The sequence below is a fragment of the Weissella confusa genome (assembly GCA_041871065.1).
GTDB lineage: Bacteria > Bacillota > Bacilli > Lactobacillales > Lactobacillaceae > Weissella > Weissella confusa_A.
Genome location: CP168942.1, coordinates 430,001 through 620,000, shown reverse-complemented (window position 1 = coordinate 620,000; position 190,000 = coordinate 430,001). Strand labels below are relative to the sequence as shown.

Annotated in this window: 172 protein-coding genes, 5 tRNA genes, 2 rRNA genes, 1 other RNA gene, 2 pseudogenes and 1 riboswitch (2 of these 183 cut by a window edge); of the genes and pseudogenes, 15 read left to right on the top strand and 167 right to left on the bottom strand. The window is 44.5% G+C overall.

The window, feature by feature from the left end; translation table 11 throughout:
• The 29 genes from ACAW68_02700 to ACAW68_02560 form a co-directional block, all read right to left on the bottom strand.
• Positions 1-1,057 (bottom strand): 23S ribosomal RNA (locus tag ACAW68_02700) (it extends 1,858 nt beyond the left edge of the window).
• A 201-nt stretch (positions 1,058-1,258) separates the two neighbouring features.
• Positions 1,259-1,331, bottom strand: a tRNA-Ala gene (locus ACAW68_02695).
• Between the two features lie 79 nt (positions 1,332-1,410).
• Positions 1,411-2,987 (bottom strand): 16S ribosomal RNA (locus tag ACAW68_02690).
• The 16S and 23S rRNA genes sit together here with 1 tRNA gene alongside, the layout of an rRNA operon.
• 485 nt (positions 2,988-3,472) lie before the next feature.
• On the bottom strand, positions 3,473-5,638 hold the full coding sequence (locus tag ACAW68_02685) for an LTA synthase family protein (GenBank protein XGA16493.1): 2,166 nt from the start codon (positions 5,636-5,638) through the stop codon (positions 3,473-3,475).
• Between the two features lie 122 nt (positions 5,639-5,760).
• Positions 5,761-6,015, bottom strand: coding sequence for a DUF1797 family protein (locus ACAW68_02680; protein ID XGA16492.1), 255 nt, complete (start codon positions 6,013-6,015; stop codon positions 5,761-5,763).
• Positions 6,016-6,017: 2 nt separating this feature from the next.
• Positions 6,018-7,028, bottom strand: a complete 1,011-nt coding sequence (locus ACAW68_02675) for a YbhN family protein (GenBank protein XGA16491.1) — start codon at positions 7,026-7,028, stop codon at positions 6,018-6,020.
• A 4-nt stretch (positions 7,029-7,032) separates the two neighbouring features.
• Positions 7,033-8,064 carry a glycosyltransferase family 4 protein gene (locus ACAW68_02670; protein XGA16490.1) on the bottom strand — a complete coding sequence of 344 codons (1,032 nt, stop codon included), beginning with the start codon at positions 8,062-8,064 and terminating at the stop codon, positions 7,033-7,035.
• Entirely contained in the window at positions 8,064-9,308 is a 1,245-nt protein-coding gene (locus ACAW68_02665) for a glycosyltransferase family 4 protein (GenBank protein ID XGA16489.1), read from the bottom strand. The genes ACAW68_02670 and ACAW68_02665 overlap by 1 nt, the downstream gene beginning before the upstream one ends.
• A gap of 790 nt (positions 9,309-10,098) precedes the next feature.
• Positions 10,099-10,740 (bottom strand): orotate phosphoribosyltransferase, encoded by a 642-nt coding sequence (pyrE, locus tag ACAW68_02660; protein XGA16488.1) that lies wholly within the window; start codon positions 10,738-10,740, stop codon positions 10,099-10,101.
• Positions 10,741-10,754: 14 nt separating this feature from the next.
• Positions 10,755-11,468 (bottom strand): orotidine-5'-phosphate decarboxylase, encoded by a 714-nt coding sequence (pyrF, locus tag ACAW68_02655; protein ID XGA16487.1) that lies wholly within the window; start codon positions 11,466-11,468, stop codon positions 10,755-10,757.
• A 3-nt stretch (positions 11,469-11,471) separates the two neighbouring features.
• Positions 11,472-12,443: a dihydroorotate dehydrogenase gene (locus tag ACAW68_02650; protein ID XGA16486.1), complete on the bottom strand. Its 972-nt coding sequence runs from the start codon at positions 12,441-12,443 to the stop codon at positions 11,472-11,474.
• A gap of 57 nt (positions 12,444-12,500) precedes the next feature.
• Positions 12,501-15,680, bottom strand: coding sequence for a carbamoyl-phosphate synthase large subunit (gene carB / locus ACAW68_02645; protein ID XGA16485.1), 3,180 nt, complete (start codon positions 15,678-15,680; stop codon positions 12,501-12,503).
• Positions 15,673-16,755: a carbamoyl phosphate synthase small subunit gene (locus ACAW68_02640; protein ID XGA16484.1), complete on the bottom strand. Its 1,083-nt coding sequence runs from the start codon at positions 16,753-16,755 to the stop codon at positions 15,673-15,675. Before ACAW68_02640 ends, carB begins: the two co-directional genes overlap by 8 nt.
• Before the next feature lie 10 nt (positions 16,756-16,765).
• Positions 16,766-18,043, bottom strand: a complete 1,278-nt coding sequence (locus ACAW68_02635; GenBank protein XGA16483.1) for a dihydroorotase — start codon at positions 18,041-18,043, stop codon at positions 16,766-16,768.
• A 1-nt stretch (position 18,044) separates the two neighbouring features.
• Positions 18,045-18,947, bottom strand: coding sequence for an aspartate carbamoyltransferase catalytic subunit (locus ACAW68_02630; GenBank protein ID XGA16482.1), 903 nt, complete (start codon positions 18,945-18,947; stop codon positions 18,045-18,047).
• Between the two features lie 932 nt (positions 18,948-19,879).
• Positions 19,880-20,182, bottom strand: a complete 303-nt coding sequence (locus ACAW68_02625; protein XGA16481.1) for a hypothetical protein — start codon at positions 20,180-20,182, stop codon at positions 19,880-19,882.
• A gap of 126 nt (positions 20,183-20,308) precedes the next feature.
• Positions 20,309-22,171: a helix-turn-helix domain-containing protein gene (locus ACAW68_02620; GenBank protein XGA16480.1), complete on the bottom strand. Its 1,863-nt coding sequence runs from the start codon at positions 22,169-22,171 to the stop codon at positions 20,309-20,311.
• Between the two features lie 290 nt (positions 22,172-22,461).
• Positions 22,462-24,285 carry a hypothetical protein gene (locus ACAW68_02615; protein ID XGA16479.1) on the bottom strand — a complete coding sequence of 608 codons (1,824 nt, stop codon included), beginning with the start codon at positions 24,283-24,285 and terminating at the stop codon, positions 22,462-22,464.
• Positions 24,286-24,374: 89 nt separating this feature from the next.
• Positions 24,375-24,689 carry a hypothetical protein gene (locus ACAW68_02610; protein XGA16478.1) on the bottom strand — a complete coding sequence of 105 codons (315 nt, stop codon included), beginning with the start codon at positions 24,687-24,689 and terminating at the stop codon, positions 24,375-24,377.
• A 2-nt stretch (positions 24,690-24,691) separates the two neighbouring features.
• The gene (glmM, locus tag ACAW68_02605) at positions 24,692-26,050 is read right to left on the bottom strand and encodes a phosphoglucosamine mutase (GenBank protein XGA16477.1); all 1,359 of its coding nucleotides are present in this window, start codon (positions 26,048-26,050) and stop codon (positions 24,692-24,694) included.
• Positions 26,051-26,053: 3 nt separating this feature from the next.
• Positions 26,054-27,034, bottom strand: coding sequence for a YbbR-like domain-containing protein (locus ACAW68_02600; protein ID XGA16476.1), 981 nt, complete (start codon positions 27,032-27,034; stop codon positions 26,054-26,056).
• Position 27,035: 1 nt separating this feature from the next.
• On the bottom strand, positions 27,036-27,869 hold the full coding sequence (gene cdaA, locus ACAW68_02595) for a diadenylate cyclase CdaA (GenBank protein ID XGA16475.1): 834 nt from the start codon (positions 27,867-27,869) through the stop codon (positions 27,036-27,038).
• A 9-nt stretch (positions 27,870-27,878) separates the two neighbouring features.
• Positions 27,879-29,936, bottom strand: coding sequence for a Na+/H+ antiporter (locus ACAW68_02590; GenBank protein XGA16474.1), 2,058 nt, complete (start codon positions 29,934-29,936; stop codon positions 27,879-27,881).
• A gap of 26 nt (positions 29,937-29,962) precedes the next feature.
• Positions 29,963-30,856: a UDP-N-acetylmuramate dehydrogenase gene (murB, locus tag ACAW68_02585; GenBank protein XGA16473.1), complete on the bottom strand. Its 894-nt coding sequence runs from the start codon at positions 30,854-30,856 to the stop codon at positions 29,963-29,965.
• A 13-nt stretch (positions 30,857-30,869) separates the two neighbouring features.
• Complete coding sequence (locus ACAW68_02580; GenBank protein ID XGA16472.1) at positions 30,870-31,403, bottom strand: 3'-5' exonuclease; 534 nt, start codon at positions 31,401-31,403, stop codon at positions 30,870-30,872.
• A 19-nt stretch (positions 31,404-31,422) separates the two neighbouring features.
• On the bottom strand, positions 31,423-31,935 hold the full coding sequence (locus ACAW68_02575; protein ID XGA16471.1) for a GNAT family N-acetyltransferase: 513 nt from the start codon (positions 31,933-31,935) through the stop codon (positions 31,423-31,425).
• On the bottom strand, positions 31,935-32,408 hold the full coding sequence (tsaE, locus tag ACAW68_02570) for a tRNA (adenosine(37)-N6)-threonylcarbamoyltransferase complex ATPase subunit type 1 TsaE (protein ID XGA16470.1): 474 nt from the start codon (positions 32,406-32,408) through the stop codon (positions 31,935-31,937). The genes ACAW68_02575 and tsaE overlap by 1 nt, the downstream gene beginning before the upstream one ends.
• Positions 32,409-32,563: 155 nt before the next feature.
• Positions 32,564-33,541 carry a phosphate acetyltransferase gene (pta, locus tag ACAW68_02565; protein XGA16469.1) on the bottom strand — a complete coding sequence of 326 codons (978 nt, stop codon included), beginning with the start codon at positions 33,539-33,541 and terminating at the stop codon, positions 32,564-32,566.
• A gap of 110 nt (positions 33,542-33,651) precedes the next feature.
• On the bottom strand, positions 33,652-34,317 hold the full coding sequence (locus tag ACAW68_02560) for a uracil-DNA glycosylase (GenBank protein ID XGA16468.1): 666 nt from the start codon (positions 34,315-34,317) through the stop codon (positions 33,652-33,654).
• A 58-nt stretch (positions 34,318-34,375) separates the two neighbouring features.
• Between ACAW68_02560 and ACAW68_02555 the strand changes: the two genes are divergently transcribed.
• The 3 genes from ACAW68_02555 to ACAW68_02545 all read left to right on the top strand — a co-directional run bounded on the left by ACAW68_02555 (position 34,376) and on the right by ACAW68_02545 (position 35,763).
• A complete protein-coding gene (locus ACAW68_02555) occupies positions 34,376-34,966 on the top strand; it encodes a hypothetical protein (GenBank protein ID XGA16467.1) in 591 nt (196 codons plus the stop codon).
• A riboswitch (guanidine-I (ykkC/yxkD leader) is annotated at positions 34,964-35,055 on the top strand. It overlaps the preceding gene by 3 nt.
• 61 nt (positions 35,056-35,116) lie before the next feature.
• Entirely contained in the window at positions 35,117-35,440 is a 324-nt protein-coding gene (locus ACAW68_02550; protein XGA16466.1) for a multidrug efflux SMR transporter, read from the top strand.
• Between the two features lie 74 nt (positions 35,441-35,514).
• On the top strand, positions 35,515-35,763 hold the full coding sequence (locus ACAW68_02545; protein ID XGA16465.1) for a multidrug efflux SMR transporter: 249 nt from the start codon (positions 35,515-35,517) through the stop codon (positions 35,761-35,763).
• A gap of 63 nt (positions 35,764-35,826) precedes the next feature.
• Here ACAW68_02545 and ACAW68_02540 read toward each other — a convergent pair whose 3' ends face one another.
• From ACAW68_02540 to ACAW68_02435, 22 genes are all read right to left on the bottom strand, one after another.
• The gene (locus ACAW68_02540; protein XGA16464.1) at positions 35,827-36,564 is read right to left on the bottom strand and encodes an amino acid ABC transporter ATP-binding protein; all 738 of its coding nucleotides are present in this window, start codon (positions 36,562-36,564) and stop codon (positions 35,827-35,829) included.
• Positions 36,564-38,009, bottom strand: coding sequence for an ABC transporter substrate-binding protein/permease (locus ACAW68_02535; protein ID XGA16463.1), 1,446 nt, complete (start codon positions 38,007-38,009; stop codon positions 36,564-36,566). Before ACAW68_02535 ends, ACAW68_02540 begins: the two co-directional genes overlap by 1 nt.
• 90 nt (positions 38,010-38,099) lie before the next feature.
• Positions 38,100-39,515: an MFS transporter gene (locus tag ACAW68_02530; GenBank protein XGA16462.1), complete on the bottom strand. Its 1,416-nt coding sequence runs from the start codon at positions 39,513-39,515 to the stop codon at positions 38,100-38,102.
• 2 nt (positions 39,516-39,517) lie between these two features.
• Positions 39,518-40,309 carry an alpha/beta hydrolase gene (locus ACAW68_02525; GenBank protein XGA16461.1) on the bottom strand — a complete coding sequence of 264 codons (792 nt, stop codon included), beginning with the start codon at positions 40,307-40,309 and terminating at the stop codon, positions 39,518-39,520.
• A gap of 94 nt (positions 40,310-40,403) precedes the next feature.
• Positions 40,404-40,871 (bottom strand): SsrA-binding protein SmpB, encoded by a 468-nt coding sequence (gene smpB / locus ACAW68_02520; GenBank protein XGA16460.1) that lies wholly within the window; start codon positions 40,869-40,871, stop codon positions 40,404-40,406.
• Positions 40,872-40,971: 100 nt separating this feature from the next.
• Positions 40,972-43,329, bottom strand: coding sequence for a ribonuclease R (gene rnr, locus ACAW68_02515; GenBank protein XGA16459.1), 2,358 nt, complete (start codon positions 43,327-43,329; stop codon positions 40,972-40,974).
• Positions 43,330-43,402: 73 nt separating this feature from the next.
• Positions 43,403-43,639, bottom strand: coding sequence for a preprotein translocase subunit SecG (gene secG, locus ACAW68_02510; protein ID XGA16458.1), 237 nt, complete (start codon positions 43,637-43,639; stop codon positions 43,403-43,405).
• A gap of 144 nt (positions 43,640-43,783) precedes the next feature.
• A complete protein-coding gene (locus tag ACAW68_02505) occupies positions 43,784-45,205 on the bottom strand; it encodes an MFS transporter (protein XGA16457.1) in 1,422 nt (473 codons plus the stop codon).
• A 155-nt stretch (positions 45,206-45,360) separates the two neighbouring features.
• Complete coding sequence (gene eno / locus ACAW68_02500; protein ID XGA16456.1) at positions 45,361-46,716, bottom strand: phosphopyruvate hydratase; 1,356 nt, start codon at positions 46,714-46,716, stop codon at positions 45,361-45,363.
• A 187-nt stretch (positions 46,717-46,903) separates the two neighbouring features.
• The gene (locus tag ACAW68_02495; GenBank protein XGA16455.1) at positions 46,904-47,101 is read right to left on the bottom strand and encodes a hypothetical protein; all 198 of its coding nucleotides are present in this window, start codon (positions 47,099-47,101) and stop codon (positions 46,904-46,906) included.
• An 84-nt stretch (positions 47,102-47,185) separates the two neighbouring features.
• On the bottom strand, positions 47,186-47,974 hold the full coding sequence (tpiA, locus tag ACAW68_02490; GenBank protein XGA16454.1) for a triose-phosphate isomerase: 789 nt from the start codon (positions 47,972-47,974) through the stop codon (positions 47,186-47,188).
• A gap of 67 nt (positions 47,975-48,041) precedes the next feature.
• Complete coding sequence (gene ptsP, locus ACAW68_02485) at positions 48,042-49,769, bottom strand: phosphoenolpyruvate--protein phosphotransferase (GenBank protein XGA16453.1); 1,728 nt, start codon at positions 49,767-49,769, stop codon at positions 48,042-48,044.
• Positions 49,770-49,821: 52 nt separating this feature from the next.
• Positions 49,822-50,088 (bottom strand): phosphocarrier protein HPr, encoded by a 267-nt coding sequence (locus ACAW68_02480; GenBank protein ID XGA16452.1) that lies wholly within the window; start codon positions 50,086-50,088, stop codon positions 49,822-49,824.
• A gap of 193 nt (positions 50,089-50,281) precedes the next feature.
• Positions 50,282-50,464, bottom strand: coding sequence for a hypothetical protein (locus ACAW68_02475; GenBank protein ID XGA16451.1), 183 nt, complete (start codon positions 50,462-50,464; stop codon positions 50,282-50,284).
• Between the two features lie 132 nt (positions 50,465-50,596).
• Positions 50,597-51,574 (bottom strand): beta-ketoacyl-ACP synthase III, encoded by a 978-nt coding sequence (locus tag ACAW68_02470; GenBank protein XGA16450.1) that lies wholly within the window; start codon positions 51,572-51,574, stop codon positions 50,597-50,599.
• Between the two features lie 136 nt (positions 51,575-51,710).
• Entirely contained in the window at positions 51,711-52,661 is a 951-nt protein-coding gene (gene trxB, locus ACAW68_02465; protein ID XGA16449.1) for a thioredoxin-disulfide reductase, read from the bottom strand.
• 131 nt (positions 52,662-52,792) lie between these two features.
• A complete protein-coding gene (locus tag ACAW68_02460) occupies positions 52,793-57,046 on the bottom strand; it encodes a hypothetical protein (protein ID XGA16448.1) in 4,254 nt (1,417 codons plus the stop codon).
• A gap of 466 nt (positions 57,047-57,512) precedes the next feature.
• Positions 57,513-58,388, bottom strand: coding sequence for a UTP--glucose-1-phosphate uridylyltransferase GalU (gene galU, locus ACAW68_02455; GenBank protein ID XGA16447.1), 876 nt, complete (start codon positions 58,386-58,388; stop codon positions 57,513-57,515).
• Positions 58,389-58,394: 6 nt separating this feature from the next.
• Positions 58,395-59,414 carry an NAD(P)H-dependent glycerol-3-phosphate dehydrogenase gene (locus tag ACAW68_02450; GenBank protein XGA16446.1) on the bottom strand — a complete coding sequence of 340 codons (1,020 nt, stop codon included), beginning with the start codon at positions 59,412-59,414 and terminating at the stop codon, positions 58,395-58,397.
• A 131-nt stretch (positions 59,415-59,545) separates the two neighbouring features.
• Positions 59,546-60,478, bottom strand: a complete 933-nt coding sequence (gene hprK / locus ACAW68_02445) for an HPr(Ser) kinase/phosphatase (GenBank protein XGA16445.1) — start codon at positions 60,476-60,478, stop codon at positions 59,546-59,548.
• A gap of 4 nt (positions 60,479-60,482) precedes the next feature.
• Positions 60,483-60,878, bottom strand: coding sequence for a phage holin family protein (locus ACAW68_02440; GenBank protein ID XGA16444.1), 396 nt, complete (start codon positions 60,876-60,878; stop codon positions 60,483-60,485).
• Positions 60,879-60,983: 105 nt separating this feature from the next.
• Positions 60,984-61,151: a type II toxin-antitoxin system RelB/DinJ family antitoxin gene (locus tag ACAW68_02435; protein XGA16443.1), complete on the bottom strand. Its 168-nt coding sequence runs from the start codon at positions 61,149-61,151 to the stop codon at positions 60,984-60,986.
• 563 nt (positions 61,152-61,714) lie between these two features.
• On the opposite strand from ACAW68_02435, the gene ACAW68_02430 reads away from it, so the two are divergent.
• Positions 61,715-62,164: a universal stress protein gene (locus tag ACAW68_02430; GenBank protein XGA16442.1), complete on the top strand. Its 450-nt coding sequence runs from the start codon at positions 61,715-61,717 to the stop codon at positions 62,162-62,164.
• Positions 62,165-62,347: 183 nt separating this feature from the next.
• Positions 62,348-62,713, top strand: coding sequence for a hypothetical protein (locus ACAW68_02425; protein ID XGA16441.1), 366 nt, complete (start codon positions 62,348-62,350; stop codon positions 62,711-62,713).
• A gap of 44 nt (positions 62,714-62,757) precedes the next feature.
• On the opposite strand, the gene ACAW68_02420 is transcribed toward ACAW68_02425, so the two are convergent.
• From ACAW68_02420 to rpsL, 9 genes are all read right to left on the bottom strand, one after another.
• Entirely contained in the window at positions 62,758-63,543 is a 786-nt protein-coding gene (locus tag ACAW68_02420; GenBank protein XGA16440.1) for a peptidylprolyl isomerase, read from the bottom strand.
• Positions 63,544-63,675: 132 nt separating this feature from the next.
• A complete protein-coding gene (locus ACAW68_02415) occupies positions 63,676-64,761 on the bottom strand; it encodes an ABC transporter substrate-binding protein (GenBank protein XGA16439.1) in 1,086 nt (361 codons plus the stop codon).
• Positions 64,761-65,534, bottom strand: a complete 774-nt coding sequence (locus ACAW68_02410; GenBank protein XGA16990.1) for an ABC transporter permease — start codon at positions 65,532-65,534, stop codon at positions 64,761-64,763. Before ACAW68_02410 ends, ACAW68_02415 begins: the two co-directional genes overlap by 1 nt.
• 49 nt (positions 65,535-65,583) lie before the next feature.
• Complete coding sequence (locus ACAW68_02405) at positions 65,584-66,399, bottom strand: ABC transporter permease (protein XGA16438.1); 816 nt, start codon at positions 66,397-66,399, stop codon at positions 65,584-65,586.
• On the bottom strand, positions 66,389-67,507 hold the full coding sequence (locus ACAW68_02400) for an ABC transporter ATP-binding protein (protein XGA16437.1): 1,119 nt from the start codon (positions 67,505-67,507) through the stop codon (positions 66,389-66,391). The genes ACAW68_02405 and ACAW68_02400 overlap by 11 nt, the downstream gene beginning before the upstream one ends.
• A 138-nt stretch (positions 67,508-67,645) precedes the next feature.
• Positions 67,646-68,530 carry a hypothetical protein gene (locus tag ACAW68_02395; GenBank protein ID XGA16436.1) on the bottom strand — a complete coding sequence of 295 codons (885 nt, stop codon included), beginning with the start codon at positions 68,528-68,530 and terminating at the stop codon, positions 67,646-67,648.
• A gap of 134 nt (positions 68,531-68,664) precedes the next feature.
• Positions 68,665-70,788 carry an elongation factor G gene (fusA, locus tag ACAW68_02390; GenBank protein ID XGA16435.1) on the bottom strand — a complete coding sequence of 708 codons (2,124 nt, stop codon included), beginning with the start codon at positions 70,786-70,788 and terminating at the stop codon, positions 68,665-68,667.
• Between the two features lie 119 nt (positions 70,789-70,907).
• The gene (gene rpsG, locus ACAW68_02385; GenBank protein XGA16434.1) at positions 70,908-71,378 is read right to left on the bottom strand and encodes a 30S ribosomal protein S7; all 471 of its coding nucleotides are present in this window, start codon (positions 71,376-71,378) and stop codon (positions 70,908-70,910) included.
• Between the two features lie 19 nt (positions 71,379-71,397).
• On the bottom strand, positions 71,398-71,814 hold the full coding sequence (gene rpsL / locus ACAW68_02380) for a 30S ribosomal protein S12 (GenBank protein ID XGA16433.1): 417 nt from the start codon (positions 71,812-71,814) through the stop codon (positions 71,398-71,400).
• 318 nt (positions 71,815-72,132) lie between these two features.
• On the opposite strand from rpsL, the gene ACAW68_02375 reads away from it, so the two are divergent.
• A complete protein-coding gene (locus ACAW68_02375; protein XGA16432.1) occupies positions 72,133-72,537 on the top strand; it encodes a prepilin peptidase in 405 nt (134 codons plus the stop codon).
• Here ACAW68_02375 and eis read toward each other — a convergent pair.
• The 23 genes and pseudogenes from eis to ACAW68_02260 all read right to left on the bottom strand — a co-directional run bounded on the left by eis (position 72,499) and on the right by ACAW68_02260 (position 96,146).
• Positions 72,499-73,671 (bottom strand): enhanced intracellular survival protein Eis, encoded by a 1,173-nt coding sequence (gene eis, locus ACAW68_02370; GenBank protein XGA16431.1) that lies wholly within the window; start codon positions 73,669-73,671, stop codon positions 72,499-72,501. The genes ACAW68_02375 and eis overlap by 39 nt on opposite strands.
• Positions 73,672-73,797: 126 nt before the next feature.
• A complete protein-coding gene (locus ACAW68_02365) occupies positions 73,798-73,875 on the bottom strand; it encodes a HeH/LEM domain-containing protein (protein XGA16989.1) in 78 nt (25 codons plus the stop codon).
• 72 nt (positions 73,876-73,947) lie between these two features.
• Positions 73,948-74,361: pseudogene (gene rplT / locus ACAW68_02360) on the bottom strand (50S ribosomal protein L20).
• 73 nt (positions 74,362-74,434) lie between these two features.
• Entirely contained in the window at positions 74,435-74,629 is a 195-nt protein-coding gene (rpmI, locus tag ACAW68_02355) for a 50S ribosomal protein L35 (protein XGA16430.1), read from the bottom strand.
• 26 nt (positions 74,630-74,655) lie between these two features.
• A complete protein-coding gene (gene infC, locus ACAW68_02350) occupies positions 74,656-75,189 on the bottom strand; it encodes a translation initiation factor IF-3 (GenBank protein ID XGA16988.1) in 534 nt (177 codons plus the stop codon).
• Between the two features lie 173 nt (positions 75,190-75,362).
• Complete coding sequence (gene nusB, locus ACAW68_02345) at positions 75,363-75,785, bottom strand: transcription antitermination factor NusB (protein ID XGA16429.1); 423 nt, start codon at positions 75,783-75,785, stop codon at positions 75,363-75,365.
• Positions 75,785-76,222 carry an Asp23/Gls24 family envelope stress response protein gene (locus ACAW68_02340; GenBank protein XGA16428.1) on the bottom strand — a complete coding sequence of 146 codons (438 nt, stop codon included), beginning with the start codon at positions 76,220-76,222 and terminating at the stop codon, positions 75,785-75,787. Before ACAW68_02340 ends, nusB begins: the two co-directional genes overlap by 1 nt.
• A gap of 92 nt (positions 76,223-76,314) precedes the next feature.
• Entirely contained in the window at positions 76,315-76,881 is a 567-nt protein-coding gene (efp, locus tag ACAW68_02335; GenBank protein XGA16427.1) for an elongation factor P, read from the bottom strand.
• 171 nt (positions 76,882-77,052) lie between these two features.
• Positions 77,053-78,396: a glucose-6-phosphate isomerase gene (locus tag ACAW68_02330; protein ID XGA16426.1), complete on the bottom strand. Its 1,344-nt coding sequence runs from the start codon at positions 78,394-78,396 to the stop codon at positions 77,053-77,055.
• A 177-nt stretch (positions 78,397-78,573) separates the two neighbouring features.
• Positions 78,574-79,602, bottom strand: a complete 1,029-nt coding sequence (locus ACAW68_02325) for an aldose epimerase family protein (GenBank protein ID XGA16425.1) — start codon at positions 79,600-79,602, stop codon at positions 78,574-78,576.
• A 122-nt stretch (positions 79,603-79,724) separates the two neighbouring features.
• The gene (locus ACAW68_02320) at positions 79,725-80,630 is read right to left on the bottom strand and encodes an ROK family protein (GenBank protein XGA16424.1); all 906 of its coding nucleotides are present in this window, start codon (positions 80,628-80,630) and stop codon (positions 79,725-79,727) included.
• Between the two features lie 128 nt (positions 80,631-80,758).
• Positions 80,759-81,712, bottom strand: coding sequence for a GRP family sugar transporter (locus tag ACAW68_02315; protein ID XGA16423.1), 954 nt, complete (start codon positions 81,710-81,712; stop codon positions 80,759-80,761).
• A 276-nt stretch (positions 81,713-81,988) separates the two neighbouring features.
• Positions 81,989-83,437, bottom strand: coding sequence for an ATP-binding protein (locus ACAW68_02310; protein ID XGA16422.1), 1,449 nt, complete (start codon positions 83,435-83,437; stop codon positions 81,989-81,991).
• A 77-nt stretch (positions 83,438-83,514) separates the two neighbouring features.
• The gene (locus tag ACAW68_02305) at positions 83,515-84,267 is read right to left on the bottom strand and encodes a response regulator transcription factor (GenBank protein ID XGA16421.1); all 753 of its coding nucleotides are present in this window, start codon (positions 84,265-84,267) and stop codon (positions 83,515-83,517) included.
• A gap of 366 nt (positions 84,268-84,633) precedes the next feature.
• Positions 84,634-86,352 (bottom strand): ATP-dependent RecD-like DNA helicase, encoded by a 1,719-nt coding sequence (locus ACAW68_02300; GenBank protein ID XGA16420.1) that lies wholly within the window; start codon positions 86,350-86,352, stop codon positions 84,634-84,636.
• An 86-nt stretch (positions 86,353-86,438) separates the two neighbouring features.
• The gene (gene codA, locus ACAW68_02295; GenBank protein XGA16419.1) at positions 86,439-87,680 is read right to left on the bottom strand and encodes a cytosine deaminase; all 1,242 of its coding nucleotides are present in this window, start codon (positions 87,678-87,680) and stop codon (positions 86,439-86,441) included.
• A 55-nt stretch (positions 87,681-87,735) separates the two neighbouring features.
• The gene (locus tag ACAW68_02290; protein ID XGA16418.1) at positions 87,736-89,814 is read right to left on the bottom strand and encodes a DNA topoisomerase; all 2,079 of its coding nucleotides are present in this window, start codon (positions 89,812-89,814) and stop codon (positions 87,736-87,738) included.
• A 140-nt stretch (positions 89,815-89,954) separates the two neighbouring features.
• Positions 89,955-91,304 (bottom strand): cytosine permease, encoded by a 1,350-nt coding sequence (locus tag ACAW68_02285; protein ID XGA16417.1) that lies wholly within the window; start codon positions 91,302-91,304, stop codon positions 89,955-89,957.
• A 210-nt stretch (positions 91,305-91,514) separates the two neighbouring features.
• Positions 91,515-92,849: an NAD(P)/FAD-dependent oxidoreductase gene (locus ACAW68_02280; GenBank protein ID XGA16416.1), complete on the bottom strand. Its 1,335-nt coding sequence runs from the start codon at positions 92,847-92,849 to the stop codon at positions 91,515-91,517.
• A gap of 121 nt (positions 92,850-92,970) precedes the next feature.
• Entirely contained in the window at positions 92,971-93,579 is a 609-nt protein-coding gene (locus ACAW68_02275; protein ID XGA16415.1) for a hypothetical protein, read from the bottom strand.
• Positions 93,580-93,693: 114 nt separating this feature from the next.
• Positions 93,694-93,993, bottom strand: a complete 300-nt coding sequence (locus tag ACAW68_02270) for a hypothetical protein (GenBank protein ID XGA16414.1) — start codon at positions 93,991-93,993, stop codon at positions 93,694-93,696.
• A gap of 20 nt (positions 93,994-94,013) precedes the next feature.
• The gene (locus ACAW68_02265) at positions 94,014-95,066 is read right to left on the bottom strand and encodes a mechanosensitive ion channel family protein (protein ID XGA16413.1); all 1,053 of its coding nucleotides are present in this window, start codon (positions 95,064-95,066) and stop codon (positions 94,014-94,016) included.
• 93 nt (positions 95,067-95,159) lie between these two features.
• Positions 95,160-96,146 carry a GMP reductase gene (locus ACAW68_02260; protein XGA16412.1) on the bottom strand — a complete coding sequence of 329 codons (987 nt, stop codon included), beginning with the start codon at positions 96,144-96,146 and terminating at the stop codon, positions 95,160-95,162.
• 211 nt (positions 96,147-96,357) lie between these two features.
• Here ACAW68_02260 and ssrA point away from each other — a divergent pair.
• Positions 96,358-96,725, top strand: a transfer-messenger RNA (tmRNA) gene (gene ssrA / locus ACAW68_02255).
• Positions 96,726-97,736: 1,011 nt separating this feature from the next.
• On the opposite strand, the gene ACAW68_02250 is transcribed toward ssrA, so the two are convergent.
• Both ACAW68_02250 and ACAW68_02245 read right to left on the bottom strand, forming a co-directional pair.
• Complete coding sequence (locus ACAW68_02250) at positions 97,737-100,358, bottom strand: DEAD/DEAH box helicase family protein (protein ID XGA16411.1); 2,622 nt, start codon at positions 100,356-100,358, stop codon at positions 97,737-97,739.
• On the bottom strand, positions 100,358-102,259 hold the full coding sequence (locus ACAW68_02245) for a DNA methyltransferase (protein ID XGA16410.1): 1,902 nt from the start codon (positions 102,257-102,259) through the stop codon (positions 100,358-100,360). Before ACAW68_02245 ends, ACAW68_02250 begins: the two co-directional genes overlap by 1 nt.
• A 438-nt stretch (positions 102,260-102,697) precedes the next feature.
• Between ACAW68_02245 and ACAW68_02240 the strand changes: the two genes are divergently transcribed.
• A complete protein-coding gene (locus ACAW68_02240; protein XGA16409.1) occupies positions 102,698-104,032 on the top strand; it encodes an ISL3 family transposase in 1,335 nt (444 codons plus the stop codon).
• Positions 104,033-104,173: 141 nt separating this feature from the next.
• Here ACAW68_02240 and ACAW68_02235 read toward each other — a convergent pair whose 3' ends face one another.
• From ACAW68_02235 to ACAW68_02140, 20 genes are all read right to left on the bottom strand, one after another.
• Positions 104,174-104,332, bottom strand: coding sequence for a hypothetical protein (locus ACAW68_02235; GenBank protein ID XGA16408.1), 159 nt, complete (start codon positions 104,330-104,332; stop codon positions 104,174-104,176).
• Positions 104,333-104,377: 45 nt separating this feature from the next.
• Entirely contained in the window at positions 104,378-106,462 is a 2,085-nt protein-coding gene (locus tag ACAW68_02230; GenBank protein XGA16407.1) for a hypothetical protein, read from the bottom strand.
• 196 nt (positions 106,463-106,658) lie between these two features.
• On the bottom strand, positions 106,659-107,756 hold the full coding sequence (locus ACAW68_02225) for a WxL protein peptidoglycan domain-containing protein (protein ID XGA16406.1): 1,098 nt from the start codon (positions 107,754-107,756) through the stop codon (positions 106,659-106,661).
• 76 nt (positions 107,757-107,832) lie between these two features.
• Complete coding sequence (locus ACAW68_02220) at positions 107,833-108,474, bottom strand: hypothetical protein (protein XGA16405.1); 642 nt, start codon at positions 108,472-108,474, stop codon at positions 107,833-107,835.
• 117 nt (positions 108,475-108,591) lie between these two features.
• Positions 108,592-110,856 carry a hypothetical protein gene (locus ACAW68_02215; GenBank protein XGA16404.1) on the bottom strand — a complete coding sequence of 755 codons (2,265 nt, stop codon included), beginning with the start codon at positions 110,854-110,856 and terminating at the stop codon, positions 108,592-108,594.
• 377 nt (positions 110,857-111,233) lie between these two features.
• Positions 111,234-111,482, bottom strand: coding sequence for an integrase core domain-containing protein (locus ACAW68_02210; GenBank protein ID XGA16403.1), 249 nt, complete (start codon positions 111,480-111,482; stop codon positions 111,234-111,236).
• 796 nt (positions 111,483-112,278) lie between these two features.
• Positions 112,279-112,689, bottom strand: coding sequence for an ArpU family phage packaging/lysis transcriptional regulator (locus ACAW68_02205; protein XGA16402.1), 411 nt, complete (start codon positions 112,687-112,689; stop codon positions 112,279-112,281).
• 258 nt (positions 112,690-112,947) lie between these two features.
• Positions 112,948-113,103 (bottom strand): hypothetical protein, encoded by a 156-nt coding sequence (locus tag ACAW68_02200; protein XGA16401.1) that lies wholly within the window; start codon positions 113,101-113,103, stop codon positions 112,948-112,950.
• Between the two features lie 19 nt (positions 113,104-113,122).
• The gene (locus tag ACAW68_02195) at positions 113,123-113,434 is read right to left on the bottom strand and encodes a hypothetical protein (protein XGA16400.1); all 312 of its coding nucleotides are present in this window, start codon (positions 113,432-113,434) and stop codon (positions 113,123-113,125) included.
• A gap of 243 nt (positions 113,435-113,677) precedes the next feature.
• Entirely contained in the window at positions 113,678-114,940 is a 1,263-nt protein-coding gene (locus tag ACAW68_02190; GenBank protein XGA16399.1) for a hypothetical protein, read from the bottom strand.
• A complete protein-coding gene (locus ACAW68_02185) occupies positions 114,940-115,845 on the bottom strand; it encodes a hypothetical protein (protein ID XGA16398.1) in 906 nt (301 codons plus the stop codon). Before ACAW68_02185 ends, ACAW68_02190 begins: the two co-directional genes overlap by 1 nt.
• 10 nt (positions 115,846-115,855) lie before the next feature.
• The gene (locus tag ACAW68_02180) at positions 115,856-116,131 is read right to left on the bottom strand and encodes a hypothetical protein (protein XGA16397.1); all 276 of its coding nucleotides are present in this window, start codon (positions 116,129-116,131) and stop codon (positions 115,856-115,858) included.
• A gap of 82 nt (positions 116,132-116,213) precedes the next feature.
• Complete coding sequence (locus tag ACAW68_02175; GenBank protein XGA16396.1) at positions 116,214-116,585, bottom strand: HTH domain-containing protein; 372 nt, start codon at positions 116,583-116,585, stop codon at positions 116,214-116,216.
• Positions 116,578-116,946, bottom strand: coding sequence for a hypothetical protein (locus tag ACAW68_02170; GenBank protein XGA16395.1), 369 nt, complete (start codon positions 116,944-116,946; stop codon positions 116,578-116,580). Before ACAW68_02170 ends, ACAW68_02175 begins: the two co-directional genes overlap by 8 nt.
• A gap of 12 nt (positions 116,947-116,958) precedes the next feature.
• Positions 116,959-117,213 carry a helix-turn-helix domain-containing protein gene (locus ACAW68_02165; GenBank protein ID XGA16394.1) on the bottom strand — a complete coding sequence of 85 codons (255 nt, stop codon included), beginning with the start codon at positions 117,211-117,213 and terminating at the stop codon, positions 116,959-116,961.
• A 291-nt stretch (positions 117,214-117,504) separates the two neighbouring features.
• Positions 117,505-118,098 (bottom strand): hypothetical protein, encoded by a 594-nt coding sequence (locus tag ACAW68_02160; protein XGA16393.1) that lies wholly within the window; start codon positions 118,096-118,098, stop codon positions 117,505-117,507.
• A gap of 90 nt (positions 118,099-118,188) precedes the next feature.
• Complete coding sequence (locus ACAW68_02155; protein ID XGA16392.1) at positions 118,189-118,320, bottom strand: hypothetical protein; 132 nt, start codon at positions 118,318-118,320, stop codon at positions 118,189-118,191.
• A complete protein-coding gene (locus tag ACAW68_02150) occupies positions 118,317-118,922 on the bottom strand; it encodes a Rha family transcriptional regulator (protein ID XGA16391.1) in 606 nt (201 codons plus the stop codon). The genes ACAW68_02155 and ACAW68_02150 overlap by 4 nt, the downstream gene beginning before the upstream one ends.
• A gap of 74 nt (positions 118,923-118,996) precedes the next feature.
• Complete coding sequence (locus ACAW68_02145; GenBank protein ID XGA16390.1) at positions 118,997-119,257, bottom strand: hypothetical protein; 261 nt, start codon at positions 119,255-119,257, stop codon at positions 118,997-118,999.
• A 132-nt stretch (positions 119,258-119,389) separates the two neighbouring features.
• On the bottom strand, positions 119,390-119,590 hold the full coding sequence (locus tag ACAW68_02140; protein ID XGA16389.1) for a helix-turn-helix domain-containing protein: 201 nt from the start codon (positions 119,588-119,590) through the stop codon (positions 119,390-119,392).
• A 273-nt stretch (positions 119,591-119,863) separates the two neighbouring features.
• Here ACAW68_02140 and ACAW68_02135 point away from each other — a divergent pair, with 273 nt between their 5' ends.
• The 4 genes from ACAW68_02135 (at position 119,864) to ACAW68_02120 (ending at position 122,181) form a co-directional block, all read left to right on the top strand.
• Positions 119,864-120,211, top strand: a complete 348-nt coding sequence (locus ACAW68_02135) for a helix-turn-helix domain-containing protein (protein XGA16388.1) — start codon at positions 119,864-119,866, stop codon at positions 120,209-120,211.
• Positions 120,212-120,622 carry an ImmA/IrrE family metallo-endopeptidase gene (locus tag ACAW68_02130; protein ID XGA16387.1) on the top strand — a complete coding sequence of 137 codons (411 nt, stop codon included), beginning with the start codon at positions 120,212-120,214 and terminating at the stop codon, positions 120,620-120,622. It begins immediately after the preceding gene.
• Between the two features lie 70 nt (positions 120,623-120,692).
• Positions 120,693-120,923 (top strand): heavy metal-binding domain-containing protein, encoded by a 231-nt coding sequence (locus tag ACAW68_02125; protein ID XGA16386.1) that lies wholly within the window; start codon positions 120,693-120,695, stop codon positions 120,921-120,923.
• Positions 120,924-121,029: 106 nt separating this feature from the next.
• A complete protein-coding gene (locus ACAW68_02120; GenBank protein ID XGA16385.1) occupies positions 121,030-122,181 on the top strand; it encodes a tyrosine-type recombinase/integrase in 1,152 nt (383 codons plus the stop codon).
• A gap of 164 nt (positions 122,182-122,345) precedes the next feature.
• Here ACAW68_02120 and ACAW68_02115 read toward each other — a convergent pair whose 3' ends face one another.
• The 31 genes and pseudogenes from ACAW68_02115 to ACAW68_01965 form a co-directional block, all read right to left on the bottom strand.
• Entirely contained in the window at positions 122,346-122,642 is a 297-nt protein-coding gene (locus ACAW68_02115; protein XGA16384.1) for a hypothetical protein, read from the bottom strand.
• Positions 122,643-122,858: 216 nt separating this feature from the next.
• Positions 122,859-123,431: a hypothetical protein gene (locus tag ACAW68_02110; GenBank protein XGA16383.1), complete on the bottom strand. Its 573-nt coding sequence runs from the start codon at positions 123,429-123,431 to the stop codon at positions 122,859-122,861.
• A 269-nt stretch (positions 123,432-123,700) separates the two neighbouring features.
• On the bottom strand, positions 123,701-124,474 hold the full coding sequence (locus ACAW68_02105) for a (S)-acetoin forming diacetyl reductase (GenBank protein ID XGA16382.1): 774 nt from the start codon (positions 124,472-124,474) through the stop codon (positions 123,701-123,703).
• A gap of 170 nt (positions 124,475-124,644) precedes the next feature.
• Entirely contained in the window at positions 124,645-125,409 is a 765-nt protein-coding gene (locus ACAW68_02100; GenBank protein XGA16381.1) for a glucose 1-dehydrogenase, read from the bottom strand.
• A gap of 132 nt (positions 125,410-125,541) precedes the next feature.
• Complete coding sequence (locus tag ACAW68_02095; GenBank protein XGA16380.1) at positions 125,542-125,856, bottom strand: hypothetical protein; 315 nt, start codon at positions 125,854-125,856, stop codon at positions 125,542-125,544.
• A gap of 108 nt (positions 125,857-125,964) precedes the next feature.
• A complete protein-coding gene (locus ACAW68_02090) occupies positions 125,965-127,404 on the bottom strand; it encodes an SseB family protein (protein ID XGA16379.1) in 1,440 nt (479 codons plus the stop codon).
• A 126-nt stretch (positions 127,405-127,530) separates the two neighbouring features.
• Positions 127,531-129,198: an aryl-sulfate sulfotransferase gene (locus tag ACAW68_02085; protein ID XGA16378.1), complete on the bottom strand. Its 1,668-nt coding sequence runs from the start codon at positions 129,196-129,198 to the stop codon at positions 127,531-127,533.
• 109 nt (positions 129,199-129,307) lie between these two features.
• Positions 129,308-130,641 (bottom strand): annotated as a pseudogene (locus ACAW68_02080) (C1 family peptidase).
• Positions 130,642-130,814: 173 nt separating this feature from the next.
• Positions 130,815-132,881 (bottom strand): hypothetical protein, encoded by a 2,067-nt coding sequence (locus tag ACAW68_02075; protein ID XGA16377.1) that lies wholly within the window; start codon positions 132,879-132,881, stop codon positions 130,815-130,817.
• A gap of 63 nt (positions 132,882-132,944) precedes the next feature.
• Positions 132,945-133,832 carry a WxL domain-containing protein gene (locus ACAW68_02070; protein ID XGA16376.1) on the bottom strand — a complete coding sequence of 296 codons (888 nt, stop codon included), beginning with the start codon at positions 133,830-133,832 and terminating at the stop codon, positions 132,945-132,947.
• 66 nt (positions 133,833-133,898) lie between these two features.
• On the bottom strand, positions 133,899-134,924 hold the full coding sequence (locus ACAW68_02065) for a WxL protein host-binding domain-containing protein (GenBank protein XGA16375.1): 1,026 nt from the start codon (positions 134,922-134,924) through the stop codon (positions 133,899-133,901).
• Between the two features lie 166 nt (positions 134,925-135,090).
• Positions 135,091-135,291 (bottom strand): hypothetical protein, encoded by a 201-nt coding sequence (locus ACAW68_02060; protein XGA16374.1) that lies wholly within the window; start codon positions 135,289-135,291, stop codon positions 135,091-135,093.
• Positions 135,292-135,365: 74 nt separating this feature from the next.
• The gene (locus ACAW68_02055; protein XGA16373.1) at positions 135,366-136,319 is read right to left on the bottom strand and encodes a nucleoside hydrolase; all 954 of its coding nucleotides are present in this window, start codon (positions 136,317-136,319) and stop codon (positions 135,366-135,368) included.
• Positions 136,320-136,456: 137 nt separating this feature from the next.
• Positions 136,457-137,461, bottom strand: coding sequence for an NAD(P)-dependent oxidoreductase (locus tag ACAW68_02050; protein XGA16372.1), 1,005 nt, complete (start codon positions 137,459-137,461; stop codon positions 136,457-136,459).
• A gap of 72 nt (positions 137,462-137,533) precedes the next feature.
• Positions 137,534-138,592 carry an AEC family transporter gene (locus tag ACAW68_02045; GenBank protein XGA16371.1) on the bottom strand — a complete coding sequence of 353 codons (1,059 nt, stop codon included), beginning with the start codon at positions 138,590-138,592 and terminating at the stop codon, positions 137,534-137,536.
• A 506-nt stretch (positions 138,593-139,098) separates the two neighbouring features.
• Positions 139,099-139,281: a DUF3427 domain-containing protein gene (locus ACAW68_02040; protein XGA16370.1), complete on the bottom strand. Its 183-nt coding sequence runs from the start codon at positions 139,279-139,281 to the stop codon at positions 139,099-139,101.
• 4 nt (positions 139,282-139,285) lie between these two features.
• Positions 139,286-142,009, bottom strand: a complete 2,724-nt coding sequence (locus ACAW68_02035) for a DUF3427 domain-containing protein (GenBank protein ID XGA16369.1) — start codon at positions 142,007-142,009, stop codon at positions 139,286-139,288.
• The gene (locus ACAW68_02030) at positions 141,999-142,409 is read right to left on the bottom strand and encodes a (deoxy)nucleoside triphosphate pyrophosphohydrolase (protein ID XGA16368.1); all 411 of its coding nucleotides are present in this window, start codon (positions 142,407-142,409) and stop codon (positions 141,999-142,001) included. Before ACAW68_02030 ends, ACAW68_02035 begins: the two co-directional genes overlap by 11 nt.
• Positions 142,410-142,535: 126 nt before the next feature.
• Positions 142,536-143,303: a DUF6339 family protein gene (locus ACAW68_02025; protein XGA16367.1), complete on the bottom strand. Its 768-nt coding sequence runs from the start codon at positions 143,301-143,303 to the stop codon at positions 142,536-142,538.
• Positions 143,303-144,172, bottom strand: a complete 870-nt coding sequence (locus ACAW68_02020) for a hypothetical protein (GenBank protein XGA16366.1) — start codon at positions 144,170-144,172, stop codon at positions 143,303-143,305. The genes ACAW68_02025 and ACAW68_02020 overlap by 1 nt, the downstream gene beginning before the upstream one ends.
• Complete coding sequence (locus ACAW68_02015) at positions 144,156-146,129, bottom strand: hypothetical protein (protein ID XGA16365.1); 1,974 nt, start codon at positions 146,127-146,129, stop codon at positions 144,156-144,158. Before ACAW68_02015 ends, ACAW68_02020 begins: the two co-directional genes overlap by 17 nt.
• Before the next feature lie 312 nt (positions 146,130-146,441).
• Positions 146,442-148,181 (bottom strand): DUF262 domain-containing protein, encoded by a 1,740-nt coding sequence (locus ACAW68_02010; GenBank protein ID XGA16364.1) that lies wholly within the window; start codon positions 148,179-148,181, stop codon positions 146,442-146,444.
• Between the two features lie 175 nt (positions 148,182-148,356).
• Complete coding sequence (locus ACAW68_02005) at positions 148,357-148,584, bottom strand: hypothetical protein (GenBank protein ID XGA16363.1); 228 nt, start codon at positions 148,582-148,584, stop codon at positions 148,357-148,359.
• Between the two features lie 319 nt (positions 148,585-148,903).
• Positions 148,904-149,074, bottom strand: coding sequence for a hypothetical protein (locus ACAW68_02000; protein ID XGA16362.1), 171 nt, complete (start codon positions 149,072-149,074; stop codon positions 148,904-148,906).
• A 115-nt stretch (positions 149,075-149,189) separates the two neighbouring features.
• Positions 149,190-150,356, bottom strand: a complete 1,167-nt coding sequence (locus ACAW68_01995) for an amidohydrolase family protein (GenBank protein XGA16361.1) — start codon at positions 150,354-150,356, stop codon at positions 149,190-149,192.
• 17 nt (positions 150,357-150,373) lie between these two features.
• Positions 150,374-151,993, bottom strand: a complete 1,620-nt coding sequence (locus ACAW68_01990) for a peptide ABC transporter substrate-binding protein (protein XGA16360.1) — start codon at positions 151,991-151,993, stop codon at positions 150,374-150,376.
• A gap of 1,121 nt (positions 151,994-153,114) precedes the next feature.
• Positions 153,115-153,363: a hypothetical protein gene (locus ACAW68_01985; protein ID XGA16359.1), complete on the bottom strand. Its 249-nt coding sequence runs from the start codon at positions 153,361-153,363 to the stop codon at positions 153,115-153,117.
• A gap of 123 nt (positions 153,364-153,486) precedes the next feature.
• Positions 153,487-153,717, bottom strand: coding sequence for a DUF2922 family protein (locus ACAW68_01980; GenBank protein ID XGA16358.1), 231 nt, complete (start codon positions 153,715-153,717; stop codon positions 153,487-153,489).
• 15 nt (positions 153,718-153,732) lie between these two features.
• Positions 153,733-153,939, bottom strand: a complete 207-nt coding sequence (locus tag ACAW68_01975) for a hypothetical protein (protein ID XGA16357.1) — start codon at positions 153,937-153,939, stop codon at positions 153,733-153,735.
• Between the two features lie 123 nt (positions 153,940-154,062).
• Positions 154,063-154,875 (bottom strand): HAD-IIB family hydrolase, encoded by an 813-nt coding sequence (locus ACAW68_01970; GenBank protein XGA16356.1) that lies wholly within the window; start codon positions 154,873-154,875, stop codon positions 154,063-154,065.
• Between the two features lie 114 nt (positions 154,876-154,989).
• Positions 154,990-155,556: a hypothetical protein gene (locus ACAW68_01965; protein XGA16355.1), complete on the bottom strand. Its 567-nt coding sequence runs from the start codon at positions 155,554-155,556 to the stop codon at positions 154,990-154,992.
• A 98-nt stretch (positions 155,557-155,654) separates the two neighbouring features.
• On the opposite strand from ACAW68_01965, the gene ACAW68_01960 reads away from it, so the two are divergent.
• Together ACAW68_01960 and ACAW68_01955 are read left to right on the top strand one after the other, a co-directional pair.
• Positions 155,655-155,963 (top strand): hypothetical protein, encoded by a 309-nt coding sequence (locus tag ACAW68_01960; GenBank protein ID XGA16354.1) that lies wholly within the window; start codon positions 155,655-155,657, stop codon positions 155,961-155,963.
• 75 nt (positions 155,964-156,038) lie between these two features.
• Positions 156,039-156,266: a hypothetical protein gene (locus tag ACAW68_01955; GenBank protein XGA16353.1), complete on the top strand. Its 228-nt coding sequence runs from the start codon at positions 156,039-156,041 to the stop codon at positions 156,264-156,266.
• Positions 156,267-156,300: 34 nt separating this feature from the next.
• On the opposite strand, the gene ACAW68_01950 is transcribed toward ACAW68_01955, so the two are convergent.
• From ACAW68_01950 to ACAW68_01940, 3 genes are all read right to left on the bottom strand, one after another.
• Positions 156,301-156,645, bottom strand: coding sequence for a hypothetical protein (locus tag ACAW68_01950; protein XGA16352.1), 345 nt, complete (start codon positions 156,643-156,645; stop codon positions 156,301-156,303).
• Positions 156,646-156,771: 126 nt separating this feature from the next.
• Positions 156,772-157,176, bottom strand: a complete 405-nt coding sequence (locus tag ACAW68_01945; GenBank protein XGA16351.1) for a type II toxin-antitoxin system HicB family antitoxin — start codon at positions 157,174-157,176, stop codon at positions 156,772-156,774.
• A 13-nt stretch (positions 157,177-157,189) separates the two neighbouring features.
• Entirely contained in the window at positions 157,190-157,384 is a 195-nt protein-coding gene (locus ACAW68_01940) for a type II toxin-antitoxin system HicA family toxin (protein XGA16350.1), read from the bottom strand.
• 228 nt (positions 157,385-157,612) lie between these two features.
• Between ACAW68_01940 and ACAW68_01935 the strand changes: the two genes are divergently transcribed.
• Positions 157,613-158,161, top strand: coding sequence for a nucleoside 2-deoxyribosyltransferase (locus ACAW68_01935; protein ID XGA16349.1), 549 nt, complete (start codon positions 157,613-157,615; stop codon positions 158,159-158,161).
• Positions 158,162-158,200: 39 nt separating this feature from the next.
• Here the strand turns inward: ACAW68_01935 and ACAW68_01930 are convergent, their stop codons facing one another.
• The 28 genes from ACAW68_01930 to ACAW68_01795 all read right to left on the bottom strand — a co-directional run.
• On the bottom strand, positions 158,201-158,938 hold the full coding sequence (locus ACAW68_01930; protein ID XGA16348.1) for an HIRAN domain-containing protein: 738 nt from the start codon (positions 158,936-158,938) through the stop codon (positions 158,201-158,203).
• A 228-nt stretch (positions 158,939-159,166) separates the two neighbouring features.
• On the bottom strand, positions 159,167-160,954 hold the full coding sequence (locus tag ACAW68_01925) for an FtsX-like permease family protein (GenBank protein ID XGA16347.1): 1,788 nt from the start codon (positions 160,952-160,954) through the stop codon (positions 159,167-159,169).
• 14 nt (positions 160,955-160,968) lie between these two features.
• Complete coding sequence (locus ACAW68_01920; protein ID XGA16346.1) at positions 160,969-161,721, bottom strand: ABC transporter ATP-binding protein; 753 nt, start codon at positions 161,719-161,721, stop codon at positions 160,969-160,971.
• 142 nt (positions 161,722-161,863) lie between these two features.
• The gene (locus ACAW68_01915; GenBank protein XGA16345.1) at positions 161,864-162,895 is read right to left on the bottom strand and encodes a PTS sugar transporter subunit IIC; all 1,032 of its coding nucleotides are present in this window, start codon (positions 162,893-162,895) and stop codon (positions 161,864-161,866) included.
• Positions 162,896-162,909: 14 nt separating this feature from the next.
• Positions 162,910-164,112, bottom strand: a complete 1,203-nt coding sequence (locus tag ACAW68_01910) for an aminotransferase class I/II-fold pyridoxal phosphate-dependent enzyme (protein XGA16344.1) — start codon at positions 164,110-164,112, stop codon at positions 162,910-162,912.
• 531 nt (positions 164,113-164,643) lie between these two features.
• Complete coding sequence (locus ACAW68_01905; GenBank protein ID XGA16343.1) at positions 164,644-165,006, bottom strand: DUF1304 domain-containing protein; 363 nt, start codon at positions 165,004-165,006, stop codon at positions 164,644-164,646.
• 121 nt (positions 165,007-165,127) lie between these two features.
• Complete coding sequence (gene ascB / locus ACAW68_01900) at positions 165,128-166,558, bottom strand: 6-phospho-beta-glucosidase (protein XGA16342.1); 1,431 nt, start codon at positions 166,556-166,558, stop codon at positions 165,128-165,130.
• A gap of 35 nt (positions 166,559-166,593) precedes the next feature.
• The gene (gene ascF / locus ACAW68_01895) at positions 166,594-168,522 is read right to left on the bottom strand and encodes a PTS cellobiose/arbutin/salicin transporter subunit IIBC (GenBank protein ID XGA16341.1); all 1,929 of its coding nucleotides are present in this window, start codon (positions 168,520-168,522) and stop codon (positions 166,594-166,596) included.
• 1,214 nt (positions 168,523-169,736) lie between these two features.
• On the bottom strand, positions 169,737-171,299 hold the full coding sequence (rny, locus tag ACAW68_01890; GenBank protein XGA16340.1) for a ribonuclease Y: 1,563 nt from the start codon (positions 171,297-171,299) through the stop codon (positions 169,737-169,739).
• Positions 171,300-171,497: 198 nt separating this feature from the next.
• Positions 171,498-173,078, bottom strand: a complete 1,581-nt coding sequence (locus tag ACAW68_01885; protein ID XGA16339.1) for an ATPase P — start codon at positions 173,076-173,078, stop codon at positions 171,498-171,500.
• Between the two features lie 66 nt (positions 173,079-173,144).
• Positions 173,145-173,234, bottom strand: a tRNA-Ser gene (locus ACAW68_01880).
• A 5-nt stretch (positions 173,235-173,239) separates the two neighbouring features.
• Positions 173,240-173,313: transfer RNA gene (locus tag ACAW68_01875), tRNA-Met, on the bottom strand.
• A gap of 35 nt (positions 173,314-173,348) precedes the next feature.
• Positions 173,349-173,438 (bottom strand) — tRNA-Ser (locus ACAW68_01870).
• An 89-nt stretch (positions 173,439-173,527) separates the two neighbouring features.
• On the bottom strand, positions 173,528-174,985 hold the full coding sequence (locus tag ACAW68_01865; GenBank protein ID XGA16338.1) for an MDR family MFS transporter: 1,458 nt from the start codon (positions 174,983-174,985) through the stop codon (positions 173,528-173,530).
• Between the two features lie 549 nt (positions 174,986-175,534).
• A complete protein-coding gene (locus ACAW68_01860) occupies positions 175,535-177,664 on the bottom strand; it encodes a copper-translocating P-type ATPase (GenBank protein XGA16337.1) in 2,130 nt (709 codons plus the stop codon).
• Positions 177,665-177,773: 109 nt separating this feature from the next.
• Positions 177,774-178,295, bottom strand: a complete 522-nt coding sequence (locus ACAW68_01855; GenBank protein ID XGA16336.1) for a hypothetical protein — start codon at positions 178,293-178,295, stop codon at positions 177,774-177,776.
• 133 nt (positions 178,296-178,428) lie between these two features.
• Positions 178,429-178,977 carry an NADPH-dependent FMN reductase gene (locus ACAW68_01850; GenBank protein XGA16335.1) on the bottom strand — a complete coding sequence of 183 codons (549 nt, stop codon included), beginning with the start codon at positions 178,975-178,977 and terminating at the stop codon, positions 178,429-178,431.
• A 300-nt stretch (positions 178,978-179,277) separates the two neighbouring features.
• Positions 179,278-179,361: transfer RNA gene (locus tag ACAW68_01845), tRNA-Leu, on the bottom strand.
• A gap of 64 nt (positions 179,362-179,425) precedes the next feature.
• Positions 179,426-179,773: a hypothetical protein gene (locus ACAW68_01840; protein ID XGA16334.1), complete on the bottom strand. Its 348-nt coding sequence runs from the start codon at positions 179,771-179,773 to the stop codon at positions 179,426-179,428.
• 72 nt (positions 179,774-179,845) lie between these two features.
• The gene (locus ACAW68_01835; GenBank protein ID XGA16333.1) at positions 179,846-182,029 is read right to left on the bottom strand and encodes a Tex family protein; all 2,184 of its coding nucleotides are present in this window, start codon (positions 182,027-182,029) and stop codon (positions 179,846-179,848) included.
• Entirely contained in the window at positions 182,029-182,472 is a 444-nt protein-coding gene (locus ACAW68_01830) for a hypothetical protein (GenBank protein ID XGA16332.1), read from the bottom strand. The genes ACAW68_01835 and ACAW68_01830 overlap by 1 nt, the downstream gene beginning before the upstream one ends.
• Positions 182,473-182,551: 79 nt before the next feature.
• A complete protein-coding gene (locus tag ACAW68_01825; GenBank protein XGA16331.1) occupies positions 182,552-183,844 on the bottom strand; it encodes an O-acetylhomoserine aminocarboxypropyltransferase/cysteine synthase family protein in 1,293 nt (430 codons plus the stop codon).
• Between the two features lie 474 nt (positions 183,845-184,318).
• Positions 184,319-184,885 (bottom strand): ribosome hibernation-promoting factor, HPF/YfiA family, encoded by a 567-nt coding sequence (gene hpf / locus ACAW68_01820; protein XGA16330.1) that lies wholly within the window; start codon positions 184,883-184,885, stop codon positions 184,319-184,321.
• Positions 184,886-185,043: 158 nt separating this feature from the next.
• Positions 185,044-185,469: a ComF family protein gene (locus tag ACAW68_01815; GenBank protein XGA16987.1), complete on the bottom strand. Its 426-nt coding sequence runs from the start codon at positions 185,467-185,469 to the stop codon at positions 185,044-185,046.
• A gap of 31 nt (positions 185,470-185,500) precedes the next feature.
• Positions 185,501-185,719, bottom strand: coding sequence for a double zinc ribbon domain-containing protein (locus ACAW68_01810; protein ID XGA16329.1), 219 nt, complete (start codon positions 185,717-185,719; stop codon positions 185,501-185,503).
• The gene (locus ACAW68_01805) at positions 185,709-186,998 is read right to left on the bottom strand and encodes a DEAD/DEAH box helicase (GenBank protein ID XGA16328.1); all 1,290 of its coding nucleotides are present in this window, start codon (positions 186,996-186,998) and stop codon (positions 185,709-185,711) included. Before ACAW68_01805 ends, ACAW68_01810 begins: the two co-directional genes overlap by 11 nt.
• 91 nt (positions 186,999-187,089) lie before the next feature.
• Positions 187,090-187,965, bottom strand: coding sequence for a phosphate ABC transporter substrate-binding protein (locus ACAW68_01800; GenBank protein XGA16327.1), 876 nt, complete (start codon positions 187,963-187,965; stop codon positions 187,090-187,092).
• A 227-nt stretch (positions 187,966-188,192) separates the two neighbouring features.
• Positions 188,193-190,000, bottom strand: partial view of a C39 family peptidase gene (locus ACAW68_01795; GenBank protein ID XGA16326.1) — the 3' portion only. The gene runs 64 nt beyond the window's last position; 1,808 of the gene's 1,872 nt are visible here — the last part of the coding sequence; its start codon lies beyond the right edge, outside the window — the gene reads right to left on this strand; it ends in the stop codon at positions 188,193-188,195.

Genomic DNA, 190,000 nt, shown 5'->3' with positions numbered 1-190,000 from the left:
CACTTAGGGACCTTAACTGACGATCTGGGCTGTTCCCCTTTCGACAATGGATCTTATCACTCACTGTCTGACTCCCGGACATACGTGATTGGCATTCGGAGTTTATCTTAATTTGGTAACCCGAGATGGGCCCCGCACCAAAACAGTGCTCTACCTCCAACACGCTACATTCCGAGGCTAGCCCTAAAGCTATTTCGGAGAGAACCAGCTATCTCCAAGTTCGATTGGAATTTCACCGCTACCCACACCTCATCCCAGCATTTTTCAACATGCACGGGTTCGGGCCTCCAGTGCGTTTTACCGCACCTTCACCCTGGACATGGGTAGGTCACCTGGTTTCGGGTCTACAACAACATACTAATTCGCCCATTTCAGACTCGCTTTCGCTACGGCTCCGGTCTTTCCACCTTAACCTTGCATGGTATCGTAACTCGCCGGTTCATTCTACAAAAGGCACGCTATCACCCATTAACGGGCTCTAACTTCTTGTAGGCACATGGTTTCAGGAACTTTTTCACTCCCCTTCCGGGGTGCTTTTCACCTTTCCCTCACGGTACTGGTTCACTATCGGTCACTAGGGAGTATTTAGCCTTGCGAGATGGTCCTCGCGGATTCCGACCGGATTTCACGTGTCCGGCCGTACTCAGGATCCTGACGGGAGGTCAACACTTTTCGCATACGGGGCTATCACCCTGTCTCGCTCAGCTTCCCAGCTGATTCTGCTAAATGTTAACTTTGTAACTCCACAATGTCAGTCCTACAACCCCAAAGTGCAAGCACTTTGGTTTGGGCTCTACCGATTTCGCTCGCCGCTACTGACGGTATCGATTTTTCTTTCTATTCCTGTTGCTAATGAGATGTTTCAGTTCACAACGTCTACCTTCAACCTAACTATATATTCATTAGGTGATAACTTGCATAACAAGTTGGGTTCCCCCATTCGGAAATCTCCGGATCAAAGCTTACTTACAGCTCCCCGAAGCATATCGGTGTTAGTCCCGTCCTTCATCGGCTCCTAGTGCCAAGGCATCCACCATGCGCCCTTAATAACTTAACCTATCAACTGACGTTGATGATATAAGTTTGAGTATGTGGCTCAAGGCCACAAGCGATTTTAAACTAATTTAAAAAACTCAAAAAATTACGCGGTGTATTTTTTCGGCTCAATTTATATTGATTAACAATATTAAATGAATTTAAAAATTTACAATTATGATTCAGTTTTCAAAGAACTAATGTTGCAACCCGAAGGTTGCAATGGAGAATATCGGGATCGAACCGATGACCCCCTGCTTGCAAAGCAGGTGCTCTCCCAGCTGAGCTAATTCCCCATGATGTATTTAATTGAGTGTAAGTCACTCAAAACTGAATATCGTTTCAATGAATGTGTAGGTTTCCGATTTTCCTTAGAAAGGAGGTGATCCAGCCGCAGGTTCTCCTACGGCTACCTTGTTACGACTTCACCCTAATCATCTGTCCCACCTTAGACGGCTGGCTCCCGAAGGTTACCCCACCGGCTTTGGGTGTTACAAACTCTCATGGTGTGACGGGCGGTGTGTACAAGACCCGGGAACGTATTCACCGCGGCGTGCTGATCCGCGATTACTAGCGATTCCGACTTCATGTAGGCGAGTTGCAGCCTACAATCCGAACTGAGACGTACTTTAAGAGATTAGCTCACCCTCGCGGGTTGGCAACTCGTTGTATACGCCATTGTAGCACGTGTGTAGCCCAGGTCATAAGGGGCATGATGATTTGACGTCATCCCCACCTTCCTCCGGTTTGTCACCGGCAGTCTCACTAGAGTGCCCAACTGAATGCTGGCAACTAGTAATAAGGGTTGCGCTCGTTGCGGGACTTAACCCAACATCTCACGACACGAGCTGACGACAACCATGCACCACCTGTCACCTTGTCCCCGAAGGGAACGCTCCATCTCTGGAGTTGTCAAGGGATGTCAAGACCTGGTAAGGTTCTTCGCGTTGCTTCGAATTAAACCACATGCTCCACCGCTTGTGCGGGTCCCCGTCAATTCCTTTGAGTTTCAACCTTGCGGTCGTACTCCCCAGGCGGAGTGCTTAATGCGTTAGCTGCGGCACTTAAGGGCGGAAACCCTCAAACACCTAGCACTCATCGTTTACGGTGTGGACTACCAGGGTATCTAATCCTGTTTGCTACCCACACTTTCGAGCCTCAACGTCAGTTACAGTCCAGAAAGCCGCCTTCGCCACTGGTGTTCTTCCATATATCTACGCATTTCACCGCTACACATGGAGTTCCACTTTCCTCTACTGCACTCAAGTCATCCAGTTTCCAAAGCAATTCCTCAGTTGAGCTGAGGGCTTTCACTTCAGACTTAAATAACCGTCTGCGCTCGCTTTACGCCCAATAAATCCGGATAACGCTTGGAACATACGTATTACCGCGGCTGCTGGCACGTATTTAGCCGTTCCTTTCTGGTAAGATACCGTCACACATTGAACAGTTACTCTCAATGTCATTCTTCTCTTACAACAGTGTTTTACGAGCCGAAACCCTTCATCACACACGCGGCGTTGCTCCATCAGGCTTTCGCCCATTGTGGAAGATTCCCTACTGCTGCCTCCCGTAGGAGTATGGGCCGTGTCTCAGTCCCATTGTGGCCGATCAGTCTCTCAACTCGGCTATGCATCATCGCCTTGGTAAGCCATTACCTTACCAACTAGCTAATGCACCGCGGGACCATCTCTTAGTGATAGCAGAACCATCTTTTAAATAACAACCATGCGGTTGTCATTGTTATACGGTATTAGCATCTGTTTCCAAATGTTATCCCCTGCTAAGAGGTAGGTTTCCCACGTGTTACTCACCCGTTCGCCACTCTTTGCAATGTCCATCGTCATATCTGAGCAAGCTCTTCAAATCAGTTGAACCACAAAGCGTTCGACTTGCATGTATTAGGCACGCCGCCAGCGTTCATCCTGAGCCAGGATCAAACTCTCAATTTGAAGTTTGAGTATAACTCAATTTTTGTTGTTTAATAGAAGTTAAACAAATTTACTAGCGAATTGACTTCGCAAATGTTTTTGCATCAAGCTTAGCTTGATGACCCTACACATTTGTTTCATCGAAACGATATTCAGTTTTCAATGACCTACGTCGTCACCTTGACGACTTAATACATATTACAGAAGAAAGAATGAAATGTCAACAACTAATTTCAATCAATTTTCATATGTCGTTCATAAGTATCAAATACCCCGAAGCGACTTAATATATATTACAGAAGACTTAACCGATTGTCAACAACCAATTTCAACTTCTTTTTATGAATCACAACCCATTGATCGAATACATTTTGTACCGCTCATTTGAGTGCTTAAATAATATACCCCATCCACGAACGTTCGTCAACTACTTTGTTATATCGAATTTTTCCGAACAATCCAGAGATGCAAAAAAGCACCTCAGCAAGTGCTGAAGTGCTTTCGTACTATTGTTGTGCTGTGTCGTCGGTTGGTGTTTCTTCACTTGAAGATCCACTACTTGAAACAGCTTGTTGAATTGTTTGTGGTTGTCCACCTAATTCAGGCGCATCCGTCACATAGTCACTCATTGTAGACGTGTGGTTGTGCTGATCAATCAAAGTCGTATCGCTTTGCTTATCCATCTTCTTCAAGAGAGCAAGTCCATCGGTCTTCTTATATGAGTAGTCCTTCTTATTGACCTTCTTGAATCCCTCTGGTGTATAGAAGCGTAGCAAGTCACCTGTTTGCACATCATCTGAGTACGTTAGCATCTTATCTACGTATGCTTGCGTCTCATCGATAATTTGCTTAGCACGTGGATCTTCCTTTGGCTTAATCTTTGTACCAGTCGTTGTAACGTAGTAGTTACCACCATACTTCATGTATTCAGCGGATACCCAGTCACCGTTACGGAATGGCACAACTTGCTTGCGGTTAGGTGCTAACAAATCTTGACCAAATTGCACATTATCTGACGTTGAAACACCAAGCAAGTGCAAAATTGTTGGCATCACATCGATTTCACCACCATACGTGTGGTTAATACCGCCTTGCAAGCCTGGCGCGTGCACAATGAATGGTACCTTTTGCCAGTTTGCCAAGTCATATGAGTTAACAGAACTCTTCCCCATCAACTTTGCAATCGCTGCTGGGTGATTCTCTGAAATACCGTAGTGGTCACCGTACAAAACAATCATTGAGTTATCGTACAAACCTGACTTCTTCATCCAGGCTAAGAATTCACCGAATGCTTGATCAAGATAACGTGCCGTTTGCACATAACCATCGACAGTCTTGTCGCCGGTCGTCGTCTTCTCAATTGAAATGTTTTGCTTATCCAAGTCATATGGATAGTGGTTCGTCACTGTAATAATCTTTGAATAGAATGGTTGTGGCAGTTGCTCAAGATACTTAGCAGAATCCTGCAAGAAAATCTTATCCTTCATACCATAACCAATGTTGTAGTTCGCGTTATCCGCATCCTTGAAGTATGGCTTACTAAAGAAGTAATCATATCCCCAAGACTTATACGTGTTATCACGGTTCCAGAATGAGGCAACGTCACCGTGGAAGGCGGCCGTCGTGTAACCCTTCTGGTCCAAAATAGCTGGCACGGCTTGGTACGTATTAGATGTACCGTAGTTAACCATTGCTGAACCAGACGCGGTACCAAACAATCCCGTCTCCAACATTGTTTCGGCATCGGCCGTCTTACCTTGACCAACTTCGTTATAGAAGTTATCAAAGGCCAATGTATTTTGATCGTGATAGAACGCATTCAAGTTTGGCGTTACTTCAACGTCATTTACTTTGTAATCAATCAAGAATTGTTGGAATGACTCCAAGTGGAACATGATGACGTTCTTACCCTTCTCCTTACCGAAGTAAACAGAGTTTTCCAACGTCTTGTTACCATCAACAAACTTCTTAATCTTATCTAGGTCTGATGCCTTAGCTTCTTTCTTAACATCCGCAGTCTGCTTCGTCTTGAAAATGTTATATGCTGCATACTCATTCAAACCAAGATACTTAACGATGTAGTTGTTATCAAACGTACGCGTCAAAAGCCCTGAACGGTCCTTAGAAGCAATACCATAACCAACAAACATCAACAAAACACCGAATACAGTCACCAAAGCAGCAAAGCGCTTTTGGACCGCCGTCTTATCGACCTTAATAACCTTCGTTAGCAAAAGGACGATCAAGACAATAATATCAACAAAGACCAGGAAGTCAGATACGTGAATAATTCCCGCAATTGACTTACCCAAGTTATTTTCAACTGACCCACCAGACCCCATGATGTTCAATGACAAGAAATCAGAGAACTCACGGTAGTACAACATATTGGCGAATAGCCAAATTGATTGCACAAGGTTAATTAGCAACATCAACCAGTAAGCGATACGTCCACGGAAGTACAACGCAATTCCGAGCAAAATAATTGCCGTTGGAATTGGGTTCAAGAACAACAAGAACTCTTGTAACGTTCCTTGTACACCCAGTGAAAAGTTAGTCTTATATGCCCAATACGTCTTCAACCATACCAAGAAGACCGATAGCATAAAGAAGCCTACAGTTGAGTTGAAGTCTGGCCACCATTTCTTGATGACTGAAACTACTCGTTGCATTTTATTACGCTCCATTTTCTCTCTAGGTCCATTTGACCTTAAAAATTACAATATTCAGTATACCGCTCTTCCATTAAAGAAACATAAAATCGTCTTAAATAATCGCGCATGTGGTCAACTATTTAAAAGGTTTCCTTAAAGTCTTGTAGCGCCTCATAAATATCAATCGCGACTAAATCGGCATCGTCAAATGCAAAGCGCCGATTATTATCACGTAGACCTTCAACCGCAAAGACCTTTGACGGACGGTCGTAGACTACTGTCACCACCGTCACCCCAAACGCGTCAAAATGGCGGGTTTGGATTTCTTCACGATCGTCAATCATCATGGCACGAATGCGTTGTGCAATCTGTACCAAATCACTTTCTCGACTCATGTTTATTTCCTTCTCTTCGCTGCATTCAGATTAAAGGCAACGATACCTGCAAACATCCCCAGGTAGTAGGTAATCAAACGCCAAATCATCATGGCGAATAGCAATACAGATGCAGATGGCAAGAACTGTGAGAACAAGACTGCAAAGCCCGCTTCCGCTCCACCAGTCCCACCCGGGATTGGGAACAACGAAATTACCATCACAATTAGCACGTGTAATGCCGTCACCAAAACAACATTAATTGGCGATACCCCTAATCCCAACAAAATGAAGTACGGGATTAAGTAGTAAAACGCCATCTGGAAGAACGTGACCACAATCGCTTTGACCAGTGCTGGCCAATCATGACTCATGCGGACACTTTCACGATGAAAATTATCAATCTTCTCGTCAACAACGCCCTTCCACTTTTCAACTAACGCTGGTCGGAACCAGCTGATTGGTTTAAACACTAGCAAAACCATCGTGCGCGTCAATGTCGGCCAGTACATCACCAACAAAAGTCCCACAATCACTGCTAAATGAATCACAAAACCAATTAAAACCAAGATTGCCCACGCGTGTAGTTTGTCGGCAATGTAGTGGTAACCAATTGTTAAGGCCATCAAAAAATTAACGACAATCATGCCTTGATAAACCACAAACTTCATTAACAAAATCGAACCCGCACGCCCAGGATCAATGCCCGCTTGTGCAAGGGTAATCATTTGCATAGGTTGCCCACCAGTAGCGAACGGTGTAATACCATTCCCTAATTGTTCAACCAAGGGTACTCGAATAGCATCACGCCAACTCAGCTTTTCATGAGCATCGTCAACAAATATTTTAACCACAACCGCTTCTAACAACAGATAGACGACCATCGCGCCAACCGCAACAATCAGCCACCACCAATTCGCGTTTTTAACTTCCGATGCAAATTGCGTCCAACTAATCTTACGGAAAGACCAGTAAAAAATCCCCAAACCAATTAGCATCATAATGGTAAAAACAATGCCATTCCGTCTCGTCATTGACTTACCCCTTGTTTTTCAAGCCCGCTTGCTCGGTATAGAATTGCTCCCAAATACCTGCTACATAATCAGCAGAGTAACGCTCAGACGCAGCCAACGCTTGCTTTGACAGTTGTTCACGTAGTTCAGGTTGGTCATGCAACGCTGTTAATTGCGATTGCATTGCTTCACGGTCTGAACCCGCGAGGTAGTAGCCATCGATAATAGCGCGGTACAAGTCCAAATCACGCAAGACCGTTGGCGTTCCCGTGCTAAATGCCTCTAAAGCAGACATCGGGAACAACTCCGTATAACTTGGCAATAGGAAAACATCTGACGCATTGTAATAACCGTTGATAACTGCACGATCAACAATTCCTGGGAATTTTAGGTTAGCTGGTGGATTTGCCAAAACCTTTTTCAGTTCGTCGTAACCAGCAGTGATTGACCCAAATGAGAACCCGCCAACCCAAACAAACGTCCAGTCGGGATTATCTTTTGCCATGGCAATGAAATCCCAGATACCTTTACGCTCTTGAATTTGACCAACGCCCAAGACAACAAACGCATCTTGGTCAATCCCAAATTGCTTTCGTAGTGCCACCTTTTGATCATCTGGTAGCGGATGGAATTGCGTCTTCGTGACAAAGTTCGGAATGTACGTGACTTTTTCACGCTTAACCCCTAAGGCCACCAGTTTATCGATGAACGTTGGGTTAACGACAACAATGTGATCCATGCGCTTATAAAACGCCATCACGTACCAATAAAAAATATTCTTAACCGGCCAGTGAAGGTTAATCGACCCCTCTAGCGTCTCGGGTAGAAAGTGAACATATCCAATGCGACGGCCACGGCCAGGCAAGAACGTGTTCAAATAGAACCAAAAATCAATGGTGTGGTAGTGACTGATATCAGCCGGCGCCAAACTATTGATGCGGACCTGAAACTTATCTTTAAACCGCGCCGTCAACAAATTTATCAACTCACGATAGGCTGATCCAACACCTTGACCAGGCACCGTTTCAGCTGAAGAAAACATCGTAATTCTAATCATTAATCATCTCGTCGGAATGGATTCCGAAGCAGGAATGTCTTTGAGTACTCCACATCGTTTGCTTCGGCAGCTTCCGTATCCTCCTCTTCGTGATAAACAGCCAACGCTTCTGCATAGAAATCAATGACATGTTTACCAAATGTTCGTTCGTCAATCTCATGCAACACAGCTGCCCGTGTCTCAGGATTGCCAATCGTCTCACCCGTCGCCTTAGCCTTAAGATACATGACCATCGGCTCAAGTAGTCCAAAACTATCATCAACCAACGTTCCAATGTTTTCATCAGTCACGATGGTATCAAGATATGGACTGTGAATAGCAACAACTGGTGTATCAGCGGTCATTGCTTCGATGAAGGTTAGACCTTGCGTTTCAGAAACTGAGGCTGAAACAAAGACATCTCCCATCTTATAGTAACCGTAGACATCGTTGTGATTGACCTCTCCAGTAAAAATAACATGATCGTCAATCTCTAATGCTGAAACGTGCTCTTGCAAAGCTGACATTGCTGGGCCACCCCCAACGATGACAAACATCGCATCCGGCACCTCTTCCAAAGCTTCAGCAAATACTGATATCGCATCATCAAGGTTCTTTTCAAAAGCAACGCGTCCCAATGATAATACCACTGGTGTCTCTGGCTTAAGACCTAATTTTTCACGTAGGGCAACACTCGTGTCTTCTGCCGGTGAGTGAAGCACATTAACACCGGTTGGAATAATCTCAATCGGCGCCTTCACCTTATACTTCATCAACGTATCGTATGTCTGACGTGATGGCGAAATAATACCGGTCATACCTGCCATAAAGTTGCGGGCAATCACAGCCACACTACCTGGGCGAATAATCTTACCGTTAGCAATGTAGTGCAAGTAGTCTTCATAATTCGTGTGGAACGTATGTACAACTGGAATCTTCAATTGACGTGCAACAAACTTCCCCATTACGCCGAGCGAAAACTCAGTTTGCGTGTGTACGATATCAAGTTGTAGTTTTTTAGCTAATTGTACGGCCTGAATCGCACCACGATATGTAATGCGTCGATCCTTAAATCCAACGAATGGCAAACTTGCAAAACGATAGATGTTCGGCTCAAGCGTCCCCTTTTTTACCTTCGGATCGGTAGACGTAAAAATATAAACCTTATGTCCGTTAGCTTCCAATTGACGTCGCAACGTTTGAATCGATGTTGCGACCCCGGAAACCTGCGGGAAATAGGTATCCGTGAATAGTCCGATATTCATGATTTGTCACCTTTCACAATTTGTCTCATCTTACATTCTACCAACAATCATCCGGTTTTGGGATAGGTAGTCGTGATGGCTTTGTGAATTTTTATCACAGCAGCTGTTGGTCTACCTCCTGACTTTAGTCAGGAGGTAGACCAAAGACGTACCTGATAAGGGCGACTTGGTCACGTCGGAGGTCTAAACCTCCGACATTCCTAGTCTACTTTATCTTCTGAAATTTTCGCGCAAAAAAACCGCCGGCACGTTGGCCCGCGGTAACTTCAGCTATGATTTGCGACACATAGCTAGGGAAGCGCTACTCCGCCACCCTGTATTCAATTGTAAAGGGACCACCTTAGACTAATCTGCAGCTTTAGTCGTCTGTCGCTAAGGTATGGTCACAACCAAATCTATAGTCTCATCTCTACCGCAACCAAGCTATTTGAACTATTTCATCAAACCGTGTCGGGAGCGGCCTCCGATCTCTGAACAAGCTTACATCCATCACTGGATTATCGTCCGTCGTCGAAGTAACCGATGCTAATGATCGCAAGAGATGTCAAATCATGACTAATGTGTTTATCTCTTAAAAATGATACGTGTTGTTATCTTGCGTCATTACTGTGACACGCCCGCATGGATTGCGGTAGATGATGGCACTACTGTGGTTGAAATAATTGTTTCTTCCAAAGTTATCATCTACCTTTCTTCCTTTGGTACACGTTTATAATAACGCACCTTGTAAGCGGTTACAAATATAAACACTTGAAAATATAAAAAGTTTTTTCGAGTGTTTATCTATCCGTTATCCGCGCGCTTCACCCCATGCCTTTGGGCCTTGGCGCCAGGCTTGTAGGGTCTCCAAATCAGCATCATCTACTTGACCTGACGCAATCGCGGCATCAATCAAAGCTGAGTAGGTCGTCAATGAAGCAAATGGTGTCTCAGCTGCTGCGAAGTTTTCATCAGCCGCTGGTAGTTCGTATGAGAAGATTGAGACAACGCCCAATACATCCCCACTTTCACGACGGGTTGCTTCAACGGCACCCAAAACTGATCCACCCGTTGAAATCAAATCATCGATAAGCACAACCTTTTGGCCAGCCGTTAGCTCACCTTCGATTTGCTTACCAGCACCGTGGTCCTTTGGCTTTGAACGGACATAAATCATTGGCAATTCTAGTTCGGCTGCCACCCAAGCTGCGTGCGGAATGCCGGCTGTGGCCACGCCACCGATAACTTCGACTTCTGGATACTCATGCTTAATCAAATTAGCCAATCCCTTCGCAATCAACTTGCGAACCTTTGGGAAAGCGATTGTCTTACGGTTATCCGTATAAATTGGGCTCTTCAAACCTGATGCCCACGTGAAAGGATCATTTGGTTGTAGCTTAATGGCCTCAATATCCAACAAGGCTTGGGCAACTGCTGCTTTGTAATCTGTCATAAGTTTTCTCCGTCTTAAGCGTTAAATTCTGTTTCAATAAGTTGATATGCAGCAACTGGATCAGTTGCCTGCGTAATTGAACGGCCAACCACAATACCATCGGCGCCCATTTCGGCGGCCCGTGCTGGTGTGACAACACGGCTTTGATCACCAACCGCATCCCCAGCAAGTCTGATACCCGGCGTAATTGATAAGAAGCCAGCTGGCGTGTTCGCGTGAATATCTGTTGATTCGAACGCCGATGAAATCGTTCCTGCGACACCAGCTTCGGCCGCTAGTTGGGCCAAGTGGATAACTGATTCACGCATTGAAACCGTCACAAGCTGGGTTGTCTGCATTTCTTCCTCCGAAAATGAGGTCAGTTGGGTGATGGCCAACAACTTGGGCGCCATCACACCAGCCGCGTCGGCCCCTTCTTGCGCACCGTTCTTAGCCGCTTGTAGCATACGCACACCACCAGCTGCGTGAACCGTCAAATAATCCACCCCCAGGCGAGCAACATTTTTCGCCGCCTGTTGCACTGTGTTCGGAATGTCGTAGAGCTTCAAATCAAGAAAGACGGTGAAGCCTTGTTCCTTCAAAGCGGTAACCAAGGCTGGTCCTTCACGGTAGAATAACTCCATCCCCACTTTAACCGCTGGACGGATATCCGCTGGGAATCGATCCAAGAACGTCCACATTGTTTGGGCGTCTGGGAAATCTAAGGCAATAAATACTGGCTTTGTCATCGGTTAATTGTCTCCTGGGTGATTAGCTTCCCACGCTGTTAAAGGTGCTGGGAACTTTTGTAGCGCCGTCGGAATCTCCCGAACTGACGCAAAGTTATATTTGTCTAAGGCTGCTGGCAGTTCATCAACAAGCTTACTGATGAAGAGTGGGTCCTCGGCATTCATTGCCCCAACTTGCACGGCAGATGCACCAGCTAACATCAACTCTAGCGCATCGTCCATTGAACGAATACCACCAACGCCAATGATTGGAATATCAACAACTGATGCTGCTTCCCACACCATGCGGACGGCAATTGGGTGAACTGATGCGCCTGAGATGCCACCCGTACCACGGTAAAGACGGACTTGGCGTGATGCAATGTCCAAACTCATTCCCACCACTGTGTTAATCAGCACTAGTCCATCAGCACCCGCGGTTTCGACAACTTTTGCAATTGGCTTAATGTCGGTAACATTTGGTGATAGCTTGGCGTAAAGTGGCTTATCCGTCACTTCACGAACCGCAGCAACAACCTCAGCCGCGCTATCTGGATCAACTCCGAATTCCATGCCACCCTTATCAACGTTTGGGCATGACAAGTTAAGCTCCAATGCCTTAATGTAATCGAACTTATCAAAGACCTTTGCCAAGGTACGATATTCAGCCACTGACTCACCAGCGATTGAAATCATCACTGGCAAGTCTGGCAATTGTGTTTCCAACTCAGGCAGAATTTCAGTTGCTACCTTATCCATCCCTGGATTAGCCAACCCAACTGAATTCATGATGCCGGCTTGTGTATTGATAATCCAAGGTTGCGGGTTACCACGACGTTCATCAACCGTTGTTGTCTTCAAAACCAACGCACCCATCTTGTTCAAATCAAAATCCTTCATGTGGTCAAGTCCGTAATAAAAGGAACCTGATGACGGCATGAATGGGTTCTTCAAATCCAAACCTGGTAGTTGTACTGCAAATCGATCTTCAGTCATGATAAATTCTCCCTCTTTCTATATGTATCCCAGCCGCAGCCGGGTATTTTTTATCTCCTAGTCCATTGGCGTAACAGCGAATGATTGTGATTCCAAAACGCTCAACAAGGCCGCCACCGTATCGAATGCCGTGAACAATGGCACCGCATTTTCAATGGCTGCGTTACGAATCAAACGACCATCTGACATCGTCGTTCCGTCTTGACGCGTGGTGTTCACAACGATTTGTAGCTTACCTTCACGCATTGCCGTCACAGCATTGTTATCAGTTTCGCTAATCTTATCCAACACCTCAACACGCAAACCGTTCTGCGCGAAGAATGCGCCCGTTCCAGCCGTAGCAACCAGTTGGAAACCAAGGTCATCGAAGCGACGTGCCAAGGCCAGCGCTTCTGCCTTGTCTTCGTCAGCAACTGTGAACAGTACGTTACCAAATGTTGGCACCTTAACATTTGATGCCACGAATGCCTTATACAAAGCCTTTTCGAACGTTGAATCTGATCCCATCACTTCACCAGTTGACTTCATTTCTGGTCCAAGCAATGAGTCAACATCTGGCAACTTCGTGAATGAGAAGATTGGTGCCTTCACGTGAACTGTCTTTGGCTCAGGAATGACACCCGTTTCAAAGCCCATGTCAGCCAATCGCTCTCCTAGCATGACGCGCGTTGCCAATTGTGCCAACCTCAAGTGCGTCACCTTTGAAATGAATGGCACTGTACGTGAGGCACGTGGATTAACTTCGATCACGTATGCCGTATCCTCATGAATAACGAATTGGACGTTCATCAAGCCGACCGTGTTCATTGCCTTTGCCAAGTCGATTGACGCAGCCACCATCTCATCCTTCACCTTTTGTGAAAGCGTTTGAGCTGGATAAACTGACATTGAGTCACCTGAGTGCACACCAGCACGCTCAATGTGTTCCATGACACCAGGAATAATCACCGTTTCACCGTCTGACAAAACATCGACTTCCGCTTCTGAACCCATCAAATACGAGTCAATCAAAACCGGGTGATCATTTGAGACTTGCACGGCACGTCCCATGTAATCCGTCAATTCGTCTGGATTCGTCACAATTTCCATGGCGCGGCCACCCAAAACGTATGATGGACGTACTAGGACTGGATAACCAACTTCATCCGCTGCAGCCAATGCGCCAGCCACAGTTGTTGCCGTCTTACCAACTGGTTGTGGCAAACCAAGTTGCTTAATCACTTGGTCAAACTCTTCACGATCTTCGGCACGGTCTAAGTCCGCAACCGTCGTTCCCAAAATTTGCACACCATGTTCAGCAAGTGGTGCGGCCAGGTTAATCGCCGTTTGACCACCGAATTGCACGACAACACCCTTTGGTTGCTCTAGCTCGATAACGTTCATCACATCTTCCAACGTCAACGGTTCGAAGTACAACTTGTCTGAAACTGAGAAATCCGTTGATACCGTTTCAGGATTTGAATTCATGATAATGGCTTCGTAACCCGCAGCTTGGATTGCCTTCACCGCATGTACCGTCGCATAATCGAATTCAACACCTTGTCCGATACGGATTGGTCCAGACCCCAATACAAGGACGCTTTCCTTATCCGTCACAACTGACTCATTTTGCTGTTCATAAGTTGAGTAGTAGTACGGCGTTTGTGATTCAAACTCAGCCGCTACCGTATCAACCATCTTGTAGACTGGTTGGAGTCCCATCGCTTGGCGCATTGCGCGCACTTCAGCGACTGTCTTGCCCCAGAAGCCAGCAATCGTCTTATCTGCAAACCCGTTACGCTTGGCCAATTCAAGTGTGTCAGCATCCCCAACGTTTTGCTTCAACGCTTGTTCTAGCTCGACCAAGTGCAATACCTTATCCAAGAAGAAATAATCAATCTTCGTGCGGTTGTGGACATCATCAATTGACACACCGCGGCGGAACAAATCTGCAATCATGAACAAACGATCATCACGTGCTGGCATCAACGCATCTAGCAAATCCGCATCCGTCGTGTTATCAAACGTAATGTCGTTCAAGCCCGTCGCACCAATTTCTAATGAACGAACGGCCTTGTTCATGGCTTCCTCGATGTTACGACCGATGGCCATCACCTCACCAGTTGCCTTCATTTGCGTTCCCAAACGACGGTCAGCTGTCGCAAACTTGTCGAATGGCCAGCGTGGAATCTTAACGATAACGTAGTCCAAAGCTGGCTCGAACTCAGCCATCGTCGTCCCCGTTACTGGGTTAATGATTTCGTCCAACGTCAAGCCCACCGCAATCTTGGCTGCCATCTTGGCAATTGGATAACCCGTCGCCTTTGATGCCAAAGCAGATGAACGAGATACACGTGGGTTAACTTCGATAATGTAGTACTTAAACGACTCAGGATCCAAGGCCATTTGGATGTTAACCCCACCCTCAATCTTCAAGGCGCGGATAATCTTCAAGGCCGCATCACGCATCATTTGTAACTCGCGGTCAGCCAACGTTTGTACCGGCGCAACCACGATTGAATCACCTGTGTGAATCCCAACTGGATCAAAGTTTTCCATCGAAGCCACAATCAAGGCGTTGTCAGCGGCATCACGCATCACTTCGAATTCAATTTCCTTGAAACCGGCGATTGAACGCTCAATCAACACTTGCGTAACCGGTGACAATTCCAATCCATTCGCTGAAATCTCAACCAATTGTGCGTGGTCGTTGGCGATACCACCACCAGTTCCACCTAGCGTGTAGGCTGGACGCACAATCACTGGGTAACCGTGCTCGTCGGCAAACGCCACCGCTTCTTCAACTGTCGTCGCAATCGTTGATTCGGGCACCGGCTCATTCAAGCGATCCATCAAGTCCTTAAACTCTTCGCGATCTTCAGCCTCTTGAATGGCTGATAGCTTCGTTCCCAAAAGTTCGATGTTCAACTCGTCCAAGATGCCCGCTTCAGATAAATCCTTGGCCATATTCAAACCGGTTTGACCACCCAGCGTTGGCACGATGGCGTCAGGACGTTCCTTGCGCAAAATGCGTTCCAAGAATTCCAATGACAACGGCTCGATGTAAACCTTATCTGCCATCTCAGTGTCAGTCATGATTGTAGCTGGGTTTGAGTTAACCAAAACTACTTCATAACCTTCTTCTTTCAATGACATCGCCGCTTGCGTACCTGAGTAATCAAATTCAGCCGCTTGTCCAATGACAATTGGTCCTGAACCGATAACCAAAACCTTCTTAATGTCCTCGCGCTTAGGCATGTGCCGCCCCCTTCTTCTCTTCAGCAATCATATCCAAAAATTGGTCAAACAAGTATTCAGCATCGTGTGGACCAGGCGCAGCATCTGGGTGGAATTGCACTGAGAATGCTGGGCGGTTCTTCAAACGAACGCCTTCAACGGTGTGGTCGTTAATTTCTTCGTGTGTGATTTCAAGGTTCGTTCCAACAATTGATTCAGCTGAAACGGCGTATCCGTGGTTTTGTGACGTGAAGTCAACGCGACCATTCGTAAAGTTGCGCACCGCGTGGTTAAAGCCACGGTGACCAAACTTCAACTTGTACGTTTCTGCCCCGTTAGCGAGTGAGAATAGTTGGTGACCCAAGCAAATTCCCATCAATGGCAAGCGGTCTTGCAACGTACGAATGACATCTAAGACACCTTCAACTGACTCAGGATCACCAGGTCCGTTTGAAAGCAACACGCCATCCGGATTCATATCCAAGATTGTCTTCGCATCAACGTTAGCCGGGAATACCATGACATTCACACCGCGCTTAGACAACGCACGTAGAATTGAATTCTTCAAGCCAAAATCAATCATCGCAATTGAGACACCTTCTGTTGGATTCACATAAGTTGTCTTCGTCGTTACTTCTGCAACTTGTTGGTTTGAAAGTTGCGTTGCTTGCAAGTCAGCAACCGTTGTCTCCGTTACTTCGTCAACAATGGTCGCCTTCATAACACCGTAATCACGGAGTTCCTTCGTCAACGCACGTGTATCAATGCCCGTCAAACCTGGCAAATCCATCGCTTCAGCCCATTCCGCGATTGACATTTGTGAACGCCAGTTCGATGGGCGTCGCGCAATTTCGTGCGTGACAATCGCCGATGCAGCAGGCTTCAATGATTCAAAATCATCACGGTTAATCCCGTAGTTACCAATCAATGGGTACGTAAACGTCAAAATTTGACCGTGATAAGACAAGTCAGTAATTGATTCTTGGTAGCCTGACATGCCTGTGTTAAAAACCAATTCTCCAATAACCGGCTTCAATGATCCGAACCCCTCGCCGGCATACACTGAACCATTTTCCAAAACCAGATAGCGCTTCATGTTCTTCCCCTTATGCTTCATAGACAACGTCGCCGGCGACTACCGTCAACACTGTTTGTCCGTAAATTGTTTCCCCGATAAATGGTGTATTCACACCCTTTGATACAAATTCATCTGCCGTAATTGTGTGGGCCGTCTCTAAATCGAACAGCGCCAAGTCTGCAATTTCGCCGACAGCTAGTGTCGTTGGCGCTGACAAGTTGAACGCCTTGGCCGGTTGCGACACCATCCAGTTTAGTAGCTGTTCCAAGCTCGCAATTCCTGGCTTAACCAAGTGCGTGTATAGCAATTGGAAACTCGTTTCAATGCCAGTAATACCAAACGCAGCCCCAACAAATGAACGTTCCTTTTCTTCGACGCTGTGTGGCGCATGGTCAGTCGCAACCATATCAATCGTGCCGTCTAGCAATCCCGCGATTACAGCAGCGCGATCTTCTGGCGCACGTAGCGGTGGGTTCATCTTAAACAAGGCGTTGTCACCATCAATATCGTTTTCATCCAACAACAAGTGGTGTGGTGAAACTTCTGCTGTCACCTTCACGCCCATTTGCTTACCCATACGTACCAAGGCAACTGATTCCTTCGTTGACAAGTGAGCGACGTGGTAATGCACCCCAGCAGCCTTGGCTAATACCAAGTCACGCGCCAGTTGTGATGATTCAGCCAATGGGTCAATCCCGGGTAGCCCAAGTTCTTCAGAACGCTTGCCAAGGTTCATCACCCCACCGTTCATCAAAGATTCATCTTCCAAGTGTGCCACCAATGGACGGTCAACAGATGCAGCCGCCTTCATTGCCGTTAGCATTGTGGCTGCGGTTTGAACGCCCTTACCATCATTCGTGAAGGCAACCGCACCGGCATCGGCCAACGCTTGAATGTCGCTCACATCATCTGACGTCAAGCCTTCCGAAATCGCAGCATACTGTTCAATGTGCACAACACCATCACTCGCATTCTTAGCTTGGACTTGTTGGAACGCCGAAACCGTTGCTGGTACTGGATTCAAGTTTGGCATCGCTGCTACTGTCGTAAATCCGCCACGCGCTGAGGCCTTTGACCCAGTTGCAATGGTTTCCTTATATTCAAACCCAGGCTCTCGGAAGTGCACGTGAATGTCAACCAAACCTGGCGTTAGCAAAGCACCCTTTGCATCAATCACGCGGTCAGCTTGTGCATCCAAAACCACATCAATCGCTGCAATCTTGCCATCCACAACCAATACGTCTTGGTTAATCAATTCATCATCATGTGACACAACTTGTGCATTCTTAATTAGCAAACTTGCCATGTTAGTTCTCCTCAGTTAAAGCGTTCAAAATCGCCATGCGGGCATAGACACCGTTTGTCATTTGTTGGAAGATACGTGACTTACTTGCCTCAACCAATTGATCCGCAATTTCTACCCCGCGGTTAACTGGTGCTGGGTGCATCACGATTGCCGAATCCTTCAAGGTGTTATAGCGTTCTTCTGTCAAACCGTATTCAAAGTGGTACGTAATTGGTGAAAAGTCTGCATTTTCAACGGTTGCAATGCGTTCGTGTTGCACACGTAGCAACATCACGACATCTAAGTCGGCCAAATCATCATCAAACGTCGTATACGTGCCGAACTGGTCAAAATCTGCTGGGTACCAGTCTTCCGGACCAGCAAATGAAACCGTTGCGCCTAGTCGTTGCAAAATTTCAGCATTCGAACGAGCCACGCGTGAGTGTGATAAGTCACCAACAATGCGGACCTTCAATCCTTCGAACTTACCAAACTCTTCATAGATAGTGACCAAATCCAACAGGCTTTGTGATGGGTGTTGGCCGTTACCGTCACCAGCATTAACAAGCTGTGGCATGTAAGGCGTTGCTTCCTTAATCAATGGCGCATACCAGTCATTGATCTTGTGGCGCAGCACCACAACGCTTACCCCGATGGCTCCCAGCGTCTTAAGCGTATCGCTCAAGCTCTCACCTTTTTGAGTTGAGCTGGTTTGTGGGTCAATCATGACCTGGTGCCAACCTAGGTTCGTTTCGGCAACCTGGAAGCTCGAATGTGTGCGTGTTGAATTTTCAAAAAATAGATTGGCGACCAATCGATTTGACTGTTCAACACCCTTTGATCCGTTCTTATAAGCCAACGCATCTGCAATCAAAGTCATAATCGTCTCGGTTGGTAAATCGTTCAAGTTAACAAAATGCCGCATGTGCCACTCCTTTTCTGCAATAAAAAAGCCTCGTGAATCCAGTGATTCACGAGGCTGTGCTTCTGATTAGTCTGGTGGTAGTCCTTCCCCATGCGAGTGTTGAATTTCCCCTGTACCCCTAATCAACGCAACCCTTTGTAGCCTCACGGGACTAAAAATTTAAAAGGTTATTTGTTGTTGAAAATACTATAGCACGGGCATTTCATGACGTAAATATGACTTTTTACCAATCAAAATTTCATAAAACGTTTAACGTGCTGCTATGATAGCATTCTTGTTTTTATTACAGTTTAATTACATTTTACTAATTGGGTTAAATGCTTCTTTTTGTTTAGTATATGGGGTTAGTGGTGTGTGTCCGTCCTGTCGGCCGGAGTGGCTGGGGGCTTCTTTGGGCCCGCTAAACGAGGAGTGTCAAAATAGTGGCGGGCGGAGTCCACGGCTTTGCCGCGTACACCTTTACCCCTTGTAGCACTAAGCGGTAAAACCGTTAAGCGCTACTGCCACATATTTAGCCACTCCTCGTTCTATACGCGGGGCGCCCGCCCCCAGCCACAGCAGCCAATATATGCTAGTCTGTTGTAGATTGTCATCCACCGGAAAACAAATGGTGAACAGTTCCCCTTTTCAGTCTTGTGGTGGATGACAATCAAACAAACATAGTATTGCCCGGCTGCTGTGACCTGCCCCGCCGAGCGTATAGACCCAAGTGGACCTTGACCCGTGGGTGTGGGTTCTTAGCGGTTTTACCGCTTAGAGCCACGAGGAGGTAAAGGTGTACGCGCCATCGGCGTGGACTCCGCTCCCCACAGGTTATGGTCCACTTGGGTTAGCGAGCCTAAAGAAGGGGCAGGTCACTCCGGCCGTTAGGACGGACACAAACCACCCACTAACGAAAAAGCACTACAACCCGAAGATTGCAGTGCTTGCGATTAGCTAATTTGTGCTTCTTGTTCACGGGCCATAAAGACGTCGTCGTTGACGCGGATCATGTGTCCACGCAATTGGAACTCTTCAACACCCTTTGAGATAAACTTGGTCAATTGCATCTTACCAACGTGGAGGTACGCAGCTAGCTCAGCTTGCGTGCGGAAACGGTGTTCACCGTCGACTTCATAACGCCACTCGTTGGCTGCTTTTTGCCATTGTTCATGTGCCCATGCCACTACTTCAGGGTGATCCAAATCACCACCGTACTTGGCCGCGCGCTTCATCATCTCAGGAATCCAATTCATGTCTCCACCTCTCACTTTCTATCTCTTCTTTTTTTCATTTGCCCCTTGGCTATGAACTAAGATTAAGACATAAGTGCGGGTATCTACCTAAAAGTGCCAGAATTGACACAAATATCGCAACTTTTTTTATTCGTCAAGCGAATCGTTTTGCATTTGTTCAATTCCGTTAATCAAATTGAAGTGATGACGAAGCGTATCGGCAATGAAATTCCGTTCGTTTTTAAATAGTTGATTCCCCGTTAGGTGCTGATAGTCACAGACGAAATCCTCGAAAGCAGCCAAACCGACTTCGGGATAGTCGAAGAACATTTGATAAACCCGGTAAACATCTAGGCGCCAGCGCCAGGTTGCAAACGTGAAAATACGTGGGTCACGTTGGACCTCGCCTTCCGCGATTTTTAGAATGCGGTCAAAGGCTTCGCGATTGTCTTCAAGCAAATACTTCAACAATACAAACTCAGCGTTGTTTAAAATCGAACTAATTGGTGCACGGAATACCTGGCGATTATGCATATACTCATCCGCAATCCCGAGTCGTTTGATGATGAGGTCGATATCATCCAAATCAACAAACGAATACGTCACCAGGCGATGTTCTGCTTCATGCCATTCGTCCAAATGTAGTAAGTAATCCGTAATTGTTTTGGCCAAGTCAATTTGGATAATGCTCGTTGGATCAAAATCGGACAGTTGCTGATTCACATAGACCTGGAACTCCAACGCTGTTTCATAATCGGCATGATTACCCGTGCGACCATACTCAGCGAGTGCCTGTTCAGCCACGGTTTGATAGTCGTACGGATTAACATCAAAGGCTGCAAAACGATTTTTAGCCTTGGAGTTTGGATTCACCTGGAAAAACACTGTTAAATCCGCTGGCAACAATCTCAAGTACTTCATCATATCGAACAAGTCTTCCAAACGAATCGCCACTTCTTGGTGAATAATCCGGTACAACTTGGAACGTGTGACCCCATACTGCGTTAATTCACTACTATTGATATGTTTGCCCTTAATCAAATAACGCAGGGCGACCCCAAAACTATCTGGCATTTCCGCCTTGGGTAAGTCATCATACGTCGTTGAAAACATACTTGGTGCGTCGTGTTTCATGTGGTGTCGCTTCATCGTGAGCGCTTGCCAGAGTCCAGGAAATGACATCGTGTCGTATGTCATTCGTACCTCCTGACTACCTCGCTTAACAGCCACTGCAATCCATTCCGCGAATTGGCGCTCAGCTGCCGGACTGCTTTCAATGTAATACGACTTCAGCATCTTGGCGAATTGACGGAGCATAAACAACTCAACGTTGGATGGTCGCGCTGGCTGGTTAATAATGGCATCCAACACAAACAGCATCGTCGGTAACGATTTCAGCGTTGGGCGCATCAAGTGTACGAGCGCATAATAATGAATACGCAAAATCGTTAAGTAGATTGGCATTGGCATGTAGCCTGCGAATATCCCGATACTCTTAGTGAAGATTTCATACATTCGATAGAAACGCTTTGGGGTCAACTTATCCGCGATAATTGAAAACAGTTGAATTTCGAAGAACGTAAACAACTGATAATCTTTCAGTTCTTCATAGATAGCTGTCACAAACGGTTTGCAGTCTACGCCCTGCTTATGCGCAATCAGATATTGAAACGCCAGATTATATTGGAAATAAGCCACCAATTGCGTACGCTGGTATTTTTCCCACAAGGCTTTTTGGTAAACCTCTAATTCAGTTAACGTCAAATCACGGGCGCGGAGTAAATTCAATGTAAACGGGGCTTGCACGACATCAGTATCCACAACTAATTCGGCAAATGAAATCGTCAGCACATCCATTAAAATCTGCAGATCACTGATTGCCAAATCACGTTCGCCGCGAACAAAAGCAAAATATTTACTTTTCGAAATCCCGTTATCCACAATTGTTTGGACAGAAACGTTCTTGTTTTTACGAATTTCATTAATCCGTTCGGCAATCATCTGCGTCATGGTGGCTTCTCCTTTCATCATTTCTTTCATGATACCCACAAACTATGAAAAAAGCGGGCGATTTTGTCTCATTTTTGATACTTTCCGTTAAATGGGACTTACAGCTAGCTATACTAATAACATCAAGAGAAAAGAGATGAGGATTTTCATGAAGAATTTGATGCCAAACTGGATGTTGACACAAATGCCCGCCACTACGCGCGCAACATACGAAGCACACGTTGAGACGACTAAGAAAGCCTTGAAGAAGTAGCAAAAACGACCCGCACAATTTTGTGCGGGTCGTTTTTTTAGGCTAGACCATATATGTCATTGATGTCGTTAAGCAACACTTGGTATCGTGATGTGATGAATGCCTTGCCTGTTAACATCTGGTAATCCGTAAAGAAACGTTCTAGTTGACGCATTGCCTCAACCGGATCATCGAAAAATGTCGCGTACAAATTATTCACTGCCATTCGTGTGCGCCAATTTGCCCACTGCATAATTTTACTGTCGCCAGCAGCGGCCCGGTTCATAACGGTCAAAATCTTCTCAAAACGTGTTTGACCTCGCTTGAGTAGCGCCTGAATCAAGACCGGCTCCAAGTCGTGGAGCACCACATTAAGTGGCGTCCGGAAGATGTCGCGATTTTCCACGTGACGACTTAAAAATAGTGCCCGGTAAATAACATCTTCAGTATCCTCGCAATCCAGCATTGCCCAACGCGCAACACGGTGATCGGCTTCCTGCCAAACTTGTAGACTATCCAGATAGCCTTGTACGTCGCGCGCCAACTGGGCAGCATTATCGGATAGTAACCATTTATCCACTAGATGTTGCCCTGCTAGGCCACGATAGGTAAAACTATTCAACAAGTGACGCGGATTTTCAGTACGTTCATACGCATCTTCTTCCGTTTGAATCATCGTTTTAAAATCATCGGCCGTGCAAGCGGCGAACGAGTCATTCCAGTCCACGCCAGGTGTCCGAACGGTTAGCTTGGCATATACCGTGATATCAGTCGGCTCAACTCGTAGAATATGCATCATCTTAAGCATTTCCGTCAACGTCATTAATTTCGGTTGGTCAACAATCGTATCCAATCGTTGCTTGGAAATACCGAAACTCAGCAATTCATCTTTAGAAATGCCCTTCACCTTGCAAATATCCGCCACACTATCACGAATATTTTCATTCAACGAGACAAACGTTTGATCTTCATACGGCTTGGTAAACAAACTCTTGCCATCATTTTTCAAGTGACGACGCTTAGACGTGACCACTTGCCAAATGCCAGCTAAATCAAATGTCATTTCACCAAATGACATTAACGCAACTTGTCGGCGTTGTGCCGCTTCAATGAATATCCGGAACTCATTTTCCGCATGAACCGGATTGCCAAAGAAATATTCTTCTAAGAGTTCAGCATAATGAGCCAGCATGCGTAATTCCAAGTTACCCGCGTTATTCGGTTGCTTGGAAATGGCATGCAAAACAAAACGCATTGTTTCAACCGAATTCACTGAGTCATGAATCAACAACACCAAGGCACGATAATGAACGCGCAGCACAAGCTCACCGACCCGTTGTGGAATGTAACTCGTGAATTCTGGAACGCTACGGATAAAAATTTCATACAGCGGGTAGAATTCAGAAGCCCGCAACACTGGTGCGAGTTGTGAGAATACCTGCATTTCAAAATGAGTAAACATCTGATAGCGCGACAGCTCAGCCAAAATAGCATCTAGTGGCTCACGATATGATTCCTGCACACGTCGCTTATACAAAATATCGAACGTCAAAGCAATCAAATGAAAGCCCTTATAACCAGTATTACGATACTCTTGTTCTGTCTTATCACGCTTTTGTGACAGTTTTTCAGCCGACATCGTTTGCGCGCCATCTAGCTGTACACCATGGGTGTCATCCCATTCATCCGTATCCATCCACAGCTCGGCAAATGACATCGTCAACAAATCAAGCATCGTTGTGATTTCCCCAAGCGTAATGTTGTCATTACTATGCACAAACTGGCGATAGCGATCAGCCGAAATACCATTTAGGGCAACAGTTTCAAGCGAAACGTGCTTGGCATTTCGAACCGTATTTAATTTTTCAACAATTGTAGCCAAGTTACACCCCTCCCCAATGTTTAAGTTCTTTAAGGATATGGTAACTATACAAAAAAAGCAACAATCGCACTGGATTGTTGCTTAGATGGTTAACTAACCTGATTTTCAGTGAGGATTTTCTGAATGACCTCATCCATTTCTGGTGTTTTCGTCCATTCAGTGTATTCCTTGATGGCTACCATCTCTGGAATTTCAAAATTCTCATTTACATACTTTTCATACTTTTCAACGTTTCCTGAGTGCGGAATATTAATCTTAAGAATGCGGACACTCTTAATCATCCCCTGCTCAGCCGCGTACTCAGCTTGACCATTATGCAATAGATTTCCAATTTCTTTGTAGGTCGAGCCATCATTACGCGTAATTTCTTCAATGATATCAAGCGTTTGATACTCTGCAGCCATTATTAGTCTACCCCAACTTCTTTACGTACAACCGCAACGATACGGTCAACGTACTCACCAACAAGTTCTTCAGTTTGTGCTTCGGCCATGACACGCAACAAGTCTTGCGTACCTGAAGGACGAACTAGAACACGACCATTGTCGCCCATCTCAGCTTCGACTTCAGCAATCACTTGCTTGATAGCTTCGTTTGCCAACGCAGCCTTCTTGTCTTGTACCTTCACGTTAACCAACTTTTGTGGGAATACCGTCATCTCAGCCGCAAGCTCTGACAACTTCTTACCCGTTGACTTCATGACGTGCAACAATTGCAACGCCGTCAACATACCGTCTCCAGTCGTTGACCAGTCCAAGAAGACCACGTGACCAGATTGCTCACCACCAAGGTTGTAACCTGACTTCAACATCTCTTCAACAACGTAACGATCACCAACCGCCGTCTTAACAGATGAAATGTTGTGCTCAGCCATCGCCTTGTACATCCCAATGTTTGACATAACGGTCGTCACAATTGTGTCTTGCTTCAAACGACCGTGCTCTGACAAGTACTTACCCGTGATAAACATCACCTTGTCACCGTCAACGATGTCACCGTTTTCGTCAACGGCAATCAAACGGTCACCGTCACCGTCAAAGGCCAACCCAACTTGGGCACCATTTTCAACCGTGAACTTAGCAATTGCTTCTGGGTGTGTTGAACCAACGCCCTTGTTGATGTTCAACCCATCTGGTGATGTTGCCATCGTAACGAAATCGGCACCCATATCAGCAAACAAGTTTGCGACAAGACCTGATGTTGCACCATTGGCAGCATCAATGGCAATATTCATGCCATCCAAGTTATCAGGAATCGTTGTTTGCAAGTACTCAAGGTACTTGGCAGCGCCTTCTGGGAAGTCTGAAACAGTTCCCAAACCTTCAGCAGCTGGACGAGGCAACGTATCCTCTGGTGCATCCAACAACGCTTCAATTTCAGCTTCCAATTCGTCTGACAACTTGAAACCATCAGCACCAAAGAACTTGATACCGTTATCTTCAGCAGGGTTGTGTGACGCTGTGATTTGTGCACCAGCATCAGCCTTTTGTGCACGAACCAAGTAAGCAACACCTGGCGTTGAAATAACGTTCAAACGCAAGATTTCAATTCCAACAGAAAGCAAACCAGCAATCAATGCATGTTCAAGCATTTGACCAGACATACGTGTATCACGTCCTACCAACACACGTGGGCGACGTCCTTCAGCGTGACGCGTCAATACCGCACCACCCATTCGTCCTAGTCGAAAAGCCAACTCAGGCGTTAGCTCCTTGTTCGCGATACCGCGAACCCCATCTGTTCCAAAGTAATGTAATTCAACCATGTCTTAATTTTGCTCCTTCGGCGTAATTGTAATCGTTACTGTCGTTGGATCAACGCTGTCTGTACCTTCTGGCGTGTTAACAGTAATCATCTGTGATGACGCACTTGCAACGCCAGACAAATCAACAGTAACTGGAATTTCCTTTAATTTGTTTAATACATCAATCTTACCACGAACCGTGATTTCATTCACAGAGCCTGTAAGATCGAAATTATCGGCATTGCCGTTCTTTGTTTTAATTGCAATCGGCACTTGCTTCGTGCCTGTTCCAGCAGAAACTGGAATCTTCACCGTCGTCACTTGTGGTGAAATCGCCACGTCAACCACGTGACCATTCACATCAAGCGCTTGCAGATTAACTTCCTGTGAAACAGATTTCTTCGTATCACGTTGCAAATTAACCGCAGCGACAACGCTTGCAACTGAATCAATTGCACTTTGACGTCCCATCAATTGCACGTTATTCACTGAAGATGTCACCGTACCAACTGTGTAACCATCAGCAATCGCATCCTTATTGTAGTCCGTGTGGACCGTGTAATAAGCAGACGTACGCTTGTATATAGTAATCGTTAGTTTCTGCTTCGCTAGCTTATAAGTCAAATCGCGATTCAACCCTGAAACTTTCAAAGCAACTGTGTGCTCACCATCAGTCAACTTCTTCAAATCAGCATAGACTTGGAAGTTCTTAGTGTTCTTAGCGGCCGTTACTAACGCTGATGAACCGGTTAGCGTCACATCAACCGTATCCGGCACCCCGTTAATGTAATAGTCATCTGTATCAATCCCCGTCAATTGCACAGGTACTGCGACAGTTTCCGTTTTAGAGGATACCGTCCCTTTGAGCAACCCCGTGGTAGACTCGCTCGTCGCAGTCTTCGTACGCGTTGTCCCATTAGATTGGCCGTCCGCGTAGGCTGACATTAAGATGGCAACAAGCAAAGTCGCAACAACATAGACAATTTTGTCATATCCTTTTTTCATGTTACTTCTCACCTCGCTTACCAAATGGCATCACGCGTGACCACCATGTCTGCTTGACATCCCCATCAGCTGGCACCAACTGACGTGTTAAGTACTTGCGATAGTCTTCGCGAGACAGTGATTGCATCAATTCCGCATTACGCGTGATTGAGACATCCCCTGTTTCTTCCGACACAACAATCGTTAGGGCATCCGTTACTTCCGAAATACCCACTGACGCACGGTGACGAGTTCCCAATTCCTTGGGAATCGTTGGATTATCAGACAAAGGCAAGTAAGCCGCAGCTGCTGCCAATCGTGCGTCCTTAATGATAACCGCGCCATCGTGCAACGGCGTATTCGGGATAAACGTATTAATCAATAATTGACTTGAAACTTCAGCATCAATTTTAATACCCGTTTCAATGTATTCTTCCAAACCGGTTTCCATTTCAATTGAAATCAAGGCCCCGATATGACGCTTTGACATATATTGAATGGCATCATCCAGTTCATTAATCAAACGCGTTTCTTGTTGGTAAGCTTGCTTTTGCTTGAACAAAGCTGAGCGTCCCAAGTGTTCCAAACCACGACGAATTTCTGGCTGGAACACAACCACCAATGCAATAACTCCCCAATTAATGATTTGATCAGTCAACCAGGAAATGGTCGTCAAACCAACATACCAACTGATTAGCTTAACCGCGATAACGATACCAACACCACGTAGCAACGTGACGGCTTTCGTTCCGCGAATCAACATCATTAAGCGGTACAACAGCCACCAAACGATGACAATATCGATAATACGGACGACGCTAATAGTTTTTATGAGTGATTCAAAATCAATGTTCATAACGTCCCCCTATTCTTCTTCATCAGTCAACATACCAGCTTCAGCAAAATTAATCATCTGACGAATATTCAACCCCGTCTCCGCTGAGATAAAGTGCGCGTCGTACAAATGTTGCGTCGCTTCACGTTGGGCATTCAAACCGGCAACTTCTAGGTCCATGCGAACCAAGGCTTCTTGTTGCGGACCACCATGGTCATGCTTGTCGTGCTCAAGGCGTGAACGGTACGTAATAATCAAATTGTAAGCTGCCGTTTGATCAGTCTTTGAAGCTTGACCAGCTTCACTCTCAAGATAATCCGAAATCGCAGCAATCGCTTCCTTAGCCGCCTCATGACGAGCGACCTTGTACTCAGCAATCAAGCGATCAGATGAATCATCACTCAACCAAACACGAATTGAACGTCGTGTCATGATAACAAACCGCTTCAACTGACGCCACGTGCGCTTGCGCTTATCGTGCGTCACCAAGTCGTCCAAGTCAGCTTCCATACGATCAATGCGACGGTTTTCACTCGCAAAGACCAGTGGTGTAATGCGCTCTTCAACTAATAGCTTTCGTAGCGCACTACGCTCAGCATCCAACGCAATTTCACGTAGGTTGATTTCAGCCTTCAAAATTGGGCTCAACTTATCCGCCTTCATAAAGCGCATCTGCAACTGACGAATTTGCATTTGGTAACGCAAAATAATTTCGTAGGCAATCGCTTGATTTGATTCACGACGACGTGTCTCAATTTCACGAACCGCTGACTGCAACACATAAACACGCGCACGTGCTTCAGACATGTGTTGGGCAACGACCGGATGCGCTTCTGTGTCACCAGGTGGCACCTGTGTCTTGGGCTTTTCAGCCAACAGTGGCAAAAAGATAACCGCAGCCAACAACGAAATGATAATCGCAATCGCTGCAATAAATAGCATCAGTGAACGTTGTGGGAATGGTAACCCTGAGTCTGTCATCAATGGCACAGACAACACACCGGCCATTGTCACGGCACCACGGACACCTGATAATCCTGACAACAACGCCACACGCCAAGAAGCGGTTTCGTTCTTGTGGTTCTTCAAGCGAACCCATTGGTTAATGTATGTCCAAATCACACGCATACCGAAGATGACCAGCCACGTAATGACAGCATATAGCAACGCCATTGGTAGTGAAACTGAATTTCCGAGGTTCGTCGCCAATGGCAATTCAATTCCCAAGATAACGAAAATATAGCCATTCAAAAGATAACCAAACACGTTCCAGGTATTGATACCAACCACGTGCAACTCACCAGAATAATCTGCGTCATTCTGCGTGTGCAAATTCTGGACAATAGCAGCCACCACGACTGCGATAACACCAGATGTGTGTAATTCTTCCGCCAAAAGGTAAACCAAGAATGGTGTGAACAGTTGTAACACCACGCGGAAGACAACATCAGTATTACCGTGAGCTGATAACCAGTCGCCCAAGGTGTTCAATGCAAATCCCAATACTAATCCAACAACCGTTCCCATCAAAGAGATGTATAGGAAGTTAGATGTTGCGGCAAATAGTGAGAACGTTCCCGCTGAGGCAGCTGCGACAGCAAACTTGAATCCCACCAAACCACTGGCATCGTTAATCAAACTTTCACCAGCAACCAAGTGCATGATTGATGGTGGTAATTTAGCCTGCTTGGCAATCGCTGCCACGGCCACCGGATCAGTCGGTGACAAGATAGCCGCGATGGCCAAAGCGACCGGTAATGGTAACTCCGGTACCAAAGCATAAATAATAAATCCGCCTAAGATTGTCGTAATAAATACCAATAAAATGGCATTCCCGAAAATGGCTCCGCGAAGCTCCCAAAGTTCTTTCTTTGGAAAGCGCCAAGCATCGGAATACAAAAGCGGTGCAATAAACAGCAACAAGAACCATTCTGTCTCTAACTCAACGTGTAGATTAAAAAACAAAGCGGCCAGCAGACCCAAAGCGATTTGGATCAAGCTGACCGGCACACGTTTGAGGAAGTGAGACAAAATATTACTAATGACCACCAATGACGTTAACGCCACTATGGTTTGTAATAACTCCATAAATCCTCCCCTAATTCAATTACAAATTACAATCCCAAAATACGCACTTCAGTTTCTAAATCAACGCCAAACTTTTCCTTGACGACTGATTGCACGTGCTTAATCACGTTGATGTAATCTGAACCGGTTGCATTCCCACGATTTACGATGAAGCCTGCGTGCTTTGTTGACACTTGTGCGCCCCCAATTTGGAAGCCTTGCAAGCCAGCATCCATAATCAATTTGCCAGCAAAGTAACCTTCTGGACGCTTGAACACAGAACCGCAAGATGGGAACTCCAAAGGTTGCTTACTTGCACGCTTTTGGTTGAAATCTTCCATCTTGGCTTCAATTTCAGCACTATCTCCTGGTTCCAACTTAAATGTTGCGGCCAAGATGACATCGCCGGTTTCTTGTACCAAACTGTGGCGGTAGGCAAATGCCAATTCTTCGTTTGTGTACGTCTTAATTTCACCAGTTGGCGTCATAACGTCAGCTGATTCAAGCCATTCATCAACCTGACCACCGTAAGCGCCTGCGTTCATGTAAACGGCACCACCAACGGAACCGGGGATACCTGCAGCCCACTCGATACCTGACAAATCATGTTCACGAGCTACTTGGGTCACATCAATAATGGCAGCTCCAGCATGGGCTTTAATGCGCGTACCAGATACTGCGATGTCAGTCATCTTAGTCAAGAAAATAACTAAGCCCACTAGACCAGCATCCGTAATAATCAAGTTAGACGCATTTCCAAGGACTGTCACCGGCATTTCATTGTCGTTGGCGTACAACAAGACATCACGTAACTCTTCGTCATCATGTGGCCAGAATGCCCATTCGGCATTTCCACCAACTCGTGTGTTTGTGTATGCTGACAAATCAACGTTTTGTTGAATTTCTAGCCCTGGAAAGGCTGTCTTTAGTTGTGTTGTCATCACTCTTTCTCCGCTAAATAACTTTTACTAATTGTTTCAATGGATCAACCCCGAATTGCTCAGCTTGTGTCACCAAGATGCGTGCTGCTGCAACCGTATCATCCAAAGCGTTGTGGTGGTGTTCCAAATCAATGTTCAACGCAGCTGCAACTGTGTTCAGCTTGTGATTTGGTAGTTGGGGATACAACTTGCGTGAGGTACGGACAGTGTCCAACGACAAATAATGTGGCGCTGAAATACCATAGTGTCCTAACGTCTCACGCAATACCCCATTATCAAATGGCGCATTGTGCGCAATCACTAATTGATTTGGTGTATAAAATTGCTTGATGTGATCCCATACTGCTGGAAACTTCGGTGCATCAGCAACATCCGCTTCCGTAATACCGTGAATTTTGGTATTGCGGGCATCGAAATATGATTCCGGCTTAATTAACGTATAAAATTCATCAACGAGTACATTGTCGCGCACCACCACAAGTGCCATTGAAACGGCACTATGACGCTGTGCACTCGCTGTTTCAAAGTCCATTGCGACAAAATTCATGTTATCTATTCCTCAATTGTTAGTTTCTAATGTCGAGCATCATATCAAAGGCTGCTACCGGCTTGCCTGCACCGTCAAGGACGATTGCATCAGAACCAGCTACACGCTCAAAGCCAAACTTCTCATAAATATGAATAGCCGGCGCGTTATGTGCTTGCACCGTCAAACGGATGATATCGACTGAGCTATAATCAGTTGCCCAATCCAACATTTCCGCAATCAAGGCTTGGGCCAAGCCAAAGCCTTGATAAGCTTCAAGTACTGCCACACCTACTTCCACTTCGCGTGGTTGATTTGGTAACGCAGCCGCTGAAATAATGCCAAACAAGTCACCTTCGTCACTAGCTGCCAACAAAATAATGTTGTTGGTCGTTGATTGTAAGTAGCTGATATTATCGGCCTCGGTTACATCATCAACTTTGCCCAAATCCTGAGCCACCATGAAGGTCGTTGATTCTGATTGCAACTGATGCAACAACGCCAACATTGGCTTAGCATCTTGACCTTCAGCTGGTCTAATCATGACATCCATTACGCTTCTCCTTCGACAGCTGCTAATAGTGCCTGGCTACGAGGGCCTTTTGCACTAACCGTAATTGTGCGTTGGTTACCTGTCGTGTCTGATGCGACACGATCCAAGTCAATCGTTAACACATCAGTTGGCAATTCAGATTGGATAAACTCTGACCATTCAATCAAAGCAACACCCTCACCGCCAAAATATTCAGCTAGGCCTAATTCTTCAGCCCCACCTTCTTCACCCAAACGATAAACGTCCAAGTGGTATAGTGGGAAATTTTCTGTTTGATATTCACGTACCAATGTAAATGTCGGACTCTTCAAAGGACGCTTAATACCAAGCGCCCTGGCAAATCCTTGGGTAAAGGTTGTTTTTCCGGCACCAAGGTCACCGTTCAATAAGATCGTGTCCCCTGGTTGGACATTGGCCGCTAGTTTAGCAGCCAATGCTTGTGTTTCTTCTACTGTATTCACTGCTAATCTCATAGCTATAAGTATACCATTTTTGACAGACAGATTACAGACGAAAAAGGAAGCCGTTTCCCATTAGCGGGACTACGTTTTTAGGCGTTTCTCTCACCAATTTGGGAACAAAAAAACTCACGGACCAATCGATCCATGAGTTCATTTTCAATCTTTAATTAGGCCATTGCTTGGGCTGCCGTGATGATGGCTACCTTGTAGACATCTTCTTCGTTAGCACCACGTGACAAGTCTGAGATTGGCTTTGCCAAACCTTGCAAAACAGGTCCGATAGCTTCGAAACCACCCAAACGTTGTGCAATCTTGTAACCGATGTTACCTGATTGCAAGTCAGGGAATACGAAGACGTTAGCGTGACCAGCAACCTCTGATTCTGGCGCCTTAGCAGCAGCAACTGACTCTACAAAGGCAGCGTCGAATTGCAATTCACCATCAATAGCCAACTCAGGAGCAGCCGTCTTAGCCAACAACGTTGCTTCAGCAACCTTATCAACTTGTGGTGCCTTAGCTGAACCCTTCGTTGAGAAGCTCAACATTGCAACCTTAGGATCGATTCCAAATACCTTAGCCGTGTTAGCTGATTGGATAGCAATTTCAGCCATCGTTTGTGCATCGATGTCGATGTTGATAGCAGCATCGGCAAAGATGTAACGCTCATCATCGCGTTGCATCACGAATGCACCTGAGATACGTGATGAACCTGGTGCCGTCTTGATGATTTGCAAAGCAGGACGTACAGTGTCACCAGTTGGGTGAGTTGCACCTGAAACCATACCGTCAGCAACACCAAGGTATACCAACATCGTTCCGAAGTAGTTTACGTCTTCCAACCACTTTGAAGCAGTAGCCGCGTCTGTCTTACCGTTACGACGCTCAACCAATGCATCAACCATCTTCTCACGGGCTTCAGCTGGATACTCAGCTGGGTCCACGATTTGAACACCTGACAAGTCGAAGTTGTTTGCTGCTGCAGTTGCTTCGATTTCAGCCTTGTTACCCAACAAAATTGGCTTTACCAATTCTTCGGCAGCCAAACGAATAGCTGCGCCTTGGATACGTATGTCTTCCCCTTCAGGGAATACCAAAGTCTTACCTTGACCCTTAATTTGTGATGACAATTGTTCAAAGAGTTCCATGATGGAAAACCTCCACTTTTAAAATCGTTATTTATATTACAAAACCTATTATTACAAATAATCAGCCCATTTACTAGTGAAAAGGGGGAAATATTGTGATTTTTTTCACATCAAGCCCAATTAATTGGTTTAACGCCGTTTTCACGCAGAAAATCATTCGTTTGACTAAATGGCTTTGACCCGAAAAATCCACGATAAGCTGACAAGGGACTTGGATGCGGCGCTTCTAAAATCAAATTGTGTTCACCGACAATTAGCTTGCGCTTGGCCTGAGCCTGCTTGCCCCAAAGAATAAAGACAGTTGGCTGCGCTTGCTGGGCAACTAATGAAATAATGGCATCAGTTAGTGGTTCCCAAATTTGGCCAGCATGCCCACCTGCTTGATGGGCTGGCACAGTGAGCACAGTATTCAACAATAAGACACCCTGTTCTGCCCAACGATGCAAATCACCATCAGCTGGCACTGCACCTTGCAAATCATCCGCCAGTTCTCGATAAATATTGATTAAGGATTTAGGCAAGGCCATTTCAGCCGGTACCGAAAAACTTAACCCCTGCGCCTGACCTGGATTTGGATACGGATCTTGACCAAGGATCACAACTTTGACATCAGTTAGAGGTGTCGCAACAAGTGCTGCAAAAACATTTGGCAAGGCCGGATAGACCTCACCATGTGCATAAACATCCTTCAAAAAGGTTGCCACACGTTCCCAATATTCGGGGCCCATAGCAGTTTGCAACGGTCCCCACCAATCTGTTTTTGATAATTTCTCCATGTTAATCACCGCTTTTCTTCTGTGAATTCTATATAATAGTCATAAGGAGGACTTTGGGATGCGTCAATTACGATTAACACAAGTTACCCACTCGGCAACCGGCATGAGTCTTGTAACAGACGCTACCGGAGCCATCGCTTATTATATTACCGGAGAAATGGGTCAAAAGGGTAATACCCTTCGAATACTTAATCAAAGCGCAACGGTCTTAGCCGAACTCGAACAGGCTTCATTAGGTTTTCTGCCCCGTTTCACAATGACAGTTAACGGGCAGCAAGTAGGTTCAATCGGCCTATCATTGCAACTACACGAAATATCATTTGTGAGTGGTTTGAATTGGTTAATTCTGGGTAATCTGGACAAACAAAAATTTCAAATCACCCACCTACACCACCAACTGGCAATCACGCAGCCAAATAACGATGGTCGTTTGGCCATCAACATTTATGATGAGCCAAATGAAGCGCAACTCGTTTTGATTGCTGCCTTCTTGGATCGTTGGCAATTTATCGCCAGCGGTCGCACAGCTCCTTGGCTGTCATTCTTCGCAACACCCCAGCGCATGCTCGGGTCGTCTTACGAATTGCATACCGAGTTGCCAGGTCAAACCCAGTCTGATAGACTGGAATCATCAATTAAATCGCATTAAAAAGTTTGCTAGGGTTCCGCACGTAGTGGTCTGGTCCAAGAGCAAACGCGTGCTTTGCACGTACACGGAAGGACAAAAGCCTGGGAGTTAACGACAAATGTGCCGCTAACTCCCAGGCTTTTCTTGTTTTAATGCGTCAAGGAGATTTATATGAAACTATCAAACCCCTGGCTAAAAGTCGCCGCAGCGGTTGTCTTAGAGCCCATGTGGGTGCTTGGTATGAAGCACTCTGAGACTTGGCCAATGTACCTGCTCACAGCCGCTTCACTGATTCTGTCATTCTTTATGATTTTGAAAGCCAGTGACGAGTTACCAGTCGGCACTGTTTATGCCATCTTCGTTGGCCTAGGGACAGCTGCCACAATTGTTGCAAACTGGATGTTCTACGGTGAGGCCATGAACGCCATTCAACTATCATTGATTGCCGTTTTGTTATTCGGCGTAATCGGTTTGAAGCTTATGGAGGATGCCTAATATGTCTTGGTTATTTATTATTATCGCTGGACTTGGTGAAACGAGTGGTGTTGTGGTGTTGTGATGATGAACGAATGGCACCGTCGCCGTCACTGGGGGCTATTGTCGGATTGTTACTTAGCTTCGGCTTTAGTCTGTCATTCCTATCGCTCGGTATCCGCGACATTCCATTGGGAACCGCCTATGCTGTTTGGACGGGAATCGGAACAGTTGGTGGTACCCTAGTCGGTATGCTCTTCTACGGCGAATCCCGCGACTGGAAGCGTATCTTGTTCATCGCTTTGATTCTAGCAGCTGCTGTTGGCTTGAAGTTGACAGAGTAACCCCATTTAAAACTAAAAACCGCGTACCCACCAAATCAGTGGATACGCGGTTTTCATTTGCGCTTAAACATTCAAGACCTTGTCCAAGAATTCCTTCGTGCGGTCATCTTGTGGGTTGTTGAATACTTCTTCTGGTGTGCCTTCTTCACGAATGTAACCATCCGCAAAGAATACAACACGATCCGCAACTTGCTTGGCAAAGCCCATTTCGTGGGTTACGACAATCATCGTCATCCCCTCTTCAGCAAGTTCCTTCATAACACCCAAGACATCCCCAACCATTTCTGGGTCAAGGGCTGACGTTGGTTCGTCAAACAACATAATCTTAGGATTCATGGCCAACGCACGCGCAATGGCGACACGTTGCTTTTGTCCACCTGACAAAGTGTTTGGCTTAACATCTGCCTTATCTGCCAAGCCAACGCGGGCCAACAACGCACGCGCTGTTTCTTCTGCTTCAGCCTTCGTTTGACCAGCCACTTCGACCGGTGCCAACATCATGTTTTGCAAAACCGTCAAGTGTGGGAATAGGTTAAAGTGTTGGAACACCATCCCAATCGTTTCGCGGGTCTTATCAATGTTGTTCTTTGGATCAACCAAGTCCCAACCATTAATCTTGATTTGACCAGAATTAATTTCTTCTAGCTTGTTTAGTGAACGCAAGAAAGTTGACTTACCTGAACCAGAAGGCCCAATCATAACGACAACTTCGCCTTCTTCAACGTCCAAACTAATGCCCTTTAGGACTTCGTTTTTACCGTAACTCTTGTGGACATCTTTAACTTCAACAATCGCTGCCATTAGTTAATCCTCTTTTCTACCCAGTTAGATAACCACGTCAACAACGTGATGACAATCAAGTACAAAACGGCAATCATCAACCAAACCTTGAATCCTTGCAAGTTACGCGCAATGATCAATGTTCCAGTTTGCGTCAATTCGATAATACCGATTGCTGACAAGATTGACGTATCCTTCAACGTAATGATGAATTGGTTAATGAAACTTGGAATCGTCAAGCGAATTCCTTGTGGCATCACAACCTTACGCATCGCCTTACCGTATGGCATTCCCAATGAACGAGCAGCTTCCAATTGACCAGGGTCAACTGACTTAAATCCACCACGCACGAACGCACCAATGTAGGCACCTTCATTCAAAATCAACGTGATCACACCAGCCGTAAATGCTGGAATCTTTTGACCCGTTAAGTTAGGAATTCCGATGTAAATAAAGAACGCCAAAACTAGCATTGGTAGACCACGGAAGATGTAAATAATCGTTGATGAGATACCACGAACCAACTTACTTGGCGCAACACCCATCACACCCAACAAAACACCCCAAATGGCGGCCAAAACGATACCAACAACCGTTAGTTGCAACGTCTTAATCAAACCATCCAACAAGGCGGCCTTGTTTTCTTGAATCAATGACCAAATTGACTGGTCGGCAGCTGACTTAGCAGCCGCGTTTTCCTTGTAGTTGTAACCACCTTCACCAAGGTAACGGTTAACAATCTTATCGTAGGTTCCGTCCTTAACAATCTTGGCATAACCTGCGTTGAACTTCTTCAACAGCTCAGCATTATCACCCTTCTTAACACCAAAACCGTACCAGTTTCCATCAGCCGGATCCGTCACGATTTTCATCTTCGTACCTTGTTGAATGGCATAGGCCATAACCGGTTGATCTTCAAACGCCGCTACTGTGTTACCAATGATAACGTCATTGTACATCGTGTTTGAGTCATTGAAGTACGTAATCTTAAAGTCGTACTTCTTAGCCATGCGTTGCGCATACATCGCACCGGAACTACCCGTCTTAGCCGCAACCGTCTTCCCCTTCAAGTCATCCAATGAATCAACCTTAGACTTGTTAGCAACAGCCATGACAATACCACTCTTGTAGTATGGCGTTCCGAAATCAAACGTTTGCTTACGTTCATCAGTAATTGACATACCGGCCAAGATACCATCGACTTGACCAGCTTGCACCGCCTGCACACCAGCGTTGAAACTCATTGGCTTCAACGTGTAAGTGAAGTCCTCGCGCTTCGCAATTTCCTTCAGCATATCCATATCGATACCACGGTAGTCACCACCTTGAGTTTGGAACTCAAATGGCGGGAATGTCGTATCAGTTGTAATGGTGTAGTGTGATGCAGCCTGTGCGTTTGGTGCCCCAGCTACTAACCCCATGATTGTCGCAGCTAGTACTACCAAACCTGTCAGCCATTTATGCATGACGTATTCCTCCTAAATCACCCTAGTTCTTCTATATGCTAGTATCTTACTATCATTCCCCAAAAAGATGTTGTGTGATGTCATGTTTCCTCACATTTCCGATTTACTGGTCGCTGTTCGCCACACATTTACGATAAGTGCGACGAGTGATGCAAACACTGCCACATAAAAGACGACGCGACTCGCATGCAAATAGGTCGCTCCTAATCCGCGGGTAATGTGCTCTACACCAGGAAGTTGCGCATATAAGAAATTAGTTGCAAAACTAATTCCAACAGCCATCCCAATTGTGCGGAACAAAGAATTCATCGACCCAGCAACACCGGCCAGTTTTGGCGAAACTAATCCCATTGTGATTGAATTATTCGGCGTCAATGTAAATGCCATCCCAATCCCATTCACAATAATGGGCCACAGGATGTACCCTAACCCAACTTGGCCACCGTAAAACGCATAACCAATTTGCGATACTAGCAACATAATCAAGCCAATCGTGACCAAATGTGGGCGCCTTGCAGGATTTGCAGCCAAGCGACCAACAAACGGCGACAGCATGAGCATTACCACTGATTGGACAGCGACAATAAGACCACTTTGGCCAGGTGAAAATGGCAAATAATCTTGTAGGTAGAACGGCAGTAAAATGTTTGAAAACGAATTAACAAACATCGCTAAGAACAGCACACTAGTCGACGTTAAGAACGTCACGTTTCGTAGCACCTGCGGATCAATCCAGGGCGATGGTGCAAAGTCATCCTGTAGGAACGACAACGCTGTGATGATACCACCACCAATGAGGAAGACCATTAGATTTGTAAATTGATCCAAGCCTGGAATTTTAATCCAGCTACTGCTAAACATGAGTACAATACCGATTGAAAAAATCACTTGGCCAACCCAGTTCACGCGCGACGCTTGTTCACGAATCGCAGCAAGTGATACTTTGGGGCGTGGAAAAGCATTCTTTGCCCACAACATAATCAAGATGGCTACGGGAACGTTCAGCAAAAAGATCCAGCGCCATGACAAGGTTGACGTAATTAACCCACCAACTGCTGGCCCAGAAATTGAACCAACTGAAATAAACATCGAATTATACGCGAGGGCTTTTGAGCGTTCTTTGTCCGAAAAGTGCTCATTAATAATCCCCATTGCATTCGCCATAACCATTGCCGAACCAATCGCTTGAATAAAACGACCGACTAACACGCCCATAAAACTAGGTGCTAATCCGGTTAGTAGCGAACCGATAATAAACACCCATCCCCCAGCACGATAAACGGCATTTTTAGAAAACACATCCCCTGCATGACCAAACATAACCAGGAAGATGACCGTCGTAATCAGCCCCACTTGCACAACTTGTGTACTCAATGTCGCGCTGACATCAAACGCTTGCGCCATTCTGGGCAACGCTAGTGTGACACTGGCACCAGATAAAGCCGTTACGAAGGAAAACGCCCCTAGAGAAACCGTAATTGACTGTGTCTTTTGTCCATCTGCCATCACTAATCACCTAATTCTAGAACGCGAGTGACAAAGGCGATTGAAGCTGGCAAGGCATCATCCATATAGCCTTCACCATGACGACTACCAGGTAGCACCATTGTTTCGACGCCAACTCCTAAATTAATCAGGCGATTCATCAACGTCGCCACTTCTCCAACTGGTACGAGCTCATTCATCGAATTCGCAATAAAGACCGGCTTTGTTGCCGTCGTTAGCCGGTCATAAATTGTCGCATCGGCATATGCTACTTGACCATTCGCGGTTAAATTATCGACCAACCACTTGTAATAAGCTTGATTGTCGCCATCTTGATCAATGTCTTTTGACTTCACGTCCGCACCGATAATCAGCTTCTTGCCAACAATGTTAGGATGGTTTGCCATAAAGCCGGCCAAATCATTGAGACCAGACCAAGACACAGTCGGTACGTCTAAGATTTGTGCTGCTTCAAGTGCAATATTTCCGCCTGAAGAAGCGCCCCACATGACCAATTTATCGAGTCGGAATCCAGCATTCTCAACCAACCAATTAACCGCCATCACTGCATCTTCACGTTGCGTTGGAAAAATATTCTCGGCCTTCTCACCATCCGCCAATCGGTAGTTAATGGCTGCGACGCGAAAATTAGCTGCAACCAATTTTCCAGCTAATTCATCTTCTTTGCGCTTATCACCTTGCCACCAGCCACCGCCGTGCACGAGTACGATATCCGCAATCGCATTATCAGGCGCATAAATATCGAGCTGTTGCATAGCATCTGTACCATAACGCAAGTCCTTCTGAATTTTCATAATCATTTACCCCCAGATATACAGTCATTATATCCCTTTGAATACCGATTACATGCAAAAACGAGCCGATATTTGTCATATCGGCTCGTTTTCATTATCGGACCTTTAGGCTGCGACGCAAATCGCGGTCTTGATCACGCTTTTTAATTGTTTCACGCTTATCGTAGTTGTGCTTACCAGTCGCAACGCCAATCAATACCTTGGCGAAACCATGCTTCAAGTAAACGCGCAATGGCACAATTGTTTTGCCTTGTTGTGCCGTTGCTTCACCTAGCGCTTTGATTTCTTTTTTGTGCAACAACAATCGACGACTACGCAAGGGTTCGTGATTGAAACGGTTACCTTGCTCAAATGGACTAATGTGAACGTTGTCCAACCAAGCTTGGCCGTCACGAATTTGAATGAACCCATCCGCAATTGTAATCTTGCTGGCACGAACTGACTTGATTTCTGTTCCTGTCAGTTCAATACCGGCTTCATACGTTTCGCCGATAAAGTAGTTGTACTTTGCTTTATTGTTTGTTGCCAATGCACCATCTGCATTTGACTTCTTCTTGGCCATCTTTAACGACCTCCTAAAGCTTTCTGTTGTAAACGCCTGCCGCAACTCCGGGTACCCAATTTTCTCGTTTCACGAGAAAAACGTTGCTCTATGCTCTTGTTTAGTGACGTCCCTTACGGTTGGTATTCTGGTGCTTTGATTCAGGCTTGCGGTCTGACTTTGCACCGAATGGCTTTCCACCGTTGTGAGTCTTACCACCCTTGCTTGAGCGGTTGTTCTTGTCGTTGCTACGACGCTCACCGCGGTTGCGACCACCAAAGGCACCGCGACGGTCCTCTGGCACCTTGATGTCAGTGATTGGAGCAGCATCTGGATCAACCAAAACGAAGTCCAAAGCTGATTGTTCCTTATCAACACGAATCAAACGTACCTTAACCGGTTGTCCGATTTGGTAGATGTGGTGGAAACGACGGCCAATCAAAGCCATGTGCGCTTCATCGTAGACATATTGGTCATCTGTGAAGTTTGACGTGTGAATCAAACCTTCAACCGTGTTCTCCAATGAAACGAACATACCAAACTTCAAGACACCGTTTACCACTGCCTCGAATTCGTCGCCAACCTTGTCCTCCATGAACTCGGCCTTCTTCATGGCATCCGTATCACGTTCAGTATCAACGGCACGACGCTCACGAACTGACGTATCCTCACCAATTTGAGCCAACTTATCACGGTACTTAGCTTGTGCCTCTTCACCCAAACCGTTCTTCTCGTACCACTTAATCAAACGGTGAACCGTCAAATCAGGGTAACGACGAATTGGTGATGTGAAGTGTGTGTAGTATTCAGCACCAATACCAAAGTGTCCCAATGGTTGGTCTGAGTACTTGGCTTGCTTCATCGTACGCAACATCATGGTTGAAACCATTTGTTCTTCTGGACGATCCAAGAAGAAGTTGTGGATAGCTTGCAAGTCAGTTGACTTGATGTTTTCTGGGTCAATCTTAACCGGTGCACCAAGGGCCTTCACAAAGTCCACGAAGTTTTGAACACGGTCAGCATCTGGTGACTCGTGAATACGGTACAAGAATGGCACGTTTGCTTGATCAAAGTGCATGGCAACCGTTTCGTTGGCTGCCAACATGAATGACTCAATCATACGTTCTGACAAACCACGCTCACGCAATTCGATATCCGTTGGCTTACCCGTCTCATCAACGATAATCTTTGCCTCAGGTGCATCAAATTCGATTGCACCACGTTCCGTACGCTTAGCGGCCAACGCATTGTGCAATTGTTCCATTTCTTCGAACATTGGCACAAGGTCGCTGTACTCTGAACGCGTTTCTTCGTCACCAGCCAAGATAGCATTAACTGCCTTGTACGTCATACGAGCGTGTGAACGCATAACTGAGGTGTGCAAACGGTGGTTTACCAAATCACCAGCTGGTGTGAATTCCATTTCGGCAGACATGGCCAAACGGTCAACACCAGGGTTCAATGACGCAATTCCGTTAGAGATGTTACGTGGCAACATTGGAATGACACGGTCCGTCAAGTAAACTGACGTGCCACGGTTGTAAGCTTCCTCATCCAATGGTGTACCTTCAACAACGTAGTGTGACACGTCGGCAATGTGAACACCCAAGTGGAAGTTTCCGTTTGGCAACTTCCAAACAACTACGGCGTCGTCCAAGTCCTTAGACTCAATGGCGTCAATCGTTACAAGTGGTTGATCTGTGATATCTTCACGACCCTCACGCTCGAAGTCTTGCACTTCATCAGGAATCTTGTTTGCTTGTTCCAACACAGCTTCTGGGAAGACGTGTGGCACATCGTGGTTGTACACGATTTGTAGAATGTCGACACCAGGATCATCCTTGTATCCGACCTTCTCCGTAATCGCACCCGTGAAGCGCTTTGGTGCAACGGCTGAAGGGTATTGGTCAATTGAGGCCACAACCACTTCGCCGTCGGTAGCTGAAACGCCACCTTCCTTAACCAAGAATTCGAATGACGCAAACTTCTTATCCGTCAAACGAATACTTCCAACGTAGCCCTTGTATTCTGAACCAAGTGTGAACTCACCAACCACGTGCTCACGAGCGTGGGTAATGATTTCAGCAACCTTACCTTCAGGTCCACGACCAGTGTTTGCATCACCCTTCGTCAATAACTTCACACGAACTTCGTCACCTTGAACGGCAAACATCGTGTTATCAGGATTAATAAAGACGTCTTCTTCCTTGTCGTCATAGTGAACAAAGCCGAAGCCCTTGTCATTAGACTTGAAGACACCAATAATCCCTTCCTTTTCGGCGTCATATTGGAATGCGCCTTCATCATTAACCTTTACCTTACCACCACGTTCCAAAGCAGCTAGTGCTTGAACGACCTTCGTAAAGGCGTTGGCATCATCCAAGCGCAAACCATCAGCCAGCGTTTGTGCTGGATAGGCTTGCGTTGGATTTGCCTTCAAGAACCCAAATAATTGGTCCTGCAAATTTTGTGCGTCCATTTAAATCTCACTCTTCTTAAATAATCAAAGACCCCTCGTAACAAGTCACGAGAGGTCATAGCGCTGTTAGTGTTTAGTGTGAAGAAAGGTAAACTAGTGCCAATCCCAAAATAAACCAGATAGCTCCAAGAATAGCCGTGATTCGTTGCATCACTGCCTCGAACCCACGTGCCTTTTGCGTTGCGAACAAATCTCCGCCGCCACCTGACAAGGCTGACAAAGCATCTTGTTGCTTCGATGGTTGCATCAACACTGCCAAAATAATCAACACACCAACGACAATCATCGCTGTCAACAATACGTTGTACATGTGGGCGCCCTCCTCTTCATTTTCGTTTAAACGAATTACCCCAGCCCTGGGGTTTTATACCTAACTAGCATACCATAGGAACCGGCCACTCTCAACAAAAAACGAGATATTCGAATTTCGAACATCTCGTGAATTTTTTTAAAATTACTTCGTCGCACGACGCATCAAGACACGATAGAACGTAATGATGAATGCGATGACCAACAAAACGCCGGCAACCGCAAAGGCAACGTGCATTCCGAAGACAAAGACTTCAGGGTTGTGCGTTGGATACGTTGTGATTGACTTGCCCAACTTAGCACTCATTGCTGCGTACAAAACTGACGTAACCAATGTTGTACCAGTAATCATTCCCAAGTTACGTGACAATGCATTCAATGATCCGGCAACACCTAACTTATCTTGGGGTGCGTTTGACATAATCAACGCATTATTTGGTGATTGGAAGAAGGCCATTCCAAATCCTGAACCAGCCAACAACAAACCAATCAACAACATTGGTGACTCACCATCAACGAAGAACCACGTAAACATGACAATCGCCAATACCGTCAAACCAAACAAGGTCACGTACTCACGATCCATCTTGTCAGCCAACGTACCTGACAAAGCGGAGAACACCAGCATAGCTACCGGCCATAGCAACATGTACATGCCTGATGTACCAGTACTCAAGCCACGCAAATTCTCAAGGTAGAATGGCATCAAAACATTAATAAAGAAGTTTGTGACGAACACTAGGAACGCCGTAATCAAACTGATTGTAAATAGCTTTGATGAGAAAATCGTCAAATCAAGCAATGGCTTCTCAGCATGCAATTCGTGACGAATAAACAAGATAAACAGAATGATGGCAATGACAATCAAAGCCAATGGCCAAGCTGCCAAGAACCCTTGCACTTGTGCCACATTTAATCCAAGGAACAAAACGGCAACGAACAAGAACAATGACACAGCACCGAACCAATCAATTTGAGGCGTTACACCCTTCTTTGATGACTTTGGTAGCAAGAACGCACCTGCTACGATAGCAATGATACCGATTGGCACGTTAATCCAGAAGATGTATGACCATGACAAGTGTTGTAGCAACAACCCACCAAGCGCTGGACCAAGGATTGAACCAAGTGATACCCAAGCAGCAATGAATGACATCGCACGACCACGTAGGTTTTGTGGTGCAAGTGTCGTCGTAATTCCAAATGAATTACTCATCGTCATTGATGCACCAACGGCTTGTACAAAACGGGCAAACAACAAAAATGGCAAACCTAAATCAATTCCCGCCAGTACAGAACCGAGTGTGAAAACAATCGTTCCAATTCTAAAAATCTTAATCTTACCGAGTTGATCACCCAAGTTACCAAACAAAGCCAACAATCCAGAAATAACAATCAAATAAATTGAGACCGTCCACGTGTCTTGATTCATTGGGATATTCATCTCTTTTGACATAACAGGCAATGCAATATTAACAATTGACGCATCCAAGGTGCTCATAAATGTGAACAACCCAACTGCTGTCATTGATAACCATAGCTTCAAACCGTTTTGACTCTCTTGCATGATATCCTTACTTCCTTATCTTTTATCAACAGTTAGTATAGCACCCTGACAAATCAATGGCAGAATTTAGGACTCCAAAACAAAAAAAGACGAAACCAAATCTTGCGAATTGGTTTCGTCTTTAATTAATCTATCAAATTGACAGATGCTAGTGATTAGCGCACGTAGTTAACGATTGCTTCACGAGCTGACTTGTCAATGTTGTAGAAGCTGTTGATACCCTTGTATTCAGCAACCTTTTCAGTCAACAAGTCTTCGATGCGCATCAATTGGTTGTACTTTGCAATACGGTCAGTACGTGACATTGAACCAGTCTTGATTTGACCTGCGTTCGTAGCAACAACCAAGTCAGCGATCGTCGTGTCTTCAGTTTCACCTGAACGGTGTGAAACGATAGCCGTGTAACCAGCTTCCTTAGCCATTTCGATAGCTTCCATCGTCTCAGTCAAAGTACCGATTTGGTTAACCTTGATCAAGATTGAGTTAGCGGCACCCTTTTCGATACCCTTAGCCAAGAACTTCGTGTTCGTAACGAAGAAGTCGTCACCAACCAATTGAACCTTCTTGCCCAAACGGTCAGTCAACTTTACCCAGTTATCCCATTGCTCTTCATCGTTCAAGTCCTCAGCTTCTGCTAGAGGGTCTTCGATTGATACAACAGGGTACTTGTTTACCAAGTTCTCCAAGTAGTCGATGAACTCGTCAGTCGTGTATTCCTTCTTATCAGGCTCACCTGCCAACGTGTAGATCTTCTTCTCGTGGTCGTAGAATTCTGATGAGGCAACGTCAAAGGCGATTGCGATGTCCTTACCAGGCTTGTAACCAGCGCGCTCGATAGCATTCAACAAGAACTCGAATGGCTCTGCGTTTGATGCGAAGTTAGGTGCAAATCCACCTTCGTCACCAACAGCAGTTGAGTGACCTGACTCCTTCAACAATGCTTGCAATGCGTGGAAAGTTTCTGAACCCATACGGATAGCTTCAGCAACAGTCTTTGCACCAACTGGCATGATCATGAATTCTTGGAAGTCAACAGAGTTGTCCGCGTGGGCACCACCGTTAACGACGTTCATCATTGGCGTAGGCAAAACCTTTGAGTTGAAACCACCAAGGTAGTTGTACAAAGGCGTTCCCAACTCGTCAGCAGCTGCACGAGCAGCGGCGATTGAAACACCAAGGATAGCGTTGGCACCCAACTTACCCTTGTTTGGCGTTCCGTCCAATTCGATCATCGTACGGTCCAACAAAACTTGGTCAGTTACATCCATACCAACCAACTTGTCCTTGATAACCTTGTTAACGTTTTCAACGGCCTTCAATGTTCCCTTACCCAAGAAACGACCCTTGTCACCGTCACGCAATTCAACGGCTTCGTTAACACCAGTAGAAGCTCCTGAAGGAACGATTCCGCGACCGAAACCACCCAATTCAGTGTAAACTTCAACTTCAACAGTTGGGTTACCACGTGAGTCCAAGACTTCGCGTGCGTAAATATCAGTAATTGCAGACATGTTGTCTTCTCCTTACTTGTTTTAAAAGTATAGTTATCTGGGAATATCCCTTGTCATATATTGTAACATAATTCACACGTTATGTTGCATTTAATCGGCTTTCTTGCGTTTTGTTTGAACCGTCTGTGAAACGCTATCTTGCCGGAACAACAAAAAGCACGCCCCACATGAGACGTGCTTTTAGATTTTACCAGTGTTCACGAACAGCTGCGATTTCTGATTCGTTCACCGCATAACGGACCTTGCGACCACCAGCATTGTGTGATCCCAAAATCATGCCTTCTGCTTCCCCGTTAATTTCATTCAAAATGAATGACTCCCCTGACGTTAGGTAGACCTTTACAAAGCTACCATCAGACAAAATCTTTTCCATGAACTTAAACATGTGTCGATATCCCCCTATTACATATACTATTATCAACTCTACTCTGATAGTATATCGGGCAACTTCGACAAAACTACGATGCTTTTATGCGTCTTTTCGCAATGTTCTTTTAGCTTGTTGTGCAAGACTAACTAGCTCAATAAACGTTGACGCATCTAAAGCTGCATCCCCAACCAAAACACCATCAATATCCGGTTGTGACAAGATATCATATACATTCGTCGGCTTCACAGACCCACCGTACAAAATACGTAGGTTATCTGCCACGGCTTGATTAAACATGTCCGCAACAGTTTGACGAATAATCCACAAACTCTTTTGTGCGATTTCTGGACTCATCGCCTGACCTGAACCAATTGCAGCTGTTGGTTCATATGCCAACATAACATTCGCCATGTCGGCTTCTGTCACACCTTTTAATGACTCAACGACTTGATTAACAATCCAGTGGGCATGGTCGTTACTTGATTCTAGTTGCACTGCTTCATCAATCGCAATAATTGGCATCAAGCCATTTCGCAAAGCCGCCAACGTTTTCAAGTTAACCATTTCATCAGTTTCTCGGAAATAGTTACGTCGTTCAGAGTGGCCGATGATGACCATTTTGATACCCAAATCAGCCAATGCCGCTGGGCTAGTTTCGCCTGTATAGGCACCACGATCTTCCCAGTACACGTTTTCAGCACCAATACAGATTGGCGTGCTTCGTGCTGCGTAAACCATTGCATCCAACAGGACGTCTTGCCCAGCAAGCACAGTGTCGACCCCCTCGTACTGCACTAGCATTGGGCCTACTTCCTTAATATACGCAGCTGCTTCGCTGGGTAATTTATTCATTTTCCAGTTTCCAACTACAATTGGTCGTCTGCTCATAGCTTCCCCCAAAAACTTTTAATTACAAAAGGCGTGCCACCGAGCGGTCGCACGCCTTTATTATTCGTTACTCAGCTGGAACAGCTTCTTGAACCAACTTGATAACTTCTTCGTTTGTCTCAGCATCCAAGGCCTTGTCAGCCAATTCAGCCATCTTCGTCGTATCCAAACGCTTCATCAATGAGCGCGTTTGCAAAACTGACGTTGCAGACATTGAGAATTCATCCAATCCCATACCGACCAAAACTGGTACGGCAATTGGGTCACCCGCCATTTCACCACACATCGCAGCAAACTTGCCGTACTTGTGTGCTGAATCAATCACGTTCTTGATCAAACGCAAAATTGATGGGTTGTATGGTTGGTACAAGTATGAAATCTTATCGTTTCCACGGTCAGCGGCCATTGAGTAGCCAATCAAGTCGTTCGTTCCGATTGAGAAGAAGTCAACTTCTTGTGCAAACTTGTCAGCCAATACGGCTGCAGCTGGCACTTCAATCATGATTCCCAACTTAATATCATCAGCTACTGCTACACCAGCTTCTTGCAACTTAGCCTTCTCTTCGTTGAAGATATCGCGGGCTGCACGGAATTCTGGCAACGTTGCCACCATTGGGAACATAATCCACAAATCACCGTAAACTGATGCACGCAACAAGGCACGCAATTGTGTACGGAAGATGTCATCACGATCCAATGAGATACGGATAGCACGGTAACCCAAGAATGGGTTTTCCTCTTCAGGAAGTGGCAAGTAAGGCAAGTACTTGTCACCACCAATGTCCATCGTACGAACCGTAACTGGTTTACCATTCATACCCTCAAGAACCTTCTTGTAGGCTTCAAATTGCTCGTCTTCAGTAGGCAATTCCTTTGAATCCATGTACAAGAATTCCGTACGGTACAAACCAATCCCTTCTGAACCGTTATCAACAACACCTTCCAAGTCCTTAGGTGTACCAATGTTGGCACCAACCAAGAACTCCTTACCATCAGCTGAAACAGACTTTTCGTTCTTCAACGTTGCCCATTCTGCCTTTTGAGCGGCGTACTTGTCACCCTTGGCACGGTATGTTGTGATTTGGTCTTCAGATGGATCAACGATTGCAACACCGTCAAGACCATCCAAGATAACCATGTCGCCATCTTGAATTTCTTCAGTGGCAACCTTTGAACCTACGATAGCTGGGATTTCCAACGTACGAGCCATGATAGCTGCGTGCGCTGTGCGTCCACCAACGTTGGTGATGAATCCCTTAACGTATTGACGATCCAATTGTGCTGTATCTGAAGGCGTCATGTCCTTCGCAACAATCACAACTTCTTCCTTGATCAATGCTGGGTTTGGCAATTCCTTACCCAACAAGTGACTCAAGACACGCTTCGTCACGTCACGAATATCCGCTGCACGCTCTGCCATGTATGGGTTGTCATCAGCCATTGCCTCAAACATACCAATGTACATGTCCGTCGTTTCCTTCAAGGCGGCTTCCGCGTTTACGCTGTCACTGTCAATCTTGCCAGTGATACCACCCAAAAGTTCTGGATCTTCCAAAACCATGATGTGTGCCGTAAACACTTCAGCTTCTTCTTTCCCCATTGAAGTCGCTGCTTTGTCTCGAATTTGCTCCAAATCTGTCTTAGATGCTAAAAAGGCCGCTGCTACGCGGTCCTTCTCAGCTTGAACATCGTCTACTGTACGAGTATCAAAAGACAAATCAGGATCAACGAGCTTGTATGCTTTTGCAATTGCAACACCGTTTGATGCCGCAATTCCCTTAATTTCTTTTGCCATCGCCGTCTTATCCCTCAAAGTAAATGTTCAAAATATTAATTGTTAACTAAAATTAGTCAGTCAAACCTTCAGCTGACATCGTGTCTGCGATTGCAGCCAATGCTTCAGCTTCGTCATCACCTTCAGCTGAAATCTTAACGTCGGCGTTTTGACCAACACCCAATGACATAACACCCATGATTGACTTCAAGTTAACGTCCTTGCCTTGGTATGACAAAGTTACGTTTGATGAAAACTTTGAAGCTGCTTGTACCAACAAAGTTGCTGGACGTGCGTGGATACCAGTTTCTGCTACAATGTGAAATTCGCGTGATTCCATGGTGATAATCTCCTCTAGATTAAATAATTTCTTTAATACGGAATAGCTGAGTTAAAAACGCTTTCAAAACATCTTTCAACTAACCTTATGTAGTTAATTCTAGCAGGTATAACAAATATAAGCAAGCGCTTACATTACCTTTTTCATAAGCCTTTCGTGAAGAATTCGTGAACTCTAAAAACCGGCGATGGTTCTACTCAGCAGTATTTTTAGCCGTATAGGTTACGACACCACCACGGTCTGCGATGCCACGAATAGCATTCTGATAAGGGTAATTGCGCCAAACTTCGTAGAACTCTTTAAAATCCTTTGCTTCAAGAACGAACTGGTCAAGTTCACCCGTACGTAACTGCTCGAGTAATTCTTCATAGTTCATGTTTGTCCCCTCCTGTTCTAAATCAACTGTTACTATTTTAACAAACTTTCATGCAAACGGTGACATTTTTCAAATAAAAAAAGAACATGTGTGTTGCAACAACGCACATGTTCCATAACATTTATATGCAAACTAGAATTCAAGCAACAGACTTCCGTATGTAAATCCGGCACCGAAGCCCGTCAACAAAACGCGCTTTCCAGTCAAATCAGTTGCCTTATTCAATTCATCCAAACCAATCCCAATACCAGCTGAAGACGTGTTACCGTACTTTGTAATATTCGTTGCAAACTTGTCCATTGGTTGATCAATTGCCTCAGCAATCGCCTCGATAATACGCAAGTTTGCTTGGTGGGTAATGAAGTAATCAACATCATTTGGTGTCAAATCACGATCAGCCAAGAAGTTAGTAATGTGATCAGGAATCAAACGCACAACTTCTTCAAATACTTGGCGTCCTTCTTGGTGGAAGGCGTCTGTCTTTGGATAGTTGTCCGCTGCAATACGTGACAACGGTTGAATGCGTCCTGAGTGAACGACTTCTGCATCACCAATCGTGTGCATCTCTTCGCCCTTCACAATGCCTTCGTCTTCTTCAGTCGCAACAAGGACCATTGCGGCCGCTCCGTCACCAAAGAATACGGTTGATGTACGATCCGTGAAGTCCATCATCTTAGAGTTAACTTCGGCTGAAATCACCAAAGCATTCTTATAAACTCCTGAACGAATAAACTTGTCGGCTGTACTCATACCAAAGACAAATCCTGAGCACGCAGTTGAAATGTCGTATGCCCAAGCCCCTTCGGCTTTCAAATTACGTTGCACCAACGCTGCCGTTGATGGTGCAAGACCATCTGGCGTAAACGTCGTCACAATAATCAATTCAATATCTTCAGGGTTCAAGTCGGTTTGTGCCAACGCCATGCGAGCTGCTTGCGTGGCCAAATCAGACGTATTCTCACCTTGCAATGAGATGCGTCGTTCCTTGATACCCGTGTGTGCTTGAATCCACTCGTCGTTCGTATCCATGATTGCCGCCAAGTCATCGTTCGTGATGATATCACTTGGAACGTAGTGAGATGAGGCAATAATCTTAGTTCCTTGCGTCATGTGTGGACCCCTTTCTTTCGTATCAGCAAAAACGCTCTTGTATATTTTACGCTATCTTCTGACATTTTGGTAATAAATTAGGAAAGACTAATAAAGAGTCAACCGCATAGACGACTGACTCTTGTTTGATAGCTAATTATTCAGTTACTTCAGATGCACGCATCTTAAAGTTTTCGTTGTATGAAAAGGCGTTTTGACCAGCAACCGCTGCATCCCCGACCGCCGTTGTAATTTGGCGAAGTTCCTTTTCACGAACATCCCCAATGGCAAAGATTCCTGGTTGTGACGTTTCCATGCGGTCATTCGTCATAATCCAACCATTAGCATCCGTAATCCCCAAATCTTGCACTGGGTCAGATACTGGCAACAAGCCAACATAGATGAACACTCCAGCTGCGTCAATCTCTGACGTTTCGTCGGTTTGATTATTGCGAACGCGGACGCCAGTGACCTTCTTGTCATCACCCAAGATTTCTTCGACTTCAGAGTTCCAAACAAATGAAATCTTTTCATTCGCGAAAGCGCGGTCTTGCAAAATTTGTTGGGCACGCAACTTATCGCGACGGTGAACAATCGTTACGTGATCAGCCAAACCGGCCAAGTATGTTGCTTCTTCGACGGCTGAATCACCACCACCGACAACAATCACGTGTTGGCCACGGAAGAATGCCCCATCACACACCGCACAGTAAGAAACACCACGGCCAGCGAAGGCTTCTTCACCTGGCACATCAAGCTTCTTGTAGGCGGCACCAGTGGCAACAATCACCGTGTTAGCACTGTATTCGTCCATATCTGTTACAACGCGCCAGCTACCATCTGCTTGTGCTTCGACGTGAAGCACTGTACCAAAGGCATACTCAGCCCCAAATTGCGTTGATGATGCGTACATCTTCTCAGCCAACTCAGGTCCCAAAATTGAAGGGAACCCTGGGTAGTTTTCGATTTCCGCCGTGTTGTTCATTTGACCACCATAGATACCGCGGTCAATCATCAATACTGACATGTTAGCACGTGAAGCGTACGTTGCGGCCGTCATACCGCCAGGTCCAGCGCCTAAAATAATTGTGTCATACTGTTGTGCCATGATTGCTCCCCCTCGTCGAACTTTCATTATTTTTTAATTTAATTCGTGGTTCTATTCTAACTGGTTTTCGTCCCAAATTAAAGGGTACAAAAAATGGCCTAAACGAAATTCGTCTAGGCCACTTAAGTTAATTACTTATTATCCTTGTTTTCATCACGCCATTGAGACTTCAATTGTTCAACATCACTAAACAATTTGCTGTCCTCATCCGTGACTTGGCTTTCATCTTCGCGATCCTTACGACGACGACTGAATAGCAAGAAGAAGCCCATTACAACACCAACAATAGATGCAATCAAACGTGAGTACCACGTTGTATCGTTCGTGTCCGCAATTTGTCGTTGCGCTGCCGATGTAATTTGATCATCGTTAACAACCGTATCACGTACTCGTGCTCCTGCTGTACCATCGCTAGCGGGGGTTGCTGTAGTGCCAGTTGCTGAAGCAGACGTAGTCGTTGCAGCTGACGTCGTGACGGACGTACCAACTGCTTGCCCAGCATTGAAGGCTGCCACCGCACCACTGGTTGGCGCGTTTGATGTGTTCGTGTTAGGCGTTGCAGTAGGGTTTGCTACCGCAGCAACTGTACCACCATTAGCGCCGGCGTTCGCCGTGGTTGCGTTGTCCGACGTATTCGTTGACGAACCATTTTCAGCTGGTGATTCAGAAATCGTATTCGAATCACTGGCCACTGGTGAAACTTCACCTGTGACGTCACTATCAGAGGTAGTTGCTGAAGTATTTGCCTCACCTTGTGACTCTGATGTTGCATTTGAGTCACTCGTTACTGAACTTGCTGAACTTTCCGATACATCACTTGGCGCTGACGATTCTTCGCTTGATGCACTACTATCAGATCCACTTGTTGGCGTTTCTGGCGTCACGTTGGAATCACTTGCAACCGAACTATTTGCCACTTCAGAAGACTCACTCGTAGCCGCACTGTCTGATGCAGTTGCTGATGAATTTGCCTCTCCTTGAGAATCTGACGTTGCCACCGAATCACTCGTTGCTGAACTAACTGAACTTTCGGCAGAATCACTAACTGCAGATGATGCCTCGCTTGTTGCGTCACTCGCTGAGGATTCCGAAACAACATTTGAATCACTAGCAACTGAACTATTCGCTACTTCAGATGATTCACTTGCTGCAGTGCTGTCCGAGACAGTTGCTGATGAGCTAGTTTCATCTTGTGACTCTGAGCTCGCATTTGAATCATCTGCTACTGATGTTTCTTCACTCGTAGCAGCACTATCTGACGCTACTGCTGATGAATTGCTGTCATCACTTGCGCTTGAATCATCGGTTGCTGAGCTTGTTACGTCACTCGCTGACGATTCTGATACGACGTTTGATTCGCTGGCGACTGATGAACCTTCACTCGTAGCAGCACTATCTGACGCTACCGCTGATGAATTGGTGTCATCTTGTGACTCTGATGAAGCGCTCGAGTCGCTCGGTGCAGAACTAGCTGAACTCTCAGTTGCGTCACTCGCCACTGATGATTCTCCACTCGTAGCAACACTATCTGACGCTACCGCTGATGATTCGTTCTCGCTTTGTGTGTCTGATGCTGATGTCGCACTCGACTCACTCGTCGCTGAACTATCACTAACTGGTGCATCTACCACTGCACTAGAACTGTCAGTTGGTGGCGTCACTAGGCTGTTACCATCACTTGCGTTTTCCGAATTCGATGTAGCGGCTGAACTTGACTGCGCTGCCAAAATCGAATTGATGATGCTACTCTTCATCGAGTTAGCCAAACTTGCTTGTGAACTAGCCACAATAAGTGCTGAAGAAGCTTGCTTGTAGTAACTATCCGTACTGATAGCATCAGAGTTGGCCCCGTTAGCCGCTGAGGTCATTTGACTACGTGCAACCGAGGCAATGCTTGATGTGTTCAATATGTTTCCGTTACCGAAAACGTTATCGATATAACTCATACCAGCATTTGATGTGACAGCTGCTAAGCTCTTTGTCGCATCAGCCGCTGATGACGCTTGATCAGTATAACTTTGTGCAACCGAGATTGCTTTGCTTGCACGTGACTCAATGCTTGCCAATGAAGATGCTGTTGCTGCATCCAATGAGCCAAGGTAGTCACTGCTCAAACTGCTCATATCGTTCAGCACTGACTTAGCCGATGACACTAGACTCGAAGCGGCTGCTGCAGAGCTTTGTGCAACCGTGGCAATGCTATTTACAAATGAAACCGTATTGGCATCATCCACCATTTGTGACCCCAATGACGCAGCACTTGATGCATTTCGTAATTGTTCGTCAGCTGTTGATTGTGTTGCGCTCGCTGACTTAATTGCATTAGCAGCTGAGTTGTACAAGCTTTCTGCTGAATTAAACAAATCATTTGCTGATGACGCATTACCAGCTGTCGCATACGATTCGCCTGCTGACAATGCAGATGATGCCAACGCCATATTACTCTTGGCATTCGACAAGTAACTCGCAGCACTCGATGCACCACGGTCAGCCAACGCCGAAGCGGTCGCCGCCGTATCTGCTTGATAATCGGCTTGTGGATCCGCATTCGCGATTGAAGCGGCTGCCGTTGCCGCACTTGATGCAACAGCGATGATACTTGAAAGAGCCGACTCATATGAGCTTAAGTCCAGATTTGAGTTAAGCGAACTTAAATCACGAGCAATTGAGGCACCCTTTTCAGTAGCTGCACTCATTTCTGCATCGTTTGCAGCCTCACTGCCTGGCTGTTGCGCTTCGCTTGATGTGGCGTCATTTTCTTGGGCTTCCTTATTGTCTGTCGTCACTGTATCCAAAGCCGTCTTCAACTTATCGCGCACCAAATCCATCGCTGACTTAGCATGGAAAATGGTCGAGAAGTTAGCTGCCTGGTCAGTCAGATTCGTCATATTAGGCAACATTTGCCATACCTGCTGCAAGGCAATCATATCTGTCGCATATTGTTGTGCAAGTTGCTGATCAGCAGGATCATCTGACTTAGCTAACTCAGCAGCTTTATCGGCCAATGACGCAAGTTCGTTCATCACGCCACTCTGCAAACTCGTATATTCATCCTGCAATGACTGGGCTTCTTGTGTCGCATAATCAGCACCGTTTTGACCAGTAATCGCAACCGCTTGACCATTATCACCTTGATATGAGGCACTACCACCATTCATCGTCAACACAAAATCAGGGTTATCCGTCATGATTTTCTGCAACCACTTCATGCCATCATCATTCAACGGATTGTTATCCAAATTCAATGAATCTAGTTGGTAGAACACACTCTGGACACCCGATGTTAGGTAGTTAATGTGGTTGTCCGCCAAATTCAAATTCAACAGGTTTGGCAAGTTTGAAAGTGAACCGGATCCCAGTCCAGAAATATTATTATTAGCCAAGTTCAGCGTCGTCAGTGATGATGAGCTAATATTCAACGAATTAACATCAATTGCACCAGCGTTATTTGACAAATCCAGCGTCGTTAGCTTGGTCAACTTTGGTAAATTAATCGCCTGCATAAACGCCGTAATGACTGACATATCAGAAGCACCAGCCATTAGCCCAGACATATTCAACGTCGTAATACCAGTCATGATGCCGAATAGGTTCTGGAAGTTACGCAACTCAGCCCCATTCTTTTGCCCTGGATTGTAGGTTGCACCACTAATATTTTGACCCATCCACTGCTTAAAAGCAGCATTATCTGACAAATTCAACTCGGTAATGCTCCGCAATGATGCTAGCGTCACGTTGCTATAATCAGCTTCCGACGTGATGTGCAATTGTTCAGCCAACGTCTGACCACTGGCAGTCGTTGAACCCAATAATGCTTCAATCAAACCTGCTGGTAGGTCGAGTTCTGTAATCGGTGTCGTTAGTGGCACTGATTGACGGACGGGATTACCATTTTGCGTCGTATTATTTGTAAATGTCGTAGCAACTGGTGAAGCCGTCACAATCGCCTTATAGCCAGATGCTTCGATGTAATTCAAAACCGCCAACACAGTTGCAACGGGTGTGCCTGCGGCAACCGTTACTGCCAATTGATTGTTCACCAAGCTAATGCCTGTTACCGCAGGATTAGTGCTAAACATAAATTCAGCTGCTGCTAAATCGCGACGCGTTGCATCCGTCGTACCAGTTGTCGCAGCACTTTGGCTACCCGTTGCAACCAAGGCATACTTGCTGGCCAACGAGTTTTCATCTTGTAATGCCTTCGTTAAGGCTAAATTCGTTGTTGATTGTGTCGTATCATCTGCAAACACACTACCAGCCATTTGGATAATTGGTAGCACAGGTGAAGAAGCTGCCAATACAGTTGATAGGATTGCCGCCCCTTGGGTTAGCCACTTTTGGCTAGATTTCTTATCACGTGCTTGATATAGTTCATAATCTTTCATCTCTTCGTTCCCCCAGGAAGTAAGATTGGTCGCCCGAGTTTTCGGACTATAGCTGTATTATAGTACACGTTTTGACCTTTTTCTCGGAATAAGGAACTGGCGGATAGCAAAAAAAGGCAGACCCACCTGCAATGGATCTGCCTCTCAAATAACAACCTAAATTTTCAACCTTCTCATGCGTTCGCCATATGCTTAACAAATGAGTAAACTGTTGCCAACAATTCACCAATCACAAAGAAGCAAGCGATGTGAAGAATCAACGGTAAGAACGGTACAAAGCCCATTTTGTAAACGAAAACCGTTGATAAACAATACTCAATAACCAGTAGGGCTAAAAATAACAAAGATAACCCAATAATCTTAAAATCACTCTTCAAAGTAACCAACTTCAAAAAATCCTCTCTCCAAACCTACTCCGACAAAAAGAGAGTAGCCTCTGCGTGTGGCTACCCTCTTTTCAATCAGATTAATCCAACGTAGCTGCCAAATCCTTGATGTATTGCTTCAAGGCTTCACCAGTTTGTGGGTGGTTCAAACCGTATTCAATGTTAGTCGTCAAGAAACCAATCTTTGAACCGATGTCGTAACGCTTACCCTTGAATTCGTGGGCGTAAACGTGTTGACGCTTGTTCAATGAATCGATGGCGTCCGTCAATTGGATTTCGTTACCCTTACCAGGTGCCGTGTTCTCCAACTCTTCGAAGATTTCTGGCGTCAACAAGTAACGTCCGATGATTGCCAAGTCTGAAGGTGCATCTTCTGGCTTTGGCTTCTCAACGAATGAGTTAACTTGGTGCAAACCGTCTTCAACTTCCTTTTCAGGTGCAATCACACCGTATTCAGAAACTTGCTCGTGAGGAACCTTCATAACAGCAAGCGTTGACTCTCCCGTCGTGTTGTAACGGTCGATCAATTGCTTAGTCAAAGGCGTCTCATCAGCCATCAAGTCATCACCCAACATAACAACGAATGGCTCGTCACCGATAAATGACTTTGCAGTCAAAACGGCGTCTCCCAATCCACGTGGGTGTGATTGACGGATGAAGTACAAGTTAATGTCAGTCGTCTCTTCAACCAACTTCAACAATTCGTCCTTACCCTTTTCCTTCAAGTTGTTTTCCAACTCTGGGTTTGAATCGAAGTGATCTTCGATTGAACGCTTTGACTTTCCATCAACGATAACGATATCTTCGATACCTGATGCCAAAGCTTCTTCGATGATAAATTGAATCGTTGGCTTATCAACGATTGGCAACATTTCCTTGGCCAAGGCCTTAGTTGCTGGCAAAAAACGAGTTCCCAAACCTGCTGCTGGGATAATAGCCTTACGTACTGGCTTCATAGTGTGTTACTTCCCTTCTTGTGAAACTGGACGACCCATCAATTCGTTGATGGCCTCCTTGATATCTTGACCTTCGTACAAGACACGATAAATTGTAGATGTAATTGGCATTTCAACATGCTTCTTAAGCGCAAGTTCATGAGCGACCTTGGTTGTTGAAATTCCTTCGATGACCATTCCCATGTTTTCGACGATGTCATCAAGCTTCTTGCCTTCTCCAAGTTGTACACCAGCACGGTAATTACGTGAGTGTACTGAAGTTGCCGTGACAAACAAGTCACCAACACCAGACAAGCCCATGAACGTTAGTGGGTTTGCACCAAATGCTTGCCCGAGGCGACTGATTTCAGCCAAACCGCGTGTAAACAATCCTGCCTTAGCGTTTGCATCAAAGCCCAAGCTCTCAAGTGCCCCCGCACCGATTGCAATAACGTTCTTTAATGCGGCACCAAATTCAGCACCAATCAAATCTGTGTTTGTGTACACACGGAATACGCTGTTCGTAAAGGCAGCTTGCACGCGCTCAGCAGTTGCCAAATTCTCGCTTACAGCCGTTACTAGCGTTGGGTCATGCTTGATAACCCCTTCCGCGTGAGATGGTCCTGAGATAATTCCCAAGCCCAAGCGCTGTGAGTCAGCTACTTCTTCAGCAAGCATCTCTGATGCACGCTTGTAAGTACCCGGCTCCAAGCCTTTCGTTGCAGCGACCAACACAACTTGTTGGTCCAAAGCTGACAACACTTCTGACAATTGATGTGCAACCTCGCGTGTCGCCTTAGTAGGCACCACACTCAAGACGATTGTCGCATCGCGTACCGCTTCGGTCATATCGGCCGTTGCAACGACACCTTCATGTAAAGGGTTGTCGCCGAGGTACTGACTGTTTCGGTGTTGTTCATTGATTTCTGCTACTTGAGCGGGCTTATATGTCCAAAGACGAACATCATGTCCATTCTCAGCAGCAACATTTGCTAAGGCGGTTCCCCAAGATCCAGCACCTAGCACTGCAATTACTTCATTGCTCACAATGTTCCTCCTTGCGTTAGATTTGGTCTTAAGCCAAAAACTAACATACTCTATAATACCATATTCACAAATTTTGAAAACGCACAAAAGTGAAAAAGCCCATCAGTTGGGGCTTTTCCTTAATGAAATCATTAATTCTCTGAATTTTCAGCAATTAACTTGTTCAAATTATCGTTAAATGTTTCAGTTGCGTCAAATCCCATCTTCTTGGCACGGAAATTCTTAGCTGCCGTTTCAATCAAAACAGCCAAGTTTCGTCCAGTTTGAACTGGCAAAACAAAGCGTGGCAAATCAACACCTTGAATTTGGATAGCTTCCTCGCCATTACCCAAACGGTCAACCTTTTGATCATCTGTCCACTTGGCCAAGTGCAGGTTAAAGGCAATCGTTGCGTGTGAACGCACGGCACCAGCACCATACAAGTTCATCACGTCGATAATTCCCACACCACGCAACTCCATCAAGTTACGCAAAATAGCAGGTGGCTCACCGACCAAACGTTCTTCATCTTGTGCATAAACATCAACACGGTCATCCGCAATCAAACGGTGACCACGTTGCACAAGTTCAAGCGCCGTTTCTGACTTACCAACCCCAGAATCACCCGTAATCAAAACACCCAATCCAAAGATGTCGACCAAGACACCGTGGACTGATTGACGTTCTGCCAAACCGCCACTTAAGAAGAAGGTCATGTTTGACAAAATACGTGATGATGTCAATTCCGTCGCCAACACTGGAATTTGTGCTTCAAAGGCTGCTTGCATAAACTCTTGTGGCAATTGACGTCCAGTTGAAACGACAAACGCTGGTGTGTTCGGTTGCATCATCTTACGTGCAACCATCAACAATTCGTCGTGATTCATGCGGTGTGCAAATGACGTTTCCGTGATTCCCATCAACTGCACACGTTCAGGTGCATAGTAATTAAAGTATCCCGTCATTTCCAAACCAGGACGAGAAATATCCGCTGTCGTGATTTCACGATTTAGATATTCTTCACCGGCAACTAAATTCAAGTGCGTGTTATCAAGCAAATCCTTGACTGTAATTTTCTTTGCCATATCGTTAATCTTCCTTATTGATGTCGCTATCTCGTCGACTGAAGTAGCTTGAAATGATCAAGTTCACCAGTGACATGATGATCGCGATAAAGACTGCCCAACCAAAACTTGCAAAGCGGAAGCCATCCCCCACAATTGCTGACGCCATCCACAAAACGATGCCGTTAACAATAAGGCCAAAAATACCAAACGTTAGCACCGTAAAAGGCAATGCCAAAATTTGGAGCACTGGCTTCACCAAAGCATTTAGGACACCCAAAATAAGTGCCGCCAAAACTGCTGTGAACAAGTTACTGATATAGAGCCCTTGCTTAAATAAACCAGCGAGGGCTAACAACATAATGGTGTTAATCAGCAGTCGCTGAAAAAAAGAGAAACGTCGAAATGTGATTGTTTGCATATTCATCCCCCTAGTTTCTTCTGTTTTATTATAGCAAACCTATTGTACTCGCGGTATGAAGAAAAAATAAACGTCCCACGCTTTTTTGCTGGGACGTTCATCGTATTACGCTTTTGGCCTAAATAAATCATGAAATGGTGACTCGCCATTATTGGCAACCTGCGTCAAAAACATTTTGACCGCTTGTTGCGTTGTTAGCCCTTCTTGACGAAAGACTTCATCGGCACCGTTACGGATTTCTTCTTCAACTCGAATTTGTATTAACTTTTCCATAATCGATATCCCCTTTTATCGAATATTAACAACATACTTATTATAGTACATTATATGGTTAAGTCGTAATTATATGTCTTATGTATGCAAAAAACGCCGGTCCGAAGACCGACGTTTTCCGCTTGGCAATGCTAGAATTGACGTGCTCTAGCTCACGTGATGGTTACCCATCAGTCAACGTACACCAACGAGCGAACTCGAAGTTAGTCATGTGCAGAGAAGCGAGTTCCACAACTCCCTATCTCACCCTCCAGCAATGCGGCTGTTAATGAGGGCCGTTTATCAAAGATCTAACGTGATCTTCTCGACTCATCGCATAACAGTTATTATACATGGCTATCATTTGGGAAGCAAGTTAAGAACCTGTTTTTTCACCGCTGACATAATTTAGTAACATTAAAAACAAAAACGTCATAAACTACGGTTAGACGCTCATTATTTTCTCGATTAATCGTCTAACAGAAACCGCTTACATTCTTGTATCATTGGGTATATAATAATTTATATCAAAGGGACACATACAAATGTTGTCTAAATCGATTAAAAAAGGATGGTAAATCGCCATGGCTGCAGAAAGCATTAACTACAAGAACATTTTGGCCCCAGTCGACGGATCAAAGATTTCAGAGAAGTTGGTTGAAAAAGCCGCTGCCGTTGCCGTACGTAACGAGACTTCATTGGACTTGTTGTACGTTATCGACACAAACTCATTGTCAGGTTTGGCTGGTATGTCAATTTCTGGTGACGTTGTCTACCAATTGGTTCAAGACGCCGAAGAAAAGTTGGCTAAGTACCAAGAACTTGCTCAAAACGAAGGTGCCAAGGATGTTAACATCCACGTTCGTTTCGGTTCACCTAAGACGGTTATCGCCCGCGACTTCCCTGCTGATCACGGCAACGAATTGATCATGCTTGGAAAGTCTGGCTTGAACACTTTGGAGCGTTTGTTGGTTGGTTCAGTTGCCTCATTCGTTGTTCAAAACGCTAAGACTGACGTTTTGATCATTCAATAATTCGATATTGCCACCAACCAAACTCGCAGGTTGGTGGCTTTCATTTTTAATACACAAAACCATCTAGTCGTATTCGATATATGGTGGTATTATAATGCTTATCAACGTTTTATTAAAATGTTATTAGAAAACGGTATTTTTTATCATTCTAATTTATTATTCGATAAAGTCGAGGAACTCGCTATGAAGATTATTGGTAACACGTTGGAGACGATTCACAAGTTTCGTCACGAGAACGTTAGTCAACGTTTCGTTTCAGACCCATTCCTAGCTGCGAAGGCCGCTCTAGGTGCCAACCGTAACATCAAGTTGCAGTTGTTGTACCTAGACACAAATGAGACCTTCTATCTAGTTGAGAACACATCATCAATTGCGCGCAGTTTGCAATACAATGATGGTGCCATTGTTGTCAGTGAATGGTCTACTGTTGACTTCATTGCTTTGATGCAAAGTTATGACAAGCCTGGATTTGATAACTACTTCCAATTGCTTGTTAACAACACTGCGCAAGCGCATGAAGTGCAAGAGGAAGAAGAAACTGCGCACTAACAAAAAGCACACGCTCATTCGAGCGTGTGCTTTTCTTTTTTGTTTTACTTGCTTGAAGCATCCTTAACCACTTCGACTGACGTTACCGTCACCGTCTCAGTTGGCTTATCACTGTCATCGGTAGAAACTGACGCAATCTTATCGACAACGTCCATACCTGAAATAACTTGACCAAAGACTGTGTATGAGCCGTCCAAAGTTGGGTTTCCACCCTTCTTGTAAGCTTCATAAATCTTTTCTGGGTAACGCTTAGCACTAATCTTGCTGGTCACATCATCTGAATTTTGGTTGATAAAGAATTGTGACCCGTTAGTATCAGCACCGGCATTCGCCATTGCAAGCGCCCCACGGATGTTGTACAAAGATGGGCTAATTTCGTTCTTGAAACCATTACCACTATCAATCTTAGAATCCTTACCATTCCAAATTGACTCACCACCAGTACCATCACCCTTAGGATCACCACCTTGGATCATGAAATCCTTAATGACACGGTGGAATGTCGTGTTGTTGTAGTAACCATCCTTGGCGTGCGTCACGAAGTTCTCAACAGCCAACGGTGCATACTTGTTGAACAACTTAATCGTGATGTCACCCATTGATGTATGCATCACAACTTCACTTTCGTTCTTAGCAACCGTATCTGACAATTGTGGCAACGTCAACTTATCCAACTTTGCCTTAGACAACGTTGATGATGAACTAGCACTTGATGAAGAGCTTGTTTGTGCATCCCCAGACTTAGCAGACATCGCTGCAAATACCATCGCACCCGCGACGACTACCACCGCAATGGCAGCAATCAACACTTCTGGTCGAAACTTTTTCATTAGTAATACTTCTCCCCTGATTTAAAAATCAACTTAACCCTTTCATTATACGTGTCTTTCCTTAGAATAACTGTAAATATTTTGTGATTGCGTGCAAAAAGGCCGGCACATTGCTGCACCGGCCTTCATTGCTTAACGGTTTGTCATCTTGAATTCCAAGAAGTAATCGTTGTATTGACCAACCCAGTATGGGCCGAGGTCTTGGTAAACTTCCAAATGCGACAATGTCTTGGCATCTGGATACCATTGCTTATCGTTACGAATTGACTTTGGCAACAAAGCCTTCGCCTTCTTATTAGGCGTTGCATAACCAACATATTCAGCATTCTTCGCTGCATTTTCTGGCTTGCTCATGAAGTTAATGAATGCATACGCTGCTTTCTTATTCTTCACCGTCTTAGGCATAACGATATTATCGAACCACATGTTACCACCGTCAGATGGCACCACATAGTGCAGATGACAGTTTTCAGAAATCATTTCGGCAGCATCACCTGAGTAATCAACTGCCAAGGCAGCCTCATCTTGGGCCATGTACATCTTGATTTCGTCGGCAACAATCGCCTTAACGTTTGGCATCAATGTTTCAAGCTTTCCCTTAGCCGCAGCCAATTCTGGAATGCTCTTTGTGTTAACTGAATTACCACTTGAGGCCAACGTCATCCCCATGATGTCACGAGAAGAATCAATCAACATGATTGAATTCTTAAAACGTGGGTTCCATAGGTCATTCCAGGTCTTAATTTCCCCTGGCTTAACGTACTTGTCGTTGTAAACAATTCCCAATGTTCCCCAGAAATAAGGCACTGAGTACTCGTTACCACAATCAAACGGTTGATCCATAAAACGGTCATCGTAGTTGTTTAAACCAGTCAACTTGCTGTGATCAAGCTTGACCAACATATTGGCCTTCTTCATCTTCTGGATCATGTAATCTGACGGAACCGCCAAATCATAGTGTGTTCCACCTTGTTGAATCTTCGTAAACATCGCTTCGTTTGAGTCAAATGTCTCATAGTCCACTTTGTAACCAGTTTCGTTTTGGAACTTCTTAATCAACGTTGGGTCGATGTAATCTCCCCAGTTATAAATCGTTAGGGTCTTATTAGCGCCTGACTTCAAGCCAGACTCGGCCGACTTTTGCAATGCTAGATTGATACCAAATAACAAAGCGACTGCGGCCAGAATAATCCCGGTTAACCATGCTAATCTCTTCATTATTGATGTACCACCATTCCCGCTGCACCGCCACGCTTCTTCTTACTTGACTTCATACTGTAGTTTGAAATGAAGTAGTAGATTGTGACCAAAAGCAAAGACAACAAGAACATCAAGGCTGACAAGGCGTTAATTGACAAGTCAATTCCTTGACGTGCACGTGAGTAAATTTCAACTGACAACGTTGAGAATCCGTTTCCAGTCACGAAGAATGTTACCGCGAAATCATCAAGTGAGTACGTGATAGCCATGAAGAACCCAGCCAAAATACCAGGCCAAGCATAAGGCAAAACAACACGTGACAACACTTGATAGTTAGACGCGCCCAAGTCGCGAGCAGCGTCGATCAACGCTGGGTTCATTTCATTCAAACGTGGCAAGACCATCAACACAACAATCGGAATTGAGAATGCGATGTGTGACAACACAACTGACCCAAAGCCAAGGCTCATGCCAATCATCGTGAAGAAAATCAAGAAACTAGCACCAATGATAACGTCTGGTGAAACCATCAATACGTTATTCAATGATAGCAACAAGTTCTTCGTCCCACGATTCTTCGTGTTGTAAACACCCAAGGCACCAAACGTTCCAATTAGCGTTGCAATCACAGAAGAAAGCAATGCCACAATGAACGTGTTAACCAAAATTTCCATCAAGCGAGTATCAGCGAACATGTCGCCGTAGTGACGCAATGAGAAGCCTTCAAAGCCACTCATGTAATCACCCTTGTTGAATGAGTAGAAAATCAAATAGAAGATTGGCGCATACATCAAGATGAAAACAAACACCAAGTAAATGTATGACCACTTTTTTGGCTTATTATCCACGACGGCCTCCCTTCTTCTTACGATCACGCGTAAAGAACATCGTTGCAGCCATGGCAATAATCAAAATCACACCAATTGTTGAACCCATTCCCCAGTTTTGCGTCACCAAGAAGTGCTCTTCAATGGCAGTACCCAGCGTAATGACGCGGTTTCCACCAATCAAACGGGTAATCATGAATAGTGATAGCGTTGGGATGAAGACGGCTTGAATACCAGCCTTCACACCACCCATTGACATTGGAATAATGACCTTCGTCAACGTTTGCCATGGTGTTGCCCCCAAATCACGAGCTGCATTAATCAAGCTGCGATCCAATTCAACCAATGAGTTGAAAATTGGCATAATCATGAATGGAATTTCAATGTACGCCGCAACAATCATAAATGATGCATCTGTAAACATGATTTGGTGAGGGCCGATACCGATAAAGCTGAGGAAGTTATTAACTGTCCCTGTCTTAGAAAATAGCCCAATAAATGCATATGCCTTAAGCAATAGGTTGACCCATGTAGGCAAAATAACAAGCAACAGCCACAATTGTGCGTTCTTCAAACGGCTCATAATGTAGGCCATTGGGTATGAAATCAACAAGGTAATTGCCGTCACAACGAAGGCAAAGAATACCGAGTTGAACGTCATACGAAGATACGTCCCTGAACTAAAGTAGGTCGCATAATTGTCGAACGTGAAGTGTCCATAAATGTTTCCAAATGATTGGATAACCAATAGGACAACTGGCGCAATGACAAAGAGAACGAGCCACAAGTAGTATGGAACCGTGTAGCTGATTGTTCCCTTATTCTTCATTTGCAGCCCCTTCTTCCTCTTCAGCGTCCTCGTATTGCTCCAAACGTGCATCGAAGTCTTCTTCAGATTCGTTCAAACGCATAATGTGAATATCTTCTGGGTCGAAGTACAAACCACGACGCTCACCAATAACAGCTGGGTTTGTCGCTTGAATTTGCCATTCGTTTTGGTCATCATCGTACGCCGTAATTTCGTAGTAGTCACCACGGAATGATTGGTCATCAATCGTTACGACCAGCTTACCTTCTTCTTCAGACACCAAGTCCAAATCTTCCGGACGCAAAACAACTTCAACTTGTTCGTTAGGACGCATACCACCGTCGACGTTTTCAAATTCCTTACCGGCAAATGAAACCAAGTAGTCTTCACGCATCACACCCGGCACGATGTTTGATTCACCAATAAAGTCCGCAACGAAGTGGTTGATTGGTTCATCGTAGATATCAACTGGCGTTCCATTTTGAACGATTTCTCCCTCATTCGTAACGAAAATCCAGTCAGACATCGCCAACGCTTCTTCTTGGTCGTGGGTAACGAAGATAAACGTAATGCCCAAACGCTTTTGGATTTCACGCAATTCGTATTGCATATCCTTACGCAACTTGTAGTCCAACGCTGACAATGGTTCGTCTAGCAACAAGACTTCTGGGTCGTTAGCCAACGCGCGCGCAATCGCAACACGTTGTTGTTGACCACCAGAAAGCTCTGAAATTTCACGGTCCTCGTAGCCACCCAACTTGACCATTTCAAGCATTTCAGCGACCTTCGCCTTAATTTCATTCTTTGGCTTTCCTTTAATAGACATTCCAAAGGCGACGTTCTCAAATACGTTCATATTTGGGAACAATGCGTAGTTCTGGAAAACCGTATTTACACGGCGCTTTTCAGCTGGAACATCGTTAATACGTTCCCCTTCAAACAGGATGTCACCTGATGAGGCCTCCAAGAAGCCGGCAATCAAACGCAAAATCGTTGTCTTACCTGATCCTGAAGGGCCCAACAAGGTGTAAAACTTCCCTGCTTCGATTTCTAAATCGACAGACTTCAATACGACTGTGTCGTCGTATTGCTTAGCCACATGCTTAAATTCAATAATGGGTTGTGCCAATTACTGAGTACCACCTTTCTTTACATAGGCTTAATTTTACCAAAAATAAGGAACTTTGTATCACTTTTCCATTCCACTTAACCGTTCTGTAAACGCCATGAAGTAAAAAGCACCAGCGAGATGCTGGTGCTTACTAGTCTAATAATCGCTGTCAGAACCCATCTGTTGGAAAGCATATTGCATAATCACCGCCGTAATAATATTGGTGAATTCCTTCTGATTCTTAATTTCTTCAGAGGTTGGCATCTTAACGGTTTGATCATCCTTGCGGGTTGTGGTTAGTTGCGTGTTGAACGCGGCCTTTTTACCTTCAACCACCGCTTCTGATGCTACTTTGACTTGATGTCCCTTATCAGCCATAGTAATCGTCAATTTAGGCTTTTCCATGTCATCAATTGATGCCGTGATGTCTTTCCAAGTAGCCGCTTTAACTTTCATCATCTTAGCAGTTTCCGTTTTCTTTAGCGCTCCCACAAAGCTCTTATAGTCAGCTTTGTTCAAAGTCACCTGATACCCATCATCCACCTTCTTGAATTTTTTGCCATCCAAGTCCGTGAACCACTTGGTCATCGTCTGGGCATCCTTTTTGACGTCTTCAGGATCAACCTTACTATATGATTTGTTATCCGTTTCTAGCCAAGTGTTCTTAAGTACCTTTGCCAACTCTGGTATGTCAGTGGCCCCATCCATCTTCATAACATCACCCAAGAAACCGGCTGACACATAGGTATGCTTGGCATTCTTCTTCAAATCGTACGTAGCTGTCTGACCATCCGTCGTCACATCAGCTGTGAGAGCGATATTACTGGTCTTCTTGGCATCTTGTAACACCTTACCAGAAACACGCATATCAGATTTATCTGCCGAATCTAACTTGAAGTTATAAACGTTGTCATCCGACTTAAACATACTCATCATATGTGATGCAAACTGCGCTTTCGCCGTGCGTGTCACGCCATAGCCAATCCCACCAGCCACAGCAGCAACAACGATAACACCACCAGCTACAATCTTCTTATTCATAGACTAAGCCCCCCATCATTCTTATGGTCATAGTTTAACAGCACAAAACAAAAAAGGATGAAGATAACTCTTGCGAATTATCTTCATCCTTAATTTTCATCTTAATATTGTAAGCAGTCGCTTGTAATTAAAAATTACTCAGCGTCTGAACCCTTACCGTACTTTGAGATGATGTCGTCTTGCACGTTCTTAGGAACAGCTTCGTAGTGATCGAATGCCATTTGGAACGTTCCACGTCCTTGCGTAGCTGAACGCAAAGTCGTTGCATATCCGAACATTTCTGATAGAGGAACCTTAGCGTGGATCATCATTGAGTTACCACGTTGCTCTTGTCCTTCCAACAAACCACGACGGGCTGAAACGTGACCCATTGCATCTCCCAAGTTATCCTCAGGAACAACGATGTCAACCTTCATGATTGGCTCCAAGATAACGGCACCAGCAGTCTTTGCAGCTTCCTTCAAAGCCAATGATGCAGCAATCTTAAAGGCAGCTTCTGATGAGTCGACATCGTGGTATGAACCATCGTACAACTTAGCCTTCAAGTCAACCAATGGGAATCCAGCCAAAGGACCGTTGTTCAATGAGTCCTTCAAACCAGCTTCAACTGAAGGGATGTATTCACGAGGAACCACACCACCAACGATGGCATCTTCGAACTCGAATCCAGCACCTTCTTCGTTTGGTGAGAATTCAATCCAAACGTCACCGTATTGTCCCTTACCACCTGATTGGCGCTTAAAGTAACCACGGGCTTGAACAGTTTGCGTAAATGCTTCACGGTAAGCAACTTGTGGCGCACCAACAGTAGCTTCAACGTTAAATTCACGACGCAAACGGTCAACGATGATGTCCAAGTGCAACTCACCCATTCCTGAGATCAACGTGTCACCAGTTTCTGGGTTCGTCTCAGCACGGAATGATGGGTCTTCTTCAGCCAACTTTTGCAAAGCAGTTGACATCTTGTCTTGGTCAGCCTTCGTCTTTGGCTCGATAGCCAATTGGATAACTGGGTCAGGGAACTCCATTGACTCCAAGATCAATGGGTGATCCGTAGCAGTCAATGAGTCACCAGTAGTCGTATCCTTCAAACCGATCAAAGCAGCGATATCACCTGAGAACACTTCTTCGATTTCAGTACGGTTCGTAGCGTGCATTTGTAGCAAACGACCAACGCGCTCACGCTTTCCCTTAGACGTGTTCAAAACGTATGAACCTGACTCCAAAGTACCAGTGTAAACACGAACGAAAGTCAAACGACCAACGAATGGGTCCGTCATAACCTTAAATGCCAAAGCCGCAAATGGCTTGTCATCGTCGGCAATCAAGTCAACTTCTTCGTCAGTATCTGGGTCCGTAGCAACATAAGGCTTAACATCCAATGGTGATGGCAAGTAGTCAACAACCGCGTCAAGCATCATTTGCACACCCTTATCCTTGTAGGCAGAACCTGCAAGAACTGGGTAGAATTGCAATGAAATCGTTGCACGACGGATAGCAGCCTTCAATTCAGCTTCTGAAATCTCTTCTCCGCCCAAGTACTTGTCCATGATTTCGTCATCAACATCAGCGATGGCTTCAACCAATTCGTTGTACTTCTCTTCTGCCAATTCAGCATAGTCAGCAGGGATTTCGCGCTTCTCCCACTTCTCACCCAATTCGTCGATTGGGTACAAAGCAACCTTTTCGATCAAGTCGATGATGGCCTCAAAGTCATCTTCGGCACCGATTGGCCATTGAACAGCCTTAGCGTTAGCGTCCAAACGTGACTTCAATGAGTCAACTGACATTTGGAAGTCAGCACCCATCTTGTCCATCTTGTTAACAAAGACGATACGAGGTACTTCGTACGTCTCGGCTTGACGCCAAACAGTTTCAGTTTGTGGCTCAACACCGGCAGCACCGTCAAGAACGGCTACGGCTCCGTCAAGAACACGCAATGAACGCTCAACTTCGATAGTGAAGTCCACGTGTCCTGGAGTGTCGATGATGTTAACACGGAATGGTTCCTTGTCGTATTGGTCGTGGAATCCACGCCAAACGGCAGTCGTGGCAGCAGATTGGATCGTGATTCCACGTTCCTTTTCTTGCTCCATGAAGTCCATTTGTGAAGCTCCGTCGTGAGTCTCACCAATCTTGTGGATCTTACCAGTGTAGTACAAAATACGCTCAGTCGTCGTCGTCTTACCGGCGTCGATGTGCGCCATGATACCAATGTTACGAGTACGTAGCAATGGGTATTCACGCTTGTTAGCCATGAGTATTTCTCCTTGAAATTCTATTACATCCAACACAATGTTAATGCGTTAGTACTATTATACCGTATATTCGCAAAAAATGGCTATAGTCTTCACAGACTGTAGCCATCAATTGGTTATTACCAACGGTAGTGTGCGAAGGCACGATTGGCTTCAGCCATCTTGTGCGTGTCTTCACGCTTCTTAACAGATGCACCAGTGTTGTTGGCAGCATCCATGATTTCCTTAGCCAAACGCTCATCCATCGTGTGCTCACCGCGAGCGCGTGAGTATTGCACCAACCAGCGCAATCCCAACGTTACACGACGTTCTGGACGAACTTCGACAGGAACTTGGTAGTTAGATCCACCGATACGGCGAGCCTTAACTTCCAATACAGGCATGATGTTGTTCAAAGCTTCTTCGAACACAGCCAATGGCTCTTGACCAGTAGCTTCCTTGATACGATCAAAAGCTTCGTACAAGATAGTTGAAGCAGTTCCGCGCTTTCCATCAAGCATCAAACGGTTGATCAAACGTGAAACAAGCTTTGAGTTGTAAATTGGATCAGGCAGAACTTCAGCCTGCTTAGTGTAACCCTTACGTGGCATTATTAATGTCCTCCCTTAATTACTTCTTCTTAGGACGCTTTGCGCCGTACTTTGAACGTGATTGCATACGACCGTCAACACCGGCAGTATCCAAAGCACCACGGATGATGTGGTAACGAACTCCAGGCAAGTCCTTTACACGTCCACCACGGATCAAAACAACTGAGTGTTCTTGCAAGTTGTGGCCGATTCCAGGAATGTATGCCGTAACTTCGATCAAGTTTGAAAGACGCACACGGGCGTACTTACGCAAAGCTGAGTTAGGCTTCTTAGGAGTCATCGTTCCGACACGAGTTGCAACACCACGCTTTTGTGGTGAAGAAACGTTAGTCGTCTTCTTTGATTGTGAGTTGTAACCGAAGTTCAAAGCTGGTGACTTTGACTTCGTGCTCTTTGACTTACGAGGCTTACGAACCAATTGGTTAATAGTAGGCATGTCTAAGAGTCCCCTTTCAATTTTCTATATAGTGTGTAGTCCACATTTCCAGGCGTGTCATTTAATAACCAGTCTAAAAACGTAGCTGAATGGTACTTCTCGTTCACGAGTTCAGCACGTCGCGTAACACGCAAACACCCTGCTCACTAAAAGCACAAGTAATAATATAACACTGCATTCTCGATTATGCAACCCTTTTTACCAATTAAAAATGCCTATATATGGGCATTCAGTTTGCAAACAATTCCGGGCGTGTCATTTTTGGAAAATCCGCTGTTTTCAAGCTCTTTCTTACTATAAAACAACGGAGGTTTTCGCATGTCTGTATTCGACCTGCCCTTTATTATCGCACTTTGTTCACTAACTGTTCAAGATTTGAAGCGCTGTTTGATTGATTCTAGATTATTATTACCCGCATTTGTTTTGGGTGTTACACATCACGACTCACATCCACTAGCTGCATTCTTAGTCTATATTTGCGCCCTAATAATAAATCACCATTACCACGAAAAATTTCTTGGTAATGGTGATTTGGATGTTATTTTTGTTGGCGCACTCTACCTGCCGGCTGATCAGATCCCACTATGGCTAACAATTAGTTGTGGTTGCCATTTGCCGATCAGCCTCTGGCAACCGAAGACGCCTTTGCCCTTCCTACCAGCATTAACGATTGGATTTCTAGCGTTAGAAGTAATCAGCCAATACGGGTTGTTGGCGCGCTAATAGGGCATCTAAAGGTTCAAAATCTTCAGGCGTACCAGTTTGTAAGTCACCCGTTAATAGCAGACTAGACAATCGTTTGTAGCCCATCAACCATTGTGTAAACGCCTGAATGCTACCTGATAATTGTGGGGATTTAGTTTGGACAATCCGTTCTAAGTTGCCCCCACGCAACTCAAAGCGTCCACCATTCCATGGTGCGGTCTCATCTTGGACGTCGAACGCCACCGTCTCCGGCACATCTAATTGCAAAACTTTAAATAACGCTGGCAAATTCACGATGCGAGCTTGCATATATGGCTTAATAACCGCTTCATATTTCGGCTCTGTCATCATTTGAACAACTGGTACGGCCGTTATGTCTGCCGTAGGTGCTTCGTACATAAACCTATCGAACGAGCCCGCATGGCTACCAATGAAGCGCGTCAATCCTTGCAACGCTTCTGCCGTTAGATTAACCCATTCGCGAATCACAAACGTCATCTCGTGGAACTCGTACATTACATAGCCCTGGGCAACGCCTTCTGCGTCTCGATATATAGCGAACTTTGTCTGAGGCGTTTTCATGTTGAAATAGTAACGCCACCACCAATCTTCACGCGCAACCGCCCCGTGTTCGAAAGCGTCGGCCTCGCGGTACACAAGCTTCATCGGCTCAATTGCGCGGTCGAACGGCAAACGTTCAACAGTTCCCGATGTACGCTTACCTTGTGGAAAATCAGTGGCTTGCCATTCAATATCTGCATGATCAAATACTTGTGCGTAACCAAAGCGACCATAAAAGCCGTATGAAAAAGGCGCCAAGTAACTGACCACTTCGCCTGCATCATAAGCATCTTGCAATGATTGCATCATTAAGCGTGAGGCAGCCCCATTACCACGATACTCTGGATAACTTGCGACGTTACCAATGCCATTACCGGCAACTAGTTGATGACCCATTCGCACGTTAAACGGAATCCGTGTCACTTGACTGGTTAGTTGATTATTGTCATCAAATTCACCGTAAACGGTTGTTTGCTTAAAGAATTCAGCTAAGGCATCACGTCCCCCACGTGGCTCCTTATGAAATGCATAACGATAGAGCTCATAAACGGCGTCAAAATAAGCCGCTTCAAGAATAACTGGTTGTCCCATAAAGTATTCCCCCTTATACTTAATCGCCATTATCGTATCACATTCACATGTCCAAATCTTGATTCATCCATGTAAACGAAAAAACGCACCTTGAACCCTAAAGTTCAAAGTGCGTTTTACTAAGCATTAAACCAATGCCAACAACTCAGCCTTCTTTGCAGAAGCTGGGAAGTCGATACCGTTAGCTGACAAGTAAGCCTTGATTTCAGCAACAGTGTTCTTGTCTGAAGGCTTTTCTGATGAAACAACCTTCTTAGCAGCCTTAGGAGCAGCGGCGTTAATCTTAACACCCTTTTCTGAAGTAGCTGCTGAAGCTTCGCGAACAACTTGACCGTTGTCTGCCAAAGCCTTCTTAGCTGCGTCTGCCAAAGCTGAGAAAGCTTCGAAGTCAGAAACAGCCAAGTCTGCCAACATCTTACGGTTCAAAGTTGAACCCATCAATGACAAACCGTTCATGAAACGTGAGTATGACAAACCGTTCATACGTGCTGCAGCGTTAATACGTGCAATCCACAACTTACGGAAGTTGCGCTTCGTTTGCTTACGGTCACGGAATGCATAGAACCATGACTTCCAAACTTGTTGCTTAGCAACCTTGTAGTTGATGTGACGTTGACCACGGTAACCCTTGGCCAACTTGATCATCTTCTTGCGACGTGCGCGCGTAACAGTACCACCCTTAACTCGCATGGGTATTTCCTCCAGTAATTTCTATAAATTTCTAATTCAGAACCGATAAATAATTTAAAGTTAAAACTTCAAATTAACGGCTCAACATGTGAACGTAAGTCTTCAACGTCGTGTTGTTCATCATTGAAGTTCCACGTAGTTGACGGCGTTGCTTCTTAGTCTTACCGTGGAAACGGTGTGACGTAAAGGCGTTACCTGACTTCAAACCACCGTTAGCAGTCTTCTTGAAACGCTTTGCTGAAGCGCGGTGTGTCTTAAACTTAGGCATTGATATGTCCTCCAAACTTGGTTTAATTACTTAGTTTCCTTGGGTGCAAGCACCATAAACATGCTGCGCCCTTCCATCTTTGCTCTAGATTCAACTTTTGCAATCTCCTCTAGATCAGTTGCAAATCGGTCCATCACTTCACGCCCGATTTCCTTGTGCGTGATAGCACGACCGCGGAAACGGATTGAAACCTTGACCTTGTTACCCTTCTCCAAGAACTTAACAGCGTTCTTCTTCTTGGTGTTAAAGTCGTTGTCATCAATCGTTGGGCTCAAGCGAACTTCCTTGATGCTGACGATTTTTTGGTTCTTACGTTGTTCGCGTTGCTTCTTTTGACTATCGAAACGGAACTTTCCGTAATCCATAATCTTAGCAACTGGTGGCTTGGCATTAGCTTGAACCAATACCAAATCCAACTCTTGCTCGTCGGCGATTGCTTGCGCTTCCGCCTTAGGCATAATTCCTTGGTCACCGTCGTCGGTGATCAAGCGAACTTCACGAGCTCGAATGCGATCATTAATTAAATCTTGTTGTTGTTGTGGTTGGCGCGCGTTTGCTATGGTCCTTACCTCCGAAAAAACTTGAAATAAAGTAAAAGCGGATTATCGCGACACACGATAACCCGCCATTCATCAATCAATAATGAGTGATTTACCCGATGAGGTAAACTCATCAAGGTGAACAACGGGGTCGCTGTTACTTTATTTCTCTAACAGTTAAATAGTATATAGCCTTATTCTCCAAGAGTCAAGGCTTTGTTCAAAATTCCGTTAATAAACTTTCGTGATGAATCATTCGTAAAGTCGTGAGCCAATTGTAGGGCTTCGTTAACGGCAATCTTGGCTGGCGTTTCAGTGTACTTTACTTCATACAATGCCAAACGCATCAATACGATGTCGGCCAAGTTTAGACGATCAAGCGTCCAACCATCAGCCAAGTGTTCTGAAATCGTCAAATCGAACTCATCTTGGTGGTCAATGATGCCATTAACCATATCCAACAAGTCCGTTGGCAATTCATCTTCCCAAGTAATTTCTGGATCACCATCAAGTACTTGTTGGAGAACTGCCTCGACTTCTGCATCAGGATTCATTGCCAATCCGAATACAGATTGAAATGCGGCTTGTCGCAATTGGTGTCGGTTCAATGTTGCCATTATGCTTCAGTTCCTTCCGTCTCGTTGTCATCACCAAACAAGTTGTTTGGATCAACAGTCAACGTTGGCTTCGTTGAAACAACACCTTGGATGTGCACGTTTACCTTCGTCACTTGCAATTCAGTCATTGCAGCAACTTGTGTCGTAACACGTTCTTGGATTGCGTGGGCAACCCTAGGTACGCTAACACCGTAGTTCAAGTAAACGTAAACGTCTACTTCCAATCCATCTTCGCCTTGCTTCAATTCAACACCCTTACCGTGAACACGGCGACCGAATGCTTCTTGAGCACGCTCTGAAAATGAACCACGCAAGCGAGCAACACCCTCAACTTCTTGTGCTGCAAGCCCAGCAATGATTTCAAGAACGCGAACGTTAACACGCGTCTCGCCTGAAATATCGCTTGGGTGCGTCAATACAATGGTTTCTTCTGCCATGGAACTTTCCTCCTTCAAAATGAAAGCGCCGGCCGGCTGCCGGTCGGCGCTTTCAACAGTATATTTATTATACCTGATTTTACTTGTAAAAACTAGGCACGTGACGTGTATGATCCACCGTTGTCAGTGTTAACAACCAACTTGTCACCTTCGTTGATGAAGTCAGGAACAGTGATAACCAATCCAGTTTCCATCGTTGCAGGCTTACCACCACCGTTAGCAGTAGCACCCTTGATACCTGGTTGCGTTTCCTTAACAGTCAACTCAACAGTCTTTGGCAATTCAACGTCCAAGATTTCACCCTCGTAAGTAGTGATCTTAACGTTCATGTTTTCCAACAAGAACTTCAAAGCGTCTTGGATCTTGTCATCAGGAATTGAAACTTGTTCGTAAGTTTCGTTATCCATGAAGACGTGTTGGTCACCTTCAGCATACAAGTATTGCATTTCAGTCGTCTCGATGTTTGCAGTTTCAAACTTGTCACCAGGACGGAAAGTGATTTCGTTAACAGCACCCGTACGCAAGTTCTTCAACTTTGAACGCACAAAGGCTGCTCCCTTACCAGGCTTAACGTGTTGGAACTCCAACACACGCCAGATCGATTGGTTGTACTCGATCGTCAAACCAGTCTTCAAGTCATTCATACCAATAGTTGCCATGATTGAATTCTCCTAGATTTATGTCTTTCTGAATTATATTAGCAGAGTTTTTGTCTAAAAACTAGTATTGCGTGCTTTTTTGTTCGGAAAAAAGTTAGTTTGTAGTCAGTGTCCGCCAAAATAAAAAACGAAGAACCGCCAAAGCAGTTCTTCGTTATAACCTTCTATATCTTACAAACGAGCCTTCAATTCAGCCGTCAACTCTTCGTATCCTGGCTTGCCCAACAAACCAAACATGTTGCGCTTGTATGCTTCAACACCTGGTTGGTCGAATGGGTTGATACCGTTCAAGTAACCAGCAATCGCAACAGCTACCTCAAAGAAGTAGATGGCTTGTCCCAAAGCAAATTCGTTTTGCTTGTCCAACTCAACGATCATGTTAGGCACACCACCGTCAACGTGGGCCAACAACGTTCCTTCTGAAGCCGTACGGTTAACGTAGCTCATCTTCTCACCTTGCAAGTAACCCAAACCGTCGTCAGCGTCCATTTCTGGAATCACAACGTCCGTTACTGGCTCAGTCACGCGGAACAACGTCTCAAACAAATTGCGACGACCGTCTTGGATGTATTGTCCGAAACTGTGCAAGTCCGTTGAGAAGTTTCCAGTAGCTGGGAAGATTCCCTTGCCATCCTTACCTTCTGACTCACCTTGCAATTGCTTCCACCATTCACCAAATTGTACCAACGTTGGATCGTAGTTAATCAACAATTCTGTCGTATAACCCTTACGGTACAAGATGTTACGGTACGCCGCGTATTGGTAAGCTGGGTTCTTTGCCAAATCGGCATCAGCGTATTCAGCCTCACCTGCAGCCGCTCCAGCCATCAATTGCTCGATGTCACCACCAGCAGTTGCAATTGGCAACAAACCAACAGCCGTCAAAACTGAGAATCGTCCACCAACACCATCTGGCACAACGAACTCTTCGTATCCTTCTGTGTCAGCCAACGTCTTCAAAGCACCACGCTTTGCGTCAGTCGTTGCGTAGATGCGTTCGCGAGCACCTTCAACGCCATACTTCTCTTCCAACATTTGCTTGAACACACGGAAGGCAATCGCTGGCTCCGTCGTCGTACCTGACTTTGAAATCACGTTAACTGAGAAGTCACGGTCACCGATAACCTTAATCAAGCTGTTCAAGTAAGCTGGTGCAATTGAGTTTCCGGCAAACAAAACTTGTGGGAAGTCACGTTGCTCGTCTGGCAAATAGTTGTTGAAGTATTCGTTCAAGAAATCAATTGCCGCACGGGCACCCAAGTATGAACCCCCGATTCCAATAACAACCAAAACCTTTGAGTCTGATTGGATTTTCTTTGCTGCTGCTTGAATACGCGCAAATTCTTCCTTGTCGTATTCAGTTGGTAAGTGAAGCCAGTCAGTGTAGGCTGATCCAGCCCCAGTTCCCTTGTGTAGCATTTCATCCGCAACCGTAACCATTGGTTGCATCATGGCCAACTCTTGTTCCCCAACGAATTGGGCTAGCTTTGATGTATCAAACTTCAATGTCGTCATTGTAAATTACCTCATTCCCCATTAATAACTTTTGGTATAGACCAATTATACCACTTCCGAAAAAATCTTGAAAGCGGTTTCGGCAATGTTGCCTGTTTGTTTTTGAACGATTCCCCAAATAATCGTTAGACGTAAAAAAATAACGGGCACCCGTCAAACGAATGCCCGTTATTTGGATTACAAATTCTTAAATGCGTATGTCGTTGTGTATGAACGCTTCTCGCCAGCTGGCAAGACAATGTCACCAAACTCTGGGTGGTGAATAGCGTCTGACAACGTTTGCGCTTCCAAAGCAACCGCATTGTATGGGTTAGCTTCGAACCATTCCAAATCACCTTCGTGGTCAGCCACGGCTGGGTTCGTGATGAAGAAGACAACCGCATTACGGTCAGTCGTCATTTCGATTGAACGTCCTGACTTCTCGTCCGTCACAATTGCTGATGGCGTACCAGCTGGGTAAACCAACTCAAAGGCATCGTCAAACTTAGCATCGTATGCACCGTTCATCTCAGCAATCTTGTCACCAATCTTGGCTGGTGTTTGGAAGTCGAATGGCGTACCAGCCGTCTCCAACAACTTACCCGTAGGAATTTGATCCTCACGGAATTCCAGGTGGCGTGGTGACTTCAATTGCAACGTCAACTCACGTGCATCTGTATCAATCCCGGCTGGGTTGAAGTATGCGTGGCTTGTTGGGTTGTACAACGTGTCTTCGTCAGACTCAGCTGAGAAGTCCAAACGTACCTCATCGTTGTCCGTAAACGTGTACGTCAATGACGTTGGCATTGTGCCTGGGAAGTTGTCATCAGCTTCCGTCATCGTTGTCGTAAACGTAACTGAACCAGCAGCCTCATCAACCGTGAAGTCCCAGTTACGCGTTGCAAAGTTGTCTTCACCACCGTGCAAGGCGTTCTTACCTTCGTTAGCCTTCAAGTTAACCGTCTTACCGTTCAACTCGAATGATGCGCCATCGATACGGCCAGCCACACGGCCAATTGCGTTACCCAAGAAGTAAGCGTGGTCCCAGTAACCTTGTGCATCCTTGTAAGCCAAAACTAGTTCATCACCAGCCTTCGTTTGCAAGAATTGCCATGAGGCTCCCCAAGAAACCAAACCAAGCTTGTGGCCGTTAGCGTTTTCAATAACCACTTGCTTTACAACTTCACCGTTAGGCATTGTGCCCAAATCATTTACTGTAATCGTCATTTTACTGTTGTCCTTTTCATGATGTCGGCTCACAGTCTCAAAAACTTATCTCGTGAATATTTTATCATACTGAACACCGACATTCCGAGTTATTTTCAATCCAAGGTCTATACCAACTGGCATTAATCCTCATGATTAACGCGCATCAACAAATGGTACAACGCACCAAACAAGTTAGCATCATTACCAAAGCGTGCTGGTAGAATTTCTGGGGTCGTGAAGCCGTCACGAACTTGTGGGCGGCGCGCTACCAATTCTTCGTATGATTCACGAATCGTTTGGACCACGATTGGTTGTGCTGTAATACCACCACCAATTACAAAGCGCTCCAAGTCAACGACAGCTTGGATGTTAAGCAACATCAACGCAATGTCATCTGTGTAACGCTTAAAGACATCCCATGCTGGACCGTCGTGCTTGTTGATCAACTCGAATACGGCACGACCATCCTTTTTGTCTGGCAAATTATAGATTGTCGCAATCGTTGAAACCATTTGCACGGCAGATCCGACGACACCATATGAATCAGTGTCAAAGCGTGCTTCCCCACGATGCATAAAGCTTAATTCACCAGCTTGGAAGTGCGTACCCGTATGCAAACGGCCGTTCAAAATCAAACCACCACCAACACCAGTCCCCAAAACAACTGCTGCCCCGTTATCGATACCATTCAAGTTACCCAACCACAGCTCAGCAAGCGCAGCCGCCTTACCATCATTTTCAACTGCTACCGGCATATCAAGATTCAGTTCATCAACCAAGTTCACCTTATCTAGGAATGGCAAAGCACCACCTGCATAAATAGTCTCATCCGTATGTTCCACCTTACCTGGCGCACTAATCGCGACACCCTTAATACGGTAACGATACAAATCAACAATCGCGTGAACCGCGGCGACAAACTCAGCCAAACTTTCATTTGGTGTTGCCACATCGTCTTTTTCAATCAAGTTTCCTGCATGATCTAGTACGGCATACTTGATGCGCGTACCCCCAATATCAATTGCCAAATAATCATTAGCTTCCATGTTTTATTCCCCCGAATACATGTTTGCTCTAAGCATACCTGCTAGATATGGTAGAAACCGGACAAAATTGCGAAAAAAGAACCCGTCGAACGCTATGTCCGACGGGTTCTGTTACGCTTAATTTCTTATTACAAAGTCTTCAACTTGGCAATCATGATTGCACCGATGACAACCAAGATAGCTCCGATAACAACGAAGACCATTTGACGCTTTGACTTCTTCTCACCCAATAGGTAGATGGCACCGAACGTACCAACGATGATACCCGTTTGTGACAAAGTTGAAGCCGTTGCTTGACCGATGTTAGGGTTAGCCGTTGAGATAAACATGAAGACGTTACCCAAAGCCCAAACCAAACCAGTCACGATGTTCATCCAAGTTCCCTTTTGGAACATCGTCTTACCTTCCTTCATAAAGAAGATAACAATGATGAAGGCACCCAATACTTGACCAATTGATTGTGGTCCAACGATGGCCGTCATGTAGTCCAAACCGTCGTGACGGTTGTGAACTGCGTTTGAGATGTAACCAATCTTGTTCAACAAGTTAGGGAACACGAAGTACATCATGTAACCAATCGTTGAAATCAAAACGGCAACCAAACCACCCTTGAAGTCGTGTTGTGGGTTAACTTCGGCTGGTGCCTTTGAATCTGGCAAAGCCGTGAAGATGGCACCAATCACAACAGCAGCGATGGCCAACAAACCAAACGTCCACATGCGACCAGTCGTCCACTCACCCAAGACAGCCGCAGCCATCAAAGCGTTTGAAACAATTTGTCCAGCCGTTGAAAGTGGGTTACCAACTGAAACACCCAACTTCTTGAAACCAACGAATTGGCCGGCCGTTCCAACCGCCCAGAACAAACCTGAAACGAATCCGACGATCCAGATACGTGGGTTAAAGGCAAATTCCATACCAGCTTGTGGGACAACAAACAATCCCAACGTCAACATTCCAAAGACGAAGGCACCAAACGTCATTCCCAACGTTCCTTGTGCGGCAGTACCACCCATCTTAGTCGTAACAAGTCCCGTTGACCCCCAGGCCAACGCAGGAATAAGTGCAATCAAAATAGACATAGCAAAATTTCCTTCACAATCTTAAATATTTTTAGTTCATTTATCAACGAGATTTAGAATAACATAATGAAAACGTTTACACAACACTTTTTACTAACTTTTTTAAAACGTTTTCAAAAAGAATGTAACCGCTACCATCCAAACTATAGCTGGGATGCAGTCTTTTCGGGACTTCCCGTCCGTCTCGCTATCAACCTAACAAATTATAAGACAACGAATTTGAAGTACAACAAAAAAGTCCCCGTTACCGGAGACTTTTAGACTTAATTATGAAGATTAGTCGGTTTTCTTTTGCTCATCTGGAATGATGACGTGGAATGATGTGCCGACACCCGGTTGTGATTCAACCGAAATTTGACCATCATGCACTTCAATCAATTGACGAATAATCGCCATTCCCAAACCTGACTCACCCTTCTTCGTACGTGAAGGATCAGCCTTGTAGTAAAGCTCCCAAATCTTGTTGACCTGGTCTTCGGTCATGCCGATACCTGTATCAGAAATCTTGAAGTGCGCCTCACCAGCTTCGCGCCAAGCATCAATTGTAATCAATCCATTCTCAGTAAACTGGATGGCGTTGTTCACAATATTAAAGATGATTTGAATAAAGCGGTCTTGGTCAGCGAATACTGGAACTGCCGTCTTGGCGTGCAGCTTGATTTCATCCCCAGCCAAATCAGACTTACCAGACAACTGGTCAATCAAGTTTGAAATAACCGGTACTGAATCAAATTCCTTCTTCTTCAAGACAACCTTGTTCTGACGCAAACGCTCATAGTCCAAGTTGTCCTTAACCAAACGCGTCAAACGGTCGGCTTCGGCCTTAATCAAGTCATATGAGTGCATCTTTTCATCTTCTGGAATAACCCCGTATTGCAATCCTTCGACGATACCTGAAATAGTCGTCAACGGCGTACGCATCTCGTGAGACGCGTTAGCCATGAATTCCTTACGACGCTCTTCTTGCTCTTCAATTTCACGCTCTTGTTCAGCCAATGACTTGGTCATGACGTTAACGTCTTCAGCTAAGGCGCCGATTTCATCGTGACGATGCATGTTAACGGCAGCAGTATAATCACCACCCGCAACACGACGCGTTACCAATTGAATCAAACGCAAACGGTTAACAATCAATTGTGACAAGATGAAACTCAACATAACCGCGACGACAACTGATACCAAGAAGGCAATCAGCAAGTTCTTACGGAGCATGTCCATATTATCTGCCACAGTCGAGACATTCGCACGGGTAACCACCACCGCAATCAGCTTATTCTGATTGTCGAAGAACGGTTTCATCACGTCCATCGTGTTCGCAGCTGAATTATCAGCTAGATTGGCTTGCTTGGCCCCACGCTTTTGAATGATCTTGTGTTGCTTCAATTGTGCCCACTCTGCATCGGTAACGTTAGCGGTTTCCTTGGCTTGCGTCTCAGGATAAACCAACTTACGGTCATCGTTGTAAAGCGTAAAACTAATATTTTGTTGTTCTAGCAATGACGCATCTGTTTCCAAGCCCTTCGTATCGAAGTAAGCAAAGGAACCGTCGTCAGCCTTGAAGCGCATTGCCTCTTCAGCTACGGCAACCGCATAACGATTCAATTGATGATAGGTATTATCCTCAATCATCTTCGTCGTAAACTGCGTAAACAAAATGCCGACAATTACCAGAGTAGCCATGATGACCGTAAAGAAGGCCAACATTTGCTGGTACATCATTTTCATGTTGTTTTACCAAAAAACCACGCCGGGATGACGTGGTGATCTTTCGTTAATCTCTCTTATATTCTCTTCAAACTAGCTTAGGCCTTAGCAGAAGCTTCTGCCTCTTCATCAGCTGCAACGTTTGAATCGTCGAACTTGTATCCAACACCCCAAACGGTTTGGATAACTTGAGGACCAACCTTTTCGATCTTTTGACGCAACTTCTTAACGTGCGCATCAACCGTACGCTCGTCACCAAAGTACTCGTAGTCCCATACCAATTGCAACAATTGCTCACGTGAGAACACTTGACGTTGCTTCTTAGCCAAGACACGCAACAAGTCGAATTCCTTTGGCGTCAAATCTTGAATCAAGTGACCGTTCAAGTAAGCTTCACGCGTGTTTGAGTTCAACTTGAACGTACGCGTTTGTACGTCAAAGTCTTCGTGAACAGCTGGTTCTGAAGACGTTGGTTGACCTGCAGTCTCTGAACGACGGTGCAAAGCCTTGATACGTGCAATCAAAGTGATTGGGCTGAATGGCTTCGTTACGTAGTCGTCAGCTCCCATTTCCAAACCAAGCACTTGGTCTGATTCTGAATCACGTGCCGTCAACATAATGATTGGCACATACTTTGATACTTCACGAATCTTAACTGCAACTTGCATACCGCCCAAACCAGGCAAGTTCAAATCCAAGATAACCATGTCCCATGACTCTGGGTCTTCGTTGAACATCGTCACTGCATCGTTACCATCGTAAGCGTAGTGAGCGTCCCAGTTTTCCTTCTTAAAGAACATGCCCATCATTTCTGAAACGGACGTGTTATCCTCGACCATCAAAAGTTTCATATTCTTATTCCCCGTCTTAATAGTTTTTACAAAATCAATTCTTTATTTGTACACCTAACACAATAACAAAAGAAAAGCGATTATTGGGTGTTTTTCACAGAACGTCTACAAAATCTGGCGACTATTCTAAAAAACTTCACATCTTTTAAACCACTTACACGCGGATAGCTATTTTTTTATCACAGCCGTCCACAGTCCTTTATACCGTATATTATACAACGTAAATACGGAATACTTCACTCTTACTTAAAAAAAGCGGTGCAAATACGGTACGCTCCGATGTTCCGGATATACAATTCGCATTACCTGAAGAAAGGGCGTGTTTTCTATGATGAACACGCCCTTTCAATGAATGTTGTTATTTAACTATGATAATTGTGCCTGGGATGTTTCTGTTATTAATTGTTGAACACGGCGCATTGCTTGCCGGTCATGGCCAACATGATTATCCAACGTTTGCTGTAATTCATTCGCAAACGCCACAATTGCCAAGTGATTTGCGGCGCGCGTGACAGCTGAATAAATCAAATTCGTCGTAATGAATTTTGAAATCATCGGCAAGACAACAATCACATTGTCGAGCGTAAAGCCTTGAATTTTATGAATCGTTGTTGCATACCCTAAGTCTAAGTTTTCACGGACGCTGACTAACTTAGGCCCATACGAAAATGGATTAAACCCGGTCTGACTGGTTTCGTTCAAATCCACCAAAATCGGATCAGCCGTATCAACCGTCTGAACCAACACCATGTCATAACCCGGCATCACATCAACGACCGTAATCCGGTCGCCACCACGCATACGTACTTTTTCATGCGCACCACTCGCTTGGTTCGTGACATAAACCGTTTGCATCACCTGCACACGGTCACCTGGGTACAACGTCAAATCATCGCGCACCCACAACCCGACTTCCGTGCGTAATACCGGTGTCTCCACCAAAGCATTTTGCACCGCTGCATTAATCAAACGACGCAATTCATTTGTTGGCACTAGGACAACCGTTTCTTGATCCGGTTCCGCTATCAACGCGCGCTTCACCGTCTCAACCACTTGCAATAGCGCAGTTTCACTCATCGGTACGAAAGTATATGGGCGCTCCAAAAAGACATCCGGCAACACCTCGGCTGGCATCAATTCGTCCGGTGCAACAATCGTACTTGAATCACCATCCAGAATGGCATTGGCGACCGTCGCAATAATCGGCGAATTCGCACGCTTGATTTGTTGCAAAACCGGTGTGCGATTAGCCAGACCTGCCAGCACCAAGGCATTCAGCATTGGAACTGGGTCATTCTCAACAGATGGCAACTGATTTGGGTCACCCACCAACAAGATTTGCGAGCCAGTCGCTAACCCATACAAAATGGCATCAATCAGCGCCCTGACATTTGATGCAAACGCCTCATCCACAATCATCAAATCGTATGTTGGGTAACGAGCCGCCCGTTCTGGGTCATCAAAGAAATGCCCCAAGCGTGCGATTTCAGTCATCGCCTCGTGGTTACGGTATGTAAAACTGGTTGCCGTGGCAATCGTGACATGGTCAACCGGCTTCAACAGATATTCTGGCTCATGTTCGTCCAACAAATCACCGATTGCCCGCTCGACCAAACCACGTGCATTCGTTGCCGCAGCGTGCGTTGGGGTAATCAAGATAGTGTTCACATCCCCTTGTTGCGCCAAACGAATCAACCGCGCCATCATGTATGACTTACCCGAGCCAGCGCGACCCGTCACAATTTGAATCGGCGTTGGCGTATCCGCAATATTCTGCCAAACATCATGTTTCCCCGCCGTCAATGTCTCATCAGCCAACATCCCCGCAATCAATTGTTGCATCACCGCCGGCACATCATGCGGTTGTTGCAACATTTCAAGTAATGCTAACAGCCATTGATCATAATCTTGCTGGTTTTGTAACTCAGGTGGCAACTTCTCGAATATCTCGTGGGCGAACGCTTTCATCTCTGATTCCGGGGTGTGCGCCATCAAATTCGCAAAACTATTTTTCTCATAAATTTGTTCCGGTAACTTATGTCGCCAGAAATACATTTCCGTTTGTTCTTCTGGAAAACGTGCCATAACCCACACCCCTTTCGTTTTCATTCTTACTAATTATACGCAACTGCACAAAAAAGCGAGTGAAACAAGTTCACTCGCTTTCCCTATTATTCTGGCAAATTAATCGTTGCTTCCGATGGCTTCGTCTCAACCAAGACTTCACCGTTGTGAATTGAATACAACATTTCAGCACGTTCATTCAACGCGTCGAACCAGTTCGTAGCGTTGAAAATCAAGAAGTTAGCTGGCTTGCCAACTTCAATGCCGTATGAATCTTGTACGTGCATCGTACGGGCACCGTTCTTCGTAATGAAACGGTATGAATTCATGATTTCTGAATAGCCCATAATTTGCGTCGCGTGCAAGCCCATGTGCAAGGCATCAACCATGTTTCCATTTCCCATTGGGTACCATGGATCCTTGATGTCATCTTCACCGAACGCCACATTGATACCTTCAGCGTCCAATTCCTTCACACGTGTCAAACCACGGCGCTTTGGATACGTATCAAAACGACCACCCAAGTACATGTTAATCAATGGGTTGGCCACAAAGTTAATGTCTGACATCTTTAGCAAACGCATCAACTTGTAAACGTAGGCATCATTGTATGACCCCATCGCCGTCGTGTGTGAAGCGGTAACCTTTTCCTTCAAACCGGTTTCAAGGGCCAACGTTGCCATCGTCTCCAAACCACGTGAAGCTGGGTCATCGATTTCATCCGTGTGGGCATCAATCAACAAGTTGTACTTTTGAGCGACTTCAAAAGCGAAGTGCAATGACTCAACTGAGTACTCACGTGTGAACTCAAAGTGCGGAATTGCACCAATCGCATCAACACCAAGTTCGGCGGCCTTGATCATCAATTCCTTACCACCTGGGAATGACAAGATTCCCTCTTGTGGAAAGGCGACTAATTGGAGCGTCATCCAAGGCTTAACTTCTTCACGCAACTCAATCAGTGCCTTCAAAGCAACCAAATCAGGGTCCGTAATATCCACGTGTGAACGAACGAACTGCAAACCGTGAGCAGCTTGAATCTTCAACGCTTGAATGGCACGTTGCTTCACATCTTCATGTGACAACGTCTTCTTGCGCTCTGACCAAATACGGATACCGTCAAACAACGTTCCCGTTTCGTTCCATTCTGGATCACCAGCCGTCATCGTTGAGTCCAAGTGAACGTGAGGATCCACGAATGGTGGAATCATCAACTTATTAGTAGCGTCGATAACTTGTTCACCCGCCTCGGGTGCCAAGTTATCTGCAATTTCTGCAAACTCGCCATCAACGATACGCACATCCTTTGGCTCAGCTGCATTTTCAATTAACACTTGCTTGATTAGCATTTCTTTCTCTCCCTGGAAAAAATTAATGTTGTGAACTGTTAATCGAGTATAACACTTATTTCCTATCTTTTGGATTTAATTTAAAGCCGTAGAAAGTGCTACCTTTAAAGGTTTGCTTGGCCATTTTGCCAACCGCAGTGTAATCTTTCCCACGCTTTGACTTGGCTGGGAAACTAATTTCTTCGCCTGCCAACAGCTTAGTAATCTCTTCGTCGGTAAATTTGTGGCCACTCCATTCCTTAGCAAAGGTAATCTCTTCACCCTTAAATGTCCCAGTCGTCTTCTCGCTCACCTTACGAACCGGCTTAGGCTTGGGTGCCCCCAGCGTTGCCTGCAGTGCTTCAGCATTTGCGACCATGATTGGCATATCGTGTTCAACCACTTGGGTCACGGATTCAAGCAACTTCGGCACCGTCATCTTAAACTCACCGACTTCATCCATTATTTCAAACAAGCGCTTGGTGATTTTTGGCGAGGCAATCCACGTACCCTTTACCATTACTGCTGAGACGTTACCGGTTTCCGTCAATGTTAGCTTTCCCTTCGCCTCACGTAGCATCGCCTTTTGGCCCTTGCCCATTTCAGACAAGGTTGAGACACGCGTCGCACCGGTTCCAACATTATGCTTTTCCAAATAAGCCATAATCCACTTTGTTGATGGGTGTTGTGGTTTCTTGTTCGCACCCTCATGCAGATAAGGGTCGGCCATTGGGCCAAGCGCACCTGCCTGGCCATCCTCATCATCGTCATCGACACGGGTTGCCGCATATGAATCGTAGACCAACTTAAAATTCAACTTAATAGGTAGATTGAACGCCGTCTTGAAGTTGGGGTAATCCTGCAATTCAGCTGTGACGTGGTCATACACGTAATCTTCAGCCAACATCGCCAGATAGTTCTTCGCCAACACTTCGTAAATCGCCATGGCGCTGTCGCCATACTTCTTTAGGCTCTGCACATCAGCTGGCACGTTGGTACCCGGACGGTTCGCACCGTGGGCACCTTGCGCCTTAACGTGAGTTGGTCGCGGTTGACGATGCGTTAACAAGCTCTTATCCACACCAACCAAATCCGCGATGCGATCAACCAATGGCAACAACTCATTAAATTGTTCTGGCGTCACTGTCTTGTCTTCCGTACGTGGGTATGACACAACCTGTGCCTCATACATCTTTTGATACGTTGCCAAGACTTCTTTTGACGCATAACCGCGTGGCGCCAACACAGCCGCCAAACCAGCCAAATCAAGCAATCGCCCCGGTGCTTGCGTGCGCGTCTGGTGCTTTTCATTCACAACTGCACTGCTGTGATATTGCGCCATGTCAGCCTGACCTTCATCCTTGGTCGCAAAGCGCCATGGAATCACATCGCCATCTTTTGTCACGCGACCAAACACGTGACCGGCCGGGTCCTTAAACTTCACTTCATAGTAAGGCGTGCGGACATAGTTTTTAATCGCTTCAAGTTGCTCATAAATCTTCCAAACAATGACTGATTTCAAACGTCCTTCGCGTGCCACCACCTTGTAGCCCGCCTTCTTCGCTGAAGTCGTTGCAATACGAGTTAATTGCATTGACGCAAAGTCCCAACGATTACGGCTCTCACCCTTCAGATAAGCACCGTGTTGATTTTTGTCCGTGACATCAGTCAAATCACGCATGGCCGCCTTGACACTCTTCGGTGATTCATCCATGAAATTAGCGCGCAATACTTGGCCTTTCCAGCCAATTGCATCAATCGCTTCCCATGCCAACAAATCGCCTTCACCAGACGGATCCGTATCGGTCGCGATGACCAACGCATCGTAGCCCTTCTTACTTTCGGCTTTTAATTCATCTAGTAATTTCTTTGAGGATTCAGACTTACCGGTGCGCAGATTACGGCTACGAATATAAGTTCGTTGCCACTTAAAATCGGCCAAGTTCCATGGCATGTACTTTAACGTCCATGACTTGTAGGCCTTCTGCAAATCCGGCGCCACCATTTCTTCCGGCTCCTTGAGCGTCATCACGTGACCACGTAGGTTTGTGATGTTGAAGTTATTGCCTTCAAAGCTACCAACTTTACCGCCCAACGCTTTCACGAAGTTCTGCGCCGCTGATGGCTTTTCCGTAATAATCAAATAATTCGCCATAAAAGCCTCCTCTTGTTTTGCATTAGTTCTATTATACGTGATATGAAGTTAGTTTTAAATTAACATTTTATGTTTATGGGGCGTTACTAGTGCAAATCAAAAAGCACCAGAACTCAAATCGAGTTCCAGTGCTTACTGTTTTACTTCTTAATTAGCTTCGTTGCAACGTAGTAAATCAATCCCGTCAATGCCATCGCCACGAAAGTTACACCAATCGTTTGGCTAATGATGTTCACTGACTTCAAACCGAAGTACAATGCAATTCCAACTGCCCATGAGGCAATCGCAATCCAGTTCAAACCACCGTTGTACCAGTACTTACCATCCACCTTCGTGAATTGGTCAAGTGCATATTGTCCCTTACGGATGAAGAAGAAATCAACCAAGAAGACGGCGATTTCTGGTCCCAAGAACATACCGATGTAGTCCAAGAACAAGATGAAGGCATCCAAGAATGTGGCGAACCACAATGGAATGAATGACACAAGTGTTGCAGCAATCGTTACGATCCACAAGGCTGGCGTTAGCTTTACCTTGTGCCACATGTTTGTCAAAGCAGATCCGGCGGCCATCAAGTTAACCGCGTTGGCCGTTGTTGACGTAATCACGATAACCAACAAAGCGATGATTCCCAAGCCCAACTTTGATGCAATCGTTGATGGGTCTGAGTCGTTTGGATCAAACGCGTTGTTCATCAACGCCGTAGCAATCGTGGCCGTCAAACCGATGAAGGCGAACCAGAACAATCCGATATTCGCACCCAAGAATGACCAACCAGTTGCACCTGACTTACGCTTCGTGAAACGTGAGAAGTCTGATGAAGCCGTTACCCAGGCCAAGTTGAAGGCAGCCAAGATATCAATGGCCGCACCTGATGAGATACGTACCTTTGCTGGTGGGTTCCAAGCGAAGATGTCAGCCAATGAAACGTGTTGGAACACCACGATTGATTCCCATAGCACGAAGATGAAAACCAACACGATTCCGATACGCTCAATCATACGAACTGAACGCTCACCCAATGAGATTGATGCCAAGTGCAACAATGACATGATGATGATTCCGATAACCAAACCAGCCTTACCACCGGCTGTGTAGGCTTGCCAACCGAACAAGTCCTTGAAGATAACCGAAATCGAAATTGCGGCGATAAATGTGTTTGCGGCGGCCCAACCAATAAATTGCACAATGTTAATGATTGATGGAATAAATGAACCACGCAAACCAAATGACGCACGCGTTAATGCCATCATTGGCAATCCCGTCTTGTAACCCATGAATGATGCCAATGCCAACAAGGCATATGAGATCAAACCAGAAATAATCAATGTCGTTGAAGCTGTGTACATACCTGCGGCGGCAATCACACCACCGATGTACCACGTTCCGTTATTGGCATTTGCTCCCACCCATGTGGCAAACATATCCCAATTTGACATTGTACGCTTGTCGGCTGAAATCACTTCAACACGACCGAACTGCTTTTCCATATTCCCCTCCTTGCACCTTGGTTAACCGTTTTATTAAACGAAAAGGCCACTCCGTAACAAAAAATGTACAGAGCGGCCCGTTAAAGTCTACAGTTATCCTTAGTGACGCGCTCTTTGGCCAGCTCTCGGCTGACAGTTAAAAGAACTATTCAAAATTTTCAACTTTGTCTACTATACGGGGTCATATAGGTCATGTCAACCGGTCTTTTTTCAGATTTGCTCCCAAGTGATTGACTCCAATGATGGGAAAATATGAATCATGCGTTCAACTTGTTCAGCATCCAAACCAAGCTCAACCGCCGGCAACAGTGTGCCGATAACTTGCTCAGCGTAGTCACTCATTTCCGTTGCCCCAACCAAATGATGTTGGTCATCAAAAATCAGCTCGTTCTCACCAAATTGCTCATTCATGACATTACGGTACCAGTTCTTTAAGACATCATGCGTTTCAATCTGATACTTATCTGGCTTCGTAATTTGATCCGCTTGCAAACCGACTTTCGCAATTCGTGGTGACGTGAAGACTACTGACGGAATAACCGGATAATCAATCGGTTTCGTCGTATCACCCGCAAACAAATGCATCAAATACTTCGACTCAAAAATCGCTGTCGGCGTTAGCTTAGGCTGCGTTTTATCAATCACATCCCCCGCCGCATAAATATTATCCACAGTCGTTTGCAAATGGTCGTTCACCACAATACCATTTTTGTTGTAAGCGACACCGACCTCGTCGAGACCAAAGCCTTCTACGTTCGGAATACGCCCCGTCGCGTCCAACACCCAATCAGCCGCAACCTTCACATCAGCACCGTCAGTGACGACAACTTGATTACCAATCTTCTCAGCCTTTTTCAAGCTCACATTGCGCAAGAAAGTCACCCCGCGCTTGGTTAAATCCGCAATGATTTGTTCGACGTAGGATTGCTTAAAGCCTTTCAACGCTTGGTCACCGTGCATAATCACCGTTACCTTCGCGCCAGCCGCATTTGCTTGTGTCGCAAATTCCATGCCGATATAACCCGCCCCAATCACGATAACTGAAGCTGGCATTTCTTCTAACGCCAAAAAGTCTTTCGATACATGGAATAGTTCCGTCCCCTCGATTGGCAAATGATGCGACCGCAAACCAGTTGCTACGACAATTTTGTCAGTTGATAGCTGGCGATCACCCACGCGAACCGTGTGGCGATCCTGCAAGATACCGTACCCGTTGATAATTTCGATGCCGACTGCCTCCATGCGACTCACCTTCAAATCAGGAATCCCACCAATCACCGCTTGCTTGTGCTTTTGGTTGGCCGCCCAATCAATGTGTGCGTCTTTCACCGGCAAGACATCCCGCATATTCTCCAATGAACGTAGCATCGCCACTGGTGCGTCTAATGTAATTTTCGGATTACAGCCATAGTTTGAACACGTGCCGCCGATAATGCCATCTTCGATAACTGCAATGCGCTTGCCACGCTTGGCTAGCGGTATTGCACCATCAAAAGTTCCGTGACCAGTCCCCAAATACACAACGTCATAATCGTATTCTGTCATTTTATCGTCCCCCAATCTGATAAAAACATCTCTTAAACGACACCATAGTACCGCTTTTACCCCCTAAATACCAACAAAAGGCCAAGCACGCAAAACGCACTTGACCTTTGTCATTTTTCTATTAATCCACAACTGGACGCCATTGGTGATCAATTGGCATTTCAGTTGACCAACCAATGTATTCAACATCGCCACTACCACGTAGCCATGCCAAAACTTCATCAACCGAATGGAACGTAATGTGTCCATTGCTTGATCCAGTTGAAAGAAATTCTTTCTTGTAGCCATCCCAAATGACAACGTGACCCACGCTACCGTGCGTTTGATCCACAAAGCGGAAGAAAACTGGTACGTAGACGTTTTCTGGGAAATCTTGATTGTTGTACATAACTGGCGCATCGTCAGCGGCCATTGCAGCCGTTGCATAACCTGATGCACCCCCAAAAGCACCCGCAACATATGCCAAGCACATCCAAGCCTCAGCCGGCGCATCAAGATTTGGCTGAATAACCTGCTTGTATGTCTTAGTCGTCTGTTGGCTTGGTGCCGCGGTTCCAGGCACGTAGTTAATCTGCTTGATCTTCATTGTCTTTCCCCCGACCGAAGCAGCTACCGCCTTATTTACTGCTGCTGATGAGACAGCGTTTGTTTTTGTGTCAGATGCCGTGACCGTCACGCCACCCAACGAGCTTAAAGTTGCAACCAAAAGCGCAACCGCAACCTGATTCATCTTTAATCCCTGTTTACTCATAATACTTACTATACGTCATTCACAGTTCAATACAATATCAATCAGATTTTAAGTTTTTTACAAATTTACAACAAAGCAAGTTTTAACAGTTGACTAGATACTTCCCTTAAGAATGCCCATCACAGCCAACAACATCACCACAAACGTTGCAACCGATCCCAATAGTGCCAACCAAGTAATGACGCGAGCGACCGTCCAAACACGGTACCCTTCATAACCTGACGTTTCCTTGCGACCTTGATACGTAAAGAATACAATCACGGCAAAGAGTGACAATACGGCTTGGCCAATGACACTTAGCCATTGCACAAACCCTTGTGGCAAAACGGAAAACAGCATGTAATTACCCAACGCTGCCAAACCAACAACGATTGCTAAAATCACTGACCCCATTACAATTTCTCTCTTTCTGATTACTTAGTAGTTGGCGTATCCACGCCGGCTGATAGCTGAATATCATGTTCTGCTAAGATGAGAATAATCTTCATGTTGATGTCAGCGCGCGTACCCGCCCAGTCTGCACCGTCAACCATCTTAAATTGGGCCGTGGCCATAAATTCGTGACCACGCGTCGTGACTTGATTGATATAAGCCTTTTCACTACCCTTTTCAAAACGATCATCTTCGGCCAGCATGGCTTCAACGTCCGTCATCGCTGCCATCATGTCCTTCGTCTTCGTTGCAATATCCAAATAGAACGTCAACGCCAACTTACGCGTATCCATGCGTGACCAATTTGTAATTGGCTCATTTGATAGCGTTGCGTTTGGCACGATCACCAACGCCCCATCAAACGTACGAACCAACGTTGAACGGAACGTGATATCTTCCGCAATTCCTTCAACAGATGGTGACTTAATCCAATCACCAATTTGGAAAGGCTTCTCGGTGATAAGGATGATACCGCCAAGCAAGTTCTTAATTGGGTCTTGGGCAGCCATCGAAATGGCCAATCCAGCCAACCCTAGTCCGGCGAACACACCGTTCACATTGATGCCCCAATCAGACAAAATCATCGTCACTGTCAACGCCATCACAACGAATTGCAAACTGCGTGTCAAGAATGGCATCACAATTGAATCCAATTCAAAGTTGATGCGTGAGCCCAAGTGCCCCAACAACACCGTTAATGAACCCATCAACTTGTACAAACCATATCCGATACTGAACATCAGCACTGAGCGATAAATCGCGTGTGCGAAGTGTGTTACCAAATGTGGGGCGTGGGCTGTGTGCAAGGCAATAAGTAACCCTGTAAACAAAACAATCACACGAGCTGGGTTCTCAAATGCCATCAAGACATCGGTCCAGCCGGCAAAACGGTCAGGAATGCGCTTCTCAATTTGGTGGAAAATCCCACGCACAATACCGTTAACCAAAACAATTGAAATCACGACAATCAACAAGGCTAATCCCAGTGATTTCCAGTCAAAGCTATAGTGTAGCCAATGCTCAAATAATTTCACGTTAATCTCCTAAAAATATCTATCATTATCTCTCAATTACAAAAAACAAGTATATCAAAAAAGCCGGCATTATGCCGGCTCTCTAGACAAATATTAATATGAATCACCGTTAACAATTGAGTTCTTAACAATTACGTAGTCAACGTAACGCAAGTCCATCAACTCACGGCCCCCGGCGTAAGAAATTGCTGATTGCAAATCTTGTTCCATTTCATTCAACGTATCATCGATGTAGCCACGGTATGGTACCAATAGCTTCTTCCCTTCAACGTTCTTGTACTCACCTTTTTGGAATTGAGATGCTGAACCGAAGTACGTCTTGTACTTGGCTCCGTCCATCTCAATAATTTCGCCTGGCGTTTCCGCGTGACCGGCGAACAAAGATCCAACCATCACCATCGTCGCCCCAAAGCGAATTGACTTGGCAATATCACCGTTGTAACGGATACCACCGTCAGCGATAATCGGCTTCTTAGCAGCCTTCGCGCATAAACGCAATGCCGCCAGTTGCCATCCCCCAGTACCAAAACCAGTCTTCAACTTTGTGATGCAGGCCTTCCCTGGCCCAACGCCCAACTTAGTCGCATCGGCGCCGGCGTTTTCCAAGTCACGCACAGCTTCCGGTGTCGCAACGTTACCAGCAATCACAAAGGCAGCTGGCAAGTTCAACTTAATGTATTGGATCATCTTAATCACAGCATCTGAGTGGCCGTGCGCAATATCAATAGTGATGTATTCAGGCGTCAAACCTGCCGTCTTCAATTGATCAATGAAGTCGTACTCTTCTTGCTTAATACCAACTGAAATTGATGCAAATGCGCCAGCTTCTTGGAAACGACGAACAAAGTCCAAACGCGTCTCCGGTGCAAAACGGTGCATGACATAGAAATAGCCTTCCTTGGCCAACTTCATGGCCAAGTCATCATTGATAACCGTGGCCATGTTTGCAGGCACTACCGGAATCTTAAACCGACGCCCACCAAGTTCAACCGAAGTATCCGCCTCTGAGCGGCTTTCGATGATGCACTTGTTTGGAATGAGCTGAATATCCTCGTAATCAAATACAGTTGAAAAGTCCATTTTATTATCCCCTCGATAAAACAATGTTCGGAATTTGGTTTATTTACCGGTAGTTTCCTTACCCAAGAAATAATTATAACCGAACTTATTCGTAAATCAAGTTGATAATTGTTAATGTTTTGTGTCCTTGTTCGGGAATTAGTGTTAAATCACTGATAGATTGTTAATATCTGGGGTTATTGCTATACTAAACACTGTTAGTAAAACTTTCGGGGTCGTTACGGAATCGACTGGCATTGTTCGTGCTAGCACTGCGTTTAGGGGTTGTGGCCCTATAATCCACTCAGAAGAATTAACTGCAAACAATTCACAAAACACTTACGCAGTAGCTGCCTAAAAAACAGCCTGCGTTGCCTATGCACAGCTTTGATTACGGGTTGCGCTAGGTTTTAAAACTAAGTAATCTGCGCCAACCGTTCGCCACCTGAGGGCTGTTGGAAGAGGATAATCAGGCTTGGTCTAGTTGATCGCCGCGCGGAATGGCGTGCACTAGATGAGATTTAAATTATTCAGCTATGAACGTAGACGTGTTAGTAACGAGATGGTAGGACAGGGGTTCAACTCCCCTCGGCTCCATAGATAGGTTGGCAAAACACCTGTAAATCAACATTTCGCTTGATATATCAACGTTAAGTACACATTTAGGTACACATCAGAAAGTCATATAATTCCGCTAAATGCCGTTGAAATACGACTTAATGTGTACCTAGATGTGTACCTGTGATAATCAATAATCAGGGACTACCAACCGTGTAAATATGTCGCCGTTCACTTGTTGAGCGGCGTTTTTTTGCACTTTTTCGGGGATGAAATTCGTTGCCTATACAAAAAATCTGCCCGTATATTGCCGTAATCTTGCCGTTGTTAGTGGTGGTGACCTAGTAGTGACCGGCACCGGTAGTCCAGATTTTGGCTGTGAGTTTCGTGACGCAGATTTGTGGAGCGACATTGGCACCCCAAAGTTGGGGAACGATAACAAGCCCGTACTTGTTGAATTACACACTCTGTCAGAAGCTATATAAGCACGTTTGAGCGCGCTTTGTTTTGTCCGGCATAATTAGTCGATTGTGTTCTGAAAATTAAATACCCCCGCCCCTGGGTGTCTCAAAAGAAGAGCACACACATTACTGGTTTCTTACAGAAAATATGAATTCTGAAAAATTTTACATAGGGGGGTAACTGTGTTTTGGACTGACATATGAGGCATCAGCATGATGTTAATAGTTAAATAGTGCCCGTACCAACAATTCAAAAAATAACAATAACTGCAGCGTGTTGAAGAGACGGCCGATGTATTTACGTCACTGGTTAATTTTTAATATGATGTGTACCTGTGATAATCAAATAATCAGGGACTACCAACCGTGTAAATATGTCGCCGTTCACTTGTTGAGCGGCGTTTTTTTTTCACTTTTTCGGGGATGAAATTCGTTGCCTACACAAAAAATCCGTCAGATGCAACATATGCCCTTCTGACGGATTTTTAATATTGATTACTAATCACCGATTTGGATTTGTATACTCAAAAGATTAGTTCTACTTATTCAAACCGCTTCTAAAGCGTGTAGTCACATTTATATAGACTTCCGTTTATATTAATTCACTAAGCATATCCGCTATGCCTTTTCGAACTTGACGTTCATCACCTGCAATATAAAATTTAACACCATATAACTTAACCTGATCATTTTCGCCAATCACATCGACACTTTCAGGCGAAATACTCGTTAACAGGTCCTCTTTCCATTGGTCTTGAGCCAGCAATTGGGTACCCTTGGGTTCAATATAAATCTGATAAATATACGACTCATTGGCCAAATACAAGACAAAGTCAGGTAAGAAACCAGCATAGTGAGACACATCTCCAGCAAATTCATGCAATTTTAGCTTAGTATTACGCTCATCACTACGAATGAGGTAAACATCTTTATACTTGTTTTGCAGCTCTTCGACATAACCTTGGATCAGTTCAATTAAACTACGTTCCAATTTATCAACAATAGCCTCGTTATAGACAAACCAAGGTGCCTTTTTATAGTCATAGATTTGAATTAACTCATGAACCCCAGCATCAGAATAGTTAACGGGGACACGCTTCTGATAATCCTGAACGGCATCTTTAATTGGCAACCCAATAAACTTATTGGTTCCGCGTTGGCGCTTATAGTTCATGATTAACATGCGCTGAATATAGGCTAGATATTTTTCAACGACTAATAGCTGTGTTTCTCGACTAAGCACTGCATCTGAACCCATCGATACCGTTGCTTGGATTTCTTTTATTTGCCCCAACCACTGTGCCTCATACATAAACTCCGAGATAGAATTTAGAGTCGGCATATATTTTTTCATGGTATTGAATCTGAAGAAAGGATTCCGTGCCATTGCTTTTTTGACGAGGGCATCATCAATCTTTACCAGTCGTGTCTCATTCATACCAGCAACATTTTGTGTATCAAAGGCAGTTGCTTCTAGGGTTGCCGTCTCAATATTGACGGTAGGCAGTTCCGCAACGGGAACACCGTATTTTGCCAACCCATTGTATTCACTCTCAGGGACATCTTCGACGTCATTGTAATACAGCTTGCCATATTGATAGACATCAGACCGCTTAAATGACGCTTTAACTGTCGTGGTTAAAATATCAAAGTCTTTATCATCGTCAACTTGGAGCTGCATTGCTTCAAATGATTTCGTTAAATTATCAATATATTTTTTATCATTAATCGTGTGATAGTGTAAGGACTCTAATATTTGTAATTCTGGCGTGCTATGGTCAAACCGTCGCGTAAACGATGTTGCCCCCTCATAGACAAAGGGATTGTAGCGCGCACCACGACCAATTAATTGCGCCTCACTATTAGTTTGTGTTGACGTAATGGGTTGCTCCCCAATGCGGACAATATCATACAAATTTAAGACATCCCAACCTTCAGAAAGCTTGGCGACGGCAAAAATAGCTCTAAATGGATTGCTTGGTTCTTCTAGGGTATTTAAATTACGTAAATCATTTAAGTCACCTAAAATCCCATTGCTACTCGTATCATTAACATTAATAGTATTCAGTGGTTGAAAATCACGTTGCAATTCACGGACCAAGCTCCCCATATCAATTGTTTGATAATACGTATAAGCTTGGCGCAAAGTAGATGATTGCGTGGTATTGAGTTGCTTTGCAATAAATTGCGCCAAATCTTCAGTCGTTAATTGATCCAGCATCGTTAAAAATTGATCGCGCGCCGCCTTTGAAACGTCAATTTTATTTGATTTAAAAAGAATAACTGGCTTAAAATCTCGTACACCCGCCTGGATTGCCATGCGCTTACGATATTGTGATAACAACACTGCATTCAGCATCTTCTCGTTATCATCAGCATTGGCTTGCAACCGAGCGATTTTCTTTGAATACCCGGCATTTTGAAACTCTTTTAAATCATATTGAAAAATGACCTTATCACGATATTTTTCGTAAATAGACTCATTATTTAAATCAATCGTAGCCGTGAATTCTAACTGTCGATTATCTTTATTAGCTTGTCGAATACGATCTAAGACATATTCCCACGCTTTATTTTGTTGATCTGCTTTGCTCTTTGTACCGGCAGAAAAATGATGCGCTTCATCAGCTAGAATAATCAACTTCTGTTTCTCTAAATCACCATAAGTTAAACCATTCTCGCGTGGTGTATTTAATTCATTTGCTAAAGTTTGGATCGTTGTTAGCCGCAAGTAAATCACGCCTGGTTCACTGTTTGTTGGAAATCGGGTGACTTCTCGCAATTCAATCGGAGTACCATCAATATTGAGTGGTTGTGAAAAGAGGTACTTTGGTGACTGAACATTCAGCATGTTTTCACGGGTTTTAGCAATCACCGCGTTTGTATTAACGACAAACAGAAAATTTTGATAGCCAAATTCATGGTAAAAATACAGCATATCAGCTGCCATCACATCAGTTTTTCCAGAACCAGTGGCCATATGGAATAACAATTGATTAAAGCGACTGGCAACATTGGCATCCTTTTGCGTGTAATTCAAGTTGTATAGTGATTGCTTTTGATAATCACGTAACTGATGCTTGAGATTGTGCTTAATGTAGTCCGGATAAACAAAGGCGTGTCTGGGTTCGTCATTTTTTAAAAAATCACTCGTATAGTCATTAATCTCATGAACAATTGGTAAGACAAGTTCTCGTGCTTTCTTTTTGGCCATTACAGATCACGCTCCCCATAAAAGCTCTTATTAAACGCAATATCACTCTCAGACATCATCTCTTGTACATCACGATCGCCCATATCACTGTACGCATAATACAACTGATTCTTATCAATGACCTTGACTATCAGCTGCTTTTTCTCAGCCAATGCCATGGCTTGGTATTCAGGGTCTTGTAGGACTTTTTCAACATCAACTCGGAAATCAAAATCAGCGCCACCTTCAATCATGCGATGAACAACATCTTCTAATTGCTTCGTCGTTTCGGCCTGTTGGGCATCTTTGAGATAACCTTGATTCTTTTCCATCAATTCAGCATAGACAAATGATCCGCCGCCCTGCCAATTAACATCTTTAGAGATACCACCTTGTTCGCCAGCAATCACCTTTTTAAGGCGTTCAACAGAAACAGTTTTAATATAATCCATCTGTTCAATCCCAATAAAGCGTCGCTTCATCTTCATCGCGACCGCTTGAGTGGTTGCTGAGCCCATGAAAAAATCAAGGATAAGGTCATTTTGATTTGATCCTAATGTTAAAATTCTTTGTAATAAGGCTTCTGGCTTCGGGGTTGAAAAAACATTTCCTTCAAATAATTTATTAAGATTTTGGGTTGCAGCTTGGTTATGACCCACTTCTGTATAATCCCATATAGTTTGTGGGGTAGTTTTTTGTTTAACATCGGACAAAAATCGTTTAATTCGTGGAGCTGAATCTCCATCTTTTCCGAACCAAATTCTGTTTTCCTTTACTAATTTCTCAAAATTTTCTTTGGATGTTCGCCATGACCTACCTGCTGGTGGATTTACGATACGCCCACTTGGTGTCGTAATAGGATAATCATCTCTTGCATTATAGGTCCTAACAGATACATCACCTGACGTCCAAGGACCTCGTGGATCATTGTCAGGATTTTTATAACGTGAATTCATTTCTTTCGTACGCGGAAGTCCGTTTATTTCAAACTGACTAATGTTTTTTGCATAAGTGACAATAAAATCATGCATATCTGAAAAATAACGTGCATCATTTTGCGGTGAAAATTTTTTCTTCCAAATAACATTGGCTAAAAAATTCTCTCTACCGAATACGGAATCCATTAAAACCTTTAAGTACGCTTGTTCATCGTCATCAATATTAACCCAAATTGAACCATTGTCAGATAATAGTTTTTTAGCAATTTCCAAACGATTAACTATAAAAGTCATCCATGCTGAATGAGTGAAATTATCGTTGTATCCAAAATCTTTACCCGTATTATAAGGTGGGTCTAAATAAATTAACTTAATTTTTCCAGCATAGTTATCTTTTAAACTATTCAAGGCAATCAAATTATTTCCTTTAATAATTAAATTGGTATCATCAAAATTATCAACTGATGTACCATCTAAGTTTTCTTGGTCATACTTAGTAGCATTGACAAATATTTTAGGTTCTAATAATTGATCAATTTCAGCCTTAGCAATCGTTTCATGCAAAAAAGGTTCATCAGTATCTTTTTGATCCTCGTTCGTCATACCAGCTTTTAAAACAGTATCTTTGAATGGAAAATCTAGGACTACGTCAGCAGTCTCATCAATAAACTTACCACCAGCAGTAAGGCCAATTTTATTCTCAAATTTTGTATAGCTATCTTGCCAGTATTCTTTATACGTAAACATTTCAATAAACTGGTTTAGCTTAAACAGTTCTACACTTTTATCATCTATAACAATTGACTCCGTATAGGTATCATGAATTAGTTGATTAGCTAGTAATGCCTTCATCAACATAGGTGTGTACGCATCAAGGTCTTCTATTACTTTATTGCGCTTTAAAGTTCCTTTATCTGAAAAATAGGTGTTACCAAACTCTTTCAAAATGGACTTTGTTGTCTCCATAATCTTTGAATCTAACATTTAATTCCCCTTACTGTATCTCCGCACACTGCTTTTAATCATTTTACATGTATTCACCTTTAAATTATGTTCTTTAACATAATACCCTATGATTATTAGCTATCCCTATTTACTTTGAAAAATAATAATAACTGCAGCGCGTTGAAGAGACGGCACTATTTGATATTCGGTTACTTCCTAAGCAACGTGGGCGGGGGTATAAACGATTTTTAATTATCAATCAGAAATTACTCACAAAAATGTAAAAACGTCTCACACGCGCTCATGCTTCTCACGCAATACGTTGCTCAAAAAAAGGCTCTAAAATATTTGGTACTGATGACCACTCGCTCACGCGATTGGTTGATGGACCTTTTTTGGTTTTTTGGTGTAAAAATTAAAAAGGACAGCCCAGCTGCAACCAGTCTGCCCAAAATACCCTCGAAAGGATAGCCCAACATGGATAACGATATCAGAATTTTAATTGGATTAACAGACTTAGATGTTGATTTTGATCCAAAAGCAGAACAACACTTCAATGAAACTAATCGCAACGGAACCGCTACAATTACTTGGAATCTCCTTCTGACATACGCTACCAACTGCGAAAAATGCGGAACTCCAATGGTTCACAATGGTACCAAAATGGTTACTCATAAAGGGCCACGTAGCGCATTCAAGTTTCAAAACTATAGAATCCGAAAGCAAAAATTTCTATGCAAGAAATGTGGACACACGTCCATTGCGCACCTCACTGACATTCAACCAAACAACCATATCATCGATAAGGTTAAACAAACCGCAGCAATGGAACTAAGTGAAAACGTTAGTCAAAAGCACATCGCCTTAGATAACAACATATCAACGCAAACCGTAATGCGTGCAGCCGAAGGCTTATTCTTTTACAACAAAAAAAATTTCCATTACCTGCCACAAAACATCGCGTTCGATGACTTCAAATCAGGTAAGTTCGCAACTAGTGGAATGAGCATGATTTTAATCGATTCTGTTAACCACCGCATTCTAGATGTCATGAAGGATCGCGGTGCTGGTCAGCTCCGTGCCTATTTCAATCAATACAGTCCAGCAGCTCGAGCTGCTGTTAAAACCATTACTGTGGATTTATTCACCCCTTACAGAGCTATGATTAAGGATTTATTTCCAAACGCAAACATCGTAGCCGACAGATTTCACGTCGTAACTCAAGCATACCGTGAACTAAACAAGGTTCGTATCAGAGTTATGAAACAATTCGGGTCAGACAGCAAAGAGTATCGCCAACTAAAGCGCTTTTGGACACTACTTATGAAGCACGAAACTGCACTCGATTACACGACCCGCAAAAATCGAATCAATTTTAAGCATGCCTATTTAACTGATAAAGAAGTTATCGACCGCCTACTGGCGCTCTCTGATGAACTGCGTGACGCATACGCTTTCTACCAAGGGATTCTTTACGCCATCGAAACTCGTGATGAAGCTGAACTCAAGTCTGTTCTATATCCCACAAAAAATGATGCCCAATACCGCTCATTGCCAAAGGCAATGAAGAAGGTTCGTCGCACTATCCGCAAGCACTTCGACGAAATAATAAACAGCTTTATCTACGGATTCTCAAACGGACCAATAGAAGGTTCAAACAATAAAATCAAAGCAATTAAGCGCACGGCATACGGGTTCCGTAGTTTCAAAAACTTTCGTCTACGTATTCTTATCTCATTCAAGAATAGTTTCTACTCAATGAACTATAAGCAAAAGGCAGCTGATCTCAACAATGTGAAGTCAGCTGCCTAAGCAAGGTTCAAAATATTAAATTTTACCGGTCATCAGTACCATTTGACTTTGAACCTCTTTACAAACGTTTCTAATATATTCATTGTAACAGAAAAAGCCGTGGCACAACCCACGGCTTTCTTATCTGTCTCTTAATTAATACTAATTTTGTGTTTCTGATGGCATAACACCAACTTGCCCACGTACTGAACCAGTATACGTATGATTGGCTTTAACCCCTGACACATTCGTCATGCCAATTTTATCAAAAACGAGCTTAAATGCCCGATTGGCAGTATCTGCACTCACAACAGACTGCATACCTGCTCCAACTGATACCGATTGATCAATCGTCTTATTAGAAACTTACTCTTGACCATCCAATTTGAACGTTGGTTTAAATGCTACCGTACCATCAGCACCTTGCCAGGCATCAGCCGCAACACTTAATGTTGCGCCCTTCATCAAGGTACCACTAACCGTTAAGCCAACAGTAGCATGCAAAACTGAATTTGATGTGCACTCGGACAGATTCACCGTTCCAAATGACAAATCTGTCTTATCCACAGTCACCTTGCTTGCTGGTGTCTCATCACCACCGGACACATCTGTTGACGGCTTCGTTGCTTCCGACTTAGGAACAGAAGTTGGATTGTTCACGACATCCCCAACCTTATCCGCGCCACCAGCGGCTTCGATAACATTTTGCTTATCCGTATCTGACAAATTAGTTAACGCATCTGGCTTATTAACCGCAATCGTCTTCAACGTATCTAAATCCAGTGCACCAGAAAAAGCCAAATACTTAACCAAATCCGGTGTCAACACATCTGGGCTTTGCGCCGCAATGTTCGCAATGGCCTTTGAGTCCACCGCGTCAGGCACCTTCTTCGCAATATCTGCCAAAGTGGCAGCATTACCGTCGTTCTTGGCAATCGCGGTCAAGGAATCCGACGTGATGGCATCTGGCTGCTTCGTCAAAATATTAGAAATGACGTCGCTCCCAAGTGCATCACCACTGTTCTTAGCAATTGCAGTCAAAGAATCCGATGTGATCGCATCCGGTTGCTTTGCCAAAACTGATGATACGACGTCACTATTAATCGCCCCTGCATTATTGGTCGCGATTGATGACAAGGCGTTGGATGTGATTGCGCTGGCGTTATTATTCGCCAAGTTCGTCAACGTCTTAGAATCCAGGGCATCCACGTTTTTCGTCGCGATTGTCTCCAAGACATTCGACGTCACCGCCGTTGCATTCTTATCAACAATGGTTGCCACTGTATCACCTGACAATTGCGGTACAATGGCCGTAAACCCGTCAGAGTTAACCCCTGGCCAACTATTACCATTTGCAATTTGGTTCGTAGCCAGCGCATTAGCTGTTTTATTATCCAACGTCAATGATGCACCACCAGAATTCAACGCACTTGCGATAACATAAGCTGTATTTCCTGAAACATCCAGATTATCACTACCAGACAAGTTAACGCTTCCACCTTCGGACTTAGATGCATTAGAAAACGTGGTTCCGTTGTTGTAACTAATCGACGTGATGTTGTTCCCGGCGAAATTCAATCCAGAAATTTGTGACCCAATACCACTTAAAATATTGTCATCCAATGTCGTAAACCCATTATCGGACAAATCCAAATCTGTAACCGAGCTTGACGTTAACGTGGTTGAACGGAAAAGATAGTAAGCATTGCTATCAAATCCGGCCGTCACCTTGTCCACTCCAATTTGGTTGTCACCCAGATTCAAGGTCTTCAAGTTTGTTAATTGAGGCGTTTGAAGCAACGCCAAAATTCCCATGTGCACAGTGCCGTAATTTGTTTTACTTGGCACCTTTGACAACATCCCCGTCAAATCCAACGTTGTCGCATTCGTGGCAGAATTGATAATTGCCATAAGAATGTTCAAAACCGGCGTTGGATTATAGTACTGGTTGTCTGAATATGTCGGAACACCATTCTGCAAAAATGTTTGTGCCTTAATTTTTCCGTCAGACAAGTTTCCTGCCCCCAACACGGCATCCTTGGTCTGCAACACTTGCGAACCTGGATTCTTTGTTGCATAGTCCATCGATTCTAGCCAATCAGCAACCGCCGCGTTGGCTTTCGATGTATATGTCCCGTCACTATTCTTTGTGCGTGTTGCTAGTGATAGCACCTTGAGGTTTTGAACATCACCGATTGTGAAGTTGTCCACCGTTTTGCCGTCAGCTGTTGGCGTCTTGCCGTCAGACATCAGGCTATTATCCAAAATCGTTTGAACAACTGCTTTTGGAATCTGATAGCTCGTCAACGTACGTGTTGAAAAGCTTGCTGCCGTCACATGATCAGATACTTGTACTTGAGTAAGCTGGGGCAAACCATTTGGCAAAACAAAATTATTAGCGAGTCCACCCAAAATCATTGCTGTTAACATCAAACCAGTAAATCGCTTCATACGTTATTTGCCCCTTCCACTTACTTTCTTCCCATTAGTAAGTTTACTAGCCCAAATAAAGGACATTTCATAAAGTCCCGAAAACTTCCAGGCGCTAGAAACGTTGCTATTACGGGGTTTAGATAAGGGGAACGATGTCCCAAATAATTAAAAACGCCTTTTGATTTCTCAAAAAGCGTTTCATTCATATCATTATTTACTTTTGTTGTGCTTTCAATGATTGCAATTCTGCTTCCAAATCAGCCAAACGATTTGATTCCTTCTTGCGACGCTTCATCATCATGATAACCATGCCAAGCACTAGCGCAGCCAAAACTACAATCGCCGTAATGCCGACCTTGATCATTGTTGGCATACCACCCTTAGCTTGCTTAAGCACCCTATTTAGTGATTGTGCCTTTTTAGCCGTTACGTTAACTTTGCCATCATACGTCGCCTTGAACTTGTAGTGCTGTCCCTTATCATCTTGGTACTGTCCGGCAGGGTCCTTAACGTAGTAGGCCGTTGTGGCAACGGAATACTGGCCAGCTGTCACGTTATCCTTCAATGGTACCGAAAAATTGAAATCAGAATTAGGCGCCATCTGCATATCATCTTGGCTACGTGAATAAGTCTTACCGTTGCGTGAGACGGTCGTTTCAACTGCCAACTGGTTTAGGTAGGTCGCTGCCGTATTACGAAGGTGCACCGCAATGTTCGTCGCACCTTCTTGATTCTTTGCCGTTGCCCCATCAATTGTCAAAGCTGGGTCCCACGTCGTATTTTCATTGCGGGCCAGCACAGCAACGGCATATTGAAGCTTGTTGATAATACCCATGCCTTGTCCAGCAGATGACTTGGTACTATCTTCTGGCGCGAAGATAAGTGCCCCAGCTGTCATACCCGTCAACGACGTCGTTGGCATTGTTAACTTAGCGCTATAAGTAATGGTTTGACCAGCAGGGACCGTCACCTTCTTAGGCGCTTCGACCAAGTCTTTCACATTAACTGCCAATGATGGATCAAGCTTAACTTGATTGGTATATTGCACACTACCACTATCACTAGTAGAAGCAGGAGCGACCGTTGCATCAACAACCATATCCTTCTTAGTTGGATTTTGCAGTTGTACAGTCAACATTCCGCTTTGACCCGGTTGCAATACTAAATCGAAGAAACTCTCTTCTTTATCACGTTGTGAAGGTGCTTGAACCGGTGTCACCTTCAAATTTGCGTCAGCCGCATTCGCTTGGGTTGGGAACGTTACCACTGCGCCCAACAACAAAGCAGCTATCAGCACCACTTTTCTCTTCATGTCTTAAAACCTCTCTCCAGATAAAAAGAACACGTACCTCTAAGCGTAGCATAAAAGTAAGTGCTCTGTATCAATTTTAGTTTTTGTTTTCTGGCTGGCTTGATAGAGTCCAAGTAATTGTATTTGTGTATATTCCCGTACGCATGTTCGTCCCTTTTTGCAATTCAAACGTGTAATATCCAGACGCCACATTATTATCGCCGTTATCTTCTGCGCTACCCTTAGCAATTTCTACTGATTGGCCTTTAACAAGAGTCCCTGCTGGTTTGGCATCATTGCCGTTGACCTTGACACCAGAAATACCCAACTTTCCATTATTATTCAAGACACTAGCACCTATTGGTGAAGAATCTGAACTTTCTGGGATCCAGCCAGCAGCTGTTGCTGTAAGTGTCCAATTTCCACCGTCACCAAGATTGTCTAGCACCGTAAGAGGTGCCATTTCAGTTTCCTTAGAAAATCCAGCATAAGCATCTGAGACACTAGCACTAAAAGGCTCCGGATCCTCCAACCCTGAAAGTGTTAGGTCACCACCTGTGAACGTAACCTTACCCGTTGTTGTTTGACTTGACTTGTTCGTCGTTGAATCTGACGCAACAGTCGATTGTGGTGTTGCGTCAGCGTCAGCGTAGATAGCTGAAGTTGATGCCAATCCCAAGAATGAACCTGCTACAAGAACAGTTGCCACAACTTGTTTACGTGAAATAGCTAATGCCATATCTCTTTACCCCTTATAAATAAGTTCATAATGTAGTGTTTTACGACACTCCTGTCAAAAACCGAAGATGACGCTCGCAGTCATCTGCCTCGCTTGGTTACGAATTGCGGTTATTAATTAGTTGTTCCAGACACCGTTAGACACGGTCCACGTAACTGTCGCCGTTGCAGAGCCGACCTTCATCTCTGAAGTATCTGAATCTGACACGCACATGTGGTCGAACGAAATCTCGAACGGCTTATCATCACTTGGCGTACCCATTGCAACCTGCATTTGACCAGTGGTGCCTTCGTTTGTAGCCAACGTCAAAGCGTTTTGCTGCGTAACACCATTGGTGGTTGTTTCACCACCAAATAGATTATCAAAGTCAGTTGCCTTGATTGCGTCAGTGACCGTTTTACTTGATTCCAGCATCACTTTAGCGTTCTTCATAACAGTACCGTCATCATAAGTAAACGGCTTTGATAGTTGCGCACCGATTGTAATGTTGCTACGTGTCTTACGAGAATCAGTAATGCTAAGGCCAAACTCTCCGGTACCCGACTGCAACTTGGTGTCCCCAATTTTCGCTGTTGCACCCTTCATCGTATCGATGATTGCCGTTTGCAACTTAGCTTCTGGTTGGTTGTCTGAAGTTGAATCGCCTGGCTTAGTGGTCGAATCATCAGGTTTAGTCGTTGGTTCATCTGGCTTAGTACTTGAGTTATCTGGCTTAGGATCATCAACCACCGCCGTCTTGTTACCGTTTTGACTTTGAGACACGTTAACCACCTTATCAACGCTCGTCGTGTCCACAGTACCAGAGGTATCAACCGTACCCATGTTATTATCCTTGATAGCACTGGCAATTTCTTTTGCGTCAGTCTTAACGTCTGCAATATCTTTACCAGTCACTTTAGCAACAGTTTCAGCAGTCAAATCAGCAGCCTTGTCCTTAGTAACCGTGTTCAAAACAACTTGTCCCAAATTACTCAAGTCAGTTACCAGTTGAGTGACAGTTGATGACTGCAAGAAAGTCTTTCCTGAACTATCCGTCTGTTTTTCAAGAGCAGTAATATTGTTCAACAAGTCCGTAATTGTATCAGGCTTAACCAATCCTTGGATTTCTGTACCATCCACGAACGCAGTTGGACCATTCTTAACAGCGTCCGCCATTTCTTGAGTAAATGTTTTACCATTTACAGCAGCGTCGATCAATTTGTCAGCCTTATCCATAACAGACTCAGTCAATGCTGAAGTATCAAATCCGGCTTCTTCCAATGCGCCTTTGTTCTCAGTGACAGACTCGTGAACTTGGTCAACGGCTGTCGCTGTCGTTATGGCTACTTCGTTAGTAGCCAACAATGTCTGTGAACGGGCGTAGAAGTAATCAGATGTTGAACCGTTAATGGCAGCACCTTGGATGATACTCTCAAACGTGTTCTTGGTATCTTTTAGCATTGCAATACTTGCATCAATGTCACTAGTGTCAGCATCAGCCTTGGCAAGGGCATCCTTAACAGAGCTCAATTGCGTAATCGTGTAGTCGGTTAATGTTGACAAGTTAGTCAATTGTGTTTGAACGTTTACAGTTGCAGCTTGGTAATACGTATCAACGGATGTTGAAGCTTGTGGCGCTGCTGGCAAGTCCAGGTATTGAACCGTGGTAAATGCTAAATCAGGGTTAGCCTGAATTTTTTCCTTCATTGAAGTAGCAATTTCACCGTATGTCTTACCTGTGGCTTGGGCAACGTCGTCAGAGTGCTTTGCATAGTATTGCATCAACTCTTCTTGAGTCAATGGCGCAACATAGTTTGACACAGTTGTGTTATTGTCCAATTTATTTTGTGAAATTTGCCCGGAATCCAAAGCTGTCTTAATTTCAGGTACCTGCTCAGGCAGTAGTTTTATCACGTCCTGGTGAAGCATAGTAGCTAGCTTGTCGTCGTCAGCTTTCTTTTGTGCGTCAGTCTTTTCAGTACCGTCAGCATTAAAGTCAGAAGCCAAACGAGCTTCGTCGGTCGTATATGGTACCTTAACGTTATATGTTTGACCGTTGATACTCAAAGTGGTCAACGTAACGTCAACGGCAACCGATGCATTACCTGAACCGATCAAGTCAGCAGATTGCAACAGCTTTTGGTAATCGGCGGCGGCTTCAGAGACCTTGGCCTTACGAGCAATTTCGTTAGTCAAGTTCTTAACCTGCGTCGCAAGCTCACCGTCAGGATCGTTAGCAATCAACATTTGTGAAACCGGATTACTCAAGATATTATTAACGGTTTGTACGGCAGAAGCTGTAGAGTTGTCGACATACATAATCTTTGTTGAATAACCGCCAGCTGTGTCGTTAGTTGTGTTACCAGTAAGGTTCATGTATTCAATAGATGATGGTTTTTTCAAAAGTTGAACATCATCACTACTAATTTTCAATTAACTACCCAACATGAAAAAATACCAGCAACCGGCGCTGATGTCAAGATTATGGACAGTTTTTTTTTGGCACCACAAGGTGCCGCTACCCCGAAAAATTTTCAAAACCCAGATTTCAGCCTACAATGGCGTGATTTCTGGGTGTTTTTGTAGGTGGAACAGGGCTCAGCCCTGCCGTTGAGAGAAAACGAGTGGTATAGATTGTGAACCGGCCGGATTTCACAAGTTGTAGCGTGCGGTAAATAAGCCTTCACAAGGCGAATTTTTGAAATTCACAAGTGACGGCTTATAAACTGTGTCGTACCGGCTGGTGCCGATAATCGAGATTAAGTAAACCAGACATTGGTCTAGGCGGTCTGAAGCCAATCAGTCCGTGAGTTGATGCGACTGTTGTTGTACCAGTTCACGTACCACTCGACAGACACCCGGACATCATCAATGGTCCTGTACTCTTCGTGATAAATCATTTCGCGCTTGATGAGCGAATGGAAGCTCTCGATACGAGCATTATCGTAAGGATGACCCTTACGGGAGTAAGAGTGCTTTATTCCAGAGTTTTGCAACGTTCCTTCGAACAGACTGGAAACAAACCACACAGCCTGTAACCTGCATTGTATCAAGGGTTTCAGCGTTTCATCGTTCGTCAGTCACCCACTTAGTCACCCACTAGCAACAAAAAAATCAAATGCGAGTGTCCTTGCTCTGTTAGCTGGTTAGCATCTAAGCCATGCTGCCGACTTTTATTGTGCCCTCAAAATCTGCCCGTATATTGCCGTAATCTTGCCGTGGTTAGTGGTGGTGACCTAGTAGTGACCGGCACCGGTAGTCCAGATTTTGGCTGTGAGTGTCGTGACGCAGATTTGTGGAGCGACATTGGCACCCCAAAGTTGGGGAACGATAACAAGCCCGTACTTGTTGAATTACACACTCTGTCAGAAGCTATATAAGCACGTTTGAGCGCGCTTTGTTTTGTCCGGCAATTAGTCGATTGTGTTCTGAAAATTAAATACCCCCGCCCCTGGGTGTCTTAAAAGAAGAGCACACACATTACTGGTTTCTTACAGAAAATATGAATTCTGAAAAATTTTACATAGGGGGGGTAACTGTGTTTTGGACTGACATATGAGGCATCAGCATGATGTTAATAGTTAAATAGTGCCCGTACCAACAATTCAAAAAATAACAATAACTGCAGCGTGTTGAAGAGACGGCACTATTTGATATTCGGTTACTTCCTAAGCGACGCAGGCGGGGGTATAAACGATTTTAAATCACAAGGCGTACAAATTTAGCACAACAAAACAAAAACGCCGTGACGGGCTTCTCGTGAGCTATCACAGCGTTCATCTAATCCATCCCCAATGTAGTAAAAAGTAGTAAGACTTCTCTCTGCTACTCACCTTCATCTAACAAGTCCAACGTTCCCGCATAAGCTATCCCAAAATCATTCAGCGCTTGCTGCATAACCTCTTGTAACCTTCTCACGCTTAAATGCAGACGGTCGCTAATAACAAACCATTGTAGCCCTTCTATGTACTTCAATATAATCACTTTCCGTTCCATATCAGGTAACGCACTTAACGCCTCAACCATATCATCAAGACACATCCGTGCTTGCACTTGCCGGGTCATCTTGTCTACTGCCGTATTTTCATTACTACGATGCACTGGCATTGCATCTAAATTCACACTAGACAATCTAACGTGTGCTAGTAGTTGCAGTTTTGGTAAATCATCCGTAAAGAATGCACGTACTCTCTTAACCGTCATCTTTTCATCAATAGATAATGTTGTACTTCCCATATACTCACCTCATCTTTTCATGCCTAGAAGTTATATCCTTTTATTGTACAACGTGTTGAATAAATAAAAGGCCACTTCGTTCAAATTGCTTTTTCTGGGAATTCTACAAAAAACGACACTACCGTCGTTGGTTATCCCTATGCACACCTATGCTCCCATCTATATCTTGTCCCAATACGGTCAACAAATGTAAACATGTAACTCGTCTTATAAAAAAACGCCAGCAAGTCGTGAAACTTGCTAACGTTCTAATTATATTTATTTCAACTTACGGGCAATTTCCATTAGGGCGGCTGCCTTTACATACTCGATACGTCCTAGCTCACTTAGTTTTGATGTATCAACAGTATCTAAAAATTTATGCAACTTAATGCGTTCGCCCTCGTAATATTCGCCACTGTTCCATGCTGCCATGCTCGTTCCTCTTTTCTACTTATTGCATAAACGCTTCTAACTTTTCAATACGTGCCTCTAATCTTTCAGCATATTCACGCATATTTGTATCGTCATAACATGCAGCCATCAGATCATTTTCTAAGCCATCCAATCGTGCTTCTAGTTCGTTTACGTGGCCGTCCATATTTTCGTCTTCATTGTCAGCGTACGCCTTAGTCGCTGTTAAAGAATCAAATAGTGCGTCACGTAATGCCTCACCATCAATCACAGTCAATGCTTTCATGACTGCGTTACGCAATTCCTTGGTGTTGTCTAATGTTGCTCTTGGCTCGTAATGTTCGTATCTCACCTTGCTGTCCTCCTCTCTAAAAATCGGGTTCAATTTCCAAACTTATCACTCTCTTATCACTCCCTTATCGCTATAAACCGCGGTATTATCGCAATTATCAACTTATCAATAATTTGTTACTTACATACACAGTAAGCACTACATCTGACCTTATATAACTAATTAAATATTGATAAGTGTGATAAGTGTGATAATACCGGTCTTTGCGTTGATAAGGAGATGATAAGTTTTGATAAGTGAGCATCAAAGCAGTTCTACCTTCGTGTAAAAGTTACCATCAACTCCAATATTAAAATTGTGAGGTAATAAGATAGCCAACCGTCTTGTGTTTGGAAAACTAACTTCTTTTGGTAAATAGTATTTTGCTTTCAACGCTTGGTGTAATTCGCCACGTCGGACCCGGTCTTGTGTATCGCCCGTTTCAACGATAACCAATGGCAAAGACTGTTCTAAGTGGTATACCTCATCTTCATCATCAGCTTGTGCGTTCACGATATTAGTTGCATCAGATAGCCAACGCTTAGGTACTTGCCAATCAGGATCATAAGCGTTCACAATCATATTGAATATACCGGCACGTTCATCCTTTGCTTGCTTAATTAGCTTTGCCGCTTCTGGGTCATTACGTACAAACTTTTTTGTGAACTCCACAATGGCAATACGATTTCGGGTGGCGTCATCTGCATTTTTAAAACTTGGTACGTCATTTACCAGCAATACAACGGGGCTAATAACATTAGCACTCTGTTGCTTCTTGTTTCCTTTTGCTTCAAACTTCACAGTTGAACCTTCACCAGCTACTAGCTGTTTTATCAGGTTGCCTTCTAGTTCTACCCCTTGTTTCATCTCATCCGAAAATAAGAATCGACTGTTGTTAATCGAGTTCAAGCCAACTACAAAGTTGCTACTTTTATTGATGAATGTCTCACTGTCTAGCTTAGTGGCATAACCATCAGCTTCTTCACTACCCAAGGCGTTTTCCATCAGATTCCACAAGGTGCTTTTAGCATTGTCACCGTCCCCATGAATAATAAAAAAAGTCTTTAGTCGGTTATTTCCAAACAGCTGGTACCCAAATAACTTCAACAAATCATCAGACAAATTAGGGTATTCAGGTGTATTGTAATTATTCAATAACGTTGTAAAGGCTGTTGCATTTGCTCGTGGGTCATACTCCGGCAGGATATGGTCGAATAATCGACTGCCACGCGGTTCCAATTGTTTTGTATCAATGTTGAATACCCCGTGATAAGTGTTAATTAGATTAGGATCATTGTTTACCCCTACGCTATTTGCTTCTGCCTTTACCAAGGTTGTAATATTTTTCAAAAGTCGGCTATTCAAACGTCCTTTACGCTTTAGGAACACATACACCGCATTTTCACCAAATACCGGCGCCTCCTTTGCAAATTCTTCTAGCAAAACTTGTTCCTTATCTTTTTCAACCCTAATAGGTTGCTCTGCCGATAATTCTGCTAGCTCTTGCTCATTCAAGCTTTCCGCCATTAGTACCTCCAATTCTTCACCCAACTTTTAAACTTTGGACCCAATTCACTAATTGGAATCGGGTCACTTCCTAAACTATTTAAATGCTCGACGACATCCAACGTGAATCGTATATTGCCACCAGTATTTCGATAAACCCAACCGCCTACACTTGTTAGCATGTTATCCCAGCCTCCAAACAACCCGTAATTATTCTCAGGGTCTAGTAGCGCTGTAACCATTCGTGCGTTAGTGACCATCCAAGGTTTTCGATCTTCGTTGTTCTCAACACGTTGAGAGGTTTTTGCTTGCTTAGATTCATATCGGTTTGGGTTCTCATCAAATATCTTGACGAATTCATCCACCGGCAAAACTACCGTATCGTTTGCGTTAATCACAGGCTCACTGTGCTCGTTTTGCGTTGTTAGTATATATGTCCCAGCCAACTGCTTAAACTGCCTTGTTGCCCCTGCTTCGTCCGCTGTGACGTGCAGTAAATAACTCACCACTCGCCACACCTTGATATAGTCATCTGGTGGTGCTGGTCGGCTCAGTTCGATAGCAATACGCATCCGTGCACCGGACTTAATACCGTTACTGATAGTTGGATAAGCAACTAGACTATATTGGTTTAATAACCCAGCAGTTATCCTGTCTCTCACTTCGTTATACGTGGCTTCACTACCGTCTACATCCAAAAATAAGATGGTTCGAGCTGTCACTTCACTATCTGCCCTGTTGATTCCAGCAACAAGACCATAAACGACGTACGGTGCACTGGTATGTTTAAAGGTCTCCAGTTGTTCGCTCGTCAGGTTCTGCGCTTGTGTCGGTGTTGCCGTGGTCGTGACAAGGTGTGCAAAATCATCTATACCGTCGACTACTGTATATTGTTTGGCCAATACGCTTGTTTGTGTATAAATCATTAGATTCCACCTATTCAGCAGACATATTTGCTTCACTAGTTAGCTTTAAAACGTCGTTAGCCAGTATTAGCAATGATAATGAGACGCCACTTATTTTTCGGTAGTTGTTTAAACTGTTGTTGGCTAACTCAAATGTTTCTTTACTTGAATTAACAGTAACGATTACTGATCCTTCATCTTCGCTTAAGTCAGATACAACATCAGCCAATCCAGCTAATGCTGCGCTTCGTTGTTCAGCTTCATCCAATATATCTGCCAGCTTGCGCGTTTTTGTCGATTGTTCCATAATGTATAGAAATCTCCTTTTGTTTTTGAGAGTGTTCACGGTATCGGTCGGGAAACTTCGCCGTGAGTAAGGTACAAAGCAACTACGCGTGTTCAACGGAACGCCTGTGGTTGCTTTTTTTGTTGTCGTTGAAATTATTACGCCACGTATGCAAGTCAATTGACCGCAACTTTTCAGCACGCTTCAACTCCTCCAATGCTTGGGCCGTGAGTGGGGCAATCGCATTGTTTCGTTCTTCATCACTGGTAATCAGGTAGTACCCACTCGGCGCACTGCGTCGGCTACCAATTGGTACACCCTTATGATTAATCAGGAACGCCACCCATGCCGTGATTGTACGTTTGTTGGTATTTAGGCGTGTCGCAATTTCAGAGATGCTTACGGGCTTCTCTGCGCCTTCTGGCAACATTGCCACCAACTGCTCAAGCTGTTCCGTTAATGTTTCTTCACTCATCTGTATCAACTCCTTTCAAATCACCCAACTTCGCGTTTATCACTTCAAGTACATGTTTCTTCGTGTACTGGGTTAGATCTGTTTCTGTAATGGCTTGTGCAGCTGCTGATACTGCCAACATGAAACCTAATTCAAAGTCTGAACTCGTCTTTGGCTTATCCAATTCACGCAATAAACTGCGTACATTGCTTGTCACCATATATGGCAACTCATCAGCCGTTGTGGCACTAATAAGCGCCTGCAAGGTCAAAGCCACCCCACTTGTTGCAATAACGGCTAGTTGACTGTGCCCGCCTTCCTTAATCAAATCATTCACATCACTTGCCACCAGTCTAATTGTGGCGTTGTCTAGTCCTTTCATCTCATCGCCTCCTTATAATCGCTTTATGGCTTCATCTAATTCCGATTGATTAAATAATTCCCGTGCTACTCCAAATTCAAACAATGAATGTGGCTTAATCACGCCTTTATCTATCAATTTTTGAAAGGTCTTAGGCGACACATCCAAATAGTTATAAGCCTTAATCTTAGATAACCATGGGCTTTTCTCTGGCGCCGTGACTGCTGCGGTTAGCCGGTCTAGCGCCGCCACTAAGCTTTCAATATCTGGTATACTGGTAGCATTCATAAATAAAACCGTGTCCTTTCTTTTGGGTGCGTGGTAACGATTAGTAACGGGCTTTGGTCGGCACAGGTTACTAGTCGTTTTTTCTTTGTGGTGAGTTGGCTGCTCGCATTCGGTTTATTTTTGATAAACACAAAGACTGTCCACTGGGCAGTTTAAGGACTTGCTTGGGTCACGTTATGTACACCAGCCACCACATACAAGGCGCTGGCACGGTAATAACTAATAAAGTTGTCCTTTAATTAGTTTGTTCTGTATGTATGACGCCACCAGTGAGCCGTGTGGCGTCTGCGTTTAGCTGTTTTCGTTAAACTCTCGGTCTGCCTTGGCACGTTTCAAGCCGTCTTGAACCTTCTCGGCTAATTCCGCCAATACATCATTTGCTCCGCTCTTGTCCTCTGCATCAATCGCACTGTTTAACTTCTCGGTTAATTCAAGCAAGTTAAATGGATCGTGTGCAGCGCTGCGTGGGTCTGCATAAGTACGTGCAATTTCTTCCATGTACTTAACATGTGCTAGTGCCGTTTCAATGTCTTTACTCTCAATCGCATTGTATAGCTTTCCAGTTGCATCATATAGTCCCATTGGGTCATTGGGTTGTTGACTAGCCGGTACGAAATCAAACGTTGCTTCCGTCCCCATATCCTTGGCCAATTCTTCAATAGCCATTGTTAGGCGGACCCATGCATCTGTTACCATTGGGCTTCGCTCGACTGTCTCAACGGCATCACCTTCTACCGTCTCCATGTCTACTGCGTGCATTGCCGCCAACAATTCAGACACAGTCCCCACTAAATCGTACTTATCAGGTACATTGACCGTTACAGGTACATACCGTTCCGTTTGTAGTGCTGGGTGCTTCTTCGCCGTGTAGTCATACTTATTCATAATCAAAACCATCTTTCTTTGGTATTGGGGATGCATCCCCATGCGTTAATATTTACTGTGGTAGTTTTCAGACTTGCCGAGGTCACATCGTTAATCGTCTACTTCTTCAATCACCAATGCGCCCATATATAAATCAATTAGAATGCACGCGATGACGTAAATAATAGAAATACCAGCAAGAATGCCAAGTAGTTGTAACAAGAATGTTTGTGTGTCTGTCATGCTAGTGCTTCCTTAACTTCCTCGTAACTCTTACCAATTAGCAACAATGCTTTAATAGCTTCTCTAACATGCTCTAGGTCTGATACTTGTTCCGCTGCTAGCGCGTCTTTAGCGTCTGATACACCAAACTCTGCTTTAAGTTGCTTAGCATTCTTACCCGTGACAACTTTCAACGCTAAGTTATGGATCGTTGAGTACATATGCGGGTTATCTGGCCAACTATCATGGACCACTTCACTAAGTGACTTATTCACTGGCTTAATGTTGGAAAGGGCAATTGTCTTATGTGTTAGTTCCTCACGCTGTGAATAGAACGCGGCAACTAAATTACTTTTGAACTCAACCACCGCATCCGTGTTCCGCATGAACGTAATAAGCAACGTTGCTTGTTGCTCGTTGTAGTGCCAAATCTTGTGTGGTCGTCCTCGTCCGTCTAATTTTGAGTTTTCAAAACCCAAAATTCCAAATCGTTCTAGTTGACCCTTGTGCTTGTCCGTAAGTTGTCGGACGTGTTCAACAGATACACCCGTATACCTCGCCACAATTTCACTTGTTGTATAAACACCTTCGGCTGGTGTGCCGTACATTACTAAATCTTCCATGGTATAATTACCTTCCTTATAGTTATCTGACACCACGGCCTGCTCGCTGTGGTGTTTTTTTGTTACACAAACTCTCATAGGTTCTTCAACGCGTTATCTAGTTCGGTTCTGTTAAAACGTTCTAGTCTTGCTAAACCATGATTATCTAAAGAATGTACTGGGATCACATTGTCATCTACTAACTTTTGAAATGCTTGTTTCCCGAGATTCACATAATTTTGAGCTTGCTTTTTATTCATCCATTGGCGCCCACCACTGCTTGCATCTAATCTATCCGCAAGCGATTGCATGGCTTTGGCCAATGCTGAATAATCTTCAAAGTCAGTACTTTTCATACGATGAATACCTTTAATCTATATTGTTCCGGATGGATTAAACCTATTGGTTTCGGTGTGGTAGTCCCTATTTTTTATACTAGCCAAATTGGTGTGCATCCTATCCTGATTAATAAATACGATTAACCTCTCTTAAATTTCGATGTTATAAATACGTGCTGCTGCCTTTTGAATTTGAATATCACGCGGTTGCGTTCCTGTTAAAGCCCTTGAGAATTGTTGCGGCTTAACGTTTAGCATTGCTGCCACATCTTTGTACCCCAAGCCACTTTTAATACGTGCAATATCAAATTTTTCCTTAGTCTTCTTTGCTGCAATTTCTAGTTCTGTCATTTTGTGTCTCCTTTTATGTTGTTGATTGTTTACACAAGTTATTGCACATTTTTTACACAAGGTGTAATATAAAGGCATACAAAAAAAGCACAATAAACGCCTGTATATCAACATTCGCTCGCCAAAGCATTGATTATTTTAGGTCTGTTTTTTTGTTGCTCAATTACTTGATGAATTCATTATTGCACGGAGTGTAAATTAATACAAGTATTTGTGTTAATTTTGTGTAATTTTTTTCATCAGCTACCCTATTAGTTGAAGGAACCGATTGATATGACTGTATTTGAACGAATAAAAGAAGTTGCAAAAGCAAGAGGAATGAACTTGAAGACGGTGGCCACAAATGCAGGCCTGTCAGAAAATGCTCTATACAGGTACAACCAAGGGGTTGAGCCAAAATACCCCACACTTAAAGCCATCGCGGACGTCCTCGGTGTATCAGTAGACTACCTATTAGGTAACACTGATGAGATGCACAGTAATAAGAAAGATGACATGCCTATTGACTTGGAAGAAACATTAAGCAAGCTTGGCCCTGCTGTTTCATTCGGTGGTAAGGAATTGACTGATGAACAAAAATTGAAGTTTTATGAAATGGCTAAGTTGATGTTTGGTGAATAGATGACAGAAGAAGAAATTATTGATGAGTTGTTAGCCCTAGCCAGCAGAAATGGCATTGAAGTCACCAACGTGACGACACACGATGATTCATCTCCAGATGTAGCTTTCCCCTTCATAAGACGGATAATGATGAATCCAAATTACCAAACCAGCTATAGCTTTGTATTTCGACTTGCACACGAAATATCACATATACTCTTTGGCGATGATGATTTACTACCCTATTATCGCTTCTCTCCTTTCTTCTTGAAGGCTGAAGAAAACTCTGCCAACACAAATGCAATTCGCTTAATTGCCCGCATTGTGTACCATGACGTACCGGCTGAGCAACGTAACTGGATTGAATTTATGGATCACTTAGGTTTACAGTCTCATTTCGAGTTCGCAGTAAAGCAAGCTCTGTACAACTAAAAAAGCCACCCGTTAAGGTGGCATACATACGTGCAGATAGGAATCACGTTAAAAGCTTTATTGGGGGAATATGTCAGAAATTTTAATCACTACTACCGGAAATGTAGCAGGTTATCATGTAACTAAAACTCACGGTGAAGTGTTTAGCTTAACCACTCGATCACGTAACATGTTTTCAACCATGGGACATGTTTTAGGTGCCAAAGCAGTTATTATGATACGCTTTGATTCTTCATCGGCGAATATCGGTGATTCTGTAGCTGCCTACGATACTGCTGTGACTATTGAAAAAGAAATCTAATACTTAAAAGGATTGTTCATCATTGGGCATCCTCTTACATACTCAAAATTTTGTGTCATACATATACGCTCGATGTGGTAGTCCCGTATAGAAAGTGTTTAATTTTATGAGTATTAGAAAGCAAAATAATAAGACTTACACCGTTCGTATTTCTTATAGTGATAGTGATGGAAAGCGACGCGAAAAAAAGAAAAACGGGCTTGCGTCCCTTACCCTTGCTAAAAAGTGGGAACGCAAAGCCCTTGATGAAATAGATCAACTCAAGGAACATCAAGCCAAACAAAAGAAACGCGTTTTATTACGTGATGCCTACGAGATGTGGCTAGTGACCTACAAACTCAAAGTGGCTGACACAACGTTAAATAAAACAACTCGTTTCATGAATAACCACGTACTAACTGATCAGTGGTTCAAAGATAGTTATGTCGATGAGATAACACCTACAATCCTACAACAGTTTGTTAATGAATTGAGTACGATTGTTCAAAGTTATAATAAAAATCTTATGCCGTTCAAACGTACTATTGAGCAATGCGTTGTGATGGACTTAATCGAAATAAATCCATTTGATAAAATCATTAAGCCCAAATCTAAGCCATCCCCTATGTATACGGATAGACTTGATTTTTATACTGTTGAGCAGCTCAATCATTTTTTAAGCAGTGCCGAACAATTATATGGAACTGATGACAACAGATATAGGATATACACTTTATTCCGCTTGTTGGCTTTTACAGGAATGCGTCGAGGCGAACTATTGGCGTTAACATGGTCTGATATCGATTACAAAAACAGCCTGATCCACGTCACAAAAAATTTAGTGACTAGCGCGGGTGTAAAAGACAAAATACATCCACCAAAAACAAAAGCCGGCAAACGCGACGTGAAAATAGACAACAACACATTATCTGTTCTACGGCATTGGCAATCAATACAAGCCCGTTTAACGCTCTCTAGCGGTCTACAATCAACTGGAATAGTATTTACTAACGATGACCTAACAGGCTATCAGAACGTGAATAAACTTCGCTTGTGGCTTATTCAAATTGCTAAGGCGGCTGGTATGCCAAGAATTAAAGTTCACGGTTTCCGTCACACGTACGCTACATTAGCAATTCAAGCAGGGATGAACGTTAAACAATTACAGTATCAACTGGGGCATGATGATGTGCAAACAACCTTATCTGTTTACAGTGGTTTGACTGAAAGTGACAAGGAAAAGACGGCCGATGTATTTACGTCACTGGTTAATTTTTAATAAGATGTGTACTTTCATGTGTACTTCAAAAATAAAATGCCGTTATAGCGGGCTTTTGAAGGGATAAACTAACTCCCCTCGGCTCCATATTTAAGAGCAGTACAATAAAAAACGCCGTTACTCAGTCAATGAATAACGGTGTTTTTTTGTTTGGCGCCAAGATGTCACTCAATAGCGTACAGCATCTCAGGCTGCCAAATATCAGCTAGTGTCTGCCCTGGCATGTATTCATAGGCCTCAAATTCTTCTAGCGTATTAAACGTTAGCTCTAAAAAGGGGTTCCTATCAGTTGTCTCATTAGCCCATAACCACCAGTTGTCGCTATCATCTTGCGCTCGTTCAAAGCTAAATATTGTATCACCAACCAAAACACGTATCGTCAGTCCAATACGCAGCCACTTAATAATCGCTGAATATGAGCAATCATCATCCGCTGGTAGGTCACCTATTTCTTCAATCAAGCTCATGTCTCATCTCCCTGTTCTACCCTCAAATCATAAATCCTATCAAATGCATCAGGGTATTTGTAGCAGTATTCATTGCGCTCTTTTTTATCCAATCTAAGAATATCAGCACACATAACCAGGCGCCAGTGTCGTTATTTATCATCACATCACCAACATACCAAAAAACGCATGACATCAAGCATCTGCTTGTGTCATGCGTTTTCTTTTTGCTTACAATGCTGCCATCATTTCGCGCAACATTGATTGGCGGTAAATTGGGCGGTTGTTGAACTTGCGACGTTCTACTTCCACTTCCTTCTCGGCACGATCAGATGCTGCCTTGGCAATTGCTTGCGTTTCAGTTGGGCCAACCTCACCTTGCGCTTGTTGCATTTGCGTGAACAACGCAATAAAGGCGTAGTAAGCACCCAAGAACCAACCGTTGAAGTATGGCATTACCACATTGGCTTGACCAATCTTGTCGTGGTTGTGGTGCGTAATCTCGTGATACTCTTCAGACAAAATGCTCTTAATTTGCGCATACAAATCAGAACTGTTCTTGCGAGCCACCTTATCCAATGTGCCGAAGTTATCCAACGCAAACTTCTCCGCACGGTCAACCCATTCTGCCGTTTGCTCTTCTGGATTGATGTTCTCGACTTCAGCGAACACTTCCAAGTGCGCATCCACGTAACCACGCTTCATGCCGGCTAACAAAACTGGCTTCAAGATGTCATCAACCTTTGCCAAGTTCAAGTTCTCGTTCAACTTAGCAACCGCTTGTTCAAACTCTTCTTCAATCATCTCGGTATCTCCCAAAACTTAAAAATCATGTACCCCACTATACCATAATAAAAACGCTGCTACGAACAAACGTAACAGCGTTTCTTGTTATTCATGGTTTGGCGGTTCGCCTCTCCAGGCGATCGCGATTATATGAGATAGGTGTGTGAGTATTATATTGTGAGAGATGCCAAACCACACGCCGAACTTACTATTCATAAGTTCGTGATAACTGTATTTTAGACTAAAACCGTCCGGTTTTCAATGTGATGGTTTTAACAAGTGTTCTACTAGTGGAACACAATTCCTCCGTCGACAACCAATGTTTGACCCGTCATGTAGTTTGAATCCTTACCAGCCAAGAAAGCAACCGCTGATGCGACTTCTTCTGGTTCTGACAAGCGACCCAAAGCGATACCATCAGAGAATTGTGCCATTCCCCAATCGTCATCCTTACCTGCGTTTTGACCAACTTCATGGGCAATATCAAACATCATTGGCGTCTTAACGATTCCAGGTGCAAAGGCGTTAACCGTGATACCCAATGGTGCCAATTCCTTGGCCGTCGTTTGCGTAATACCACGGATAGCAAACTTTGATGCACCATAAACCGTCAAATCTGGATTTCCTTCCACACCAGCTTGTGATGTGGCGTTAATAATCTTACCCCCGTGACCAGCCTTCTTAAAGGCTTCCACCGCAGCTTGCGTTCCCCACACTGTACCGTTGATATTTGTATCAAACGTCCAGCGCATTGTCTCTTCGTCAACTTCCATGATTGGCGTTGTTGGTGCAACACCGGCATTGTTAATCACAACTGTTAAGTCCCCAAAATGATCAACTGTCTTTTGTACACCAGCAAATACGTCATCGCGCTTTGCTACATCCGCAGCAACTGCCAAAGCGGCGTCTGGGTGAACAGCGTTAATCTCATTCGCAACGCGTTCTACCTTCGACAAAGTGCGACCCACTACCGCAACCTTGAAGCCATCGTCTGCCAAACGCTTAGCAATTGCCTCACCGATTCCTTGTCCTGCTCCCGTGATAAATGCAACATCAGCCATGATATTTACCTCTCAATTAGTTTCTATATTATTATCTCTTGCTCACTTCTACACAAATTAGTTTACTTCTTTTTTAGAAGTTTGTAAATGTGATTTTATTCACATTTAGTTCTATGAGCGAAACAAAAAACGAGACGACCGTTATTTGGTCATCTCGTTCTTGTCATTAATTATTGAGCTGTGTATCCACCGTCGATAACGAACTCTGCACCAGTGGCGAACTTTGATTCGTCTGATGCCAAGTATACGCAGATCCAAGCGATGTCATCTGGCTCACCCATGCGTCCCATTGGTGTCTTCAAACGTTGCGTAACGTATGGTGCAACTGAGTCACCCTCACCTGATCCATCAGTCATTGGCGTTGCGATGTAACCAGGGTGCACTGTGTTAACACGAATGTTCAAGTCGTTTTGTGCTGCATAGACAGCGGCTGACTTTGAGAACAAACGCACGGCACCCTTTGATGCGTTGTATGAAGCTGTCATCGTATCACCAACCAAGCCAAGGATTGATGACATGTTGATGATTGATCCACCACCATGATCCTTCATGGCACGGAAGCCGTATTGCGTACCCAAGTACATACCGTCAGCGTTGATGCTCATCAACTCGCGGTAAGCTTCGAACGTGTCGTGCTCGATATCGTTCGTTGCGCCAATTCCGGCGTTGTTTACCAACACATTTAGTGGTCCAAACGCTTCTTCAGTATAAGCAATCAAGTCCTTCCAACCTTGCTCATCAGCTGAATCATGTTGTTGGAAACGAATCACATCATCCCCACCAAGCTCAGCAGCCGTTGCTTCACCGACGTTTGCACGACGTCCTGTGATGACAACCTTTGCGCCTTCATCAATAAAGCGTTGTGCAATAGCCTTTCCCAAACCAGTTGTTCCACCAGTAACGATAGCAACCTTGCCCTTCAAACGATCTACCATGATAAGTAATACCTCACTATTATTTTTTCTTTGATTACTTAGGATGGTACGTATCAAATATGAAGATTTTTAACATGAGCACTTGGATTCGGAATTGTTCGATTTTAGGTCATAACTTAGACCACGCCTGACTTAATTCTGTGACTCAGATAGGCCGACAACAATCAAAATTGCCGCCATAAACGCTGATGATCCTAGTATGACCATGTAAATCTGTAGCATATCAAAGGTCGGTTGAACCATATAAGCAATAGTTGCAATGTATACTGCCCCAGTAAACCAGGCCAAGATGTGTCGCCAACCATCATTCTTTTGTGCGATTCTATCACTTATGTTGTATTTCTTTCGATAACGGCTAATGGTCAACGAGAACAAAAAGAATATAACTGCTAAACCAACGGCAGCCAACGCTACTTTTTGTCCATCCTGGAATTTATTCGCATACATCAGCCACCAACCGATACCTTACGCCAGTAGCATCGACGAAGCATAAATTACCCAATCGATGTCTGATCGGGCGACATTCGCAAACCAACCAGACTTCGGTTGTTGCTCTTACTCCGGCTTCTTAAATGCATCAAGGTCGCCAGGCATGAAGTACGATGTTGGCACCTTACGATTGTAATTTGGCTCGTAATGCAACTGATCTAGTTCTTCGCGGCTAAGTACAAGTTGCCCGCCTGTAATATCGAATGCAACCCCCACCAAGTTCGGATTTACTCTCATCATATACGAAATCCAATCGGAACGACGTATCGTCAAAATTTCCCGGCCATCCTTAATCGCATCTCTTGTTTTTAAGTACAGGTGTAAGTATAAATTACCTTCACCATCACCTATAAACTCGTTAACCCAAGTCTCGTCGTCAGCTATATATGGTCGTCCTAGAACATCTCGTTCAATGACGTGACCCTCAGAAAATATAGGTTGCACAAACAACGCCTTCTTGAACTGCTTATCAATTTCACCAAGCAGATATTCCTTTTCATCCGGCTCAGTTGCAGCGTTGTAATAATGGAACAACCGCACCAAATTTGTGTTGCGCACATCTTGATTAATGTAATCCAGATCATCGGTGCCATAATCGGCCGAATCATCTAGTTGTTGAGTAGCGTCTTCATCAAACGACAATCGTGCAATTTCATCTTCTAGGGCAATCATACGCACCAACGCACGTTCTTTTTCGTAAACCCGGATTTTGGCCTTTTGTCGGGTTGTCGAACTGACGGGGATGATTCGTCCGACAATCACTGCCAAGACAATCAAGATAAGTGTCGGTAGCAATCCGCGCCTACCCAGTGCAGGAACAGCCAGTAAGGCCAATGTCACCAGTACAATCACCGCCACAAAGTTCCATGTCTGACGGGCATAGCGATCAATACGACGTTCCGTTTTCGCACGATAAGTTTCCAACTCTTCATTTAAACGGCTTAGCTCATTCACACGCAGTCCAACCGCTACAATACCAACCGGTGGCGCGACTTGTTCTAGTGCTTGAATTGGTAAGTCATCCGCCACGGTTCCAGTTACGGCACCCGTGTCACTACCGTCTAATTCCTCTGCCAACAACGTTTTTGGCAAAACAACATCATCCGTGCCCGGATTCAAAATAATGCCCGCTAGATTTTTAGCATGGGCCAACTTCTGCAAAACATACGGCATCTGAACTTGCATCGTATTGGGTTCACGATGACCCGCACGACTTTTAGCCAAATCCGTATACAGCACCAAATAACGACCGTCATCACGTACGGTATAACCTTGTTGCCGTTGCACGTCTGGGGTTCCAATCACATAGGTATACCCTGAAGATGAGGTTCGTCGGTCGCTATCGCTCACTGCGACTGGTACCAACAACGTCACGTCGGCCAGCGCACGGGCTAGCACGCGCAAATCGCGCACCTGCCCACGGACCGTTTGCTGCTTGAGATACTGCTTAATTTTGCGATTTAATTCTCGATTCGTCTGGTTAATATTTAAAAAGACGCGTTCCATACTTCTCCCTCTTTTGTATGCTCTTCATTTCATAATAGGACGAATACAAAATTGGCGCTTCGTTTTGGTTTTGGAACTTATACCGCAAATGAAAAAGCCAGCGTGGTATTTCACGCCGGCTTGCTATTACTTAATATTCACGCGATATGCACGGTAAACATATCCCTTATTTTGTAGGTTTGATAGTTCAACATCAAAGACCACCTCATTATCCGCTGTCACTTCAACGATGTTTGAGGCATCCCCATTCTTTTCATTCAAATAACCAAAGTCAATCAAGTAATTGCCGTTTGACAACAATGCCGTTGAGCCAATACGGTCGGTGTAGTTGGCTGTCCCACGTGTCTTACCGTAAGCCCACGTTTCCTTGGCCGTCATCGTCTTCGTGTCAATTTCCAACTGCATGCCTTGTGAGTACTTGCCTGATGACTTCTTATCACCATTCGTCACTGCGATGTTGTTGTCGTACAACGTGATGGTTTCCTTGCTACCGTTGTGGCTACCTACTACGACAGTCGCATCATGTTGACCACCGTTGATTGACGTGCCATCTGCATATGTCAAAACATACTTCTGCCATTTCTTTGGCCATGATGACTTGGCCTTGCTTGATAGAATCCAAATTGGCTTCATTGTCTTGAAATCAAACTTCATCACCAAATCTTGGTTACGGGCAGAAATGACGATGCTATCATCACTTTCATCATAGTTGATTGAATTTTGGTGCAACCAATCGATACCACCATCAGCACGCTTGGTTGACGTGTACTTGGTGTACATTTCAGCTGGGAAGATTTTCTTGAAGTCGATAACGCGGTTGATTTCACCAGTCTGGCGATCAATAACAATCATCGTATCTTCAATGTACTTTGACCCATCAGAAACAGTTGCCAACAAATCACCATTTGGCAGCTCAATCACGTCGTGGTGAATTGCTGTCGTCTCGCCTTCTGACTTGTTTTTCATCGTCGCATTATCTGACCCAGATGTCTTGTTGCTGAAGTGGTACGTCTTATAAATGCGTCCCATGTAGTCAGTTTCAATCAAGTCGTTATAGACCAGCGCACTGTTGTTTTGCTTGCGCATCATCAACAGGTGACCATTCTTGAGCGTCTTGAAAATGTGCTCATTGTACGTCGTTGAATACCAACGAATATCACCTGATGCGTCAATGGCAAACGGCTCCTTCGTTGTACGGGCCATAACTGTCAAACTGTTATCACCAAGCGACATTTTGTCAGCATCAGATTTCTTCACGTCAATCTTGATGTTCGACATCGACTTTGGCAGTGCCTTGGTCCGCAACGTAATCGTCTTTTCGTCCGTGTGCCCATCTGCATACTTAATGGTAAACGTGACCTTATTGGCTGTATCGGCATACAGGCCAACGACCGGAATCTTGTGAGTGGTCGTCTCACCGTCAATGTCATTTGAAATCGTTGTTGCCTTTGTCTTACCGGCAACCGAGTAACTGACCGTTGCCTTTTGGTCGGTTTGGAAGATGACGAACGCGGTTAGTGGGGATGTGCCATAAGGATTCACCTTGGTGTACATATTATCCACTGTATATTGCGAATTCTGCATTGCTGATGCGTACGTCTTATTAGCAGCCTTTTGATCATTCGTAAACTTATTCGATAACTTTAGACCTAAGTTCTGCTTGATTTCTGCTGTCGTTAAAAGCGTTGGATGACTTTCCTTGTAGGCATGGTAACCAGCCGTCGCCAGCCCTGCTACAACTACAACTGCCAACGTGCTTGTCATAATCTTATGTCGTTTAATAAATGAAAACATAACTAACCTCTGTATGTGATTTTATGAGCGACATAACTATATCGATTGCAACTTAATTCGGACTTAATGAAAAAACGATACCCGTTAAGGTACCGTTCTAAATCATCTATTATGCCAAGGCACCCATTGGATCCCATGGTGCCAATTCGTATGGCGTTGTGTTCTCGTAAATATCACGCAACTCGGCTGGCAAGTGCTCCTTCTTGATGACAACTTGGTACGTGAATTCGTCGAACCATTCGTCTGACATCGTAAAGTACCCCTTGTGGCCATTCTTGTCGCCCCATGAGTTTTCAACCTTCCACTTCGTTGGCTTACCATCAACCAAATCAACACCCGTCAAAACCATGGCGTGGGTCATCAATGAATCACCGAACTCCAAACGCTCCGCCTTGGTCATGCTGAAATCAACATCGAATAAATCATCTTCGTTGTACAACTTCGTATCCATCAAACCAGCCGTGCGGTCCAACTTAGGTCCCATGTCAACACCGAACCAAACATTTTCACCGCCAACAATTGCTTAACCGCCAAATCCTTGAATGTTGCCAAATCCAAGTTCAAGTGCTTCACTTCGCGTCCGCCGACAACTGAGCCAAGCATCTTCACACCATACGTTTGGTTGAATGGCTTATCGGCTGTTGGGGCGTTGATGATTGAAACGTATTCACTCAAATCCCAACCAATATACTTCGCATAGAAATCCTTTGGTGAAATGTTGGCATCACTGTGGAAGTTGTTGTCCTTGTCACGGTATGAGAAATTGAACGTTACTGGTGGCTCACCGAACGTCAATGACAAGATGTGGTAGTTCTCACGACCGAATTGGGCAACTTGTTGTTCGATTTGCTCTTCAGTTGCATGCTCCGTCACCATGCGACGCAACGTGATGGCGTCCTTGCGCAACTTCGCATTGTACAAACGGTTGAAGTCCGCTGAGTGTGATGATGCTTGTGATTCTGGGTAAGCTGATTGTGGTACGACACCGTACTTTTCAATCAAGCCAACCATCATATCCCATTGCCCACCATCTTGCTGTGGCATTTGTAACAGGAAGGCAACTTCACGATCAGTCGTTGGTTGCTCAGCCGTAGCCACGATGTTGTTGTAGAAGTAGTTCGCCTTCTCCAACTTGTCCCAGAAAAACGTGTAGCTTTGTGACAATTCGAAGTCCCCAGGCAAACCGTACAACGCCTTCATGTCGTGACGCATCGTGTTCAATGCGGCGAACATCCAGCAACGACCAGATTGCAATTGGTTCGCAACTGGTGAGCTTTCTAGGTCAACGCTAAAGACTGGTGTCAATTCACCAGCGCGACGGTTATCGCGTGCTGCTTGCAAAATACCATTCGTCGTTACCGCATTTCGTAGTGCGTCAGCCTTCGGACTAACCGCCACGGCTTCTTTGAAATACGCCAATTGTTCTTGTGTGATTTCATTCATATCATTTTCACCTTTTTCTAATTTAAGTCTAGTGTAGCCTTTTAGATAGCGGTTTACAATGGTAAAAAATAAGCGCGTCGACCACTGCCAACGCGCTTTAAAGGTTGATATGTTAGATACCGCCAAAAACAGTCAGCAAAAAACGCCGAATCATTTCGACTCGGCGTTTCGTTTTAATTCAAATCATCTTCAACAGCCATATACGTTACAACGCCGTGGTAGCTGCCAGCTTTAGGTCCGTGATCCATTTGCGCTGTCATGTCACCGACTTGTAGCGTAGACGTATTTGTTAGACCGTAGTCATTCTTATCTTCACCAGCCGAAACGCTAGCTACCTTGGTGCCATATTGCATCAATGCAGCCTTACCATTTCCAGCCTGGCCAGCTTGATATACATTCACCATTCCCTGCTTTGCATCCCCGTTAAACGGCATCTGCAAACTTGAGATCGGCAATGCGTTCTTCGTCTGTCCATCAGTCATTGCAGAAGCCGTCATCCATAGGCTAAACGCCACGTTGTGAATCGACTTAAACTGCAAGGCGCTATCTGCTTTGAGTTGCACATTCTTCGATGCAGTGATTGCACCTGAATACGCAAAGCTTGGCACGTGCTCCAGTTGCAATCCGTTAGCGAGCAATCCCGCATCGGCCGCCGTTGTCGCTTCTTGTGCCTCAGATACCGTACCATCACTGTTTGGGTTCAAAGAATCAGGCGAAACATATGCACTGTCCGTGATACGACGAATTGGAATCTTAATCGTGCCACCATCAGTAACCGGATATTTAGGCAACTTAGCTGTCGCATCAACTTCGTACCCGTGTGGTGGCGTAATTTCAGTTACTTGCACAGCCTCACCAGGTCCACGATTACTAAACGTATCCGTGTACGGTTCGCCTGTCTTAGCGTCCTTCACCGGATTTCCTGATTGATCAACAAACGAGATTTTACCAGACACTGCGTCTTCCTTTAGCATCAATGTGATATCACCGTATGTTTCAGCGTCCGCAGAAGGTTGCTGATCCGTCCAGGTTGGTAATGAGAATGATCCATCATAACTGTGGTACAACTGCTCACTGGTCGGATTTCCCACATCTGTCTTGGTGTCGGTATTATTGAACTTCTGATACAACTCCAGGTTCGCCCCAAACGGATACAACTTTCGCTGCCATAAGTTTGAAACATCAGTTGATTTATCCACGATATCTAGATTTGGGTACACCGCATCATCGGACAACTTACCGGCTCCGGCAGTCGCAATTGTTCCAAACATGCGACCTCGACCGGCACTTTGCTGCGAAACCAAATATAGTGCACTAGGTAAATCGGTCGCTAAACGATACTTTCCAGGTAACGTGCCCGCTTTCAGCAACGGTGATGTATCTACTCGAAAAACAGCGTGGTACTTCGAATCCGCTGCACCAACGAACACTGACGATGGAATCAGCGTACCCTTCAGTTGTATATCTGGCAACGCTTTATCCTGAATTTCATTTCCATAAGTATCGTAGAACTTTACAGGCACCGTACCCTTGGTTTGATTTTCATTCAATGGTGTTTGTGCATACCAGTTGGCATTTTCACGTTTCGCTAACAAAGCTGAGCCATTGAAAGTTGCTCGCAACCCCAAACCGAACTGGGTGTCTATCGGCTCCTTTCCAACACTTCCAGGCTGGGCTTTCACCGTATATGTGATGGTTAAGCTTTTTCGAGCTGGGATAGTCATCATTGTCGTTCGATCCGATTTCATTTTAGAAAAATCTGGCACTTCCGATTCATAATACCGCAGGCTATCAGAATTCCTATCAACATACTGTGTCGTTGACGAATCGATTCCTAAATCTGAATTAACAATTTTTTGCCCCGCTCCATTAACAATATTGATAGGGCCCTGTAAGTCAACGCTTCCTGTAAACGCTTGAACAAATCCCGACATAGAATTAGAAAAATCGTAATTCGTAATCTTCAACTGAACCGTCAGCATCTCACTAGAATAATGTGGCTTTGTTGCATCCGTTTGTTTCATCAACTCCGTTACATCCTGATTTTCCTTACCATTCAAAGTCCCGTAGAACTTCACCTGATATTCCGATGGTAGCGTATCGTTGTTCGTTGGCGCCACCGCCGTATCAGGAATGCTATCCAGTTGATTCGTCGTCGATGCATTTGCCGATACATTGGTCAAGAATATGCTGAACAATACAACAGCTAAACTGACGCCAATTCGACGAAGTATTTGCATAATTCTCCCTCCACTTACTCGACAAAAAGGTCAAGAGCCATTACGCCTTGACCTTTTACATAATTACTTTGCGTTAGTTGCAGCCGGCTTTGTCAACTCAGTATCTTGCAACGTGAACGTTACAAATCCCTTGTACGCCGTTGCCTTAACCTTGTTGTTTGCCAACTTCAAGTTCAATGATGTGGCACCTGACGTGTACGTTCCGTTTGTGTCTTCATCACCTGTTAGTACCAAGTTTCCGTAACCGGCAACACGACCAACCAAGTCATCGTCTTGCTTAGTTCCGGCTGATCGATCAGTTTGAGCTGCGCCAGTCGTTGTGCTATTTAATGCCTTGTAAACAGTTGCAAAACCGTCTGTTCCGAGAATAGCATCCTTAGCATCGGTTGACGTTGCATTTTGACCTGCAACCTTCAAACCGATTGAATCTACTGGTAGAACTGCTCCATTATCTGAATACAAGTTTGATGCTGCCGCATACACTTGGTAACCTGCACTACCACCACGCAAGTCACGAACAACAATACCACCATCTACTGGCTTGCTGTTTACAAGGTCATTATCAGCATTTGCGTACGCCTTCAATCCGTCTGTCGTGTATCCATCCGTAGCAGATGTGATACCATCAAGCTTTTGAGACCCAAAGTTGAAGTCTGGCACTTGTAGCAACGTCAACCCAAAGGCTTGCTTCCCCTTGGCGTCTTGAGCAGTCTGAACTGTCGCATCCTTATTTGGGTTTACGAAAGCAGTGCCACCTGCATTGTTGAATTGTGTACTTTGATCACCCGTAAATTCAATTTGCGTCTTTCCTTGGTTAGTAGCAATATCTGATTGTTCACCCTTTTGAAATCCTGTTGGATATACATTCGTATCATCTGCCGCATGCGCTACCCCAGCAACACCAACCAATCCTGCCAACACCGTGGCACCAAACAAAGCTTGCTTAATCATATCTAAACCCCTATCTTCTTCTCTTTCCCTAGTTCTCTATCCGAATAAACAGTGTTACACCCTTTACTACACTTGCTTATCCTTTTGACGTCGACTCTTAGGCAACATAAACAACATCATCATGAACCCTGCAATGAGGATTCCCATTAACCACCAAATCCAGGCCGGAATGAAAGCCGTAGAACGACGCAAGGCAACGGTTCCTTGGGTCACAGCCGAAATCTTAAAATCACCTGTAAAGACCCAATTCTTCTTTGATTGCGTATTCACCATCTCAACGCGATATGAATACTTTCCTGCCGCCAAGTTTTGGTTAGCTGGCAATTGGTACTTAAATGATGCATTCGGCGCAATCTGACGACTCGCTTGCGTATCCTGCATCACGACCTTATTGCCGTGTTTAATGGTTGTTGTTACTTTCAAGTCACCGATGTAATTGTCTTGGTTATTAGCTAGTCCAAGCTCAAATACTTGCTGGCTATCCTTTGTGACAACACGTCCCTTATGCGTGTTCACAAGATCAGCGGTAACCGGCTTGTCAGTCTCTGACAACTTAATGCCCTTAACGTAGCTAAACTGATTCGTTAAACCAGCTTGCTTCACATCACCCTTAGGCACTTGCTTCGTGACCACCACGGCCCCGATAATCGTACCGTCGAATGACTTCGCTGACGTTTTAAAATTAATTGGTGCATATACGGTTTGCCCAGCCTTCACGGTTACCTTTTCTTGTGGCACCTTCGCAATGCTGTTCAAACGCATATTCGCCGGCAAAGACTTGTTGTTATTGCCCGACGCATACCCCACGACCAAATTACTATTGGTAAAGCCTTGTTGCACACTGACATCATACGTCGCATCCGCTTTTGACGTGTTCTGGATATAGACCACCCCACCAAATTTCTTATTCGGCCCTGTCTTAATATCCCACGTCGTACCGCCGGTTTTCTGTTGCCCATCAATAGGCGACAATGCAATTGAAAACTCAGGATTTTCATTGCTGTAATCGGCTGCAGATACGTTCGTAGTTGATAATGTCAATAAACCCAAAACCCCAAGAACAGCAATCGCAGTTTGCTTCTTGTAGTTCATCTTCTGTTCCCACTTCTCAACTTCATAATAGGTACACTGATACTAACATAATGCACTTATTTTCCGTAAGTTTAAGGATATTCAATGTAGAAGTCTTGCCTATTTTGTGAAGAAACTGTGAAGTTGACCGATATCAAAAAAGCACCTAACACGATGCTAGGTGCTCCTAATCTTTGTCGACATCAATGTAGCGTCGCATGATCGATACACCAATCAGCGTCACCAACCCCAGAAACAAGCCAATACCATCCCAAATAAAGCGGGCAGTTTGGTTATCAATAAACATCAACAATAATATCGTTGTCACAAATATCAACCAAGGCAATGCCACTAAATCACGTGGTCGTAGAAAAACTGGTACATACATATCGCTGCCCTCCATATTTTTATTGCCCCCATACTAACATAAAAAGCCGAGTCGGTTGACTCGGCGGTTACAGATTAGTAGTGGGTCATTGCCATCATTGTCTCTTCAAAGAACGTGAAGAAAGCGTCGTGGTTAACGTGGTACACAAATTCAATTTCGCGACCTTCTGGTGTTTCGAACGTACGGCCACGGCTTTGGCCGGTTGGAATCACGTCGACGTTCATCATCTTTGTTTCCACCAACTCAGGCTTTTTCGCATAGGCCGTCGTCAACACATCCCACAAGAAGTACGTTGAGTTTGTCTCAAAGTGCGTCAATACCGGCACCGTTGCGTATGCTTGGCCGACGAAGTCCATCACTGGGTGTGAACGCAACTTTGCCCAACGCAAACGGTCAGCTGGCGTCAACGGTACTTCGTGAGTACTCTCCAACCCAACCATCTGAATCTTGATGTCTGAATCAAAGACAATCTTGAAGGCTTGTGGATCCCAGAAGACGTTCCATTCAGCCGTACCGTCTTGCTCAGGTTCAGCAATGTTTCCAACACCAAACGTACCAGCCATCACAACCAAACGGTCAATCTTCGCTGACAAACTTGGGTCGCGTTGTAAGACAGCTCCCAAATCACTCACTGGCCCAGTAAAGACCAACGTGATTGGTTCTGTTGCTTCCGCCAAGATTGATGCCAAATCATCGGCGGCTGTATTGTACGACAACTCAGTGTCCCCTTCACCAAACTCATTCAAGATTGGCAATGCGTCAACCGTAAATGAATCCATGCGCCACTCCTTTGGGAATGGATCGCTCGACTTGGCATCAGATGCACTCACCAACAAATCATGGTGTGTTGAGAAACGGTTGATAATCTTACGCGTCGCTGCAACAGCAGGTTCCAAGTATGAATCAGCTGGCACAACCCCCACACCAACTAGTTCAATCAAGCCTTGCTCCTCGTATGATAACAACATCAACAAAGATGCCAAATCATCAACACCACCATCATGGCTAAAGTACACTTTTTCAGTCATTTCATTCTCCCCTTAACAAACAACGTTCGTCTTTTAATTCGTTTCATCTATATTAACATAGCTAAACTATGATTAAAACGAACAAAAAGTAAAAGACGACACCGCAAATACCGATGTCGTCTTGTGTTTAATAACTCTTAATTTGATTCGACCACGTTACGTGACGTACCCGTCGTTAAGACATCATTGAAGTTGTCAAAACTGATTGAAATCATATCCGTCAATGCTTCTTCTGTGTACGATCCCATGTGTGGCGTCACAATGACTTGTGGGTACAAAGCCATCATCTTATCAACCGTGGCATTCCCCGTTGACTCACCCTTGAAGTTCTTACCGAAGAACAAACGTTCCTGTGAGACAACGTCAGTCGCAAATCCGTTCAACTTACCTGACTCAACGGCATCCAAAATAGCATCTTGATCAGTGATTTCGGCACGTGCTGTGTTCACCAAAATCGCACCATCTTTCATCTTTGCCACGTAGTCTGCGTTAAAGTAGGCATCGTTTTTACCTGGGAAGTGTGGCACGTGCAATGACACAATGTCTGACTTTGCCAACAACTCTTCTTCAGTTGCGTACGTCAACAAAGCCTTGGCATCCTCGTTCTCATAAACATCATATCCCAAAACCGTTGCCCCAACACCACGCCATAGTTCAGCTTCGGCACGACCGATACGACCCGTACCAATAATACCAACCGTCAAATCGTGAAGCTCAGTTGCAAACATACCAGGCAATACTTGAAATTGTCCCTTGGCTGCATTTGCGGCAGCCATCGTTGTGTGACGTTGTTGCATCAAGGCCAACGTAAAGGCCAATTCACCAACAGCGTATGGTGAATAACTTGGTACATAAGCAACCGTTTGACCGTTAGCCTTTGCGGCAGCCAAGTCAATGTGGCTGTACGCAACCGTGCGCGTAAAGACATACTTGATGCCGTATTCAGCCAATGTTGCTAAGTTCTGTGCATCAGCAACGTTGTTTGCACGAATTAGAACAGCATCGTGACCCTTAGCAGTCTCAACGTTATCATGCGTCAAGTTGTCAGCAAACAACGTCAATTCGTAGTCATACTTGTTCAACTTGTTAAAGTAGGCAATTTCATTCTCACGTACGCCATAGGCGGCAATCTTAAATGTCATCTTTATCTCCTTTTATGAAAACAGCGCCACTATTGAACATTCAGTAGCGGCGCTATTTATATCATCTTTTAATTAGTGGAAAATGCTCAAGTGACCCAACATTTGAGCAATCACAATCCAGAATGGCATTGCAATCGTTGCAACAACCGTTGACAACAATGAGGCGTTTGAAGCCAACAATGCTGAACGATCAAAGCTGATTGCGTACGCTGCAGCGACCGTAGCCGTTGGTGTTGCCATCATGATAATCGTCGTAGCCAAAGCAGTTCCGTCAACAGGCAAAACACCCAAACCTGACAAAACAGCCAATACAACGATGTTGATGATTGGTACCAAGATAACCTTGTTGAATGAGTAGTACCATGAGTCCTTATCAGTAGCAGCCTTGGCCAATGATACTTCACCCAAAGTTGAACCGATGGCCAACCAAGCCAAAGGTGATGCCAAACCTGATAGGTACGTCATTGGCTTGTATAGCCATGGTGCCGTCAAATCAAAACGGTAGAAGGCAACAGACGTGTGTGCGCCCGTAGCATCAACAACGTTTAATTGTGGCATTGACCCTTGAGCCAACCACAAAATCAATCCCAAGAACGTTGCGATAACAATTGGGTTCAAAAGCATCGTGCGCAAGTTATCCTTAGACATCTTTTGACCAGACATCTTAATGTATGCGTATGAGTACAAGAAAATGCGGTATCCAATGTTGAAGATTGAAGCATACATTGCTCCCTTCAAACCGTAAATTCCCGTTACGATAGGAATACCAAAGAACGTCGTTGAACCAAAGTCCGTCAAGACGCGCATAACGTCTTGCTTCTCGCCCTTGTAACGCAAGTACATCAACTTAGTTGCAAAGATCAAGATAACGTAAACCAAAATACCCCAAACCAAGATTGACATTCCTTGCTTGAATGTTTGTGGGTTAATTGGTGCCAAAAATGACGTGAACGCCAAAGCTGGCAATGCCAACGTCATAACAACCTTCGTCAACGTCTTACCAAACGTTTCCGTGAAAATACCACGCTTGCGCATGATAAATCCCAGCAAAATAATTGCAATTGTTGAAGCAATTGCAGAAAGTACGTCCATGTTTTCAAACGTAGACGTAAAAGCCTTCCCAAAATCCATCCCTGAATCTCCTCAAAAAATAATATGTGAAAAAAACAACATTCAAGAGTATACAGAACGCATTCATATGCTGTCAAGGGTTCATTAAAACGTATTTTTTTACGAACAAAGTCCCTAATATGGGCTTTTACACCCATCGGCCACTAACTAACATATAGTTTTTCCTAACTGTGAGAAAATGTTCAATCCTTCACTCTGTTTATCGGACAGACGTTGTGAATTTCCGGGAACTAAACGATCGATGTCCACATTTTTATACTTCAAACTGAAAATAGGCAACCAGATACACGTGCCAATCAAGCACATATGTATCTAGTTGCCTATTTTTTGTGTTTTAAAATCGCTGGTTAAAGCATATCTTCATGAACTTGTTAGAAACATAATGCGGCGTACGGCACCATATCGTTACGCATCCCAAACACAGCTATTTCAAAAAATGCTAACACCCGAAAGTTAGTTTTCTTAAGTATGGTCAGCGGTGGAAATCAAAAGACATTACATGATATCTAATTTTCAGCGTCCACATCCTCTACTAACGCCCTGTACAAGCTTGGATCAACCGGTTTTTCCAATCTAATTTCAAATCTAATCAGGTTAGAATCTTTTCCTTCTTTGTCTTTACCGATCATCTCTTCAGCCTGAAGTACTTTTGCAGATCCTAGATAGTAAAATTCAAGTCCATCTGCCACTACGTTATCCGATTTTTTTTACAAACATATGAATAAACCCGAAGTCATCCGTCTCAGAAATCAGCTTCTCGACTTTAGAGTTTAACGTTCTCTGATTTTTTGAGAACCAAACCATTGTGTCCCTATTTATGAATCCATCTTCATAAGAAACGAGACTAGAATGGTTTTCAGATTTTTTCAAGTTTATGAATGCGGGTAGGTATCTATCGTCCGGACGTTTAATATAGCCTCCGACATTTTGTGGATTCTGTTCTTTGTCCCACTCCAAGAATTTAATAACATCAGCTCGTAAATATTTTTCACCAATTTGGAACCGGACGTTTGTATTGTAGTTTTGCATCACATTTTGATATCCAGCATCCACTGCGTCTACAACGTATTTTTCAAATTCCTTGTCTGCTAGTTCAGTACGGAACTCATCAGTGAAACTCCACTCTCCTTGTTTTCTTTGAAGAATTGCGACCTCACCGTACTTTTCGAAATTTGCTTTCATAAAGTAGGATAGATCAAATATTTTTTGAAGATTATCCAGTGTGCTCTCTTCAAAAAAATATCCGTGTTCTTTAAATCTCGTTACAATGTCTCGGTCAGTTAATTTGCTTTCGCTAATTATCCACCTCATTAATTCTGATTCAAGAATTCGCTTCGATGCACCTACTTCTTTGGATACAAATCTTAAAAATTTTTGTTGGCGATCATTAAATACTGGCAGTGGAGCATCTTTATCAAACTTCATCTGATAATCTAGCAGACCCTCCTTAAATTTGCCAATAATGTCATCAATCCCCACTGTTCCTCTCTGAACAAAATCAACAAACATTGGCACCCTATTTCCAATCTTTTGTTTCAAGGCGTTATACGCATCTTTATACTTTGCCATAGAATTAAGATTGGCTTGTCCAACGGCCTTCAAAATTTGTTGGCGTGCTACCTCTTCAAAATTAATCGTTGAGACGCCTGAAATAGTTGGGGAAATAATATTTTTTCGAATACGATCCTTGTTTGATGAACGGGACTTATCAAAGGCCATCGGAATCATGTAGTTATTCGAGTAATTTCCAATGAAATCAATGACCGTCACATATTCTTTACCTTCAATCTTTCTAAGGCCACGGCCAAGTTGCTGTAAGAATATAATGCTTGAAACGGTTGGCCTCATCATAACAACCTGGTTCACCTTAGGTATGTCGACTCCTTCGTTGAAAACGTCAACTGTCACGATATACTCAAGATCGCCATCTTCTAAATCGCGAACTGCTTGTTCGCGTTCTTCAACGGAATTTTTACCACTAATGAATCGTGCTGCTACGTTTCTTACGTTCAACTCGTTTACTAACGCTTCACCTTCTTCAATTCGGCTGACAAAAATCAGACCATGTAATTCAGGGCCGGCATATCCGTAATAGTTAGTTTTCTCTAAAAGATAGTTAACACGTTCGTCAGATACCAATCGCCTTAGTTCTGTATTGTCGTCAATGATTTCACCATCTTTTTCAAAGTCAGTAACTCCAATATAGTGAAATGGCGCCAATAGTTCAGAATCAAGCGCATCTAACAACGAAATCTCATACGCCACGTTATAGTCGAAATACTCATATACATTAACACCGTCCGTACGTTCTGGTGTCGCCGTCATTCCCAACATGAATTTTGGAGTGAAGTAATTCATAAATCGTTGATACATCGTTTCTCGTTCGGCATCTTGCGTATGCCCAACACGATGAGCCTCATCAATTAGAATGTAATCAAACCGTTCTTTTCCAAGTTGATCCATAACATCTGGACGAGAAACCATGTTAATCGTTGCAAAGAGATACTTTGCTTCGTAATCTTTGCGTGACCCTGATAACAGTCCATAATCTGAGTCTTTTCCGCCAAGTACCTTTTTAAAACTCTCAATAGACTTTTTTAAGATTTGCTCACGGTGAACTACAAATAGCATTCTCTTTGGCGCAAATTGTTTTACATCAAAGGCTGCTAAATACGTTTTCCCAGTTCCAGTTGCTGCAACCACTAATCCTTTTTCTGCACCTTGTTGTCGTAACTTTCGCAGTGCTAATAAGGCTGGTTCTTGCATCCGATTTGGTCTTATTTCATCTGATTCAATAAAGTAATCAGTACGCTCTATCTGAATGTTCGGCTTTCTATCTTCGTAGTGTGCAGCATAATCGGCGATCCAGTCTTCTGTTAAAGGCACTGCCTTATTCCACAAATCATCAAGGCGAGCCGTTATTTGTTTTGTGATGTCACCTTGATGGGTTGATGTAACTCGCAAATTCCATTCAAAATTCTTTTTTAGTGCTGTTTGGGTTAGATTAGCACTACCTATAATGACTGATGTGTAATCACCGTGGTTGAATGAATAAGCTTTGGTATGGAACCCATTCTCGTTAATAATTCGCACATCAACATTTGGCAGCTTCAAGAGTTCTTTGAACACTTTAGGCTGATTAAAATCCAAATAATTTGACGTTATCAATCGACCACGAATGCCTTTTCGTGCCAAGTCATTAAGTGTACTTTTAATGTCAATCAATCCACCCTCTGTAACGAAAGCTACCGCGAACGTAAATCCTTTAGTTGTATGCAGTTCGTCAGTTAGGTGATCTAAAATAGTATCCCCGCCTTGATTAGTTAGCAGCGCTGGTTGATAACGACCTGAAGCTTCCACTGTATCATCAATAAATCCGAATTCTATCCCCGCTCGAAGATCATCTTTAGTCGACATGATTAAATCCTCGCTCAACCAGTTCTTCAATAGCTGGCACATCTGTCGGCGCCCAATCTAGTTTAAGTGCCTCTTCTTCCGTTACCCAACGTAACTCTTCATGCTCAATAGTCTTGGTAATTTGAGAATCTAAACGAGCGTACAAAATTTCAAGAACAACCGTCCCAAAATCATATTCTTTTTCAAATGGCTCATCCAGCTTTTCGAAAATAGTTGCATTAGCTCCAAATTCTTCAAATACTTCACGTTGTAAGGCTGCTTCTGATGTCTCACCTTCATTAATTTTTCCGCCCGGAAATTCCCAGTATCCACCTAATGATCGTCCCTCTGAACGCTTAGCTGCCAACAACTTCTGATTTTCGATAATTGCCGCCCCAACAACTGCTATTCGCTTTTTCATACTGAATACCTCTCACGTCATATGTTTGTATTCATTTTAGCAGCAAAATAAAAAGATTGGTTGAATACACCCAATCTTTTTGATCTTAAATCACTTGTATAATTTACTAATTATTCTGAAATCCAATCATCTTCTCTTAGACTCAAGCTGGTTAGGCAAGCTTCTTAACACATACTCATACACTTCTTTACGCGTAAGAAGATCTAGCAATCTAATTCCACCAATCATATTCATGATCTTATTAGCTTCCGAAAACGCCTTTCTATTCTGAGAAATTTGTCCATCTTGAATCAACTCAAACACAGCATCAAATATGCCCAATCGTATGTGGTCACTATCAATCACATTGCTTGACGAAAGTGCAACAAAATTCCCTCTAAAGTCAGTTTGTGTAAAAAGCTTAACAAAATGATATGGGTCTTCATGTTCTGCATCATAAAAAACATGTCCTATCCACCATAGTGAGGCTAAGTTATTTATCGCCAACGATCTTTTATGTCCGTTCACAATAAAACTTGAGCGGCTTTTTATTGAAGATTCTTGTTTTCCAGCTTTAAAATCCATCACCTTCAACACGCGCAAATGATAATCTAAAAAATCAGTATTTTCCAAAGCGACCCAAATTCGAGGATCTGTCGCTTCTACGGGAGTTAAATTTCTTAATTGCGAGTGTAAACTCACAATATTTTCATACGCGTTGTCATACTCACTAGTTTCTGGCAACAGTAACTCCTGCTTCTCATACTCTTTCTTTGTTCGAAAAACATTGCCTTCCTTGTTCATGACATTTTGAATTTCTAACGCGTTTTGCAGCTTGTATAAATCAAGCATATCGGTATCAAAATTCGTATCAAACTCTTCCAAAAATTTATTAGAAACAATAGGAATATTCATCACTCATCAACCTCATTAAATACTTCAAACGCCGGAATAATTGGATTGTTTAGTAACTGTTGCGCAACCACTAGAGAAGAAGTGTTTTCCAACTTACTATCGCTATATTTCAAAGACTCGAAAATATACATGGACAATTCCTTATACCAAAGATAATCACCATTTGTAGATCCCTCATCTTTGATGTCGTCAACGGCTATCATCAATGCAGGAATCAACAAAGAGAAGTTTGCAATTTTAACTTCTTTCGCATTCTGCATTTGAGCGTATATCTTATATGCCGCTTCAGGAATTTCAATCCTTATAGATTCACCATCGAGGTTCACAGTCATGCTCTTATTCTTTGATTTTGATACTTTAATGAAAGTTTGCACACTCTTCGGTGCAGAGTCTTCCATTTGAAGTTCAATCTCCACTGTTGGCTCGAAAGCCAAAATATCTCCACGCATAATGTTTTTTACAATGTAATCATCACCAAAAAGCTCCGGATTAAATCCCGAATTCATATACTCTGGGATATCAATATTTGCGACTACCAAAACAGTTAGCTCAATGTTCTTAGCAATAGATTCTGCGTCAACGCCTAGGCGGAGCGTGTCTTTATTTTCCGGAAATGGAATAGCCTTTCGAAAAGAAGTCAAACTGCTTTCAAGATGCGCCAGCACCAACGCGGTACCATCATTTATCATTTTTTGAAGATCGTCATTTTTTAGTTTGTATTGGATCACAAGTTCAAAGTCGGATTGGCCTACCTGTTCTTGAGATACATCTACGCTAAAACTATCTCCAAATATGAATTCATCTTCAAAGCTAAGGGAATCAGAAGCACTTAATACCGGATAAGGAAACGAATTATTGCTTAATTTCATATGTTTTACCTCCTAGCCGAACTCGTGTGCCAAAATCAATGGTTACAGATCCGCGTATCATCTCATCCTTTTTCACATTGTTAATCAGAACACTGCTTTCCGTGAACTCTTCCGCATTAGGAATATCAACTGATTTAATTTTGACCAGTTCATCCAAACCGTTTTCACCCGTAATTCTAAATTCAACTTCAATTTTTGCACGGTCTTTGGGCGCCTTTATATTAATTTTGTACTCGCCCTTCTCCGCATCAACTTCAATCAAGCGGACCCCGATCTCAGTTAATTCTGCTCCACGACGGGCCTTTTGACGTTGATCTTCCGGAGTGTTAGTCACTCCATTTCCTTCATCTCTGCGGTCTGGTGTTCTAGTTGGCTCTGGAATCTCCTCTTCGTCATCATCCGACTCTCCAAATACATCGCCAATAATGTTGTCATCTTTTTTTGATTTCGTTTTTGGCTGAGCTACCTTAACTTTATTCTTTTGCTTCTTAATTACCAGTTCCGTAATTTTTTTATCAAGCGAAGCTTCATCAGAATTTTCTGATTCCGAATCATTTTGATGAACAGTTAAAATACCGCTTAGACCAAACACATCCATGCTTTCAGTATTCGCGTTAGAAAAATTATCAATAACCGAATCTTTGTAGAACCTATTCAGGTCTTTTAAAAAGTTTGTTGCCTCTTTTTTAAGCTTTTTATCGATAATTCTATCTACGTACCAATCATCGTGATTTGCATTTTCTATATCTTTGAGGAACTTATTTAATTTCTGTCCGGTAGCCTGGAATATTCCGAAAAAGTTAATTGATCCACTGATGTGGTTTTTATAATTAATTTTCATACCAGACTTACGAGTCTGAAGAACTTTTCGATTTGTGTCCTCAAGAATTGCTAAATATAGATGTGCATCCTTGGACGACTCTATAAACTCATAATCATTGACCATTTTTTCAGGTAATGGCAATTCAATTCGTTTTGGACTATTCAAAACTTCAAATGCACGGAAAGCGTCTTTGTACTCGTCTGTCACCTTAAATGCATCTGATTTCCGAGAATTATCGCTCTCAAGTGTTTCAAAATATTGAAATAGGCTTGCTAATGAGGCTTGATTAATAACTTCATCTTGAATATGAACTTCTAATTCGCCTGCCCAAATAGAGATCAAAAAATTGGAAAGCACCGCTATTTTAATTCGGTCTTCCCAATTAGGATCATTCTTAAAACCAACTACAAAAAGGTCAGTTCCTTTTTCATTTATCTTTCGATTAATCGCAAATGGCAAGTCTCTGCTCATTGGTAGGTACTTTGTACCCTCCATTTTGGCAGAATAATAGCCCGGCCCCTGAGTCACTTCGTCTTTTTCTGGCTTATCGAAAGATACTAATTGCGACACACCAATACTGCGCTCCCCTTCAGCTTCCGAAATTGAATGGTAAAAAACCATTCGTAAATTTGAAGCTGCGAATGGCGCAAATTTTCCAATACCTTTACTTCCAGCTGATGCTTCATCATCTTTAACTGAATCACCTGCGACAAAAATCAATGATTGCCAATTTTTGTCCGCCAATCCTTTGGTATTATAATCGCTCATTTGAAGTACCGGAACCGTTGCTTCGTTTATGACACTTTCATATGTGTTTAAAAATTCTTGTGCTGTTTCTGAGCTATCCCACTTTGATCGCATTGCAGGCAACGCCACATTTCTCAGCTCTTCGATACCTGGAATATCGCTAGATGGAATGTCATGCTTTTGGAATTTAACCACGACCGGACCATCAACACCTGAATCCTTCGCATCCAAAGAGTTTTGAATACCTTCACGTGTAATTGAATTTATTGGCACATCAGAAAACGTATCGATTCCAGCTGCATTAATGCCACTAAGTGTCAATCCCTTACCACTAGGGAAAATCCAAGCATCAGATTGCTTCTTAACCGTAGATCTAAAAAAATCCATACAACTATACCTACTCCCCATATAAATAGTCTTTATTTAATTAGATCATAAATTAAAGCAAAACTCACTAATAAAACGATCACCCCGTTAACTAAATACAATTTCTTCATTAATTCGCAACAAAAAAACCGAGCTTAAAAGCCCGGCTTCCACTTAATAAATGTAAGGATCTCACCTAGTTGGTTGGACTCAATCCATTTCCTTATCAAATTCAATTTTGGATCTTAATTGTTGATCAAGTTATCTCATAGATCAAACAAATTTTAATTTTAGATAATACTCTTCAAATTACCCTCTTCCAACTTTTACACCTTATTGCCAAATCACAACAACATTGTCGCTCATTGTATTTTGTCGAGCTTCTACAGCATCGTTATCCCAGCCCTGTTTAACTTGCTCAGCTAAGACGTCGTTACCTGGGAACGATGAGCCATGTAGCGCCTGATACTTTCCATCTGCATCACGTTCGTCAAACTTATACGCCTTCTCGATAAGCGTCCAATTTCCAATTCGAGATTCATGATCTGTATCTACGTCATCGGTCATATCGTTTAACTCGGCGATACGGACTAATTCATACTTATCTTCTCGGAACACATCTTCATAGTAATCTTCTTCCTTATCCGCATATGCGAGCTCGCTCAACAAATACGTAAGTGCCCATTTTTTCTGTCCGCGCTGTCCACCTTCCTTTGAAAGAACAGAAAAAGCAGCGAGTACATCCGCATCGGAATGGAGCATAGCAGGTCGCTTCAAATCTGTATTGATATCATTAACACTAGTTAACTCACCTCGATAAATCTTATTTGCCGTTGTTGCAAATCCACTTTCCAAAGTGTTAGTTCCATTGTTCAAAATGGTGCGGTGTCGTACAAAGATTGAAATTACCTGATGAAGCACTTGGGCAATCTGTTGTTCATCAAAACGTTGCTTCCGCATTGACAAGAATATAGGATAATACAACTTCACACTCATCTTGTCTAAAATATCTATTTCAGCGTGCAACATACGGTTCTTAAATAGATCTCGGTTTGCCACCGGACTCCACGGGTTTTCGAGCACATCATATGCATGCACAAGTTCAACCAAGTCATCCAAAAAGGCTTTTCCTTCTGACTTAGAATTCAACTCTTGGCTTAAAGAACGATACAATGCGCCTTCTGTTACCAGCCTACGCGTAGCCGTCCAATAAGAACGAATATACGAGGTAATTCGATCGCTATCCGCGTTCAATTGATCTGAAACTTTTGCCCAAAGCAAATTAGTATTTTCCAGATCATCTTCCAGTAGGAACATAATGTGATTTTTAATAATATCAGACGGCTTTAAGTCTGCACCACGACTGTTTAGCGTTTCGAAAATAATGAATGCATCCCTTTGCGTTGGTGCTGAGATCATGACAACGTAGAATTTTTCAATAAATGTTCTCAAAGTTCGGTCAAGCAAGGTGATACGTTCACCAAACGTTTTCTTCTGTGAAAGCGAATTTTCAATGCCACTTTGAAATTCCAAGTACGCCGCATCCATATTTTTCATTGGTTCAGTCTTTTGACTATTATCCAAATAGTCCACAGCTTGTGCGTGAGTCCGCTTGTAAAAATAATCTTGCAATTCGCGATCCGATTCAGATGATGCTTGCAACTTCAGTGTAGCCTGCTCACCATTTTCACCACGAATCAATCGTTGATTGATATCTCGTGTGATGTCACGGAGCTTATCTCTTGAATCCTGTGTTAATCGATCTGCTTCCTCCGTTAGCATCTTCTGAGCTGTATCACGAATGACCGCCAAAAAAATCGTACTGGTGGTCATTCGTTGTTGTCCATCAATTAAATCTTGAGTGTCATCGTGATTAAATGTAACCACCTGCCCAAAAAAGTGATTATTGCGTCGTTCTTCTATTAGATCTTCTAAATCTCTCCAGAAATCCAAAACTTCATTTTGTTTCCATGAATAGTTTCGCTGATACACCGGCACAGAAAAAACATTTTGCTGAAAAAGCATCCCCATCGTTAGTCCTGCTGGTTGTGGAATTTTAATCGGAACTCCCATAATTACATACACCCCCGTAATTGTTAATTACAATAATTAGATCATTATTTAGATCTCGAGGCAAACAAATTCTTTCTTTTCTCACTCACTGTATAAAATACATTCAAACTTCGCGTTCAACAAAAACACCACCAATCGAAACGATTAGTGGTGTTTTCGGATTTAGGCACTAAACTCAATAAGTTTCCGCAACGTCTTCCATGCTCTTAACGGTCCAGCGGAAGCCCTTGTTTCTTCCCGTTAAGATACCCTTTTTAGTTTTCGACACATTTGCGTACAACGTGCTACGCGAAATTTCAAATTTCTGAATCAAATCTTCCGCTGTACCGGAAAACAACAATTCGCCTTGGTGATTATGTACTTCATATCGCTTAATTCTGCCGTCAATCTGCTTTTTACTCATCTTTGTTTCCTCCAAATTTTTAAATGTACTTCTCAATCTTTTCTGAAAGTTTAATAAACAAAGATGATTAAATATTGCTATATTTATTTAGAAACACAAAAACACCACCAATCGAAACGATTAGTGGTGTCTTCGGATCAAGCCAGCTGGGTTACCGGCGATCTGCATTTTAAGGAGTAGGGAGTTTGAGTTGGGATTCTCAAACGGGAATATGAGTCATTCTTAGGGATTTGTCTTAGGGGTTATCCCCTTTCGACATAATTAATAATAAGGTTGCTACCTTAACGCACCAATAACTGTGGCTGAAAGTTAGCTTAATTTAGTACGCACTCACAACATTCATGAAGCCATAGTACCCATTCATATCGGCATAATTCCTTGCTTCCCATTCGCTGTAAAACTGACGGGCGCCAAACTTGCCAAAGACAAATCGTGGCATGCCGTTACTGATGTCTTGTACATACTGACCATTAATTTCAATGATATACATCACCGTCCACCTCTTCATTCATTATCACATCAATTTTACGCGTCATCCCCAAAACATGCCGGTTTCCAGCTCACACAAAAACGCCGCTAGTCTCCAACTAACGGCGTTTTCTCGTTTAATTCAAGCTCCCCGTCACAACCTGACCACGCTTGATAACGCGTGGTGCGTCCGTTAACACAGCCAAATCTTGCAATGGATCACGGTCCAAAATCAACATATCCGCATCCTTACCTGGCACCAACTCCCCAACGCGGTCAGCAATCCCCAACAATTCAGCCCCACGAACCGTTGATGCGAGCAACACTTGTTCTGGTGTCATCCCCACGCTCGCCAACAAGCGAATTTCCACACCCGGACCAGACTTGAAATCGTTATAACTCGTACCAGCATCAGTCCCCATCACAACATTCACACCAGCGGCAGCAGCATCACGAATGCTTTGTTGGTGCGCCTCCCACAGCGCTGAAGCCTTATCGTACATATAAGCTGGAATATCATCCTTATGTTGTAGCATCTGCCAAGGCGCCGCCATCGTTGGCACAATCGCCGTATTCGTATCCAGCAACATTTGGATAGTTTCGTCATCCAAATACACCGCGTGCTCAACTGAATCAACACCGGCTAAGATGGCATTCTTGATGCCCTGCGTGCCTTGTGCGTGAGCCATCGCTGGCTTGCCCTTGTGGTGTGCTTCAAGGACCGCTGCTGTCAATTCTTCTACTGATAGTTGCTCGTCAGTTGGTTGTTCACCATCCAAACTCACGCCACCAGTTGCCATCAACTTAATCGTTTGCGCCCCGTGCTTAAGATTCCAACGGGCTGCCTTACGCACTTCATCAACACCGTCGACTTCCATACCGATCTTTGACCCGTGACCGTCCGTCATCGTCAACGCTGCGCCACTACCAATGATGTCTGGTAGTTGTAGGCGTTGCTGACGAATCTTGCTTGCCAACTTCAAATCGATATTATCCGTTGAGCCGGCGTCACGAATCGTCGTCACACCACTTGCAATCGCATCCTGCAAATTCTGCAACGCAACTAATGTATCCAGCGTTACATCTTGACCCGCACGTTCACGGCCGTCAGCCGCCATCACAATATGCGCATGGGCATTAATCAGCCCTGGCACTAGATACTTACCTTGCACATCAACCGTTTGATCAGCCTCACGCACGGTCTCAACCACCTGACCAGATACCGTATCAACTGACACCGTTTGTGACTTGAACCCCTCGTTTGTCACATACACATTTCCACCAACATAATTAACAATTGTCATATCATTTTCCCCACGTATTATTTCTTAACTGCTTTTGTAAAGTCGAATGTTGCGCCGACTGTATTAATCTGAACCCCAGTTACCTTAGGGTTAATCATCACTGAATTTGTCACATCGAATAGTGTCGTTGCTGGTACCTGCGTTTGATAAATCTTCTCGGCACGTCCCAAGTCAGCCATGCGGGCTTCGTTGTCCATCACGTCTGTTGTTTGGGCTGCCGTCAACGCAGCATCGTACTTCTCATCAGTCCAATTACCAAAGTTGGCCGTGGCCCCTGTTTGCCAGTTAGCCAAGAACGCTAGTGGATCAGCGTAATCGCCGTTCCATCCCACCAAAACCATCTCGAATTGTGATGACAACATGGCCTTCACACGGGCTGTTTTTGGTTGCGTCTTCACCGTCACTTGCAACCCTGGCAAGTGGCTTTCTAGTTGTGACTGCAAGAATTGGGCTTGGTTCTTTGATGAATCATCATTGTCAGCCAACAAAGTTAGTGACGTCTTCTTAAGTCCTTCTTGCTTCATTGCTTTTTGCCAAAGGCGCTTAGCTTCCTTGGTGCTGTAACCCGTGTTCTTAACCGCATTCACCTTCGCAAAATCAGTCTTCGTCTTCGGATCCGTCACAATGCCAACTGGTGTAAACGTCTTGCTCATCGTTGCTGAATCAGACATAACGTTCTTCACCATCGCAGCCTTGTTGATGGCACGTTGAATCGCTTGGCGAGCCGTTTGGTTAGACAAGATGCCTGTCTTCACGTTGAAGGCCAAATATTGCGTACGCGCTTGCTTGATTTGGTGATAACCAGCCTTGCTCTTCACACCCTTGATTTGCGTTGCTGACAACTCGGTGTAATCGACCTTGTTTGATTGGTACAAGTTGAACCCCGTTGATGACTCGGTCACCGTTTGGAAGTGAATCTCCTTTGGCTTCACTTTCTTGGCATCAATGTAGTACTTGTTCTTCACCAAGCGGTATGACTTGTTCGACCCATTCCAACCCACGACCTTGAAAGGACCGTTATAGAGCGTGTCTTTTGCCGTTGAACCGTACTTGTCACCCACCTTAGTTTCGAAAGCTTGGTTTTGTGGATAAAAGCCCTTTTCCGTTAGAATCTTGGCCATCATTGGTTCGGGTGCAACCAGTGAAATCTGCAACGTCTTATCATCAAGTGCCTTGATACCTAGCGCTGACAAGTCAGTTTGTTCGCCGGTATTGAGTGCCTTGGCGTTTTCGATGTTATACATCAAGTTAGCTGACGTTGAGGCGTTCTTTGGGTCAATCGTCCGTTGCCACCCGTAGACGTAATCTTGCGCCGTCACGGGGTCGCCGTTTGACCACTTCAGGTTGTCACGCAAGGTGATTGTCCAAGTCTTACCGTCTTCTGAGACAGTGACCTTCTTGGCATCCGCCAACTTTGGTTCATTGTTCTTACCAGCGCGGTACAAACCTTGCCCTGACTGGTCGATAATTTGTGATGAAGCCACATCTGGCGCACGAGATGGATCAAGTGTGCTCAAGTCGGCTGATTGCGTCCAATTAATAATCTTGTCTGATGCTGCAACATCCCCCGCCGGTGTAACCATCCATCCAAGCGTTGCCGTTGCAAGTGTCATCAATGCTAGTGTCTTTGTGTTCATGTCGTAACTCCTCATGGTTTGGCGAGTTACTAAAGCGCTTTAGTCAAAATAAAAAACGACCAGTATCCATCCGGAAGATACTAGTCGTTACTCGTGTGTAAAATCGAATAATCCACTAGCCTTCACCTATCGCGGTGAAAGCTAGCTTGCTTAAAAGCCATCATTCACCGCTTCTTAAAAAAGAAAAACGCGAATGACGTAAAGGCATTAACTGAATATGCTGTTGTGTGTACTGAATTGTTCATGATAATGCCTCCTGCTTTATTTGATGTGTTAAGAATAGCGAACCTAAATGATAATGTCAACACCATTTTCTAATTTAATTTTAATTAAACGTTTTACGCCAAACAAAAATGCCACTAGGTGGGAAATCTAGTGGCATTTTCGGATCAAGCCGATTGGGAGGTCGGCGATCTATTCGTTATTTTTAAGGAGTAGATTGTCTTCGATGGGATTCTCAGACAAGGGAGTATGAGTATGTTGATTGCTATGGGTTTCTTGTCTTAAGGGTTATCCCCTTTCGACATGATTAATAATATAGCCGGAACCTTAACTCAGAAATAACTGAGGCTGAAAGTTAGCTTAATTTTCGGTCATCATCAGTCCCTCCAGTTCTTCCAAACAAAAACACCACTAGCTGGGATACTAGTGGCGTTTTCGGATCTAGCTGATTGGGCGATCAGCGATCTGTTCGTTATTCATATAAGGAGTAGGATTGTTTTAAGATATCAACCTTAAAACAGGAGTATGTTTTCATTGCTATGGGTTTCGCGTCGTAAGGGTTATCCCCTTTCGACATGATTAATAATACGGCCGAAACCTTAAAGGATTAATAATGGTTCCTGAAACGTAGCTTAAATTTTGATTTTCTATTTGTTCCAACAAAAAACGCCACCGGACGGGCAATCCAGTGACGTTTGGAATTAGCAGACGGATGTCCGCTAATTGTTTAGGAGTAGGGTTGTTCAAGGTGGGGCCTTGAACAGTATGAGTAGTTGTTTGCTATGGGCATGCTGAGGAGTTTCCCTCTCAACACGTGCCATATTAAGGCGCCAAACTTAAACGAGGGATAAGATTAGCCGATTTCGTCGCCAAGAATTTCCGCTCGATTAAATCTCCCGCTAGGCAGTTGCTGCGCCAACTTGTTCTGGGTAGACACCACCGTTTTCGTCACGGCGCTCGAACAACGCCGTTAGCGCTGTCTTAAGATAAGTTTCATCCCCATCATTAACCGCACGCCAAGTTGCCATGTCACCATTTGACTTCATGACAATGTGACCAGTATCTTCGTAAACATCATGGTGGGCTTCGATGAAATAATCAAACGCCATCACTTGTGCGTCTTCATAACGCTTAATTACAGTTACCATCTTGAGCCTCTCTCGTAAGTTTCACTTTCATAAAGTAAATTATACCGTTTTTATCCCACTTCTGCCTAGCTTTACACCCTATACGAAAAGAACCGGTCTATTCAGACCGGTCCTTTTTAACAATTATGCAACCAATTCTTCTGTCGTTGTCTCAATCACATTGGCGCCCAATGGCATGCCATAAATTGGCACACCGTTGGCGTCTACCAAGAAATCAAATGATGCCAACTCCGCCATAGCAGCCTTCACACGGTCGGGCGTCAAATCCGGATCAATGTTCACCATCTTCAAATGCACCTTCGCACCAGCAACCTTTGCAAACTTCCCCTCAAATACCAAATCCAACGTCTTCATGTTCACTACCTCCGATTATTCTGTCAAACCTGCATCATACGCATTCACTTCCGTCGCCGAAATCGATACGATATCCGTTTCAACACCAAGGTTCACGATAACCTGACCAAGTTGACGCAGTTGTTCGTCCGTCGTACCAACCTTTACGTTGAACGTGCGGACGTATTCAACTTCCGTCTCCGCTGCCTTCGTCACATATCGTACCTTCATTTGTCCCGTCATTTCGTCATTCCTCCAAATTCATTTAGGTGGCCACCTGCTTTTGTCGACACCTATACTAACGAAATGAGTGAGCCGTTTTGTCGCATATAAAAAGGACGACTTTTTCAAGCCGTCCAATTTTGGTTATTGCCATGTCCCGATTGTATCCAAGACACCATCATGGTTATTATCTGAAACCGTTGGTGGGAACTCGTCCAACAACGGCTGAGCTGCGTTGGTCATCGCAAAGGGGTGGCCAACCAGACGTAGCATTTCAATGTCGTTACCGCCATCCCCAAACGCTGCCATCGCTGCCGGTTCGATACCATAATAAGCACCGAGTTCTTTTAGACCGACCGCCTTGTTGATATTCGGTGCCACGATATCAATCATGCCGAACCCTGACGTGGTCACGTGTGCGGTGCCAGCTAACTCACGGTTTAGCTGGGCCATAAAGGCTTCCGCGTGTACTTCCGGCCAATTCACAATGATTTTCACGACCGGTTCCGTGATTTCATCCAAGCTGTCGATGAAAATCAAGTTTGGGAACTCAGCGACCATGTGGTGATAAAGCTCACCTTGACCCTGATCAGCACGTAGCATGTAGCCATTCGTCGCAGTGCTATAAACATTGCCATGGCCCGGTGACAATGGTGATTCTGCCACCGCCTTCATCGCGATTTCCATGTGCTCACGCGACAAGCTGTGCAAGGCCAGTTCCTTGTTGTCCTTTGTGATGACTTGGCCACCATTTTGCACGACGTAATCAAAGCGCCCTACGAACGGTGCCAAAAAGCGGTCCACCGTCGCGCGATCATTACCCGTCGCTGCTACAAAATGATAATCGCGTTCGTCCAAGTAATCCAGTAGCTTCGTAAATTTGTGTGCATTCACTTGTTGGTGCTTATCAAAGAAAGTGCCGTCCAAGTCAACTGCAATTAGTTTTGGAAATGCCATCAAAAGTCCCCCTGTCTTTCTATGCTTTCCTCCGCTCCCTCGGTACTAGTATGACAAGAATATTTGAATGATACAAGAAAGGGATACGCCGATTTGGCATATCCCCCTTAATCATTAACCCACGAAGACGTTCTTTCCCAAACTCAACATGTGTAGATATTCTTCTGATTCACTTCCGATAATGAACGCTGCGTTTCCTGACAAGATGGTCAACTTGCCTTCTTCTGAACGTTGGTAAACGCGATCAAAGAGTTGTTCTTGTAGCTTAGGCTTATCTCCAGCCAGTTGCTCCAAGTTTTCAATAACCAATACTTCGTAACCATCGTATGTGTCCTTGAACTTTTGTGTACCAACTTGGCCACCGCGCAAGCCGGCTTCGTAGTCCTCAACAAATTGCTCAACACCAGTTACGTGAACTTCTGAATCCAACGCTTCCTTAATCATGCGCTCACGCATCTCGTAGCTTTCACCACGAACCAAAATCATGTTCAAGTGATCAGTACCAGCCACCGCTGCGGCTGCGCGCTTAATTTGACCTGGCACATCGTGGATATCAACATCTTCTGTCTTCATTTCAAGCAAGCTAGACAAGGCTTCGATTTGTTGGTTCAAACCAGCCACCTGGGCCTTCAAGTTCAAAATAACTTGCTCAATTGCTTCTTGGTGTGCAACATCAACCATAATCATTTCCTCCGTAGTCACGTTCTTTTGTACTTACATTTTACCATGTAAGCGCTTATTTCTTCAGAATTAAGCACCCTTGGCTAAAGTGGGCTATAATGGCTTTACTAACTAAAAATCAGACGGATGGTAACCGCATGACTTATACCTACCTTTATGAACGTGAGCCTTTGTTCACCGATAATGATATCGATGGTTTTCTTGGAGCTGTCGAGTTGGATGCTGATATTCGCGACATCCCCTTCGACTTGGCGGAAACGCAACAATTAATTCGTGACCTGACCGCCCAATTGTCAGATGACACGCCAACTGCAATTGGCTTCTTTGCCACCTACCCAACTTATGGCCACTATGATGCCTTGGGTCGTGAAATTGACGTCACGCTAGAAATCGCAGTTTCGCGCTAAGACACCAGCCACCCTTTTTGGTACCGGAATTTGTATAATGAAGGCAACAATTAGGAAGAAAGGTGGTCCACGACTATGGGACTTTTCGGAAACAAAGATTTTTCACTGCCAATGACGGTCGGTGATATTCCAGCCGGGTTTGAGGCAATTCAAATCGTCACATCAATCGCCATGTCACCCACCGGCGCACTAGCCGATTTGGCCAAGGAAGCTGACAAGCTTGGCGCTGATGAAGTATTAAACGTTCGCTTGATGGGCGATGAAAACTACACCGCTTACGGCGATGCTGTTAAGAAGAATTAGTGAATCATACACCTCAATCTTGGGGTGTATTTTTTTATACATACATGCGGTTGTCACGTGCGCGCCAGTTACCATTGGTAGCACTCACACCGATTTTCTTTGCCAAGCCAGCCCAGAAACGGATATCTGACAATGACGCAGCCCCCAATACACTAGCCTCCGCATCATAAAAATCACTCATATCCAGACCGTGATCACGAATAATCGGCAACACAAAATCACGTTGCATTGTCTTAAACGCCAACACTGGAATCAATCCGCTTGCAACTTTGGCATCAAATTCATTAAACGCGTCATATCTAATGTCTTCAATTTCCCCTTCTAACATAGATGACAATCGTCCGTGCCAAATACGATATTCAGTTTGCTTATCTGCCATATGCATCTACCTCTTTACGATTAAGTTAAACTTAATATAGCACGATTATACCTAATTTTCAAACAACAAAAAATGCGATAGTTTATTCAGCTATCGCATTTTATTACTTATCAAGCTTTCTCATAGTTATCCGAAAACAATTTGTTCAAGTGCTTCTGTCGCTACTTTAGAAACGTTAATGTTGTTCTTTTTAGCAATATTGTTTAAATACTCTGGAATCGAAATGTTTCGTCGCACTGTCTTAGAGACATGTCGTCGATATTCCGCTAAATCATATGCCACAATCATAACTTGCACATTTTCAGGTGCTTCCCATTCTTCCAACGTAACATCCAACGGCGTAGATGGATCCGGATAACTAGTTTCCTCTTCTAAAGCCAACCCTACCGCTTCTTGCGCCATCGCAATTGCGTCTTGGTAATCCGCACCCATAGTAGCCACCCCAACATCAGGGACTCGAACCGTAATTTGACCATCATCTTCTGTTAAGAAAACGGTTGGATAAAACAGTAATGTGTTCTTTGTCGCCATCCTAATCTCCTTATTAATCTAAGCCAGCTTGCTTCAAAATTGCTCGCTCAAGTCCTGTTCCTAATTCTTTTCCCCCAGTATGATAAGGAACCACCACGCTCTTTCCCGTTCGATAGTTCTTAAATTGCTTATGACTACCATTCTGACGTACTTCAACAAATCCATTTTGCTGCAAATACTTAATCATCACGCGTACTGATTTAGGCATGTATCCTCCCTTAGAATTATACACAAGATTGTGTATAAAATACAGTGTTGTCTTTTGCTGCTTTTCCAGACTACCTGTATTAGTTGCGATAGAACAGTGGAAACTTTTTCAGTTTTGCGTATGTTTTTAAAAGTCTCTTTCAATGAATATCCTGATTTCCAACATTCATAAAATCGTCACGGAAATTTGGTATCCTGGTTACAAACAAAGAAACACGGGGAATTTCTAATGCTTACTGAACACCAATTGATTGCTGAGCTTGCTCAAATCGCTGAAGCTAGTGAAAAGGTTGGCCAACGCACGCGCAACATTTACTTGGGCGCTGGTTGGTTCAACGAAGAACAACAAAACATTTTGATGCAAGGATACCAAGCATTGAAGGCCAACCCTACGATTAACGATATCTACGTACCATTGTTGAACCAATACGGTGGTCAAGTTATCGAAGCTGATGGTGATTTTGAGCCTGACTTCGAATGGGGAACGATGACGTACAAGGCTGACATCACGGCAATGAACAACGCTGATTTGATTGTTGCCTTCATCGACGCTGCTGACCCTGATTCAGGTACGGCCTTCGAAATCGGCTACATGACGGCTTCAAACAAGCCTGCTATCTTGGTAACGGTTGGTGATCGTAACGTGCACCCAGTTAACTTGATGTTGTCATACGGTGCCGTTTCAAACGTTGATTTGGAAACTGAAGGCTTTGAAGCTTTGGAAAAGTTCGACTTCACTAACATCGCAATGAAGAAGTGGGTTGGATCAATCTTGTAAGAACACGAAAAAACCAGAGGACACACAATCCTCTGGTTTTTACTTTGCCAACGAAACTGACACCCAAACTTTTTCGTCATCAATGTCTGGTTTCACTTGCGCCTGCAGTTTGACGCCACCATCCATCAAGCGCGCCAAAATTTTGTTGTTATTCTTAGGCAAGTACCCTAGCTTTATGCCTTTATACAAAACTAAAATGGCATTTTCATCATGCGCATTCGTTGGCTCACGAACCAAGTCAACTTGTGGCGCTGCATCATCCACAATGCCGTCTTCGACTAGGCCATCGTAAATCGACCGTTCTTTGTAAGTGAGATATGCATAGCCAACAACCGGTAGCGTACGCAAATGAACTGCGTCTTCATAGATAACCTCAATTGGCTTGTAGATAATATTGCCTAGCTCAATATCAAATCCTGCCAACCACAGTTCCAACCACTTTTTAAAGTGGGCGTACCCTTCTTGTTCTTCGCTACCGCGCATGTTTTTGCTCTTGTCACCGTCGTGAATCATCACACGCCACCAAGTCTCGGCCTCAAATGCCCACGGCACTGAATGCCACTCAGCAACATTGGCCGGCAAATACACGTAGTTAATAAAATCTAGATACTGTTCTGCGGTCAGAACGACCGTACGCTCACTATTTGGCCCAACAAATCGTAGTACACCCTCGCCAAGCACCGTTCTGAATAAACTGATTGTCGTCTCAGACCCATACTCATTGAAGGTAATGTCGATTCCTTGAATCGTCGAATTAATTTCTGTCTCAAGTCTCATATCAGCACCCCCGAATACTGCTATTTTCGCAATCATACCATGGAACGACCTTTTGCTGTAGTTCTTTGCTTGCACAGAAAAAGGCGGCTACCTTGCGCGTTTAGGTAGCCGCCTTTTAGGTGTCGTAGATGTCTCAATAAAATGTTTTTATTGTCATTTACTCCACAGCATTTCGAATACTTATATTATACCTTATCCACCGTCAAAAAAACATGAACATTTTTAGAACTAGGCCTTAATCAAACGACGGTAAATCACAACCGTCAAGAAATAGTACGCTAAGTACAAGACCAAAATGCCGATTAGTGAGGGAACGAAGCCAACGTATGGATCACTCAAAATTGCCTTGAACATATTCAATCCAAATACAACGTCAAGCAGTCCAATGATTAATGGAATAAAGAACAGGGTTCCCAAGTCCTTCGCAACCGTCATTGTCACTTGACGTTCGCTTGTTCCAATCATCGTTAGAATACGGTAACGACGCTTATCATCAGCAACACCAGACAACACCTTGAACATCAAAGTTGATGCCAACATTGCTAAGAAACCAATTCCCAAGAAAATTCCCATAAACTCAAAGCCGCCAAAGTAACTCTTTGCCAAGGCATAGAAACCGTATGATCCTGACAACTTTTGTACCGTTGAATCCAAAGCCTTTGCTTCACGTTCAGCGTTCTTGACCAAGACCGTTTCGTTCTCGTGCAAGTCAGCGACCTTCACCAGTTCAGCTGACTTAACCGTTCCCTTTTCTGCCAACTCATCCGCGTTAGCAAGGACCACAGCCTTTGAATCAAATTGCACACCGTTAATTTGGTTTGCCAAGCCAATCAACGTATCCGTCGTCGTGTCTGGGTTTTGAATCATCTCATCCCCAGACATCCACTTAACCTTTGGCGTGCTGTTAGGTACCCCGTCATAAATCATCGTTGGGATGTGGTGTGCATTAATCTCATCCCCATCAAAGTAAACAACCTTATCAGCACCCTTAACGTAGTGATAAGTTGCTTGCCACTTGATGTTCTTCAAGTCCTTCACGTCAGCGTTCGTTGTATAAGCTGCCGTGTAAGGCTGGCTAGATTGTGCTTGTTCTGGCAATGCACGGTAGAATCCCTGTCCAACTGACATCGCCCCAAGTGCCAAACCGAAGATGACTGACAATACCGTCAACAAGCGTTGGTAATCAGGTAAGCGGAACATCAATTGACCATTCAAGAATGAACGCAAGCCGCGGCTGTTAAAACGTGAACCACGCAAGGCGTACGTCAACATCTTCAATGAACGACTCACGAAGAAGAACGTTCCCAAGACATTGATAATCAAAATCAAGATGAATCCTGTGATACCCATGCTCAAAACATTTGGCATCATGGCATAACCACCAATCAACAAGGCCAAACCAATCAAACCAAGTAGTGGATCCAAAATCTTGCGACGCTTTGGTTGCTTAACTTGCTTGTCAGCCGTTAACAACGTCAACGTATCTTGGCGACTCAAACGAGCACTGTTGTACAAGCCGTTCAAGAAGAACAAGACCACAAAGAATGCCAAGGTTACCAAGATGGCTTGTAATGAGAAGCCCGTCCAGTGAGCTAGTTGCAAGCCCAACAAATCCATCAAGAATTGGCCACTGAATGACGTCAAAGCGATTCCAGCAACAATTCCAATTACCGTTGAGATGATTCCCAATGCAAGTGTTTCTTGCATCAACATCATCCCAATTTGCTTACGCTTCGCACCGAGCATTGACATCAAACCATATTCAGCCTGACGCAAGCGCAACAAGAAGCCGTTCGCAAAATTCAAATAGACAAATGTAATCAACCCGAGTAAGACTTCACCAATCGTAAAGACGAGGACGATAATCGCAGTCGTTGAGTTAGCCAGCAAGAATTCCTTGTTCAATGCAATTGCACTAAACATGTAGAAGATTGCTGCTGACACCATTAGGCCGACAAATAGTACGAGATAGTCACGCCACTTTGAGCGGAGTGACTTCATTGCAATAGAAAACATGGTTGTCCGCCCCCTTATTCAAAGTTACCCAGTTCAGACAACACGTAGTTATAGAAGTCTTCGCGTGAACGATCATCGCGCGTCAACGTCTTCGTGATTTGTCCATCAGTCAAGAATAGAATGCGTGATGCAAATGATGCTGAGAACGGATCGTGCGTTACCATCACGATTGAAATATCACGTTCGTCATTAATCTTTGTTAGGTAGTTCATCATTTCGCGGGCATTTTCAGAATCAAGCGCTCCGGTTGGCTCGTCTCCAAAAATCAAGGCTGGCTCGTGTACCAAGGCACGGGCTGCTCCAACACGTTGTTGTTGTCCACCTGACAACTCAGCTGGGTACTTGTTCAAGTACTCGCTGATGTGAAGCAAATCGGCCACCTTTTGAACCGCTGCCTTGATTTGGGCAGGCTTTGTCTTTTGCAAAGTGAGTGGCAACGCAATGTTTTCGCTAACCGTCAAACTTTCAATCAAGTTATAGCTTTGGAAGATGAATCCCATATCGCGACCACGGAAGTTTGCGATTTCATCATCTGTCATGTGCAAAATATCTTTGTTGTTAATCATGACTTCGCCAGTCGTTGGCTTCATCAACGTAGAAAGGACGTTCAACAGCGTCGACTTTCCTGATCCTGAAGGTCCCATGATGGCCACAAACTCCCCTTGTGGCACCGTAAGAGATAAATCCTTAAGGACGTGTTGGTCTACCCCAGCTGCACTGGTATAAGTCTTGTTCAACTTGTTTGCAATCAATACCGGTTCTGTCATGTTCTTAATCCCCAATCTCATGTTTCATTCATGTTACAAACAATACTATACAACGTACAATATAAGATGTCAAAACAATATGTCCATTTCAATAATTTTCTCCAGTAAAAAAGACGTCGATTGCTCGACGCCTCCGTGACTTTTAAACTTCTGGCAACTTCAATTCTTCTGCCTTAATCAATTGTGTCTTTTGGATAAAGATCAACTTCATCAAGAAGGCAGCCGCTAGTGGTACCACGACAAAGGCAACCAACACGCGGACCACCAAGGCGCTCCCCGTAGACTCTGTCATCGCCGTCAAAGGTCCGATGAAGCCAGCCATACCGAATCCGGCTGAGAAGGCTGTTCCTTCAACCATCATCAATGAGGCAACCCCACCTGAGATAGCTGCGGCAATAACGACTGGCAAGAATAGCTTTGGTCGTGACAACAAGTTCGCCATTTGAATCTTAGGTGATCCCATAAAGTGCGCGGTTGTGGCACCCCATGAGTTAACTGATGCGCCCATAACCGCCAACGTCAAACCAGCTGCGACGATACCAGCGTTGGCAGCACCTGAACCGATACCCACCAAACCGATGGCCGTTGCGATACCAACTGAAGACATTGGTGACACAATCAACAAAGCAAAGATGACACCGAGCAAGATTCCCATCACCAATGGCGCAGCGGCTGTCGCTGAGGCAACAACTTGGCCAACGGCTGCTTGGACAGCAACCATCCCTGGCAACGTCATCAATCCGATACCACCAGCAACAACCAAGACAATCAACGGCTCAAATACGACACGCAATTGGCCAAGTACCTTGGTTGCACCCATCGCAACCAAACCAGCCACCGCCGTTGTTAGCATCACGTTCAAGATAACACCTGAACCAGCCAACGTGAAGGTACCATCCTTAAATGTCGTTACGCCTGAGCCAGCCAACGTGGCCAAAGCCATTGACGCCGTCTCCATCATGCCCAACTTCAACATCGTTCCCACCGCAAACGCAGCAATCAACGGCAACGCACTTTGCGCCAACGTAACCATCATCGCCAATGATGTGACCACCCCATTTTGTGGCATGGCACCTAACAATTGATTCACCAACGCAGCTGGTACCAAGGCAACCATAATTGCCAATGCATTACCGTTCAAAACAGCAAGCATGTATTGTTTCACATTATTCATAAGTATCCCCATCCTTATTCACTGACTTCTTGCACTTGTTGCATGTAATTTTGAATACGCGCCATCGCTTCTTGTAGTTGCGCGTCGCTCGTTGCATAGCTCAAACGAATGTAGCCTTCCCCACCTGGTCCAAAGACAGAACCTGGAATTACTGCGACCGCTGCGTTTTCAGCCAAGGCCAACGCAAATTCACGATCGTTTGTGTTATGCGTTGCTGGAATACCAGCGTAGACATAAAAGGCACCATCTGGCGTCATGACGTTAAAGCCGGCGCGACGCATTTGGGCAACCACGTAATCACGACGCTTACGATAAGCTGACTTCATTTCCAAGGTTGCACGACGGCCAGCTTCGGTTCCTAACGCCACCGTCGCAGCGGCCATTGCTGGGTTGGATGGTGTCGTCACCGTCATTTGGTGCACCATGCCCACCGTACGCATCAACTCTGCTGGACCCGCAATAAAGCCGATTCGGTAACCCGTCATCGCGTGTGACTTCGATACCCCGTTCAAGACCAACGTTTGTTCTGGCAAGTACGTGGCAATTGAGCGGTGCTCACTGTCGTAAGCCAACTCTGAATAAATTTCATCAGCAATCACAATAATATCAGTGTCAGCCAACACGGCAGCCAACTCTAGTAATTGCTTAGATGAGTACGCCACCCCAGTTGGGTTACCAGGGTAATTTAGAATAATTGCCTTAATCGCATCACCGTGTTCGGCAATCGCAGCTGACAACATCTCCGGCGTCAAAACGAAGTCCGTAGCACTTGTATCCAAGTGAACTGGCTCACCACCATTCATCAATGTGATGGGATCGTACAGTGGGAACGTTGGTGTTGGAATCAAGACCTTATCACCTGGGTTCAAGACAGCCGTCAAAGAAGCGTAGATAGCTTCCGTTGCCCCAACCGTCACGGCAATTTCTGTCATCGCATCGTATTGCAAATCGTAACGATCTGACAAGAAATGTGCTGCAGCTTGGCGAACGGCCACTGTTCCATTACCTGGTGCGTAGTGTGAATCGTTGTTAGCGATACTATCAATCGCTGCTTGCTTCACAACTTCAGGTGTATCAAAATCAGGCTCCCCCAACGTCAACTTGATGATGTTAGGGATTTGACTAACTTGCATATCAAATGCACGAATTTCATTAGGTTGAATCTTCTTCAAATCTTGATTCAAGCGATTTGCTAGTGTTGCTTTCATGTGTGGCATAACCGAACTCCTTAAAATTAAAAAACTGGGCGATTTCATTTCGAAACCACCCAGTAACCTCATAACCTATTGTTGTCCTAACAATTCAGGTTGTGTATTTGGTCCTGGGAAGTTTACCGCTATCCGAGAACCATGCAAAAATGCTTTTGGTTTGATTCGGATAGCTATCCAAAAAACCAAAAGTAATATGAGTTTGCAATTGTTGTCTTTGCATTAATCATCATTTTTGCTTCCCCTTACTTGTTATTGTTTATTATTCTAATCTTTTTCTAATCTAAGTCAATGAAGAATTTAATTTAAGATGTGAAGGGTTTGTGAAGAGCGGTGTTAGTGGTCTGTGTCGTCGCTATCGCGCCGACACACACCACAAACAAAAATAACTGCACTAAAAAACGCGCCGTATATCTACGGCGCGTTGTACAACTGGTTGTACAAGATAGTCATTAGCGTAACTACCACGGGGAATAACTATAGTATATAGACCCCCTTTTTATTTTGCTAATAATATGTCTTGAAACCAGGATTTAATTTTTAGATGTTCAATGCCAAGGCAATCAAAGCCAACAATGCTGGCAATCCTTGTACAAAGATAATTTTGCGTGCTGCCGTCAAACTACCGTAAACAGCCACAATCACAATGTACGCCATCTCCAACTTCAACATGATGTCTTGCGCTGATCCGTGAATGACAACCAACGTCAACAAAATCAACACACCAAACATTCCATTGTAAATTCCTTGGTTACCCAATAACGTGCGTACCTCAGGAATCTTCGTGAAGTCCTCTTCTAGCTCAAATGTCTCGGCTTGCTTTGCTGGCTTGCCAAACATTTCCAAACCCATAATGTACAAGGCCTCAAGTGCGACCAGTACCGTCAAAATCGTTCCTACCATCGTATAAATCTCCCAATAAATCTATTCCACATAATCTCACTACACTAGTTCACTAGTCTAACATGTTACAAGACAAAATAAAAACGCAGTGCCCCATATGCGAGACACTGCGTTCAATTTATTAAAGATTTACACCGTTAGATGCGATAACTTGCTTGTACCAGTCGAATGACTTCTTCTTTGAGCGGTTAAACGTTCCTGATCCGTCGTTGTTCTTGTCAACGTAAATCATACCGTAACGCTTTGTCATTTGACCCGTTGAAGCAGCAACCAAGTCGATAACACCCCAGGCGATGAAGCCCATTAGTGGCACACCGTCAGCGATTCCGTCGGCCATCGCCTTGATGTGATCACGGAAGTAGTCGATGCGGTAATCATCGTTGATTGAACCGTCAGCTTCGACCACGTCTTCCGCACCCAAACCGTTTTCAACCAAGAACAATGGCTTTTGGTAGCGGTCGTACAATTGGTTCATCGTAATACGCAATCCAAGTGGGTCGATTACCCAACCCCACTTGCTTGTTGGCAAGTATGGGTTCTTGGCTGACTTAACCACGTTTCCTTCGTTTGCCACCAACTCATCCAAGTTGTGGGCTGACGTACGTGATGCGTAGTAACTGAATGACACGAAATCAACCGTGTTCTTCAAGATTTCTTCGTCACCCTCAGCCATTTCGATAGCGTCAACGCCCTTAGACTTCAACAAGCTCTTCATGTATGAAGGGTAGTAACCACGTGCTTGTACGTCAATGAAGAACGTGTTGTCGTGATCATCAAGCATTGATTGCCAAACATCTTCTGGCTTACTTGTGTATGGGTAGAAGCTTCCGCCGGCAATCATGCAGCCAACTTGTGCTTCAGGCAACATTTCGTGAATCATCTTAACTGTCAACGCACTAGCAACCAACACGTGATGGGCAGCTTGGTACGTTACTTGCTTTTGGTTTTCACCCTCTTGGAAGGCCAACCCAGCACCAGAGAATGGGCTGTGCAAGATGATGTTAATTTCGTTAAACGTGATCCAGTACTTAACCAAGTCACCGAACTCTTCAAAACATGTCTTAGCATAACGTGTGAAGAACGTAATCATGTCGCGGCTGCGCCATGAACCGTAACCTTCTACCAAGCCCATTGGCACGTCGAAGTGAGCCAACGTTACCAAGACTTCCATCCCGTGCTCACGGCAAGTTTCGAACAATGAACGGTAGTATGCAATTCCTTCAGCATTAGGTGTCGTTTCGTCACCATTTGGGTACAAACGGCTCCATGAAATTGATGTACGGAAGACCTTCAATCCCATTTCGGCCAACATCGCAATGTCGTCCTTGTAGCGGTGGTAAAAATCGATACCTGTGTGGCTTGGGTAGTAAAGCGTGTCATCCAATTCAGGATGTGCCACTTGTCCCAACTTTACCGGCATACGCTTTTCGCCGATTGGCAACATGTCGATGTTACTTGTGCCACGGCCACCTTCGTGCCAAGCACCTTCAGTTTGGTTGGCTGCAATTGCGCCACCCCACAAAAAGTTTTCTGGAAATACATTCTTAGTCATTTAACCAGTTCCCCTTAATTCTCTTAATCTCTCGTTTATGCCAATGATGCGTCAGCTGCAACAGCCGTTTGTGCATCGTCTTCCTTCTCGTGGTGGAAGACTTCCATGACATGATCCTTGAATGAAACGTTACCAGGCTCTACTGGCGTAACGTCCTTAAATTCGTCTGTGTTCGTAATAACAACAACCGTCGTCGTAGGCAAACCGGCAGCCTTGATGGCGTCCAAGTCAGCTTGCAACAATTCAGTTCCAACTTCAACGCGGTCACCAGCAGCAACCAATGCTTCGAATGGCTCACCGTTTAGTGAAACCGTGTCCAAACCAACGTGAATCAAAACTTCCATACCGTGATCATCAGTCAAACCGATTGCGTGCTTCGTTGGGAAGACCGTCGTAACCGTTCCAGCAATTGGTGAAACAACCTTACCGTCAACTGGCTCGATTGCCATACCCTTACCTAGCAAGCCCTTTGAGAAGACTTCATCAGCAACATCGTGCAAGCCCATAACAGCACCCTTCATAGGAGCCATCAACTTAACGCTAGCTGGCGTAACCATATCAGCTTCATCATCCTCAACTGGGATATCTTCGAAGCCAAGAATCAACGTCAATGCGAATGAAACAACAACTGAGATTGCCATAACTGCTGCAATCCACAAAATGCTTGTTGGGTTGTCCTTATCAATAAATTGAACTGACGTGAACAAACCAGGTGCAGCCATTGAGTGTGATGCCAAGCCGGCCAAACCAGCCACGGCACCTGCGATAAATCCAGTAATAACTGAAGCAATCATTGGTCGCTTCAAACGAATTGCCACACCGTACAAGGCTGGCTCAGTGATACCAGCAATCAAAGCTGATGAAGCAGCTGCCAAGGCAGTTTGACGCAATTCGCGGTTCTTCGTCTTAAAGGCAACGGCCAATGAGACACCACCAAGTGACATGTTGGCACCGATTTCAGAAGGCATAACCATGGCTTCTGAACCAGTCTCGGCAATAGTCGTCACAATTGTTGGCGTGAACACACGGTGCATTCCCGTCATAACCAACAAAGGCCAGATAGCACCAACAATCGCAACAGCCAACCAACCTAGCTTACCGTGGATACCGTAAACAACAGCTGAGATACCGTTACCTAGCCAAACACCAGCAGGTCCGACGATTGAGATTGCGATAACCGCACCAACCAACAAGATCAACATTGGCTTCAAGAAGTTCTTCGTTACAAGTGGCGTGATGCGATCAACACCAGCTTCGATGTAACGTAGCAACCATGACATAACAATAGCTGGAATAATCGTGTACGTGTACTTAACTGACGTGATTGGCAACATTGCCAACGTTACAGCTTGCCCTTCAGCAGCCTTAGCCATCAAGTCCATGAACACTGGGTGCACCATCAAACCTGCGATGGCAACAGCCAAGTACGTGTTCGTACCAAACTTCTTTGATGCTGAAACAGCAACCAAGATTGGCAAGAAGAAGAATGCCGCATCACCAATCGTGTTCAACAAAACGTACGTTGAGTTTGTTTCACCAACAACACCCGTCATTAGCAACAACATTGCCAACAACCTAACCATTGATCCACCGATGATGGCTGGAATCAAAGGCGTCATTGTTCCGATAATGGCATCCAAAATCGTCATACCAACGCGCTTCAACGTCCACTTTTGCTTTGGTTGTTCGCTGGCGTCGACCGTAGCCCCACCATCAACACCAAGTGCCAAAATCTCCTTGTAAGCAGCAGCCACGTTGTTACCAATAATGATTTGGTATTGACCACCTTGCTTAACCAATCCCATAACACCTGGGATGTTCTTTACAGTTTCATCACTAGCCTTTGCTTCATCTTTCAAAATAAAGCGCAAACGCGTCATGCAGTGCGTTAGATTAGTAACGTTTCCTACGCCGCCGACAGCATCAACCACGCTGCTAGCAAGCTTCTTAAAATCTTGAGCCATTAGCTTTCACCTCAAATATATCCTTAAACATCTTTATTACTTAATTAATGTTAGCGTTTACATTTAGTCAAAATTTGGGCTAAATATGACCAAATTATGAAACCGCTTACTATTGACTAGGACTTATTTCTGTGCTTTCAGTGAACTTGCAGGATTGTGTTATGCAACTGTCATGAAAAGGTTGGTAGTGGTTAGTGTCGACGCGTTGCGTCGAGGCATGGAATTTGGTTGGGGTGGCGGTGCTCCGTCCTACAATATAAGCTGGTGGCAACGGAGTCCCATTCTCCCTAAGCCTCAGCGTATTTCCGCGCCTATCGGCTTGAAATCCACTGCTGCTAAGTGATAATTGGTGCTCCTGTCCTTGCTTGGTCACCGGCTAATATCGCAGGATCTCCGCACCACCACCCCAACCAAATCCCATACCAGCAGCCAAGATGTACTATTCTTTCTGAGATCAACATCCACCGGAAAATAAATGGGTAAACTATTCACCCTATCATCTTGTGGCAGTTGAAGATCGAACAAATAGAGTATTGCTCGGCTGCTGTGCTTGGCCCCGCCACGCGTATAGACACGTGTAGACCTTGACCCGCAGGTGTGGCCTCTTAGCGGGTTCCCCACTTAGAGCCACGGGAGGTAAAGGAGCACGCGCCAATGGCGTGGACTCCGCTCCCTGCAGGTCATGGTCTGGACGTGTTAGCGTGCCCTAGAAGGGGCCAAGCACTCCGGCCGTCAGGACGGACACTAACCACAAACTAAAAAAGAAAAGCCATACTGCGTATCCGCAATATGGCTTTAGGTTATGGTTGACGACCCACAAAATATTTTTGATTGTGAAAGCGTTGATGTTGATAAAGAGTCGTCGCATCACCCTCTTGCTGCTCGAATTTTCTGGAGAGAAATTATATCGTTCTAGTGTTTTCTGAAGGAGAAGAGTTTTCAGCTAGTTTTAGATATTGAACGATGTTTTCAAGCAGCAAGAGTGAGATATGACGGCGTGATACCAACTAGGGCCCCATCCCTTCTACGCTTTTAATTAATGTCTACCAAATGTTACGTTCCCCCGTGTCTTTAACACATTTATTATTGTAAGCGGTTTCAAAGCAAATGTAAACCCTTTCATTAACTTTTATTTTTTAATATCTATCAAAATTTCTAAAAACCCAGTCTAAACAAAAACAGCGAACCGCCGAGGCAGTTCGCTGTTTTCGTTATTATTTCGCATATTCCACTGAACGTGATTCGCGGATAACCGTAACCTTAATGTGGCCTGGGTAATCCAAATCGTGTTCAATTTGGTTCTTGATGTCGCGGGCCAAAACTGTTGCTTCCAAATCAGAAACAGCAGCCGGCTCAACGATAACACGAACCTCACGACCCGCTTGGATCGCGAATGACTTTTCAACACCGCTGAAGTCATTGGCAATGGCTTCAAGTTGTTGTAGTCGTTGAACGTAGTTTTCAAGTGACTCTGAACGCGCTCCTGGTCGTGCAGCTGAAATTGAATCAGCGGCTGCAACCAAGACGGCGATAACAGACTCAGCTTCCACGTCACCGTGGTGTGAGGCAATGGCATTAATCACAACTGGACGTTCCTTGTACTTCTTGGCCAATTCTGCACCAAGCTCTACGTGAGAACCGTCAACTTCATGATCGATTGCCTTACCAATATCGTGTAATAATCCTGCGCGCTTGGCAAGCGTAACGTCTTCACCTAACTCAGCAGCCAACATGCCTGTTAGTTTAGCGACTTCAATTGAGTGTACGAGCACGTTTTGTCCATAACTCGTACGGTAGTTCATGCGACCGATTGTCTTAATCAAGTCAGGGTGCATGTTGTGAATGCCCAAATCAAAGATTGTTTGTTCACCAACTTCACGGATGTGCTCATCCATTTCCTTACGGGCTTTTTCAACCATCTCTTCAATGCGAGCTGGGTGAATGCGACCGTCGGCAATCAACTTCTCCAAAGCATTCTTCGCAATTTCACGACGAACCGGATCAAATCCACTCAATACGACTGCTTCTGGCGTATCATCGATAATCAAATCAATACCAGTAACCGTCTCGATGGCACGAATGTTTCGACCTTCACGACCGATAATTCGTCCCTTCATGTCATCGTTAGGCAACGTCACAACTGATACCGTTGTTTCGGCAACCATGTCTGCAGCAGAACGTTGGATGGCGCTAACCACCAAGTTCTTAGCCCGCTTTTCAGCTTCGGCTGCAGCTTGCTCTTCGCTTTCCTTAATCATAACGGCACGTTCAGAAACCAAAGCTTCCTTTGTCTCTGACAAGATTTGCTCACGAGCGTCTTCACGACTCAAGCCTGCAATCTCGACCAACTTCGCTTCGCGTTCTGTAATTAATTCTTCAGCACGCTTTTGCTTATCGTTGACACTTTGTCGTTGGTGATCAAGTTTCGTTTCCTTTTCCGAAATGACTTCTTCACGCTTTTGCAATGAAGCATCCTTTCGGTCCAATACAGATTCACGACTTACCAGACGCTCTTCTTGTGACTTCACTTCCGCACGGCGGTCTTGTAGTTCACGTTCAATGCGTTCTTGGTAACGTTGGCTTTCATCTCGCGCTTCGACGATGGCAGTCTTTTTCATCTGCTCAGCATCGTTAGCGGCTTGACTCGTAATATCTGATGCGGTTTGGCGTGCAATGGTTAGCGAGTGATTAATGCGAGTCTTCGCAACTTGATAACCAATCGCAACGCCAATTACGATTGCGACAAGCGACAGCAGGATGATCATTGCAATGTTCATCTTGTATCTCCTGTCTATAGAGTTGACTTTCATGTCAAATCAATAGTGTTTTTTTGCGCTTTATTAACACATGTTTCATTTTAGGCTTTTCCACAACATAAGTCAATTTATAGCGGAATTGCTGTAGGTTACAAAAAGCCCGTCATATCAACCTTTCGGGGACATGACGGGCCATATGTTTCACGTTGTAATCATTTGTTAATTTTCGGGTGCAACTACGGCACGCAAAGTTAATGACAAGACCAAACGAATGATTGTTGCGACGATTGGTGCCATGAACAACCAAGGTGTAACAAAGATACCAAGGCCAGCAGCAATCAACACAATTAGCAAGACAACCACGCTTGTCCAGAGCAAAACTTTTGTGTCCGCTCCTAGCAAAGCGTCAGTTGTATCCCACAACTTTGGCAAGTCGGTCATCGTTTCAACGTGGACGTCAGCAATCATATCTTCCTTGCCAACAGCCACCGTCAACATTGGTACCACTTCTTCTGGAACAGCTTGGTTCGTAATCAACATTGACTCACCATCGTTAACCCACTCGGCTTGCTTGGCAGCCTTTTCATCAGGCGTCAAATCAGTCGCCGGTTCTGATAACGTCCCCATTAGCTTCGTTAATTGTTGGACTGATCCAGACGTATCAGCCGTTGCAATGTACGTTGTAATGCCACGCTCACGGAAGAAACGGTCGATTGGCAAGACAACCTTACTCATTGACGTACCAAACGTCATGACACCGACAACTTGCATACTATCAACCACATAGCTGACAGAATTACCAAGGTCCTTATACGTTGCCAAGACGTCTTCATCTACCGTGTAATCATTCGCTAAGACGAATGCTGCTGAGACAACCGCAAAGTGTTCATTCAAAATCACACCTTGGATACCAGCATTTGGAATAAGTTCCACTTCGCTAGCGCTTGAAGGATAAACACCACGTTCTTCAGCAAACGCCAAAATATTCTTAGAAAGCACACCGTTAACTGGTTCAACCAGGCCAGTCACAATACCAAGAATGTCAAAATCGCTGTAACGGTCGTCCAAAGACATCACGGAAGTCACCGTCACGTCATCACTAGTCAATAAACCAGTCTTTTCAACGACAGCATGGTTCACATCACGTACTTCATCAAGTGCGTGTGGATTTTGGAAGGTCACCCCTTCCTTAGCTAGCGCACGCAAAATGCGGAAGCGACGCCAACCAGCCCAGAAAGCTGGCCAGCGTGGATCAACGACTAGCAATACTGACGTTGCGACCGTCAAACCTGATTGCCAGTTCAACGTTAGGCCGAAGAAAATCAAGGCGTAAATTGCCAAAACCACAACCAACCACGTCAAACGACGCGTTGCTTGTTTCATGACATCGTCTAGCGGAATCGCACGTTCACGACGTTGCAACAAACCAAACGTTAGCAACAAAATCGTCAACCCGCCCAACATAACGGGCAACGTCATGGTCTTCAAGAAGTCACCGGCAACTGGTTGCTTGTAAATCCAAGCAGTCGTTGCCAACCAAAGTGTTTGACCAATCAATGGCACCCACAATGTTGTGAGTCCCTCTTCTTGGCGTTGGCGCCATGCTTGCATCCCCACGCGCACATCAACCACAATCACAAATACAGTCGCGATTGCAAAGGCAGCCATCATACGATGTGGTACTGACAAATCCAAAAACGGACTCATACCTAGTAACACTGGCATTATCAGCGCCGTCAAAACTGTCAAAACCACCCCAACAATTGCATATCTGAGATAACGAAGCTGTAATGTTAACATAATTCATAACTCCTCAAGATTTTAGAATAAAAAAATAACCGCGCCCAATGGACACGGTTATCAGTAAGGAGAATGTGGGATTCGAACCCACGCGCCGCTTTCACGACCTGACGGTTTTCAAGACCGTTCCCTTCAGCCAGACTTGGGTAATTCTCCATAAATTGCGGGAGCAGGATTTGAACCTACGACCTTCGGGTTATGGGCCCGACGAGCTACCAGACTGCTCCATCCCGCGATAATAAAATTAAATTGTGACATCAGAGATGTCAAAGGAGGATGTGGGATTCGAACCCACGCGCCGCTTTCACGACCTGACGGTTTTCAAGACCGTTCCCTTCAGCCAGACTTGGGTAATCCTCCAAAACATGTAAGTTACTTATCGCAACCACATGTAATATAATACGCATTTGCCTATTAAATGTCAACACTTTTGTTGAAGCAATTTAATTTTACTTTTTCAACTGACGAGTTGCCCAGACATTCGTCAAGACAGCCCCCAACATCAACACTGCACCAACCCAGTAAATGTTGTGCAAGCCAAACGTCATGATGTCGCGCAATGGCGCAATGTGACTAGCTGGCAAGTTCTTTGCTGTGTTTGGATCAATCAATTGATTCAACTCAGCAAAGTGCAAGTTGTGGTGTGACTGCAAAGCAATCGACATTGAAACATTAAGCACAACACCATAAACAGTTGTCATCATCGTTTGAACCATAGCACGGGCCAAGTTGTTAAATGACGTGGCCATACCAATTTGGCTTGGCTCAACTGTTTGTTGGGCCATCACCGTTGAGGCCGTAATCGTTGATCCCATCGTCAAACCGAAAATCAATCCAGTAGCTAGGAACAAAACGAACGGCGCATCCCCAGGCATCACAGCCAACATGATGGCATAAAGCATACCAACAAACAAACTAAACTTAAAGAGGTATTGGGCACTGTGCTTAGCCAAAACACGACCAGCAATCACTGCACCGAACATCCAAACAACAGAACTTGGTGTGACAACGAATCCAGCAACTGATGGCTTCATGCCACCAAGTGCTTGCATCCACGTTGGCAAGTAAATGTTGTATGCAATGATAAATCCAGCGGTCAAACCAGCGATTGTATTGGCAGCTGTGAAGTCAACTGACTTAAACATCTTCAAATCAATCAATAGCTCTGGCGCCTTGCGCTCACGCTTGATGAACAAAATCAAACAAAGTACTGAGGCGACGAAGAAAATCACAATCAACAACCAGTTTGCTTCTGAAATCATTTGCAAACCAAGCAACAAACCAACGATAAACACTGACATCCAAAGAACACCTGGATAGTCAATAATGGCTTGGCGCTTTTCGAAGGTATCTTTATAGAAGAAAATTAAAATAGCAATCGTGATAATGCCAATTGGCAAATTAATAAAGAATACCCAGTGCCATGACAAGTTTTGAACCAAATAACCACCAACTAGTGGTCCAACCATTGAGGCAACACCCCACGCAGTTGAATTCAAGCCCATGATTGAGGCACGTTTTTCGATTGGATAAAGGTCAGCCAAAATCGTAAAGGCAACTGGCATAATACCACCAGCACCAATACCTTGAATAGCACGCCAGAAGATCAAAGTCCCCATGCTATCCGATACACCACTCATCATTGAACCAATCAAGAAAATGATTAATCCAGATAGCATCGCCGGCTTGCGACCAATCAAATCTGATAACTTACCATAGATTGGCGTTGCCACGGCAGTCATCAACATATAAATACTGAATACCCAGCTCATCAACTTAATGCCGTGCAACGATCCAATGATTGTTGGCATAGCTGTTGAGATAACAGTTCCCTCAATAGCTGACATAAAGGTTGATAGCAGGATGGCCGCCGTAATCAATCCGACGTACTTTGGCTTTGCTTCCATCTTGTTCACCTGCTTTCTTTTGTTCGACTTATTATTCTAACATTTTGTAAGCTGAGTAGCGGGTTTAAGGTCCCAATGTAAAAAATCACAGTAATTTGACTCATATTTGGCACTTTTTAGTTAGAGGCTCAAATTTGCAGCATACTATAATCATTCAGAAGCGCAGATATGCGCCCCTGACTTATCCCTAGCATAATTGAAGATCCCCGACTAGCTGGTTTCCCCCCTCCCCCTTAGATTCTTTTGCCAGCTAGCCAAATCTTCTTAAAAAACACGCGTCCCCCCTGGCGCGTGTTTTTTGTTGTCTAAACCCATTAAAAAGACTAAAAACCGCCAAATATTCCCGCCTCAGGCACTTTTTAACCATGACCCGTCATTAACTGGCATAATAACTTACGTGCTAACCCGTCACTAATTTCTACCATCTCTCTTTCCCTTTCTCAGTAGAAATTAGCTGACACAGCGCCATGGCTTTTAGAGAGAGCCGTGTGGGGGTTAAAAACAACTTCATCAAAAAACGGCGGAGCAGATATGCTTCGCCGTTTTTGTTTACTTCTTTAGTTTTAACGTCATCGCGTTAATCGCCACGATGATTGTTGAGAGTGACATCAAAATAGCACCGACCATTGGATCAAGCTTAAAACCAATAGGAATTAGAATACCAGCTGCCAATGGGATGGCAATCAAGTTATATCCTGCTCCCCACCAGAGGTTCTGGGTCATCTTGCGCTTAGCTTGACGGGCCAATTCAAGGAGTGTTGTGACATCAGCAAGTTTTGAATCAACCAACACCACATCTGATGCATTAATTGCGACGTCAGTTCCGGCACCAATCGCCACACCCAAGTCAGCTTGGGCCAATGCAGGTGAGTCATTAACACCGTCACCAATCATCATCACCGCACCGTTTTCTTGGTACGTCTTGACCAACTCAATCTTGTCGGCCGGCTTCAAATCAGCACGGACTTCGTGAATACCTAAAGCTGACGCCACGCGTTGGGCTGCTTTTTCATTATCACCAGTCAGCATGACCGGTGTGATGTTTTGTTGATGCAAGCTGTCGATAAAGTCTTGCGCATCTGGCTTAATGGCGTCTGACAATCCGATAATACCAAGTGGCTCGTCATGCTTTAACAAAACGCTGACTGTTTCGCCAGTCGCCGTTGCTGTCATAATCAGGTCACGAACCTGTTGATCCAAATTTTCCGGCAACGTTGTTGGTGACACCAAACGGTAGTGTGCATCGCCGATCATACCAGATACGCCCTCACCAGCCGTCGCCGTTTGGTGCATCACCATTGGCACGTCCAAATCATGGGCTGCTTTCAAGATGCCAGTCGCCAACGGGTGCGAACTACCTTGTTCAAGCGCCGCTGCATAACGTAACACATCATCCGACGTCCAACCGTCAGCCAGAGCGTTCACGGTTTGTACCTTAAAGTCACCCTCCGTCAACGTACCCGTCTTATCCATCAACACGTAACGCAAATCGTTCACGCGTTCCAAGGCAGCGCGGTTTTGGATGAGCAAACCATTTTGGGCAGCCAAGCCAGTCAAACGCGCAACAACCAATGGAATGGCCAACCCAAGCGCGTGTGGACAGGCAATAATAAAGACCGTCACCGCGATTGGCAAAGCATACGCAAAGCCGTGGAGTGCCGTCCAAATAACGAATGCTAAAATACCAACAATCATCGCAGCGTAGAACAACCAGCCAGCTACGCGGTCAGCTAACGTCTCTGCGTGTGATTGATTTTGTTGTGCATTCGCCACCAAGTGTTGCACTTGCGCTAAGAAACCATCATCAGAACGGTGCGCCACCGTCATCGTAAATGAGGCGCCACCATTTAGCGACCCGCCAACAACATGGTCACCTTCATGCTTCATAACGCCGGTTGATTCACCGGTTAGCAATGATTCATCCAACGTTGGCATCCCCGTTAAGACGCGACCATCAACTGGTACGCGCTCATTTTCTTTAACCAACAAGACATCGCCCAATGCCAAATCCGAAATAGCGACATCCATGAAGTGGTCACCATGATGACGACGGTGAGCCATCTTAGGCACCAACGCTGCCAACCCGTCCACGGCAGAACCAGCCTTCATCACCGCGTTCATCTCGATGATGTGGCCAATCAACATAATGTCAATCAACGTTGCCAGCTCCCAGAAGAAGTCCATCACCATTGCTTCGGGATGCAAGGCATTCATAATCGTGGCATACAAACTGTAGACGTAAGCCACCACAATTCCCATTGTAATCAACGTCATCATTGCCGGCTTGCGACTCTGCAATTCGCCACGGGCACCGCTAAAGAACGGTGTGCCACCGTAGAAAAATAGAATTGAACCTAGCAACAACACCAACCAGTTTTGACCCGGAATGCCAGTAATCGTAAACGGCATCTTCATCCCCATCATTGGTGACAGCAGGATAATTGGCACCGTCAAGATTAGGGATACAATCAACTTTCGATTCATATTCCCCATATGCATCATGTGGCCACCGTGCATCATCATGTCATCATGATTCATGTGATCCATGTGGTCTATGTGGTCCATGTGGTCCATGTGGTCCATTGGCATATCCATGTCCATATGTTTTTCACTCATATTCATCTGATGGTCGCTATGCTCATGCATACTCATATCATGATGATCATCATGTTTTGTCATCGCTCTCCTCCGTGTGTACAACTTCACAATTCATTCTACCGCCAAACTTTAAATAAGCAAAATGGTATTAAAAAACGTTCCGGCTCGTTGCCAGAACGTTTCTCTTTCTCTAGTTAGCCGCAAGCACTGCCTGTTGCCGTTCAACCAGCTTGGGATAGTGCACCTTGATACGCGCCGGCATCCGGACTGGCTGGAGATTAACTACCAATTTATTTGCTGATTCCAACTGCAATAGCGCATCCTTTTGCGCCTGAGTCAATTCATCAGCATATTGTTGTACATTATTGTGTAGCATGACAGCACCTGTAATTTTCATTGCATAAGCTGTCATTGCGGTATAACAAACCTTGGGTACCGACTTCATGTAGTTCTCAATTGTCGTATCAAGCGCCTGCGCTGCAAGCACATTCATCATCATACTGTGAGAACCACGCAAGTCGTAATACAAGCCGCTTGGCAACAAAATACCTTCCAAGCCCGTTTCAGGCTTATTAGAACAGTCGTTTGTCGCCAAGAAGCGGCTGACTGACATTGGCGGATTAGCCGCCATGTACTCTGAAACCGCGACTTGCACAGACCCATTTTCTTTTAACCAATTTTCGATCCGTTGTGACTTCTCCATTGCGTCCATAAGTGCACTTCCTTTCGTAGCCGGTGGATACGTTAAGCGTACGCTTATTTCGGTCAAATGTTAAATGATAACCCTTACATATACAAAAATGACGACCAGTCGTTAAACTAGTCGTCATTTTCATAGATAGTTATTATCCCAAGTGCTTCAAAACAAACGTGTTGTATTGGTCAGCTACACCAGCAAGGAATGACTTCGTTCCTTCGTTAGTGATCTTTCCACCTTCGTTTGCCAATTCGGCCGTGTTACCAATGTAAAGCTCTGGTTGGTGCATGATTGCCATGTCCAAGAAGTCCAAAGTGTTACGCAACACGTGGTGCGCTACAACACCACCAAGACCGGCGATTGATTGTGAGGCAGGCAAAACTGGCTTTCCAGCCCATACGTTTTGTCCCCATGGACGTGAAGCGATGTCCAAAGCGTTCTTCAATGCAGCTGGCACTGAACGGTTGTGTTCAGGCGTTACCATGATGAAGGCATCTTGTGCAGAAACCCACGCACGGAAGTCTTCATATTCCTTAGGAGAGTTAGCATCAAGGTCTTGGTTGTACAAAGGCAACGTTGCGATGTCGAAGTATGAAACTTCTGCATCAGCTGGCAAACCAGCAACAAGGGCCTCGGCTACACCAAGTGAGTATGAGTTCTTACGAGTTGATCCTACAATTACACCGTACTTTGTCATGATTAAAATCTCCTAACTGATTTGTACTACATTTCACTTACAAAATATAAGTCTATATGGAGTAGCACGAAAAAGCAAGGTGTCAAATAAAAAGGAACGTCCCATTTACGGTCCATTTTGACCCGCAAATGTAGGTGAATCCTGACTTAATGCCGTAATTATCTAACTTTTTGAGAAAACCGCAAAAACTTTCACTTCTCATTCATGGCAAAACAAAGTACTAGCAGACTAAAATCAACGCGAAGACAGCAAAAAAGCCTCGAGACACATCAATGTATCTCGAGGCTTTTCAAATCATTATGCGATCGGCGGGGGTCGAACCCGCACGGTATCTCTACCACAGGATCCTTAATCCTGCGCGTCTGCCAATTCCGCCACGACCGCATGTCTGTACCGAAAGTATCAGCACAGATTATATTATCAGATATAACGCTTGTATGCAAGCTGACTATATCTCGTCATCATTGTTATGACGGGGTTGCAAGACCTCTACCTTAACGTCTTCAGCTGGTTCATCTTCTGGATAATTAATAATAATATCCTCATCAGCTGGCGTTACATCCTTGCGTACCCCAGGTTCCGCTTCAGCTTCGGTTTGTTGTGACTTGTCCTTCTTGGTGATGTCATTAAACACATTAACAACAGCGTCCTTGAATTCACCCACCTTGTCATTAATCTTGGCTTGGTTTTCTGGATCAGCCAAATAGTCGCCACCCTTTTGTGCTTGCTCGCCCAATACAGTCACGACATCGCCAGTCTTCTTAACGACCTTACTTACTACGTCTAAAAATGCCATGGCACTTTCCCCCTTTTCTTTCTATTATACCTGGTTACCAAAAAAGAGTGGACTTTCATCCACTCTCCTCGTTTACTTTTCTTTTGGTTCAATCATCGTCAAACCGATTCGTTCACGCTTTACGTCAACGTCAACCACCCAAACCGTGATGATGTCACCAACGGCAACAATCTCATGTGGGTTAGTCACGCGACGCTTAGCCATGCGTGAAATGTGAACCAGACCGTCTTCGTGCACACCCAAATCAACGAATGCTCCGAAGTCGACCACGTTACGTACCGTTCCTTGCAATTGCATCCCCGGCTTCAAGTCCTTCAATGACAACACATCCGAACGTAACACAGCACCTGGCGCGTCATCACGCAAATCACGACCTGGGTTACCCAATGATGCAATAATGTCTTGCAACGTTGCGAGACCGATGCCAAAGCGATCAGCTGTCGCTTGATTGTTCAAACGAGCCAATGGCTTTTGCGCGGCTTCACCTAGTGCTGTGACACCTGCCTCAGCCAGCAAAGCTTCCGCAATTTTGTATGACTCTGGGTGAATATCAGTGTTGTCCAACGCATTCTTGCCATCTGGCAAACGCAAGAATCCAGCGGCTTGCTCAAACGCCTTAGGACCAAGCTTAGGTACCTTCTTCAATTGCGCACGTGACGTAAACTGACCGTTCTCATCACGATAAGCCACAATGTTGGCCGCCGTCGTCTTCGTCAAACCAGCAATGTGTGTTAGCAATTGTGGTGACGCCGTATTCAAGTTAACACCAACTTGGTTAACAGCTGTTTCCAATACTGCATCCAATTCCGTTTCAAGTTCCTTCGTTGGCAAGTCGTGTTGGTATTGCCCAACGCCAACCGCTTGTGGGTCAATCTTAATCAACTCGGCCATTGGATCTTGCAAACGACGGGCAATTGAAATGGCTGAACGTTGCTCAACTTGCAAGTCAGGGAATTCTGCACGCGCCATATCACTGGCTGAGTACACTGATGCACCTGATTCGTTAACCACGACATATTGCAAGTCAGGCAAATCCGACTTGATGATGTCGGCCACGAAACTTTGTGACTCACGGGAAGCCGTTCCGTTTCCAATGGCAACCAATGATACACCGTACTTCTTCACCAAGTTAATGATGGTTTGCTTAGCGCCCTTAGGATCGTACTGCATACCACGCAATGGGTAAATGTGCGCCTTCTCCAAGAACTTACCATTCTCATCAACAACTGCCAACTTAGAACCAGTACGGACACCCGGGTCGTACCCGAGCACCACACGACCGCGCAAAGGCGCTGCCATTAGCAAGTGATACAAGTTTGTGCCAAACACCTTAATGGCATCCCCCGCTGCGCGATCGAACAATTCCTTGCGCAGTTCGCGTTCGATAGCTGGACCAATGAAACGCTTGTAGGCGTCGTTAGCTGCTGCTGTCAAAACGTCGGCTGATTCGCCAGTCTTTGACCCAACCAAGCGGAACTTCAAGTAACGCTCGATAGCAGCCACGTCAACATCGATGCTGCCTGACAACACACCTTCATTTTCACCACGGTTAATTGCCAAAATTTGGTGGTTCGCCACCTTATTCATCGGCATACTAAAGTCGTAGTAAAGTTGGAAAATGCCTTGTTCGTCCTTATCACCTGCGCCACGCTTTTGCTTAGAAACCAAGCGACCGTGGTCACGGGTGTACTTACGAACCCAGTCACGCAAGCCAGCGTTTTCACCGATAACTTCGGCAAAGATTTCGTGCACACCAGCCATAACGGCAGCCACGTCTGGCAAGTCCTTGTCCGCGTCGACAAACTTTGCCGCTTCAGCTTGCAAGCCTGCCACTGGGAACTTTTGCACGAACTGTGCCATTGGCATCAAGCCAGCTTCCTTGGCAATCGTAGCCTTGGTACGACGCTTTTGCTTGTATGGGAGATACAAATCTTCCACCGCTTGCATCGTATCAGCTGCCACCAAAGCCTTCATCAAGTTTGGCGTCATCGCCTTTTGCTCAGTGATGGCCTTTTCGACCGTCGCCTTGCGTGCTTGCAAATCTTCCAAACGCTTCGTGGCTGCTTGGATATCACGAATTTGGACTTCATCCAAGTTACCCGTGACATCCTTACGGTAACGTGCGATAAATGGCACCGTGTTACCATCAGCCAACAAATCAGCCGTGGCTGTCACTTTCTTAAGTGGCAAAGCTAATTCCTTTGCTACTTCCCCAACGATATCAATCTTTAGGGCATCATCTACCGCCGTCGTCATTACATTACCGTGTTCATGATGCGACGAACTTGCACCAAGAACTTCTCCATCAACGTATCTTGATCCGTTTCTGATTGCTTAAAGTCGTCCATGTTAATCGTTTGGTTTTCAACGTCCAATGACTTAGCCATCATTTCAGTGGCATCAGCATATTCACCAAACGTCTTCTTCATTGATTGGTGAACACCCATCAAACGAACCGGCGCAGCAATGGCGTTGATCTTGGCTGAAGCGTCCTTGTAAACGGCAACGGCTTCGTCAAATTCCATTGCAATTTCTTGGAATTCTGCCTTTGGCATCTCGGCTACCTTGTCAGCCTTGATTGCGTCATCCAACTTCTCAAAGAAAGGTGCCACCTTGTTACCAGCGTCCTCAGTTGCTTGGATAACAGCCCCCAAGTTTGCTGCGTATTGTTGTGGTGAAACGAACTTCGTCTTAGCCATGAATAGAATCTCCTTCTTGCCTTTAACGGCACTGATAATTAATCAATAATGATTCTATTATAACAGGTTTCACCGTGGCTTAATCGCCGGTTGCAAAACGCAATGCTTGATCCAAGTCAGCCAACAAATCACTAATATCTTCAATGCCGACAGACAAGCGTAGTGTCTCTGGACGCGTGCCTGATGCGATCAACTCTTCTTCTGAAAGTTGCGCGTGTGAGGTTGATGCCGGGTGCAAGATAGATGACTTACCTTCACCAGACGAAGCAAAATGTGTGAATACTTTGACACTGTCCAACACTTTTTTACCAGCTTTAGCACCCCCGACAACCCCAAACGTGAAGATTGAGCCAGGTCCCTTTGGCAGATATTGTTGCGCACGCTCGTAGTAACGATTATCAGTCAATCCGGCATAATTCACCCACGCCACAGCTGGGTGTTGTGACAAGAACTGGGCAACGCGCTTAGCATTATCCACGTGGCGTTGGACACACAACGACAGCGTTTCTAGGCCCAATAAAATCAACCACGCATTGAATGGTGACAACGTTGCGCCAGTGTCGCGGAGCAAGTTGTAGCGAATCCGATTAATGTAAGCAGCATCCCCAAACTTTTCCGTGTAAACCAGCCCGTGGTAACTTTCGTCCGGCGTCGTCAAACCAGGAAACTTATCATTTTGCGTCCAATCAAAGTGACCGCTATCGACAATCACACCACCCAGCGCTGCGCCGTGACCTGACAAGAACTTAGTCGCTGAGTAGACCACGATATCCGCACCAAAGTCGAACACGCGTGATAGGTACGCCGTTGCGAACGTATTGTCGACAATCAACGGAATTCCCGCTTCGTGTGCAATGTCAGCCAAGACGGTTAAGTCAGCAATATTCGAATTTGGATTACCAATTAATTCAACGTACAACGCCTTCGTATTCGCTTGAATCGCATTTGTAACCGCAACCCAATCATCGATATCAACAAATGTTGTTGTCACCCCGCGACGTGGATATGCGGTTGCGAGCAAGTTGTGCGTGCCACCATAAAGGGTGTTGGCTGCCACGATGTGGTCACCAGCAACCGTCAAGTTTTCCAATGCGTAATTAATCGCAGCCATCCCTGATGAAACTGCTACTGCGCCTACACCACCTTCCAACAAGGCTAACCGATCTTCGAGAACAGCTGTCGTTGGATTCGTGAAGCGCGTGTACAATTGGCCCGGCTTTTCAAGCGCAAATTGTGACGCTGCATCATCTGCACTGTCATAAACATATGACGTCGTTTGGTAGATAGGGACACTCGTTGCATGCGCCTCCGCGTCAGGTGTATATCCACCATGCAAAGCAAGTGTGTCGAAGTTAAGTTCTTGTTCTGTCATATTGTTATGCCTCATTTCTAAAATAAAAAGCCCGTTCCTACCCCAGATAAATTCTGGAATAGAAACGAGCTTGTCGTGTTACCATTCTATCTTCATTGGCCAGTTACCCAACGCAATCTTCATAACGTACGATCAGGGTGCGAGATGATGCATTGACGATACGCGTGTCGTTGTAACGGCGACCAACCCGTTATGCGCTCATAGACTTGCCACTCACGCATACCAATCACAGGCCATTTTCATCAGCTGGTTAATCACTGTCTCTCATCATTCAACAGTTTTCTGTGCATTTCCCAAGACTAACTACTTTCCTGCTCAAATTGTTTCTCATTAATTTTTAACAATACCGATTGTATACTCTAATTTTTAGTAAGTCAACAACAGAAAAAAACACCGGTACGAGATGCCCTATCATCTCATACCAGTGTTTGATTTTATTATAGGTTTTATGCGTAACGCCTTAATCTAACGAAATTATGCTTCCGTATCCAACAAAGCATACTTGCCATCGCGACGCTTGTAGACAACAGCTGGTGTGTTTGTCTCAGCATCTTGGAAGATGAAGAACTCGTGGCCCAACAATTCCATTTGCAAAACGGCTTCTTCTGCATCCATTGGCTTCAAAGCAACGTGCTTCGTACGAACAATGTCCAAACCTGCTGCTTCTTCAGCCTCAGCTTCTTCAACTTGCTCTTCAACAGCAAAGTCCAATTGCTCGATACCCTTGTATCCCTTTTCACGAGACTTGCGGTTAACCTTAGTCTTGTACTTACGGATTTGACGCTCCAACTTTTCTGACACGAAGTCAACCGTTTGATACATGTCTGATTGCGTATCTTCTGCACGCAACAACAGGTATGGCAATTGGATCGTTACTTCAGTCTTGAAAGTTCCTTCCTTGTAAGAACGAACATTTACGTGTGCTACATACTTAGCATCATCATTCAAGTAACGCTCCAAACGTGACAAACGCTTCTCGATGTACTCAGTCATCGCGTCTGTGACCTCAATGTTTTCACCACGTACCTTAAATTCTAGCATAATTCTGTCTCCTATCTGACTTATTTTGCGTGGGCCTAGTCCCCTAATAATGGCTTCACGCATCTCCCAAAGTATCCTTGAGATGTCCTTTCGGTAACTATATTGTAACACTCAGATGACAAGAGAGAAAGCGTTTTCATAAACTGTTCATAGCTCCGTCATCTAGCTAAGGTAATCGTGCATATCTGTTTCGCACCACATTCATATAAACACGTCGCAGCATGTCGCAAGGTTCTCCCTGTAGTATAAACATCATCAACTAAGCAAATTCTCTGACCAGTTAAATCAAGATTACCCAATTGGCACATAAATGGCTGTACCGTATTTAGACGATCCTGACGTGTTTTCAATGATTGTACACTCTTGTTATGCGATATACAACATAGAATATCATTTGTTTCACATATTTCTAATAGACCATTAACTTGGTTGAACCCGCGCATCGCCAACGTGTCGGGACTAACTGGGATTGGCACAATCATATCCACTGAAACTTCAGCCAACCTTTTCTGCAGCGCATTTTGGAAAATTGTTCGCAGATGATACCCACCTCGAAACTTATACTGCTGAAAGTAATCGTGCATCATGGCATCGTATTTAAACAGCGCTTGATTATTAAGTGGCGGATAGCCATCCCCCTAACCAAACCTGGCAATCCTCACATATTTCTTGTTGGGATGCTCGACCACATTCTTGGCAAGTCGGGCCAAGAATTGGTGTGAATTTTTCCCAACATGCCTGACAAATGGGTTGTTGGGATTTTGTTTTAAACTGCCAGAAATCAGTTAATCGCCAGGTTTCTGTGACACTCGTTCCGCAAAACTCACACCTCATAATTTTGCCCCATTTGATTCAAATAATTAATCTCACTCCGCGCTGCTAATAATGTTTGCGTTCTTTCTTGCACGAATGATGTGACCACGCCGAATGGTCGGCTACTACTACGCCCACATCGCCCAGCAATCTGAATAAGCGCCGCCTGACTAAATACTGAATCATCAGCCCCTAAAATAATCACGTCAATTCCTGGGAAGGTTACGCCACGTTCTAAGATAGTAGTCGTAATCAAAGCTTGGAGGCTTTCTTCACGCATTGCCTGCACCTTCGCTTGCCGTTCTGGATCTGCCGCGTGTGTAGCTGCAATGGCGATTTCAGGTGTCATGTGATGAACCATCATTAGCACAATATCTAAATCAGCAACCGTCGGCACAAATAGTAGAAAGCGTTGCCCACTTTGTTGATACGTCTGGAGCAATCGTCGTACCCGTTTAGGCAACTTTTTACGCCAATCGCCAATCCGACGAATTGTAAAATTCGGTAGTGGATTACCGTGGAACCGACGTGGCAACAAACTAATCGCCATTTGCTTACGGCGTACCTCGCGCAATAACCGTGGACTCGGTGTCGCCGTTAGATAAAAATGGGAACCCTGTTTGGCGGTAGCCTGTTGCAAAGCACCAATTAGTTGCTGGTTTTCCGCATATGGAAAAGCGTCAACTTCATCAATCACAATGACATCAAAGGCTTGTTTGAAACGCAATAATTGATGTGTTGAAGCCAAAACTAACTGGGTATAGCGGTATTCGTCTGGTGAATCACCATAAAGAGTGACGAAATCCGTGACAAATGCCGCCCGAATACGAGGTGCTAATTCAACAATCACATCCACACGCGGTGACACGATGGCGACACGTTTTCCAGCTTGTAGCGCATACGCCAGCATCGGAAATAACATTTCCGTTTTACCAGCGCCTGTCACGGCATACGTGAGATGTGAATCACCATTCGCTAATGCTTTGATTTGGTCATCCGCCACGCGTTGCTGAGCTGACGTTAATTTTCCCGTCCACACACAAGGATCCGAATCAATTTCAAATGTATGTGGCTCAGGTATTGTCACTAAGACCTCCTGACTTGAAAGTCGTCCTAAGTTGGCACATGCCCAACAAAAACTAGCGCCGTCTGACAAACGCCAATCTGGTTTAATTGTCGTCGCACACCGCTGACAAGTGTTGTGTTCAATTGCTGATGTCACCACCACATTATCTGGCAGTGTGGCCGTGTTCGTCACCGGCACTAGTCGTCCATAAAATAGACTTTGATCAAATTCCATAACATCCCCCTTGTTAATAAAGAGGAAGTTTTATCGTTTTTGTCCAAAAAAAGAGCACATTGACTCTCTGTTCAACGTGCTCATCTTATCGTTAATTCTTTTTGACGTCGCCGTCAGCGTTCTTAGTAACCTTCATATCAGAAACCGGAATGTATCCCAACTTCTTGATTGTTGATTTCATGGCCTTTGATTGTACAAACTTGATGTAAGACTTTGTGTTCTTATCAGTCTTCTTCGTTGTGTACATATGCTCATAGGCCCAGATTTGCCACTTGTTTGACGCAACATTTTTATCCGTTGGCTTCACCTTATCAATGGCAACCGTCTTAATTCCCTTGGCATTCGGTCCTGTCGTGTATGAGAAAGCCAAATATGAAATAGCGCCTGGTGTCGTTGACACAATCTTTTGAACGGCGCCATTATCATCTTGCTCTTGTGACGTCTTGGCGCTCTCGCCGTCCAACACATCATGTTCAAACGTGAAACGTGTACCAGAACCTTGGGCACGGTTAACTAGGACGATATCTTCATCCTTGCCACCAACGTCCTTCCAGTTGGTAATCTTGCCCGTGAAGATGTCACGAAGCTCAGCCTTTGTCAAAGACTTCACCGGCACATCCTTGTTCACAACTGGCGTGATACCAACAACTGCTACTTTGTGATCGGTTAACTTTTTATCATCGACCCCGTCCTTCTGACTCGCAAAGATATCAGAATTCCCAATAGTCACGCCACCCTTACCAACTTGGCTTAGGCCAGCACCAGATCCACCACCTTGCACGACAACTGACACGCCAGGATGCTTCTCTCCATACATCTCAGCGGCTTGTGACGCTAGTGGTTGTAAAGCGGTTGACCCCACAGCCAACACTTGCTTTTTCTTTGCGGCATTTGCATCATGCCCAACCAATCCCCCGGCTAATACGAGAACAACAGTACTTCCCACAACAAACTGCTTCTTATTCATCACTGACTCCTTCTCTGGTCATGTATTATTCGAGTTAGGTCGTAAGCGGTAAGCCACAGTTAGTAGTAGCAGATTGAGGCGCTTACCCCTTACGACATCTTTAAGTATAGTGACCCTTTGTATGTGTTTAGTCAGTGTTGTGTCATGATTCCATTGTGTTTTTGTAAATAGTTACTTTACAAAAGGAAAACGCCACCCGATTTTTCGAGTGACGTTCGTAGTCTGCTTTATACAATTGTGAGATTCATACGTGACGGCGTTGCCCAGCCGACAGCGTTTGTACCGGCGTTAACTGACTCCCATTGTCCCATATTCAACCAATACTCACGTGGACTCGTGGCATATGGATCAGAAATCAAGAACTGGCCGTTGCGATACCCAACGATGGTCATCACGTGGAAAGCCTTCTGGTTGGCCAGGTTCCAATTATAGTTTCCCCAGGTAACAACAGCCCGACCGTTACGAAGCTCGCTCATAACTGTTCCGACACCAGCCCCAGTCAAATCTCTAATCCCTTTAACCATTGGCTTCAAACGATCTGTCATTGCCGTGGCAAAGATGGTTTCAACCTTGGCAGCCCCAGCGCTGTATGGATCACCATAGAATCCTTGCCATGGGGCGACGTTCCAGCCGTAACCCATCTGGCGATACAACGCATTAATGTCGTAGTAACGTCCCTTAACAGACGCCGCAATTTGAAGTGATGCTCCCTCACATCCTTGTGGCATACCTGCGTTTAGTTGTGAGTACCAACGGTGATTCAACGTAATGGCATCCATCGCACCGCCACCATTGAAGTGCGCAATCCCGTAATCCACATTGCGTGAAGAGTTTGTGGCCTTTAGATAAGTACCCTTATCAAAGTAATAGGTATCACCGTACCAGTCTTTAACACCAGTCACGATACGCCCATTATCACCAAACATGTACCACAAGCCCCAATTTGATTGGAGGTAGTTATTGTCTTGGCGTAGGTACGTGTTGTGGTCAAAGTAATAATAACTACCTGCCCACTGTTGCACATCCGTCTTAATCCGGCCATCGCTACCAAATAGGTACCAATCACCCCAACGTGACTGCAAATAGTTGTTATCACGACGCAAGAAGGTATTGTGATCAAAGTAATAGTAACTACCTGCCCAACGTTGCACGTCAGTCTGAATGCGTCCATCCGATCCGAATAAGTACCATTGGCCCCATCGAGATTGCAGATAGGCATTATTTACACGCTTGTACGTATCGTGGTTAAAGTAATAATAAGTCACATTCCAGTGTTGCACATCTGTGGTTGCCTTACCGTCTTTACCAAATAGGTAACTGGCCCCATTTTGCGTCTCATACTTGTTTTTTACCATTTCGCCAGTCTTAGGATTAAAGTAATACAACCCATTCTGATAACGTTGCACACCAACTTGCTTAAGACCATTCTTGAATAAGACGTAATGCTTACCATCATAAACATAGCCATTCACGCGCTCGTTATGACGATAGAATACTCCGTCCACATAACCATTCTTTTCGGTTGGCGCTGCCGGTGCGGTCGTTTTTGTTTGATTATTTGTTGCTTCTTTAGCTGGTGTCTTAGCAACTGATTCTTGCTTTGCAGCTGCACTTGAAACCGGTGCCTTACCAATCAATATTGACGGCTTTTGAATATCAGATGCCACTGAGCTAGTAGCGCTGTCAGCCTTGTCAGTTGATGCTACTGAAGCACTACTAGTTGTCGATGCTTGTGAGCTAGCTGACGGTGTTGCGACCGAGCTATTCGCAACGCTTTCGGCCTCTGAACTTGCGACTGTACTGTCCGCCGATGAATCGGATATAACACTCTCATCCGTGTTCTCTGATGCAGCAGATGATTCTGCAACGCTTTCTGATTTTGCTGCTTCACTTTCATCCGCCACAACAGCTTCACTAGCTGCATTACTTTCTTCGTCTGTCACGACCACCACCGCATTCTCAATCGGCGCAGTTTCCGTTACCGTTTGTTGTGGCTGATCTTGCTGTCCATTTTCTTGTTCATCCGCTAATGCGG

Coding starts and splice junctions, on each gene's coding strand:
- ACAW68_02525 (XGA16461.1), bottom strand. CDS start 40,309: ATGAAAATTCAGAAGGACTTGCGTTATGGTACAGATGCTATGCAACAG.
- ACAW68_01905 (XGA16343.1), bottom strand. CDS start 165,006: ATGGTAGGAACGATTTTGACGGTACTGGTCGCACTTGAGGCCTTGTAC.
- ACAW68_02635 (XGA16483.1), bottom strand. CDS start 18,043: ATGGCAAGTTTGCTAATTAAGAATGCACAAGTTGTGTCACATGATGAT.
- ACAW68_02620 (XGA16480.1), bottom strand. CDS start 22,171: ATGACGCAGATGATTGCCGAACGGATTAATGAAATTCGTAAAAACAAG.
- ACAW68_02025 (XGA16367.1), bottom strand. CDS start 143,303: ATGAATATTCCTATTGTTTCTAATAAATTTTTGGAAGAGTTTGATACG.
- rnr (XGA16459.1), bottom strand. CDS start 43,329: ATGGACGCACAAAATTTGCAGGACCAATTATTTGGGTTCTTGAAGGCA.
- ACAW68_01935 (XGA16349.1), top strand. CDS start 157,613: ATGCTTACTGAACACCAATTGATTGCTGAGCTTGCTCAAATCGCTGAA.
- ACAW68_01800 (XGA16327.1), bottom strand. CDS start 187,965: ATGAATAAGAAGCAGTTTGTTGTGGGAAGTACTGTTGTTCTCGTATTA.
- hpf (XGA16330.1), bottom strand. CDS start 184,885: ATGCTAGAATTTAAGGTACGTGGTGAAAACATTGAGGTCACAGACGCG.
- ascF (XGA16341.1), bottom strand. CDS start 168,522: ATGGCTCAAGATTTTAAGAAGCTTGCTAGCAGCGTGGTTGATGCTGTC.
- ACAW68_02675 (XGA16491.1), bottom strand. CDS start 7,028: ATGACGAGACGGAATGGCATTGTTTTTACCATTATGATGCTAATTGGT.
- ACAW68_02190 (XGA16399.1), bottom strand. CDS start 114,940: ATGGCGGAAAGCTTGAATGAGCAAGAGCTAGCAGAATTATCGGCAGAG.
- ACAW68_01950 (XGA16352.1), bottom strand. CDS start 156,645: ATGGCAGATAAGCAAACTGAATATCGTATTTGGCACGGACGATTGTCA.
- ACAW68_02260 (XGA16412.1), bottom strand. CDS start 96,146: ATGGACTTTTCAACTGTATTTGATTACGAGGATATTCAGCTCATTCCA.
- codA (XGA16419.1), bottom strand. CDS start 87,680: ATGCTAATCAAGCAAGTGTTAATTGAAAATGCAGCTGAGCCAAAGGAT.
- ACAW68_01945 (XGA16351.1), bottom strand. CDS start 157,176: ATGGCGACAAAGAACACATTACTGTTTTATCCAACCGTTTTCTTAACA.
- ACAW68_01965 (XGA16355.1), bottom strand. CDS start 155,556: ATGGTTGATGTTGCACACCAAGAAGCAATTGAGCAAGTTATTTTGAAC.
- glmM (XGA16477.1), bottom strand. CDS start 26,050: ATGGTTGAATTACATTACTTTGGAACAGATGGGGTTCGCGGTATCGCG.
- ACAW68_01940 (XGA16350.1), bottom strand. CDS start 157,384: ATGCCTAAATCAGTACGCGTGATGATTAAGTATTTGCAGCAAAATGGA.
- ACAW68_02435 (XGA16443.1), bottom strand. CDS start 61,151: ATGGAAAAGTTAATACAAATTCGAGTTGAAGAAGAAATCCGTAACGGT.
- ACAW68_02300 (XGA16420.1), bottom strand. CDS start 86,352: ATGGCACGTTTTCCAGAAGAACAAACGGAAATGTATTTCTGGCGACAT.
- ACAW68_02030 (XGA16368.1), bottom strand. CDS start 142,409: ATGAAAAAGCGAATAGCAGTTGTTGGGGCGGCAATTATCGAAAATCAG.
- ACAW68_01995 (XGA16361.1), bottom strand. CDS start 150,356: ATGACAATTGTTAATTATGTTGGTGGAAATGTGTATGTGACAAACGAG.
- ACAW68_02055 (XGA16373.1), bottom strand. CDS start 136,319: ATGACTGAAAAAGTGTACTTTAGCCATGATGGTGGTGTTGATGATTTG.
- ACAW68_02470 (XGA16450.1), bottom strand. CDS start 51,574: ATGACGCAAGGAACTAAGATTATTGCCTCATCTCACTACGTTCCAAGT.
- ACAW68_02020 (XGA16366.1), bottom strand. CDS start 144,172: ATGAAATTAAGCAATAATTCGTTTCCTTATCCGGTATTAAGTGCTTCT.
- ACAW68_02540 (XGA16464.1), bottom strand. CDS start 36,564: ATGGCAGCGATTGTTGAAGTTAAAGATGTCCACAAGAGTTACGGTAAA.
- ACAW68_02495 (XGA16455.1), bottom strand. CDS start 47,101: ATGTTTAAGTTCATGGAAAAGATTTTGTCTGATGGTAGCTTTGTAAAG.
- ACAW68_01865 (XGA16338.1), bottom strand. CDS start 174,985: ATGGAAGCAAAGCCAAAGTACGTCGGATTGATTACGGCGGCCATCCTG.
- ACAW68_02220 (XGA16405.1), bottom strand. CDS start 108,474: ATGGCATTAGCTATTTCACGTAAACAAGTTGTGGCAACTGTTCTTGTA.
- ACAW68_01830 (XGA16332.1), bottom strand. CDS start 182,472: ATGGCTAAGACGAAGTTCGTTTCACCACAACAATACGCAGCAAACTTG.
- pta (XGA16469.1), bottom strand. CDS start 33,541: ATGGAACTCTTTGAACAATTGTCATCACAAATTAAGGGTCAAGGTAAG.
- ACAW68_02140 (XGA16389.1), bottom strand. CDS start 119,590: ATGACAGAACTAGAAATTGCAGCAAAGAAGACTAAGGAAAAATTTGAT.
- ACAW68_01825 (XGA16331.1), bottom strand. CDS start 183,844: ATGACAGAACAAGAACTTAACTTCGACACACTTGCTTTGCATGGTGGA.
- ACAW68_02430 (XGA16442.1), top strand. CDS start 61,715: ATGGCTGCAGAAAGCATTAACTACAAGAACATTTTGGCCCCAGTCGAC.
- ACAW68_02325 (XGA16425.1), bottom strand. CDS start 79,602: ATGACGATTACAGTAAATGATTTGGGCACAATGCCTAACGGTGAAGTT.
- ACAW68_01930 (XGA16348.1), bottom strand. CDS start 158,938: ATGAGACTTGAGACAGAAATTAATTCGACGATTCAAGGAATCGACATT.
- ACAW68_01925 (XGA16347.1), bottom strand. CDS start 160,954: ATGTTTTCTATTGCAATGAAGTCACTCCGCTCAAAGTGGCGTGACTAT.
- ACAW68_02590 (XGA16474.1), bottom strand. CDS start 29,936: ATGGAGTTATTACAAACCATAGTGGCGTTAACGTCATTGGTGGTCATT.
- ACAW68_02310 (XGA16422.1), bottom strand. CDS start 83,437: ATGAAAATGATGTACCAGCAAATGTTGGCCTTCTTTACGGTCATCATG.
- ACAW68_02200 (XGA16401.1), bottom strand. CDS start 113,103: ATGGCAGCATGGAACAGTGGCGAATATTACGAGGGCGAACGCATTAAG.
- ACAW68_01920 (XGA16346.1), bottom strand. CDS start 161,721: ATGACAGAACCGGTATTGATTGCAAACAAGTTGAACAAGACTTATACC.
- ACAW68_02315 (XGA16423.1), bottom strand. CDS start 81,712: ATGTCTATTTTGATTGCACTTATTCCTGCGTTGGCCTGGGGGTCAACG.
- ACAW68_01815 (XGA16987.1), bottom strand. CDS start 185,469: ATGCACGATTACTTTCAGCAGTATAAGTTTCGAGGTGGGTATCATCTG.
- ACAW68_02670 (XGA16490.1), bottom strand. CDS start 8,064: ATGATTAGAATTACGATGTTTTCTTCAGCTGAAACGGTGCCTGGTCAA.
- ACAW68_02145 (XGA16390.1), bottom strand. CDS start 119,257: ATGAAAAGTACTGACTTTGAAGATTATTCAGCATTGGCCAAAGCCATG.
- ACAW68_01955 (XGA16353.1), top strand. CDS start 156,039: ATGGGACTTTTCGGAAACAAAGATTTTTCACTGCCAATGACGGTCGGT.
- ACAW68_02070 (XGA16376.1), bottom strand. CDS start 133,832: ATGATTAAGCAAGCTTTGTTTGGTGCCACGGTGTTGGCAGGATTGGTT.
- ACAW68_01985 (XGA16359.1), bottom strand. CDS start 153,363: ATGGTAACTGTAATTAAGCGTTATGAAGACGCACAAGTGATGGCGTTT.
- ACAW68_02285 (XGA16417.1), bottom strand. CDS start 91,304: ATGGAAAAGCAGTTCGGTCGTGTTGAAGTGATTTCAGCCGACAAGCGT.
- ACAW68_02530 (XGA16462.1), bottom strand. CDS start 39,515: ATGGCAGATGGACAAAAGACACAGTCAATTACGGTTTCTCTAGGGGCG.
- ACAW68_01885 (XGA16339.1), bottom strand. CDS start 173,078: ATGTTAACATTACAGCTTCGTTATCTCAGATATGCAATTGTTGGGGTG.
- rpmI (XGA16430.1), bottom strand. CDS start 74,629: ATGCCTAAGTTTAAGACACACCGCGCTTCAGCAAAGCGTTTCAAGAAG.
- ACAW68_02575 (XGA16471.1), bottom strand. CDS start 31,935: ATGGATGTCATGATTAGACCAGCTGAAGGTCAAGATGCTAAGCCAATG.
- ACAW68_02405 (XGA16438.1), bottom strand. CDS start 66,399: ATGAAGAATAAGGGAACAATCAGCTACACGGTTCCATACTACTTGTGG.
- efp (XGA16427.1), bottom strand. CDS start 76,881: ATGGCAACTATTGGTATGAATGACTTGAAGACTGGTTTGACGATCGAG.
- ACAW68_02340 (XGA16428.1), bottom strand. CDS start 76,222: ATGGCAGAAGAAACCATTGTATTGACGCACCCAAGCGATATTTCAGGC.
- ACAW68_02685 (XGA16493.1), bottom strand. CDS start 5,638: ATGCAACGAGTAGTTTCAGTCATCAAGAAATGGTGGCCAGACTTCAAC.
- ACAW68_02155 (XGA16392.1), bottom strand. CDS start 118,320: ATGACAGACACACAAACATTCTTGTTACAACTACTTGGCATTCTTGCT.
- ACAW68_02410 (XGA16990.1), bottom strand. CDS start 65,534: ATGTATGCGCCAATCTTCTATTTGATTTTCTACTCATTCAACAAGGGT.
- ACAW68_02665 (XGA16489.1), bottom strand. CDS start 9,308: ATGAATATCGGACTATTCACGGATACCTATTTCCCGCAGGTTTCCGGG.
- ACAW68_02045 (XGA16371.1), bottom strand. CDS start 138,592: ATGGATTTTGGGAAGGCTTTTACGTCTACGTTTGAAAACATGGACGTA.
- ACAW68_02275 (XGA16415.1), bottom strand. CDS start 93,579: ATGAATCAGGTTGCGGTTGCGCTTTTGGTTGCAACTTTAAGCTCGTTG.
- ACAW68_01910 (XGA16344.1), bottom strand. CDS start 164,112: ATGCCACACATGAAAGCAACACTAGCAAATCGCTTGAATCAAGATTTG.
- ACAW68_01975 (XGA16357.1), bottom strand. CDS start 153,939: ATGACGGGACAAATGAAGGTACGATATGTGACGAAGGCAGCGGAGACG.
- ACAW68_02630 (XGA16482.1), bottom strand. CDS start 18,947: ATGCGGCATTTTGTTAACTTGAACGATTTACCAACCGAGACGATTATG.
- ACAW68_02235 (XGA16408.1), bottom strand. CDS start 104,332: ATGCAGTCTGTTGTGAGTGCAGATACTGCCAATCGGGCATTTAAGCTC.
- ACAW68_02100 (XGA16381.1), bottom strand. CDS start 125,409: ATGGTAGATCGTTTGAAGGGCAAGGTTGCTATCGTTACTGGTGGAACA.
- trxB (XGA16449.1), bottom strand. CDS start 52,661: ATGGCACAACAGTATGACACAATTATTTTAGGCGCTGGACCTGGCGGT.
- rpsL (XGA16433.1), bottom strand. CDS start 71,814: ATGCCTACTATTAACCAATTGGTTCGTAAGCCTCGTAAGTCAAAGAGC.
- ACAW68_02035 (XGA16369.1), bottom strand. CDS start 142,009: ATGTCGACTAAAGATGATCTTCGAGCGGGGATAGAATTCGGATTTATT.
- ACAW68_02175 (XGA16396.1), bottom strand. CDS start 116,585: ATGAGTGAAGAAACATTAACGGAACAGCTTGAGCAGTTGGTGGCAATG.
- ACAW68_02015 (XGA16365.1), bottom strand. CDS start 146,129: ATGGATTTTTTTAGATCTACGGTTAAGAAGCAATCTGATGCTTGGATT.
- ACAW68_01805 (XGA16328.1), bottom strand. CDS start 186,998: ATGGAATTTGATCAAAGTCTATTTTATGGACGACTAGTGCCGGTGACG.
- carB (XGA16485.1), bottom strand. CDS start 15,680: ATGCCTAAGCGCGAGGACATTAAGAAGGTTTTGGTTATCGGTTCAGGA.
- ACAW68_02050 (XGA16372.1), bottom strand. CDS start 137,461: ATGACATTTAAGATTGCCGCCTATGGCGTACGTGAGAATGAAATTGCC.
- ACAW68_01855 (XGA16336.1), bottom strand. CDS start 178,295: ATGGACGCAATGGAGAAGTCACAACGGATCGAAAATTGGTTAAAAGAA.
- ACAW68_02560 (XGA16468.1), bottom strand. CDS start 34,317: ATGGAGAAATTATCAAAAACAGATTGGTGGGGACCGTTGCAAACTGCT.
- ACAW68_02245 (XGA16410.1), bottom strand. CDS start 102,259: ATGTTAGATTCAAAGATTATGGAGACAACAAAGTCCATTTTGAAAGAG.
- ACAW68_02600 (XGA16476.1), bottom strand. CDS start 27,034: ATGAAAAAAGGATATGACAAAATTGTCTATGTTGTTGCGACTTTGCTT.
- ACAW68_02415 (XGA16439.1), bottom strand. CDS start 64,761: ATGAAGAGATTAGCATGGTTAACCGGGATTATTCTGGCCGCAGTCGCT.
- ACAW68_02125 (XGA16386.1), top strand. CDS start 120,693: ATGTCAGAAATTTTAATCACTACTACCGGAAATGTAGCAGGTTATCAT.
- ACAW68_02230 (XGA16407.1), bottom strand. CDS start 106,462: ATGAAGCGATTTACTGGTTTGATGTTAACAGCAATGATTTTGGGTGGA.
- ACAW68_02150 (XGA16391.1), bottom strand. CDS start 118,922: ATGGAAGATTTAGTAATGTACGGCACACCAGCCGAAGGTGTTTATACA.
- ACAW68_02225 (XGA16406.1), bottom strand. CDS start 107,756: ATGAAGAGAAAAGTGGTGCTGATAGCTGCTTTGTTGTTGGGCGCAGTG.
- fusA (XGA16435.1), bottom strand. CDS start 70,788: ATGGCTAACAAGCGTGAATACCCATTGCTACGTACTCGTAACATTGGT.
- secG (XGA16458.1), bottom strand. CDS start 43,639: ATGTACAACGTATTGTTGACAGCGATGATTGTCGTTGGTGTGTTGATT.
- ACAW68_01860 (XGA16337.1), bottom strand. CDS start 177,664: ATGACAAAACATGATGATCATCATGATATGAGTATGCATGAGCATAGC.
- ACAW68_02535 (XGA16463.1), bottom strand. CDS start 38,009: ATGCATAAATGGCTGACAGGTTTGGTAGTACTAGCTGCGACAATCATG.
- ACAW68_01840 (XGA16334.1), bottom strand. CDS start 179,773: ATGGCATTTTTAGACGTAGTAAGTAAGGTCGTTAAGAAGACTGGCGAT.
- ascB (XGA16342.1), bottom strand. CDS start 166,558: ATGACTAAGAATGTATTTCCAGAAAACTTTTTGTGGGGTGGCGCAATT.
- ACAW68_02475 (XGA16451.1), bottom strand. CDS start 50,464: ATGAACTATGAAGAATTACTCGAGCAGTTACGTACGGGTGAACTTGAC.
- ACAW68_02650 (XGA16486.1), bottom strand. CDS start 12,443: ATGACTGAAGATCGATTTGCAGTACAACTACCAGGTTTGGATTTGAAG.
- ACAW68_02085 (XGA16378.1), bottom strand. CDS start 129,198: ATGTTTTCATTTATTAAACGACATAAGATTATGACAAGCACGTTGGCA.
- ACAW68_02105 (XGA16382.1), bottom strand. CDS start 124,474: ATGGCTGATGTTGCATTTATCACGGGAGCAGGACAAGGAATCGGTGAG.
- ACAW68_02000 (XGA16362.1), bottom strand. CDS start 149,074: ATGTATATCATTGAAATTAATGGTCAGTATGTACAAGACATCAGTAAC.
- ACAW68_02395 (XGA16436.1), bottom strand. CDS start 68,530: ATGAATAAGAAGATTGTAGCTGGTGGTGTTATCGTTGTTGCTGCTGTG.
- ACAW68_02505 (XGA16457.1), bottom strand. CDS start 45,205: ATGCAAGAGAGTCAAAACGGTTTGAAGCTATGGTTATCAATGACAGCA.
- pyrE (XGA16488.1), bottom strand. CDS start 10,740: ATGACAGATTACAAAGCAGCAGTTGCCCAAGCCTTGTTGGATATTGAG.
- ACAW68_02625 (XGA16481.1), bottom strand. CDS start 20,182: ATGAATTGGATTCCTGAGATGATGAAGCGCGCGGCCAAGTACGGTGGT.
- ACAW68_02440 (XGA16444.1), bottom strand. CDS start 60,878: ATGCAAACAATCACATTTCGACGTTTCTCTTTTTTTCAGCGACTGCTG.
- ACAW68_02550 (XGA16466.1), top strand. CDS start 35,117: ATGAAACTATCAAACCCCTGGCTAAAAGTCGCCGCAGCGGTTGTCTTA.
- rny (XGA16340.1), bottom strand. CDS start 171,299: ATGAACATTGCAATGATCATCCTGCTGTCGCTTGTCGCAATCGTAATT.
- ACAW68_01960 (XGA16354.1), top strand. CDS start 155,655: ATGGCTTTACTAACTAAAAATCAGACGGATGGTAACCGCATGACTTAT.
- ACAW68_02065 (XGA16375.1), bottom strand. CDS start 134,924: ATGAACTACAAGAAGCAAACTGCGATTGCTGTTCTTGGGGTTTTGGGT.
- ACAW68_02480 (XGA16452.1), bottom strand. CDS start 50,088: ATGGAATCACGCGAATTTCACATTGTAGCAGAAACTGGTATCCACGCA.
- ACAW68_02110 (XGA16383.1), bottom strand. CDS start 123,431: ATGATTGAAGAAGAGTTTGAACAAGCGGTTGCTAAGTTGAACGAGAAC.
- tsaE (XGA16470.1), bottom strand. CDS start 32,408: ATGAGATTAGCAGTGAATACAGTAGAAGAAACACAAGCATTGGCTGCT.
- galU (XGA16447.1), bottom strand. CDS start 58,388: ATGAAGCCAGTACGTAAGGCTATTATCCCAGCAGCAGGTTTGGGAACT.
- ACAW68_02090 (XGA16379.1), bottom strand. CDS start 127,404: ATGGAACGCGTCTTTTTAAATATTAACCAGACGAATCGAGAATTAAAT.
- ACAW68_02555 (XGA16467.1), top strand. CDS start 34,376: ATGCGTCAATTACGATTAACACAAGTTACCCACTCGGCAACCGGCATG.
- ACAW68_02095 (XGA16380.1), bottom strand. CDS start 125,856: ATGTATGCGAATAAATTCCAGGATGGACAAAAAGTAGCGTTGGCTGCC.
- ACAW68_01850 (XGA16335.1), bottom strand. CDS start 178,977: ATGACAAAGTACGGTGTAATTGTAGGATCAACTCGTAAGAACTCATAC.
- ACAW68_01990 (XGA16360.1), bottom strand. CDS start 151,993: ATGAACACAAAGACACTAGCATTGATGACACTTGCAACGGCAACGCTT.
- eis (XGA16431.1), bottom strand. CDS start 73,671: ATGGGACAACCAGTTATTCTTGAAGCGGCTTATTTTGACGCCGTTTAT.
- eno (XGA16456.1), bottom strand. CDS start 46,716: ATGTCTGCAATTACTGATATTTACGCACGCGAAGTCTTGGACTCACGT.
- ACAW68_02680 (XGA16492.1), bottom strand. CDS start 6,015: ATGAGTCGAGAAAGTGATTTGGTACAGATTGCACAACGCATTCGTGCC.
- ACAW68_02180 (XGA16397.1), bottom strand. CDS start 116,131: ATGGAACAATCGACAAAAACGCGCAAGCTGGCAGATATATTGGATGAA.
- ACAW68_01915 (XGA16345.1), bottom strand. CDS start 162,895: ATGAATAATGTGAAACAATACATGCTTGCTGTTTTGAACGGTAATGCA.
- ACAW68_01980 (XGA16358.1), bottom strand. CDS start 153,717: ATGAAGACGTTGGATTTGGTATTTGAGGGGAAGTTTGCAAAGGTTGCT.
- ACAW68_02425 (XGA16441.1), top strand. CDS start 62,348: ATGAAGATTATTGGTAACACGTTGGAGACGATTCACAAGTTTCGTCAC.
- ACAW68_02580 (XGA16472.1), bottom strand. CDS start 31,403: ATGAATTTTGTCGCAATGGACTTTGAAACAGCGAGTGCACAGCGTCAT.
- ACAW68_02460 (XGA16448.1), bottom strand. CDS start 57,046: ATGAAAGATTATGAACTATATCAAGCACGTGATAAGAAATCTAGCCAA.
- ACAW68_02205 (XGA16402.1), bottom strand. CDS start 112,689: ATGGGAAGTACAACATTATCTATTGATGAAAAGATGACGGTTAAGAGA.
- ACAW68_02135 (XGA16388.1), top strand. CDS start 119,864: ATGACTGTATTTGAACGAATAAAAGAAGTTGCAAAAGCAAGAGGAATG.
- nusB (XGA16429.1), bottom strand. CDS start 75,785: ATGGCAACATTGAACCGACACCAATTGCGACAAGCCGCATTTCAATCT.
- ACAW68_02010 (XGA16364.1), bottom strand. CDS start 148,181: ATGGGAGTTCCGATTAAAATTCCACAACCAGCAGGACTAACGATGGGG.
- ACAW68_02060 (XGA16374.1), bottom strand. CDS start 135,291: ATGTATGTACCAGTTTTTCTACGACCACGTGATTTAGTGGCATTGCCT.
- ACAW68_02165 (XGA16394.1), bottom strand. CDS start 117,213: ATGAATGCTACCAGTATACCAGATATTGAAAGCTTAGTGGCGGCGCTA.
- ACAW68_01810 (XGA16329.1), bottom strand. CDS start 185,719: ATGAGGTGTGAGTTTTGCGGAACGAGTGTCACAGAAACCTGGCGATTA.
- pyrF (XGA16487.1), bottom strand. CDS start 11,468: ATGACAAAGCCAGTATTTATTGCCTTAGATTTCCCAGACGCCCAAACA.
- tpiA (XGA16454.1), bottom strand. CDS start 47,974: ATGAGCAGACGACCAATTGTAGTTGGAAACTGGAAAATGAATAAATTA.
- rpsG (XGA16434.1), bottom strand. CDS start 71,378: ATGCCACGTAAGGGTTACACTAAGCAGGCTGAAGTTCTGCCTGATCCA.
- ACAW68_02185 (XGA16398.1), bottom strand. CDS start 115,845: ATGATTTATACACAAACAAGCGTATTGGCCAAACAATATACAGTAGTC.
- ACAW68_02075 (XGA16377.1), bottom strand. CDS start 132,881: ATGCAAATACTTCGTCGAATTGGCGTCAGTTTAGCTGTTGTATTGTTC.
- ACAW68_02290 (XGA16418.1), bottom strand. CDS start 89,814: ATGGCGAATTATTTGATTATTACGGAAAAGCCATCAGCGGCGCAGAAC.
- ACAW68_02610 (XGA16478.1), bottom strand. CDS start 24,689: ATGGCTGCAGAGTATCAAACGCTTGATATCATTGAAGAAATTACGCGT.
- ACAW68_02160 (XGA16393.1), bottom strand. CDS start 118,098: ATGAATAAGTATGACTACACGGCGAAGAAGCACCCAGCACTACAAACG.
- ACAW68_02170 (XGA16395.1), bottom strand. CDS start 116,946: ATGAAAGGACTAGACAACGCCACAATTAGACTGGTGGCAAGTGATGTG.
- murB (XGA16473.1), bottom strand. CDS start 30,856: ATGACAACACAACTAAAGACAGCCTTTCCAGGGCTAGAAATTCAACAA.
- ACAW68_01970 (XGA16356.1), bottom strand. CDS start 154,875: ATGGCATTTCCAAAACTAATTGCAGTTGACTTGGACGGCACTTTCTTT.
- ACAW68_02130 (XGA16387.1), top strand. CDS start 120,212: ATGACAGAAGAAGAAATTATTGATGAGTTGTTAGCCCTAGCCAGCAGA.
- ptsP (XGA16453.1), bottom strand. CDS start 49,769: ATGGCAAAAGAAATTAAGGGAATTGCGGCATCAAACGGTGTTGCAATT.
- hprK (XGA16445.1), bottom strand. CDS start 60,478: ATGGCAAAGAAAATTACAGTCAAGGATTTGCTTGATAACACGCACTTG.
- ACAW68_02640 (XGA16484.1), bottom strand. CDS start 16,755: ATGAAGCGCTATCTGGTTTTGGAAAATGGTTCAGTGTATGCCGGCGAG.
- ACAW68_02240 (XGA16409.1), top strand. CDS start 102,698: ATGGATAACGATATCAGAATTTTAATTGGATTAACAGACTTAGATGTT.
- ACAW68_02270 (XGA16414.1), bottom strand. CDS start 93,993: ATGGGGTCAGTGATTTTAGCAATCGTTGTTGGTTTGGCAGCGTTGGGT.
- ACAW68_02120 (XGA16385.1), top strand. CDS start 121,030: ATGAGTATTAGAAAGCAAAATAATAAGACTTACACCGTTCGTATTTCT.
- ACAW68_02320 (XGA16424.1), bottom strand. CDS start 80,630: ATGGAAGCTAATGATTATTTGGCAATTGATATTGGGGGTACGCGCATC.
- ACAW68_02545 (XGA16465.1), top strand. CDS start 35,515: ATGGCACCGTCGCCGTCACTGGGGGCTATTGTCGGATTGTTACTTAGC.
- ACAW68_02375 (XGA16432.1), top strand. CDS start 72,133: ATGTCTGTATTCGACCTGCCCTTTATTATCGCACTTTGTTCACTAACT.
- smpB (XGA16460.1), bottom strand. CDS start 40,871: ATGGCCAAGAAGAAGTCAAATGCAGATGGTGCATTGGCAACAAACAAT.
- cdaA (XGA16475.1), bottom strand. CDS start 27,869: ATGAACATTGATTTTGAATCACTCATAAAAACTATTAGCGTCGTCCGT.
- ACAW68_02280 (XGA16416.1), bottom strand. CDS start 92,849: ATGACAGAATACGATTATGACGTTGTGTATTTGGGGACTGGTCACGGA.
- ACAW68_02305 (XGA16421.1), bottom strand. CDS start 84,267: ATGAAACTTTTGATGGTCGAGGATAACACGTCCGTTTCAGAAATGATG.
- ACAW68_02250 (XGA16411.1), bottom strand. CDS start 100,358: ATGGCCAAAAAGAAAGCACGAGAACTTGTCTTACCAATTGTTCATGAG.
- ACAW68_02330 (XGA16426.1), bottom strand. CDS start 78,396: ATGACGACATTGAAGTTTGATACATCAAAGCTAGCCCAATTCGTTGGG.
- ACAW68_02420 (XGA16440.1), bottom strand. CDS start 63,543: ATGAAAAAGTTTCGACCAGAAGTGTTGATTGCTGCCATTGCGGTGGTA.
- ACAW68_02005 (XGA16363.1), bottom strand. CDS start 148,584: ATGAGTAAAAAGCAGATTGACGGCAGAATTAAGCGATATGAAGTACAT.
- ACAW68_01835 (XGA16333.1), bottom strand. CDS start 182,029: ATGACGACGGCGGTAGATGATGCCCTAAAGATTGATATCGTTGGGGAA.